General features: G+C 71.8%; 193 protein-coding genes, 2 tRNA genes, 5 pseudogenes and 1 riboswitch (2 of these 201 running past the window's edge). Of the genes and pseudogenes, 87 read left to right on the forward strand and 113 right to left on the reverse strand.

The features are described from left to right. The 5 genes from BLW57_RS07990 to BLW57_RS08010 form a co-directional block, all read right to left on the reverse strand. Nucleotides 1-365 carry the 5' portion of a hypothetical protein gene (locus tag BLW57_RS07990; protein ID WP_093473230.1) on the reverse strand. 286 nt of this gene lie to the left of the window's left edge, so only the first 365 of its 651 coding nucleotides appear in the window; the start codon lies at nt 363-365; its stop codon lies off the left edge, out of view. Nucleotides 366-438: 73 nt separating this feature from the next. Next, nucleotides 439-1,524 (reverse strand): DEAD/DEAH box helicase, encoded by a 1,086-nt coding sequence (locus tag BLW57_RS07995; RefSeq protein WP_093473231.1) that lies wholly within the window; start codon nt 1,522-1,524, stop codon nt 439-441. Continuing rightward, nucleotides 1,521-3,374 (reverse strand): DUF1998 domain-containing protein, encoded by a 1,854-nt coding sequence (drmB, locus tag BLW57_RS08000; protein ID WP_093473233.1) that lies wholly within the window; start codon nt 3,372-3,374, stop codon nt 1,521-1,523. The genes BLW57_RS07995 and drmB overlap by 4 nt, the downstream gene beginning before the upstream one ends. Then, nucleotides 3,371-6,505, reverse strand: coding sequence for a helicase-related protein (locus BLW57_RS08005; RefSeq protein WP_093473234.1), 3,135 nt, complete (start codon nt 6,503-6,505; stop codon nt 3,371-3,373). The genes drmB and BLW57_RS08005 overlap by 4 nt, the downstream gene beginning before the upstream one ends. Before the next feature lie 54 nt (nt 6,506-6,559). Further along, complete coding sequence (locus BLW57_RS08010; RefSeq protein ID WP_143051587.1) at nt 6,560-10,294, reverse strand: sigma-70 family RNA polymerase sigma factor; 3,735 nt, start codon at nt 10,292-10,294, stop codon at nt 6,560-6,562. A gap of 194 nt (nt 10,295-10,488) precedes the next feature. Between BLW57_RS08010 and BLW57_RS08015 the strand changes: the two genes are divergently transcribed. From BLW57_RS08015 to BLW57_RS42870, 6 genes are all read left to right on the forward strand, one after another. Further along, the gene (locus BLW57_RS08015; RefSeq protein WP_093473237.1) at nt 10,489-16,785 is read left to right on the forward strand and encodes a protein kinase domain-containing protein; all 6,297 of its coding nucleotides are present in this window, start codon (nt 10,489-10,491) and stop codon (nt 16,783-16,785) included. A gap of 33 nt (nt 16,786-16,818) precedes the next feature. Beyond that, on the forward strand, nt 16,819-19,791 hold the full coding sequence (locus BLW57_RS08020; RefSeq protein ID WP_093473239.1) for a helicase-related protein: 2,973 nt from the start codon (nt 16,819-16,821) through the stop codon (nt 19,789-19,791). Next, nucleotides 19,791-23,930, forward strand: coding sequence for an Eco57I restriction-modification methylase domain-containing protein (locus BLW57_RS08025; protein WP_093473240.1), 4,140 nt, complete (start codon nt 19,791-19,793; stop codon nt 23,928-23,930). The genes BLW57_RS08020 and BLW57_RS08025 overlap by 1 nt, the downstream gene beginning before the upstream one ends. Beyond that, nucleotides 23,927-24,439, forward strand: a complete 513-nt coding sequence (locus tag BLW57_RS08030; protein ID WP_093473242.1) for a hypothetical protein — start codon at nt 23,927-23,929, stop codon at nt 24,437-24,439. The genes BLW57_RS08025 and BLW57_RS08030 overlap by 4 nt, the downstream gene beginning before the upstream one ends. 208 nt (nt 24,440-24,647) lie before the next feature. Beyond that, entirely contained in the window at nt 24,648-26,864 is a 2,217-nt protein-coding gene (locus BLW57_RS08035) for a competence protein CoiA family protein (protein ID WP_176985508.1), read from the forward strand. Further along, complete coding sequence (locus BLW57_RS42870; RefSeq protein WP_093473245.1) at nt 26,861-27,289, forward strand: collagen-like protein; 429 nt, start codon at nt 26,861-26,863, stop codon at nt 27,287-27,289. The genes BLW57_RS08035 and BLW57_RS42870 overlap by 4 nt, the downstream gene beginning before the upstream one ends. A gap of 24 nt (nt 27,290-27,313) precedes the next feature. Here the strand turns inward: BLW57_RS42870 and BLW57_RS08045 are convergent, their stop codons facing one another. From BLW57_RS08045 to BLW57_RS08060, 4 genes are all read right to left on the reverse strand, one after another. Further along, complete coding sequence (locus BLW57_RS08045; protein WP_093473246.1) at nt 27,314-27,499, reverse strand: DUF397 domain-containing protein; 186 nt, start codon at nt 27,497-27,499, stop codon at nt 27,314-27,316. After that, complete coding sequence (locus BLW57_RS08050) at nt 27,496-28,359, reverse strand: helix-turn-helix domain-containing protein (RefSeq protein WP_093473248.1); 864 nt, start codon at nt 28,357-28,359, stop codon at nt 27,496-27,498. Before BLW57_RS08050 ends, BLW57_RS08045 begins: the two co-directional genes overlap by 4 nt. A 127-nt stretch (nt 28,360-28,486) precedes the next feature. Further along, nucleotides 28,487-28,696, reverse strand: a complete 210-nt coding sequence (locus BLW57_RS08055) for a hypothetical protein (protein ID WP_093473249.1) — start codon at nt 28,694-28,696, stop codon at nt 28,487-28,489. A gap of 21 nt (nt 28,697-28,717) precedes the next feature. Beyond that, nucleotides 28,718-29,272, reverse strand: coding sequence for a DUF3293 domain-containing protein (locus tag BLW57_RS08060; RefSeq protein WP_176985509.1), 555 nt, complete (start codon nt 29,270-29,272; stop codon nt 28,718-28,720). 254 nt (nt 29,273-29,526) lie between these two features. Continuing rightward, nucleotides 29,527-29,633: riboswitch (SAM riboswitch) on the forward strand. A 54-nt stretch (nt 29,634-29,687) separates the two neighbouring features. On the opposite strand from BLW57_RS08060, the gene BLW57_RS40850 reads away from it, so the two are divergent. From BLW57_RS40850 to BLW57_RS08080, 5 genes are all read left to right on the forward strand, one after another. Continuing rightward, nucleotides 29,688-30,380 carry a hypothetical protein gene (locus BLW57_RS40850; RefSeq protein WP_143051588.1) on the forward strand — a complete coding sequence of 231 codons (693 nt, stop codon included), beginning with the start codon at nt 29,688-29,690 and terminating at the stop codon, nt 30,378-30,380. 172 nt (nt 30,381-30,552) lie between these two features. Then, nucleotides 30,553-30,720 carry a hypothetical protein gene (locus BLW57_RS41310; RefSeq protein WP_176985510.1) on the forward strand — a complete coding sequence of 56 codons (168 nt, stop codon included), beginning with the start codon at nt 30,553-30,555 and terminating at the stop codon, nt 30,718-30,720. A 135-nt stretch (nt 30,721-30,855) separates the two neighbouring features. After that, nucleotides 30,856-31,308, forward strand: a complete 453-nt coding sequence (locus BLW57_RS08070; protein WP_093480587.1) for an ATP-binding protein — start codon at nt 30,856-30,858, stop codon at nt 31,306-31,308. A 97-nt stretch (nt 31,309-31,405) separates the two neighbouring features. Further along, nucleotides 31,406-33,052, forward strand: a complete 1,647-nt coding sequence (locus BLW57_RS08075) for a restriction endonuclease fold toxin-2 domain-containing protein (protein WP_093473253.1) — start codon at nt 31,406-31,408, stop codon at nt 33,050-33,052. A gap of 15 nt (nt 33,053-33,067) precedes the next feature. Continuing rightward, entirely contained in the window at nt 33,068-33,523 is a 456-nt protein-coding gene (locus BLW57_RS08080; protein ID WP_093473254.1) for a hypothetical protein, read from the forward strand. 289 nt (nt 33,524-33,812) lie between these two features. On the opposite strand, the gene BLW57_RS42195 is transcribed toward BLW57_RS08080, so the two are convergent. Continuing rightward, on the reverse strand, nt 33,813-34,127 hold the full coding sequence (locus BLW57_RS42195; protein ID WP_256339422.1) for an EVE domain-containing protein: 315 nt from the start codon (nt 34,125-34,127) through the stop codon (nt 33,813-33,815). Nucleotides 34,128-34,275: 148 nt separating this feature from the next. Here BLW57_RS42195 and BLW57_RS08090 point away from each other — a divergent pair, with 148 nt between their 5' ends. Both BLW57_RS08090 and BLW57_RS08095 read left to right on the forward strand, forming a co-directional pair. After that, complete coding sequence (locus tag BLW57_RS08090) at nt 34,276-36,381, forward strand: AAA family ATPase (protein WP_093473255.1); 2,106 nt, start codon at nt 34,276-34,278, stop codon at nt 36,379-36,381. Continuing rightward, a complete protein-coding gene (locus BLW57_RS08095; protein WP_093473257.1) occupies nt 36,374-37,615 on the forward strand; it encodes an McrC family protein in 1,242 nt (413 codons plus the stop codon). The genes BLW57_RS08090 and BLW57_RS08095 overlap by 8 nt, the downstream gene beginning before the upstream one ends. A gap of 51 nt (nt 37,616-37,666) precedes the next feature. Here the strand turns inward: BLW57_RS08095 and BLW57_RS08100 are convergent, their stop codons facing one another. Next, complete coding sequence (locus BLW57_RS08100; RefSeq protein WP_256339423.1) at nt 37,667-38,242, reverse strand: tellurium resistance protein; 576 nt, start codon at nt 38,240-38,242, stop codon at nt 37,667-37,669. A 347-nt stretch (nt 38,243-38,589) separates the two neighbouring features. Between BLW57_RS08100 and BLW57_RS08105 the strand changes: the two genes are divergently transcribed. From BLW57_RS08105 to BLW57_RS08140, 8 genes are all read left to right on the forward strand, one after another. Further along, nucleotides 38,590-40,050, forward strand: coding sequence for a coiled-coil domain-containing protein (locus BLW57_RS08105; RefSeq protein WP_256339424.1), 1,461 nt, complete (start codon nt 38,590-38,592; stop codon nt 40,048-40,050). Further along, nucleotides 40,047-40,544 (forward strand): hypothetical protein, encoded by a 498-nt coding sequence (locus BLW57_RS08110; protein ID WP_093473260.1) that lies wholly within the window; start codon nt 40,047-40,049, stop codon nt 40,542-40,544. Before BLW57_RS08105 ends, BLW57_RS08110 begins: the two co-directional genes overlap by 4 nt. A 45-nt stretch (nt 40,545-40,589) precedes the next feature. Then, on the forward strand, nt 40,590-41,255 hold the full coding sequence (locus BLW57_RS08115) for a vWA domain-containing protein (RefSeq protein ID WP_093473262.1): 666 nt from the start codon (nt 40,590-40,592) through the stop codon (nt 41,253-41,255). Nucleotides 41,256-41,263: 8 nt separating this feature from the next. Next, entirely contained in the window at nt 41,264-42,391 is a 1,128-nt protein-coding gene (locus tag BLW57_RS08120) for a protein phosphatase 2C domain-containing protein (protein WP_256339425.1), read from the forward strand. Nucleotides 42,392-42,468: 77 nt separating this feature from the next. Then, complete coding sequence (locus BLW57_RS08125) at nt 42,469-43,341, forward strand: hypothetical protein (RefSeq protein ID WP_256339426.1); 873 nt, start codon at nt 42,469-42,471, stop codon at nt 43,339-43,341. 97 nt (nt 43,342-43,438) lie between these two features. Continuing rightward, nucleotides 43,439-45,244 carry a DUF4357 domain-containing protein gene (locus BLW57_RS08130; protein WP_093473266.1) on the forward strand — a complete coding sequence of 602 codons (1,806 nt, stop codon included), beginning with the start codon at nt 43,439-43,441 and terminating at the stop codon, nt 45,242-45,244. Further along, nucleotides 45,241-46,452 (forward strand): McrC family protein, encoded by a 1,212-nt coding sequence (locus tag BLW57_RS08135; RefSeq protein WP_093473268.1) that lies wholly within the window; start codon nt 45,241-45,243, stop codon nt 46,450-46,452. The genes BLW57_RS08130 and BLW57_RS08135 overlap by 4 nt, the downstream gene beginning before the upstream one ends. Before the next feature lie 40 nt (nt 46,453-46,492). Then, a complete protein-coding gene (locus tag BLW57_RS08140) occupies nt 46,493-48,628 on the forward strand; it encodes a UvrD-helicase domain-containing protein (protein WP_093473270.1) in 2,136 nt (711 codons plus the stop codon). A gap of 28 nt (nt 48,629-48,656) precedes the next feature. On the opposite strand, the gene BLW57_RS08145 is transcribed toward BLW57_RS08140, so the two are convergent. The 6 genes from BLW57_RS08145 to BLW57_RS08170 form a co-directional block, all read right to left on the reverse strand. Further along, nucleotides 48,657-50,315: an N-6 DNA methylase gene (locus BLW57_RS08145; protein WP_093473272.1), complete on the reverse strand. Its 1,659-nt coding sequence runs from the start codon at nt 50,313-50,315 to the stop codon at nt 48,657-48,659. A 142-nt stretch (nt 50,316-50,457) separates the two neighbouring features. Continuing rightward, complete coding sequence (locus tag BLW57_RS08150) at nt 50,458-52,332, reverse strand: discoidin domain-containing protein (RefSeq protein ID WP_093473274.1); 1,875 nt, start codon at nt 52,330-52,332, stop codon at nt 50,458-50,460. Nucleotides 52,333-52,475: 143 nt separating this feature from the next. Then, nucleotides 52,476-53,840 (reverse strand): GH1 family beta-glucosidase, encoded by a 1,365-nt coding sequence (locus BLW57_RS08155; RefSeq protein ID WP_093473276.1) that lies wholly within the window; start codon nt 53,838-53,840, stop codon nt 52,476-52,478. A gap of 29 nt (nt 53,841-53,869) precedes the next feature. After that, nucleotides 53,870-54,709, reverse strand: a complete 840-nt coding sequence (locus BLW57_RS08160) for a carbohydrate ABC transporter permease (RefSeq protein ID WP_093473278.1) — start codon at nt 54,707-54,709, stop codon at nt 53,870-53,872. 13 nt (nt 54,710-54,722) lie between these two features. Further along, on the reverse strand, nt 54,723-55,709 hold the full coding sequence (locus BLW57_RS08165; RefSeq protein WP_093480590.1) for a carbohydrate ABC transporter permease: 987 nt from the start codon (nt 55,707-55,709) through the stop codon (nt 54,723-54,725). A gap of 8 nt (nt 55,710-55,717) precedes the next feature. Then, nucleotides 55,718-57,034 carry an ABC transporter substrate-binding protein gene (locus BLW57_RS08170; protein WP_093473280.1) on the reverse strand — a complete coding sequence of 439 codons (1,317 nt, stop codon included), beginning with the start codon at nt 57,032-57,034 and terminating at the stop codon, nt 55,718-55,720. Nucleotides 57,035-57,231: 197 nt separating this feature from the next. Here BLW57_RS08170 and BLW57_RS08175 point away from each other — a divergent pair, with 197 nt between their 5' ends. Continuing rightward, nucleotides 57,232-58,521, forward strand: a complete 1,290-nt coding sequence (locus BLW57_RS08175; protein ID WP_093473282.1) for an ROK family transcriptional regulator — start codon at nt 57,232-57,234, stop codon at nt 58,519-58,521. Nucleotides 58,522-58,695: 174 nt separating this feature from the next. Then, nucleotides 58,696-58,974: a ribosomal protein L7/L12 gene (locus BLW57_RS08180; protein ID WP_093473284.1), complete on the forward strand. Its 279-nt coding sequence runs from the start codon at nt 58,696-58,698 to the stop codon at nt 58,972-58,974. 56 nt (nt 58,975-59,030) lie between these two features. Here the strand turns inward: BLW57_RS08180 and fusA are convergent, their stop codons facing one another. Further along, entirely contained in the window at nt 59,031-61,088 is a 2,058-nt protein-coding gene (gene fusA / locus BLW57_RS08185) for an elongation factor G (protein ID WP_093473286.1), read from the reverse strand. A 431-nt stretch (nt 61,089-61,519) separates the two neighbouring features. After that, nucleotides 61,520-62,560 carry a nucleotidyl transferase AbiEii/AbiGii toxin family protein gene (locus BLW57_RS08190; protein ID WP_256339427.1) on the reverse strand — a complete coding sequence of 347 codons (1,041 nt, stop codon included), beginning with the start codon at nt 62,558-62,560 and terminating at the stop codon, nt 61,520-61,522. Nucleotides 62,561-63,034: 474 nt separating this feature from the next. Here BLW57_RS08190 and BLW57_RS08195 point away from each other — a divergent pair, with 474 nt between their 5' ends. Next, nucleotides 63,035-65,047 (forward strand): serine/threonine-protein kinase, encoded by a 2,013-nt coding sequence (locus tag BLW57_RS08195; RefSeq protein WP_093473289.1) that lies wholly within the window; start codon nt 63,035-63,037, stop codon nt 65,045-65,047. A 59-nt stretch (nt 65,048-65,106) separates the two neighbouring features. On the opposite strand, the gene BLW57_RS08200 is transcribed toward BLW57_RS08195, so the two are convergent. The 3 genes from BLW57_RS08200 to BLW57_RS08210 form a co-directional block, all read right to left on the reverse strand. Beyond that, nucleotides 65,107-65,194 (reverse strand) — tRNA-Leu (locus tag BLW57_RS08200). A gap of 187 nt (nt 65,195-65,381) precedes the next feature. Further along, entirely contained in the window at nt 65,382-66,059 is a 678-nt protein-coding gene (locus tag BLW57_RS08205; RefSeq protein ID WP_093473291.1) for a GntR family transcriptional regulator, read from the reverse strand. Nucleotides 66,060-66,220: 161 nt separating this feature from the next. Beyond that, nucleotides 66,221-67,168, reverse strand: coding sequence for a beta-ketoacyl-ACP synthase III (locus tag BLW57_RS08210; protein WP_093473292.1), 948 nt, complete (start codon nt 67,166-67,168; stop codon nt 66,221-66,223). 357 nt (nt 67,169-67,525) lie between these two features. On the opposite strand from BLW57_RS08210, the gene fdhD reads away from it, so the two are divergent. Continuing rightward, nucleotides 67,526-68,374: a formate dehydrogenase accessory sulfurtransferase FdhD gene (gene fdhD / locus BLW57_RS08215; RefSeq protein ID WP_093473294.1), complete on the forward strand. Its 849-nt coding sequence runs from the start codon at nt 67,526-67,528 to the stop codon at nt 68,372-68,374. Between the two features lie 438 nt (nt 68,375-68,812). Here the strand turns inward: fdhD and BLW57_RS08220 are convergent, their stop codons facing one another. Beyond that, complete coding sequence (locus BLW57_RS08220) at nt 68,813-69,250, reverse strand: MarR family winged helix-turn-helix transcriptional regulator (protein WP_093473295.1); 438 nt, start codon at nt 69,248-69,250, stop codon at nt 68,813-68,815. 123 nt (nt 69,251-69,373) lie between these two features. Between BLW57_RS08220 and BLW57_RS08225 the strand changes: the two genes are divergently transcribed. Both BLW57_RS08225 and BLW57_RS08230 read left to right on the forward strand, forming a co-directional pair. Continuing rightward, a complete protein-coding gene (locus BLW57_RS08225; RefSeq protein ID WP_093473297.1) occupies nt 69,374-70,291 on the forward strand; it encodes a quinone oxidoreductase family protein in 918 nt (305 codons plus the stop codon). Nucleotides 70,292-70,406: 115 nt separating this feature from the next. Continuing rightward, on the forward strand, nt 70,407-72,278 hold the full coding sequence (locus tag BLW57_RS08230) for a sialidase family protein (RefSeq protein ID WP_093473298.1): 1,872 nt from the start codon (nt 70,407-70,409) through the stop codon (nt 72,276-72,278). On the opposite strand, the gene BLW57_RS08235 is transcribed toward BLW57_RS08230, so the two are convergent. Beyond that, nucleotides 72,228-73,244: a bile acid:sodium symporter family protein gene (locus BLW57_RS08235; RefSeq protein ID WP_176985913.1), complete on the reverse strand. Its 1,017-nt coding sequence runs from the start codon at nt 73,242-73,244 to the stop codon at nt 72,228-72,230. The two genes, BLW57_RS08230 and BLW57_RS08235, sit on opposite strands and share 51 nt — an antisense overlap. 190 nt (nt 73,245-73,434) lie before the next feature. Between BLW57_RS08235 and BLW57_RS08240 the strand changes: the two genes are divergently transcribed. The 3 genes from BLW57_RS08240 (at nt 73,435) to BLW57_RS08250 (ending at nt 77,360) form a co-directional block, all read left to right on the forward strand. After that, nucleotides 73,435-74,304, forward strand: coding sequence for a LysR substrate-binding domain-containing protein (locus tag BLW57_RS08240; RefSeq protein ID WP_093473301.1), 870 nt, complete (start codon nt 73,435-73,437; stop codon nt 74,302-74,304). 285 nt (nt 74,305-74,589) lie between these two features. Beyond that, complete coding sequence (locus BLW57_RS08245) at nt 74,590-76,416, forward strand: AMP-dependent synthetase/ligase (protein ID WP_093473303.1); 1,827 nt, start codon at nt 74,590-74,592, stop codon at nt 76,414-76,416. A gap of 107 nt (nt 76,417-76,523) precedes the next feature. After that, a complete protein-coding gene (locus tag BLW57_RS08250; protein ID WP_093473304.1) occupies nt 76,524-77,360 on the forward strand; it encodes an aldo/keto reductase in 837 nt (278 codons plus the stop codon). Nucleotides 77,361-77,429: 69 nt separating this feature from the next. Here BLW57_RS08250 and BLW57_RS08255 read toward each other — a convergent pair whose 3' ends face one another. After that, on the reverse strand, nt 77,430-78,041 hold the full coding sequence (locus BLW57_RS08255) for an antibiotic biosynthesis monooxygenase (RefSeq protein WP_093473306.1): 612 nt from the start codon (nt 78,039-78,041) through the stop codon (nt 77,430-77,432). 208 nt (nt 78,042-78,249) lie between these two features. Here BLW57_RS08255 and BLW57_RS08260 point away from each other — a divergent pair, with 208 nt between their 5' ends. After that, the gene (locus tag BLW57_RS08260) at nt 78,250-78,957 is read left to right on the forward strand and encodes a glycoside hydrolase family 75 protein (RefSeq protein ID WP_093473307.1); all 708 of its coding nucleotides are present in this window, start codon (nt 78,250-78,252) and stop codon (nt 78,955-78,957) included. Between the two features lie 12 nt (nt 78,958-78,969). Here BLW57_RS08260 and BLW57_RS08265 read toward each other — a convergent pair whose 3' ends face one another. The 4 genes from BLW57_RS08265 to BLW57_RS08280 all read right to left on the reverse strand — a co-directional run bounded on the left by BLW57_RS08265 (nt 78,970) and on the right by BLW57_RS08280 (nt 82,302). Then, nucleotides 78,970-79,671 (reverse strand): SDR family oxidoreductase, encoded by a 702-nt coding sequence (locus tag BLW57_RS08265; protein ID WP_093480591.1) that lies wholly within the window; start codon nt 79,669-79,671, stop codon nt 78,970-78,972. Nucleotides 79,672-80,236: 565 nt separating this feature from the next. After that, the gene (locus BLW57_RS08270; RefSeq protein ID WP_093473309.1) at nt 80,237-81,154 is read right to left on the reverse strand and encodes a class I SAM-dependent methyltransferase; all 918 of its coding nucleotides are present in this window, start codon (nt 81,152-81,154) and stop codon (nt 80,237-80,239) included. Nucleotides 81,155-81,241: 87 nt separating this feature from the next. Then, nucleotides 81,242-81,991, reverse strand: a complete 750-nt coding sequence (locus tag BLW57_RS08275) for a class I SAM-dependent methyltransferase (RefSeq protein ID WP_093473310.1) — start codon at nt 81,989-81,991, stop codon at nt 81,242-81,244. Between the two features lie 5 nt (nt 81,992-81,996). After that, nucleotides 81,997-82,302 carry a 4a-hydroxytetrahydrobiopterin dehydratase gene (locus tag BLW57_RS08280; RefSeq protein WP_093473312.1) on the reverse strand — a complete coding sequence of 102 codons (306 nt, stop codon included), beginning with the start codon at nt 82,300-82,302 and terminating at the stop codon, nt 81,997-81,999. A 155-nt stretch (nt 82,303-82,457) separates the two neighbouring features. On the opposite strand from BLW57_RS08280, the gene BLW57_RS08285 reads away from it, so the two are divergent. The 12 genes and pseudogenes from BLW57_RS08285 to BLW57_RS08340 all read left to right on the forward strand — a co-directional run bounded on the left by BLW57_RS08285 (nt 82,458) and on the right by BLW57_RS08340 (nt 94,620). Further along, a complete protein-coding gene (locus BLW57_RS08285; RefSeq protein ID WP_093473313.1) occupies nt 82,458-83,291 on the forward strand; it encodes a helix-turn-helix domain-containing protein in 834 nt (277 codons plus the stop codon). A gap of 98 nt (nt 83,292-83,389) precedes the next feature. Continuing rightward, the gene (locus BLW57_RS08290) at nt 83,390-84,253 is read left to right on the forward strand and encodes a helix-turn-helix domain-containing protein (protein WP_093473314.1); all 864 of its coding nucleotides are present in this window, start codon (nt 83,390-83,392) and stop codon (nt 84,251-84,253) included. A gap of 121 nt (nt 84,254-84,374) precedes the next feature. Further along, nucleotides 84,375-84,573: pseudogene (locus BLW57_RS43050) on the forward strand (hypothetical protein); the annotation flags it as partial. Beyond that, nucleotides 84,563-84,901 (forward strand): annotated as a pseudogene (narY, locus tag BLW57_RS08300) (nitrate reductase subunit beta); the annotation flags it as partial. The pseudogenes BLW57_RS43050 and narY, both read left to right, overlap by 11 nt. Next, complete coding sequence (narJ, locus tag BLW57_RS08305) at nt 84,901-85,395, forward strand: nitrate reductase molybdenum cofactor assembly chaperone (RefSeq protein ID WP_093480592.1); 495 nt, start codon at nt 84,901-84,903, stop codon at nt 85,393-85,395. The pseudogene narY and the gene narJ, both read left to right, overlap by 1 nt. Next, nucleotides 85,392-86,114 (forward strand): respiratory nitrate reductase subunit gamma, encoded by a 723-nt coding sequence (gene narI / locus BLW57_RS08310; protein ID WP_093473315.1) that lies wholly within the window; start codon nt 85,392-85,394, stop codon nt 86,112-86,114. The genes narJ and narI overlap by 4 nt, the downstream gene beginning before the upstream one ends. A gap of 48 nt (nt 86,115-86,162) precedes the next feature. Then, the gene (locus BLW57_RS08315; RefSeq protein ID WP_093473317.1) at nt 86,163-87,047 is read left to right on the forward strand and encodes an LLM class F420-dependent oxidoreductase; all 885 of its coding nucleotides are present in this window, start codon (nt 86,163-86,165) and stop codon (nt 87,045-87,047) included. A gap of 239 nt (nt 87,048-87,286) precedes the next feature. Then, entirely contained in the window at nt 87,287-88,549 is a 1,263-nt protein-coding gene (locus BLW57_RS08320) for a phenylacetate--CoA ligase family protein (RefSeq protein ID WP_093473318.1), read from the forward strand. Beyond that, nucleotides 88,546-89,826, forward strand: a complete 1,281-nt coding sequence (locus tag BLW57_RS08325; RefSeq protein ID WP_093473320.1) for an MFS transporter — start codon at nt 88,546-88,548, stop codon at nt 89,824-89,826. Before BLW57_RS08320 ends, BLW57_RS08325 begins: the two co-directional genes overlap by 4 nt. Beyond that, nucleotides 89,823-90,959 carry a GNAT family N-acetyltransferase gene (locus tag BLW57_RS08330; protein WP_093473321.1) on the forward strand — a complete coding sequence of 379 codons (1,137 nt, stop codon included), beginning with the start codon at nt 89,823-89,825 and terminating at the stop codon, nt 90,957-90,959. The genes BLW57_RS08325 and BLW57_RS08330 overlap by 4 nt, the downstream gene beginning before the upstream one ends. Beyond that, nucleotides 90,956-92,122, forward strand: coding sequence for a LuxE/PaaK family acyltransferase (locus BLW57_RS08335; protein ID WP_093473323.1), 1,167 nt, complete (start codon nt 90,956-90,958; stop codon nt 92,120-92,122). Before BLW57_RS08330 ends, BLW57_RS08335 begins: the two co-directional genes overlap by 4 nt. Next, nucleotides 92,119-94,620 carry an acyl-CoA reductase gene (locus tag BLW57_RS08340; RefSeq protein WP_093473325.1) on the forward strand — a complete coding sequence of 834 codons (2,502 nt, stop codon included), beginning with the start codon at nt 92,119-92,121 and terminating at the stop codon, nt 94,618-94,620. Before BLW57_RS08335 ends, BLW57_RS08340 begins: the two co-directional genes overlap by 4 nt. 27 nt (nt 94,621-94,647) lie before the next feature. On the opposite strand, the gene dnaK is transcribed toward BLW57_RS08340, so the two are convergent. The 4 genes from dnaK to BLW57_RS08360 all read right to left on the reverse strand — a co-directional run bounded on the left by dnaK (nt 94,648) and on the right by BLW57_RS08360 (nt 99,889). Beyond that, nucleotides 94,648-96,540, reverse strand: coding sequence for a molecular chaperone DnaK (gene dnaK / locus BLW57_RS08345; protein ID WP_093473326.1), 1,893 nt, complete (start codon nt 96,538-96,540; stop codon nt 94,648-94,650). 138 nt (nt 96,541-96,678) lie between these two features. Further along, nucleotides 96,679-97,104, reverse strand: a complete 426-nt coding sequence (locus BLW57_RS08350; protein WP_073891740.1) for an OsmC family protein — start codon at nt 97,102-97,104, stop codon at nt 96,679-96,681. 167 nt (nt 97,105-97,271) lie between these two features. Then, entirely contained in the window at nt 97,272-99,347 is a 2,076-nt protein-coding gene (locus BLW57_RS08355; RefSeq protein ID WP_093480593.1) for a phage holin family protein, read from the reverse strand. A 110-nt stretch (nt 99,348-99,457) separates the two neighbouring features. Next, nucleotides 99,458-99,889 carry a hypothetical protein gene (locus tag BLW57_RS08360; protein WP_256339428.1) on the reverse strand — a complete coding sequence of 144 codons (432 nt, stop codon included), beginning with the start codon at nt 99,887-99,889 and terminating at the stop codon, nt 99,458-99,460. An 84-nt stretch (nt 99,890-99,973) separates the two neighbouring features. On the opposite strand from BLW57_RS08360, the gene BLW57_RS08365 reads away from it, so the two are divergent. Beyond that, nucleotides 99,974-100,747 carry an MBL fold metallo-hydrolase gene (locus BLW57_RS08365; RefSeq protein WP_093480595.1) on the forward strand — a complete coding sequence of 258 codons (774 nt, stop codon included), beginning with the start codon at nt 99,974-99,976 and terminating at the stop codon, nt 100,745-100,747. Beyond that, nucleotides 100,744-101,397 carry a DedA family protein gene (locus tag BLW57_RS08370; RefSeq protein ID WP_256339429.1) on the forward strand — a complete coding sequence of 218 codons (654 nt, stop codon included), beginning with the start codon at nt 100,744-100,746 and terminating at the stop codon, nt 101,395-101,397. Before BLW57_RS08365 ends, BLW57_RS08370 begins: the two co-directional genes overlap by 4 nt. Nucleotides 101,398-101,472: 75 nt before the next feature. On the opposite strand, the gene BLW57_RS08375 is transcribed toward BLW57_RS08370, so the two are convergent. The 3 genes from BLW57_RS08375 to BLW57_RS08385 all read right to left on the reverse strand — a co-directional run bounded on the left by BLW57_RS08375 (nt 101,473) and on the right by BLW57_RS08385 (nt 104,964). Continuing rightward, entirely contained in the window at nt 101,473-102,591 is a 1,119-nt protein-coding gene (locus BLW57_RS08375; protein ID WP_093473328.1) for an MBL fold metallo-hydrolase, read from the reverse strand. Then, nucleotides 102,588-103,844: an aminotransferase class I/II-fold pyridoxal phosphate-dependent enzyme gene (locus BLW57_RS08380; protein ID WP_093473330.1), complete on the reverse strand. Its 1,257-nt coding sequence runs from the start codon at nt 103,842-103,844 to the stop codon at nt 102,588-102,590. Before BLW57_RS08380 ends, BLW57_RS08375 begins: the two co-directional genes overlap by 4 nt. 220 nt (nt 103,845-104,064) lie before the next feature. Further along, nucleotides 104,065-104,964 (reverse strand): hypothetical protein, encoded by a 900-nt coding sequence (locus BLW57_RS08385; RefSeq protein WP_093473331.1) that lies wholly within the window; start codon nt 104,962-104,964, stop codon nt 104,065-104,067. Between the two features lie 340 nt (nt 104,965-105,304). Here BLW57_RS08385 and BLW57_RS08390 point away from each other — a divergent pair, with 340 nt between their 5' ends. The 3 genes from BLW57_RS08390 to BLW57_RS08405 all read left to right on the forward strand — a co-directional run bounded on the left by BLW57_RS08390 (nt 105,305) and on the right by BLW57_RS08405 (nt 108,348). Further along, nucleotides 105,305-107,101: a thiamine pyrophosphate-requiring protein gene (locus BLW57_RS08390; protein WP_093473333.1), complete on the forward strand. Its 1,797-nt coding sequence runs from the start codon at nt 105,305-105,307 to the stop codon at nt 107,099-107,101. A gap of 100 nt (nt 107,102-107,201) precedes the next feature. Beyond that, the gene (locus BLW57_RS08395; RefSeq protein ID WP_093473334.1) at nt 107,202-107,579 is read left to right on the forward strand and encodes a DUF2795 domain-containing protein; all 378 of its coding nucleotides are present in this window, start codon (nt 107,202-107,204) and stop codon (nt 107,577-107,579) included. 226 nt (nt 107,580-107,805) lie between these two features. Next, nucleotides 107,806-108,348: a type 1 glutamine amidotransferase domain-containing protein gene (locus BLW57_RS08405; protein WP_093473337.1), complete on the forward strand. Its 543-nt coding sequence runs from the start codon at nt 107,806-107,808 to the stop codon at nt 108,346-108,348. A gap of 73 nt (nt 108,349-108,421) precedes the next feature. Here BLW57_RS08405 and BLW57_RS08410 read toward each other — a convergent pair whose 3' ends face one another. Beyond that, complete coding sequence (locus BLW57_RS08410; protein WP_093473339.1) at nt 108,422-108,679, reverse strand: DUF6158 family protein; 258 nt, start codon at nt 108,677-108,679, stop codon at nt 108,422-108,424. Nucleotides 108,680-108,766: 87 nt separating this feature from the next. Here BLW57_RS08410 and BLW57_RS08415 point away from each other — a divergent pair, with 87 nt between their 5' ends. After that, nucleotides 108,767-109,879, forward strand: coding sequence for a baeRF2 domain-containing protein (locus BLW57_RS08415; protein ID WP_093473340.1), 1,113 nt, complete (start codon nt 108,767-108,769; stop codon nt 109,877-109,879). Nucleotides 109,880-109,905: 26 nt separating this feature from the next. Here the strand turns inward: BLW57_RS08415 and BLW57_RS08420 are convergent, their stop codons facing one another. Both BLW57_RS08420 and BLW57_RS08425 read right to left on the reverse strand, forming a co-directional pair. Next, nucleotides 109,906-111,525 (reverse strand): ABC-F family ATP-binding cassette domain-containing protein, encoded by a 1,620-nt coding sequence (locus BLW57_RS08420; protein ID WP_093473342.1) that lies wholly within the window; start codon nt 111,523-111,525, stop codon nt 109,906-109,908. A gap of 42 nt (nt 111,526-111,567) precedes the next feature. Next, nucleotides 111,568-112,287 carry a histidine phosphatase family protein gene (locus BLW57_RS08425; protein WP_093473343.1) on the reverse strand — a complete coding sequence of 240 codons (720 nt, stop codon included), beginning with the start codon at nt 112,285-112,287 and terminating at the stop codon, nt 111,568-111,570. Nucleotides 112,288-112,369: 82 nt separating this feature from the next. On the opposite strand from BLW57_RS08425, the gene BLW57_RS08430 reads away from it, so the two are divergent. Continuing rightward, complete coding sequence (locus BLW57_RS08430; protein ID WP_093473345.1) at nt 112,370-113,866, forward strand: bifunctional phosphatase PAP2/diacylglycerol kinase family protein; 1,497 nt, start codon at nt 112,370-112,372, stop codon at nt 113,864-113,866. Between the two features lie 123 nt (nt 113,867-113,989). Continuing rightward, nucleotides 113,990-114,811, forward strand: coding sequence for a class I SAM-dependent methyltransferase (locus BLW57_RS08435; RefSeq protein WP_093473346.1), 822 nt, complete (start codon nt 113,990-113,992; stop codon nt 114,809-114,811). Nucleotides 114,812-114,863: 52 nt separating this feature from the next. Here the strand turns inward: BLW57_RS08435 and BLW57_RS08440 are convergent, their stop codons facing one another. The 12 genes and pseudogenes from BLW57_RS08440 to BLW57_RS08495 form a co-directional block, all read right to left on the reverse strand. Further along, nucleotides 114,864-115,154, reverse strand: a complete 291-nt coding sequence (locus tag BLW57_RS08440; protein ID WP_093473348.1) for a gas vesicle protein K — start codon at nt 115,152-115,154, stop codon at nt 114,864-114,866. After that, nucleotides 115,151-115,339 (reverse strand): gas vesicle protein, encoded by a 189-nt coding sequence (locus tag BLW57_RS08445; RefSeq protein ID WP_093473349.1) that lies wholly within the window; start codon nt 115,337-115,339, stop codon nt 115,151-115,153. Before BLW57_RS08445 ends, BLW57_RS08440 begins: the two co-directional genes overlap by 4 nt. Beyond that, nucleotides 115,336-116,163 (reverse strand): GvpL/GvpF family gas vesicle protein, encoded by an 828-nt coding sequence (locus BLW57_RS08450; protein ID WP_093473351.1) that lies wholly within the window; start codon nt 116,161-116,163, stop codon nt 115,336-115,338. The genes BLW57_RS08445 and BLW57_RS08450 overlap by 4 nt, the downstream gene beginning before the upstream one ends. Next, nucleotides 116,160-116,525: a gas vesicle protein gene (locus BLW57_RS08455; protein ID WP_093473352.1), complete on the reverse strand. Its 366-nt coding sequence runs from the start codon at nt 116,523-116,525 to the stop codon at nt 116,160-116,162. Before BLW57_RS08455 ends, BLW57_RS08450 begins: the two co-directional genes overlap by 4 nt. Next, a complete protein-coding gene (locus tag BLW57_RS08460; RefSeq protein WP_093473353.1) occupies nt 116,522-117,730 on the reverse strand; it encodes an SRPBCC family protein in 1,209 nt (402 codons plus the stop codon). The genes BLW57_RS08455 and BLW57_RS08460 overlap by 4 nt, the downstream gene beginning before the upstream one ends. Further along, nucleotides 117,727-118,416, reverse strand: a complete 690-nt coding sequence (locus BLW57_RS40855; protein WP_093473355.1) for a DNA primase — start codon at nt 118,414-118,416, stop codon at nt 117,727-117,729. The genes BLW57_RS08460 and BLW57_RS40855 overlap by 4 nt, the downstream gene beginning before the upstream one ends. Before the next feature lies 1 nt (nt 118,417). Further along, a complete protein-coding gene (locus BLW57_RS08470; protein ID WP_093473356.1) occupies nt 118,418-118,675 on the reverse strand; it encodes a gas vesicle protein GvpG in 258 nt (85 codons plus the stop codon). Between the two features lie 29 nt (nt 118,676-118,704). Next, on the reverse strand, nt 118,705-119,475 hold the full coding sequence (locus tag BLW57_RS08475; protein ID WP_093473358.1) for a GvpL/GvpF family gas vesicle protein: 771 nt from the start codon (nt 119,473-119,475) through the stop codon (nt 118,705-118,707). Then, on the reverse strand, nt 119,472-119,897 hold the full coding sequence (locus BLW57_RS08480) for a gas vesicle structural protein GvpA (RefSeq protein WP_093480597.1): 426 nt from the start codon (nt 119,895-119,897) through the stop codon (nt 119,472-119,474). Before BLW57_RS08480 ends, BLW57_RS08475 begins: the two co-directional genes overlap by 4 nt. 59 nt (nt 119,898-119,956) lie before the next feature. Next, nucleotides 119,957-120,367, reverse strand: coding sequence for a gas vesicle protein GvpO (locus tag BLW57_RS08485; RefSeq protein ID WP_093473359.1), 411 nt, complete (start codon nt 120,365-120,367; stop codon nt 119,957-119,959). 76 nt (nt 120,368-120,443) lie between these two features. Then, nucleotides 120,444-121,037, reverse strand: a pseudogene (locus tag BLW57_RS08490) (DNA primase small subunit domain-containing protein); the annotation flags it as partial. Between the two features lie 219 nt (nt 121,038-121,256). Then, the gene (locus BLW57_RS08495) at nt 121,257-121,577 is read right to left on the reverse strand and encodes an SH3 domain-containing protein (RefSeq protein WP_093473361.1); all 321 of its coding nucleotides are present in this window, start codon (nt 121,575-121,577) and stop codon (nt 121,257-121,259) included. A gap of 247 nt (nt 121,578-121,824) precedes the next feature. On the opposite strand from BLW57_RS08495, the gene BLW57_RS08500 reads away from it, so the two are divergent. The 3 genes from BLW57_RS08500 to BLW57_RS40490 all read left to right on the forward strand — a co-directional run bounded on the left by BLW57_RS08500 (nt 121,825) and on the right by BLW57_RS40490 (nt 124,241). Continuing rightward, on the forward strand, nt 121,825-123,060 hold the full coding sequence (locus tag BLW57_RS08500; RefSeq protein WP_176985512.1) for a zinc-dependent alcohol dehydrogenase family protein: 1,236 nt from the start codon (nt 121,825-121,827) through the stop codon (nt 123,058-123,060). 12 nt (nt 123,061-123,072) lie between these two features. Then, entirely contained in the window at nt 123,073-123,891 is an 819-nt protein-coding gene (locus tag BLW57_RS42205) for an NAD(P)-binding domain-containing protein (protein WP_371127849.1), read from the forward strand. Nucleotides 123,892-124,091: 200 nt separating this feature from the next. Then, nucleotides 124,092-124,241, forward strand: a complete 150-nt coding sequence (locus BLW57_RS40490; RefSeq protein WP_107450014.1) for an MmcQ/YjbR family DNA-binding protein — start codon at nt 124,092-124,094, stop codon at nt 124,239-124,241. Nucleotides 124,242-124,561: 320 nt separating this feature from the next. On the opposite strand, the gene BLW57_RS08515 is transcribed toward BLW57_RS40490, so the two are convergent. Both BLW57_RS08515 and BLW57_RS08520 read right to left on the reverse strand, forming a co-directional pair. Continuing rightward, on the reverse strand, nt 124,562-125,197 hold the full coding sequence (locus BLW57_RS08515; RefSeq protein WP_093473365.1) for a TetR/AcrR family transcriptional regulator: 636 nt from the start codon (nt 125,195-125,197) through the stop codon (nt 124,562-124,564). Nucleotides 125,198-125,631: 434 nt separating this feature from the next. Continuing rightward, complete coding sequence (locus BLW57_RS08520; RefSeq protein ID WP_093473367.1) at nt 125,632-126,096, reverse strand: SRPBCC family protein; 465 nt, start codon at nt 126,094-126,096, stop codon at nt 125,632-125,634. A 55-nt stretch (nt 126,097-126,151) separates the two neighbouring features. On the opposite strand from BLW57_RS08520, the gene BLW57_RS08525 reads away from it, so the two are divergent. Next, a complete protein-coding gene (locus BLW57_RS08525) occupies nt 126,152-126,751 on the forward strand; it encodes a TetR/AcrR family transcriptional regulator (RefSeq protein WP_093480598.1) in 600 nt (199 codons plus the stop codon). Nucleotides 126,752-126,763: 12 nt separating this feature from the next. Here BLW57_RS08525 and BLW57_RS08530 read toward each other — a convergent pair whose 3' ends face one another. The 11 genes and pseudogenes from BLW57_RS08530 to BLW57_RS08575 form a co-directional block, all read right to left on the reverse strand. Continuing rightward, complete coding sequence (locus tag BLW57_RS08530) at nt 126,764-126,955, reverse strand: hypothetical protein (RefSeq protein ID WP_143051589.1); 192 nt, start codon at nt 126,953-126,955, stop codon at nt 126,764-126,766. Between the two features lie 303 nt (nt 126,956-127,258). Next, entirely contained in the window at nt 127,259-128,179 is a 921-nt protein-coding gene (locus BLW57_RS42875; protein WP_305656585.1) for a VWA domain-containing protein, read from the reverse strand. Between the two features lie 567 nt (nt 128,180-128,746). Continuing rightward, nucleotides 128,747-128,820, reverse strand: a tRNA-Met gene (locus BLW57_RS08540). A 214-nt stretch (nt 128,821-129,034) separates the two neighbouring features. Next, the gene (locus BLW57_RS43055; RefSeq protein WP_371127779.1) at nt 129,035-129,256 is read right to left on the reverse strand and encodes a hypothetical protein; all 222 of its coding nucleotides are present in this window, start codon (nt 129,254-129,256) and stop codon (nt 129,035-129,037) included. A gap of 217 nt (nt 129,257-129,473) precedes the next feature. Next, on the reverse strand, nt 129,474-129,860 hold the full coding sequence (locus BLW57_RS08550; protein ID WP_093473371.1) for a hypothetical protein: 387 nt from the start codon (nt 129,858-129,860) through the stop codon (nt 129,474-129,476). A 307-nt stretch (nt 129,861-130,167) separates the two neighbouring features. Beyond that, nucleotides 130,168-130,878 (reverse strand): tetratricopeptide repeat protein, encoded by a 711-nt coding sequence (locus tag BLW57_RS08555; RefSeq protein ID WP_176985513.1) that lies wholly within the window; start codon nt 130,876-130,878, stop codon nt 130,168-130,170. A 207-nt stretch (nt 130,879-131,085) separates the two neighbouring features. Then, nucleotides 131,086-131,886 (reverse strand): CHAT domain-containing protein, encoded by an 801-nt coding sequence (locus BLW57_RS08560; protein WP_256339431.1) that lies wholly within the window; start codon nt 131,884-131,886, stop codon nt 131,086-131,088. A 46-nt stretch (nt 131,887-131,932) separates the two neighbouring features. Next, nucleotides 131,933-132,334: pseudogene (locus BLW57_RS08565) on the reverse strand (ATP-dependent DNA ligase); the annotation flags it as partial. Further along, on the reverse strand, nt 132,331-134,178 hold the full coding sequence (locus BLW57_RS08570; protein WP_093473376.1) for a transketolase: 1,848 nt from the start codon (nt 134,176-134,178) through the stop codon (nt 132,331-132,333). The pseudogene BLW57_RS08565 and the gene BLW57_RS08570, both read right to left, overlap by 4 nt. After that, nucleotides 134,175-134,423 (reverse strand): hypothetical protein, encoded by a 249-nt coding sequence (locus tag BLW57_RS41315; protein ID WP_176985514.1) that lies wholly within the window; start codon nt 134,421-134,423, stop codon nt 134,175-134,177. Before BLW57_RS41315 ends, BLW57_RS08570 begins: the two co-directional genes overlap by 4 nt. Next, on the reverse strand, nt 134,420-135,823 hold the full coding sequence (locus BLW57_RS08575; protein WP_176985515.1) for an NAD(P)/FAD-dependent oxidoreductase: 1,404 nt from the start codon (nt 135,821-135,823) through the stop codon (nt 134,420-134,422). Before BLW57_RS08575 ends, BLW57_RS41315 begins: the two co-directional genes overlap by 4 nt. Before the next feature lie 224 nt (nt 135,824-136,047). On the opposite strand from BLW57_RS08575, the gene BLW57_RS08580 reads away from it, so the two are divergent. After that, nucleotides 136,048-137,004 carry an LLM class F420-dependent oxidoreductase gene (locus BLW57_RS08580; RefSeq protein ID WP_093473377.1) on the forward strand — a complete coding sequence of 319 codons (957 nt, stop codon included), beginning with the start codon at nt 136,048-136,050 and terminating at the stop codon, nt 137,002-137,004. 174 nt (nt 137,005-137,178) lie between these two features. Here BLW57_RS08580 and BLW57_RS08585 read toward each other — a convergent pair whose 3' ends face one another. Next, entirely contained in the window at nt 137,179-137,628 is a 450-nt protein-coding gene (locus tag BLW57_RS08585; protein WP_093473379.1) for a phage holin family protein, read from the reverse strand. Between the two features lie 81 nt (nt 137,629-137,709). Between BLW57_RS08585 and BLW57_RS08590 the strand changes: the two genes are divergently transcribed. Next, complete coding sequence (locus tag BLW57_RS08590) at nt 137,710-138,057, forward strand: VOC family protein (RefSeq protein WP_093473380.1); 348 nt, start codon at nt 137,710-137,712, stop codon at nt 138,055-138,057. A gap of 5 nt (nt 138,058-138,062) precedes the next feature. Here the strand turns inward: BLW57_RS08590 and BLW57_RS08595 are convergent, their stop codons facing one another. From BLW57_RS08595 to BLW57_RS08645, 11 genes are all read right to left on the reverse strand, one after another. Further along, entirely contained in the window at nt 138,063-140,024 is a 1,962-nt protein-coding gene (locus BLW57_RS08595; protein ID WP_093473382.1) for a DUF5107 domain-containing protein, read from the reverse strand. Nucleotides 140,025-140,064: 40 nt separating this feature from the next. Beyond that, nucleotides 140,065-140,964 carry an arginase family protein gene (locus BLW57_RS08600; RefSeq protein ID WP_093473383.1) on the reverse strand — a complete coding sequence of 300 codons (900 nt, stop codon included), beginning with the start codon at nt 140,962-140,964 and terminating at the stop codon, nt 140,065-140,067. Nucleotides 140,965-141,048: 84 nt separating this feature from the next. Further along, nucleotides 141,049-141,600: a GNAT family N-acetyltransferase gene (locus BLW57_RS08605; RefSeq protein WP_073891800.1), complete on the reverse strand. Its 552-nt coding sequence runs from the start codon at nt 141,598-141,600 to the stop codon at nt 141,049-141,051. A gap of 83 nt (nt 141,601-141,683) precedes the next feature. Next, entirely contained in the window at nt 141,684-142,607 is a 924-nt protein-coding gene (locus BLW57_RS08610) for a S66 peptidase family protein (protein WP_093473384.1), read from the reverse strand. Continuing rightward, on the reverse strand, nt 142,604-144,571 hold the full coding sequence (locus BLW57_RS08615; RefSeq protein ID WP_093473386.1) for a S9 family peptidase: 1,968 nt from the start codon (nt 144,569-144,571) through the stop codon (nt 142,604-142,606). Before BLW57_RS08615 ends, BLW57_RS08610 begins: the two co-directional genes overlap by 4 nt. A gap of 3 nt (nt 144,572-144,574) precedes the next feature. Continuing rightward, nucleotides 144,575-145,879, reverse strand: coding sequence for a M20/M25/M40 family metallo-hydrolase (locus BLW57_RS08620; RefSeq protein ID WP_093473387.1), 1,305 nt, complete (start codon nt 145,877-145,879; stop codon nt 144,575-144,577). Then, entirely contained in the window at nt 145,872-146,705 is an 834-nt protein-coding gene (locus BLW57_RS08625; RefSeq protein ID WP_093473389.1) for a M55 family metallopeptidase, read from the reverse strand. Before BLW57_RS08625 ends, BLW57_RS08620 begins: the two co-directional genes overlap by 8 nt. A gap of 268 nt (nt 146,706-146,973) precedes the next feature. Continuing rightward, nucleotides 146,974-147,693: a class I SAM-dependent methyltransferase gene (locus tag BLW57_RS08630; protein ID WP_093473390.1), complete on the reverse strand. Its 720-nt coding sequence runs from the start codon at nt 147,691-147,693 to the stop codon at nt 146,974-146,976. A 138-nt stretch (nt 147,694-147,831) separates the two neighbouring features. Continuing rightward, entirely contained in the window at nt 147,832-150,285 is a 2,454-nt protein-coding gene (locus BLW57_RS08635) for an ATP-binding SpoIIE family protein phosphatase (RefSeq protein WP_093473392.1), read from the reverse strand. Nucleotides 150,286-150,427: 142 nt separating this feature from the next. Next, complete coding sequence (locus BLW57_RS08640; protein WP_093473394.1) at nt 150,428-152,887, reverse strand: MFS transporter; 2,460 nt, start codon at nt 152,885-152,887, stop codon at nt 150,428-150,430. A gap of 152 nt (nt 152,888-153,039) precedes the next feature. Further along, nucleotides 153,040-153,483, reverse strand: coding sequence for an SRPBCC family protein (locus tag BLW57_RS08645; RefSeq protein ID WP_093473395.1), 444 nt, complete (start codon nt 153,481-153,483; stop codon nt 153,040-153,042). Nucleotides 153,484-153,618: 135 nt separating this feature from the next. On the opposite strand from BLW57_RS08645, the gene BLW57_RS08650 reads away from it, so the two are divergent. From BLW57_RS08650 to BLW57_RS08665, 4 genes are all read left to right on the forward strand, one after another. Further along, the gene (locus BLW57_RS08650; protein ID WP_093473397.1) at nt 153,619-154,671 is read left to right on the forward strand and encodes an Rv2578c family radical SAM protein; all 1,053 of its coding nucleotides are present in this window, start codon (nt 153,619-153,621) and stop codon (nt 154,669-154,671) included. Between the two features lie 136 nt (nt 154,672-154,807). Next, nucleotides 154,808-156,397, forward strand: coding sequence for an alpha/beta hydrolase (locus BLW57_RS08655; RefSeq protein WP_093473398.1), 1,590 nt, complete (start codon nt 154,808-154,810; stop codon nt 156,395-156,397). 51 nt (nt 156,398-156,448) lie between these two features. Further along, nucleotides 156,449-156,847 carry a RidA family protein gene (locus tag BLW57_RS08660; protein WP_093473400.1) on the forward strand — a complete coding sequence of 133 codons (399 nt, stop codon included), beginning with the start codon at nt 156,449-156,451 and terminating at the stop codon, nt 156,845-156,847. Nucleotides 156,848-156,898: 51 nt separating this feature from the next. Further along, on the forward strand, nt 156,899-157,423 hold the full coding sequence (locus tag BLW57_RS08665; protein ID WP_256339432.1) for a GNAT family N-acetyltransferase: 525 nt from the start codon (nt 156,899-156,901) through the stop codon (nt 157,421-157,423). Between the two features lie 7 nt (nt 157,424-157,430). Here the strand turns inward: BLW57_RS08665 and BLW57_RS08670 are convergent, their stop codons facing one another. After that, the gene (locus tag BLW57_RS08670) at nt 157,431-158,015 is read right to left on the reverse strand and encodes an adenylosuccinate lyase (RefSeq protein ID WP_093480600.1); all 585 of its coding nucleotides are present in this window, start codon (nt 158,013-158,015) and stop codon (nt 157,431-157,433) included. A 369-nt stretch (nt 158,016-158,384) separates the two neighbouring features. Here BLW57_RS08670 and BLW57_RS08675 point away from each other — a divergent pair, with 369 nt between their 5' ends. The 9 genes from BLW57_RS08675 (at nt 158,385) to pssA (ending at nt 169,328) form a co-directional block, all read left to right on the forward strand. After that, nucleotides 158,385-160,199, forward strand: coding sequence for a 3-hydroxyacyl-CoA dehydrogenase family protein (locus BLW57_RS08675; RefSeq protein WP_093473401.1), 1,815 nt, complete (start codon nt 158,385-158,387; stop codon nt 160,197-160,199). Between the two features lie 145 nt (nt 160,200-160,344). Further along, the gene (locus tag BLW57_RS08680; RefSeq protein WP_180361922.1) at nt 160,345-161,166 is read left to right on the forward strand and encodes a TetR family transcriptional regulator; all 822 of its coding nucleotides are present in this window, start codon (nt 160,345-160,347) and stop codon (nt 161,164-161,166) included. Nucleotides 161,167-161,591: 425 nt separating this feature from the next. Beyond that, nucleotides 161,592-162,935 carry a crotonyl-CoA carboxylase/reductase gene (gene ccrA / locus BLW57_RS08685; RefSeq protein WP_093473404.1) on the forward strand — a complete coding sequence of 448 codons (1,344 nt, stop codon included), beginning with the start codon at nt 161,592-161,594 and terminating at the stop codon, nt 162,933-162,935. A 9-nt stretch (nt 162,936-162,944) separates the two neighbouring features. Beyond that, complete coding sequence (locus BLW57_RS08690; protein ID WP_093473406.1) at nt 162,945-164,972, forward strand: protein meaA; 2,028 nt, start codon at nt 162,945-162,947, stop codon at nt 164,970-164,972. After that, nucleotides 164,969-165,931, forward strand: a complete 963-nt coding sequence (locus BLW57_RS08695; protein WP_073891846.1) for an HpcH/HpaI aldolase/citrate lyase family protein — start codon at nt 164,969-164,971, stop codon at nt 165,929-165,931. Before BLW57_RS08690 ends, BLW57_RS08695 begins: the two co-directional genes overlap by 4 nt. A 5-nt stretch (nt 165,932-165,936) precedes the next feature. Further along, a complete protein-coding gene (locus tag BLW57_RS08700; protein ID WP_093473407.1) occupies nt 165,937-166,449 on the forward strand; it encodes a MaoC family dehydratase in 513 nt (170 codons plus the stop codon). A gap of 2 nt (nt 166,450-166,451) precedes the next feature. Continuing rightward, entirely contained in the window at nt 166,452-167,657 is a 1,206-nt protein-coding gene (locus BLW57_RS08705) for an acyl-CoA dehydrogenase family protein (protein WP_093473409.1), read from the forward strand. Between the two features lie 170 nt (nt 167,658-167,827). Beyond that, nucleotides 167,828-168,484, forward strand: a complete 657-nt coding sequence (locus BLW57_RS08710; RefSeq protein ID WP_093473410.1) for a phosphatidylserine decarboxylase — start codon at nt 167,828-167,830, stop codon at nt 168,482-168,484. Nucleotides 168,485-168,506: 22 nt separating this feature from the next. Continuing rightward, nucleotides 168,507-169,328: a CDP-diacylglycerol--serine O-phosphatidyltransferase gene (gene pssA, locus BLW57_RS08715; protein WP_093473412.1), complete on the forward strand. Its 822-nt coding sequence runs from the start codon at nt 168,507-168,509 to the stop codon at nt 169,326-169,328. Nucleotides 169,329-169,399: 71 nt separating this feature from the next. Here the strand turns inward: pssA and BLW57_RS08720 are convergent, their stop codons facing one another. After that, complete coding sequence (locus tag BLW57_RS08720; protein ID WP_093473413.1) at nt 169,400-170,536, reverse strand: glycerate kinase; 1,137 nt, start codon at nt 170,534-170,536, stop codon at nt 169,400-169,402. A 187-nt stretch (nt 170,537-170,723) separates the two neighbouring features. On the opposite strand from BLW57_RS08720, the gene BLW57_RS08725 reads away from it, so the two are divergent. After that, nucleotides 170,724-171,812 carry an ADP-ribosylglycohydrolase family protein gene (locus tag BLW57_RS08725; protein WP_176985516.1) on the forward strand — a complete coding sequence of 363 codons (1,089 nt, stop codon included), beginning with the start codon at nt 170,724-170,726 and terminating at the stop codon, nt 171,810-171,812. 28 nt (nt 171,813-171,840) lie between these two features. Next, nucleotides 171,841-172,335: an NUDIX domain-containing protein gene (locus tag BLW57_RS08730; protein WP_093473415.1), complete on the forward strand. Its 495-nt coding sequence runs from the start codon at nt 171,841-171,843 to the stop codon at nt 172,333-172,335. 26 nt (nt 172,336-172,361) lie between these two features. Here BLW57_RS08730 and BLW57_RS08735 read toward each other — a convergent pair whose 3' ends face one another. Further along, nucleotides 172,362-172,562, reverse strand: a complete 201-nt coding sequence (locus tag BLW57_RS08735) for a type II toxin-antitoxin system VapB family antitoxin (protein ID WP_093473416.1) — start codon at nt 172,560-172,562, stop codon at nt 172,362-172,364. 97 nt (nt 172,563-172,659) lie between these two features. Here BLW57_RS08735 and BLW57_RS08740 point away from each other — a divergent pair, with 97 nt between their 5' ends. Together BLW57_RS08740 and BLW57_RS08745 are read left to right on the forward strand one after the other, a co-directional pair. Continuing rightward, on the forward strand, nt 172,660-172,983 hold the full coding sequence (locus BLW57_RS08740; RefSeq protein WP_093473417.1) for a hypothetical protein: 324 nt from the start codon (nt 172,660-172,662) through the stop codon (nt 172,981-172,983). Nucleotides 172,984-173,032: 49 nt separating this feature from the next. After that, nucleotides 173,033-173,770 carry a Sir2 family NAD-dependent protein deacetylase gene (locus BLW57_RS08745; protein WP_093473418.1) on the forward strand — a complete coding sequence of 246 codons (738 nt, stop codon included), beginning with the start codon at nt 173,033-173,035 and terminating at the stop codon, nt 173,768-173,770. 34 nt (nt 173,771-173,804) lie between these two features. On the opposite strand, the gene BLW57_RS08750 is transcribed toward BLW57_RS08745, so the two are convergent. From BLW57_RS08750 to BLW57_RS08760, 3 genes are all read right to left on the reverse strand, one after another. Further along, the gene (locus BLW57_RS08750; protein WP_093480602.1) at nt 173,805-174,296 is read right to left on the reverse strand and encodes a methylated-DNA--[protein]-cysteine S-methyltransferase; all 492 of its coding nucleotides are present in this window, start codon (nt 174,294-174,296) and stop codon (nt 173,805-173,807) included. Nucleotides 174,297-174,318: 22 nt separating this feature from the next. Continuing rightward, the gene (locus BLW57_RS08755) at nt 174,319-175,824 is read right to left on the reverse strand and encodes an AlkA N-terminal domain-containing protein (RefSeq protein ID WP_093473420.1); all 1,506 of its coding nucleotides are present in this window, start codon (nt 175,822-175,824) and stop codon (nt 174,319-174,321) included. A gap of 103 nt (nt 175,825-175,927) precedes the next feature. Beyond that, complete coding sequence (locus tag BLW57_RS08760; protein ID WP_093480603.1) at nt 175,928-176,749, reverse strand: methylenetetrahydrofolate reductase; 822 nt, start codon at nt 176,747-176,749, stop codon at nt 175,928-175,930. A 462-nt stretch (nt 176,750-177,211) separates the two neighbouring features. On the opposite strand from BLW57_RS08760, the gene BLW57_RS08765 reads away from it, so the two are divergent. After that, a complete protein-coding gene (locus tag BLW57_RS08765; protein WP_093473422.1) occupies nt 177,212-177,667 on the forward strand; it encodes an SRPBCC domain-containing protein in 456 nt (151 codons plus the stop codon). A gap of 102 nt (nt 177,668-177,769) precedes the next feature. Further along, nucleotides 177,770-179,038: an FAD-dependent oxidoreductase gene (locus tag BLW57_RS08770; protein WP_256339433.1), complete on the forward strand. Its 1,269-nt coding sequence runs from the start codon at nt 177,770-177,772 to the stop codon at nt 179,036-179,038. 119 nt (nt 179,039-179,157) lie between these two features. Here the strand turns inward: BLW57_RS08770 and BLW57_RS08775 are convergent, their stop codons facing one another. The 7 genes from BLW57_RS08775 to BLW57_RS08805 form a co-directional block, all read right to left on the reverse strand. Next, complete coding sequence (locus BLW57_RS08775) at nt 179,158-180,408, reverse strand: cytochrome P450 (RefSeq protein WP_093473425.1); 1,251 nt, start codon at nt 180,406-180,408, stop codon at nt 179,158-179,160. Between the two features lie 181 nt (nt 180,409-180,589). Next, entirely contained in the window at nt 180,590-181,006 is a 417-nt protein-coding gene (locus tag BLW57_RS08780) for a hypothetical protein (RefSeq protein WP_093473427.1), read from the reverse strand. Between the two features lie 125 nt (nt 181,007-181,131). Then, complete coding sequence (locus BLW57_RS08785) at nt 181,132-182,190, reverse strand: ketoacyl-ACP synthase III family protein (RefSeq protein ID WP_093473429.1); 1,059 nt, start codon at nt 182,188-182,190, stop codon at nt 181,132-181,134. Between the two features lie 54 nt (nt 182,191-182,244). After that, nucleotides 182,245-183,897 (reverse strand): phosphopantetheine-binding protein, encoded by a 1,653-nt coding sequence (locus BLW57_RS08790; RefSeq protein WP_093473431.1) that lies wholly within the window; start codon nt 183,895-183,897, stop codon nt 182,245-182,247. Further along, complete coding sequence (locus BLW57_RS08795; RefSeq protein ID WP_093473433.1) at nt 183,887-185,473, reverse strand: class I adenylate-forming enzyme family protein; 1,587 nt, start codon at nt 185,471-185,473, stop codon at nt 183,887-183,889. The genes BLW57_RS08790 and BLW57_RS08795 overlap by 11 nt, the downstream gene beginning before the upstream one ends. A gap of 406 nt (nt 185,474-185,879) precedes the next feature. Then, on the reverse strand, nt 185,880-187,103 hold the full coding sequence (locus tag BLW57_RS08800) for an MFS transporter (protein ID WP_093473435.1): 1,224 nt from the start codon (nt 187,101-187,103) through the stop codon (nt 185,880-185,882). 157 nt (nt 187,104-187,260) lie between these two features. Continuing rightward, complete coding sequence (locus tag BLW57_RS08805) at nt 187,261-187,473, reverse strand: DUF6059 family protein (protein ID WP_093473437.1); 213 nt, start codon at nt 187,471-187,473, stop codon at nt 187,261-187,263. Nucleotides 187,474-187,692: 219 nt separating this feature from the next. On the opposite strand from BLW57_RS08805, the gene BLW57_RS41320 reads away from it, so the two are divergent. The 4 genes from BLW57_RS41320 to BLW57_RS08820 all read left to right on the forward strand — a co-directional run bounded on the left by BLW57_RS41320 (nt 187,693) and on the right by BLW57_RS08820 (nt 192,294). After that, on the forward strand, nt 187,693-187,866 hold the full coding sequence (locus BLW57_RS41320) for a hypothetical protein (RefSeq protein WP_176985518.1): 174 nt from the start codon (nt 187,693-187,695) through the stop codon (nt 187,864-187,866). After that, nucleotides 187,863-190,184, forward strand: coding sequence for a TOMM precursor leader peptide-binding protein (locus BLW57_RS08810; protein WP_093473438.1), 2,322 nt, complete (start codon nt 187,863-187,865; stop codon nt 190,182-190,184). The genes BLW57_RS41320 and BLW57_RS08810 overlap by 4 nt, the downstream gene beginning before the upstream one ends. A gap of 93 nt (nt 190,185-190,277) precedes the next feature. Next, a complete protein-coding gene (locus BLW57_RS08815; protein WP_256339434.1) occupies nt 190,278-191,519 on the forward strand; it encodes a sensor histidine kinase in 1,242 nt (413 codons plus the stop codon). A 166-nt stretch (nt 191,520-191,685) separates the two neighbouring features. Beyond that, on the forward strand, nt 191,686-192,294 hold the full coding sequence (locus BLW57_RS08820; protein ID WP_093698002.1) for a response regulator transcription factor: 609 nt from the start codon (nt 191,686-191,688) through the stop codon (nt 192,292-192,294). A 30-nt stretch (nt 192,295-192,324) separates the two neighbouring features. Here BLW57_RS08820 and BLW57_RS08825 read toward each other — a convergent pair whose 3' ends face one another. Beyond that, nucleotides 192,325-192,969, reverse strand: a complete 645-nt coding sequence (locus BLW57_RS08825) for a hypothetical protein (protein ID WP_093473442.1) — start codon at nt 192,967-192,969, stop codon at nt 192,325-192,327. Between the two features lie 166 nt (nt 192,970-193,135). Between BLW57_RS08825 and BLW57_RS08830 the strand changes: the two genes are divergently transcribed. From BLW57_RS08830 to BLW57_RS08850, 5 genes are all read left to right on the forward strand, one after another. Then, nucleotides 193,136-195,022 (forward strand): 2-oxoacid:acceptor oxidoreductase subunit alpha, encoded by a 1,887-nt coding sequence (locus BLW57_RS08830; protein ID WP_371127850.1) that lies wholly within the window; start codon nt 193,136-193,138, stop codon nt 195,020-195,022. After that, complete coding sequence (locus BLW57_RS08835; RefSeq protein WP_093473444.1) at nt 195,012-196,070, forward strand: 2-oxoacid:ferredoxin oxidoreductase subunit beta; 1,059 nt, start codon at nt 195,012-195,014, stop codon at nt 196,068-196,070. The genes BLW57_RS08830 and BLW57_RS08835 overlap by 11 nt, the downstream gene beginning before the upstream one ends. Next, complete coding sequence (fdxA, locus tag BLW57_RS08840) at nt 196,067-196,390, forward strand: ferredoxin (RefSeq protein WP_093473446.1); 324 nt, start codon at nt 196,067-196,069, stop codon at nt 196,388-196,390. The genes BLW57_RS08835 and fdxA overlap by 4 nt, the downstream gene beginning before the upstream one ends. Before the next feature lie 209 nt (nt 196,391-196,599). Then, entirely contained in the window at nt 196,600-197,604 is a 1,005-nt protein-coding gene (locus BLW57_RS08845) for an AfsA-related hotdog domain-containing protein (RefSeq protein ID WP_180361920.1), read from the forward strand. Between the two features lie 46 nt (nt 197,605-197,650). Next, entirely contained in the window at nt 197,651-200,482 is a 2,832-nt protein-coding gene (locus BLW57_RS08850; protein ID WP_093473450.1) for a BTAD domain-containing putative transcriptional regulator, read from the forward strand. Between the two features lie 117 nt (nt 200,483-200,599). Here BLW57_RS08850 and BLW57_RS08855 read toward each other — a convergent pair whose 3' ends face one another. From BLW57_RS08855 to BLW57_RS08935, 17 genes are all read right to left on the reverse strand, one after another. Continuing rightward, nucleotides 200,600-201,607, reverse strand: a complete 1,008-nt coding sequence (locus tag BLW57_RS08855; RefSeq protein WP_256339435.1) for an alpha/beta fold hydrolase — start codon at nt 201,605-201,607, stop codon at nt 200,600-200,602. A gap of 5 nt (nt 201,608-201,612) precedes the next feature. Further along, complete coding sequence (locus BLW57_RS08860) at nt 201,613-201,795, reverse strand: hypothetical protein (RefSeq protein ID WP_093473452.1); 183 nt, start codon at nt 201,793-201,795, stop codon at nt 201,613-201,615. After that, on the reverse strand, nt 201,792-202,904 hold the full coding sequence (locus BLW57_RS08865; RefSeq protein WP_093473454.1) for an alpha/beta hydrolase: 1,113 nt from the start codon (nt 202,902-202,904) through the stop codon (nt 201,792-201,794). The genes BLW57_RS08860 and BLW57_RS08865 overlap by 4 nt, the downstream gene beginning before the upstream one ends. Nucleotides 202,905-203,015: 111 nt before the next feature. Then, the gene (locus BLW57_RS08870) at nt 203,016-203,843 is read right to left on the reverse strand and encodes a 4'-phosphopantetheinyl transferase family protein (protein ID WP_256339436.1); all 828 of its coding nucleotides are present in this window, start codon (nt 203,841-203,843) and stop codon (nt 203,016-203,018) included. After that, on the reverse strand, nt 203,800-204,666 hold the full coding sequence (locus BLW57_RS08875) for a 2-oxo acid dehydrogenase subunit E2 (protein ID WP_256339437.1): 867 nt from the start codon (nt 204,664-204,666) through the stop codon (nt 203,800-203,802). The genes BLW57_RS08870 and BLW57_RS08875 overlap by 44 nt, the downstream gene beginning before the upstream one ends. Then, entirely contained in the window at nt 204,663-204,905 is a 243-nt protein-coding gene (locus BLW57_RS08880; RefSeq protein WP_093473457.1) for an acyl carrier protein, read from the reverse strand. The genes BLW57_RS08875 and BLW57_RS08880 overlap by 4 nt, the downstream gene beginning before the upstream one ends. After that, complete coding sequence (locus tag BLW57_RS08885) at nt 204,902-205,924, reverse strand: 3-oxoacyl-ACP synthase III family protein (protein WP_093473459.1); 1,023 nt, start codon at nt 205,922-205,924, stop codon at nt 204,902-204,904. Before BLW57_RS08885 ends, BLW57_RS08880 begins: the two co-directional genes overlap by 4 nt. Beyond that, complete coding sequence (locus BLW57_RS08890; RefSeq protein WP_093473461.1) at nt 205,921-208,956, reverse strand: type I polyketide synthase; 3,036 nt, start codon at nt 208,954-208,956, stop codon at nt 205,921-205,923. Before BLW57_RS08890 ends, BLW57_RS08885 begins: the two co-directional genes overlap by 4 nt. Further along, complete coding sequence (locus tag BLW57_RS08895) at nt 208,956-209,234, reverse strand: acyl carrier protein (protein ID WP_073897824.1); 279 nt, start codon at nt 209,232-209,234, stop codon at nt 208,956-208,958. The genes BLW57_RS08890 and BLW57_RS08895 overlap by 1 nt, the downstream gene beginning before the upstream one ends. A gap of 50 nt (nt 209,235-209,284) precedes the next feature. Beyond that, entirely contained in the window at nt 209,285-211,069 is a 1,785-nt protein-coding gene (locus BLW57_RS08900; RefSeq protein ID WP_093473464.1) for an acyl-CoA dehydrogenase family protein, read from the reverse strand. Nucleotides 211,070-211,078: 9 nt separating this feature from the next. After that, complete coding sequence (locus BLW57_RS08905) at nt 211,079-212,854, reverse strand: acyl-CoA dehydrogenase family protein (protein WP_093473466.1); 1,776 nt, start codon at nt 212,852-212,854, stop codon at nt 211,079-211,081. Nucleotide 212,855: 1 nt separating this feature from the next. Further along, nucleotides 212,856-214,640 (reverse strand): fatty acyl-AMP ligase, encoded by a 1,785-nt coding sequence (locus BLW57_RS08910; protein ID WP_093473468.1) that lies wholly within the window; start codon nt 214,638-214,640, stop codon nt 212,856-212,858. A 292-nt stretch (nt 214,641-214,932) separates the two neighbouring features. Next, the gene (locus BLW57_RS08915) at nt 214,933-216,864 is read right to left on the reverse strand and encodes an HAD-IIIC family phosphatase (protein WP_256339438.1); all 1,932 of its coding nucleotides are present in this window, start codon (nt 216,862-216,864) and stop codon (nt 214,933-214,935) included. Between the two features lie 172 nt (nt 216,865-217,036). Then, nucleotides 217,037-217,732 carry a hemerythrin domain-containing protein gene (locus tag BLW57_RS08920; protein WP_093473470.1) on the reverse strand — a complete coding sequence of 232 codons (696 nt, stop codon included), beginning with the start codon at nt 217,730-217,732 and terminating at the stop codon, nt 217,037-217,039. A 109-nt stretch (nt 217,733-217,841) separates the two neighbouring features. Further along, nucleotides 217,842-218,456, reverse strand: a complete 615-nt coding sequence (locus BLW57_RS08925; protein ID WP_093473472.1) for an SRPBCC domain-containing protein — start codon at nt 218,454-218,456, stop codon at nt 217,842-217,844. Nucleotides 218,457-218,458: 2 nt separating this feature from the next. Then, nucleotides 218,459-219,091 carry a TetR/AcrR family transcriptional regulator gene (locus BLW57_RS08930; protein WP_093473474.1) on the reverse strand — a complete coding sequence of 211 codons (633 nt, stop codon included), beginning with the start codon at nt 219,089-219,091 and terminating at the stop codon, nt 218,459-218,461. Between the two features lie 455 nt (nt 219,092-219,546). Next, entirely contained in the window at nt 219,547-221,733 is a 2,187-nt protein-coding gene (locus BLW57_RS08935; protein WP_093473476.1) for an MMPL family transporter, read from the reverse strand. 160 nt (nt 221,734-221,893) lie between these two features. On the opposite strand from BLW57_RS08935, the gene BLW57_RS08940 reads away from it, so the two are divergent. Both BLW57_RS08940 and BLW57_RS08945 read left to right on the forward strand, forming a co-directional pair. Further along, complete coding sequence (locus BLW57_RS08940; protein ID WP_143051591.1) at nt 221,894-223,003, forward strand: amidohydrolase family protein; 1,110 nt, start codon at nt 221,894-221,896, stop codon at nt 223,001-223,003. Then, nucleotides 223,000-223,407, forward strand: a complete 408-nt coding sequence (locus tag BLW57_RS08945; RefSeq protein WP_176985519.1) for a metal-sulfur cluster assembly factor — start codon at nt 223,000-223,002, stop codon at nt 223,405-223,407. Before BLW57_RS08940 ends, BLW57_RS08945 begins: the two co-directional genes overlap by 4 nt. 212 nt (nt 223,408-223,619) lie before the next feature. Here the strand turns inward: BLW57_RS08945 and BLW57_RS08950 are convergent, their stop codons facing one another. The 6 genes and pseudogenes from BLW57_RS08950 to BLW57_RS08970 all read right to left on the reverse strand — a co-directional run. Beyond that, nucleotides 223,620-224,228, reverse strand: coding sequence for an NADPH-dependent FMN reductase (locus BLW57_RS08950; RefSeq protein WP_093473482.1), 609 nt, complete (start codon nt 224,226-224,228; stop codon nt 223,620-223,622). Between the two features lie 41 nt (nt 224,229-224,269). Beyond that, nucleotides 224,270-225,289 carry a phytoene desaturase family protein gene (locus BLW57_RS08955; RefSeq protein WP_107450016.1) on the reverse strand — a complete coding sequence of 340 codons (1,020 nt, stop codon included), beginning with the start codon at nt 225,287-225,289 and terminating at the stop codon, nt 224,270-224,272. Between the two features lie 34 nt (nt 225,290-225,323). Beyond that, nucleotides 225,324-225,545: pseudogene (locus tag BLW57_RS43060) on the reverse strand (FAD-dependent oxidoreductase); the annotation flags it as partial. After that, a complete protein-coding gene (locus BLW57_RS08960; RefSeq protein WP_093473484.1) occupies nt 225,542-227,038 on the reverse strand; it encodes an aminotransferase class III-fold pyridoxal phosphate-dependent enzyme in 1,497 nt (498 codons plus the stop codon). The gene BLW57_RS08960 and the pseudogene BLW57_RS43060, both read right to left, overlap by 4 nt. Before the next feature lie 46 nt (nt 227,039-227,084). Next, nucleotides 227,085-227,966, reverse strand: a complete 882-nt coding sequence (locus BLW57_RS08965) for a methyltransferase domain-containing protein (RefSeq protein ID WP_093473486.1) — start codon at nt 227,964-227,966, stop codon at nt 227,085-227,087. A 45-nt stretch (nt 227,967-228,011) separates the two neighbouring features. Beyond that, nucleotides 228,012-228,669: the 3' portion of a type III polyketide synthase gene (locus tag BLW57_RS08970; RefSeq protein WP_093473488.1), read on the reverse strand. 446 nt of this gene lie beyond the right edge of the window; 658 of the gene's 1,104 nt are visible here — the last part of the coding sequence; its start codon lies off the right edge, out of view — the gene reads right to left on this strand; it ends in the stop codon at nt 228,012-228,014.

The raw sequence follows: 228,669 nt of genomic DNA on the forward strand, positions 1-228,669 counted from the left end.
GTGTGGAGGTGGACGGGGTGCGCGTGCGCCAGGTGCGCCATGTGCGCCTGCATCGCCGTCATGGTGTGTCCCGGCGTGGACGCCGTACGCGAGGAGCTGTCGGGCGTGCTCCCTCGGTGGGCCGCGCGGAACGCCAGGTGCAGCCCTGCCTGTGTGCCGAGCATGGCGGCACCGATGCCGGCCAGCGACCGCTCGCGCCCGCCGAGCGCGCAGCCGAGCGCGAAGACGGCGAGGAACCCGCCCGCGTCGGCCCACAACGGCGGCATGTCCCCCATGGCCAGCCCGTGCCCGGCGGCGGCGAGCAGCACGCACACCGCGGCGAACACCGCGGCCCGCAGGCCTCGCACCACCGGGGACGCGCTCATGGTGAGGGATCTTCCCACGGTGGGGGGATACGGCGTGCGGTGTCGGGGTGTTCAGTCGGCGACCGGATGCTTGTCAGCCACGCAGCAATTCCCCTGGACCGATCTGCGTCAGCAGCGGCGGCTCGCTATCGCCTTCATACGCGAGGTGGAGTTCCTTGCGCGCCCGCGTGGCCATCACGTAATAGGTCATCCGCAGAGCCGCCGAGGTGGGATCGGCAGCCGCGTCTGTGTGCGTGTCGGGGACGACGACCGTGTCGAAGCCCAGGCCCTTTGCGCTGGCTCGATGGACCAGGACGACCCCGGGGCGAGCGAGGTCCAGAGTCCGGTAGCGGCCCCCGGTCGCCTGGGATGTGTACAGCTGCGGCTTGAGCCGCGGCGCTCTCCGCTCCAGACTGCCGAGGATCGAGAACTGGGTGTGCTTGGAGTTCACGATCACACCGATGGTGTGATCGGGGTGCCGCTGGGTCAGCGTGACCAGGAGGTCGGCTGCGCCCCGCTCGGGCAGGCGGTGCACGCGCGGCGGCGGGCCTTCGCGTTCGGGTAGCACGGGCAGGCCGGCCCCTGTGTGGAAGCGGGCGGCGAGGGCGGCGATCTGTCGAGTGTTGCGATGGTTGCCGTCGAGTTCCAGGAGTGTGCAGTTGCCGAGCCGCTGGGCGATCTCCGCCAGGGTGGAGTTCGTGTCGGTCAGGCGCTGGCACTCATCGGCGAACACCGTGATCCGGGCCCCGAGGAGCCTGCACAGTCGGTAGAACTCCGGGGGGAGGTCCTGTCCCTCGTCGATGACCAGGGTCAGACCGGGGTCGGGTTCGGTTTCGGCGGCCCGATCGTAGAAGGCAGACCAGTCGTACCAGCCGTCCTCGGCGCGTGGAGCCTTCGGGCCGTACCAGTCGGCGAGCCATGCGTGCGCCGTGGCGACACGAACTCCGCGGTCCCTCGGCCCCAGAGCGTGGACGGTGGAGGCCAAGGACTGGTGGAGCAGATGGGACCGTGTGAGCAGGACAGCCGGGGTGCCGGTGAGTGCGAGCATGACGGCGCGCTGGGCTGCCAGCAGGCTCTTGCCGCTGCCGGGCGGCCCGCTGATCAGGTGGTTGCCGTCGAACGGCAGGCTGTCGAGCGCGTCCCGCTGGTCAGAACTGAGGTCGAGGTAGGTGAGCGTCATGGGGCGGCCTGCTCCAGGGTTGCGGCCGCCGCTGCCCGGGCGGCGGTGACGATGGGCTCGAAGTAGCCGGGCACCTGCTCCCCGCCGACGACGAGGGCACGGTCGAGCAGTGTGTTGCCTGACTCGCAACTCGTCTCCGGCAGCAGAGCGCAGGCGTGGCAGGCGGCCCGGTTGAGGTTGCCGAAGCCCTGCCCGGCATGCTCGGCACACAGGGGGTCGGCGGAACACCATGCGGCTGCTTCGGTCATGCGCAGCAGCGTCTCCGCCAGATGCGCCGGTTCTCCCTGGCGCACGAGTCCGCCGAGCGTGCCTTCGGCGTCGCCGGCAGCGGTGTAGACGAGGATGCCGTACTGGTCCTGTTCGGGGCGGGCGTAGATCCGTTCACGCAGACTCGCCGTCGTGTAGCCCGACTCGAAGGAGAGCTGGCGGATGAGGAGATGCGCGAGGGTGTGCAGCAGGACGAACCTCGGGGCGAGCTCTGCTCCGGTGAGGGCTTGGAGCCGGTCCTTCTGAAAGGCGCGGTCGAGGTCGGCACGCATTCCGGCGACGCGCCGAATCACCCGGTCGTCGGCTTCCCAGTTCCTCAGTGTGTCCCTGTCGAGGGTGAGGAAGATGCCTTCACCGAAGACCTCCACGGCAGGGAGCCACTTCAGGCGCCTTGCGGTGTCGGCGGGTACGACAGTGGCGTCCGGTGACACGCGAGTGAAGCCGGACAGGGCACGCACCTCGCGCAGCCGGTCGACGAGCAGGATCCGTCCGATGCCGCGCCGCAGCCCCACCCAGGGCTCCTCGGTCTCCTGGGCCAGGCCCAGTGTGGTCTCGCGCAGTGCGAAGTCCCGCGTGGCGGGCGGGACGGGCGCCATGAAGGCCGCCCACTCCTCGCGGCTGAGGTCGGGGCGCGCAGGTGCGACCGCCGCTTCGGGAGCCTGCGTCGCAGGCTCTCCGGTCTCCTCGGCCAGGAGCAGATCCAACAGGACGTCGTCCGCCCCGGTATCATCCTTGATCATTTCGCGGAAGACCTCGGCGCGTGGGGTGGCGGCGACCTTGCACAGGGAGACCCACAGGTCGTGCTCGCGCACCCGGCTCGCGGTCCTCTCGTCGTGGTGCGCCGGGGTTTCCGTCTCAGGTATGTCGAGGGCGGAGTGCACGACGGGGTAGTACAGATTGCCTGCGGTGCGCTGCACGATCTGCACGGGCTTCACGCACTCCACGGTTTCGTTCGCCCGCTGCCACGGGTTGCGTCCGGAGCAGCGCATGCCGTGCGTGCCGAGGATGTCGAGCAGGTCGCGGGAGGCTCCGCAGCCCTTCGCCGCACATGCGACGGAGAGGGCTTCGAGGCCGGAGGCCCGCTCGGAGACCAGGAACCGCAGCTTTTCGCGTTCTCCGCACTCCCTGCGCTCAGTGGTGTCACGTCGTGAGTGGGCCCAGAACCACCAGTCGATGTCTCCGAGGTGGCCGGCGGAGCAGATCTGCACGAACCTCATCGGCGCGAGGGTGGGGCCGGTCGAGCAGGACGGGCAGCGCGGCGGCTGTCCCGGCTTCTCGTCCGCTATGCGCCAGCGCTTCATCCGTCGGCATGCTCCGCAGAACAGCCAGGCGGGGAAACGGATGTAGGGAGCACCGGGGGTGTCCGGGACGTCGTAGCGGTCATTGGCGGTGGGCGGGGCGGCGTAGAAGCCGGTGACCCCGAGACGAGTGGCGAGGCGAGGCGACTCCACCCGCTGCTTGGCCCGCTGCGGCCAGTCACCGATGCCGGTGGCCACGAACGACTCGCCCTGGATGTCGAAGACGGCTCCGACCCCGAACGGCAGGACGGTCTGTGACTGACGTACCCGTAGTGTGCGGCTCACAGGTCCGCTCCCTTCACCATGACCTGGCATTCGCGGTCGACATTGCGCATGGAGTTGGGCGTCTCCCACAGGCCGTAGCGCTGCTCGAAGCTCTTGATGAGGTTGGACTGGCCCTTGCCCTGGTTGCGGTAGTACAACGCCCGGCCGTCCTTACGCGCCTCACGGGCGGCTTCCTCCCAGTCGGCGAGGAGTTCGCCGAGTTCCTTGCGCACGGCGTCGGCCGAGACGGACTCTCCGGCGGTCACCACCCGTGCCGACAACTCGTCCGCGAGTGCCTCCGCTTCGGTCATCCGGTCGAGGATGCGGCCTGCCTGGTTCTCCGCGGCCAGGCCGAGGCGATGGCGTACGAGGATGACGAGCGCGGCGTGCAGTGCGCGGCGGCGCGAGGGTACGGACCACGGTGTGACGCTCGTCGGCTCGACATGCCGGTACAACGACCGGTGATACACGTCGAACGTCTCGTAGTGCGAACGGTCGCGGGGACGCGTGGCGTTGAAGAACGTGACGACGAGGCCGGGCACGGTGTGCCGGCCCACCCGGCTGGTGGCCTGGATGTACTCGGCCGTCGTCTTGGGCTGGCCCTGCATGAGCATGAGCGCAAGCCGCTTGACGTCCACACCCACGGACAGCATGTTCGTGCAGGGCAGGAAGGACACCGACTCCTCGTCCTTCCAGCCCTTCTCGAGCCGGTCGAGCAGGACGGGTTGCTCCGCTCGGGGCAGGTTGCTGGTCAGCTCCTGGACCTGCAGATCGCCCAACTCACGTATGCCACAGCCGGAGCCTGCATCCAGGCCCTTGAGCTGGGCCGGGATGTCGTCGGCCGCGGCTGTGACCGTACGTCCGAGTTCGCGCAGGCTGTGGTGGTAGGCGACCAGGGTCCAGTAGTCGTCGCGGTGTTCCAGGGGCAGTTCCCAGGCACCCTGCAACATGGCCGCCGCGGTGGCCACCGAGGCGCGGCCCGCGGTGTGCCCCTGGGCCATGACGCCGAGGTAGAGCCGGCCGGGCCGCGACCTGTCGGGTTCGGCGAAGTACGAGTGCCGGGCGTCGAGTCCGGCCGGCGGGAAGAGCTGAACTTCGCTGCCGTACAGCGCACGGATCTGTTCACCGGAGCGGCGGATGGTCGCCGTGGAGGCCACCACCTTCGGTCCGACGCCCTCGGGCGTCGTGCACAGACCGAGCACGGCCGACTCGTACAGGCCGACGGTGGTGCCGAGGGGGCCGGTGAGCAGGTGCAGCTCGTCCTGGATGACGAGCGACGGCGGCAGGTTCCCGGTCTCGGCGCCGAAGAGCCGCCCGGCCCGCGGCTCCCAGGCCAGCCGGGCGAACTTGTCCACGGTGCCGAGCACGAACGTGGGCGGCCGGTCGTAGAGCTGCTCGTCCACGACGCTGACGGGGAGCTCGTCGTGGAAGGCGCAGTCGTCGCGCGGGCAGTGGAAGGCGAAGGAGTCGGCGGTCGCACGCACGCCGTAGTCGCCGATGTCCGGCGACTTGTGGGAGGGAACTATCCGTGTGCCGCACCAGGGGCACCGGTCCAGGATGAACACGTCGTCCGGCTTGGCGGCCCCGCGTACCTCCTCGAACTTGGTGCGGGCCGTGTCATAGGAGTTCGGGGACGTGGCCTCGCCCACCCAGAGGCCGATGGAGAACGGCTCCTCTCCGTACGTCTCCGGGTCGGCGCGGCGCAGGGTCTCCAGAGCACAGACAGTGGTGGCCGCCCGTTGGAACTGCTGTGTCGTCAGCAGACTGAGGGTGTAGCGGCTGAGGACGGCGGTCCCGCCTCCGTCGGGTGCGGCACGGCGCAGGACCATGACGAAGGCGGCCAGCAGCAGGTAGGCCTCGGTCTTTCCACCGCCGGTGGGGAACCAGATGAGGTCGGTGACGTCTCGGTCCGGGTGTCCCGGGTCGGCGACCCCGTCCACGGCGAGCAGGAAGAACGCCAGCTGGAACGGCCGCCACGTCGCGTCCGGTTTCGGCGTCGGGTCGAGCAGCACGGGGTCACGGCGTGCGCGCCGCTCGCCGGCCTGGTCGCGAGCGGAGTGCCGCATCTGCAATGCCATGGCACGGTTCGCGGCCCGGAAGGCGTGCAGGAGTTCGGGGCGGCGTGGGTCGCAGAGCGAGCGCACACCGGACTCGATGCGGATGACCGCCGCGTCGATGCGGTCGAGAATGCGATCGGCGGCGTCGCGGCCCCACTCGGGGATCTCGGTGTTGAGCTGTCCCACGTACCAGGCCCGGTAGTGGGCCGCGAACTCGTGCAGCTCCTCGCGGAGTTGCTCCACCGAGACGGTGTCGTCGGCGAGGTGCAGGACGTTGAGTACGGGCGAGTCGGTGAGTCCGGCAGCCCGGGTGCCGCTGACCTCGGCCTGCGGCATGACGGCGGCCTTCACCGCGGTCACCCGTCCCGAGTCCTCGTCGCGCTGCTCCTCGACGGCGCACCCGTGCCCCACGGCGTGTGTCTGGACGTGCCGGTACTGCAGTCGCAGTTCCTGTTCCTCGGGGTCGCGGCTGGCCAGGCGCACGCTCGGGTACGGCAGGACGGTACCGTCCATGGGCCGCGCTTCCAGGCCCACCTGGAACAGCATGCGGTCCCACTGTGCCACCTTGCCGAGCGCCTGCTCGTGGTGCGCGGCGTTGACCAGGGCCACGGTGACCAGATGCCCACTCCCGAACATGCGCCGGCGCACCCGGATCTCAGCCCTGCCGTCGAGCACGGGCACGCGGTCACGGTCGGGGCCGAGCGTGTGCATTTCGGGGGTGAGCGGAACTCGCAGCCAGCGCCGGCCCCCTTCGCCGGTTGCGGCCTTGGTCTCGTAGCGGGCACCGGAGCAGCTGACAGTGACTGTGGTCGTGTCGGTGTAGAAGCTCAGGCCGAGGGAGGACGGCAACCAGGAGTTCGCCTCGGGAACGGGATCCGTGGACGGAGAGGTGTCGTCGGCCCGCGCTTCCGTGCCCGGACCGTCCGGCTCCTCCGCCGCCAGGTACAGCTGCCTCTGCAGATCGGCTTCCTGCGGATAGAGGGTGCCCATGAGGTACTGCCGGTCGGGCGGGGCGTCGAGAATCTCCTGCTCGCCGCCTACAGGACCGACGAGTTGGCGGTGCAGGTAGTCGACGAGCTCTTGCCGGGCGTCCATGATGCTCCTGGGACTGGTGGAGAAGTGCGAAAAGCAGAGGGGGAATGTTCGCCCTCAGGACCGGCGCCAGCGGTCCCGCAGGGATGCCCGGCCCTCTGCCGGTGCCTGGAGGGCGGCCAGTTGCGCCTGCAACTCGGAGATGCGGGCCCAGGCGTCGTGTTCGGCCTGAGCGAGGCGTGCGGCGGCAAGCTGCTGCTCCTGCACAGCCCGTGCTTCCCGCTGGTTGGCGGCCGTCACCAGCGCTTCGGCCCGCTGCTCCGCCGCCTCGGCCCGTTGCTGGGCCTGCTCCACGTCGGCGGCGGCACGGAGCCCGGCTTCGTACATGGCCCGGTCCCGGGCGATGAGCCGGGTCTCGCTCTGCCTCAGCCGCGCCTCGAGCTGTGCGATGCGCGCTTCGGTGTCGTCGTGGTAAGCACGCAGCCGCTGCTCGGCCTCCTCAGCCCGGGCCTGGGCCCGGGACGATTGCTCGGCCGAGACGGTGGAGGCCGCCGTTTCCGCGTGTCGCAACCGGATCTCGAGGTCCACGATGCGTTCCTGTGCACGGCGCGTGGCAGCGAGGTTCGCTTCGCGTTGCTCCTCCTTGAGCCGCGCGACGCGCTCGTCGGCCTGGCGTCGCAGGTGCTGCGCCTGCCGGGCCAGCGCCTTGTCCGCACGCTTCAGCAGAATCTCTTCCCACCTGTCGAGCTGCTGTTCCGTCTGTGCCAAGGCGGCCCCGACCCGCGCGTCGGCCGCCTGCTGCACCTCGGCCATGCGACGTTCGTGGTGCTCGGCCAGGCTCGCGATCACCGCATCGTGCAGGGCCCGGGCCTCGGCGAGCAGTCGCTCGACGTCTACAGGGGATTCAACGGGGAGTGCCTGATCAGGCTGAGCGGCGGCAGCGTGCACGGGTTGCGGGGTGGTCTCCGGCGCGGGTGCCATCGCCCCCTCCACGGATGCAGCCCGAGCATCCTCCGAAGTACCCACATTCCCTGTATCCGCATCGGCGTCACCTCGTGCCGTCTGCGTCACCGCGAACTCGTCCAGTGCGTGACGGATGGCCACACGCGACTCGTTCTCCACCAGGGGCTTGGCCGCCAGGTACGCGCGGGGCGTCGTCCGGCCCAGTGCCTCGGACGTCCACTCGAAGAAGTGCTCAGGCCGCAGCCCGAGCTCTTTGAGCGCATCCAACACGCTCTTCAGTACTTCCAGGGCCTTGACCACGCGACGGTCGAGCGTGCCCCGCTCCCGCCCGGCCCTGACCACCGCATCCGCGGCGGGCGAGCCGAGCAGCACGGCCAGTTGTAGATGCCCGACGGCGAGCGACGCGTACTCGGCGAGCCAGGCCACGCCGCCGCCGAAGGGCGGCGGTGCCAGCTCCCGTGCCTTGTCCCAGTCGGCGGTGTACTGCGGTCGTGTCGGCATGTCGTCGTCTTCCAGGGCACTTGCCGTTGTACGGCTCCGCTCCGATTCGGTCACATCCGTGACGGGCTCGTCGGCAGCCGTCGCCGACCCATCGCCCGGCTGCGGGGCAGATGCATGGTCCTTCGCGGCTGACTCCTCCTCGGCCGGCTCCGGCTCGACCAGCACCTCTTCGACCGAGCCCGACTCGACACACGTTTCTTCGGCCGGTTCTGGCTGGACCGGTGCCTCCTCCTCGCTTGCCACCGGCGCCGCCTCCGGGAGCGCCTGCGGTGCGGCCAGGAACTCCTTGAGGGCGTCACGCATCGCCAGCCGGGGCTCGCCGTGCACCAACTGCTTGCGGGCCAGGTAGGCTCGCGGCGTCACGCCGCACAGCGCGTCGGAAGCACGGTCGAGGAAGTCCTCGGGTCGCAAGCCGAACTTCGCGGCGCCGTCGCAGACACGGCGCAACACCTCGAGCGCCGCCAGCACGTTGTGGTCGGCCGGCTCGCCCTCGCGCGCGATTCTGAGCACCGCGTCGGCTGCCGATTGCCCAAGGATTTCGGCGAGCCCCGGGCCTCCAACGGCGGCGAGGGCGTAGTTCGCGAGCCACGCTTGTCCGGACGGCTCCTCGGCCAACCGGCGGGCCCTGTCCCAGTCCGGCGCGTCCACGGATGCCGCCACGTCCGCCGTCATCCCGTTCTCCCGATTCACCGGGGCCTCCGTTGGGGCTCGACCGCTGGGCTGTGTGGCCACATCCAGATCTGGTGCGATATCGGCACGGACATGACGGGCCGGACGGACAGTGCGGGAGACTCGCTTGGCGGAACTGACCTTCTCCTTGGCGGAGTTCTCGTGTGCAGATGAGGCACTGGTCCCGAGGAGGCGAGCGCTCCGCAGCCGCGCCCGCAGCGCAGGCAGCAGCTTGACCTCCAGCTGCCTGATGCGCTCCCTCGTCACACCGAACTCGCTTCCCAGTTGATCCAGCGTCGACGGCGCCTCGTCGTCGAGTCCCAGGCGCCGTACGAGAATCCGGTGGTCGCGGCCGGAGAAGGTGTCCACCACGGCCATGGCATCCGCCAGGAGCAACGCGTCGTGCACCCGCGCCTCGAAGGACGGCACGGCCCGGGTACGCGCCACGAAGTCCCCCAGGGTCGCTCCATCCCCGATCACCCGGTCCAGCGAGTCGGTACGCATGCTCAGCCGTCGAGCCTCTTCGACCTTGCTCAGACTCACGTCGCACAGGACGGCGACCTCGGCAGCTGTTGCCGGTCGCCCTTGCGCTGCAAGGGACCGCTCGGCGTTGGCCACCTTGCGGATCTGCTCGTGCATGTGGACGGGGATACGGATGACGGCCCCTTCGTCCGCGATGCCCCGGGTGATCGATTGGCGCACCCACCAGGTCGCGTACGTCGAGAACTTGAACCCCTTGGCCGGATCGAACTTGCGCGCCGCCCGCATCAGCCCCAGCACTCCGTGCTGGAACAGGTCGTCGTAGTCCAGCCCCTGCTCCAGATAGCGGGGAACCATGCTGTGTACGAGTCTCTGGTTGTGCACGACCAGGCAGTCCCGCGCGCGAATCCTGATGTCGTCCGACGGCAGCGCGCTGAGCGTCTCCTGTTCAGGTTCCTCGTCCGCACCTCCCCACACGAGCACGGCGAGCCCTATCTCTTCCTGCGCGGTGAGCAGGCGGTTCTCCGGCCGACGACGGATGCGGTCCTCGCGCATGACGGTCCGGGCCGCGTCCACTGCGGCGGCCCGGTCCGCGTCCGTCCGCACGACCGCTTCGGACGGTTCGGGCAGGAAGTCCTCCGCCGGTTCGCCGACCTCCTCCTGTGAGGCTCCCTCCCCTGCGGACGAAGGCTCGCCGGGTGACTTCTCTGCAACGCCCCGAGCGTCAGTGGCCGGCCCCGGCTCCCCACCCACCTCTTCGAGCGTGACTCCAGCCGTCGTCTCCAGCGACGGCCTGTCGGGCCGCACCCGAGCAGCCTCTCTCAGGGCCGCCGCCTCACGAGAGTTCAGCCCCGCGAGGCGTACGACTCCTTCCAGGGCCCGTGGCGTCACGTAGCCCTCGGCATCGACGTACCGCTCGAGCAGGCGCATCACTCGATCCAGCCGAGGGAACACAATTTCTACACGCTTCCGTGCAACCTTTTCCACATCTGGAATGTCGACGCCTGTATGCACCACGTTCCTCTGGACAGGCACCTTCAACCTGAGCAGTTCGCCCCGCAGGCGCTCGCGCTCCACCTCGCCGAGCCCCAGCCTGCGCGCCTGCGCGAGGAATACCGCCTCCGGCACGACTCCGCCGACAGCGGCCCGGCGCAGATGAACCATCAGCTCCGCCAGGGCGGCTCGGGTGACGGAAACCTCCGGCTCTCCGACGTCCTGATGCCCCGCCAAACCATCCACCCCCAACACGGTTACATGCCGGACAGTAAAGGCATTGCGTTAACACTGTCAACACATCTTCCCTCTAGGAAAGTTAATACCTCTCGTGTACGGTGACCGCGTCCGCACTCTCCGCTTCGGAACCAGGCGGCAGGACAGCGGTCACAGGGGCAAGTCCCGTGACGGGACGGGGAGTAGAGGACAGGGGAGAAACCGTGGGCCACGAGCTGATCGATGGCAGGTTCCGCGTCGGGCAGGTCATCGGCAAGGGCAACATGGGGGAGGTTCACCGGGGCGAGGATCTCCAAGCCCCGGCGGGCAGCGCCGAGCGCCCGGTCGCTGTGAAGACGATCCTCCGCCGCCGTACGGGTGGCCTGATCGACACCGGCGCGGACAACAAGGCCGTGGAGCGCTTCGCACGCGAGGTGCGCATCATGCGCCGCCTCGAGCACCCGAACCTGACCCGTCTCATCGCCGGCGGAATAAGTGCGGATGGCGGACTGCCCTACCTGGCCATGGAGTTTCTGGACGGCGAGACACTGCGCGACCTCATCGAGGAGGAACGCCAACTGCCCGTCTCCTGGGTGGCAGCCATCGGCGCCCAGATAGCCGAGGGCCTGAGCGCGGCCCACGCGGCCGACGTGGTGCACCGCGACCTGAAACCGGCGAACGTCATGCTGACGCGGGGCGGCACCGTCAAGGTCCTCGACTTCGGCATGGGCCGCATCGTCGACGACCCGGACGAGGCACGGCTCACCAGCACCGGCGTCAGCGTCGGCACCGCCCGGTACATGGCACCCGAGCAGTTCGAGGCCCGCCAGGTTTCCCAGGCCGCCGACCTGTACGCCCTCGGCTGTGTGCTGTACGAAATGCTGCTCGGTGTACCACCGTTCGTCAGCGAGTCGCCGTTCGAACTCGCCCGCAAGCACCTCGAGACCGAGCCGACGCCGCTAGGCGTCATCCGCGGAGGGATACCCTCCGAACTGGTCCGTCTCGTCGGTCGGCTGCTCGCCAAGGACCCTGCCGATCGCCCTGCGAGTGCGGCCGACGTCCACGACTCCCTGTATCCGCTGGCCGTGGGCGACGACGACACGCCGCCGCGACTCCCCCACTGGAGCGCTCTCGACCCGACACGGCCCCTGGCCGCCATGGCCGCCCGAGCCCTCGCCGCCCCGGCGGCGCCGGCGCCGCGACCGGCGCCCGTCACCGCCTCCGGCATGGCGATGGACGTGTTCGGAGTGCACCGCGCCCTGATCAAGGACTACCGCGACTTCACCGAGGGCGGCACGGTCATCCGCGATGACCGTGTCGCGACCTTCGTGGAAAAGGACCTTGACGGCAAGTCGCAGTGGCCTGATCCGTGGCTGTCGCTCAACCCTTTCTTCCAGAGTGGTGGCACGGTCGCGGAACTCGTCGGGGAGAAGGTCCTCCACCCGGAGTGCGCCCGCATCTTCCAGGCGGGCAAGACGGAGGGTGGCACCGTCCCGGACGGGCGGCCGCTCACCCTCCACCGCCACCAGCGCGAGGCCATCGACGCTGCGGCGCGCAGCGCCTCGTACGTCCTGACGACAGGCACCGGCTCCGGCAAGTCGCTGTCGTACATCGTTCCGATCGTGAACCGCGTCCTTCATGAGCGGGACTCCGAGGGGCCGAATTCAGTCAAGCGAGTGCGCGCCGTCATCGTGTACCCGATGAACGCGCTGGCGAACAGTCAGCTGAAGGAACTCGAAAAGTACCTGCGCGACGGGTACGGCGAGGGCCACGAGCCGGTCACCTTCGCCCGATACACGGGGCAGGAGGACGACGCCAAGCGGAAAGAGATCCGCGACAACCCCCCGGACATCCTGCTCACCAACTACGTGATGCTGGAGCTGATGCTGACCCGGCCCGCCGACCGGGCCAGTCTCATCAAGATGGCCAAGGGCCTGGAGTTCCTCGTCTTCGACGAACTCCACACCTACCGCGGCCGGCAGGGCGCCGACGTCGCCCTACTCATACGCCGGGTCCGCGAGGCCTGCCAGGCACCCGACGTACAGTGCATCGGCACCTCGGCCACCATGTCGACCGAGGGCACCGTCGAGGACCAGAAGAAGGTGGTCGCCGACGTGGCGAGCCGGCTGTTCGGCACGACGGTCAGCCCGCGGCACGTGATCGGCGAGACACTCGTACGTGCCACCGACGAGGCTCCTAACATCGTCCCCGCCGAGCGTCTGACGTCGCCCGCTGCGCCGCGCGCGTACGACGATCTGGTGCGCGACCCGTTGGCCCGCTGGATCGAGACGCGGTTCGGCCTCGCAACCGACGAGGCGACGGGCAGGCTGGTGCGCCGCCGCCCCACGAAGATCGAGGTCGCGGCAGGGGAACTGGCAGAGCAGTCGGGAGTCCCCAAGGACGACTGCGCGAAGGCCATCGAGGCGACGCTGGACGCCGGCTCACAGGCCCGGCACCCGGTCACCGACCGCCCGCTGTTCGCGTTCCGTCTGCACCAGTTCCTCTCCAAGGGCGACACCGTGTACGTCACCCTGGAGGACAAGCTCTCCCGCCACCTGACCCGCTCCTACCAGCTGGAACAGCCGGGCAGCGGCGGCAAGCTGCTGATGCCGCTAGCGTTCTGCCGCGAGTGCGGCCAGGAGTACCTGACCGTCTGGCGCACCGAGAAGGACGGCGAGGTTCGTTACGAGGCACGCCGGGACACCTCCGCCACGGGCGGGCGGCAGGGCGACGGCTACCTCTTCATCGACCAGGAGCGGCCCTGGCCGACCAGCGTCCAGTACGCCGTCGACGACCGCCGGCTGCCCGAGTCCTGGCTGGAGCTGGACGACAGGGACCAGGAGGTGGTCAAGAAGACGTACCGCGACCGGGTGCCGCGCGCGATCACCGTGGACCCGCTCGGCTACGAGGGCCGCGGCGAGCTGCAGGCCGCGTTCATCCCGTCGCCGTTCCTGTTCTGCCTGCACTGCGGTGTGGCCTACGAGCAGACGCGCGGCCGGGACTTCGCCAAGCTGGCGACGCTGGACCAGGAAGGCCGTTCCTCGGCGACCTCCCTCATCTCGGCCTCGGTGGTGCGGTCCCTGAAGTCGGTGCCGGAGGAAGCCCTGGACAAGGAGGCCCGCAAGCTCCTGACCTTCGTCGACAACCGCCAGGACGCCTCGCTCCAGGCCGGCCACTTCAACGACTTCGTGCAGATCACCCAGTTGCGCGGGGCGCTGTACCGGGCCGCCCTGGAAGCCAGCGAGGACGGGCTCACCCATGAGGAGCTGGCGTCGGCGGTGACGAACGCGCTCGGCATCGCTCCCGTCGACTACACGGGCGAGCGGGAACTGCCCCCGACCCTGGCCAAGGCGGCGGCCAAGACCCTGCGCGACGTGGTCGCCTTCCGGCTCTACCTCGACCTGGAGCGCGGTTGGCGCATCACCATGCCCAACCTCGAACAGACCGGTCTGCTGGAGATCGACTACGCGGACCTGCGCTGGGTCGCGGACAAGCAGGACCGCTGGGCGCACACCCATGCGGCGCTGCGGGACGCCGATCCGGCGCTGCGGGCCGAGATCATGAAGGTCCTGCTCAACGAGATGCGCCGTTCGCTCGCCATCGACGTGTCGTACTTCCGTGACGACTTCGACGCGTTGCAGCGGGCGAGCGAGGAGCGGCTGGTGGACCCGTGGGTGCTGTCGGCCTCCGACCGGCCCGGCGTGGGCATCGCCTACCCGAGTCCTTCGGGCCGGGGACTGGACCGCTCGGGCCTGTTCGTCTCGGCGCGCGGCAAGTTCGGCAAGTACCTCAAGCGCGCCGACGCCTCGTTCAAGAAGCTCTCCCCCGACGATCTGCAGCTCGTCATCGCGGAACTGCTGAAGGTGCTGGCCGCCAACGGCCTGGTGAAGGAGGTGACGGAGGCGCCGCAGCGCGCCGGCCGCTACCGCAGGCCGACGACGCCGGCCACGACCGGCTACCGGGTGGCGGCCCAGTCGCTGATCTGGCGTGCCGGCAAGGGCGAGACGGGCACGCACGACCCGCTGACCCGCACCTACCCCAGTGGCGACGGCCCGCGCGTGAACACCTTCTTCCGGGACCTGTACCAGGAGGCGGCGAGCGCGCTGTCCGGGCTGTTCGCCCGCGAGCACACCGCCCAGGTCGCCCCGGAGGAACGGGAGCGGCGCGAGGAGGCGTTCCGCAAAGCGGAGCTGAAGCTGCTCTACTGCTCCCCCACGATGGAGCTGGGCGTCGACATCTCCTCCCTCAACGCGGTGATGATGCGCAACGTGCCGCCCACGCCCGCCAACTACGCCCAGCGTTCGGGACGCGCGGGCCGCAGCGGCCAGCCCGCGCTGGTGACGACGTACTGCGCGACGGGCAACAGCCACGACCAGTACTACTTCCGCCGCTCGGAGCGGATGGTGGCGGGGGCGGTGGCCCCGCCGCGCCTGGACCTCGCCAACGAGGACCTGGTCCTCTCCCACCTGCAGGGCATATGGATCGCCGAGGCCAGCCTGAAGCTGGGCCGCGCGATACCCGAGGTCCTCGACGTGTCGCACCCCGACACGGGCGACCGCCCGAACCCGGCTCTGGAGCTGCTCCCCGACATCCTCGCCGCCTCCCTGGACGAGACCGCGCAACACCGCACGGTGGACGCGGCGCTGCGAGTGCTCGGCCCGCTTCTGCCAGACTTCGCGGACACCACCTGGTGGCACGACGACTGGATCCAGGACCGGGTCCGCACGGTGCCGGAGCGCTTCGACCGGGCCTTTGACCGGTGGCGTCAGCTGTTCCGCGCGGCACTCGACGACCAGTACATCCAAAACAAGCGGCGCCTGGACTACAGCCTGACCGAGAGCGACCGCAACCGGGCCAACGCCCGCCGCCGCGAGGCGGAGACGCAGCTCAACCTGCTGATGAACGAGAGCGTGGACAGCAAGTCGGTGCTCTCCGACTTCAACCCCTACCGCTACCTCGCCTCTGAGGGCTTCCTGCCCGGGTACAGTTTCCCGCGTCTGCCGCTGGCCGCCTACATCCCGACGATCGGCCGGCGCCGGGGCGACGGCGACTACCTCCAGCGTCCCCGCTTCCTCGCTATCCGCGAGTTCGGCCCCGGCTCGCTCATCTACCACGAGGGCGCCCGCTACCAGGTGACCCGCATCCAGCTGCCGCCGGACGCCTCCGGCGACCTGGCGACCAGCGAGGCCCGCCGCTGCGCGCACTGCGGCTACCACCACGACCCGGCCGAGCGCCAGGACCGTTGCCACATGTGCGACGAACCGCTGGGCGCGGCCACCCACGGACTGCTCCAGCTGCACACCGTGTACACCACGCGCCGGGAGCGGATCTCCTCCGACGAGGAGGAGCGCCGCCGTGCCGGCTTTCGGCTGGAGATGTCGTACCGGTTCCAGGACCACGGCGCCCGCAAGGGCCGCCTCAACGCGTCCGTCGCGGACACCTCGGGCGCGCCGCTGGCCGACCTGGCGTACGGCGACTCGGCAACCGTCCGCATCACCAACCTGGGCCGGGTGCGGGCCAAGAAGGACGAGCCGGCGGGCTACTGGCTCGACCTCGCCGACGGCCGCTGGATGAACGACAAGGACGCCGCGGAGGCCTCCGGCGACTCCAGCGAGCTGCCCGTGGTCGACGAGGACGGCAAGGAGCGGCGCCGCAAGAAGCGGGTCATCCCGTACGTCGAGGACCGCCGCAACATCCTCGTCGTCACCCTCGACGAGGCCCTGCCCGAGCCCGAGGCGCTGTCCCTGATGTACGCGCTGGAGCGTGGCATCGAGGCCGCGTTCGAGCTGGAGGACGCCGAGCTGTCCAGCGAGCTGCTGCCACCGGACGGCGGACCGCGTAACCGGTTCCTGTTCATGGAGGCCGCCGAAGGCGGCGCGGGCGTGCTGCGCCGCCTCCAGGCCGAGCCGGATGCCCTGGCGAAGGCGGCCCGGTACGCCCTGTCGATCTGCCACTTCGAGGAGGACGGCACCGACCTGGGCGGCCCGCACCCGGACCGCCCCTGCGCCCTGGGCTGCTACGAGTGCCTGTTGACGTACGGCAACCAGCTCGACCACGCGCTGATCAACCGCCACGCGGCCCGGCACCTGCTGGTGCGGTTCGCCTCGGCGACGGCGGAGCGCGAGTCGCGCGGCGAGTCGCGGTCGGAGCAGTACCGGCGACTGCTCGACCAGACCCCGGCGGCACCGACGGCGGTCGAGGCCTCGGCCGCCGCCGAACTGGCCGCGCGCGGTGACTTCCTGGGCTGGGCGAAGGCGCGGGGACTGCACCTGCCGGACGAGGCGGCCCCGTTCCTCACCGAGGCGAACGCGATGCCCGACTTCGTGTACCGGCTCCCCGGCGGAAACGTGGCCGTCTTCGTCGACACGCCTGAAAAGGAGCAGGACACCTTCCGGGACGAGGACGCCGAGGACCGCCTCTTCAACGCCAGTTGGGACGTCATCCGATTCCCCCACGGCGACGACTGGGACGCCATCGCCGCCGCCAACGCCCGCTACTTCGGCACGCCGACCGCCAACTGACGACCGCCTTCTCCTGAGGACTCGAAGACACACATGGCACTCACGTACTCCGCAGGTTCCCTGGTGAAGGCCCGCGGCCGCGAATGGGTGGTGCTCCCCGAGAGCAAGCCCGATCTGCTCGTCCTGCGCCCGCTCGGCGGCTCGGACGACGACGTCGCCGCCGTGTTCCCGGCGTTCGAGACGGTCGAGGAGGCCCTGTTCGCCGCCCCCGAGCCGAGCGACCTCGGCGACCAGCGGGCGGCCGGTCTGCTCCGCACGGCCCTGCGGGTCGGCTTCCGCTCGGGCGCGGGCCCGTTCCGCTCGCTGGCCGGCATCGCCGTGGAACCCCGCGCCTACCAGCTCGTCCCGCTGCTGATGGCGCTGCGTCAGAAGACCGTCCGCCTGCTGATCTCCGACGACGTCGGCATCGGCAAGACCGTCGAGGCGGGCCTGATCGCGAGCGAACTCCTGGCTCAGGGCGAGGCGTCGGGCCTGGCCGTGCTGTGCTCGCCCGCGCTGGCGGAGCAGTGGCAGCAGGAGCTGCGCAGCAAGTTCGGCATCGACGCGGAGCTGGTGCTGTCCTCGACGGTGACGCGTCTGGAGCGCGGCCTGGACCTCGGCCAGTCCCTCTTCGACCGCTACCCGAACGTCATCGTCTCCACGGACTTCATCAAGTCCACCCGTCACCGCGACGACTTCGTACGGCACTGCCCCGACCTGGTGATCGTCGACGAGGCGCACACGTGCGTGGCGGCCGAGGACACCAAGACCAAGACCGGCACGCAGAACCAGCTGCGCTACGAGCTGCTGCGGCGGGTGGCCGAGGACGCGAAGCGGCACCTGCTGCTGGTGACGGCGACGCCGCACAGCGGCAAGGAGTCCGCGTTCCGGAACCTGCTGGGCTTGGTGAAGCCCGAGCTGGCGCACGTGAACCTGGAGTCGGACGCGGGCCGAAGGCTACTGGCGCAGCACTTCGTGGCCCGCAAGCGCGCGGACGTCCGCCAGTACCTCACCAAGGAGGACGGCCTGGCCGACGACTCGCTCGCCGAGCGCACCGCGTTCCCCTCGGACCGCTACTTCAAGGACGAGACGTACAAGCTGTCCCCGGAGTACCGGGCCCTGCTGGACGACGCGATCGCCTACGCGAGTGAGCGGGTGGAGGAGGCGGACGGCCGGGGTCGGAGGGAGGCCCGAATAGCGTGGTGGTCGGCGATCGCGCTCCTGCGCTCGCTGGTGTCGTCCCCGCGCGCGGCGGCGCAGACGCTGCGCACGAGGTCCGCGGCGGCGGTCGCGTCCTCGGCTGAGGAGGCCGACAAGCTGGGCGCCCCGCTCAACAGCGACGCGGCCGACAGCGACTCGATGGAGGGCATGGACGTAGCCCCGGGCGCGGAGATCGAGACCCATGACCCGCGCTCACGCCTGGCCGAACTCGCCGACCGCGCGGAGGAACTGGAGGGCGCGGCGCAGGACCTCAAGCTGAAGGCGTTGATCAAGCACCTCAAGGGTCTGCTGGCCGACGGCTACAACCCGATCGTCTTCTGCCGCTACATCCCCACGGCCAAGTACCTGGCCGAGCAGCTGGCCAACGACCCGGAGACGAAGAAGCGCGGCCCGTTGGGCGCGAAGACGGTCGTCAAGGCGGTCACGGGTGAACTGTCCCCGCAGCAGCGCATCGACAACATCGAGGCGCTGGCGACGGAGGCCGGCGAGGACGCCGCCGCGCGCCGGGTACTGATCGCCACGGACTGCCTGTCGGAGGGCGTGAACCTCCAGCACTACTTCGACGCGGTGGTCCACTACGACCTGGCGTGGAACCCCACCCGCCACGACCAGCGCGAGGGCCGCGTCGACCGCTACGGCCAGCGCCGCGACGAGGTCCGCGTCATCACCCTGTACGGCGACGACAACGGCATCGACGGCAAGGTCCTCGAAGTCCTCATCAAGAAGCACCGCCAGATCAAGAAGGACCTGGGCATCTCCGTCTCGATCCCGGACGAGCTGTCGACGGGCGTGACGGACGCGATCGTGGAGTGGCTGCTGATGCGCGGCCGAGAGAGCGAGGACGCTCTGTTCAGCGCGGATGCGTTCAAGGTGAGCACGGCACAGCTGGACAGCGACTGGAACTCGGCGGCGGAGCGGGAGAAGGCGTCGCGTTCGCGGTTCGCCCAGCGTTCGATCCACCCGGAGGAGGTGGCCCGGGAGGTCGCCGCGGTCCGGGATGCGCTGGGCGGTACGGGCGAGGTGCGGACGTTCGTGCGAGAGGCACTGGGCTCGCTGGGCGCGGTGCTGCGCGGAGCCGATCCGTCGGAGGACTTCACGGCCCAGGTGGGTGGTACGCCGGCCGGCCTGCGGGACGCGCTGGCGACGGCCGTGGGCGCTGAGGTGATCGAGCAGGACCGCCCGATCCCGTTCCGTACGGACCCGGCGGTGGCGCGGGGCGAGGCGGCCCTGGTGCGTACGGACCCGGTAGTGGGCGCGCTGGCGTCACACGTCCTGAACGCCGCGCTGGACACCCAGGCGGACGGTGCCCGCCCGGCACGCCGCTGCGGTGTGGTGACGACCGACGCGGTGACCACGCGCACGACCCTGCTGCTGGTCCGCTACCGCTTCCACCTGACCCTGCCGTCGCGCAGCGGCGAGAAGCAGCTGGTCGCGGAGGATGCGAGGCTGCTGGCCTTCGAGGGCTCCCCGAAGAACGCGGTGTGGCTGTCACAGGAGCGCGCGGCGGCCCTGCTCGACGCAACCGCGTCCGAGAACACGGACCCGCACTTCGGCGAGCGCATGATGAAGCGCATCCTCGACCAACTCCCCGATGCGAACGCCTATCTGGAGTCGCACGGCGAGGACCTGGCGGCCGAGCTCGACGCCTCGCACCGCCGTGTGCGACAGGCCTCCGGCGAGATCGTCCGGGGCCTGTCGGTGACGGCCCAGAAGCCGGCCGACGTCCTGGGCGCGTACCTGTACCTGCCCGCGAACCCTTCCGCTTCCTCCCCCGCCCCTGCTGCTGTTTCTGGAGCGTCCGCCTGATGTCCGCCACGACTCGCAACCAGGTGTTCACCGCCGTCCACACGGTCGGAGGTCTGCTGCCGGCCGACATGCTGCTGCGCATCTCCGAGGGCAAGGACGTCCCGGGTTCGAAGCCCGCCGACTACGGCCTGCCGTCGTCGCGTTCGGTACGGGACGAGGCGGAGCGCAGCTGGGAGTACCTGAAGCCGCTCTGGCGCGAGCTGCGCAAGCACCTCCCCGAGGACTTGGAGACGGGCCTGCCCGCGACCGACCCGACCGGCCGTGCGGGTGCCGACTGGCTGTCGCCGCTGTGGCGGGAGCTGGGCTTCGGCCGCCTGACACCGATCGGCACGGAGGGCGTGACGGCCGACTCGGACGCGGCGAAGCGATTCGAGGTCTCGCACCGCTGGCAGCACGCACTCATCCACCAGGTGCCTTGGAACGCCAACCTGGACAAGCGTCCGGGCGGCGCGGGCACGATCCCGCCGCAGTCGATGCTCCAGGAGTGCCTGAACCGGACCGAGGCCCACCTGTGGGGCATCCTGACGAACGGCCGCCAGGTCCGCCTGCTCCGGGACTCCAGCGCCCTGGCTACGGCGTCGTACGTCGAGTTCGACCTGGAGGCGATCTTCGACGGCGAACTCTTCAGTGAGTTCGTACTTCTGTACCGCCTGCTGCACGTGTCCCGCTTCGAGGTCGCGGAGGACGCGGCACCCTCGACGTGCTGGCTGGAGAAGTGGCGAACGGAGGCGATCGCCCAGGGCACGCGTGCCCTTGACCAGCTCAGGAAGGGCGTCCAGCGGGCGATCACGACCCTCGGCACGGGCTTCCTGAAGCACCCGGACAACCGGGAGTTGCGGGAGACACTGGAGGTCAAGACCTTCCACTACGCGCTGCTTCGCATGGTCTACCGGCTCCTGTTCCTGTTCGTGGCCGAGGACCGCGAGGTCCTGCTGTCCCCGTCGGCGGACGAGACGGCGAGGGACCGCTACGCCGCGTACTTCTCCTCGGCCCGCCTGCGCCGGCACGCCCAGCGCCGCCGGGGCACGGCCCACGGTGACCTGTACCAGGCGCTGCGCTTCGTGCTGTCGGGACTGGGCAACGACGACGGACTGCCGGAGCTGGGCCTGCCCGGCCTGGGCGGCATCTTCGACGACACGGAGGCGGACAAGCTCCTGCACCGCCTGTCGCTGTCGAACGAGCCGCTGCTGGAGGCGGTGCGCGGGCTGTCGATCGTCCGGGACACCAGCAGCAAGCGGAACCGCGTGGTCGACTACCGCCACCTGGACGCGGAGGAACTGGGCTCCATCTACGAGTCCCTGCTGGAGCTGGTCCCCAAGCACAACGCGACCGACCGCACCTTCGAACTGATCGAGCTGGCGGGCAACGCAAGGAAGACGACGGGCTCCTACTACACCCCGTCCTCGCTGATCGAGTGCCTGCTGGACTCGGCGCTGGACCCGGTGATCGACGACGCGGTGAAGCGCGGCGAGATCCGGGCAACGCGCTCGGGCCAGCCGGACCCGGGCCCGGCTATCGTCGAGGAGCTGCTTTCGCTGACGGTCTGCGACCCGGCCTGCGGCTCGGGCCACTTCCTGGTGGCGGCGGCCCGGCGCATCGCCAAGCGGGTGGCGGCGGTACGGGAGCAGAACCCGGAGCCGACGATCGACGCGGTACGCCACGCCCTGCACGAGGTGGTCGCGCGCTGTATCTACGGCGTGGACCTCAACCCGATGGCCGTTGAGCTGGCCAAGGTGTCCCTGTGGCTGGAGGCCCTGGAGCCCGGCAAGCCGCTGGGCTTCCTGGACGCCCACATCAAGCACGGCAACGCGCTGATCGGCGCTACGCCGGCGCTGCTGGCGAAGGGCATCCCTGACGGCGCGTTCAAGCCGATCGAGGGCGACGACAGGAAGATCGCGGAGGGCTTGAGGAAGCGGAACGCCCAGGAACGTGCCGGCCAGCTCAGCTTCACCACCGAAGAGAGTATCTGGGTCTCCAACGCCTCCTTCGCGGCCAGCCTCCGCGACATCACCGCCGCCCGGTCCGACACCCTGCGCGACGTTCGTCTTCAGTCCAGCCGCTTCCGCGAACTGGAGCAGTCAGCGGACTACCTCCACGCCCTCAACATCGCCGACGCCTGGTGCGCCGCCTTCGTCTGGCCCAAGGTCCAGGGCACCGTGGCCCCCGTCACCGAGGGCGTTTTCCGCGACCTCCAGAACCCCGGCGGCGGGATACCTGAATCCACCCGTGACGAGATCGTCCACCTCGCCCACCAGTACAAGTTCTTCCACTGGCAGCTGGAGTTCCCCGAGGTCTTCACGGTCCCGAAGGACGGCGGAGCGGCCTTGGACATCGACCCGGCAACGGGCTGGGCCGGAGGATTCTCCTGCGTGGCGGGCAACCCCCCTTGGGACAAGGTCGACTTCGAGGACAAGAAGTACTTCAGCGTGGTCGAACCATCGATCGCTGCGATCTCCGGCACCGCCCGGCGCACCCGGATCGTCGAGTGGGAAAAGGAGAACCCGGAAGCAGGCGAGCGGTACCGTGCGGCACGGCGAATGGTGAAGTCGACGTTCCTGTTCGCGTCGAGTTCCGATTCTTTTCCCCTGTGTGCACAGGGGTTGACCGTCAAAGGGGTCAACTCCCTCCAGACGGACCAGCTGTTCACAGAACGGTTCGCATCGATCGTGGCGTCACAGGGCCGCTTCGGAGCCATCATCCCGACTGCGATAGCCACCGGCGCCGGAGCGCAGCACCTCTTCAACGGCTTCGCACAGCGCGGTGCAGTCGCCTCCCTTTACGATTTCGAGAACAAGAAGCCACTGTTTGAGGGTGTGGACTCGCGCTACAAATTCTGCCTGCTCTCCCTCACCGGCGGCGGCCTAACCGAACCTGCCGCCAAGTTCGCGTTCTTCCTCCACGACACCACCGATCTCGAGGACGCCGAGCGCGTCTTCGCGCTCAGCCCGGAGGAGATCACCCTCATCAACCCCAACACCGGCACACTGCCGATCTTCCGCTCGCGTCGGGACGCGGATCTCACAGCGGCGATCTATCGGCGGATCCCGGTGCTGTGGGACGAGACAAGGCCCGATGGAAACCCTTGGGGCATCGCCTTCAAGAACCTCTTCAACATGACCGACGACTCCGACCTCTTCAGAACACGGGAAGCCCTGGAATCCGAAGGATGGCAGCTCCGCGGGAACGTATTCGCAAGAGGTGGGGAGCGAATGCTGCCGCTCTATGAAGCGAAGATGGTGAACTTTTTCAACCACCGAGCAGCCGACGTGATCAAGAGTGCCACTGCAGTCAACCGCCAGAATCAGCCGAGCTACCTCATCTCAGAGCAGCTTCAGGACCCGGGGCGGTTCGCGATCCCCCTCAACTGGATCCGCGAAGAAGGAATGATCAAGACCCACCGCAATAACAAGGTGGTCGAAATTCCAGGCGTGGCAATGCGTCTGAAGGAAGTGGCATGGGACCGCGACTGGCTCTGCGGCTGGTGCGATGTCACGGCCTCAACGAATGAACGGACCGCCATACCCGCTTTCCTGCCACGCGTGGCGGTAGGGCACACGTACCCCCTTATGCTGCCGCGAGTCGCCCCCGTGCTCACGGCAGCTATGGTCGCCGCCCAGTCTGCCCTGGTCTTCGACTTCGTGAGCCGTCAGAAGATCAGCGACGCCCACATGAAGCTCTTCATTTGGAAGCAGCTGCCCGTACCCGCTCCCGACGTTCTCGAAGCTCACACTCCATTCCTCACCCCTCGAATTCTCGAGCTGGTCTACGACGCCTACGACATGCAGGGCCTGGCCCACGACCTGGGTGACGAAGACCCTCCGTTCCGCTGGGACGAGAGCCGCCGCACGATCATCCGGGCCGAGCTGGACGCGCTCTTCTTCCACCTCTACGGCATCTCTCGCGACGACGTCGACTACATCCTCGACACGTTCCCCATCGTCAAGCGCAAGGACGAGGCCAAGTACGGCACCTACCGCACAAAGGATTTGATCCTCGCCGAGTACGACCGCATGGCCACGGCCGGCGTCAGCCTGGAGAACCCTCTGGCGGACGGCGAGAACTACACCTCCACCCTCACCCCGCCCCCGGGCCACGGCCCTCGCCACCCGGCAAAGACTTCGGACGGAACCGCGACATGAAATACAAAGACGAAGATGAAATCAAGCGCGCGCTTGGAATCGACTCCTGGAGAAACCTATCCAAAGACAAGATGATCAGGTTCGTGGCCATGATGCCCGACATGAGCACCGAGGTGGCCCTGAAAATCGTTGAACAGTTTCCCACGTTCAAGGATTTCGCTCTGAATGTTGTGGATGCGATAAAGAAATCGCATGAGTCCACACTCTCGGCCAACCAGCAAAGTCAGGAACACGTCCATCGAGCTTTTCAGGATCTCAGAGACACCATCAAGAATGAACTCGACAAGGGAGACTTGGCTTGGGAACAAAGGAAAGAGCTCATCGAGAAAATGCAGGAAGCGGTAAGGGAGGAGTCCCAGAAGGACAGCGAGAATAAACGCTTCTTGGACGGGGCACTCAAAAAAGTTGTGATGGTCGGTGGTGCTGCGCTCGCCTTGGGTGTGGCTTTTGTCGGCGGCAGGATAATGGCTGAAAGCAAGGACAGCCCCGAAGAGGGCCTGGAGGCTTGAACTTCGTCCCCACTCGAACCTCGCCCAAAGCCCACGACCCCCGCCGCCCCGCCTGCCCCGACCGCCACCACTGCCCGAGCCAGGAGCCAGGATGGTCTCGCCCACCTCCGAAGAAGACACTCGCAAGGTTCAGACGGCGGTCATTGGTCAAGCCGAGTCGGACTGGCCGGTGTTCCTGCCGTACGACCACGATGACTTCGACCGATTCATGCGGAGCCGGACGCGCGACGACTTCTACTGCGGCGTCCTGCTCGGCGGCTGCGGCAAGAAGCTGACTCCGAAGCGGTACACGGAGAAGAAGTGCCACTTCGCGCACCGACCGCCCGTGCACTGCCGCCGCACGGAGACTGGTGAAGCCAGCGCCGACCACCTCTACATCGGGCAGGCGCTGGGGCGCTGGCTGCTGCGGCAGGGATACCAGGACGCCGAGGTCACGTACCTGGACCCCGGCTCGGTCCACGGTGGAGCCGTCGAGGTCCGGTTCGGTCAGGACCGCTCCCGGCTCATCCGGGTCCAGTTAGCCCGCCTCTCGCTCCAAGAGTGGCGGGAGATTCGCGAACGCCTCGCCGACCGGCACACCCACATCCACTGGGCGTACGGACCCTACTGCGGGCTCTCGCACAACGAGGTACACGCCGCCGGGCATGCCATCCGCATCTCCTGCCGCACAAAGGGCGAGACCCGCGAGGTGTACATCGGCACGCAGTACTCGGACAACAGCCTCGCGTGGTCGGCCCTCACCGACTGCCGCCTGTCGAACGAGGGGATCATCACGCCTCGCCTCGACGCCGAACCGCCCGTGGGCAGCACGTCCCCTCCCGCCCCTACGCCGGTGGCCTTCCCCCTGGCTCCGGGCACCATCGCCTTCACCGCAGCGACCGAACTGCCGGCACCGCCCCCTGACTCGGACGGCACCCCCGTACGCCTCTACGAGGCCGACCTCCAGCCGCTCGGCTCGGCCGTCGTCCGGGCCCGGATCGCCCTGCCGCACGCCCACCCCGTCCCTCCTCCTCACCAACTGCACGTCATCTACTCCTCAGCCCACCTGCTGCCGCTCACCGATGCGGCCCCCTCCGAGCCCGCCTGGCTCATACGTGCCGACGGCGCCTCGCCCCTACCTCAGCAGACCGACTCCCGCTGGCCGAACCTGCGCCCCGCATCTCAGCCATCCGAGCCGCCCCCACCAGCCCCCACGACGAGCGAACCCTCCACCTCAACACTCCGTAGGCTCCTCCTCGGTGAGGCCGAGACGCTCCGCGTCTTCCGTTCAAAGCTGGAACTCGTCGCCCGCGCCCGGGGCATCGTCAACTGGGAGACACTGGTTGGCCACGCGGGAGCGACACCTGCCGACATCACACCGGAGGAACGCGTCCGCCTGCTCATCGCGGTGGACCACCCCAGAGCCGACGGCAAGCCCGTGCTCTCGGCACTGGTCAAACCAGCTCTTGCCCCGGACGCGCCCGCCCCGTACTTCGCCGACGTCCTCGCCGGCCTCGGCTGGAGATCCGACCTGTCCGAGGCGAAGGTGGTGGAAATCTGGGAGCGCGAGCGAAGGACCGCCTACGCCCTCGCCGAATCGACACCCGCATGGCAACAGCCCTCGGCCACACTGTCAGAGGCGAAGGCCAGTAGCGCCCCTGGGCTGAACGAGGCGCGGCTCGTGGCCCGGTTCCGCGAGCACCTGGAACTCGTCGCCAAAGGACACGGCGTCATCAAGTGGTCGACCCTGCTCAAGAAGCAGCACATCTCGCCGTCCACGTTGTCCGATGAGGACCGTGTTCGGCTGCTGGCCGCAGTCGACAGGTCGTACGTTCCCGGACGTCGGATGTTGTCGGCCCTGGTGAAGGCGGACGGGCAGACCCCAGGTCCGGCCCCGTTCTTCGGCGACGTGCTGGCAGAGTTGGGCTGGACGCCCGACTTTGCCACCCCGACCGTGGAGGCAGCATGGCGGGCCGCCGTGGACCGTGCCTACGCACGGAGCGCGCAAGCCGTGACCGGGACCCCAACCGCTCCAGCCGAGGAGGACCGCGTGCGCTGGGGCAAGCTCGGAACCACCAAGGCAGCGGTAGTCATAGCCGTTCGGCGGGCACTGATCGACGCCGCCCGGCGTCAGGTCTGCGTGGGTTGGCACACGCTCGCCGCTGCCGCCGGACTCAAGCCGACCGACCTCACCGACCGGGCCAGGGAAGCGATCCTCGTATCGGTGGACAGCCCGCCCACCTACGGGGTGTTGCTCTCCTCCCTCGTGGTCGCCTCGGAACACACGCCTGTGCCGTACTTCGACGCCATCCTCAGACGCCTCGGACGTCCCCACGGCCTGCGCCCCATCGAACTGGGCCAGCTCCGAAAGACGGAGCAGGCCCGAGCGTTCGCGGCCTACAGCGCTGCCGCCGACACCGCCGATGACCCGAAGGAAAGAACATGAGACCGAACCGTCGTCGCCTCGCCATCGGCATAGCCGCCACCGCAGCCGTCGTCACCCTGTCCGGCACGGCAGGAGCAGTCGCCGGCGCATACTTCGTCGCGACCGGCCCGACCGGCGCGCGAGGCCCGGCTGGACCGGAAGGAGCACGGGGACCGCAAGGGCCTCAGGGTGAGCAGGGGCTGCAAGGTGAGCGCGGCCCCAAGGGTGACCGGGGAGAGCCCGGCGCAGCCGCTGAACCAGCCACCCTCGGCATACCGGACGCCAGCACAACGGGTCCCGATCTCTCCGGTGGCCTGCTCATCAGCTCCGGCACGTGCCCGGTAGGAACCTCTCAGTGGGACACCATCTACGTGGGCCGCAACTCCGTCCTCGGGTCACCGGGCGACGTCGATATGCGCGCGACGACGCTCTGCAAGATCCTCTGAGCGCCACCGCGCATGCCGCTCTACTCAGGAGCCCGCGGCGAACCCCACGAACCGCGACCACTCCTCATGCCCGACGGAGAAATGAGGAAGCGTCACGTCCTTGGAGTCGCGCAGGTGCACGGCCTGCTCAGTGACGGCGACCTCGATGCAGTTGTCGCCCTGGGTGCCGCTGTAACTGGACTTGAACCAAACCAGTTCCGTCGTGCTCATAGCTCTCCTCGCAGTCGCTCCAGCAGGCCTCGTGAGTCTTGGGGGTTCAGGGCCTGCGAGCGCAGTGTGTCATAGCGTTGACAGAGGAGGCTCACCTCTTTCACGTCGGAGATCAGGCGGCCGTTCTGCTGGCCCTCGGAGTAAGCGAACCTCTGCCCCTTCGGCGTTTCCAGAAGCCATACCGGCCCATCCAGGCAACCGTGAAACTCGGTGTCCATCGGCATGATTTGAAGTGTCACGTTCCGCAGGGTGCCAAGCTTTAGAACGTGGTCGAGCACGCCCCGCAGCACCTCGGAACCCCCGAGCCGACGCCGGAACACATGCTCCTCCACGATGAAGCTGAACGGAACGTGAGTCCGCTCGTACAGCACCCTCTGACGCTCCAGCCGGGCAGCCACCTGCGCTTCCAGCTGGTCGTCAGACAGCAAGGGGATGCCGTTGTCGAACACCGCCCGCGCATACCCTTCCGACTGCAACATGCCCGGCACCAACCGGCACTCATACGAAGCGAGACTCACCGCCACCCGCTCCAGCCGAGCCCACTGCCGAAACCAAGCCGCCAGCCCAGCCTCCCCCCGAGTCAGAAACCGCGCCGACCTCCGCAACGCCCCCGTGTTCCCCAACACCTCCTCCGCCCGCTCCACGAACGACTCGTCCGGCATCCGCCGCCCCAGCTCGACCGACTCAACCGTGTGCTTGGAGAAGCGCACCAACTCCGCGAACTCCACCCGGCTCAGCCCCGCATGCTCACGCAGCGCCTGTACGACCGCCCCGAAGGTCCGCAGGCTGTCCGACGGGTCCGGCTCCCGCTCGTACTCGGCACCGGCGACCACCAGGTCGACGTTGTCGGTCGTCGTCATTCGAGGCCCACCTCCAGGTGCACGCAAGCCAGTCAGCCCTGACCTGCAACCCAGCCTGGCCGCCTCGAATTCGTACTGTCCACCGAACGTGTCCGTACGCTGACTCACCGTACGGATCCAGCCGGTGTCAGCCGTTGCCCTCCACGTGCGGGCCCGCCAAGCGGCGCAGCGGGGACGTCTTGTCCCACACGTGCCAGCGCGCGCCGCACACCGGGTCGGTCTCGTAGGTCACTTCCGCCGGGAAGCCGTCGGCCTTGATCCGCTGGGCAGGCGGACCTGCCAGCGCCCTGCCGCAGCGGGGGCAGTGGTCCGGCGTGCGCATGGGGTACATGCCCATTGGTTCAACTCCTGCGTATGTTCAGTTCTCGCCGAGGTGCCGCTCCGACGATCCGTCCGAGCGGTCGCGCCCGGCGTCGCCGCTCGGGCGAAGCGATGAAAGCCGGCCGCTCTCGCAAGCGACCCAGCCACCCACAGCCGCAGCCTCGCTGTCGCATGCCAGGACGCGCCAGGCGTCGGGAGTCCAGGCGAAGATCGCGTCTTGGCCGAAGCGGCGCCCCAGTTCACGTGCCCCGGAATCACTGAGGCCGACGACGGCGACACTCTCCTCGCGGTGCGCGCCGCACGCGTCTCCTCCTTCGGCGGACCACCAGGTGAAAGCACGGCTGCGGATCTCGTTGACCAACCGGGCCTGGGCGCGGGCGTTGTCGTCAGCGGAAACGGTACGCCCACGGGGATTCCAGGCCGTGATCACATGGACGGTGCCGCTGCCGGCTGATTCCGGAAAAAGGCCTTCAGCTGTGCCCCAGGGACGCGGTTCGACTCGTACCGTCCGGCCCTGGAACTGGATGTGGGCGATCGCGGTCCGGTAGAGATCCCAGTTACGGGGCGTACCGGCTGCGTCGGTGGCGTGCACAAGGGCCTCCTGTGAAACGAAGGACCCCCTTACACGTCGTGCAGGGAGATCGGTACTCGTCCCCACGGGTTCATGGGGGCGTGATCCTGACCGGGAGACCACTCACGCAGTGGGCGAGGTGGTCGGCCGGCGACCGTCCCGGCCGTGCGCGACGGCCCGGTCGGCCGTGCCGCAAGATGTCATGACTCCGGCCCCGGAGTAAAGGGGTGTGGGAGATATTGCGGAAGATCGACACGGGTGCTAGCTTCCCGCTCGGTCGTGTGTTCCAGCGTCAAGTCCCGGCTGCTGGACGGCATCCCGCCCGAGGCGAGGTGCTCCGGGTGACGGCCGAACCGCGCGACATGCGTGGGAACCGCAGATCACCGGGGTGCGGCACAGCGCTACCGGGGTCCTTCGACTCCGGGAGGCTACTGACATGCCCGTTCCCTCCGAGACAGCGCCAGACCGCGAAGGCCTTCCGCTCATCGACGTCGTTGCCGCGCGGGCAATGTTCCGCACGGCCGAGTCGAGCGGCCTCGGCCGGCCGGGGACCGACGAGCTCTTCGACCAGTGGCTCGACGGCTTCTGCGATATCGCCTTCTACCGCAACGGCGACCAACCATTGCAGGCACGGGCCGTCGACATTCGCGACGAGGTGCCTGAGTGGCTGAACAACAGCCGTATCGGAAAAGCGCGACTGGAGGCGGTCTACCTCAACCCCGGCCGGTCCGCACTTTCTCCGAGTCAGGAGCCTGCCCCCGTTTCCACGGAGGTTGAGGCTGCCGAGGACGCCAACCAGGCCGACGAGACGGACACCGTCACGTGTTGCTGCATGCCTGGTCTCTGCTGGTGCTGCGAAGCGGACAAAGAGCGCTATGCCAAGGTGGACAACCTTGAGGAGTGGAAGCAGGCTGACGACGAGTTCCTCCTGGTACTTGTGGACGCCTTCCCCAGAGGGATGGCACAGGACCCGTCCTACGACCTGAGCGGCGAGCTACCACCGGACTTCGACAGACGCTGGCCCCGAGGTCTCGCCGTTCTCACCGAAGTCGCCCAGAGGAAGCTGGATACGGAAAGATGGGACACGGTCGGGCCCTGGCGTCTCTGGTGGTCCTCCTGCGTTTTGTGATGTCAGAGCTCCTCTGAACGGAACCCCGGATGCGGAATCCTCCGGCGATGACGCGGACGGAGAATCAGGCGAGGTCAGCTACTCCGTGTCAGTCGAGAACGACGGTGACGCCCACACCGTCGAGGTTGTCGGGACACGTTGGGGAGATCAGCATGTGATGTACCGCGGACCCGTGTCGGAGCCCAGCGGCATATTCGAGGACACCGGAAGTCTGGAAGGGCTGCGGGGCGTACTGGAGCGGGCGACCGAGCAGGTGCGGGTGGCCGGTTACGAGGTCGATGGCGAGTGGACCGTCAACTGGTCCCGCTGCTACGTCCTTCTGTACCTGGAGCATTACTGACATCCCTTGGCGTTTCCGCACCGGGCTCAGTGAAGGCTGACCGTCGTACTGTCCAGGGAGAGCGCCCGTACCCTCACGCAGCGTACGGGCCTCTCCTCTGGTGTGCGCCCCCGCGTGCCCCTCACGGTGGCCCTCATGAACGTGACCATGCCCCACGCATCCACCGCTGTCAGGACGTTCACGCAGCAGCTGTCCTCCACCCGTCGCGGCGCAAGGCTCGCCCGGTTGCTCACGGCTGCGGAGTTGCGGGCCTGGCAGATGTCACCGTCCGTGGTCGAGCGCTCGGAGCAGATCGTGGCGGAACTGGCAGCCAACGCGGTGCTGCACGGCCGCGTCCAGGGCCGCGACTTCCGCCTGGCACTCCATCTCGACCTGGTGGCCCGCCTGCTGCGGATCACCGTGACCGATGCGCGGGGTGATCGTCTCCCCTCCCCCGCCTCAGAACTCACCGCGCCCCCGGACGCGGAGTCGGGCCGTGGCCTGCTCATGGTGACCGCCCTGGCCGACCGCTGGGGCACAGAGCCGTGTCCGCCCGGCGGCAAGACCGTCTGGGCGGAACTGGTCACGCCGGCCCCGCCCTTGGAGTGAATCGCCTTGTCGCGATGCCGCTGTGCCGCAACGAATCCTTGTGCGATAGAAAAGACGTCCAACTGGCCCGCCCCGTCGGGCCGTACGTCAGGGGGAGATGCGTGTGGGGCTGCCACCGGACCTGAAGGTCATCGCCGAAGGCATGATCAAGGCGTCCATGGGCATGGTGGGCACGGTGATGGTCGGCACCCGCGACACCGCCATCGCGCTCTTCCATGAGCTGGACCGACAGCATGGAATGGCGGGGGACGACGACGCCGGGCGGGCGTTCGCGAAGGTGTACAAGCCGGCGGCGGCCACCACGCTCGACAAGATGGGCTTCAGCGCCTATGTGATGGGCGAGACCGGCAAGGGGCTGATGCGCAACGCCCGCGAGTTCATGGCTCATGAGAGCCACATCGCCTCGGCGATCCTAGGAAAGCAGGTCGACCTGACGGCCGGCATGGGCGACCCCGGTGAGGACTGCACGGAGAGCTTCCTGGGCCTCGGGCAGGAACTGCCGGAGGTCGTCGGCGACACTGCCTGGTACGACCAGTACGCTCCCGCCGGCATGAGCGACCGCTTCCGCGGGTCACCGGAGAAGCTCCGTGACGTCGCCGGCTCCTGGCGGGCGGGCGGCAAGATGATGCTGCGCTTCCTGCACGACGCGCAGGCTTACGCGCACACCGCGGACAAGGCCCACTCGGGAGAGGCCGCGGATGCCTTCCGGCGCTACTTCGCGGACTTCGTCGGCTTCGCCGAACCACCGGACCAGGCACAGCAGGACGAGACCCTGGTGGGCAACCTCGTGGCCGCCTGCAACCAGCTCGCCAAGGCGTGCGACCAGTACGCCGACCACGTCGAGGCGGCCAAGCGGAAGATCATCCAGGACCGGACGGACCTCTTCCACGTCGACATGCCCTGGGACCAGCCGATGTTCGGCGGCAACGGCGACGACGGCGGACTGCTGGACGCCGTACTCGACGACGTGTGGATCCACCGCCTCGGCAACGTCGCCCACGCCCTCGACGAGTCCCAGGGCCGCGTCAAGCTCCCGCATGGCTCGGACGACCCGCCCGGGCTGCCCTTCCCGCCCCTGCTGCCGGTGCCGGTGCCCGGCGGTGTGCCGGTACCGGTCACCCTCGCCTCGTTCCGAGGACAGCCACCAGGGCTCGTGCCGATGGCGAGCAGGGTCGACCCGTCCATACCCGCGCAGGACCCCATCCCCCCGGAGCCCGGCACCACCCGTCTGCTCACGCCTGCCGAGCAGCAGCACTTCCGGACCTGGCTCAACTCGCTGAACACGGGCGGCTTCGCCGGAGGCGGTGGCGCCACGAATCCGAACAACGCCTACCAGCTGCGCGTGGCGGGATACCCGGAGCGCGAGGTTCCCCTCGTCGGGCATCAGCGTGGTCTCATGGTCGACGGCATACGTCCGGCGGACGGTTACCTGGTGGAGGCCAAGCACGTGCAGGACCCGAACTGCAAGAAGCGCAGCTTCCGCAGCATCGAACGTGTCAACGAAACGCTGGCCAAGCCGGTGAAGGTGGACGACAAGGGCAAGCTGAAGTTCGACCCGATGATCGACGGCATGTACGGCGGTGACGAGCGGGAGCTGCGCCGATACAAGAACGCGATGGCCAACCCGGCCAACTCGGAGATCCGCGGACTTGAGATCGTGACGAACGGCAAGGACAACGCCGCCTACTGGGAGTCGATGATCGCCATGAACGGTGTCAGCGGTTCCGCACGGTACGTACCCTGAGAGTGAAGGACTTCTGTGACAACCGAGTACCACCAGCGGTCGAACTTCGTCTTCGCTCCGCCCACGGACAACCCAGCAGCGTGGCAGGCGAGCCTGGAAACCTTCCGTGACGCGTTGGAACGGGACTTCCCCGGCGCCTTCCTGGAGGCGAACACCTCCGCCCTGCGCGACTTGCCGGTCCTGGACTTCGAGATCCAGGTGGCTCCGGACGTCTACGTCACCGGTACGTCGGCGATGCCTACCGTGGACTACGCCTACATCAGCGTCATCGAGGCGACGCCGGACGAAGCGGCCGCCTTCGCCGTGTGGCTCCGAGACTCGTACGTCCCCTCGCCCGCCAGTGTGTGTTTCATGAGCAGCTTCGTGATGGAGAACGGCGACGAGATGTCGTGGCGCCTGCCGGCGACAGGAGACGCCACGGGCATCGCCGCCGTGATGCGCGAGCACCTGGCGGCGGCCGGAGGCGAGTGACCAGCCCCCTGCGGCGGGTGTGGCGCCTCAGCCGGTCACCGGCTCCAGCGGTAGCTCTCGACGCTCAGGGCGGCCCGGTCTCCGATGGTCGGCAGACGCGAGGACGGCATGCCGACCACGAGAGCCGGACGTGACCTGACTGCTCGACGGGCGCGGAGATCTCACGCCGGTTGCCCTGTCCGGCTCCGCCCACGTCCCGTCGTCCTCCAGCCCCGCTCTCGCCAGCAGCACCGACAGCGCTGCGGGCTTCACCTTCTGCACCGACCTCACCTGGCCGAGCCCCAGTTCTTCACGGGCTGACCGGCCGGTCGTGCAAGGCATCCGTCGCCTCCGGCAGCAGGGTCACCTCGACCCGGTACGAGAACTCCGGATCCTCGGGATCCTCGTACGGTTCCTTGTCGATCTCGGCCAGCGCCGCCACGGCTGACTCCGGCTGACTGAAGTAGAACCACAGACGGTCTCCTGGGCTCATACGGTTGCGCCGGCTGAGCCAGAGGTCGAGTTCGGGTTCTTCATGGGCAAGTCGGCGGATGGTCCCCTTGGTCGATGGTTCGCCGTCCAGGGTGTCCTTGTTCGGGTTGAGGATGTAGATCCAGTCCTCCACGGCTTCCCCCATCACCTGTGTCGCTGCGCTCCGCGCGTAGCGAGCTGGAGCTGCCCCTGCCGGTCCATGGTGTCAGCCCACAGAGCCGTTCGCAGACGAACCATCGACCTCCGGCTGCGGGATCAACGTCTTCCGGCATCATGGCGGCATGACAGGTGGGGTGGACGTGAGCACGGCGGCATTTCGGTTCGACCGGACGGCCGTAGCGGAGAGGGAGTCTGCTGCCGAGGTGGAGCGCAAGCGGGTTCTGTCCCAGTTCCCGCTGGAGGGATGGAAGACGCTACCGCTCGAGCGCTATGCCCTCGGGCAGTCGGCTCCCGCCGGATCGGAACCGACGTACTGCCGCCTGCTCGAGTTCCTCACTCCGGACCTGGGCAGCATCAAGGGCGGCAGCGCCGCGAAGCACATCATGTTCCTCCACAACTCGGGCGAGTGGCGCCTGGCGGCTCCGCTACGGAAGGCTGAGCCGCGAGATGCGTGGGAGGAGCTTCGGGGGCAGTTCGTCGCAGCCTTCGACGCGGTCGCCGCTGGGGACTTCGAAGCCGTGGACGAACTCTCCGCGCTGCGGTTCGGTCCGGCGCTGGTGACCAAGTCGCTGGCCGTCTACTTCCCCGAACACTTCCTGCCCGTCTACTCCACCGAACACCTGCGGCGGTTCCTGATCCTGCTCGGCGGCACGGCGGAAGCCGATGCGCCTGCCTGGCGCAGCAATCGCAGGCTCCTCGAACTCATCCGGTCGCGCACCGAGTTCGAGGGCTGGAGCAGGCACGAAGTGATGACGTTCCTCTACCAGGACTTCGACCCACGTCCCCGGCAACGCACGATCTGGAAAATCGCTCCTGGCGAGCGCGGGCGGCTCTGGGGCGAGTGCCGCGACGGCGACTTCATCTGCGTGGGCTGGGACGAACTGGGTGACCTGGGCCAGTACCGGAGCGACACAGAACTCAAGGACGCCCTTGACAGGGGATATCCCGGCGGCAGCGGCGGCAGTCTGAACACGGCACGCCGCCTCCTCGCCTTCCGGGATCTGGAGCCGGGCGACCGGATCGTCGCCAACCGCGGGCTCGACGAGATCCTGGCCACCGGCACTGTCACCGCGAGCTACCAGTTCCTTCCGGATCGACCGGAGTACCAGCACATCGTCCCGGTGAAGTGGGACCTATCCCACGCACAGAGACTGCCCAAGCCCCAGCGCGGTTGGCGGTCCACCTTCGCCAGGGTCGACCCGGCCACCTTCGCCAGGTTCACCATGCGGCCATCCGGCATCGCTCGGGACGCCCGTCCGGTGGTGTCGAGCACGCCCGTCGACCTGCCCGACGACGTGCAGGCGGTCATGAACGCCCTCGATCGCAAGGGCCAGGTCATCCTGCACGGACCGCCCGGCACCGGCAAGACGCGGCTCGCCCTCGGTGCCGCGCTCGCCCTGGCCGGCCGCGCGGACGTACTCGACGGTTCGGAGCCGGAGCGACGTACTCGGGCGCAGGCCGAGGTGCTGAGCGGTGACCGGGTCCGGCTGGTCACCTTCCATCCCTCGTACGGATACGAGGACTTCGTCGAAGGCTTCAAGCCCGACCTCGACGCAAAGAGTTCCGGGCTCACCCTCGCCCTCGCGGACGGCTTGTTCCACTCGCTCTGCAAACGCGCCGCCGGCCATCCCGACCAGACCTTCCTCCTGATCATCGACGAGATCAACCGGGGCGACCTGCCGAGGATCTTCGGTGAGCTGATCACGCTCCTCGAACTCGACAAACGGAACCTGTCTGTCGACCTGCCGGTCAGCAAGCGCAGCTTCTCCGTGCCGCCGAACGTCCGGATCATCGGCACGATGAACACGGCCGACCGGAGCATCAGCCATCTGGACGCCGCGGTACGCCGCCGCTTCGCCTTCCTGTCCGTGGGTCCCGACCCGGACGCCGTGTCGGGAACGGTCGGCCCGCTCGACCTGGCGGCCTTCTTCGAGTCTCTCAACAGCCGCATCGCCCACCACCTGGACGCCGACCACCAGATCGGGCACGCCTACCTGATGCGCGACGGAGAGCCGATCGCCACCGAGGAGGACCTGGCGGCCGCCTTCCACCACGAGGTGGTGCCCCTCCTGGAGGACTACTGTCTCGGCCGCGCGGACCTGCTCCACCGCGTCCTCGGTGTCCTGGTCGACCAGGACACCGGGCGGCCCGTGCTCATGTCTCCTCAGGACCTCGCCGATGCGCTGGCCACCGAATTCACCAGCGACACGACGGGCCCTGATGCCTGACCGCCGCCCAGAGGTCCGGCTCGGCGAGTACGAGTCCGCCGAGCTGGCCTCCGACCAGCTCACCGCCCGTGATCTCGACCGGCTCTACGCCCTGCAGGCACGAGGCTGTCTGACCCTGACCACAGCCCGAGCGGGTTGGCGGCTCAAGGCCGACGCCACCGTCGGCGTAGTGACCCTGGACCGGGTACGGCTGGTCATCAAACCGAAGTTCGCGATCCCGGGCGAGCAGCTCATGGCGTGGCTCGCCTACGCGCTCCACACCACCGTCCCGACGGCGGCCAGGCGCTGGTCCAGCTCCCCTGACGGCTACGCCGACCTCGTGGCCTCGGCCCTGCTGGAGGAGTGCGAGAAGCTCCTGCGGGAGGGATTGCGTCGGGACTACGTGCGCCGTCAGAGCCTCCAGCCGGTACTGCGCGGGCGCCTGGACGTCGCCGCGCAGGTCACCCGCCGCTTCGGGCAACTGGACCAACTGCATGTCCGCGCCTTCGACAGAGAGGCCGACATCGGGGACAACCGCATACTCGGGACGGCGTTGAAGGCAGCGCTCAGCCTGTCGACCGACGCCGGACTGGCCCGCCGCCTGCACGACGTCGCCGACGCGTTCCCGCACTCCGGCACGCCAGCCGCCGCGTTGCGCGTCCTCGAGCGCACCCAGTACACGCGCCTCAACGCCCGCTATCGGGCTGCCCACACGTGGGCCCGCTTGCTGTTGCACGGCGGAGGCCCGAACGACCTGCTGACCGACCACGACTCTACGGCAGGCGGCCTCCTACTGACCATGCCCGCCCTCTGGGAAGCCGTCGTCCGGCGGCTCGCCACCGAGGCAGTCGCCCCGCAGGGCGGACGCCCCGTCCCCAGCAACGGAAAGACCGGCATCACCGTCCGCGGCGACCTCGGCAGCGCCTCGACGTTCCGCCCCGACATGCTGCTCAGCCTGCCCGGCCCCGGCACGCACCAGCACGCCCTGCTGCCCGTCGACGCCAAGTACAAGCGCTACGACCGCCACGGCGTGAGCGCGGGCGACATCCACCAGCTCCTCACCTACAGCGCCGGCTACACCCCGGTCAACGCGCCGCGTGCAGTCATCGTCCATCCCCAGCCGGGAGGATACGCCCAACGCACCCTTCAGGTCGGGAGTCCTCAACGCGGTCTGGGCGTCATCCACGTGCTCGGCATCGACACACACGCCCCACCGGAGCAGGCGGGCGCGTGGATGCGCACCGCGCTGCCATGAGGTGGCCGCAGCGGACGGCTCGGCCAGAACCCATGCCGGACCGGGACCGGCTCACAGCGGCGGCTTGCTGCCCGGCACCCAGTCGAAGCCGAAGCCGTATGCCTTGTCGATGAGCAGCTGGTTCGGCAGCCACGGCTGGGCCGTGAACCAGCGGACCTCGCGTCGGAGTTCGAGTGTGTCCTGCCCCGGGGTCAGCAGCGCTATGGCGCATGCGGTGACGCCGGCCGGGGAGTCGTCGAGGTGGATGCGCCAGGTGCCGCTAGGTGCGCTGACGGTGACGACGCCTCCGAGTGTCCGGAAGTCCGCCGCGCCCTCGTAGATGTACACATAGACGAGGAGTTTGGTGAACTCGCGGCGGTGCTCGAGGCTGATACGAAGAGTTTCCCCGTCGGAGGTCTCGCCGGTCCGGTCGTCCTGGTCGATGCTGACGTAGGGCCAGGCGTCGAGACTCCCCCACTCCTCACCGAGGGGCTGTACAGCGGCGCCCATTCCGTCGCGGGTGAGGACCATGCAGCCCAGATCGAGGTCGGCCTCCGAGGCGACCGACCAATTGAGGTTCACCTGAAGGATGCCCCGGCCCGCGATCTGAGCGCGCGGCGTCTGCTTGGTGAGGTCCACGGTGCGCATCCGCGATTCCCGCGGGCGTCGCTCCGCGGGCTCAGGTTGGACGGGCGCCGCTCCTCGGCCCAGCTGGATGACCCCTCGCTGCCTTGTGTCACCGCTCATCGCAGCCCTCCCCTTACATCACCGATCGATATCGATCGTTCTCAACACGCCGGATCGACCGTGTGATTCTCACCTATTGTTGCGTCAGCAGTGAAGAAGGTGTGAACATTGTAGGCACCATGTTTGTTGACACGCAGGCGTGAGCGTCAAGGCACTGCCGCGCCGACGGTCACATGGATCTGCACAGATGGCCCGGTATCACCGGGCAGGGGTAGGGAATGTTCGCGGGGACTCAAATCGACAGCGGGGTGGCGGCACGTCACCTCGACGACATGGCGCAGGAACCGTTGCTCGCGCCGCGCGCCGACGAACTGCGCGCGCTGGCCAAGGCACTGGACTCCAACGACGCGGAGGCCCTCGACCCGTGGGCCGACCTCGATCTGATGGGGCATTTCGCACGGCCCGAGAGCATCGCCGAGACCTCGGAGGAGAGCCGCCGCACTCGGTTCAACTCCCTGCTCGACGTGGTTCTCGGCGCCCTGGTCTTCCTGCCCCTGCTCTTCACGTGGTTCGGACTCTGGCAGGCCTCGAGCGCGTACGGAGCACTCACCGGTGACGACCCCAAGGCGGCCGGCCGGCCCTTTCTGCAGCTGTGGCAGTCCGGGTTCGACGGACACCTGGGCGACGTGTTCCGGTTCGGGCACGTCGCTGTGACGGGCTGCGTTGCGCTGGGGATGCTGTTCGTCCTCACGGCGGTCCACGGCTACCGTCGCACCGCCGCCGAACGAGGCGAGGAGCAGGCGCGCCACCGCACCCAGGCAGTCCTCGCACGCCTCACCCCGGTCCTGACAGGCGCTCAGCTCTGCCTCAATCGGCATCGTGTCGCTTCCCCTCAGCGCTTCGCGGCGGAGCTCAACTCGGCGGCCGGACGACTCCAGCGCATGCACTCCAAGGCCATCGCCACGCAGGAGGAACTCACTCGCGCCGCGGAACTCGTCGGCGAGGCCATGGACAAGGCAGAGCAGCGCCTCTCCCAGGCCGAGGCGTACGTGCGGCCGATCGAGCAAGTGGTCAAGCAGATCGAGGAAACCGTCCGGAACAGTGGAACGGCCCTTCAGACCGCCGTCCAGGATCTCGCCGACCCGGTGACACAGGCGGGACGGCAGCTGGCCGACGCGGTCAGCGGTCAGACCGGCGTGCTCGACAAGGCGCTGGAAGACCTGCGAGCGGCCGGCGACGCAATGCGCGACGTGCTATCTCGTGCCGCAGACCGACTGGAGTCGGCAGTGGGCGACAACGGCGACCGTGTCCGCGGCGCGCTGTCCGACGCGGCCCAGCAGGTCGAGGACTCCCTGACCGTACTGGCGGCCTCGCAGCGCGGGTTCACCACGGGCATCGAGGTCGTCTCCGACGTCAACGGCCGACTGCTCGACGACCTCGGCGCAGTAGCCGAGCGCTCCAGCGAGGCCGCAGAGTCGTCACGCGAGGCCCTGCTCGGCATCGAGGCCCGCAGCCGTGCCCTGCACGATGCCGCCGACCGCTTCGCGAGCGTCACCGACGCCTTGGCGCGGGCGCTCAGCGAGACGGAAACCGCGCGAGCCGACGTGGCTTCGGCACGAGCGGACGCGGAGGCGGCACGAGCCGACGCCGAGGCAGCGCGACTCGGAGCCGAGGCGGCCCAGCGGCGCGCCGCGGATGAACTGCGGCGCGCGGAGGAGGAGCTGCGGCAGGCGAAGGAGCTGCAGGCCGGGATCGGATCGGCACGGTGAGCCCTCGCAAGCCGAGCTTCAGGTTCAACCCTCTGCACCTTGCCGGGTGGCTCTTCGCCGACATGCTGCTCGTCCTTGCTCTGGTGTCCATGGGCGACCGAGGGGATCCGCTGGCGGCGGCCCAAGCCGCCGCGCATCCCTCCCCGTCGGCCGACGGCAAGCCGTCGCCCAAGCCGAGCCCGAGACCGACGGGGCCGCGTTCCGTGGAGCGCAAGCCGGTCAAGCTCCATGTGGCGGCGCTGCCGGGTGACACCTCGCGGATGGTGAAGGAGCTGCGCGCTGCCACCGCCCGGTACAAGGCACGCGACGCGGCCTTCGTGCTGACCTTCGGACAGGCCCACGAACCCACTGATGGTCAGGCATACGCCCGCGACATCAACAAGTCCCTGCACAAGGCGCGCCCGCACATGTTCAGCGACGCCACGACACGGGACTTCTGGAACGGCGGCGCTTCCGGCGCGGCCGACCTGGAGATCTACTTCTACACCCGGTGACGGCCAAGCCGTCTTCAGGCCGTTTTCTTGAGCTCAGGAGAGTCCATGCAGATCCTTCCCTTCTACATGGTGTGTGACGAGTCCGGTTCCATGGCCGGAGGTGGCGTGGACGCCATCAACTCGGCGCTGCCCGACCTGCACCAGGAGATCAGCACCAACCCGAGCGTCGCGGACAAGACCCGCTTCGCGCTGATCGGATTCTCCACGCAGGCCTCCGTGCTTCAGCCGCTCGCCGACCTGAGCGAGCTGACGCAACTGCCGTCCCTGACGGCCGGCGGAGTCACCTCTTTCGGAGCCGCCTTCCGCCTGCTGAAGAACACCATCGAGAGGGACGTCGCGGAGCTGAAGGCCGAAGGCCACGACGTCTACAGGCCGGTGGTCTTCTTCCTCTCCGACGGCATCCCCACGGACGAGGGCTGGCGTACCGACCTCAAGGAACTCAATTCGTTCCGCTATGCGCCGAAGATCATCGCGTTCGGGATCAGTGACGCCGAACCAGCCACCATCACGGAGGTGGCCAACTTCAAGGCGTTCATCCAGCAGGATGAATCGATCTCCCCTGCCATGGCAATCAGGGAGTTCGCTTCGAGCCTTACCCGCTCCATTGTGAGTTCTGCGACCAGCATGGCCGCCCAGGGCGGTGAGGGCTTCGAGCTCCAGGTCGAGGAGCAGATCACCGGTTTCTCGAAGCTCTCCCTGGACAAGCTGTGAGCGGCCCGGTGAGTTTCGAGAAGTCGGGCGACGCAGGGCAGGTCGCTTGGAACGTGGACCAACCCGCCGCCGGCAACGTCGTTGACGCCCACTATGCGACGCTGCCGCCCGAGATGGTCGCGGACGAGGCGATCTCCCGGTCGCAGGCGAACGAGTCGCCGGCACCGCAGGCCCATGCCCCGGAACGCCCTGTGGCGACCCAGGAGGCCGGGGCCGGCATACTGCGCGGAGTACCCGATCACATCGGTCACCGTCCTCCCAGCTATCCGCCGCATCCCTTGTCACGCCCCTCCGTCCGGGACGGGGACGCGTTCGCAGCAGTCACCCCCGCTGTCCTTCTGGATGGCGCCCGCGTGGGAGCTATCACCGTGCGGGCCACATCGGTGCGTGGGGACTCCCACAACTGGGAGGGAACCTGTCGCCAGGACGCCATTACTATCACGCGGATCGGTCCCCCGGACGCCGAGATGCTTCTCCTGGCGGTGGCTGATGGGGTCGGCTCAGCCCGCTATTCACATATCGGGTCGCATCGCGTCACACGTCTCACGGCTGAGTACCTGGACCACGAGGCCGAAGGCATCTATGCGGCGCTGTGCGCGCAGAACGAGACCGAACTCTGCGGACTGGCCAACAAGGCCATCACGGGGGTGGCTCACGAACTGCGAGCCGGTTGGCAGCAAGAGGCCTACCGGAAAAAGCGCGTGCATGTTGACGCCGACTACGCGACAACCCTGCACGTTCTGCTCGTCCCCACGGACCCTCGCGTCCGTGAACGCGCCCTGTTCAGCGTGGGCGACGGTGGGCTCTTCGTCCTGGCAGAGGGCCGCTGGCACCACGTGAATCCCATGGATGACGGCGCCATTCTCGACACCCGAACCGAGGCGCTTCCCCATGCCTACAGCAGCGTGAAGGCTGCCCTGGTGCCCACCCTGCCGGGCGAGGTTCTCCTCCTCGGCACCGACGGCATCACCAACCCCCTGACACAGAAGGACCCGGGGTTCGCCGACCATCTCGCTGACGCCTGGGGCGGCCCTGAAATTCCCTCGCTGTCCGACTTCCTTTGGCAGGCGCAGACACGGGCCAAGTCCTACGACGACGACCGCACCGTCATCTGCGTGTGGGAGGACGGAGCATGAGCGCGGAAGACGGTGCGGACATCGCCCGCGCGTCACTCGCTCTACGGGACCGGGTCGGCAGCGGCGGCCAGGGTGATGTGCACGCTCTGGCCGACGGGCCGCTGCTCTTCAAGGAGTACAAGAACCCGTCCAAGGTCAACGGTGGCGCCCTCGCAGACTTGGTCGCGTTCCGGCAGAGCCTGGGCCGGTCCGACCGCAGCCGCCTCGACTCCCTTGCCGCCTGGCCGCTGTGCCGGGTGGTCGAGGGAAATCGAGTGCTCGGCTTCCTGATGCGACGTGCCCCGTCCGACATGACGTGGTGCACCGCTGCGGGATCCACGAAGCTGCTCGAACTGCAGTATCTGATCAGGCAACCCAAGGTGGCGTGGCAGGAGGTGGTCCAGCCCACACCGGAGCAGCGCAAAGCGCTGGCCCTGGACTGTGCTGAGGCCATCGGTTGGTTCCACGGCGCCGGGCTCGTGATCGGGGACATCTCTCAGGCCAACGTCCTGTGGTCACTCACGCCGGAAACCGCCGTCCACTTCCTGGACTGCGACGGCTTTCGACGGGTGGGACGTGCACCCGTGCAGGCCCAGGCCGGGACTCCCGACTGGAACGACCCGCTGGTGCCGTCAACTGAAGCATCGGTGGACACGGACGCGTACAAGACCGCTCTCGTGGTCGGGCGCATCCTCGCCCAGGAGCCGTATGTCACGCCCGGACAGGAGTTGAAGCTCGTCACCGGCTGCCTGAATGACCGCCAGGATGACGCGGTGCGCCGGCTCTTCTCGCAGGCGGCCGGTGAGCGCGGTACCCGCCCCAGGCCGAGCGAATGGCAGACCGCGTTGAGTGACCGCGGCATGATCAAGCTGACCGCGGCCACCCCCAGGCCCCGGCCCGTCATCGACCACACTGTCCTGGACGGGGCGCGGGTCCGCACCTCGATCAGTCTGCGCGCACCAAGGCAGTAGTGAGACGTCCGGCGCTTCTCCAGCGCCGGACGACGAAAGGTGTCGGGTGGGCGGCCTAACCTTTCACCCGAGCCGGCTGTTGAGGGGAGCGATCAGCATGGACGATGACGAGAAGCGATACCCGGAGTTCCGGCTTCGGCTGCCGAACGGTGGGTACGCCCGCGGGCGTGTGCTGTCCGAGAAAGGCATGAACGGCAGCGCGAAGTTCCTCATCCTGTCCGGATCGCCGGTGCGCAAGGAGACACTGCCCGGTACAGGGCAGTATGCGACGGCGCAGCGAGAGGCGCTGGTCGCCGACGGCGCGATTCACGAGTCGCAGCGGTGGCCCGGGTATTTGGAGACCACGCGGGACATCGAATGCAATTCCCCGTCAGCAGCGGCGTCCGTCGTCGCCGGGCGAGGCTCGGACGCCCTGTCCGAATGGCGTACGGTGGAGGGCTTCCCCCTCGTCGACTATCTCGGCCGCTCCTGGCGCCTCCCGCGCAAGGCCTGGTTGGTGCGTGGTTCCAACGTGTCGGGTCGCGATCTCGTGAAGCGGTTGTGGGTGCCCGAGGGGTGGGTGACGCTCGCCGCGACGCACCTGCCTCCCGTCGCCGAGGACGAACCGACGAAGAGTGTCCTGCGCCGGTATGTCCAGGAGGGTTATGACGCCACCGCCTCGTACAGCCAGAAGCAGGCCATGGCCGATGAACTGCACTACTTCCTCACCCAGATGCGTACGGGTGACACGCTGTGCACCATCTCCGACGGACGACTCTATGTCGGGGAGATCCTGGGCAGGGCAGAGCAGACGGAGTCCGAGGGCGCACTGTCCAACCTGCGGCGGAAGGCCGAGTGGCGGCCTGTCGGCATCCCTTATGACGAACTGCCCGAGGCACTTCAGCAGAAGCTGTCCGCGCAACATGACGTCGTGGATCTCACGTCAGTACTCTCCCTCATCGAGGGGCTCGGACGCACCGACGAGGAATTGGTGAAGGAAGCCGAAGCCGTGAAGCGGGATCCGACCGAGGAGATCCCCGCGATCATCGCTCGCCGTGAGCCCGAGCTACCCTCTCCCACCGACAAACTGGCCGAAGAGCTGCTCGTGCACCAAACGGACTGGCTGCACGAGGTACGGGACTTGCTCGCGGACGAACGGCAGTTGGTGTTCTACGGCCCGCCCGGCACCGGAAAGACCTACCTCGCATTGAAGCTCGCCGAGTTCCTCGGCGGCGGACCCGAGCAGGTCAAGCTTGTGCAGTTCCATCCGTCGTACGCCTACGAGGACTTCTTCGAGGGATTCCGGCCCCAGGAAGACTCGCAGACGAGGGAGGTCGCCTTCCGGCTCACCGCCGGACCGTTGCGCGAACTGGCCGACCTCGCCTCCCGCGAGGGCAACCGGCACATCCCGCACTTCCTGATCATCGACGAGATCAACCGGGCCAACCTGGCGAAGGTCTTCGGCGAGCTGTACTTCCTGCTGGAGTACAGGAACAAGTCGGTCCGGCTGACGTACTCCGGTGACGACTTCGCGCTGCCGCCGAACCTGTTCGTGATCGGCACCATGAACACGGCGGACAGGTCCATCGCGCTCGTCGACGCGGCCATGCGGCGCCGGTTCGCTTTCGTGGAGCTGTCGCCCCGCACCGAGCCGACGAGGGGGTTGCTGCGCCGGTGGCTGGCCAGGGAAGGCAAGGAAGCCGAGCCCGCCGATCTCCTCGACGCGCTCAACTCACGTGTCGACGAACCGGACTTCCGGATCGGGCCCTCGTACCTGATGAAGAAGGGCGTCTACCGGGACGGTGGTCTGGAGCGGACCTGGCGGACCAAGATCCTGCCGCTCCTGGAGGAGCACCACTACGGCGAGGGCGTTGACGTCGAGAAGCGTTACGGACTGGCCGCGCTGCGGGAGTCGCTCGGGTGACAGCGGTCGTCGAGCTCGTCGAGCACGCCCCCGCGGTCAGTCTCGCTCTGCCGGACGCGGTCGGCCGCGCGCTGGCCGCCAGTGCCATCCTCGACGCGGCCCCCGACCCGTACACAACGGGGCGCTGGTCGTTGCGGGCCGGAAGCAAGGTGGGCGCGGTTGCCGTCGAAGTGCCGGGCGTCGACCAGCCGGTCACTGTGCGGATCACGCCCAAGACCCCCATCACTCGGCTATTCTTCCTCCTCGGCTACAGCCTCGACCCGAAGGGCGCTTGGCGCGACACGGAGGTCGAGGTCACCGAGTACCGTGATCTGCTGCCCGCGCTGGCCGACACCGTTGAGCGGCAGGTGGACCGGGCGGTGCGCCAGGGGCTGTTGCAGGGGTACCGGGTCACGGAGGATTCCGCCCTCGTCGTCCGTGGCCGGATCCGCGAAGCCGAGCAGATCCGGCGTCGCTTCGGAGCCACCCTGCCGGTGGAGGTGACGTACGACGAGTACACCGCGGACATCGCGGAGAACCGTCTTCTGCGGGCCGCTGTCGACCGCCTGCTGCGGCTGCCCGGCGTACCGCGCGACGTACGCCGCAGGCTGCTGCACCAACGCGGGCGGCTGGCCGAGGTGACAGTCGTCGTGCGTGGACAGCCTCTCCCCGAATGGCGGCCCACGCGCCTCAACTCCCGCTACCACACCGCTCTACGCCTTGCACGTGTCGTCCTGGAGAACGCCTCGGCGGAACACACTCACGGCGGCCTCCGTATCAACGGGTTCATGTTCGACATGAACAAACTCTTCGAGGACTTCGTGACGATCGCGCTGCGTGAAGCCTTGCGCGGCTCGGGGCGGACGTCGCGTCTTCAGGATGCGCACCACCTCGACGAGGCCGCAGCGGTCCGGATGCGTCCCGACTTCGTGCTCTACGGAACGGACGGGGCGCCGGCCGCCGTCGTGGATGCCAAGTACAAGACGGAGAAGCGGGGCGGCTTCCCCGAAACCGACCTGTACCAGATGCTCGCCTACTGCACAGCACTCGGGCTGCGGGAGGGCCACCTCGTGTACGCGAAGGGCAACGAGTCCCACGCCGTGCACCGGGTGCGACACGCCGGCATCCACATCCACCAGCACGCACTCGACCTGGACCAGCAACCCGCCGGGCTGCTGGCTGACATCGCCGCCGTGGCCCGGCAAATGGCTCCCGACCTGCGCGTATGATCGACGTGGAGGGGTCCGTTCAGGGGTGGGAGGGCGTCACGTGCCACAGCTAGCGTTCGCCAGCAGTTTCTGGGAGAGCTACGACGTGCTGGAGAAGCCCGTCAAAGCAGGCGTGCGCAAGGCCATGGAGAAGTTCCAGCGGCTGACCGTGGCCGAGTTGCACGCGGACAAGGGGCTGCACCTGGAGTCCGTCGACAAGGCGCGTGATCCGCGGATGCGCACCATACGCATCAACGACTTCTGGCGGGGCGTCGTGCTGGCTCCGGACGACGGCAGCGATGTCTTCCTCCTGGTGAACGTCGTGCCGCACGACGACGCCTACACCTGGGCTGCCAAGCGGCTTTACACCACGAACTCCGCCACCCGGGCCCTTGAAGTGCGCAACGTCGTCGCCATCGAGCAGCTCACACCGGCCCTGGAGAAGGCGGCCGCCGCAGCCGACTCCCTGCTGTTCGCCAAGTACTCGGACAGGGTGCTGCGCGAACTGGGCATCGACGACCAGGTGTTGCGTGCGGTGCGGACCATCGTCGACAAACCTCAGCTCCAGGCCTTCGATACGCTCCTGCCGGAGGACCAGTGCGAGGTGCTTCAGTACCTCGCGGAAGGGTTCAGCCCCGACGAAGTGTACCGAGACGTGGTGGCCGTGCGCCGGCCCGTCGACGCGGGGCCCGACCCGGACGAGAGCCTGGCCGTGGTCATCGCCAACACCGCCAGCCGTATCACCCTGGTGACCGGGCCGGAGGAACTCGCGGACATCCTGGAGAAGCCGTTCGCGGCCTGGCGCGTCTTCCTGCACCCGTCCCAACTGCGGGTCGCCTACCGCGTCTCGTACGGCGGGCCGGTACAGGTGACCGGTGGCCCGGGCACCGGCAAGACGGTTGCGGCCCTCCACCGCGTCAAGCATCTGCTCACCCGCTCGGCCGACGCGCGGGTACTGCTGACCACCTACACCAATGCCCTCGCCGCCTCGCTGCGCGAGAACCTGTCCATGCTGCTGGACGGGGACCCCTCGCTCCTCGACCGGGTCGACGTGACGACGGTCAACGCGTACGCGCACAGCGTGGTGACCCGTAGCGACGGCAAGGCCGTCTCCCCTGTCAACGACCGTGACGAACGGCTGCTGTGGCAACGGGTGGTGAAGCAGCTCGGGCTGCCTTGGACGGAGCAGTTCCTGGCGCAGGAGTACCGGCACGTGATCCTCGCCCAGGACCTGCGCAGCCTCGACGCATACCGCGCCGCCTCCCGGCGTGGTCGTGGCAGCGCGCTGTCGCCCACTCGGCGCGAGCAACTGTGGGTGGGCGTCCAGCTGTTCGAGTCCCTGCTCCAGGAGCGAAAGGCCACCACACACCTCAAGGTGTGCGCGCGTGCAGCCGATCTCCTGGCGGCCACGGCACCGACGCACGACCACGTCGTGATCGACGAGGCACAGGACCTGCATCCCACGCAGTGGCGGGTGCTCCGCCGCGCGGTGGCATCCGGCAGCGACGACCTGTTCATCACGGGCGACCCGCACCAGCGAATCTACGACTCCAGGGTCTCGCTCGGCTCGCTGGGTATAGCGGTCACCGGCCGTTCGCATCGGCTGCGCATCAATTACCGGAGCACAGAGGAGATCTTGGCCTGGGCGACGCACATACTCACCCCCGTCACCGTGGAAGATCTCGGTGGGGAGGGCAACGACACTCTGTCCGGATACCGCTCGCTTCTGCACGGCCGCAGGCCGCATGTGAACGGATACGGCTCGGAGCAAGCCGAGGTGGCGTCGCTCGTCGAACGCGTTCAGGACTGGATCGCCAAGGGCATCCGGCCCTCCGAAATCGGCGTCTGCGCACGCTTCAACGTGCTCCTGGACAAGGCCTACGACAAACTGGGCGCGGCCGGTGTCCCAGTGGTCAAGGTCAAGGACAACCCCGGGCCGGACGTCGACGGCGTGCGGCTCGCCACCATGCACGCCATGAAGGGGCTGGAGTTCCGGTGCGTGGCCGTCCTCGGGGCGACGGCGAGTGCGGTGCCCTTCACACGTGAGGTCACACCTGCCTCCGTGGACGCGCTGCAGCACGACTCGGACCTGTTGCGCGAACGGTGCCTGCTCTTCGTGGCGTGCACGCGGGCGCGGGAGGCGCTGGCGGTGTCGTGGAGCGGAGCGGCCAGTCCGTTCGTGCCTCTGGAGGGCTGACTCGGATTTCGGAGTAAACGTTTAGCCGCTACTCCATCGGTGCCAGTGCTCCGTTTCCCAGACCGTCCCGCGCCAGTGCGGAGGTCTGCTTGCTCAACTCGGACACGCGCCGAGTCAGTTCTTCGAATTCCTGCAGTGCGCGGAATGCGGCCCCGTACCGGCGCTGTTCGGCGATGTCCATCTGCGGAATCCGGGCGCCCTTGCCGTCGAGCCGGAACGTGCCGCTGGCACTCGTGGACCTGCGGGTGTTCGCCGAACTCCGCAGGAATCCCCGGAGGAAGTCGGTGTCGAGCTGGTCGCTGACCGAGACCGGTTCCGGATCGCCGTACTGGACCAGTCCGGCGCGAGCAAGGTCGGCGACGCTGACGGACGGCCCGTCCAGTGCACTGGCGCCGGCGCCCTGGGTCAGCGCGGGCAAAAGCTCCGCCAGCAACCGCACTTGATGGGCCAGCTCCTGTTTCAGGGCCTGGTACTCCACCGCGTAGTCGCGGTGCGACTCGGCGACGCGCCGCCCTGGGGTGAGGTCCACGGCGTCGTCGAGCAACTCGATCAGAGACACCTCCGCCACTTGGTCGGGTTGCGCCTCCAGTGAGCCGTCCGGATCGTTCGCCGTCAGATCGACCATACGGACACTGGTGACGGCATCGCCGAGGGAACGAGGTCTGCGCAGCTGCCAGAGGTGCACGGGGAGCGCATGTGATGCCGCGACGCCTGGTGGCAGAGCAGTGATCTGCGTGAGGATCCCGCGCCGTACGAGTTCGGCGCGGATGCGGCGGCCTGCTTTTCGGTAGGCGACCGAGGCAGGCATGACCATGATGACGCGACCGCCGGGTGCCGTGTGTGCATAGGCATGCTGCAGCCAAGCAAGCTCGCTCTCGGCCCGTGAGGGTGTTCCGAACTCCCAACGTGAGTCCAGAAGCAGGTCTTCACGACCCCAATCGGTGTCGCTCACCGGTGGATCGCTGACGACGAGAGCGGCCTTCAGCTCCGGCCACCGGTCATGGCGCAGCGAGTCTCCGGTGACGATGTCCGCGTCCGCACGGTCCGTGAGGGCAGCTCGTAGTTGAGCGAAGCGCGCACTACGGGGGTCCGATTCCTGGCCGCATCTTCTGGGTCCGTGCGCGGGTCCGACCGCGAGCAGCAGCGTGCCGATACCGCAGGCCGGGTCGAAGACGGTGTCCTCGGGCGCCAACCCTCCGGCGAAGTGCCGCACGGCGCGGACGATGCGTGGGGAGGTGACCTGATCCGATCCGGCTCGACGGACGGAGTCGGTGAAACGTTCCGCGAGAGCGTTCACGACCTCGCTCGCCGAACCGCTGTCGGCCAGGGCCCGTGCCAGGCGTCCGGCGTCCTTCGGCAGCGCCGCGGACATCTCGCCCGGGGCGTCGGCGAGCAGTTGCGCCACATCCGCGAGACCGCCGATCATGTCGTCACCGTAAGCTGCTCGCAGGGTCTGCCAGAGTTGGACTTCTTGCGTGACGTCCTGCCCCTTGCGCTGCCGGTCCAGCCAGGCCTGCACCTCGACGAGGTCGAAGAGCGGGCTGTTCACCCCTCCGCCGGCGGGGGCGGGGAAGTCGTCGTACCGCCTTCTCCAGTTGGAGACCGCGGCACGGGTCACGCCGGCGGTCCGGGCGATCTCGGAACTGGTGACCAGGGACCCGGCCGGTGCCGCGGGTTTGTCTGCCATGGCCGCAACCGTACACAGCGATTTGCCTGACAGACAACGATGTGTGTCGTTGACAAGGTCAACACACACTCATTGCTTGACTGGATTTACATAGTGTGACGGACATGGACCGGGCGGCTGCCCCCGCTCGCCCGGCGACCCCTCACCCCTTCTGCTCCACCCGCACCCAGTCCACCTCCGCCTGCACTCCCCCGCCCGCGATGCGGTCCACGCTCGACTGGGGCAGCCCCCAATAAGGACTGGTCACCTTGTTCCAGCCCGCCGGGTACGCCCCGCCCAGGGCCAGGTTCAGGATCACGTACTGGTCGTGGTCGTAGACCCACTGGCCGCGGGTCGATTCGAGGACGTTGCGGGTGGTCTCCTGGACCAGGCGGTCGTCGACGGCGAAGCGCATCGCCGTCGGGGTCCATTCGACGGCGTAGGTGTGCCACTGGTCCGCGGTGCCGCCGGCCGGGTAGGTCTGGCGGGCGCCGATGTTGCCGTCCGCCGAGTAGCCGGGGCCGTGCAGGGCCGAGCTGGTCCAGTCGCCGTAGCCGATGTTCTCCATGATGTCGGTCTCGCCGGACGCCGGCCAGGAGACGGAGGGGTCGTCGACGTCGCTGCCCAGCAGCCAGAAGGCGGGCCAGAAACCGTCGCCCACCGGGAGTTTCATACGGGCGCTCACCTTGCCGTAGGTGAAGTCGAAGTGGGTGTTCGTGTCGATGCGGCCCGAGGTGAGGTCGTAGGTGCCGCCACCCGCCTTCGTGCAGCCCTTGCAGTACTTCGCGTGCAGGAGCAACGCGCCGTTCGCCACACGGACGTTGTCCGTCGAGTCGACGTACGCCTGCGATTCGCCGTTCACCGGGCCCATCTCCGTGCCGGTGCGGACGACCCGCCACTTCGCGCGGTCGAGGCCCGCTCCCGTGAAGTCGTCGAAGAACGTGGTGCGGTACGTGCCCGGCCGGTCCCCCGGCAGCGACGGGTAGGCCGCCGTCGCGCTGCCTCCTGTGCCCCAGACCTCGAACTCGTAGAGGGAGTAGCCGAACTGGGCGGTGGCGGGCGCCGGGTTGTAGAAGGAGCGGCGCTCCTTGCCGAGCATGCGGACGTACCGGCCGGTCACCGGTGAGGGGAGGCGGACGGTGTCGTGCAGGCCGGCCGCCTCGGACGGGGACGTCACGTTCGCCCGGCGGGCGGCGACGTCCGCCGCCGACGGCTCGTGGACCGTGCGCCAGGTGCGGTTGTCGTCGGAGACCTGGAGGAGGTAGTCGACGGCGTAGGCCGCCTCCCAGTACAGGTCCACCGTGTCGATCGTCGACGGTGCCCCGAGGTCGACGGAGACCCAGCGGTCCGCGTTCCAGTCGCTCGACCAGCGGCTCGCGTCGCCCTTCAGGTCGGCGGGCCGGCCGCCGTCCGTCACGAACGCCGGTGAGTTGCCCGCGTGCTGGTAGTGGTCGGAGTACGCGGGGTGGTTCAGGGCCAGGTTGGTGCGGGTCGCCGAGGCCGGGGCCGGTTCACCGCCGTAGACCTTGAAGTTCCAGAGGGAGTAGCCGTACGGCGTGGCCCGTTCCAGGCCGCGCAGGCGGACGTAGCGGCCGGTGACCTCCTGCGGGTAGGTGTGCGCGGTGACCGAGCCGCCGGTGCCCGCGGTCTCGGTGTAGAAGGGCGTCCAGTCGGTGCCGTTCTTCGAGGCCTCCAGGACGTAGCGCTTGCCGTAGGCGGCCTCCCAGTCCAGGACGACCCGGTCGACACGGATCACCGAGCCGAGGTCGACGCGGATCCAGGCGTTGTCGGCGAAGTCGCTGGAGAAGCGGGTGGAGCCGTTTCCGTCGAAGGCGAGGCCGGGGGCGGTGCCGGCGTTCTCGCTGCCGGACGCGGTGACGGCGGCCGGGTTCACGGCGTAGGCGGCGGCCGCGCGGTCGGTGTCCCAGACGGCTGCCGGGGCGGCGTGGGCCGGTGCGGCCAGCAGGGGGCCGGAGGTCAGCAGGGCCGCGGTGGACAGGGCGGCGGCGACCAGGGTGCGCGGGATACGGGATGGCATGCGGCTCTCCTCAGTGGGGTGGGGATGCGTTCGTCGCACATTGGCGCGTGCATGACAGTCCATGGGTCGTTCGGGCGCGATCGGGTCCGGAACCGGTGGGCGCGGGCTCACGCACCCGCGCCCACCGGTCGTCCGGGCCGGACTCAGGCGGCCCGGCGTGCCTGCCCCCGGTGCACACGGACGATGTCCGCGTACCGGTGGCCGCTCCCCTTGATCGTGCGGACCTGGGTGCGGTAGTCGACGTGGACCAGGCCGAAGCGCTTGTCGTAGCCGTAGGCCCACTCGAAGTTGTCCAGCAGCGACCAGGCGAAGTAGCCGGCGAGCGGGGCACCCCGGCGGACGGCCGAGGCGCAGGCGGCGAGGTGGCGCTCCAGGTAGTCCTGGCGTTCCGGGTCGTCGACGCTGCCGTCGGGACGGACCACGTCCGGGTAGGCGGAGCCGTTCTCGGTGACGTAGATCTTCCGGGCGCCGTACTCCTCGGTGAGCCGGACCAGCAGTGTCTCGATGCCGGACGCGTCGATCTCCCAGTCCATGCCGGTGCGTGCGACGCCCTCACGACGGACGGAACGGACGTACGGCGCCGGGCCGTCGGGGTCGTCGGCGACGTACGCCGGGAAGTAGTAGTTCAGGCCCAGCCAGTCCAGTGGTGCCGCGATGGTCTCCAGGTCGCCCGCCCGTTCGGGGAGTTCGACGCCGTACACCTCGCGCATGTCGGCGGGGAAGCCGCGGCCGTGCACCGGGTCGAGCCACCAGCGGTTGACGTGGCCGTCGTGCCGGCGGGCGGCCGCCAGGTCCTCCGGGCGGTCGGTGGCCGCGTGGACGGTGGAGAGGTTGTTGACGATGCCGACCTGTGCGCCGGGGACGGCGGCGCGGATCGCCTGGGTGGCGAGGCCGTGGCCGAGGAGCAGGTGGTAGGAGGTGTGTACGGCGGCGGTCAGATCGGTCCAGCCGGGGGCCATCTTGCCCTCCAGGTGGCCGATCCAGGAAGAGCAGGAGGGCTCGTTGAGGGTCGCCCAGAGTTTGACGCGGTCGCCGAGGCGGGCGGCGACGGCCGAGGCGTACTCGGCGAAGGCGAGGGCCGTGTCCCGTTCGGGCCAGCCGCCGCGGTCCTGGAGCACCTGCGGCAGGTCCCAGTGGTAGAGGGTGACGGACGGGGTGATGTCCGCCTCCAGCAGGGCGTCCACCAGTTCGTCGTAGAAGGCGAGCCCCGCGCGGTTCACCGGACCCGTCCCGCCGGGGACCACACGCGGCCAGGCCACCGACAACCGGTAGGCGTTGACGCCGAGTCGCCGCATCAGGCCGATGTCCTCGCGCCAGCGGTGGTAGTGGTCGCAGGCGACGTCGCCGTTGTCGTCGTTCGCGATCTTCCCGGGCGTGTGGGAGAAGGTGTCCCAGATCGAGGGCGTGCGGCCGTCCTCGGCGACGGCTCCCTCGATCTGGTACGCCGCTGTCGCCGTGCCCCACAGGAAGTCGTGCGGGAAGGCGGCGAGGTCGATGGGTTCGGACACGGAAGTCCCTTCGGGATCAGGGGTGGTGTTCACTTGACGGCGCCCGCCGTCAGACCGGCGACGAGATAGCGCTGCAGGAGCAGGAACCCCGCGACCACGGGCACGCTCACGACGAGCGAGGCGGCCATGATCTGGTTCCAGTAGACGTCGTTGAGGGTGGAGTAGCCCTGGAGGCCGACGGCGAGTGTGCGGGTGGTGTCGTTGGTCATGACGGACGCGAAGAGCACCTCTCCCCACGCGGTCATGAAGGCGTAGACGGCGACCGCGACGATGCCGGGGATCGCGGCCGGCACGACGATCCTGAAGAGCGCCTTGAGCGGGCCGCAGCCGTCCACCAGGGCCGCCTCGTCCAGGTCGCGCGGCACCGAGTCGAAGTACCCGATGAGCATCCAGATCGAGAACGGCAGGGAGAAGGTGAGGTACGTCAGGATCAGCCCGCCGCGCGAGCCGAACAGGGCGATGCCGGTGGCGTTGCCGATGTTGACGTAGATGAGGAACAGAGGGAGCAGGAAGAGGATGCCGGGGAACATCTGCGTCGACAGCACGGTGACCGTGAAGACGCGCTTGCCGCGGAAGTCGTAGCGGCTGACGGCGTAGGCCGCGAACACGGCGATGACGACGGAGCAGACGGTCGCCGCGCCGGCCACGATCAGCGAGTTCGCGAAGTACTTGGCGAGCGGGACCGTCGACCAGATGTCGATGTACGGCCGGATCGTCACCTCGCTGGGCAGCCAGCGGAACTTCCCCGTGACGTCCGCGAGCGGCTTCAGCGAGCTGGAGACCATCACGTACACCGGGATCAGCACGAACCCGGAGAGCAGGACGAGGAAGATCCGCCGGGACCACACGAACGAACGTGGTGGTGCCATCGGGGAGTTGGCGCTAGACATCGGCGGCCCTCCGTCCGCGCGAGGTGAACAGCAGGTACACGCCGGTCACGACCAGCAGGAAGAGCAGCAGCAGGACCGACATGGCGGAACCGGTGCCGAAGTTCCAGGTGACGAAGGAGGCCTGGTAGATGTGGACCGAGATGAGGTCGGCGGCCTCCGGGGCGGCCTTGCCGAACAGGACGTACGGGGTGTTGAAGTCGTTGAAGGTCCACAGGAACAGCACGAGGACCAGCACCTGGTTGACCGGGCGCAGCGACGGCAGGGTGATACGGCGGATCTGCTGCCACATCCCGGCGCCGTCCAGGGCCGCGGCCTCGTACAGCTCCCGGGGGATGTTCTGCAGTCCCGCCATCACGATGAGGAAGGCGAACGGCCAGCCCTTCCACACCGACACGGTCAGCAGGGCGTAGAAGCTGTTGTCGCCGATCAGCCAGAAGGACGGCTGGTCGGTGAGGTGCAGCTGGTCGTGCAGGACGTGGTTCACCAGACCGTTGTCGTGCTGGAACATGAACACCCAGGTGATGACGGCCGCGTAGACCGGCAGGGCGTACGGCACCAGGAACAGGGCCCGCAGCAGACCGCGGCCGCGGAAGGTGTCCTGCATGTAGACGGCCGCCGCCGTACCGATCAGCCAGCACAGGCCGACCGACAGCAGGGTGAAGCCGACGGTGACGAAGAAGGAGTGCAGCAGGGCCTCGCCGACCGGGGCGTCGAAGTCCACGGACACCTTGTAGTTGCCGAGGCCCGACCAGGGCGCGGTGCCCCAGTCGCGGATGTAGAACTGGGTGAGCTCCTTGAAGCTCATCACGATGCCGATGACCATCGGCACCAGGTGGACCAGGAGTTCGAGCAGCAGGGCGGGCAGGAGCAGCAGATACGGCAGGGAGATCCGGCGGATCCGCCCGGTGCGGCGGCGGGGTTCGCGCGCCGCACCGGGGGACGTCTTCCGCACCGGCTCCTGCAGAGCGGTGGTGGTCATGGTCGTGCTCACGCCTTCGGCATCTGCTGCTGGGCCTTCTCCAGCTTCGCCTTGACGGAGTCGGTGGTGACCGCCCGTCCGGCGGCGACGTCGGCGAACAGCTCCTTGACGGCCGTACCGACCGCCGTCTCGAACTGCGACTCGGACGCGACCTGCGGGAGGGCCGCGGCGCTGGTGGCGAGGGTCTGCTTGAGCACCGCGGTGGCCGGGGTGTTGAACGCCGCGTCGCTCTGGGCGGCCTTGACCGGCGGGATGGACGTGTAGGCCGTGTTGAGGGTCTTCTGTTCCTCGTCGCTGGTCATGAACTTCACGAATTTCGTGGCGCCGTCGAGGTTGTGGCTGTTCTTGAAGACGGCGATGTTGATGCCCGCGACCATGGAGTTGGTCTGGGCGCCGGTGCCGGGGGTGCCGGACCGCACGGGCACGGGGGCGATGCCGTAGTCGTCCTCGCTCATGCCCTGGGACTTGAGGTTGGCGGCCGCGGACTGCCAGAGCAGCATGGCCTGCTTGCCCTTGGCGAAGTCGCTGACGGACTGGTTCTGGGCGTACTCGGCGTCGCCGGTCGGGATGGCCTTGTCCTTGGCCATCAGGTCGACGTACTGCTTGACCGCGTCGACCACCTTGGGGTCGGTGAAGTCCGGTTTGCCGTCGGCGGTGAAGAAGTCGGCGCCGTGCTGCTTGGCGAAGACGAAGACGTGGTGGATGTTCTCCGACAGGTTGGAGCCCTCGGCGCCGAGCACCGACTTGCCCTCGGCCTTGATCTTCTTGCCGTCGGCGATCAGCTCGTCCCAGGTGGCGGGCGGCTTGGCGATGCCGGCGTCGGCGAAGATCTTCTTGTTGTAGTAGAGCGCGTACGCCATCGAGTAGAGCGGGACCGCGGCCGGGTCCTTGCCCTCGGCGCCGGTGGAGCCCAGCGCGGAGTCGACGAAGCGGTCCCTGCCGCCGATCTTGCCGAAGTTCTTCGCGTCCCAGGGCAGCAGCGCGCCGGTCGCCTGGAGCGAGGCGCTCCAGGTGTTGCCGATGTTCAGCACGTCCGGGCCCTGGCCGGAGGTGGTCGCCGTGAGGATGCGGTTCAGCAGGTCGGACCAGGGCACGACCTCCAGCTTCACCTTGATGCCGGTCTGCTTCTCGAACTTGTCGAGTTCGGGCTGGAGGACCTTCTTGTCCACGGCGATGCTGGCGCCCTGGTTGGAGGCCCAGTACGTCAGCGTCTTAGGCGAGTCGTCGGACCCGCCACCGCTGGACGAACCGCCTCCGCAGGCCGTGGCCGCGAGGGCGAGAGACATGGTCACGGCGCCTACGGCCGCGGCTCGGATGCTGCGCATGGCTCCTGGTGTCCCTTTCCGGGAGTCGAGAACCCCGAGGGGCGCTTTCGGGGAGCCGACACCCCGTTCGGCCCACGAAGCCCCCTCATGGCTTAATTTAGGACGTGAGTTAAACCTCAAGAGAAACGCACGTCAAGGGATCCGGCAGCGCCAGACGGTCCAACGGGCCGGAAAATCACGGACATTTGGGAGGCCAGGTGGCAGGGCTGAGCGGTCGCACGGTGCGTGACCTGCGGCGGGAGAGCCGGAGCACCGTTCTGCAACGGTTGTATGTCGACGGGCCGATGAGCCGGCACGCGCTGGGCCCGGCGACCGGTCTGAGTTCGGGCTCTGTCAGCAACGTGGTCGCCGAACTGCTCGCCGACGGCCTGGTGGAGGAGGCCGGACTGATCGGCGCGGACGTCGGCAGGCCGCGCCGGCTGCTGCGGGTACGGCGGGACAGCGGGCACCTGATCGGGGTGGACGTCGGCGAGACCCGGGTGCGGGTCGAGCTGTTCGACCTCGGCATGAGAGAACTCGCGCGGGCCGAAAGGCCGTTGGGGCCCCGCGGGTACGAGGTCGACGCCGTCGTCGGCCATGTCGCGGACGGCATCGGCGAGGTCCTGCGCGTCTCCGGCCTCGCCCCCGGCGAGCTGCTGGGTGTCGGCATCGGCGTGCCCGGCATCATCGAGGACGACGGTGCGGACGGAGCGGTCGTCCACGGGCAGACGATCGGCTGGGACGCGGTGCCGCTGGAACTCCTGCTCCGTCGGACGGGCCGGCTCCCCGTGCAGGTCCCGTACTTCGTCGACAACGGCGCCAAGGCGCTGGGGCAGGCGGAGATGTGGTTCGGCGCGGGGCGCGGGGCGCGCAACGCGGTGGTGGTGCTGTTCGGTTCGGGGGTCGGCGCGTGTGTCGTCGCCGAGGAGGCCGAGCAGGGGCGGGCGGTGGAGTGGGGGCATCTGACCGTGCGGGTCGGCGGGCGCCGGTGCCGGTGCGGGGCGCGCGGCTGTCTGGAGGCGTACGCGGGCGCGGAGGCGCTGGTGGCGCGCTGGCGGGAGGCGGGCGGACGGCCGTCCGCCGGTGCCGGTGAGGAGCGGGCGCTGACCGAAATGCTGGCCGCCGCCCGCCCCGCCGACGGCCGGGAGCCGGATCCGGTGGCCGCGGCCGTACTCGCCGAGACCGCCGCGTACCTCGGCGCCGGCCTGTCCGACCTGATCAACCTCTTCCAGCCGGAACGGGTCCTGATCGGCGGCTGGGCGGGCCTCCAGCTGGGCGGCGGCTTCCTGGACGAGGTCCGGGGGCACGCCCTCGCGCACGCCCTGCGCTTTCCCGCGAGCCGGGTGGGCATCGACCTGGGCCGCCTCGGCCCGGACGCGGTCACCGTCGGCGCGGCGGTCCTCCCCCTCGCCGCGTTCTTCACCCGTGGCGGCAGACACCCGCGACCGTCCGGCGGCACGGTGCCGTCGCCGGCCTGGCGGGCGGCCCTGGACGGGAGGCTGGCCTGACCCGGGGCTCTCGGGTCTCACGGGTGAGGCCCGGGAGCGGTCACCGGAACTCCCGGCGCGGACGGCCGCGGTACCGCCGCACGCGTCGATGTGCTCAGCGCCACGTCCGCGGTGTCGGCATGGCAGGCGTGTCCACGTCAGGGAGGCGGAGCCGCGCGTCTAGCATGCTCGGCCATGAACACAGTGGTGTACCTCGCACTCGTCCTCGCCGTGGTCGGCTGCGCCCTCGGCGTGGCAAGCCGGTTGGCACGGGCCGAAGGGCGTCTCGCGCGAGTCGAGCGCAAGCTCGACCTGATCATGGAGCATCTGGACCTGCGGGAGGACGTCGCGCGGATGGACGAGGTGACCGCACTGGTACGCGAGGGCAAGAAGATCCACGCCATCAAGGTGTACCGGGAGACCACCGGCGCCGGTCTCAAGGAGGCCAAGGAAGCGGTCGACAGGCTCGGTTAGGGCCGGTGCGGGCGCCGGTGCGGACTTCACCGCACCGGCGCCCCACCCCGCCCTCGCTACCGCACCGGCGCCTGCCGCGGTGCCGGGGCATGACCGGCCGGACGCGTCGTGAAGGTGCCCCGCCCCTGGGTGCGGCCGCGCAACCGGGTCGCGTAGCCGAACAGTTCGACCAGCGGCACGGTGGCGGTCACCGCCGTCGTGCCGCCCCGGGTCTCGGATCCGCTCACCCGGCCGCGCCGTGCGGCCAGATCGCCGAGGACAGCGCCGACCGCGTCGGCCGGCACCGTGACCGTCACCTCGGCGACCGGCTCCAGCAGGACCATCTCGCAGGCGCGCAGCGCCTCCCGCAGCCCCAGCCGGCCGGCGGTGCGGAACGCCGTGTCGGAGGAGTCCTTCACATGCGTGGCACCGTCGGTCAGCGTGACCCGCAGCCCCGTCACCGGATGCCCGTCGAGCGGGCCCTCGGCCAGGGCGTCCCGGCACCCGGCCTCCACCGCGCGGACGTACTCCTGCGGCACCCGCCCGCCGACCACGGCGGACCGGAACACGAAACCGGTGACGCCCGCTTCGGGGTCCAGCGGCTCCACGTCGAGCACGACATGGGCGAACTGCCCCGCCCCACCGTCCTGTTTGACGTGCCGGAACACGAACCCGCCGACTCCGCCCACGACGGTCTCGCGGTACGCCACCCGGGGGCGGCCCACGCCGACCTCCGGCCCTCCGGCACGGCGGATCTTCTCCACCGCGACCTCCAGGTGGAGTTCGCCCATCCCCGACAGCACGGTCTGCCCGGTCTCGGTGTCCGTCCGCACCACCAGGGAGGGGTCCTCCTCCGCGAGCCTCGCCAGCGCCGACGCCAGCCGTCCGGTGTCCGTGGCGCGCCGCGCCTCGACCGCCACGGACACCACGGGCTCGGCGGCCACGGGCGGTTCCAGGAGCAGCGGGGCGCCCGGGTCGCACAGCGTGGAGCCGGCCCTGGCCGACTTCACGCCCGCGAGTGCGACGATGTCACCGGCCACCGCCCGGTCGAGCCGGACGTGCCGATCGGCCATGACCCGCAGGATCCGTGCCACGCGCTCGGTGCGTCCGGTGCCCGGGTCCCGCACGGTGTCCCCCTTCTCGATCGTGCCCGAGTAGACGCGGACGTGGGCCAGCCGTCCCGTGGTGTGCGCGCTCACCTTGAACACCAGCCCCGCGAACGGTGCTTCGGCATCGGTGGCCCGCCGCTCCTCGGCGCCTTCGTGGACACCGCGCACGTCGGGCACGTCCAGTGGCGACGGCAGGTAGGCCACCACCGCGTCCAGCAGCGGTTCGATGCCGCGGTCGCGGTAGGCGGAGCCGCACAGCACGACCAGGCCGTCCCCGCTGTGGGTGAGGTCGCGCAGGGCCGCGTCGAGAGTGCCGGTGGAGAGCGTCTCGCGGTCGCAGAACTCCTCCAGCGCGGCCGGATGCAGTGCGGCGACCGCCTCCTCCAGCACGCGGCGGCGCCGTGCGGCCTCCTCCCGCAACGCTTCGGGCACCGGCCCCTCCGCGGCCGTATCCGCACCGTCGGGCCAGGTCAGGGATCGCATCCGCACCAGGTCGACCACGCCCGCGAAGGCGTCCTCGGCGCCGATCGGCAACTGGACGACGAGCGGGGACGGGTGCAGCCGTTCCCGGATGGAGTCGACGGCCCGGTCGAGGTCGGCGCCCGCGCGGTCCAGCTTGTTGACGAAAGCGATCCTGGGTACGCCGTGCCGGTCGGCCTGCCGCCACACCGACTCGCTCTGCGGCTCGACGCCGGCCACGGCGTCGAACACGGCGATCGCCCCGTCGAGGACGCGCAGCGAGCGCTCGACCTCGTCGGCGAAGTCGACGTGGCCGGGGGTGTCGATGAGGTTGATCCGGTGCCCGTCCCAGGCGCAGCTGACCGCGGCGGCGAAGATCGTGATGCCGCGGTCGCGTTCCTGCGGGTCGAAGTCGGTGACGGTGGTGCCGTCGTGCACCTCTCCCCGCTTGTGGGTGGTGCCCGTCGCGTACAGGATCCGCTCGGTGACGGTGGTCTTGCCGGCGTCGACGTGGGCGAGGATGCCGAGATTGCGGACGGCGGCGAGGGTGGTGGGGTCGGTGCGCACGGCCCAGGGCCTTTCGGGAGGTTCTGTTGAACAGGGCGGCGCGATCTCCCGTGCGCCGGGCGGACAGGACCGTACGGCGAGAACGGCCGTACGAAGGTGGCGGGTCGGCCGCTTGTCGGAGCGGTCTGCCGGGTGTCAGCGAGGCGTCACGGGCGTCCGGTACCGGCCGCGCAGCGGGCACCGGGCGGACGAGGACACCAGAATCACCTCGGTCCGCGCAGGGGGGACGACGACGGCGGTACGGTCACGCACGGCCCGGCTCCCCTCTTCCTCACACTTCGCGGACAGCGCCGCCGGCGGTGTCCGGTGCGGCGCGCGATGCTTCGGCGAGTGTAGGAAGAGGATCAGCCCGGCGCGTAGTGATTTTCTCCCGGCAGTACAGATGTGATCTGCGAAGTCAGCTCAAAAGAAGCCCAGTTGAGCGTTCGCCGCTACCTGACGGCCTGCCATCCGGCGACCGGTTCCAGGGCCCGGCCGAGTCGGTGGAGCCACTCCCCCGCGGTCCCCTCCACCCCGGGGTGCCCTTCCTGGAACGCGGCCCACTCCACGTCCCATCCGGCCACCGCGTCCGGACGAAGGGCGTCCGTGACAGGGTCCGCCGTCAAGCGGAAGACCTTCCGCAGCAGACGTGGTGACGGCAAGGCGCCCGTCGCCTCGGCGAGGAGCACCGCGTCGTACAGGTCCTTGCCCCGGGCCCGGCCGCCGTCCCTGGTGTCGGTGTGCAGCCACAGCAGCTTCCAGGCCAGGGACAGCTCCCGGCTCGCGGTCCGCACCGGCACCGGACGCCCGCCGCGGCCCGTCGGTACGAGGGTCCACACCGGGGGCTCGGGGAGCGTTTCGTCGCGGGCGAAGTCCAGGCGCACCTCGCCGGACGGCAGGCCCTCCGCGTGCCAGGGGACGAGCAGCCGTATCCCGGGGGTGTCGTAGTGCCGGTACGTCCACGTGCCGTCCACACGGGCCCCGGCCGCGTCGAGCCGGACCCCGGGGGCCGCGCCCGGGCGCCGGGCGAGGCGCTCGAGCAGGTCCAGGTACGGCGGGCCGGTCTCCACCGCGGCCTCGTCGGGCACCCAGGACAGTCCTTCGGGAGGCAGGACCGGGCGGCGGCCGTCGGTGCCGAACTCTTCGTACGTCCACATCTCGTACCGCGCGGCCCCGTCGGCCGCCTCGGGCCACTGCTGCACGGTCTCCAGCAGGTCGAGGTACGGATACGGGTCCAGCGGGTCGGCTCCGGCGGCGTCCTCCAGCACCACCCAGTCGAGGTCGGCGGGTTCACGGGCCGCGTCTCCCACCCAGGCGGGCATGACCATGCTTCCGCGCAGGACCAGGCTGCCGCTCCAGGGGGCGTCGGCGACGAGGGCCAGCACATGGTCGAGCGCGGCCCGGCGCACCGCGGCCGCCGACAGCGGCGGACAGCCCCCGGCCACCGTCGGGAACGGGTCGTCGGGCCCGCTGTCACCTGGTTCTGGGATCACGCGGCCGACCGTAGCGCGGGCCACTGACAAGCTCGGGATCACCGGTTCGCGGGCCGGCATCCGAGGCGCGCTCGTATGCTGTTGATGTACGGAGTTCACAACAATTCCGTCCACATGAGGGGACTTGCCCTGCCCGCGGCCGCCAACGGGACATAGGCTCGACGGGACAGGGGCGACGGTCGGGAGGGGGACCGCTCATGCGGAAGGTGAAGGTCGCGTACGGACAGGCCGGGGATCGTTCGCCAGGACGTCCGCGGCTGCTCTGACGATCCGTGCGCCGGCCGGTGAGCGCCCTTCGCGGCGGCACACCGGGAGTCGCACTCCCGCACGCCTTGCCCGGCCGGTACGCCGGCCCGGGGGAAGGCGCTCCGCCGCGCGGCCCGAGACGGCCCCGGACCCCGTACGTCTGTCCGCCGGCCGCGCGCGGCGCCGCCGCCCCACCTCAGGCCATCACCCAGTTCAAGGAAGTACTTCGTGAGCGAAATCGGCCCGGCCGGAAGAGTTCTGCCGGCGCGCCCCGGTGACCCGTCCCGCATAGGCCCGTACCGCATCGTCGGCCGTCTCGGCGCGGGCGGTATGGGCACCGTCCACGCCGGAGTGACCCCGGACGGTCTGCGCGTGGCGGTGAAGGTGGTCCACGCCGAGCAGGCCCAGGACCCGGAGTTCCGGGCCCGTTTCCGGCGCGAGGTGGAGCTGTCCTCGCGCGTCACCGGGCCGCACCTCGTCCCCCTGCTCGCCGCCGATCCCGACGCGCCGACCCCGTGGCTGTCGACCGCCTACGTTCCCGGGCCGACGCTGAACCAGCACGTGAGCGCCCAGGGACCGCTCACGGAAGGCAGCCTGTACGCCTTCGCGGCCGCCACCGCCCAGGCCCTGGCCGCCATCCACGCCGCCGGTGTGGTGCACCGCGACGTCAAGCCGCAGAACGTCCTCCTCACGTCCACCGGTCCCCGGGTGCTGGACTTCGGCATCGCGCACGCCGTCGACGGCACCAGCGTCACCCGCACCGGCATGATGACCGGCACGCCCGGGTGGATCAGCCCGGAGCAGTACCGGCAGGGCACCGCGGGTCCGGCGAGCGACGTGTTCACCTGGGGGGCTCTCGTCGCGTACGCGGCCACCGGACGGCTGCCGTTCGGGACCGGCGCGCCCGATGTGGTGGCCTTCCGCGTGATGTCCGGTGAGGCCGACCTGGACGGCATGCCCGCACCGCTGCGCGCGATCGTCGAGAGGGCACTGGCCCAGGCGCCCGGGGACCGCCCGACGGCCGCCCAGGCGGCCCAGGAGTGCGGGGTCCTGCTGGCCGCGCAGGTCACCCAGGTGGTGAGCACCGGCGCGATGCCGGCGACGGGTGCGGACATGGTCGCGGCCGTCTGGGACATGCCGACGGCGGACGGCCCCGTCTGGCACGTGCCGCCGGAGCGCGGCCGGTCGAGGAAGAAGCAGATCATCGGCGCGGTGGTCCTCACGGCGGGACTCGTGGGAGGCGTGGCCGGCGGAGTGGCGGCCCTGTTGCCCAAGGACACCGGGAAGAGGACGCACGCCTCGTCGACGGACTCGGCCTCCTCCTCCACGGCCGGTTCCGGACGGCCCTCCGCGAGTACCGCGAAGAGCGACGCGTCGGCGAAGCAGCAGACGGGGAGCGGCGGTTCGGCGACCGCGGCGAGCTGGAGCCAGGCGCGGGCGGCACAGGGCGCCGGCGAACACGACATGGCGCGCTCGATCCTGCACGACGAGGGGGTCGTCGCGCAGGAGATGAGCGACGGCGTCGACTTCTCTCCGGAGAGCGTGCGGTTCCACGAGACGCGGCGGGAGGTGTACCTCTCCTACCGGCTGACCTCGGACGAGGCGGCGAAGATGTACGCCGAGACCCAGATCGCCAAGAGCATGTGCCTCTCGGCACGGGATGCCGTCCTGCGTCTGCACCCGGATCTGCCGTACAGCAAGTTCGTCATGGTGAACGACGACAGCGGCCGGGATCCGGAAGTGACCTGGCAGGACGACTTCATCAGCAACGCGCAGTGCCGGTCGGCCGCCGACGACGGCAGCGGTCAGGGCTCGGACGGCGCCTCGCAGGGCTGGAAGCCGGACAAGGACGGCCTGGCGCAGGCGATGGTCCCCAGCACCGACAGGACCGAGTTCCGGGTCGCGGACGGCGCCGCCACGAAGATCATCGCGGGCACCAACGGCATGCGGGACACCCTGGGCACCGATCGCGTGGTCGGGAACGACGAGATCAAAGTCGGCTACGATCCGGGCAACTCGGCCATGTACGTGTGGTCGGACTACGGGCAGTGGAACCAGTCGCAGACCCAGTCCTGGGCGGACATGGCCGCGGGCAAGGCGTGCCGGGCCCTCGTGAACGAACGCGAGAGTGCGGGCAGCGCCTGGCCGTACACCCGCTACGCGGTCGCGGAGATCATCGGGAACGGCTACCGGATGGTCCGCTGGGGCACGGCGAAGACGTCGGCGGACTGCCCGGCGTAGGGCAGGCACGGAGGCACACGAAGAGGGCCCCGACCGTCGGATCGGGGCCCTCTTCGTTCTGGTGTCCGAGGGGGGACTTGAACCCCCACGCCCGATAAAGGGCACTAGCACCTCAAGCTAGCGCGTCTGCCATTCCGCCACCCGGACCAGGTGTCTGCCGCCCGGCCGGGGGTGTTCCCCGCGGCGACGAGACAACAATACCAAGGTTTCGGAGTGCGTTTCACCTGCGTATATCGGGGGCGGACGGTGGCGACACCGTGCCGTACGGATGGTGACCGGACAGTCGCGTTGGGCGCCCGCACGTGGTGGGGCCGCGCGCCGGACGGGGCGTCGCTCACGTCGCGCCGCGCTCCTGCGCCGGCGGCCGGGCGTGCCCGGTGTGCGTGCGCATCACACGCTGGGCGCGCTGCTCGTCCCGCTCGGCGATCGCGGTGACCAGCTCGCGGTGCTCGGTCCACGACTGCCGGCCGCGCCACCGGGCCACCGGGGGGTGGTACCAGCGGACCCGGCGGTCGACCTGCGCGGCCAGTTCCGCGAGGACCGCGTTCCCGGCCAGCTCCATCACCTTCGTGTGGAAGGCCGCGTCGAGGGCCACCGCACGGTCGACGTCCTCGGCCGCCACCGCCTTCTCACCTTCGTCGCAGAGCTCTTCGAGCACATCGACGCCGGAGCCGTCGGCGTGCGCCGCGGCAAGCCGGGCGGCCTCCGCCTCCAGGAGCGTGCGCACCGTGAGGAGCTGGTCGGCCTCCTCCTGCGTGGGTTCGTGGACGAACGCGCCCTGCGCGGGGCGCAGATCGACCCAGCCCTCGGTGGCCAGACGCTGGAGCGCCTCGCGCACCGGCTGCCGGGAGACACCGAGGCGCGCGGCGAGTTCGCTCTCCACGAGGTGCCGGCCGGGCCGGAGGGCGCGGGTGGTGATCAGCTCCAGCAGCGCCTCGTGGACACGGTCGCGCAGCGGGCCGGGCCGTTCCAGCCTGGGCGCGGCTCCCTGCGGCAGCCCGGTCGGCAACATCGGTCCCCCTCCTGGGCCGGCGGCCGTACACCGCCGGCCGCCCGCGTGCACGGTGGACTGCCCACTATGGGGTGTCCTCCGCCCGCCGTCGACGGCGGGCCTGAGCCGGAGGGGTGGGAGGCGGCCGCGTCACGCCGCCCCGCGCACCCGCGCGGAGGGCGTCACGGGCACCGTACGACCTGCCCCGCGTACGACAGGTTGCCGCCGAAGCCGAACAGCAGGGCCGCGTCGCCGCTGCGGACCGCGCCCTGCTCGATCAGCTTGGACAGCGCGAGGGGGATGCTGGCCGCGGAGGTGTTGCCGGAGTCGGTGACGTCGCGCGCGACGACCGCGTTGACCGCGCCGATCTTCCCGGCGAGCGGCTCGATGATGCGCAGGTTGGCCTGGTGCAGGACGACCGCGGCGAGTTCGGCGGGGTCGATGCCGGCCTTCTCGCAGGCGCGCCGGGCGATGGGCGGCAGCTGGGTGGTGGCCCAGCGGTAGACGCTCTGCCCCTCCTGGGCGAACCGGGGCGGTGTGCCCTCGATGCGCACCGCGTTGCCCATCTCCGGCACCGAGCCCCACAGCACCGGCCCGATCCCGGGCTCCTGTCCCGGTGCGCACGCCTCGACCACGGCGGCCCCCGCCCCGTCGCCGACCAGGACGCAGGTGGTGCGGTCGCTCCAGTCGGCGACCTCGGACATCTTGTCCGCGCCGATGACCAGTGCCCGGGTCGCCGCACCCGCCCGGACCGTGTGGTCGGCGGTGGCGAGAGCGTGCGTGAAGCCGGCGCAGACGACGTTGACGTCCATCGCGGCGGGCCGGGGGATGCCGAGGCGGGCGGCCACCCGGGCGGCGGTGTTCGGGGAGCGGTCGATCGCGGTGGAGGTGGCGACCAGGACCAGGTCGATGTCGTCCGGCGTGAGACCGGCTGCGGCCAGGGCCTTGGCGGCGGCGTGCGCGGCCAGCTCGTCCACCGGTTCGTCCGGGCCCGCGATGTGCCGGGTGAGGATGCCCACCCGGCTGCGGATCCATTCGTCACTGGTGTCGACCATCCCGGCCAGGTCGTCGTTGGTGAGCACCCTGGCGGGCTGGTAGTGGCCGACGGCGGCGATGCGCGAGCCGTTCATGACGTGGGTCCCCCTCGTTGCCGTGGGTAGCGGGATCCACCAGTCTGATCAGTGACTCGCGGGTACGGGGGCAGGCACAGCAACAGGAAACCGGCGCCGGAGTTGTCGCTTTCGGCAGACCCTCGGACGACCGAGGAGTTCGACGTGCGGGCGGCGGGTACCTGGGACGCGTCACGGCAGAGGGGGACGAGCACGGTGTGCGCCCACGGCGGACCGGGCGCACCGTCGCGCTCCGTGTGCAGGACAATGAGACCGTCGGGGTCACCTCGCCGCACGACGACGCGGTGCCCCGCGGCGACCTCGCCACAAGGGCCGATTCGGCTGCCAGAACGTACAGAACCGGGGCTGATCAGAGACATGGGACGAGTCACGGAACGCCGCAAGGTCCTCCGCATCCGCGACGGGGCCGTCTCCACCCGGCCGGACACGCTCGTCGCCGAGGAACCCCTGGAGATCCGGCTCGACGGCAGGCCGCTCGCCATCACCATGCGCACCCCGGGCGACGACTTCGCGCTGGCCGCGGGTTTCCTGGTGAGCGAGGGTGTGCTCGCGAGCGCGTCGGACCTGCAGAACATCGTCTACTGCGCCGGGGCGACCGCGGACGGCTCCAACACCTACAACGTGGTCGACGTGAAGACCGCGCCCGGTGTCGCCCTGCCCGAGTTCACCCTGGAGCGGAACGTCTACACGTCGTCCTCCTGCGGACTGTGCGGCAAGGCCAGCCTGGACGCCGTACGCACGACCACGCGCTGGCCCATCGCCGACACCCCTCCGCTCCGGGTCACCCCCGAGCTGCTGACCAGCCTGCCCGAGCGGCTGCGGGCCGCCCAGCGGGTGTTCGACCGCACCGGCGGTCTGCACGCGGCGGCCCTCTTCACCGAGGACGGGGAACTGCTCGACATAAAGGAGGACGTCGGCCGGCACAACGCGGTCGACAAACTGGTCGGCCGGGCCCTGCAGAACGGCGATCTCCCGCTGTCCCGGACGCTCCTGCTGGTCTCCGGCCGGGCCTCGTTCGAGCTGGCGCAGAAAGCGGTGATGGCGGGTATCCCGGTACTGGCCGCGGTGTCGGCGCCGTCCTCACTGGCGGTGGACCTGGCAGCGGAGACCGGCCTCACCCTGGTGGGCTTCCTGCGCGGCAGCTCGATGAACGTCTACGCGGGTGAGGACCGGATCGCCCTGCGGGAGGCAGCCGCCCGAGGCTGACGGGCGGGGTGGGCGGCCCCCGGCCGGCGCGGGTACCCGGTTCGGGTCCGCTCCGGCGAGGGTCAGGTCGGGCAGCGGGCTGGTGGCGGGGTCCACGGCAGGAGGGCGGCCTGGAGCTGACCGAGCGCACCATCGGGGGCCTTCCGGGCAACGGGCCTCGGGCGTTCCACCCCGATCGGCACGACCGGCGCACCCACGGCACGGAAAGCCGCGCCCGCGCCACGAACGGCGCGCCCACGGCACGGAAGGCGGCGTCGGCCCCTCGGCGGCGGCGAGGGCCTCGGCGCCTTCGTGGGGCTCCAGGGCAACGCGACGACACGGTCCATCGGGTCGACGAGGACGAGGGCGGTGCGCCGCGGATCGAGCGCGCCGGCAGCGGCCTTGACGGAACGTCAGCCACGATCATGACGGCACGTCAGCCTCCGTGATGTCGGAACGTCAGCCGCCCGTGCCGGATATCCGGGTCAACAGGGCCGTGAACTGCTCGCGTTCGACGGCCGACAGGGGGGCGAGCAGCTCGTCGTTGGCCGAACGGGCCGCCGCTTCGCAGCGGTCCAGGGTGCGGGCGCCGTCGTCGGTGAGGGACACGGCGTTCTTGCGCCGGTCCGCGGGGTCGGGGGCGCGTACGACGAGACCGGCGGACTGCAGGTCGTTCAGGATGCCGACGACGTCCTTGGGGTCCAGGCCCACACCGCGGCCGAGGTCGGCCTGGGCCACCGGGGCGAGGTCGCGGACCGCGGAGAGGACGACGTGGTGCCACATCTTCATGCCCTCGGCGGCGAGGGCGTCGGCGACCAGGGCGCGGCCCCGCGCGGCGGCCCGGCCGAGGAGCCAGCTGGGGAGGGAGCGGATCGCGGGCAGGGGTGCTTCGGCCATGACGGCAGCCTAACCGATAACCATTGGACTTCCCAACGAACTTCTCCTACCGTTGGGGCTCCCAACGAATTCATGGGTGTTTCCCATGAACCGATCGCCGGGTGCCCGGCAAGGAGGTCCGCGATGCGTCGCGTCCGGTACGAGTCCACCGGCGGCCCGCTGTTCCTGGAGGAGGCGCCCGTTCCCGAGCCCGGCCCCGGCGAGGTGCTGGTGCGCGTCGAGGCGGCCGGCGTCACCCTGCCGGTCGTCCGCAAGGTCACCGAGGCCGCGGAGCCGGTCCCGCTGGGCGGCGAGATCGCCGGCGAGGTGGTGGGCGCGGGGGAAGGGGTGACCCGCTTCCGCGCGGGCGACCGGGTGACCGGACTCTGCTTCGGCCACGGATACGCCGACTTCGCCCTGCTGCGGGAGTCCATGGCCTCCCCGGTGCCGGACGACGCGTCCGCCGTGGACGCGGTCGCACTGGTCCGCGGCGGACTGGTCGCCCTCGGGGCCCTGGACGCGGCCCGGCCCGCACCCGGCGAGTCGGTGCTGGTCACGGCCGCGGCGAGCGGTGTCGGGCACCTCGCGGTGCAGCTCGCGCGGATACGGGGTGCGGGCCGGGTGGTGGGTGCCGTGTCCGGCCCGGGCAAAGCGGACTTCGTCCGCTCCCTCGGTGCGGACGGCTGCGCGCTGTACGGCGACGCGCGCTGGGGCGAGCCGGTCGACTGCGTGCTGGACGCCGTGGGCGGCGACCTGCTCACCCCCGCCCTCGCCGCGCTCGCCCCGCACGGCCGGCTGGTCGCCTACAGCTCGGGAGGCGGCACGATCAAGGCGTACGACCTGCTGGTGGGCGCCAAGTCGGTGATCGGTTTCCAGATGGCCCTGATCGCCCGCGGCCGGCCGCAGCTGTACGAGCGGTGGCGGCAGGAGCTGTGGCGGCTGTTCGCCGACGGCGCGCTGCGGCCCTCGGTGCACGGGGAGTTCGCGCTGGAGGACGCGGCGAAGGCGCACGCGGTGGTCGAGGCCCGGGCCAACCTCGGCAAGGTCGTCCTGCGCCCGTGACCGCCCGCACGCTTCTTGTGGGGCGCGCGGGCCGCAACTACCTTCGATGGAGCGCACGTTGGACGTGGGATGTCCGGATGTCCAGTCGTCCGGCCGACGAAGGGCAGGTCGCACCGTGCCGTCAGGTCTTCGCGCCCGTACCGCCGCCGTACTCGCCACCGCCGCCCTCGCGGTGACCGCCCTGTTCGCGTCCCTCGCCCCGGCTCCCCCGGCGGCGGCCCAACCCTCGCGGGAGGCGCCCGAGTTCGAGCAACAGGTTCTCTTCAGGGCCTCCCAGGACCCCGGTTACGCCTGCTTCCGCATCCCGGCGGTCGTCCGGACCACCGACGGTACGCTGCTGGCCTTCGCCGAGGGGCGCGTCCTCAACTGCGGGGACGCGGCCGACATAGACACCGTGGTCAAACGCTCCACCGACGGCGGCCGCAGCTGGGGCCCGCTGCGGGTGGTCAACGAGGGCGTCGGGGACACCCACGGCAACCCGGCACCGGTCGTGGACCGCGACACCGGCCGGATCTGGCTGGCGGAGACCTACAACACGGGCCGTACGGACGGCGCGAGCTGCTCGGTCCCCTGCGACCGCACCCCGCATCTCCAGTACAGCGACGACGACGGACTGAGCTGGTCCGCGCCGCGCGACCTGAGCCCCGAGATCCTGCCCGCCGACTGGAACTCCTGGTACGCCACCGGGCCCGTGCACGGCGTCCAGCTCACCCGCGGCCGGTACGCGGGACGCCTGGTCTTCGGGGTCAACACCGAGACCTGGGACGGCAGCCGGGTCAGCGCCAACCACGCCGCGCTCGTCGTCAGCGACGACCACGGCGGCCACTGGCGGATCGGCGCGAGCGACACCTGGCCCATCGCCGCCGACGGCATTTTCCGGCAGAAGCCGTCCGAACTCACCCTCGCCGAACGCGCCGACGGCTCGGTCCTGGTCAGCGGCCGGGAGCAGGACGGCACCGACCTGGGCCACCGCACCCAGGCCGTCAGCCGGGACGGCGGCACCAGCTTCACCGCGCCCTTCCGCGACCTGCCCGACCTGTACGCCCCGCAGGTCCAGGGCTCGCTGCTGCGCCTCGGCGACCGCCTGCTGCTGGCCTGCCCCGGCGACCCGGACCGGCGCCGCACGATGATGATCCGGTCCTCGTACGACGGCGGCCGCACCTGGGAGGGGGCGGACCGCGGCACGGTCGTCGCCAGGGACTGGTCCGGCTACTCCGACCTGGTCCGCGCCGGCCGGGACACGGTCGGCCTGCTGTACGAGGGCGGTGCGGTGGACGCCCGCGACGAGATCCGCTTCGCCCGCTTCACCGAGGACTGGCTCGCGCCGCGCAGGGGCCCCGACCCGGTCACCGCCGACCTCGCCCGGCACGCACGGCCGGCCCTGGTGCTGGGCGGCGCCGCGGAGACGGACGGCGTGTCCGGGGCCGCGCTGGAGTTCGACGGCACCGACGACGCCGTACGCCTGCCGTACCGTGACGGGCTGCCGCTCGGGTCGGGGGACTTCACGGCGTCCCTCTGGTTCCGGTACACGGCCACGAGCGGGGAGCAGCCGCTGCTGTGGATGGGCGGCATCGGCACCAGCCAGCCGCAGGTGTGGGTGCGCGGCGAACCGGCGTCCGACCGGGTCCAGGGCCTGATCACGGTACGGGACAAAGCGGCGGCGCCGCGGACCGTGTCCGTGCGCACGGACACCGCGTACAACGACGGCGCCTGGCACCACCTGGTGCTGCGCCGGGGCGACGGCCGGCTGTCGCTGTCCGTCGACGGCACGCGGTCGTCCGTCGCCGACGTCCCGGGCTCCGTCAGCCGCAACTCGCCGTTCGGCGTGCACGTCGCTCAGCGCATGGACGGCCGCGCCTTCTTCACCGGGGCGATCGACGAGGTGCACGTGTGGGACCGGGCGCTCACGGACGAGGAGCTGGCGGCCCCGCGGCGGTCAGCGAAGGGCACGGTGCTGTGGCTGCCCCTGGACCGCGTGCGCGGCTGACTCCCCCGCCGGGTCCGGGGTCTCCTGCGGATCGCGGGCCCGGCGTTTGGCGATGACCGCGCACACCATCAGCTGCATCTGGTGGAAGAGCATCAGCGGCAGCACGGCCAGGGAGGCGTGGGCGCCGAACAGGACGCCGGCCATCGGCAGGCCGGAGGCGAGGGACTTCTTCGACCCCGCGAACTGGATGGCGATGCGGTCCTCCCGGCCGAACCCGAGCGCCCTGGCGCCGTACCAGGTCAACAGGAGCATGACGGCCAGCAGCACCGCCTCGACGGCGAGCAGCGCGGCCAGCCGTACGGCGCTGACCTGGTGCCAGATGCCGCGGGTCATGCCCTCGCTGAAGGCGGTGTACACGACCAGCAGGATCGAGCCGCGGTCGACGAGCCCGAGGATCTTCTTGTGCCGGGTGACGAAGCCGCTGATCCAGGGGCGCAGCAGCTGCCCCGCGAGGAACGGCGCCAGCAGCTGGAGCACGATCTTCACCAGCGAGTCGGCGGAGAACCCGCCGCCGCCGTTGCCGAGCAGCACCGCCGCGAGCAGCGGGGTCAGGAGGATGCCGACGAGGGACGAGAAGGAGCCCGCGCAGATCGCCGCGGGCACGTTTCCGCGGGCGATCGAGGTGAACGCGATGGACGACTGGATCGTGGACGGCACCAGGGTGAGGAACAGCAGGCCCTGGTAGAGGGGCTGGGTCAGCAGGGCCGGCACCAGTCCGCGCGCGGCCAGGCCGAGCAGCGGGAAGACGACGAAGGTGCAGATCAGCACGGTGCCGTGAAGACGCCAGTGCTTGAGCCCGTCCAGCGCCTCACGGGTGGAGAGACGGGCGCCGTAGAGGAAGAAGAGGAAGGCGATCGCGGCCGTGGAGGCGCCCGAGGCCACGTCGGCGCCGACACCGCTGGCCGGGAGGAGCGCCGCGAGGCCCACCGTCCCGAGCAACAGGACGATGTACGGGTCGATCGGCATCCAACTCGGCCGGCGAAGACGTGTCACGGTGCTCCGATTGCTGTGCGGGTCTGTGCGTGTCCGCGTGTGTCGTGCGGTCCCGGGGCCCCAGGGTCCCTCTCCATGGTCCTCCGCCGGTCGCCGATCGGGAAACCCGCACACCACTCTGACTGTCATCGTGTTTCGTGATGGGCGGGTAGGCTCGGGAGGCGTGTACGAGCCGACGCATCTGCGTACGTTCCTCGCGGTGTCCCAGACGCTGAGCTTCACCCAGGCCGCCGCGCGGCTGGGGCTGCGCCAGTCCACGGTCAGCCAGCATGTGCGCCGGCTGGAGGACGCGGCCGGCCGGCAGCTGTTCTTCCGGGACACCCACTCGGTGGAGCTGACCGAGGACGGCGAGGCGATGCTGGGCTTCGCCCGCCGGCTGCTGGAGGTGCAGGAGCAGGCGGCGGCCTTCTTCACCGGCACGCGCGTGCGGGGCCGGCTGCGGTTCGGCGCCTCGGAGGACTTCGTGCTCACCCGGCTGCCGGAGATCCTCGAGGGCTTCCGTCACGATCATCCCGAGGTCGACCTTGAGCTGACGGTGGAGCTCTCGGGCATCCTGCACGAGCGGCTGGCCGCCGGGAAGCTGGACCTCGTGCTGGCCAAGCGGCGCCCCGAGGACGCCCGCGGCGAGCTGGTCTGGCGCGACGACCTCGTGTGGATCGGCGCGGAGCGACTGCGCCTGGACCCGGACCGGCCCGTGCCGCTGATCGTGTATCCGCCGCCCGGCCTCACCCGGGCCCGTGCGCTGGAGGTTCTGGAGCGGCAGGGCCGGGACTGGCGCATCGCGTGCACGAGCGGCAGCCTCAACGGGCTGATCGCGGCGGCCCGCGCCGGCCTCGGGGTGATGGCCCACTCCCGGCGGCTGATCCCGCCCGGTCTGGTCCGGCTGCCCGACCGGGCCGGCCTGCCGGATCTGGGCAAGGTCGACTTCGTCCTGGTGCACGGCAGACGCCGCGACACGACGGAGGGCGCCGCCCACGCCCTGGCGGCCGCGATCCTCTCCGGCGGCGCACGCCTGCGTCGGCACAGCGACTGACCGGCGCCGACGGCCGAGGAGACCACCACGCCTTTCCTGGGCCGCTACGCCGTAATCGGCGCGTACAGATTCGGTGGAGATTACGGTGCCGAAACTTACTGACCCGTCAGTATTGTGTCCGTCCCTTCCCCATGTGGGGGCATTTTCCGGCCACCGTGCTGGGAAAACGTGAGGTTTGCTAGGTTTCCGACCCCCTCCCGCCCGGCGGAACCGTGGGGTAGCTTTCACGGCGCTGTGCCGAGCGTCACGGGCGTGCCCATGCAGCGAGGATCGGGGAGCGAGGTTTTGCGCGAGTTCACCAACCCGCCGTTGGCGTCGGGGCCGCCGGTGGGCGGTCTGGCCGACGTCGTCTTCGACCATGCCCTGACGGACCCGCTGCGTATCGCGCTCGGCCGTAAGGACACCGCCGGACAGTGGCGCGATGTGACCGCCGCGGAGTTCCGCGACGAGGTCATGGCCCTCGCCAAGGGCCTCCTCGCCGGCGGCATCCGATTCGGCGACAGGGTCGCCATCATGTCCCGCACCCGCTACGAGTGGACCCTGTTCGACTTCGCCCTGTGGTCGATCGGCGCCCAGGTGGTGCCGATCTATCCGACCTCGTCGGCCGAGCAGTGCTTCTGGATGCTCTACGACGCCGAGGTGTCGGCGGCGGTCGTGGAGCACGAGGACCACGCGATGACCATCGCCACGGTCATCGACCGGCTGCCCCAGCTGCGCCGGCTCTGGCAGCTCGACGCGGACTGTGTGCAGGAGCTGTACGACGCCGGGGCGCACGTCGACGACGAGGTGGTGCACCGGCACCGGCAGGCGGTCACCCCCGACTCCGTCGCGACGATCATCTACACCTCGGGCACCACAGGCCGCCCCAAGGGCTGCGTCCTGTCCCACGCGAACTTCATGTTCGAGGCGGACACGATGATCCACCGGTGGGAGCCGGTGTTCCACACGAAGAAGGACAGCGAGGCGTCCACGCTGCTGTTCCTGCCGCTCGCGCACGTCTTCGGGCGGATGGTGGAGGTCGCCGCCATCCGGGGCGGGGTCCGCTTCGGCCACCAGCCGCAGCTGCACGCCGCCGCCCTGCTGCCGGACCTGGCCGCGTTCAAGCCGACCTTCATCCTCGCCGTGCCGTACATCTTCGAGAAGGTGTTCAACGCGGCCCGCCGGAAGGCGGAGAAGGAGGGCAGATCGGGCCCGTTCGAGAAGGCGGTCGACATCGCCGTCAAGTACGCCGAGGCCGTCGAGGCCAAGGCGTGGGGCACCGGGCCCGGCCCGTCGGCGGGACTGCGCATGCAGCACCAGCTCTTCGACAAGCTCGTCTACTCCAAGGTGCGGGCGGCGATGGGCGGCCGGATCCGCAACGCGATGTCGGGCGGCTCCGCGATGGACCGCCGGATGGGACTGTTCTTCGCGGGCGCCGGCGTGCAGATCTACGAGGGCTACGGCCTGACGGAGTCGACGGCCGCCGCCACCGCGAATCCGCCCGAACGCACCCGCTACGGCAGCGTCGGCCAGGCGATCCCCGGCGTGAGCGTGCACATCGCCGACGACGGGGAGGTCTGGCTGCGCGGCGGCAACGTCTTCCAGGGCTACCTCAACAACCCGAAGGCCACCGACGGGACGCTGCACGACGGCTGGCTGGCCACCGGCGACCTCGGCGTGCTGGACGAGGACGGCTATCTGACGATCACCGGCCGCAAGAAGGAGATCCTGGTCACCTCCGGCGGCAAGAGCGTCTCACCGGGCGTGCTGGAGGAGCGGGTCCGCGAGCATCCGCTGGTCAACCAGTGCATCGTCGTCGGAAACGACCGCCCTTACATCGCCGCCCTGGTCACCCTCGACCAGGAGGCCGTGGAGCACTGGCTCCAGATGCGCGGCAAGCCGGGGATGCCGCCGGCCCAGCTGGTGCACGACGCGGACCTGGAGACGGAGGTGCGGCGTGCGGTGGTCGCCGCGAACACCCTCGTCTCGCAGGCCGAGTCGATCCGCACCTTCCGCATACTGGCCCAGCCGTTCACCGAGGAGCACGGTCTGCTGACCCCCTCGCTGAAGCTGAAGCGCAAGGCGATCGAGAAGGCGTACGAGAACGAGGTCGACGCGCTGTACCGGTCCTGACGCATCCGGGTTCGCACCGGCCGATCGCGGCGTCAGGAATGCATCGCGGGCCGTGATCGTTGACGATAGGTGTACCACCTGTAGACAACCGAAGGATCAAGAAGCTCGTGAGCAGCAAGGTCCCCCCGATCATCCTCAACAACGGCGTCGAGATGCCCCAGCTGGGCTTCGGCGTATGGCAGGTGCCGGACGACGAGGCCGAGCGGGCCGTCGCCACGGCACTGGAGGCCGGGTACCGCAGCATCGACACAGCGGCGATCTACGGCAACGAAGAGGGCACCGGCAAGGCGATCGCCGCCTCCGGCCTGCCCCGCGAGGACATCTTCGTCACCACCAAGCTCTGGAACAGCGACCAGGGGTACGACGCCACGCTGCGCGCCTTCGACGCGTCGCTGGAGCGGCTGGGTCTCGACTACCTGGACCTGTACCTGATCCACTGGCCGCTGCCGTCCCGGGACACCTACGTCGACACCTACAAGGCGTTCGAGAAGCTGCACGCCGACGGCCGGATCCGGGCCGTCGGTGTGTCCAACTTCCTCCCCGAGCACCTGCGGCGCCTGATCTCCGAGACCTCCGTGGTCCCGGCGGTCAACCAGATCGAACTGCACCCGCACCTGCAGCAGCACGCCTCGCGCGAGCTGCACGCGGAGCAGGGAATCGCCACCGAGGCCTGGTCCCCGCTCGGCCAGGGCAGGGGCCTGCTGGAGGTGCCGGCGATCGTCGCGATCGCGCAGAAGCACGGCCGGACGCCGGCCCAGGTCGTGCTGCGCTGGCACGTCCAGCTCGGCAACGTCGTCATCCCGAAGTCCGTGACGCCGTCCCGGATCGAGGAGAACATCCAGGTCTTCGACTTCAGCCTGGACGACGAGGACCTCGCGGCGATCAGCGCCCTGAACGAGGACCGGCGCCTGGGTCCCGACCCGGCCGCGTTCGACATGGCCTGAGGCCGCGGGAATCAGAGAGATCACACCGTGCGCCCCGCCGGCCCGGCGGGGCGCACGGCCGTGTCCGGTTCACTCCACCCGCGCGTCCGTGTGCACGACCTCGAACTCCTCCAGGCAGACCACCGTCACGTGCGCCTTGGCCGCGCCCTCGTGCCGGGCCGCCGCCTGGCCCGCGCGGGACGCCGCGAGGTGGCGGCGGTCGGAGAAGACCGTGCCGACCAGCCCGCGTCCGTGCTCCCGGTCCAGGAACAGGACCGCTCGCGCCAGGCCGGGCAGCGTCTCGTAGCGGGGCACCACACTGGAGTGGAACGTGTCGGCGAACAGGTCGGCGTCCACCGGTTCGAACTCCACCCGGCTCAGGCGCAGTCCGCCGCCCGCGGTGGGGTGCTCGATGGAGTGGAAGACGGCGACCTCGTAGTTCTCGACCGCGACGGTGCCCGCGAAGGGTTCCAGCAGAGCGGGCCGGCGCTCGCGCATCACCTCGTCGCTGTTGTGCCGGGCCTCTTCGGAGTCCCACCAGCTCACCGTGAGCAGCTTCCCGAGTTCGCGGTCGACGTAGACGTCCGCGCCCCGGTAGCCGGGCCGCTCCTCGAGCAGGTCGCGTCCCTCGGAGTTGATGGCCCGGATCGCCGTGTCCAGCTCGGCCGGATCGCCGGTCGCGTACACCGTGCGTACGAACATGGAACCCCTCGCCTCCCGGTGCGGTGACCACTGACAGGGTCGGACACTTCCGGAACATCCGGTGCATCCACTCTTGCCCAAGTCACAATTCGCCGCAATCCGCGCCGGTTTCGCGACTTCACCCCCAAGGGTTGACGCGAACATGCAAGCAGGGCCATTTTGTACGACACTCGGTAAGGAAACTTTCCTAACAGAAGGGTCCCCCACAGTGCGTCTTCGATCACTGACCCTCACCGCGGCTTCCGGGGCCGCCCTGCTCGCCGCCGGGGTCCTCCCCGCGAACGCGGCGGCGACCTCGGCGCCCGGAACCACCCCCGCGTCCGCTCAGGAAGGCACCGTCAGCGCGTCCGACCTGCTCGCGAAGGTGACGTCCTGCTCCCAGATCTCCAACGGCAAGTACAAGACGGACGACGAGACCTCGGCCACGGTGCCCGTGTGCGGCAAGAACGGCGCGGTGTTCTGGAAGGCCGACATGGACATCGACTGCGACGGCCAGCGCACCGCCAACTGCAACGAGGACCGCGACCCCTGGTACCAGGACGACACCGCCTTCCACCAGTCCGACGGCAAGCCGCTGAAGGCCGAGTCGCTGCCGTACGTGGTGGTGCCCAGCTCCAGCAGCATCTGGAACTACTCCGGCGCGGGCATCAAGGGCGGCGGTGTCGTCGCCGTGATCTACAACAACAAGGTCGAGTACGCCGTCGTCGGCGACACCGGGCCCACGAAGATCATCGGGGAGGCGTCGTACGCCACGGCCAAGGCGCTCGGCATCGACTCCGACCCGGCCACCGGCGGTGTCGACTCGGGCGTGACGTACATCCTCTTCAAGAACTCCAAGGTGTCCCCCATCGAGAACCACGGCGCGGCGGTGACCCTCGGGGACCAGCTGGCCAGGCAGTTCCTGCGGAACAACTGAGGTCCGCGTACGTCAGTTGGGCTGTCCCAGCGGGCGTACGACCACGGTGTTGACGTCGACCCCGGCCGGCTGCCGGATCGCCCAGAGGACCGAGTCGGCGATCTGGTCGGCGGTGAGGAGATGCCCCGGCGGCAGGCTGCCCAGGCCGTCCCAGAACGGGGTCTCCACCCGGCCGGGGGCGACCAGGGTCACCCCGATCCCGAACTCGGTGACCTGCCGCCGGGTGTTCTCGGCGAGTCCGGTGACGGCCCACTTGGTGGCGCCGTAGATGTTGCCGGGTGTGTTCACGAACCCGGCGACGCTGCCCACCAGCACGATCCGGCCGCGGGTCTCCTTCAGCGCGTCCACGGAGGCGCGGATGAGGAGGGCCGGACCGAGGACGTTGGTGAGCACCATCTCGGTCCAGCCGGCCGGGTCGCCGTCGGCGACGGAGTCGTGGGTGGCGACGCCGGCGTTCGCGACGACGGTGTCGAGCCGGCCGTACGCCTCCAGCGTGCGGCCGACCGCGCCCCGCACGTCGTCGTACGCCGACGCGCTGCCGACGGCCGTCAGCAACCCGTCGGGGTTCCCCAGCTCCTCGGCGAAGGCCCGCAGCCGTTGCTCCCCGCGCCCGGTGACGGTGACCCGGTACCCGGCGTCCAGCAACTGCCGCGCGACGGCGGCCCCGATACCGCTGCCTCCACCGGTGACGAGCGCGACCGGAGAGTCGTTCATGTCTTCCCCCTGTGTGTCGGTGAACTCCGCCCAGCCCACCACTTGAAGAGCACTCGAAGTCAAGTGCGGGTCGCGCGCGGCGCTACGGGACGTCGGCGCCGGCGGGCCCGGCCGCCTCCCGGCACGACATTGCCGGGGGCGGCACGGTGATGACGGCCACCGCCCCGCCCGGCTGGGCCCCGCACGAGCGCCTGGGGCGCCGGGCGGCCGGGGCACAGACGCCGGATGGGTCGGCCGTGCGCAGCACCGGCCCGCACACCGCGGAGGCCGGGTCGGGCCGGCACCTTCCGCCAAGCCCCTGGCCGGGCCGGGCCCGTCAGTGTGGGCAATGAGTGCCGTCGTGAGCCGGGCGGCCCGCGGCGTGCGACGGCATCGGCCGGGTGGCCAGGGCGGAGCTTCGTGCCGGGCCCGGCGGGCCGGAACCGCCGGGCGCAGCGGGAGCAGCACCGTGACCCGAGTGGCGGCCCCAGGCGGACAGGAGAGGACGCGCACCCCCTGCGTACCGAACCAGCAGCACCGCCGGGCATGGCGCGAGAAGCGCCCCCGCCCGGCAGGGCAGGGGCGGTCAGAGGGGGCGTACTGCCGTGTGGACCGTGTAGGCGCTCAGGATGAAGGCGTCCGGCCTGTGGTGGACGCTCGCCGGGTCGGTCGGGTCGAGCAGGCGGTCCAGGGTGGCGAGGTCGTCGGCGTCGAGTCCGTCGCCGATGCCGTCGCGCAGCCGGGCCAGGTGCGAGGCGATGTAGGCGCGCGCCCGGTCGCCGAGCGGGGCCGGGAGGTCGAGCAGGAAGCTGCGGGTGCGGGCGTGCCGGAGCCCGGCGGCGGTCAGCAGGGCCGGCCAGTCCTCGACCTCCGCGACGGAGCCGGGCAGGTCGGCCCGCATCCGGGCGAACCACTCCTCCTCCAGCACGTCGATCCGCGCGGACAGCCCGGGGCGGCCGATGCCGATGTCCCGGGGCAGGAAGCGGCTGGGCAGGCCGCCTTCGAGGAGGGCCAGCGTGCCGCCGGGCGCCAGCCGCTCGGCGAACGCGGTGAGCCCGGCGCGCTGGTCGCCGAGGTGGTGCAGACTGCGGCTGGCCCACAGCAGGTCGGCCGGGTAGTTCAACTCGCCCAGCACGCCCGGAAGTTCACCGGTCAGGGTGTCGAAACGGTCGGCGACGCCCTGCCGGGCGGCCCGGGCACGGGCTCGCTCCAGCAGCGGACCCGCACTGTCGACGGCGACGACGCGGGCGCCGGGGAACGCCTCGGCGAACAGGCACGAGACGACTCCGGGGCCACTGCCCGCGTCCACGACGAGCCCCGGCTCCGTCACCTCCTTGGCGAGCCAGGCCATGGCCCGCTCGTAGACGGGCGAGAACAGTTCCGCCTGCGTCTCCAGCAGGGAGCCCATCTCACCCCAGTCGATGTCCGTGCCCGAGCCGTGCCCGTGGCCGTGCCGGTGGCCGTGGGCGGATCGGTGCTCGGTGTCGTGGTGGTCGTGCGCCATGTGGGCCAGCCTCTCGTCCGGGTGCCGCCAGCGTGCGACGGCACACCGGCCGGGGGCCAGTCCCCTTGCCGATACGGCAAATCCCGCTCACCCCTCTACCGGTTTCCGGAAGGCGCGCAGGTGGAACACCGGGTCGGGGCGGGGAAGGTCCTGGTCCGGCAGCCGGGCCAGGCGGGCGGCGAACTCCTCGGTGCGCGGCTCGCCCGGCGGGAGCATGGTGAACCAGCCGCGGCGCAGGTCGGCGATGGTGGCGCGGGGGCTGCGGCCCTGGCCGGCCCCGGGGAACGAGCCGCGGCCCGCGGGCCGGAGTCCGTGCCGGCCCGCGTGCGCGGTGACCGGGCCGGCCGCGTCCGCGGCGGGGCGGCGCGGACGCCCGACGAGGACGGCGTCGATGTCGCTGCCGACGTCGTGCGCCGCGGCCTTGTCGACGGTGGTGACGTAGGTCCCGCCGGGCCGCAGCACCCGGGCGCACTCGGCGACGACGGCTCGCACGCCGTCGGGGTCGTCCAGCAGGTGCAGCAGCCACACGGTGGTGACCGCGTCGACGCTGCCGGTGCGGAAGGGCAGTCGGCGGCTGTCGGCCCGGACGACCGCGCCGGGCAGCCGGGCCGAGGACGTACGGACCATGGCGGGGGTGAGGTCGGCTCCCGTCACCCGCAGCCCGGGGCGGGCGGCGGCGAGCCGCCGGGTGACGATCCCGGTGCCGCAGGCGACGTCCAGGAGCCGGCCCGGGGCGTCGGGTATCAGGCCGAGCAGGGCATGGGCGGCCGCGGCGGCTCTGGCCTCGCCGCCGCGGGAGCTGTCGTAGTGCCGGGCTTCCTCGTCGTAGTCGAGCACGCCCCTCAGTGTGCGCCGTGGGCCGGGGCGATGTCCTCCACCCTGCGGGCGAGGACGAAGTCCTTCTCGGTGACGGCGCCGCCCGCACTGTGGGTGTTCACGCTGAGGGAGACGGTGTTGTAGCCGAGGGTGAGGTCGGAGTGGTGGTCCAGCTCGTCCTGGATGCCGGCGACGTGCATCACCAGTGCGGCAGCCGCGAAGTGGGAACCGAGGCGGTAGGAGCGGGTGAGCCGGTCACCGTCGGCCGACCAGCCGGGCAACTCGGCCAGCCGGTCCTCGATCTCCTTCTGCGACAGCGGTTCGACGGCCACGGCGGGGGCTCCCTTCGGGGTGGGGGGTGTCCCTTTCGGGGGAAGGCGGGTACGTCTTCAGCCTGCCACGTCAGGGGCGTCCCCACTCGGCCGACGCGGCGGCCCCGGCCGCCGCTGCTCCGCCGGCCGGGTGCGCCTCGACTAGGGTCGTCGGTATGACCACTGTCGCGTCCGCTCCTCCCGCATCCGGGTCCGCCGCCGTCACCGACAAGGGTGTCGGCCCGCTGCTGCGCGCCTGGCGGGAGCGGCGCCGGATCTCCCAGCTGGAACTGGCGCTGCGGGCCGACTCCTCCGCCCGGCACATCAGCTTCGTCGAGACCGGCCGGTCCCGGCCGAGCGAGGAGATGGTGCTGCGGCTCGCCGAGCACCTGGAGGTGCCGGTGCGTGAGCGCAACTCTCTTCTCCTGGCGGCCGGTTACGCCCCGCGTTTCCCCGAGACCCCGCTGGACGACCCGGCGCTGGACGCGCTGCGCGACGGTATGGAACGCCTCATCGTGGGCTACGAGCCCTACCCCGCCCTGGTGGTGGACGCCGGGTACACCGTCGTCGCCGCGAACCGGGGCATCGCGATGCTGCTGGAGGGCGTACCGGAGGAGCTGATGGCACCGGCGCCGAACGCGATGCGCCTGACCCTGCATCCCGACGGGCTGGCGCCTCGCATCCGGAACCTGCGGGAGTGGCGCGGGCACCTGCTGGCGCAGATGGAGCGGGAGATCGCCCTCCAGCGCTCCGAGCGGCTGCGCGCCCTGTACGAGGAGGTGTCGGCCTACCCGGTGCCCGAGGACGCGCACGACGGCGAACCGACCGAACCCGTCCCCTACTTCGCGCTGCCGCTGCGGATCGAGCACGACGGCCGGATCCTGTCCTTCGTGTCGTCGATCTCCACCTTCAACACCCCGATGGACGTCACGGTCGCCGAGCTCGCCATCGAGACGTTCCTGCCGGCGGACCCGGCGACCACCAAGTACCTGCACTCGCTGGCGGGTTGAGGAAGGAGACCGGAACCGGGTCCTCTCGACCGCGTGTGCGAGACGGCGTCCCGTGGCAGACTGCCCGCGTACTTCCGGCGCGTAGGGGAGGGCGTGGCGTGAGTGAGCGGCGTGCCGCGCCCACCGTGGGTCAGGTGGTGCTCGGGAAGCGGTTGCAGGAGCTGCGTGAGGCGTCCGGGCTGAGCCGCGAGGAGGCCGCCCGGGTGCTGCGGGTGGCGTCGGCCACGGTGCGGCGCATGGAGATGGCCGAGGTCGCTCTCAAGATCCCCTACGTACAGGTGCTGCTGGACACGTACGGGGTGGCCGAGGACGAGGCCGCCGCGTTCGTGGGGCTGGCCGAGGACGCGAACCAGCCGGGCTGGTGGCAGCGGTTCCACGACGTGCTGCCGGACTGGTTCAGTCTGTACGTCAGTCTGGAGGGCGCGGCCCGGGTCATCCGCTCCTACGAGCCCCACTTCGTGCCGGGGCTGCTCCAGACGGAGGCGTACGCGCGTGAGGTGATGGAGGCCGGGACGATCGGGCAGACCGTGCCGGAGACGATAGAGCGGCACGTGTCGCTGCGCATGGAACGTCAGACGCTGCTGGAGCGGGACGATCCGCCCCACCTGTGGGTGATCATGGACGAGACGGTGCTGCGGCGCCCGGTCAGCGTGCGGCCCGAGGTGATGCGCGGCCAGCTGGACCGGCTGCTGGAGTACGCGGAGCGCGACCGGGTCACGCTGCAGCTCGCCGAGTTCGCTTCGGGCCCGCATCCGGGAACGTACGCCCCGTTCACGCTGTTCCGGTTCGCCGAGCCGGAGCTGCCGGACATGGTCTTCACCGAGTACCTGACGGGCGCGCTCTACCTGGACTCGCGCCGGGAGGTCGCCGCGCATCTGGAGGTGCTGGACCACATGACGGCCCGGGCGGCCTCGGCGCAGCGCACCAGGAAGCTGCTGCAGGAGTGCCGCGAGAAACTGTGAGACCACTCCCCCGCCCGAACGTCCGTCCCCGGTGACCCGATGACCCGTACGGGTCTGTGAACAGGTGCGCCCCGGTGCCCGCCCCTAGGTTCGAACCACAGGGCGAGGCCGAGGAGCGCACGTGACCGACACGCACATACCGCCCAGGGAGCCCGGCGCGGCCCTGCTGGCGGCCGGGCGGTTCCTCCGGCCCGGCACACCCGCGGCCGACCTGCACAGTGTCACGCTGACCCGGTGGCCGGGAGGGGGACGCGTTCTACCGGGACCGGTGGAGCCACGACAAGGTCATGCACTCCACGCACGGGGTGAACTCCGGTGGTGGACGCGCTGTCCGGGTCCGGGCACGACGCGAAGGACGCCGGCAATCTGGTCGGCGCCATCGGCACCCTGCGCATTCCGCTGGAGTACCTGGCGGAGATGTTCACCGCGGGCGACACCGGGCCGGTACGGGCGCTCGGCGACGCCCGCCGGCTGGAGGAGTCGGCCCTGCCCGAGGGGTGCAGCCTCGAGTACGAGGGCGGTCCCGCCATGGGCGGCGACGGCCCGTTCGGGCAGGACTCCGGGCGCAGGAACCTGCCGCTGGTGTCCGTGGAGAACTTCCATCTGCTGCGCAGACGGCAGACGTCCGACGACGCGAAGGAGGCGTGATGCCCGCGGACACGGTGCTGTACCAGGCGGCGGCCCTCTGCCTGACCTACCCGGACGACGACTTCGTGGCCCGGCTGCCGCTGCTGCGTGAAGCCGCCCCACAGCTGCGGGAGTTCACCGACCACGCGGCCGTCACCCCGCTGCCCGAGCTGGAGGCGCACTACGAGCAGGTCTTCGACCTGCACAACCGGCACAGTCTGTACCTCAGCTGGTGGCACGACGGCGACACCCGGCGGCGCGGGATGTCCCTGGTGCGCTTCAAGGACGTCTACCGCCGGCACGGGCTGGAGTTCACCGGCGAGGAGCTGCCGGACTTCCTGCCGGCGGTGCTGGAGTTCACGGCGCGCACCGGCGAGACCGGGCTGCTGACCGGACACCGGGACGGTCTGGAGCGCTTGCGCGCCCGGCTCAGCGATCACGGCACGCCGTACGCCAGTGTGCTGGACGCGGTGTGCGCCGCCTTGCCGGCCGCACGGACCGGCGTGCGCCCATGACCACCCCGCTGTGGGGCGCCCTGCCGTACAGCGCCTTCGCGCTGCTGGTCGCCGGTCTCGTCTGGCGTTACCGCTACGACAAGTACGGCTGGACGGCCCGCTCGTCGCGGGTGTACGAGTCGCGGCTGCTGAACATCGCCTCGCCGGTCTTCCACTACGGCGTCCTGTTCGTGCCCGCCGGGCATCTGGTGGGCCTGTTCGTGCCCTCGTCGTGGACCGCGGCGGTCGGTGCGGACGAGCACGTCCACCACCTGTTCTCGCTGTACGGCGGTACGGCGGCCGGGGCGCTGACGGTCGTCGGGATCCTGCTGCTCGTCTACCGCCGGCGCACCAAGGCCCCGGTGTTCCGGGCGACCACGGCCGACGACAAGGCCATGGACGTCCCGCTGGTCGGGGCCGTGGTGCTCGGCATGGTGGCCAAGCTGTCGCACTCGGCCGGTGACGGCTACGACTACCGGCGGACGATCGGCCCCTGGGCGCGGAGTCTCTTCACGCTCCAGCCGCAGACGGGGCTGATGGCCGGTGTGCCGGTCCTCCACCAGGTGCACGCGGTGGTCGGCATGGTGCTGATCGCGTTCGTGCCGTACAGCCGTCCGGTGCACAGGTCCAGCGCGCCGGTGCAGTACCTGTTCCGGCCGTACGTGGTCTACCGGGCTTGGGACCCGCGGCAGTTGGGGCCGCGTCCGGAACGGCGGGGCTGCAAGCGGCTCGGCGGTTAGGGCCCCTCTCCGGGCGGCCGGTACGGCAGACGAGTCAGGAGGCGGCGTATGCGAGTGGCTCTGCACGCCCTCGGCATCGGGCACGGCGCCCGTCCGGAGGTCGTCCGGGCGGTCGCGCGGGCGGCGGAGGCGCACGGGTTCGCCCGGCTCTGGGCGGGTGAGCACGTGGTGCTGGTCGACGCGCCGGCCTCGCGGTACCCCTACTCCGACGACGGACGTATCGCCGTCCCGTCCGACGCCGACTGGCTCGACCCGCTGCTCACGCTGAGCTTCGCGGCGGCGGTGACCGAACGGATCGGGCTCGCCACGGGGGTGCTGCTGCTCCCGGAGCACCAGCCCGTCGTGGTGGCGAAGCAGGCGGCGACGCTGGACGTGCTGTCCGCCGGGCGGCTCACCCTGGGGATCGGCATCGGCTGGTCGGCCGACGAGTTCGCCGCGCTCGGCGTCCCGTTCGCGGGGCGGGGCCGGCGGACGGAGGAGTACCTCGCCGCGATGCGCACCGTGTGGCGGGATGACGTGGCCACCTTCGAGGGGGAGTTCACCCGCTTCCGGGACATCAGGGTCAACCCGAAACCGGTGCGGGAGCGGCGGGTTCCCGTGGTGATGGGCGGCAACGGCGACGCGGCGCTGCGCCGGGCCGTGACGCTCGCGGACGGCTGGTACGGCTTCAACCTCTCCACGGCGCAGGCCCTGGAGCGGGTGTCCGTGCTGGCCGGGCACTGCGTGGAGCAGCGGCGTCCGATGGCCGCACTGACCGTGGCGGTCGCCCTGACCGATGCCACTCCCGCCGTACTGCCCGAGCTGGCCCGGGCCGGTGTCACCGAGGTGGTGGTCGTCGGCGCGCCGCCCGAGGCACCTGACGAGGCGGCACGCTGGGTAGGCGGAATCGCCGGACCATGGTTGAACGGTGGGCATTCCATAAAAGCCACTTGAGGGGTATTCAACGATTGCTTATGACCGTCGCCGCCTGACGGGATTCCGAAGTGCCACTGCTCACATGCACAGTTGGAGTGCAAGTGCGTTCCGGATTCTGAGATATCCTTCTGGTCCGGCACCCCATTTCCGCGGGTGAACCGTTGATTCGCATTTTCAACGACTTTTCCTTCGACGTCTCTTCGCACCGCCGTCCGCCTTTCTCGCGCCGACGGTTCCACGCCTTCGAGCAGGAATTGATGCCCGTTCAACCACTGGCGGAGCTCATACGCTTCGCACGCCTCAACTCGCCCTTCTACCGGGATCTCTACGCCCATCTGCCCGGACACGTGGCGGACCTCACCGAACTCCCGCTGGTTCCCCAGGCCGATTTCTGGCGGGCCAACTCCCCCCGCGACAACACGCTGCTGACCGCCCCCCTGGAAGAGGCCGTCGTCTTCCGCAGCGGCGGCACCACCGGGTCGCCGAAGTTCTCCTGCTACACCCGCGACGAATGGCGCGAGTTCACGGCCGCGTTCGGCGCCGGAATCGTGAACGCCGGTCTGCGGCCCGGACACCGGGTGGCCGACCTGTTCTACGCGGGCGACCTGTACGCCAGTTTCAGCTTCGTCCTCGACTCGCTGCACCGCTCCCCGGTCGCGAACGTGCGCCTGCCCATCGGCGGGGCGGCTCCCTGGGAGTCCACGACGGCCACGCTGGAGGAGTTCCGGGTCCAGGTCGTGGCCGGAACGCCGACCACCCTGTGCGCGCTCGCCGAACGCCTCGTCGCCGCCGGCCGGACACTGCCGGACGTGGAGCTGCTGTTCTTCGGCGGGGAGTGCCTCTTCGGCGACCAACTGCCGCTGCTCGGCTCCGCGTTCCCGAACGCCGAGGCCCGTTCGCTCGGCTACGCGAGCGTGGACGCGGGCCTGCTCGGCGAGGCCGTACCGGGCGGCGATCCACGCGTCCACCGGGCCTTCACACCGCACACGGTGGTCGAGATCGTCGACGAGGAGAGCGGACGGCCGATCCCGCGAGCCGGTGTGCCGGGGCGGCTCGTCGTCACCGACCTGCGCAGACGGCTGATGCCCGTCCTGCGCTACCCGGTCGGCGACCGGGCCGAGTGGGTGGACCGGGACGCCGCCGTCTTCCGCATCCTGGGCCGCGCCGAGGAGGGCGTGCGGGTCGGCCCGGTGACCCTGCACACCCAGGACGTCCACGACATCGTCACCGCCGCCGACACGGCCGGTGAGGTCACCGGACTCCAACTCGTGGTGCGACGCGAGGACGGCCGGGACGGCCTGGTCCTGCGCTTGGCCACGGCCGAACCCGCCCGCGCGGCAACGGCGTTGGCCGACGCGGTCGCCGCCGCGGTCCTCGCCCAGCGCCCGCTGTACGGCAGCGCCGCCGCCGCGGGCCACGTGAACCCGCTCGTCGTCGAATGGGCCCACCACCGCGAGCTGGCCGTCAACTCCCGTTCCGGCAAGCTCGTGCGCGTCGTGGACGAACGGCCCCTGTCATGAGCGTGCCGCCGCGTCGGCCCCTCGTGCTGCGCAATCCCTCCTTCGGCCGGGTATGGTCCGGCCAGCTCCTCACCCAGGCGGCAGGCCGGATGTTCCAGGTCGGCGCGGTCTGGTGGCTCGTCGCCGTCGCGGGCGGGGCTCACCGCGGGCTCGGCTCCGGGCTGTTCCTCATGGTCAGCACGCTGCCCGCGGTCGCACTGGCCCCTGTGGTCGCCCGGGTCGTCGCGGGCCGCGCGCACCGGACGGTGCTGGCCGGCACCGCGGCCACGGCGGGAGTGGCGGCCGCTGCCGCCGCCGCGGCCGCGCAGGCCGGGGCGCTGCCCCTGGCCGCCGTCTACGCCGTGGGGCTGGTGCTCGCCGCCTGCCAGGCGCTGTTCGACCCGTGTCTGACGACCTCCGTGCCCGAACTGGTGGAGGACGCCGACATCGAGTCGGCCACCGGCTTCGAGCTGGCCACCCAGTCGGTCGCCGGGCTCGGCGGCGGGCTGCTCGGCCCCCTCGTGGTCGACTCCGGCGGCCTCGTCGGCGTGGTCGCCGGATGCGCGGCCGCCTATCTGCTCGCCGCCCTGCTGGTCGTCTCGGTCCGCTTCCCGCACGCCGGCACGGCGGCCCAGGATCCGGCCGGCGCTCCCGCGCCACCGCGACGGACGCTGCGCCGGATCCTGGCCGGACTGCCGTTCATCCGCCGGGTACTGGTCTGCTTCGCCGCCGCCAACGTCTGCACCACGGCCGTCTACGTCGTGATGCCGCTCTACACGCGCGGTGTCCTGCACTCCACCGGGTCCACCGTCGCCCTGCTGGAGGCCGCGCTCGGCGCGGGCACGTTCGTCGGGTCCTTCACCGGCGCCCGTGTGCCGGGGCGTCCGGTCGCCCTCGGCAGCGTGTGCCTGGCCGGGACGGCGGCGGCCCTCGCCCTGCCGGGCCTCGTCGCCGCCCGCCCGGTCGCGCTCGGTGCGCTCGCGGTCGTCGGCTGGTGCGTCGGCGTGATCGGCGTCCGGTTCGTGGCGCTGTTCCAGCGCCTGGTGCCCGCCGAGGACAAACCGGGGTTCTTCGCGGTGATGCAGGCGCTGCTCGGCGTCGCGTTCCCGCTGTCCTCCCTCGCCTTCGGAGTGCTCGGCGACCACCTGACGGCCCGTGTGCTCTGCCTGGTGCAGGGCGCCGGTCTGGCGCCGGTGGCCCTGGCGCTGTGGTGGCTCGGCGGCCGGACGGGCACCGACGGGACGACGGCACCCGCCGAAGCCGTACCGGCCCTCGCGACGGCGGAAGAGCGGTCATGAGCGTCGTCCTCGCCCCCGCCACCCTCCAGGACGTCGCGGAACTGCGGCAGTTGTACTTCGACGTGTACGGGCACGGCTACCCCGTGCCGCTGGGCAGCGACCCGGCCGTCATGCGCCGACTGATCACCGGCGGCACCGACCACTGGCTGACCGCCCGCACGCCCGGCGGTGCCCTGGTCGGCTCCGCGGTCGTGCAGACCGATCCGGGCAGCCGTATCGGCAAGCTCCTGGGCCTCGCCGTGCATCCCGGCCACCGTGGTGGCGGTCTCGCGTCGCGGCTGACCGGAGCGGTCTGCGACGAGGCCTTCGCGACCGGCCGGCTGGACTCGGTGTACGCCACCGTCCGGGTCGTCACCGAGGGCCCGCAGCACGTCGTCGTGCGCAACGGCTTCCGGCCGCTCGGTCTGCTGCCCAACGCCGTCGAGGTCGAGGGGTGCGAGACCCTCGCGCTGTTCGCCCGCTACGCCGACGGCGTACTGGCCCGCCGCGCCCCCGTGCCGCACGTTCCCGAACGCCTCTGCGCGCTGCTGGCCGCCGCCCGTGCGGGCGTCGGCATCGACTACGCGGACACCGGCCGCGTGCCGTCCCGCGCCCCGCTGCCCACCGCGCCCGGTGCCGAGCCGATCGAGCTGATCGCCGCCCCGGCGTTCGTGCGCCGCCGCTTCCTGGAGCACTTCCCCGACGCGGGCGACCGCTTCTTCCCGCTGCACACGCCCAACGCGGTCCTGGTGGCCGCCGACGGCGGTTTCGAGGCGTACGCCGACCTCGATCCGGTCGCCGGGAGCTGTGCCATCGTCGCCGTCCATCCCCGTCCGGCCGCGGTCAGCGGCGCGCTGGAGTCGCTGATGACCACGGTCACCCGGGCCGGCGCGGACTACGCCGAGACGCTGCTGCCGCTCGCCGACACCGCGGCCCTGGACGTCTTCCTCGCCTCCGGCTTCGTACCGAGCGCGGTCTATCCGGCCATGCGCCGGATCGGCGACCGGCTCCACGACTACGTCGTGCTGTCCCGTACCAGCCGCCAGATCGACTTCCGCGCGACGGCCGCCGGCCCGCTGCTCCAGCCCTACCTCGGCGCCTACCTGAGCGCCTGGACCACCACCTACCTGCCCCTTCACGAGGTGTCCCGTTGAATCCCCATCTCGCTCCCGTCGAGGTCCCCGACCCGGCGGCGCTCGGCCATGTGCAGGCGCTGTGCGACCTGGCCGAGCCGTACGCGTCCGGAGCCGGACCCGACGGACTGTTCGCCGCCGCCATGGCCGAGACCCACGCCTGGCACGCCGAACGCTCCGCCTTCTTCGCCGGTCTGCTCTCGGATCCGCCCGAGGACCCGGCGCCCACCATCGGCGCGGGGGTGCGCGCTCCGCTGGTGCCCGCCGCCTTCTTCAAGCGCCACGAGGTCCTCTCGATCCCCCGCGACGAGGTGTTCCTGCACCTCACCTCCTCGGGCACCACCGGCCAGAAGTCGCAGATGTTCTTCGACGAGTGGACCATCCGCTCGGCACAGCGCATGGTGGCCCGGATCTTCGACCACTACGGCTGGATCACCCCCGAACAGCCGGTCAACTACCTGCTCTACAGCTACGAGCCCGCGCCGTCGCTGAAGCTCGGCACGTCGTTCACCGACAACTACCTGTGCGACTTCGCCCCGGCCCGGCACATCATGCACGCCCTGCGGCACACCGGCGGCGGCCACGAGTTCGACGTGCACGGCTGCATCGCCGCACTGCGCCGGTACGCCGAGGACGACGTACCGGTCCGCATCCTGGGCTTCCCCGCCTTCCTCTACTTCACCCTGGAGCGGATGCGGGCCCTGGGGACGGAGCGGCTGCTGCTGCCTGCGGGGTCGCTGGTGATCCTCGGCGGCGGCTGGAAGGGCCACGCCGACCGGCAGATCGGCAAGGAGGCGTTCCGCGCCGAGGTCACCGAGCTCCTCGGCGTCCCGGGCGACCGCGTCCGCGACACCTTCGGGTCCGTCGAGCACTGCGTGCCGTACGTCGAGTGCGCCCACCACCGGCTGCACGTGCCGGTCTGGTCCCGGGCCGCGGTCCGCGACACCGCGACCCTGCGGCCGCTGCCGTACGGGGAGCCCGGCTTCCTGCACCTGGTCAGCCCGTACATCACCGCCGTGCCGGCGCACAGCGTCGTGATGGGCGACCTCGCCTCGCTGCATCCGGGCGAGGAGTGCCCCTGCCCGTCGTCCACCGACTGGTTCACCGTGCACGGCCGTGCCGGAGTGAGCCGCAACCGCAGTTGCGCGGTCGCCGCCGCCGAACTGCTGAAGGGAATGTCGTGACTGCCGTACTCCACCTCTGGCAGGGCGAGTTCGTCGACGACGCCGAGGCGGGCCGGCGGCTCGCGGGGCTGTCCGAACGGGCCGGGCGCGTCCTGGCCCGCCCGCTGCCCACCGACGTGGTCCTCGACGCCTGTGCCGCCGTCGGCGGCCGGCTCGCCGATCCCGCCTCGGACCTGTACGGCCGCCTGGCCGGACACCTGCCCGCCGGCGAGGCCGCGGGCGTCCTCGCGGAGCTGGCGACCGCCCTCACCCGGCAGGCGCTGGAACGCAAGCTGCGCCGGGAGCTGGGCGGGCTGCGTCCGGAGCGCCTGACCCGGCCGGACGCCCGCGAGACGGTCTACGAGTCATGGGCGCCCGTGGGCCTGCTCGTGCACATCGCCCCGTCGAACGCCGCCGCCGTGGCGCCGCTCAGCGTCGTCGAGGGACTGCTCGCCGGGAACCTCAACGTCCTCAAGACGAGCAGCGCCGACAGCGGACTGGCCGCCGAACTGCTCACCGCGCTGGGGGCGGCCGACCCGGGCGGTCTGATCGCCGAACGCGTCGTCGTGCTGCGTTTCGCGTCGTCGCGCCGGGACTGGCTCCGGACGCTGTGCGGGCAGGCCGACGCGATCGCCGTGTGGGGCGGCGAGGACGCGGTGCGCGCGGTCGGCGAACTCGCGCCGCCCGGCTGCCGCGTGGTCGAGTGGGGCCACCGGATCTCCTTCGCCTACCTCACCCCCGGCGCGGCGGCCGACGACGCCCTGCTCGACGCCCTCGCCGCCGACGTCTGCCGTTTCGAGCAGCAGGCGTGCTCCAGCCCGCAGGTCGTCTACCTGGACACCGGGGACACAGAGGAACTCTTCGCGTTCGCCGCCCGGTTCGCCGAGCGGCTGGCGAAGGTGTCCGACGCCCGCCCCGCACCGCTGCCCGGCACCGCCGAGCAGGCGGAGATCAGCACCGTGCAGCAGCTCGCACGGCTCGAGCAACACCTGGGCCTCACCCGCGTGTTCGCCGCCGAGGACGGTTCCTGGCGGGTCCTCGCGGACACCCGCCCGGCGCTCGACGCCTCCCCGCTGCACCGCAGCGTGTGGGTGAAGCCGCTGCCGCGGGCCGCACTCGTCGCGACCCTGCGGCCGATGCGCCGCTACCTCCAGACGGCCGCCGTCGGCGGCGACCGGTCGGACCTCGCCGCGCTGTCCCGCGCCCTGCTCGCCGCGGGCGTCACCCGCGTCACCCCGGTCGGCTCCATGCTGGACGGCTACGAGGGCGAACCGCACGACGGCGTCTATGCGTTGCAGCGCTACAGCCGCCGGGTCGGCGTCCGCGCACCGGGCGCGGACTTCGGCGACGTCGCCTGCCTGGACGACCTGGTGGCGCCCCCGGTGCTGCCCCCGGCCCCGGACGCGCCCCTGCTCGGCAAGGAGGGCGTGCAGCGCGCGCTCGCCACGCTGGACCCGCGCCACGCGCACCTGTACTTCCGCAGCGGAGGTTCCACCGGTGCGCCCGCCCTGTCGGTGTTCACCTGCGACGACTACGACAACCAGATGCGGGCGGCGGCGCACGGGCTGCTCACCGCCGGGTTCGACCCGGCCCGCGACCGGGCGGCCAACCTGTTCTACTGCGGTGGGATGTACGGGAGTTTCATCAGCTTCTTCTCCATCCTGGAGCGGCTCGACGCCACCCAGATCCCGATGGCCGCGGGTCCCGACCACGCCTTGGTGGCCGAGGCGCTGGTCGCCCACCGTGTGGACACCGTGTTCGGCATGCCGTCCTACCTGTGGCAGCTCTTCCACGCGGAGGCGGACCGGCTGCGGGCCTACGGCGGCGTGAAGAAGGTGTTCTACGGCGGCGAGCACTTCACCGCCGAGCAACGCCAGGTGCTGCACGAGGAGTTCGGGGTCGAGACGATCCGGTCGGCCGCGTACGGAAGCACCGACCTGGGTCCGCTCGGCTACCAGTGCACCGCGTGCGAGGGTTCCGTGCACCACGTGCTGACCGACCTGCACACGCTGGAGATCCTCGACCCGCTCCAGGACCGGCCGGTGGCGCCGGGCGAGCCGGGCCGGCTGGTCTTCACCTCCCGGGCCCGCTCCGGTCAGCGGCTGGAGCGCTACGAGATCGGTGACCTGGGGCGGGCCGTGGAGGGACCGTGCGCGTGCGGCAGCCACGTACCGCGCCTGGAACTCCTCGGACGCCACGGCGACGTGGTGCGCGTCGGCACCTACTTCGTCAACTACCGGCGGGTCCTGCGGGCGGCGCAGGAGCGGCTGGCGTACCACGGCGAGGTGCAGCTGCTGGTCGCCCCGGGCACCGGCCGGGAACTGCTGACGGTCCGGCTCGACGAGCAGTACGCCGGGGACGCGGCCGCCGCGCGCGAGGCGCTGGCCGCCGAGGTCCCGGAGCTGGCCGCGGCCGAGGCCGAGGGCCTGCTGGCCGTGGCCGTGGAGACCGTGCCCAGGGCGGCCTTCGCCCGCACGGCGACCAGCGGAAAGCTGCGCACGGTCGTCGACCTGCGGTAGCCGGCCCGCCCGCCGAAGGGGCGCGGCCTAGGCCGCGCCTCCCTTCGCGTCCCCGTCCTCGTCGACGATCTCCGCGTCGACCACGCTCTCCTCGTCGGGGGCGGTGCGGTGCTCCCCGCCGCCCCGCTCCCCGGACGCCTCGCCGCCGGACGCCTCGCCGCCGGACGCGGAGGCGGACGCGTACATCGCCTGACCCATCTTCTGGCTGACGGTGGCGAGCTTCTCCACGCCGGTGCGCAGGGCGGCGGTGTCGGCCTCCTGCTCCAGCAGGGCCTTGAGCCCGGCGGTCGCCTCCTCGACCTCGCCACGGGTGTCGGCCGGTACGCGGTCGCGGTTGTCGGCGAGGAACCTCTCGGTCTGGTAGACGAGCTGTTCGGCCTGGTTGCGGGTCTCCGCGGCCTCGCGGCGCCGGCGGTCGTCCTCCGCGTACTGCTCGGCCTCGCGCATCAGGCGGTCGATGTCGTCCTTGGGCAGGGCGGAGCCGCCGGTGACGGTCATCTTCTGCTCGCGGCCGGTGGCGAGGTCCTTGGCGAAGACGTGCATGATCCCGTCGGCGTCGATGTCGAAGGCCACCTCGATCTGCGGGACACCGCGCGGCGCGGGCGGCAGCCCGGTGAGGTCGAAGACGCCGAGCTTCTTGTTGTACGCGGCGATCTCGCGTTCGCCCTGGTAGACCTGGATGGCGACCGAGGGCTGGTTGTCGGCGGCGGTGGTGAAGATCTCCGCACGGCGGGTCGGGATCGTGGTGTTGCGCTCGATCAGCCTGGTCATGATGCCGCCCTTGGTCTCGATGCCCAGGGACAGCGGGGTGACGTCGAGCAGCAGGACGTCCTTGACGTCACCGCGCAGGACGCCCGCCTGGAGGGCCGCGCCGACCGCGACCACCTCGTCGGGGTTGACGCCCTTGTGCGGGTCCTTGCCGGTGAGTTCCTTCACCAGCTCGGTGACGGCGGGCATCCGGGTGGAGCCGCCGACCAGGATGACGTGGTCGACCGCGGACAGCTCCACCCCGGCGTCCCGCACCGCCTGGTGGAAGGGGGTCTTGCAGCGGTCCAGCAGGTCGGCGGTGAGTTCCTGGAACTGGGCCCGGGTGAGTTTCTCCTCCAGGTGCAGCGGGCCCTCGGCGGAGGCGGTGATGTAGGGCAGGTTGATCGACGTCTCCGAGGAGGAGGACAGCTCGATCTTGGCTCTCTCCGCGGCCTCCCGGAGCCGCTGCACCGCCATCTTGTCGGCCGCGAGGTCGATGCCGTACTGCCCCTTGAACCGCTTGGCCAGGTACTCGACGATCCGCTGGTCCCAGTCGTCGCCGCCGAGGTGCGTGTCGCCGTTGGTGGCCTTCACCTCGATGACGCCGTCGCCGATCTCCAGCAGCGACACGTCGAAGGTGCCGCCGCCCAGGTCGAACACGAGGACCGTCTGCTCCTCGCCGCGATCCAGGCCGTAGGCGAGGGCGGCGGCGGTCGGCTCGTTGATGATCCGCAGCACCTTCAGGCCGGCGATCTCCCCGGCCTCCTTGGTGGCCTGCCGCTGGTGGTCGTCGAAGTAGGCGGGCACGGTGATCACCGCGTCCGTGACGTCCTCGCCCAGGTAGGCCTCCGCGTCCCGCTTCAGCTTCTGCAGCACCCGGGCCGACAGCTCCTGCGCGCGCAGCCGTGCGCCGTCCAGGGAGCCCTGCTCGGGGAAGCGCCACTGCGGATCGCCCATGTGCCGTTTCACCGAGCGGGCCGTGCGCTCCACGTTGGTCACGGCCTGCCGTTTGGCGACCTCGCCGACCAGCACCTCCCCGTTCTTCGCGAAGGCCACCACCGACGGGGTGGTCCGCGCGCCCTCCGCGTTGGCGACGACCGTCGGCTCGCCGCCCTCCAGGACGGCGACCACGGAGTTCGTCGTCCCGAGATCGATCCCGACCGCACGTGCCATGGTCCGTCCCCTTCCGCCCGGGCGCCTTCGGCACTTCCAGCACAGGACGTGCGTACGGCGCTGTCAATCCACGGGTTCCCAGGAAACGGGTGTGCCGCGCCCCCGGCGAGGGACGCGGCACACGGGGACGTACGAGCGTCAGGCCAGCTCGGCCGTCAGGGTGATGGTCGTGCCGGTCAGCGCCTGGCTGACGGGGCAGTTCTTCTTGGCGTCCTCGGCGGCCGAGGCGAAGCCCTCCGCGTCCAGGCCGGGCACCTCGCCGCGCACGGTGAGGTGGATGCCGGTGATGCCCTCACCGGGCTGGAAGGAGACGTCGGCGTTGGTCTCCAGCCGGGTGGGCGGGGTGCCGGCGCCGGCCAGGGCGTGCGAGAGGGCCATGGAGAAGCAGCTGGAGTGGGCGGCGGCGATCAGCTCCTCGGGGCTGGTCTTGCCGTTCGCGTCCTGGGCGCGCGAGGCCCACGTGACCGGCTGCTGGCCGATGCCGGAGGAGTCGAAGGTGACGACGCCGTTGCCCTCGAGCAGGTTGCCTTCCCAGACCGTGTGCGCGGTGCGCGTGGTAGCCACGATGGTTCCTTTCGCGAGTGGTCCCGTGTGCGGACTTCCTGTCCCTATCCGATCACATCCCGGCGCGTCGCACTCCGAAGACCGGCCCGCGCGGAGTGAACGGGAGGTGACTTCCCCGCGGGACCCTCCCGTGGCGGAAGCGCGGGAGCACGGGCGGGGCCCGGTGTTCAGGCGGCCCGCTCCGGGGCCGCGGCCCTCGACAGCGGCACCTGGGGCCCGTCCAGTTCGCCGAGCCAGCGGCGCAGCAGGCGGTGCACGTCCTCGGCCCCGGTCAGCGGCTCCCCGTCCGCGGCGGGTGCGGACAGTTCCAGCGGGGCGAGCAGGAACGGATGGGACTGGGCGCCGCCGAGGCCGCCGTGGGAGCCTATCTGCTCCTCGAAGGCGAGGACCTCGCCGTCGGCGGGGTCGTGCGCGGAGTTGACCATGATGTCCGCGGTGTGCGGGAACGAGTGGGTGCGCCGGACGGCGTCGGCGGCGCCGGGCCCGAAGCGGGCCAGCGGGCCGGGGTCGTCGTCGAGCCCGGCCAGCGGGATCTCGGCGCCGTACGCCCCGAGGACCACGCCGTCGTGCCGCTCGCTGCGCACCAGCAGGAAGCCGATGCCGGGATGGTTGGCGAGGGTGGTGAGCAGGCCGGGGTGGCGGGCGTCGATCTCCTCCTTGGTCATGCGGTGCGGCACGTCCGGGAAGGAGACCAGGCCCAGGTTGCCCGAGGCCAGCACGATCGGGTCGGGGCCGCCGGCGGCGGGGTGGCGCGCGCCGTTCTCCTCGGGGCGGCGCAGGGCCGCGCGGACGGCGGCGCGGGCCTCGGCCCCGCTGCGGGTACGTTCGGCGCGGCGCGGCACGGGCAGTCCGCAGCCGGCCCGGACGAGGTCGCCGAGGGTGAGGCCGTAGCGGGCGCGGAAGGTCTCGCCGGGGCTCTGGCCGTGGTCGGAGAGGACGACGATGCGGTAGGGGCGGGGGGCGTGTTCGGCGACCCGCTGGAGCAGGGCGAGGGACCGGTCGAGGCGTCCGAGCACCTTCTCGGCGTCCCGGCTGTGCGGTCCGGAGTGGTGGGCCACCTCGTCGTAGGCGACGAGGTCGGCGTAGACGGCGGTGCGGCCGGCGAGCATGTCGCCCATCACGGCGGCGACGACGACGTCCCGTTCGACGACGGTGGCGAAGGCGCGGACCAGGGGGTAGAGGCCGCCGCGGCCGACGCGCGGGCGCTGTCTGCGCAGGCGGGCACGGGTGGACTGGCCGATCTCGCGGCCTACCTCGGCGGCGAAGGACAGGGCGGTCCGGACGGCGTTGGCCGGGTCGGAGAAGTAGGCGAAGTAGCCGGCGCGGGAACGGTTCTCCCGGCTGCGGCGGCGGGCGGCGATGGACAGGACGAGGGCCTGCTCGCCGGCGCCGCCGCTGAACAGGTTGCCGCGGCTGGCGCCGTCGACGGCGAGCAGCCCGCCGTCGCCGGTGCGCCCGACGGCGCGTTCCTGGAGCTCGGCGGCGCTGGTCGGCCGGTTGGACACCATCACCTCGCCCCGGTCCTTCTCGTACCAGCGGAACGCCGGCACGTCGAAGGTGCTGCCGTGCAGGATGCCGAGCTGGCTGGCGCCGGTCTGGCTGGACCAGTCGGTGCGCCAGGGCACGAGGCGGTGGGTGGGCCGTGCGCCGTCGGCCGTGGCCAGCCAGCCGGCGAGCGTGGGCATGAGGCCCCTGCGGACCGCGGCGGTGAGCACGTCGTGGCCGACGCCGTCGAGTTGGACGCAGACCAGGCCGGGGGCGGACGGGCAGGGCGGGTGGGCGCGGCGGCTGCGGGTGGCGAGCCGGTGCAGCCGGCGCCGGTAGGCCTCGTCGTCGCGTACGGCGAGGCCGGCGCCGGTCGCCGAGGCCACGGCGGACATCACGGCGGCCACCATGACGGCGGTCTCCGGTGCCGCCTCACCCTGCCCGGTGGGGTTGATGCGCAGGGCGAGCAGCAGCAGGGAGCCGTTGAGGAAGAAGACCAGCAGGCCGAGCACCAGCGCCGGCACGAGCAGCAGCAGCCGGACCAGCAGCGGCCAGACCACGGCCGACAGGACACCGAAGGCACCGGCGCCGCACGCCGCGGTGACCGCGATGCGGGTGGTGCTGTCGCCGTCGTCGGACTGGAGCTGGAAGTCGGGCAGGATCCCGGCGAGCAGCAGCATGGTGACCGTGGAGACCGCCCATACGGCGATGCTCCGCCCGATCTGACTGGCGATCCGCCGCCACCACACCCCACGCACGCCCCGCACCCCTCACGTCCCGGCCCCTGAACCGACCGGGCCGGCCTCCACCTTGTCATACCTGTCGGGAGAGGGCGCGGGCCGTCGGGGCACCGGCGGAGCCCGGGGGGTCAGCGGCCGTCGTAGCCCGCCGTCGGCATGGACAGGCGGCGGTGGACGTGTGCCTTCATCTGGGCGTCGTACGACGGCTCGGCGCGGCCCACCGTCTCCACCCGCACGCCCCGGCGCGCGCACTCGGCGGTGAACTCCTCCACCGAGGACAGGGCCCGTTCGAGCACCCGGCGGCTGGGGGCGACGAACACGTCGACGCCGGGCCGCACCCCGTCCCACAGAGCGCAGTGGTCGAAGCGCAGCCCGCCGACGAGGAGTTCCCGGGCGATCACGTAGCCGCGCTCGGCCGCCCAGTGGGCGCACATCGCGTGCTGGCTGCGGGAGTCCACCAGGAAGGGTTCGGCCTCCAGCTCCTCCAGAGGTGTCAGGCTGGCGATCGCGGTCACCCGCACCGGCATGATCGCGCCGAAGGCACCCCGCAGCTGTCCCATGGCGTCCCCCTCACCTCCGGGTTTCGCCGCCGACCCTACTCCTGCCCGTAGGCTTCGGGGAGTCGCGTGAAGGAGGCGAAGAAGGTGCCGGTGGAGATCACCTGGTGGGGTCACGCCACCTGCACGGTGGAGGACGCGAACACACGGGTGCTCACCGATCCCCTGTTCGCCCGCAGGCTGGCGCATCTGCGGCGCCGCCGCGGCGACTGTCCGCCCGCCGAGGCGCGCCGCGCCGACGTCGTCCTCGTCAGCCATCTGCACGCCGACCATCTGCATCTGCCCTCGCTGGCCGGTCTGGCCCCGGGCACGCGCCTGCTCGTGCCCCGGGGCGCACCACGGGCGGTACCGGGTGTGCGCCGGCTGCGGCAACTGCGGGTGACCGAGGTGGTGCCCGGGGACGAGGTGCGGATCGGCGACCTGCTGGTGCGGGTGGTGCCCGCGCTGCACGACGGCCGGCGTCTGCCGGTGGGTCCGCACAGCTGCCCCGCGCTCGGTTACGTCGTGGAGGGCGAGGCGCGCACGTACTTCGCCGGGGACACCGGGCTGTTCGACACGATGGCGGAGCAGGTGGGCCCGGTGGACGTGGCGCTGCTGCCGGTGGGCGGCTGGGGGCCGTACCTCGGCGAGGGGCATCTGGACGCGGGTCGGGCGGCACGCGCGCTGGCCCTGCTGGCGCCGCGGGCGGCGGTGCCGGTGCACTACGGGACGTACTGGCCGATCGGGATGGACGCGATCCGGCCGCACGAGTTCCACGCGCCGGGCGACGAGTTCGTGCGGCTGGCGGCCGTGGCCGCGCCGGAGGTCGCGGTGCACCGGCTCGGGCACGGGGAGAGCGTCCGGCCGCAGGTCGCCCGGTGAACGGGTCCGCGCCCGCCGCGATACTCGCGGCCGCCTCGGTCTCGGCCGTGCCGACGGAGTCGACCCAGCAGGCGCTCGGCTACCCGTCGTTGTTCCTGCTGGTGCTGATCGGCGCGCTGGTGCCGGTGGTGCCGACGGGGGCGCTGGTGAGCTCGGCCGCGGTGGTGGCGTTCCATCAGACGGCGCCGTTCTCCCTGCTCCTGGTGTTCGTGACGGCGTCGCTGGCCGCGTTCCTCGGGGATGCGGCGCTGTACTGGCTGGGGCGGCGCGGGCTGCGGTCGAAGAACGGCTCCCGGTGGCTGGAGGCGATCCGGTCGCGGGCTCCGGAGGAGCGGCTGGAGCAGGCGCAGGGCAAGCTGGCCGGGCACGGGGTCGCGGTGCTGGTGCTGTCCCGGCTGGTCCCGGCGGGGCGCATACCGGTGATGCTGGCGTGCCTGCTGGCCGAGTGGCCGCTGCGGAGGTTCGCGCGGGGGAACCTTCCGGCGTGTCTGGCATGGGCGGTGACGTACCAGGTGATCGGCATTCTGGGCGGGTCGCTGTTCCCGGAGCCGTGGGAGGGCGTGCTCGCGGCGGTCGCGCTGACCGTGGTGGTCAGCGCGGTGCCGGGTCTCGTACGGCGGTTCCGTCAGCAGCCGAAGAGGGCTCGGTAGCGACCGAAGGGGGTTCGGCGGCGGCCGAAGAGGCTTCGATGGCGGCCGGCGAGGTCCTGTGCCGCCCCGGCGGCCCTACGGGATTCCGTCCGCCAGCACCCGCGATCCGCCGACCGGGAGGTCCCACAGGTCGCCGGCGTCGAGTCCGGCCTTCTCCCAGGCCGTCCGCACCCGGGTGAGCGGCTCCAGGACCGGCTCGGCGGAGAGGACGAACGTGCCCCAGTGCATGGGGGCCATCCGGCGGGCACCCAGGTCCAGCGTGGCCCGTACCGCCTCCTCCGGATCGCAGTGCACGTCGCTCAGCCACCAGCGGGGGTCGTAGGCGCCGATGGGCATCAGCGCGAGGTCGATGCCCGGGTAGCGGCGGCCGATGCGGGAGAACCAGTGACCGTAGCCGGTGTCGCCGGCGAAGTACAGGCGCTGCCGGCCGGGTGCCGTGAGGATCCAGCCGCCCCAGAGGCTGTGGCAGGTGTCGGTGAGGGTGCGCTTGGACCAGTGGTGGGCGGGCACGAAGTCGAACCGCACACCGGCGAGTTCGGCCCCCTCCCACCAGTCCAGCTCGGTGACCCGGGTGAACCTGCGGCGCTGGAACCAGCGGCCGAGCCCGGCGGGTGCGAACACCGGGGTGTCGCGCGGGAGTCGGCGCAGGGTGGGGGCGTCGAGGTGGTCGTAGTGGTTGTGGCTGATGACGACGGCGTCCACGCGGGGCAGGCTGTCCCAGGGCACGCCGACGGGGGTGATGCGGGCCGGGGTGCCGAGGATGCGGCGGGACCAGACGGGGTCGGTGAGGACCGTGAGGCCGCCGATCCGGACGATCCAACTGGCGTGTCCCGCCCAGGTGACGGCGAGGGCGCGGGTGTCGACGCGGGGCAGCGGCGCGGGCTCGTAGGGCACCCGCGACGCGTCGGCGAGGCCTTCCGGACCGGGGCGTACGGCGCCCTCGCGGGCGAAGCGGGCGAGGGCCTTGAGGCCGGGCAGGGGGGCGGTGAGCCGGTCGTGGAAGGTCCGCGGCCAGACCCGGTGTTCGCCGAGGGGGCGGGGCTCGGCGAGCGGTGGCGAGGCGGACGCGAGCGGGGTCGGGGCGTCGGGCGCGTGGGCCGCCGCGGTCGTCGCGGCGGCGGGGGTCGTGTCGGCGGTGGCGGTCGTGTCGGCGGTGGTCGTGACCGGTCCGGGCTCGTGCGTCTGCTGCGTCATCGAGGAGGCTCCCGTCGCTGAGCGTCGTCGCGGAGATCGTCGAGGACCGACCTCAAGGAGATCAACGCGCGTTCCACGTGTGGCAGTTCCAACGGCTCGGGGGACATGAGGCATTCCGCGCGGTCCTCGTCCGTGCCGCGCAGCAGGGACCCGGTGGCGAGCCGGACGCGCAGGGCACCGAGGTCGTCGCCGAAGCGGTGGCCGCCGGGCGCGGGCATGCCGAGCCGGGCGGTGAGGAGATCCTCCAGTTCCTGGGCGTCACCGACCCCTTGCGCCGTCAGGGGCGCGCGCAGCGGGGCGAGATCGGCGTAGAGGTGGCGGCCGGCCTGCGGCGGCCGGGCGAGCGCGCCCGCGGCGACGACCGCGGCGTGCACGGCCGCGGCCAGCCGTGCGTGCAGCCGTACGGCGGCCTCGCGGCGCTCGGTGACGGGTGCGGGTTCGTCGAGGGCGTAGCCGGCTGCCGCGGCGACGGGTGCGGCGATCCGCGCGTCGAGCGCGGTGAGGATGTCGAGCACGCGCGCGTGGAGGACCCGTCCGTCACTGGTCGCGGGGAAGCGGGCCACGGCGGCGGGCCAGCCGGGGGGCAGCAGGGAGCCCCCGAGGTCGGTGACGACGGTGACCCGGTCGGGCTGCATCTCGGCGGGGCTGAGCAGCACGGTCGCGTGCGGGGCGTGCAGGGTGTCGCGCCAGGTCTCGTCGCTGACCAGATGCAGTCCCTCGGCCGTCGCGGCCTCGACGGTCTCGTGCAGCAGTTCGGGCGGGGCGACGGTGGCGGTGGGGTCGTCGGCGACGGACAGGACCAGCAGCCGGGGGTCGCCGCCCTCGGCGCGGACCCGGCGGACGGTCTCCAGCAGGGCGTACGGGTCGGGGACACCGCCGCTCTCGGCGGGGGTGGGCACGTGGTAGACGGGCCGGCCGAGCAGCCGCGCGTACGGCGCCCACCAGGCGGCGCAGGGCCGGGGCACGAGGACGTCGGCGCCGTCCCCGGCGAGCGCGGCGGTGAGGGCCAGCAGCAGTGCGGGGGCGCCGGGGCCGACGGCCACCTCGTCGGGGACGCAGGCCAGTCCCCGGCGCGTGAAGTAGCCGCAGGCCGCCTCCAGCAGCGCGGGGGCGCCGCCGACGGGCTGGGCCGCGGCGCGGTGTGCCGCGCCGGCGAGGACGGACGACAGCTCGGGCAGCACGGGCAGTCCGTCGGCGGGCAGGGACGGGCCGTACCGGACGGGTCCGTGGTTCTCGGGGTCCGTCCGCCGCATGTCCGCCTCCGCGCAGTCCGTGGTGCCGTGTGCTGTCCCGTCGGGTCGTGCTGTGGCCGGGGATTCGCGGCTGGTGCGTGGGGTGCCCGTTGCCGGTGTGTCCTCGGGAGGTGTGTACCCGCCGGACGGTCCTCCATGGCGGCGTCCCCGAGCCCGCGGGTCACCCGGTCGGCGTCCCGGGCGGCCGGGATCACGGGGCGCGGCCCTCGGCCGCGGGCGGTCACACCGCGGACCGCCCGCGGCCGTACATCCGGTACACGGCTCCCGCGCAGGCGGCGGCGATGAACAGGCCGCCGGCGACGAGGGCGGGGACCGAGTCGCTGAAGGTGCCTCCCGTGCCGGCCTGCACGGGACGCTGCACGGCGGCCGGGTCGCAGTCGCCGGCGTCTCGGGTGTCGCGGCAGCCGTGGTCGCCGGAGCAGTCCGCCCCGTGCGACTCCCCGCACGGGCGGTCCTCGTCGGAGCAGGCGGCGCCGGCGCAGTCCTGACCCCCGCCACCGCCCTGGCACTCCTTGCCCGCCCCGGTGTCCCCGGCACCCGTGCACCGGTCCCCGCCGCCCGCGCACTGCTCCCCCGTCCCGATGCAGGGCGTGTCCTCCCGGCCCGAGGTCCGGGCCGGGCACGGCTCGTCCGCCCGGCAGCCCGTCCCGGTCGGGCAGGACTGCCCCTCCCGGCACCGGCCGCCGCCGTCCCCGCACCGCGCTCCGTCCTCGCAGGGCCGGCTGTCGCCGCCCGGGACCGCGGAGGCCGGGTCCCTGGGGTCGGCCGGTCCGCTCGGGGCCGCCGGGCAGGCGCCGTCGTCGGTCGGGACGGGGCCCGGGACGTCGCCGAGCGACGGGGCGTCACCCGCGGGGTCGCCGGCGGCGCTCCCGAGGGCGTCCCCGGCCGGCGGGCCGGCCCTGCCGGTGACCCGGCCCGGCCGTGCGCTGACCCCCTCGTAGGAGGGCGAGGCGGGGTCGCCGCTCCGCGGTGGCAGCCCGGTGACCGGATCGCAGGCGGCGGACACGGCGAGCGAGCCGGCGTCGGCGGCCGGGTCGGCGGAGGCGGCCGCCGACGCCGGGAGGACGAGTGCGGCACCGGCGGCGAGGGCGACGGACAGGGCGCGGGCGGTGCGGCGCATGCGAAGGGCTCCTCGGCGGATACGGCGGGGTCCGTGGCGCCGGGACGGCGTACCGCCGGGCCGTGCCACGGGTGCGGGCACGGGGCGTGCCCTCGCTGCCATGACAGCCCGCACCCCGGCGCACCGCGCGCGGCCGGACCCCATTCGAGGGGATGCGGACGCCCGGCCGGGTGACAGACCCGCCGGGCAGGCGTAGCCGGCCCGTGGACCGTCGGCCGGCGGCCACCGCGGCCGGGCCGCCCCGGGGCGCCAGGCCGCGGAGGTTTTCCGTGCCCCCCACAGGTGACTCGGCACGTGCTGACCGGATCGTCCAAACGGCATCGCACCGGGAGGTTCCTTCATGAGCACCAAGGTCTCCGACCACATCCTCGAACGCCTGCGCGCCTGGGGCGTGGAACAGGTCTTCGGGTATCCGGGCGACGGCATCAACGGACTGCTCGCCGCCTGGGGCCGCGCCGACGACAAGCCGCGGTTCATCCAGTCCCGTCACGAGGAGATGTCCGCGTTCGAGGCCGTCGGGTACGCCAAGTTCAGCGGTCGACTCGGAGTCTGCGCGGCGACCTCGGGACCGGGCGCGATCCACCTGCTCAACGGCCTGTACGACGCCAAGCTCGACCACGTGCCGCTGCTGGCGATCGTCGGGCAGACCGACCGGACCGCGATGGGCAGCTCCTACCAGCAGGAAGTGGACCTGCACACGCTGTACAAGGACGTCGCCTCCGACTTCGTGGAGACGGTGACCGTGCCCGAGCAACTGCCGAACGTACTCGACCGGGCGATCCGCACCGCCTACTCCCGGCGCAGCCCGACGGCGCTCATCGTCCCCGGCGACGTGCAGGAGCTGGACTACTCGCCGCCGACGCACGAGTTCAAGATGGTGCCCTCCAGTCTGGGCATGAGCGACTACACGGCGACCCCGACGGACGAGGCGCTGCGCCGGGCCGCGGACGTGCTCGACGAGGGCGACAAGGTCGCGATCCTGGTGGGCCAGGGTGCGGCGGGCGCGGTCGTGGAGGTGCAGGAGATCGCCGAGCTGCTCGGCGCGGGCGTCGCGAAGGCGCTGCTCGGCAAGGACGTCCTCAGCGACGAACTGCCGTACGTCACCGGCCCGATCGGCCTGCTGGGCAGCCGGCCGTCGTACGAGATGATGCGGGACTGCGACACGCTGCTGACGATCGGTTCGTCGTTCCCGTACACGCAGTTCATGCCGGACTTCGGCAAGGCGCGCGGGGTGCAGATCGACATCGACCCGCACATGATCGGCATGCGCTACCCGTACGAGGTGAACCTCGTCGGCGACGCCAGGGCGACGCTCCAGCGGCTGATCCCGATGCTGAAGGCCGACCGGGGCGGCCGCGAGTGGTACGACACGGTGTCCGCGAACGTGCGCCGCTGGCACGAGACGATGGAACGACGGGCCGGCCTGTCCGCCGACCCGATCAACCCCGAGTACGTGGCCCGGGCGCTGGATCCGCTGCTGCCGGACGACGTCATCCTGACCTCGGACTCCGGTTCGGTCGCCAACTGGTACGCACGGCACATCACGATGCGGCCGGGCATGCGCGGATCGCTGTCGGGGACGCTGGCGACGATGGGTCCCGGCGTGCCGTACGCCATCGGCGCCAAGTTCGCGCATCCGGACCGGCCGGTGGTCGCGCTGGTCGGGGACGGCGCGATGCAGATGAACGGGCTGGCGGAGATGATCACCGCGGCCAAGTACCGGGACCGCTGGTCGGATCCGCGGATGGTGGTCGCCGTGTGGAACAACCGCGACCTGAACCAGGTCACGTGGGAGATGCGGGCCATGGAGGGCTCCCCGTCCTTCCTGCCGTCGCAGGAGATCCCGGACGTCCAGTACGCCGCGTTCGCCCGCTCCCTCGGTCTGACCGGCATCCGGGTGGAGAAGCCCGAGGACGTCGAGGCGGGCTGGCGCGCGGCCCTCGACGCCGACGGACCCGCCGTCGTCGAGTTCCTCACCGACCCCGCCGTACCGCCGATCCCGCCGCACGCCACGTGGGAGCAGATGGAGGCGACGGCGACGTCGATCCTGAAGGGCGACGCCGCCCGGGGCTCGATGATCAAGCAGGGGCTGAAGGCCAAGGTGCAGGAGTTCCTGCCGGGCCGGGACAAGAAGTAGCGGGACGACCGGATTCGGCCGGTTTCCGGTGGTCGGATCCGGTGTCGGCCCCCGGACCGCCGGGTACGCGGTGCGGACCACCGACCCTCTGGAGGGAGATATGCAGCGAGGCAGTGACCGGCTGAGCGTGCACCGGGACGACGAGATGAAGCACGAACTGAAGGGCCTGCTGAGGTCCGGCCACCCGACACGCGTCGAGGAGTGGCACGACCCGGAGCCGGCCGCGGACGACGACCCCCAGGTCTGGAGCGGCCCGGTGGGCGGCCTGGGATCGCAGGCGTCGCTGGAGCGGTGGCGGCTGGAGCTGGCCCGGCACCTGAACCGGCACACGTTCCCCGCCCGGACGGGCGAGCTGGCGCGGGCCCTGCGCCGGAGCAACGCCCCCGGCGGGCTGGTGGACGCGGTCGCCCGGCTGCCGCACGGGGACCGGTTCGAGAACGTGCAGCAACTGGCGGAGGCGCTGGTGGGCGGCGAATGAGCCGGGGCCGGGCGGCCGAGATCGCGAGGACGGGCACCACCGTCGACGTCCCTGATCCATTCACTGATGACGGCCGAGGTGGGCCTGCCGATCTCGTGTGCCCGCACCCCGACCAGGTGAGGTCGCTGCGGCGGGGCGGGCGGGGGGATCCGGCGGCGAGGGACAGGAAGCGGCGCGTCCGGGCGGCCGAGGCTGCCGTGCGCGCCGGGAGAAGGATGTGAGGATCATGCGTATAGCGTTTCTGGTGGCGCCGGAGGGCGTCGAGCAGGTCGAGCTGACGGAGCCGTGGAAGGCGGCCTCGGACGCCGGGCACGAACCGGTGCTGGTGTCGACCGATTCCGGGAAGATCCAGGCGTTCAACCATCTCGACAAGGCGGACACGTTCCCCGTGGACGAGGTGGTGGGCGAGGCGTCGGCCGGTTCGTTCGGGGGGCTGGTGCTGCCCGGCGGGGTGGCCAACCCGGACTTCCTGCGGATGGACGAGAAGGCCGTGGGGTTCGTGAAGGAGTTCTTCGAGCAGGGCAGGCCGGTGGCGGCGATCTGCCACGCGCCGTGGACGCTGGTGGAGGCGGACGTGGTGCGCGGCCGGGTGCTGACGTCCTGGCCGAGCCTGCGGACGGACATCCGCAACGCCGGCGGCACCTGGGTGGACGAGCAGGTCAAGATCTGCGACCACGGTCCGAACCAGCTGGTGACCAGCCGCAAGCCGGACGATCTGAAGGCGTTCTGCGACGCGTTCCTGCACGTGTTCGCCGGGGAGGCCGGCTGATCGTACGGTCCCGACACGGAAGGGCCGGCCCGTGCGGGCCGGCCCTTTCGTGTGCGGGTTTCGGGGCCGCCGGTCAGGTGGCGGGCGTACCCGGAGTCGCCGCCTCGCCGCAGCCCCGCTCACGGGCGCCCTCGCGGGTGCGGCCCGCACTCACCAGACGGCGCGGGTTGCGGCGCAGGTACTCGCCCTCCAGCTGTGCCATGCGCTCGTTGTGGGCCCGCAGCGCGTCGTTCGAGGCGTACAGGAGGGTGTCGTGGCGCGTGCGGTGGATCGTCTCCAGCTCCTTCATGAGCTGCTGGTCGTCCAGCCTGCTGGGGTCGACTCCGGTCATCGTGGTTCCCCGCTCGTCGTGTTCGTGTCCGCGGTCCGGGTACCCGCCCGGCCTGCACTGCCACCAAGCGGTTTCCGGGAGGAATCCATGGAGCTCGCGTTCCTGAATCCACTGTACGAACATCCGGGGTCCTGGGCCTCCGCATACGTCGACCTCTCCCAGCACGACGAGGACATGGACCACCGGAGGCGCCTCACGGCGGAGGCGGTGTCCCGGGAGCTGCGCGACCAGGGCGCCGACGAGGCCACCTGCCGGGCGGTGCACGACGCCGTCGAAGGGCTGAGCCCGTCGGAGCCCTACGGCAGGGCCGTGTTCGCCCGCAACGGCGAGGTGGCGCTCCTGGTGCCGCTGACGAAGGCGCCGCCGCAGGGCCTGGTGCACTGGGGCACGCTGCCGCACGTGACACCGCTGCTGGACCTGGCCGGTGAGGACCCCGTGTCGCTGGTGGCGTACATCGACCGCACGGGCGCCGACCTCGAACTGCGCAGCGCGCTGCTGCACGAGGAGGCCGGGCAGGTGACGGGCCGGCAGTGGCCGATGCACCGGGCGAAGTCCTCCGACTGGTCCGAGCGCCACTTCCAGCTGAAGGTGGAGAACACCTGGGAGCACAACGCCCGGGAGATCGCCGGCGCGCTCGCCGACTGCCAGGAGGAGACAGGCGCCGACCTGCTGCTGCTGTGCGGGGACGACCGGGAGTGCCGGGCGGTGCACGAGCAGCTGCCCGGACATCTTCGCGACCGGACGGTGGAGACCGAGCACGGCAGGGGCAGCCGGCTGCTGCCCCAGGAGGTCGACGACATCCGCGCCCGGCACGTGCGCGAGCGTGTCCTGGCCGAGGTCGACCAGTACCGGGCGGCACGGGTGCCGGACGAGGAGCGGCGGGCCGCGGCCTGCGAAGGGGTGCCCCAGCTGATCGAGGCGGCGCGTGAGCACCGGCTCGCCGAGCTGCTGATCCGCCCGGACGCCCCGGACACGCACCGCCAGGTGTGGATCTCCGAGGATCCCGACCAGCTGGCGGCCCGCCGTACGGAGCTGAAGGACCTCGGCGAGCGGCAGTCCTGGCCGGCCCGCGCGGACGACGCGCTCGTCCGGGCGGCCGTGGTGACGGACGCGCCGGTGTTCTCGCTGACTCCGGTCCTGGAGGAGACCGGCGACGAGGTCCCGGCCGGCGGTATGGGCGCGCTGCTGCGCTGGAAGTGACCGCCGGACGGTGACGGGCGGGCCCGCTAGCGGGCCCGCTCGACGCGCCGCTCGTCCCAGACCGGCTCCGGGGTCTCACGGACGCGGCCGTCGGAGCCGAAGACCAGGTAGCGGTCGAAGGAACGGGCGAACCAGCGGTCGTGGGTGACCGCGAGCACCGTGCCCTCGTAGGCCTCCAGGCCCTCCTGGAGCGCCTCGGCGGACTCCAGGTCGAGGTTGTCGGTGGGCTCGTCCAGCAGGAGGGCGGTGGCGCCCTCCAGTTCCAGCAGCAGGATCTGGAAACGGGCCTGCTGGCCGCCCGAGAGCCGGTCGAAGGACTGCTCGGCCTGCTGGGTCAGCTCGTAGCGGCGCAGCCGGGACATGGCCGCGCCCCGGTCCTGGGCGTGTTCCTTCCACAGGATGTCCAGCAGGGTGCGGCCCCGCAGCTCCGGATGGGCGTGGGTCTGCGCGAAGTGACCGGGTACGACCCGCGCGCCCAGCTTGAACGCGCCCGTGTGCGCCACGTCCTGCCCGGCCAGCAACCGCAGGAAGTGCGACTTGCCGGAGCCGTTGGAGCCGAGGACGGCGACCCGTTCGCCGTAGAAGACCTCCAGGTCGAAGGACTTCATCAGACCGGTCAGCTCCAGCCCCTCGCAGGTGACGGCCCGCACGCCGGTACGGCCGCCCTTGAGGCGCATGGTGATGTCCTGCTCGCGCGGCGGCTCCGGCGGCGGTCCGGCCTCCTCGAACTTGCGCAGCCTGGTCTGGGCGGCCGCGTACCGGGACGCCATCTCGTGGCTGACGGCGGCGGCCTGGCGGAGGTTGAGGACGAGCTTCTTGAGCTGGGCGTGCTTCTCGTCCCAGCGGCGGCGCAGCTCCTCGAAGCGGGCGAAGCGCTCCCGACGCGCCTCGTGGTAGGTGGCGAAGCCGCCGCCGTGCACCCAGGCGTCCGCGCCGGCCGGCCCGGGCTCCACCGAGACGATCTTCTCCGCCGCGCGGGCGAGGAGCTCCCGGTCGTGGGAGACGAAGAGCACCGTCTTGCGGGTCTCCGCGAGCTGTTCCTCCAGCCAGCGCTTGCCGGGGACGTCGAGGTAGTTGTCCGGCTCGTCCAGCAGCAGGACCTCGTCGGTGCCGCGCAGCAGCGCCTCCAGCACGAGGCGTTTCTGTTCGCCCCCGGACAGGGTGCGCACCTGCCGCCACTGGGCACGCTCGTAGGGCACGCCCAGCGCGGCGGTGGTGCACATGTCCCACAGGGTCTCGGCCTCGTAGCCGCGTACCTCGGCCCAGTCGGCGAGGGCCTGCGCGTACCTCATCTGGGCGGCCTCGTCGTCGACGGTCAGGATGGCGTGCTCGGCCTCGTCCACCGCCCGCGCCGCCTCCCGGATGCGCGGCGGGGCGACGGACACCAGCAGGTCCCGTACGGTCGTCTCGTCGCGTACGGAGCCCACGAACTGGCGCATCACGCCGAGGCCGCCGCCGACCGTGACGGTGCCTCCGTGCGGCTTCAGCTCGCCTGAGATCAGGCGCAGCAGGGTCGTCTTGCCGGCGCCGTTGGGGCCGACCAGGGCGACGACGGCGCCTTCGCCGACCCGGAAGGACACGTCCCCGAGCAGCGTCCTCCCGTCGGGGAGGTGGTACTCGAGGTGCGCGGCTTCCAGATGTCCCATGGTCAGGCATTCTGCGGGGCGGCCGGGACCGGGGGCAAACCCTTATCGGCCGGTACCGCCCGGCTGCTCCGGCGCGGGCCCGCGCCGGCCCGCCGTGTCCGGCGGCCCCGCGAGCGGGTCGAGCGGCTCCCCGGCCGGGCCGCCCTCGCCCGCCGGTTCCACGGTCGCTCCCTCCCACGTCAGGGCGTTCCAGCCGGTGGCGGGCGAGCCCTCCAGGACGACCACGCCGGTGTTCTCCAGGGGGCGGGCCGCCGCGTAGGCCACGTCGACGTTGCCGGCGCGGGCAGCGGTCCACATGCGGATCGCGGCGCCGTGGCTGACCATGGCGACCGTGCGGGCGCCGTCGGCGGCGGCCTCGGCGACCACGGCGTCGTACCGTGCGAGCACCTCCGCGCCGCTCTCCCCGCCGGGGATGCGCAGCGCGGTGTCGCCCGCCGCCCACGCGAAGACCGTGCGCAGGTACCGCTCGCCCTCGGGTGAGCGGCCGGGGCGCATCTCCAGGTCGCCGGCGGCGACCTCGCGGATGCCGTCGCGCACGAGTACGCCGAGACCGCGCGCGACGGCCAGCGGGGCGGCCGTGAGCTGGGTGCGTACCAGGGTGGAGGCGTACAGCGCCTCGATGTCCTCGCCGGCGAGCGCCTCCGGCAGGGCGGCGGCCTGGGCCTCGCCGAGCGCGGTCAGTCCCGGTCCCGGTGCGGCCGTGTCCAGCAGATGGTGCAGATTGGACGGGGTCTGGCCGTGGCGGACGAGCAGCAGGCGCATCCGGGCGATCTCCTTACGCGACACCGGTCGTGCGCGCGGCACGGGCGCACAAGATACGGGCACTTCAGGGTAACCGGAGCCCATGAGCCCAGACCTGGACCTGACCGCCCTCCCGACCGGCCGCAAGGCGCTGCGCACGTTCCTCGACGTCGACGGCCGTCTGTTCGAAGCGGCCGCCTCCTGGCACTGGCCCGGTGCCGAGCGTGTGCTGCCCCGGCTGAGCCGCAGCGCGAACCACGGGGTCCTGTGGTTCGCCACGGCCGCCGCGATGGCCGCGATCCGGACGCCGCGGGCCCGCCGGGCCGCCGTGCGGGGGCTCGCCTCGCTGAGCGTGGCGTCCCTGACGATCAACACCATCGGCAAGCGTTCGGTGCGCCGGGCGCGGCCGGTGCTGGATCCGGTGCCGCTGGTGCGGCAGCTCAAGCGGCAGCCGATCACCACCTCGTTCCCGTCCGGGCACGCGGCGTCGGCGGCGGCGTTCGCGACCGGGGTCGCGCTGGAGTCGCCGGCGTGGGGCGCGGTGGTGGCGCCGGTGGCGTTCTCGGTGGCGGCCTCCCGCGTCTACACCGGGGTGCACTTCCCGAGCGACGTGCTGGCCGGGGCGGCGCTCGGCGCGGGCGCCGCGTTCCTGGTACGGCGCCTGGTGCCGACCCGGGCGCAGATCCGGCGGCCCGCCCGGCCTCGCGCGCAGGCGCCGGCGCTGCCGGAGGGCGAAGGTCTGGTGATGGTCGCCAACCGGGCCTCGGGCACGGCGGACCGGGTGCGCGCCCTGCACGCGGCGCTACCGATGGCGGAGACCGTCGAGTGCGCGCCCGAGGAGGTCCGGGACGAGTTGGAGAAGGCGGCGGCCCGGGCGCGGGTGCTCGGGGTGTGCGGCGGCGACGGCACCGTGAACGCGGCCGCCGAGGTGGCGCTGCGGCACGGCCTGCCGCTCGCGGTGCTGCCCGGCGGCACCCTCAACCACTTCGCGTACGACCTGCACGTGGAGGACGAGCGCGATCTGGCCCGGGCGATCCGGCACGGCGAGGCGGTCCGGGTGGACGCGGGGCGGTTCGTCACGAGCGACGGCGAGGGGCTGTTCCTCAACACGCTGAGTCTCGGGGTGTACCCGGAGCTGGTGCGCGAACGTGAGCGCTGGTCGCACCGGATCGGCGGCTGGCCGGCCGGGCTGCTGGGGACGCTCAAGGTGCTGCGCGCCGACCAGCATCCGCTGGAGGTGGAGCTGGGCGGCGAACGGCGACCGCTGTGGCTGCTGTTCGTCGGCAACGGCGTCTACCACCGGATGGGGCTCGCGCCCGGCCGCCGCACCGACCTGGCGGACGGCCTGCTCGACGTACGGGTGGTGCACGGCAGCCGCCGACCCGCGCTGCGGCTGCTCGCGGCGGCCGTGGCGGGCCCGCTGACCCGCTCCCCGGCCCACGCCGCGGTGCAGGTGAACCGGCTGCGGCTGAAGGGGATCGCGCCCGGCACCCCGCTCGCCTACGACGGTGAGGTCGTGCCGGTCTCGGGCGGCGAGGTCACGCTGGAGAACCTGCCCGAGGCGCTGACCGTGTACCGTCCGCTGGAGCCCACTCTCTGACGCACCGTCAGTCCAGTATGCAAAATGCACATCTCATCATTCGGCATGCGGGCGTACCGTGACGCGTACCGCCGGCCCGGTGCCGCAGGGCACCGGGCCGGTACGACGAGAAGGGGTGCAGCCATGCCGAGAGCGCAGGAGACCGCCGTCTACACACACGGGCACCACGAGTCGGTGCTGCGGTCGCACACCTGGCGTACCGCCGCCAACTCCGCCGCCTACCTGCTCGGCTCGCTGAAGCCGCACATGCGGATCCTGGACATCGGCTGCGGCCCGGGGACCATCACCGCGGACCTGGCGGAACTGGTCCCCGAGGGGCATGTCACCGGCGTGGACCACGCGCCGGGCGTCCTGGAGCAGGCCCGGGCCACCGCCGCCGCCCGCGGACTGGACAACACCGACTTCGCGGTCGCCGACGTGCACGCCCTGGACTTCCCCGACGACACCTTCTGCGTCGTCCACGCCCACCAGGTGCTCCAGCACGTCGGTGACCCGGTGCAGGCACTGCGCGAGATGCGCCGCGTCACCAGGCCGGGCGGCTACATCGCGGTACGCGACGCGGACTACGCGGCGATGACCTGGTACCCGGCGCTGCCCGGCCTGGACGCGTGGCTGGACCTGTACGAGCGGGTGGCGCGGGCCAATGGCGGGGAGCCCGACGCCGGGCGCCGGCTGAAGGCCTGGGCGCTGGCCGCCGGGCTCCGGGACATCACCGCCACCTCCGGCACCTGGACGTTCGCCACGCCCGGGGAGCGGGCGTGGTGGAGCGGGCTGTGGGCGGACCGCACCCTCGCCTCCGCCTACGCCGACCGGGCCACCGAGGGCGGCCACGCGACCGCCGAGGAGTTGCGGGCGGTGTCGGAGGCCTGGCGGGAGTGGGGCGGCCGGGAGGACGGCTGGTTCGCGGTCCTGCACGGGGAGATCCTGTGCCGTAAGGAGGCCTGACCGGGCCGGCCCGAGCGCGGGGAAGGGGAGGACACCCGCGGGGCAGCCGGGGTCACTCGCGGGGAAGCAGCGGGCCGAGCGGTCCGAGGTCCAGATTGAGGTCCTCGGGCCGCAGGCCGTACCGGTCCCGCAGCTCGGCCATCCGGTCCTCCAGCAGCATCAGGGTGAGCCCGATGCGCTCCTCCTGCTCCTCGGTCAGCTCTCCGGTGTCGAAGCGGCGCACCGCCTGCCGTTCCATCAGCTGGCGCAGCAGCTCCACCACCGTGAGGACGAGTTTCACCAGGTCGCGCTCGACCGTGTCGGGTTCGAGGTCGAGCCGGGCCCGGGTCTTGCCGGCGGTCATGCGAGCTCCTCGAAGGGCGAGGGGACCTTCTCGTTCACCGAGCTGATCAGGGCGTTCAGGTCGATGCGCACCAGGTCGACGTCCGCGATGCGCAGGGTGAGGTCGCCGGTGATGACGACCCCGCCGGCCAGCAGCCGGTCGAGGAGGTCCACGAGTGCGATCTCGCGTCGTTCGACGACGGTCACGACGCCTCCCCCGCTGTCTCCCCCGCCGACTCCGCGGCCTTCCCCGCCGTGTCCCGGCCCGCCTCGCCGGCACCCTCCCCGGAGAACGAGTAGGCGGCCCACGGGCCGGTGAGTTCCACCCTGATCCCGGGGGCCTCGTCCTTCGTACGGTCGACCATCTCCACGAATTCCTCGGAATGCGCCCTCGGCACCAGGTAGGCGGCGTTGAGCACGTTCCGCCCGGGTGCCGTGGACAGCGCGGCGTTCTGCGGGGCGTGCAGCCGGAAGTCCTCGGCGTGGGCGCGCAGCCTCTCGTGCAGGGAGTGGGCGAAAGCCTCGGCCCGCTGCCACTTCTCCTCGTGCGCATGGCTGCTCGCGCGGCGCCGGCGCAGATAGTCCCGCCCGCTCGCGGGCTTCTCCGACGCGGCGGGCTCGGGTTCGGCCGGCTCGGGTTCCAGGTACACCTTCACGCCCCACTCGACCCGGCCGGCCAGCCGGTCGAGGATGCGCCGGAAGTCGTCCTCGCGGGCCTCGATCATCGTCCGGAGCCCGCTGTCGTCCCGGAAGACGGTCGCGAGCCGCATCGGCAGCGGCGTGGTGACCGTGGTGAGCGCGTCGATCACCCCCTGATGGGCGCGGGCGGTCGCGGCCAGCCAGTCCAGGTCCTCCAAGTGGGCCTTGAGGGCCTCCTCGGAGAAGTCGGCCTCCGAGACGGTGCTGACGACCGCCACCAGGCCATGGTGGTGCACCACCGCGGGCGGGGCGCCCCCGATGCCGGTGAGCTGGGACTGCAGGGGCAGCTCGAAGGGGCGGCAGACGGCGTACACGTACCGCAGTCCGGTCATGGTGCCTCCCTCTTCCGCGTGCGTCCGGCCTGCTGCGAGGAGGCGGGTTCGAGGCTCAGCTCCTCGAGCCGGGCCAGCCGCTCACGCAGCTCGGCGTTCTCCCGCGCCAGCTCGTCCCGGCGGGCCCGGGAGGAGAGCGCCGGATCGGTCTCCCACCAGTCGATCCCCATCTCCTTGGCCTTGTCGACCGAGGCGACGATGAGCCTCAGTTTGACGGTGAGCAGCTCGATGTCGAGGAGGTTGATCCGGATGTCACCCGCGATGACGACACCCTTGTCGAGCACGCGCTCCAGGATGTCGGCGAGGTTGGCCCCCGAGCCCTGACCACCGTAGGGCTCGGGGAACCGGCTGGCCGTCGTCATCGACGGCTCCCGCGCTCGGCGTACTCGGGTTCCTCGTCCTCGTACTCCTCGTCCTCGGCCTCGTCCGCGTACTCCTCGGGCTCCTCCTCGCCCTCTTCCTCGCCTTCTTCCTCGCCTTCTTCCTCGCGCTCGTCCTCGTAGGGCTCTTCGCCCTCCTCCACCTCGTCCTCGTACTCGTCCGCCTCGTCCTCGTAGGGCTCCTCGCCCTCTTGCTCGGACTCCTCCGGCTCGGCGGACCCGTCGGACTCCTCGGACTCCTCCGGCTCGGCGGACCCTTCGGCCTCCTCGGACTCCTCGTCCGCCTTGCCCTGCTGTTCCTGCTCCTCCTCCTCGGCCACGGCGTCCTCGTGGCTCTTGACGACCTCACCGTCGCGGATCTCGCCGCGCCAGCTGTCCTCCGCCTCGCCCTTGAGGGTGATGAAGCGGGCGAAGTGCTTCAGGTCCAGCCTGGTCCGGCGGCCCTGGGCGCGCCAGATGTTGCCGGTCTTCTCGAAGAGACCGGTCGGGTAGTACTCGATGACCAGCAGTACCCGGGTGAGGTTCTCCTCCAGCTTGTGGAAGGAGACCACGCCCTTGGTGGTGCCCTTGGCGCCCTCCGACGTCCACTGGATGCGGTAGTCGGGTATCTGCTCGGTCGTCTGCGCCTTCCAGCTGCGGCTGGACCAGAAGATCTTCGCCTGCCAGTCGGAGTGGGTGTCGTCGGCGCGGTTCGCGCTCTTGACGCCCTTGGCGAAGCTGCTGAAGCTCTGGTACTGGGTCCACTGGTCGTAGGCGGTGCGCAGCGGAACGCCGACGTCGATGAACTCCATGATGACGGTGGGCTTCTTGCCCGCGCCGCCCTTCTTGCCCTTGCTGCCCCCAAGGCTTCTGACGGCGTTCATGACATTGTCCTTGACTCGGGAGCCGCCCAGCTCCAGCGCGGAACGCAGCGGGCCCTTGCCCTCGGCGATCTTGCGTCCGCCCTCGAGCGCGAGCTTGGCGAAGCCGGGGCTCTTGCCGTCCGCTATGTCGTTGAGCTTGAGGGTGGTCTCGCCGAGCTTGCGGCCGACGCCGACGAGCATCTTCTGGGCCTGCGCCGCCAGGAAGTCCTGGGCCTCCGACTTCAGCCGGTCGGCGGCCTCGCTGTGCGCGAGGTCCGCGAGCGGACTGGCCTTGCCCGCGGCGCCGCCGGCCTTGGAGGCCGCTGATCCGAGGGTGTCGGTCATCGGTCATCGCCGCCCTTCGCCTGCTGGGACGTGGCGCGCCCGGCGGCGCCACCGGCGCCGGCCGTCTTCTTCGCCGCCGTCCTGCGCGCCCCGTCGGCCTTCTTGGCCGCCGCCTTCTTGGCGGGGGCCGCCTTCTTCGCCGGGGCCTTCTTGGCCGCGGCCTTCTTGGCGGGCCGCTTCGCCGCGGGCCGGCCCTCCGACCGCTCGCCGCGTGCCTCGCGCTCTTCGTCGCCGCGCTCTTCGTCGCCGCGCTCTTCGTCGCCGCGCTCTTCGTCGCCGCGCTCTTCGTCCTCGCGCCCGCCGGACTCCTCCGCGGAGTCGTCGTAGGCGTCCTCGTCGTCCTGGTCCTTGTCGGAGCCGGTCGGCGCCACCCCGGAGAGCTGGTCGCGCATCGACGCGGTCCGGCCGTGCAGCCGGTCGGCGAGCGAACCCATCTGCCGCTCGACCATGGCCCCGCCGGCCGCCTTGCCGACGCCTCGCAGGTCCTGGCGGAGCTGGTCGCCTATCTCCTTGAACTGCGGATTGTTCTGCAGCTGTTGGTTCACCAGTTCCGCGATCCCCCGCGGACCGAGGTTCAGCTTCTTCCCGGCCACCAGGGAACCCACCGCGAGCGCCATTTTGAGTTTCTTCGTGCGTCCCAGGAAGTATCCGGCCCCTACGGCGAGGCCCAGTGCCGTTCGATTCATGTCACGTCCCGTTGCCTGTGGTGTTGCCGGAGTGCAGCGCGGTCTCCAGCCGGTCGAGCAGTTCGTCCTCGCGCCGGTCGAACTCCTCCTCGGTGATCTCGCCCGCCTCCAACTGCTCCTCGAGGCGGGCGAGTTCGGCCCGTACGGTGGCGGGGTCGTAGTAGATCCGTTCCGCCTCGCGGAGCACCTGCCTGATGGCCCACGCACTGCCGCGCACGGGCGCGAACGGCAGCAGCAGTACTTCGCCGATCAGTCCCACGGTGTTCTCCTTCCGCTCGGGCCGGTGCGCTACTGCGCGCCGGCGTCCGCGCCGGCCGTGCTGCCCGCGGGCTCGGCGGGGCCGGGCTCGACGAAGCTGTACGGCGGCAGCGGGCCGTTGACCCGCAGGTCCAGGTGGCTGTGGCTGTCGCGGACCTGCTCGACGGCGGCCAGGAAGCGCTCGGCCGTGTCGCGAGCGACCAGGAACGACACGTTGACCAGCCAGCCCGTGGACTCGGGGCCCACGCTGACCGCGGCGGCGGTCGGCGTCAGCGCGCTCTGCACCTCGCTCGCGTCCTGGGCCTCCCGGGCCTTGACGGTGGCCGCGACCATCTCACCCAGACGGATCTTGTCGTCGTAACTGCCGCCGCCGGACTTGCGGTTGGCCTCGGCGAGGGAACGCACCTCGGCGTGCTCGGCCATCACCAGGTGCAGCACGGCCTCTTCGACGTGCGTGGCCTTGACGTTGTACTCGACCTTGCCGTCGAGCTCGCGCAGCCGCTCCTGGTAGTGCTCCGAGCGCTCGGTGAGCACCTGGGTGACGGAGTCGTCGTCGTCGGCGACGCTCCCGAAGCGCATCGGCAGGATGCAGCCGGCCGCGCCGGTCTCGGCGAGCACATTCTGGTGGGCGAGCAGGTCCCTGCGCTTGGGCCGCAGGTCCTCGGGGGCGTCACTGACCACGGCGGCGAGGGGGCCGGCCGAGAGGACCCGCACCGGGCGGGCCGGCTCGCCCACGCCGGTCATGCCCTCGGGCAGTTCCGGGTGCGAGCTCGCGGTGATCCCGTAGACGTACGTGCTCACTCCTGCTCCTCCTTACGGCGCGCCGGAGCCTTGCGGGCGCGCGGCCGGGACTGGGGCTCCGACTCGCCCTCGCGGGCCTGGCTGAAGGCGCTGGATATCGTCTCCGCGGCGCCGGAGAGGGCTCCCTTGGACTTGCCGCGGGCGCCGGACTCGGTGACCTCGCCGACGATCTCGGGCAGGCCGGGGCTCTTGTTGGGCCCGGATTCCAGGTCGAGGCGGTTGCAGGCCTCGGCGAAGCGCAGATAGGTGTCCACGCTGGCCACGACGACCCGGACGTCGATCTTCAGGATCTCGATGCCGACCAGGGAGACACGTACGAACGCATCGATGACGAGCCCCCTGTCCAGGACCAGCTCAAGTACGTCGTAGAGGCCACTGCTGCCGCCTCCGCCTCCGGTCTGCTGTGCCGGAACAACAGTCATGCCGGACATTCCTCCTCGTACGTAGTCGGTTCTTCGCGAGTGGGTTCGTGGGCGGCGGCCTAACGGCCGCGCGCGTCGGCCCTCCCGCGCTCGTAGCGGCGGACGCGCCGGTAGCCGGTCAGCTGGCCCTCCGGGTCGAGTTCGACCTCATAACTCGCCATCAGGCTCATGGTGTCGGGCACCCTCGCCAGTTCGAGGACCTCGACCTCCAGCGACCACCCCTCCTCGGTCTGTTCGAACGAGGACACCGACTCCGGTGCCAGACCGGTGAGTTCGGCGAGCTGGGCGCGCGCCTGGCGCAGCACCTCCATGGGGGTCGGACGGTGGTGGCCGTCCGCCGCGTGCCTGTCCGTACCGCTCTGCGGCTCTTCCGCTTCCGTCTCTTCGGTCTCTTCCGTCTCTTCCGTGTCCTGGGAGTCTTGGGGCTCCCGTGAACCCTGTGATCGGGATGTGTTCTTTGTGTTCGACATGGCCACCTCTCCCTGCGTGTGGCCGCCACATCCATGGCCAAACCTCAAGCGCGGAACGCATACCGCGTGCGGGCCGTCATGCCTGGTCGGAGTGGATGTCTGCGCAGCCACGCAGCGTCGCCAAACGGCTTCGCGCGGTGTTCAGGGACCGCCCGCGGACCGGAAGTGCGGCCCAGGGATCCGTACGCGCCTGGTCCACGGCGTCGGCGATCGTCCAGTGGCGGGCGTCGGTGCCCGGTTCGTCCACCTGTTCCCAGGCTAGGGGCACCGCGGCGGGCGCGCCCGGCAGGGCGCGCACCGTGTAGGGGGCGACGGCCGTCTGCGCGTAGGCGTAGCGCTGCACGTCGAGGTACAGCCGGCCGCCGCGGTCGCTCTTGCGGGCCGCGGTGGTGAGCCGGTCGGGATGCCGGGACTCGGCGACCTGGGCCACCTCGTGGGCGAACCGCCGGACCTCGTCGAAGTCCTGGCGGCCGTCCAGCGGGGTGACGAGATGCAGCCCGCGCGATCCGGTGGTCATCGGCGCGGCGGGCAGCCCCAGCTCGTCCAGCAGCTCGCGCAGCCAGCCGGCGGCCTGCCGTACCGCCGCGAAGTCGTCACCGGGCGGGTCGAGATCGAAGACCAGCCGGTCCGGGTGGTCGAGCCCGCCCGCGCGGTCGGTGCGCGAGAGCCAGCCCGGGCGCGGAAGAGGCAGGGCAGGGCGTAGGCGCCGAGGACGGGCGCGGCGATGATGACGAACGCGGCGACAGGGCCCGTCCAGCAGGAGATGAGCAGCGCGGTGCCGATGAGCAGCAGCAGTCCTACGGTGACGACTAAGGCATGCTCGCCGTCCGCGTCCTGGTCGTGCATCCCGTCCTCAGGGGGGTTGGTGAGCGTAGGGCGCACGGTGGTGTCAGGGGTGCTTGTAACCGGTGGCGAGGTGGTCGCCGGCCACCCACCCGCGGCGCCCGTTGCGGGGCCCGGACTCCACCACGCCGTATGCCCACCAGACGTCCGTGGGTGTGACGCCCCAGCACTCGGCGTAGAAATCGGTGTTCCTCGCCAGCGCGGCCAGGGAACGGTGATCGGTGCCGCGGCCGGCCCGCAGGTGTACGGCGTTGGTGGTGTGCAGCTGCGCCGGCGCGCCGTCGGTGTTGCAGGCCTTCGGCCTGGCCGTGGCTGCTGCGTGCGCCGGCGGAGTCAGGGGGGCTGCCGGAGCGGAGCCACGGGCCACTGCCTTGCTGCGAGCGGGCTCCGGCCCAAAGGATCTATTCGGCCAGCTGCGAGACCGGGCAGGGCGGAGTGCCTCTCCGGTTGCAGTGCCCCTGTTCGGGTTCTTTACTAGTAGGTACAAATCCATCTAAACCATGCGGTCCGTGAGGTGGCGTGGCGGAGTATTCCTTCGTCGGCGAGGGCGTCACACGGTGGGGCGGGCATGGGTTGGCGTGTGTCGGCGTGCTGTGCTCTCTGCAGGTCTCCGGGTGAGCTACATCGAGGAAGAAGTGGACATCCTGGGACAGTTTGATGGCAAGGTCAGTTCGGTGGTGGTGGCTGCCCGACCTGGATCGGTTTGGCTATGGCCCGTCGGTTCGCCGCCGAGGGCTCCACCTGTGCATCTCACGGGCAGGAGCAGAACCGAGCTGGATACAGCCGTGGAATTCCTCGGGGGCGGGGCCGTCGGCATCCGAAGCGATGCCTCAAATTTCGGCGAAGCGAAGCGACGAAGCAAGGAGTCGTGTCCCATGCTCGCCATTCACCTCACGCTCTTCGGGGAGCCGGAGAAGAGCCTGAAGGTGGTGGACGTGCCCGAGCCCCCGGCTCCCACTGCCGGACAGGCGCTGGTCCAGGTCGAGTACGCCCCGCTCGACCACCACGATCTTCTCCTGGCGCAAGGTATCTATCCCGTACGCCCTGAGCTGCCGACAGCCATCGGTAACGAGGGTGTCGGGACGGTCGTGTCCGTAGGGCCCGATGTCATGGAGGTCCGTCCCGGCGAGAGGGTCCTGCTTCCCTTCGGCGTCTTTTCTTGGTCCGAGCGGGTGGTGGCCGAGACAGCAGACCTGACCGTCGTGGACAAGTCCATCAGTCTTGAACAGGCAGCGATGCTCACCATCAATCCCGTCAGCGCGGGGCTCCTGGTCAGCCTGCGTGACCTCCCGGCCGGTTCCTGGGTGGTGCAGAACGCGGCCAACAGCGGGGTGGGCCGGTCTGTCATCGTATTCGCGAAGGAACGAGGGTTGCGCACGATCAACATTGTGCGCCGCGCGGAACTCGTGAGCGAACTCCATGACCTCGGTGCCGACATCGTGGTTGTCGACTCGGCGGACGCCGGCGCGCGCGTGCGGGAAGCCATCGGCTCCGATCCGGTGCTCCTCGGCCTTGACGGTGTCAGCGGTGCGGCGACTGCACTATTGCTGGACGTACTGACCGACGGCTCCCTGCTGGCGATCTACGGGTATCTGAGCAGCCAGCCGTTCACGCCCGATCCTGACGTGTTGAGGACGAAGAACATCACCACGACGGAATTCTGGATGTACCAGGACGAGTTCCTTCCCCGGCTTCCGGCTCTGAACGCGGAGTCCGCACGGCTGGTCTCCGAGGGAAGACTCGTCCTGCCCTCCGCGCCCGTCTACAAGGCGGCGGACTTTCCCGAGGCGCTCGCGTACTTCCGGGAGAACGGCAAGGTCCTCCTGGACTTCAACCCGCATCGCGCGTAGGCGCCGCCGCACCTGCCGCCGAGGCCGGGGCCACCCCGACAGGAAGCGGCCGGAGCCGATCACACAACCGCTGCCGGGGCGCCGGACACGACCCCCGACACACGATCAAGGATGGGCAGCATGGCCGCACAGAGCGCCATCGGCATTCTCGGCGCGGGAGAGATCGGCCGGGCCGTCGCCGACAAGGCCGTCCGCCACGGACACGAGGTACTCATCGGCAACAGCCGGGGCCCGGAGACACTCAAGACAGTCGTAGAGCAGTTGGGGTCGAAGGCCCACGCCGTGACAGCCGAGGAGGCGGCGCAGCCGGACCTCGTCTTCCTCGCGGTCCCGTTCTCCGCTGTACCGGACCTGACCAGCCTTACCGACTGGGCCGGGAAGATCGTCGTCGACACAACGAATCAGTTCGCCGCGGCCAACCCCTGGCGGGGCCGCTACGACGTCGGCGACCTCACGGGCAGCGAGTGGGTCGCCCAGCGCCTTCCCGGAGCGCGGATCGTGAAGGCGTTCAACAGCCTGTTCGCCGCGTTCATCGCCGCGGACCCCCAGCACGAGGAAGGCCACGGGGAACTCGCCGACGAGCCAATCTCGGTGCATGCGTCGACGCTGCTGCACCAAGCGCTGACAGTGCGGGGCGCGACCCTCGGCCGGTGGCTGTTGGAGGCATCCGCCGAGAGGCGGGCATCGGACTCGGTCGCCGCGACGCTGATCGCGCTTGCGTTCAAGGACCAGTTCGACGTGGCCGCTACATACGACCTCGGCGAGCTGGCCACCGCCGTGAAGCACGCGGTGCAGCCCGGCAAGGTCGGCACCGTCCTCATCCGCCCCTAGTAGCCGCTGCTATCAAGGGCGGAGTCCTGCGTCCGGGAGCTGGCGCTCTCTTTCGCCGGAGTCAGCGAGTCGCGTCCGTTCGCCCCGGACCGCGTGGTGTTCAAGACAGAGGCGAACAACAAGGTGTTTGCCATCCTCAGTGGCCATGAGTTCCCGGACGACCAGGTGACAGTCAAGGCCGATCCGGAGCGGTCACCGAGTTGCAGCACCGCTTCGAGGCAGTGCACCCGGCGTACAAGCTGAACAAGCTGAACAAGCGATACTGGGTCAACATTTCGTTGACTGGTGATCTCCCGGACGAACTGATTCGGGAGCTGATAGAGGACAGCCACGACCTGGTCGCACCATGAGCCCCCGGGCGTCCAGGTGCATAAATCGCCGACGCTGCGCGGCAGGAGCGTCGACCGCTGGATGTCACACACCTCCCTCGGCAGGCAGACATCCGACGTCGCCGCCGCGAAGATGCGCGATGGCGGCCAAGGACCAGGGCTCGGCGACCTGGCAGAGGCCGTGCAACACACGCAACGGCCCGGCAAGGTCGGCACCGTCCTCATCCGCCCCTGGGTAGGCGCCCCTGCGCTGCTGCTGATCGTCCTGTTCGTAGAGGGCTTGGGCGCAATGGCCAGGCGACGCCCGTGAAAACCCAAGGGCCGTCCAGAATAGGATCGGGTCACGGCGCTGAACGGTCCTCCAGCCGATCCGGCGCCGGCTCGTTCGTGGACACGCGGGGAAGAAGGGCCAAGGCCTGCTCGGCAGCCCCGATGACAACCTCCGCCGCGGCTCCCGCCCTGCCCAGGGCCTCCAGTCCCCTCAGCACGGCAAGGAGAAGGCTTGCGAGCCCGTCCGTGTCCGCTTCGGCATCCAGCGAGCCCTCCTCCTGGGCCCGGGCGAGGCAGTCCGACAGCTCGCTGTGCATTCCGCGGACAGTGGCAGCAATCCGCTCGGCGACGGTCTGGTCGACTGCGGCGAGTTCCGTGGCGCTCCTGGCCATCATGCAGCCGCGCCGCTCCACGTCCCTGCTGATCGCTTCGGAGATGTCGCATACAAGGCTCTCCAGCTGCGGGAGGGCCGGTCCCGGGCCGCGCAGAGCCGAACGCCAGGCTTCGATCGCTTCACTGTTGTAGCTGTCCAGAGCCTGCAGGAACAGGGCGTGTTTGTCTCCGAAGGCCCCGTACAAGCTTCCGCGTCCCAAGCCTGTTACGGCGCTCAGATCGTCGATGGAGGTTCGGTCGTAACCGTGGGACCAGAACTGGTCGCGAGCAGCCCGCACAACCTCCTCGTCGTCAAACTGCCGAGGCCGGGCCATGAGAAAACTGTACGCCGTGTGCGAGGCATTACGGGGAGAAGGCAGGGCAGTACGAGCCTGTTTCGAGGCTTGTGAAACCGGCTCGCCCGGCCAAGCCTGTTGCTGCCCGCCCGCTCGCCCTCAGAAGGGGACCCCAGGCAGCCAGAGCGTCACCACCCCCGCCGGAATGCGGACCCGGCCATCTGCCAGGCCCTGCCCGCCTACCTCCGCGACACCCTCACCTGACCCCGGCGACACCTATGTCAGAGACCCTGTCATTGCCGTCTCCCCCGCCCGGGGCCGGATGGTCTCGCGTGCGCTTCTCGTACGGAACGCGTCGGTAGTGGAGGGGCACAGCACCCACAGAGCGCCAGCTAGAGGAGTCCGTGCCCGAGGGCAGGGCCCCGGTGGGTGTCGGGCCTGCGCCGGGGGGGAAGGGGCGGCACCTACCGCCGTCAGGATTCGGCGGCGGACACGTGACAAGCCAACTCGATGGCCAGGCGGCGCATGACCGTGCGGTTGGCGTGCCGCATCGTGGCCCGTACCAGGGGGGCCAGCAGCCGGTCGGCGAGCGGGGCGCGTACCCACGTGTACGTGAACGATACGCGGGCCCCGTCGGCGGGCAGCGGTTCGATGGTGTAGGTGCCGCGGCCCTGCCGTCGGCCGGCCGCGCTGACGTTGCGTTCGACGATCCGCCGAGGGGCCTCGGCCTCGACGACATCGATGGTGACGTCGGTCTTCGTGCCGCCCAGCGCAGCGGTGACCGTGGCGCACGATCCGATGCCCCTGGCGGGGCCGGTGTAGCGCCAGTTGGTCAGGTAATGGTCGGTGAACCGCTCGTGGTTCGCCATGACGTCGAGGAAGCCGTAGACCTGCTCGGGAGTCTGAGGTACGTCGATCGACACGATGACAGACTTCATGTACCACACGGTACATGCGCCATGTACCGATTGGTACAGTCGTGACGTGGTGACCATGGACGACTCGCATCCCGAGGGCGAGGCCGAGCAAGGCGCGCACGGGGCTCGGCGCGCACAACTGGTGGACGCGGCTGTCGATCACGTCGCGGCACACGGCATCGCGGACCTGAGCCTGCGCAGGCTGGGCGCCGCGATCGGCGTCAGCCACCGCATGCTGATCCACTACTTCGGCTCCAAGGAACAGCTGCTCGTTGAGATCGTCCGGACGTCGGAGCGACGCCAGCGCGACGTGCTGTCCCAGCTCCGCATGGAGCCCGGTCTCTCACCCGCCGATGTCGCGCGGCTGCTGTGGCGGCAGCTCACGGCCCCTCGGCTGGCCGGTCAGGAGCGGCTCTTCTTCGAAATCTGCGGGCACGCGCTGCGCGGCCGCCCCGAGGCCGCCCCGGTCCTCGAAGGGCTGGTGACGGACTGGCTGGAGCCGCTCGTGGCCGCCGAGGTCGGGGCGGGGGCGGACCCTGCCGTGGCCCGGAACCGGGCCAGGCTGGGACTCGCCGCCGTCCGCGGCCTGCTGCTGGACCTGCTCGCCACCGGTGACCGCGCCGGCGTCGACGCCGCAATGGAGGAGTTCCTCCGGCTGTACTACGGCTCAGAGTGAGGAGATCACCGATCAGGCCTCGAGGTTTGCGGACCGGGAGGACTTCGACGACCCGACGGGCCGGGGGACGATGCGCGGGCCGTTGGAATGTCGGCCCCACAGCAACAGCCCGATGCTGACCGCCACCAACACGGCGAACACCGGCCAGATCACCCACGCCTGCGCCGCCCAGCCAGGCACCGCCGCACTGGCGTAGTTGGTCACCGGCCCCAGCACAGCCGCCACCACTGCGGCTGCTCCCGCTACCGCCGACCCGGCCCACGCACCCCGTCTACGCCCCATGGTCTGCTACCCCCCGTCCACCGACACCAGGATGCTCCCGCCTGGATCACGTCCATGGAAGGTTGCGGGTGGTCACGACGCGGGCGACGGTGTTGCTCCGGTTCAGCGGCCGGATGCGGAGCCTGCTGCTTGAACGCCATCATCCGCCGCCCGGCGCGGCCCGGGCACCAGGGCAGGCAGCAGCTTGAGCCGCTTGTCCATGTGAGGTAGGTGGTCCAGTGCGTGCTACGCCCGCATCCAGGTGGCGAAAGCGTCGACGAGACCGGTGTAGAACGCCTCGCCGGGCACTGAGCCGGGATTCTTGCTGGCGTCATAGAAGGCGACATTGGTGAAGCTGGCTGAGGTGGAGGCGTTGAGGTTCTTGTAGAAGGCGAGCTTTCCCCTGCCGAATCCGACGAACAGCCAGAACACACCGAGGGACGCGGTGTTTTGCAGCAGTGAGCGGACTTCGGCCTTGTCCCATGGTTCGTCGCCGACCTGGGTCACGATGAAGGCCGGCTCGCGGGCACCCGATTCTTGGTAGTGGCTGACGGCGCGGCGCATCGCCTCTGCTACGTTGCCCCAGCCCCAGTCGACTTGGGTGTGGAGTTGGCCAATGCGGCCTCGGTAGTTGTCCAGCCGGATTTCCTCCAGGAACGGCTCTTCTCCGCTGGAGAAGACCACGGGCACGGTGCCGTCGTCATCAAGGTTCGCTGACAGGGCCAGTACACGCTCGGCAAAGGCCTGGACTGCAAATGACTCGTACAGCTCTTCCATGTGCCAGTCGTGGTCCAGGATCAGGTACACGGCTGCCCGCCGGCCCGAGATGCCTCGGTCCACGAGAGCCTGGCCGGCCTGTCGTGCGGGTGCCAGAAGGCTAGGTGCCTGCCGTTCCACCTTCGTCAGATCCACTACGTTGCGCCCAGACGTGACACGCCTCTGGGTTGAAAGCGGCCCGGCCGGTGCGGCAGCCGGTTCCGGGTCGACGTCAACGCCGTAGTCGGTGGCCAGTCCGGCCAGGCCAGAGGCGTATCCCTGCCCCACGGCGCGGATCTTCCAGCTTTCACCTCGCCGGTACAGTTCCGCCAGGACCACGACCGTCTCCCCCGAGGCGAAGTCCGGGGCGAGAAACGACAAGGCTGGCGCGCCGTCCTGTGCGATCGTCAATTGCGGTGCGCGGGTGAAGACCGCTCCCGCGCGTGCGGGGAGCAGTTCAGGTGGACGCGGATGCGCGAGGCATACCCAGGACCATCCCCGCGCGCGGGGATGGCAGTCTTCTATGGCGAGAGGGACAACTTTCCGTTCTGACCTGGTGGCCGCCCAGACTTCGAACTAGGCCGACGAACGGCTCCGCCCGCGGCAATCGATGGGCCCCTGCAGCGACGGATCTCCTACTGTCCCCGGCGACGGCGCCAGAAGTCACGCGCGCTCGATGACTGAGCCCACATAGTGAATCTTGCTGCAGCGGCGACAGCGATGATCAGGAGCACAGGAACAACTCCGTTCACTTCGCTCTCCCCCCTCTCCATCAGGCTCCAACGTCGGGTTGGACGTAGGTCTCGGCCCCGGGCACCGCGAAGTTCAGTGTGCCCCGTCGACCGCGGTCAAAGCCTGCGCGGCTGGTGAGGGGGCAGCTCTTCTGATTCCAGCCGGAGCCAGCGCAGTCAGGGGCAGGGACTCGAACATCTGCCTGCTTCAGGAGGCCTCACTGGCCGCCGGGCCCCCTGATTTTCGTAGCGAGGACAGGATCTGAACCTGCGGCCTCTGGGTTATGAGCCCAACGAGCCACCGAGCTGCTCCACTCCGCGTCGGTGGTGCCACTCTAAACGGGGCGTTCTGGGCCAGCGGGACGTCAGTCGCGGACGATATTCTCCGCCTGAGGGGGCCCTTCAGCAGGCATCGCGCCATGAACATACCGCTCGAGGGGATGCGCGAACCCGGTGAGGGCCCGGCACGCCGACAGCACCCGGCTCCGGGCCCTCAGTTGTCGCACGCACGCGGCGAGAATTCGGCTCCGCCGCACTACGCGTGCACACGGCGCGGCACAGAGACCTCCACCGCCCTCGTACGTCCCGCGCCCTCACCGGGGAACTGCAAGACGGTGTCCGGCCGGCAGAACTCCCACGCCCGGAAAAACTTCCCCTCGCCGGTGAGCGCCTGGTACGCCCCGTCGGCGCTGACCGGGCAGGCGGCATGGTGCACGCAAGCCCCCAGCGGATGCCCGGCATGCGGCTGCTCCTCCACAAGGAACCCGCCCTCCCGCTCCGCGGCCGGGGGCCAAGGACCGGCAACGATCGCGGCTGCTGCGACGGCAGCCGCCGGCCGTCGGGCGCCCGCTTCTCCGCCGCGGCGAGCGCCTGCCCGACCGCGCTGATCTGCAGTCGAAGATAAATCGTCACGGTCTCGGTCTCCGCAAGCCGCTGATCGAGATACGCCAGGATTGCTCGCAGACGCGGAGGTATCATTCTTGATTAACCGGCGGCATCAAACTATCGGCCGAGTCCGCAAATTCAACCAGCCCTTCTCCCGAAACGACAAGAGGCATTACCCCGCCAACATCGGATACGAGCCATCCCACGACATCTTCTGTAGTCACACCGTCATCTTCGTCATCCCACCTCGCGCGCCATCCGCCACCGGGTAGGACTCCGACTACACGCCCCGCTCGCTCGAGGCGACTGAAGTCAGAGAAGGAGGTGACTGGCCTTAGAGTTCCTGCTGCGGTATCAACGACGAGAGCAGCCCCGGTTACAGGGTCCCACGCTTCCACGTCACGCATTCGGGCCATTTCTCCGCCTTCGACGCCAGAGAAGTATGCGGTCCAGCCGGTCTTGTTGAAGTATTTCATAGAACTTACCACTCCTCGAATTACATCAGGCCGCGCCTTCAGGGAAGGGCTCCGCCGCACCCTTGAGTCTGGCGGAGCCCAAATCCACGTTACCTGACCTTAATTGAACATTTGGTTGATCGGATGTGCCGTGCGAAGCGTTCCATCCTCGTTGACTATCACGCGAATGCCCGACGCGTCGTGACCGCCGTCATTCTCGCTCAAAGTCCCGATCCTCCTTCCGAAATCGTATTCGTAAACCGTTCCCGTTCTCGGATTTCCGTTTTTGTCTGGAGTGTTGGGGGTGCCGCGGCCGCGTTGTACCGTCTCAGCTAGGAGCTTCTTTGAAGCGTGCCCGCAGGGAATCCCCCAGGACGCTGAGGAACATGGCCCGGTGCCGGTCGTCGGGGGCGACTGCTTCCACCGCCGAACGCCCGACCGTCACGGCTTCCTCCAGGTCGACCGTGGCGCCGCGCCTCTCGTACCGGATCCGCAGGGTGTTCCCGAGGTTGCTGAGGTACATGGCGCGGTACGGGCTGCCGGCGGGTGTGGCCCGGACGGCCCGGCGGCCGACCGTGACGGCTTCGTCGATGTCGGCCTCGGCACCGAATGCACCGAACCGTGTTCCGAGGGCGTTCCCGAGGTTGCTGAGGTACATGGAGCGGTAGGGGGCGTCGGCGGCTGCGGCCTGAACGGCCCGGCGGCCGACCGCGACGGCTTCGTCGATGTCGGCCTCGGCAGCGAACCTGCCGAACCGCAGGCGTAGGGAATTGCCCAGGTTGCTGAGGTACGCGGCGCAGTCGGGATGGTCGGGGGGCACCGCTTCCACCGCCTGCCGGCCGACCGCGACGGCCTCGTCGATGTCGGCCACGGCGCCGCCCCTCTCGAAGCGGGTCCCCAGCGCGGCCCCGAGCCGGGCGAGACACTCCGCGCGTTCGTAGGGATCGCCGGTGAGGGCTGCTCGGAGGTCCTGGCGGCTGACCGCGACTGCCTCGTCCAGGTCCGGTACGGCGGCGGCCGCCCCGGACGGGGGCTGCACCGTTCGGCCCCGACCGTGGGGCGCCGCTCGGCCCCGACCGGCTTCGGCACGCATCCGAAGCGCTCTGAGCAGGTCCAGCACGCTCTGCCGTTCAGGCACCCGATCCCCCACCTACCTGCGTTCCGATCGCATCGAGGCTAGCGCCGACGCCGCCTCGGACACGGGGTATTCCGCCGATTGCGCCGTAACACGGTCACTGCCGTGGGGTCAGGTGCCGGCGTGCAGGTGGGCGCCCCAGACGGAGGGTGCGAGGGGGAGTTGGCGACGCAGGTCGCGGACCGTGGCGTGGAGTGCGTGCGCGGCCCGTTCGGTGTCGACCTCCTTCGTGCTGTCGGTGAGATGGGAGTAGAAAGTGTCGGCGATGTCGGCTGCGTACCCGTCGTCGATCTCCCAGAGGGTGCCGATGACGTGGGCGAACCCGGCGAGCTGGAAGGCGGCGGTCAGGTGGATGGACTCGTCGAGCAGGTCCTGGTTCCGGGCCAGGGTGGTGGAGCAGGCTGACAGGTAGGCCAAGCGGGCGTGGTCGAGGTTGACCGGGGCGAGGCTCGCGACGGTGAGCGGCGCGTCCTGCCAGTCGTGCAGGAGCAGCATGCTCCGGGAGGGGTCGGTGGGGTGGCTCGAGCCGTGACAGGCGAAGTGCGCGATGGTGACCTCGGCGAGACGGGCGAAAACCGCGGACCGGGTAGGCATGCGATCGCTCGTATGGAAGCCGCCGGTGCCAGGGTCGGGCTCGGCGAGCAGTACCGGGTGGGGCAGGCGGGCCATGAGCTGCGTGGCTTCCCGGGTCGCTTCCGGTAGCCGGTCCCGGTGGTGCAGGCCGGGCGTCGAGGGCATGGCGACGACGAGGGCTCGTGCCTGGGCGGGTGGCGGCTGGGTGCGTGGGCGACGGGCGTATTTCAGCGCGGTGATGGTCGGGGTGTAGGAGGAAACGACCCGGTCCAGGGCTGTCCGAGTCCGGTAGCCGGCGTCATCGGGTCGGGTGTGGTGGCCGGCGGCGTGCAGGGGCAAGAGGCTGAGCAGACCGCCGGGCGCCCACCACACGCGAGGCCACGCCTGGCCGTCGGCGGGAGGCCCGTCGAAACCGAGCGCGGTGCAGGGTGAGACACGCCTGGTCGGCCAGGAACAGCAGGGTGGCCGTGTCGTCGCAGACGACGTGCCTCACCGTGCCGCCCTCCTTGGCGACCTCGGCCCGCTCGATCCAGTCCGGGTAGTGGTCCGGCGTGTTCTTCTGCATGAACCGGGGCCCGTCGACGCCGTCCGGATACCTCTCCAGCATCAGCGGACGGCCCCGGACGTGCGGCAGCAGCCAGGGCGCGACGGACCGGTAGTAGTCGGCGAGGTCGCCCTTGGTGTATTCCGCGACGCCCGCACCGCCCGGGAAGAGCACCTTGCCGGGCCGCTGGATCCGCACCGTGCGGCGGCCCGCCCGGACGGTCCTGGCGTCGCCGGGGCTCATCGCACGACCGCCTCCTCCACCAGCAGCTTGGCGGCCGCCGCGATACCGGCGGCGTCGATGCCGGCCGCGTGCAACTGCTCGTCCGGGGCGGCCGATCCCGGCATCACGCGCACCGCGAGCCGGACCAGCCGGGGTACGGGCCCGCCGTCGGCGAACGCCTCCGCCACGGCGTCCCCGAGGCCGCCCTCCGGGTGGTGGTCCTCGACGGTGAGCAGGCAGCCGGTCTCCTGCGCCGCCCGGCGCAGGGTCTCCGCGTCCACGGGCTTCACGGAGTACAGGTCGACGACCCGCACCCGGATGCCGTCCTCGGCCAGCCGGTCGGCGGCGGCCAGCGCCTCGGGCACGGTGACCCCGGCCGCGACGACGGTCAGCCGGTCGTCCTCCGAGGAGCGCAGCGTCTTGCTGCCGCCGACCGGGAACTCCTCGTCGGGACCGTAGACGACCGGGCTCTTGCCCCGGGAGGTGCGCAGGTAGCGGACGCCGTCGAGGCCGGCCATCGCGCCGACCAGCCTGGCGGTCTGGTTGGCGTCGCACGGGTACAGCACGGTCGAGCCGTACACGGCGCGGAACATCGCCAGGTCCTCCAGGCCCATCTGCGAGGGCCCGTCCTGCCCGATGGAGACACCGGCGTGCGAGCCGACCAGGTTGAGACCGGAGCCGCTGATGGAGGCCATGCGCACGAAATCGTAGGCACGGCTGAGGAACGCGGCGAACGTGGAGGCGAACGGCACCCAGCCGCGCGCGGCCATGCCGACCGCCGCGGCGACGAGCTGCTGCTCGGCGATGTAGCACTCGAAGAACCGGTCGGGGTGGGCCTTGGCGAACTCCTCGGTCCGGGTGGAGTCGCCGACCTCACCGTCCAGGGCGACGACGTCGCCGCGGGCGCTGCCGAGCGCGGCGAGGGCCGCTCCGAAGGCGTCGCGGGTGGCGACCTCGTCCCCCAGGTCGTAGCGCGGGAGCTGGAGGACCTCGGTGGTGGCCGAGCGCAGCACGGCGGCGGCCGGCGGCTCGCTGACGCGGACGTGCAGGTCGCGCGGTCCGCCGAGTTCGGCGATGGCCTCCTCGGCCTCCGGCAGGGGCTTGCCGTGCAGTCCCTCACGGTCCTCGACGGCCGCCACGCCCTTGCCCTTGAGGGTGCGGGCGAGGATCACGGTGGGCTGTCCGGTGGTGGACAGCGCCTCTCCGTACGCTCGGTCGATCTTGTCGACGTCGTGCCCGTCGATCTCGACGGTGTGCCAGCCGAAGGCCTGGAAGCGGCGGGCGTAGGCGTCCAGGTCGTGGCCGTGCCGGGTGGGGCCGCGCTGGCCGAGCCGGTTGACGTCGACGATCGCGGTCAGGTTGTCCAGGTTCTCGTAGCCGGCGTGCTCGGCGGCCTCCCACACCGATCCCTCCGCCAGTTCGCTGTCGCCGCACAGCACCCACACCCGGTAGTCGACGCGGTCCAGCCGCTTCCCGGCGAGGGCGATGCCCACTCCGACCGGGAGGCCCTGGCCAAGGGAACCGGTGGCCGTCTCCACCCAGGGCAGGCGCCGGGGGGTGGGGTGGCCCTCCAGCCGGCTGCCGAGCTTGCGGAAGGTCATCATCTCGCCGTCCTCGACGGCGCCGGCGGCCTTGTAGGCGGCGTACAGCAGCGGCGAGGCGTGGCCCTTGGACAGGACGAAGCGGTCGTTGGCGGGGTGTTCGGGACGCTCGAAGTCGTAGCGCAGATGGTTCGCCAGCAGGACCGCCATCAGGTCGGCCGCGGACATCGAGGACGTGGGATGCCCGGACCCCGCGGCGGCGGCCGCCCGTACGCTGTCGACGCGCAACTGCTGTCCCAGTTCGGCGAGTTCGGCGGTGTTCATGTGTCTCCTCGGTCTCCTTGCGCAGAGTCGTCGGGATGGGGGCGGTCCACCGGGTCAGGGGGATCGGTCCGCCTGACCGGGCCGGGGGCGGGGTGGCCGGGCGCGGTGTGCTCCGGCCTGCTCCCGGCGGGCTCCGCGCCCGGCTGGTTCTTCGCCGGTTCACCGCCCGGCTGGTTCTTCGCGGGCTCGCCGCCCGGCTGGTTCTTCGCCGGCTCGGTGCTCCGGCGGTACGGCTGCTTCGTCATGGGGTCGCCTCCTTGCCGTCCGGTCCGGTACCGGACGCCGGCGGCGCCCCGGTGTCCGGGCCCTTCGCGGTCCGCTCCCCCGTGCGGTCCGGTCCGCCCGGTACCCGCGCCAGCTCGGGTGAAGCCGTGTCGAGGGGTACCGACCACGCCCGTACGAGCCCGAGCTGGACGCCCTGGCGCGGCAGTACGGCGTCCAGCAGCCAGTCGGCGGCGACCCGCACGCGGTTGCCGGGCAGCGACGCCAGGTGGTAGCCGCGGGTGACCGCGCCGGCCGCCGCGCCGGACAGCGGGACGCCGAAGGGGTTGGCTGCGGCCCGGATCCCGCCCAGGTCGACGGCGAAGCCGAGGTCGCGATGGCGGTAGGGGCGCCGTCGCCGGCCGAGGCCGAGCGAGGCGGCCACGTTCTCCCCGGCCACCCGGCCCTGCCGCCAGGCGTGCTGGGCCGTCATCGACGTGAACTGCCCGGGCCGTTGCAGATCCGGTACGGCGGCCGCGTCCCCGCAGGCGAACACCTCGGGGCGGCCCGGCACCTGCAGATACGGGTCCACGATCAGCCGGCCCCGCTCCAGCGGCTGCCCGACGGCCTCCACCAGGGGATCGGGCCGCACGCCCACGCACCACACCAGCGTCCGGGACGGGACGAACTCCCCGTCCGTGAGCAGCACCCCGTCGCGCGTGGCCTCCTTCACCGACGTCCCCATCCGTACGTCCACGCCCCGCGCCCGCAGGACGCGGTCGGCCGTGCGGGACAGCCGCTCGTCCATCTCCGGCAGTACCCGGGGCGCCACGTCCAGCAGGATCCAGCGCGGGCGCACACCGGCCGGCAGCGGGCTGCGGCGGGCCAGCTGGTCGGTGAGCATCTTCAGGTGGGCGGCCACCTCGGTGCCGGTGTACCCGGCGCCGACCACGACGAAGGTGCACCGGGCCGCGCTGGTGGCCAGGTCGTCGTCCGCCGCGGCCAGTTCCACCTGCCGGGTCACGTGGTCGCGCAGGTAGAGCGCCTCGGGCAGCCCGCGGAAGCCGTGCGCGTGCTCGGCGACCCCGGGGATGGGCAGCAGCTTGTTCACGCTGCCGACGGCCAGCACCAGGCGCTCGTAGCCGAGGGTGCCCGTGCCGCCCTCCGGATCGGTGTAGTGGACGGTCTGCGCGTCGAGGTCGACGCGGCCGGCCTCGCCGAGCACCGTCCGCACCCCGCGCAGGGTGTCGGGCAGCGACACGGTGACCCTGCGGGCCTCCAGGACGCCGGCGGCGACCTGGGGCAGCAGGGGCAGGTACAGGAAGTAGTCGGTCGGGTTCAGCAGGGTGATCTCGGCCCGGTTCCGGGTCAGGCGGGCCAGGGTGCGGGCAGCCCGGTACCCGGCGAATCCGGCGCCGACGATCACGACGCGAGGTCGACTCACGGTGCGCCTCCGGCAGTGTGGCTCGTCCCAGGTTTTCCGCGTAACCGGGGCCGGTGCACCCAAACGCAGGACGGGTCACCCGTACGCCGGTCGGAGCACCCGAACGCCGTCCCGCGGGGGCCCTCCACGCCCGGCCGCGGCGGCGTTTCGCCCGGTCGCGTCCGGTTACCCGGCCCGGGACCGTTCGAAGACCCCCTGCCGGCGCTCCCGCGGAGGTGCCCCCCATGCCCGAGTACGGCTATTTCCTGGCGACCGAGGAACACGACCCCGCCGAACTCGTCGAACAGGCCCGGATGGCCGAACAGGCCGGCTTCCAGGCGCTGTGGATCTCCGATCACTTCCACCCGTGGAACGACGCGCAGGGACAGAGCCCCTTCGTGTGGTCGGTGATCGGCGCGCTGTCCGAGGCGGTGTCCCTGCCCATCGAGACGGCGGTGACCTGCCCGACCGTGCGGATGCACCCGGCGGTGGTGGCGCAGGCCGCGGCGACGAGCGCGGTGATGACCGAGGGCCGGTTCCGGCTCGGCGTCGGCACCGGTGAGGCGCTGAACGAGCACATCCTGGGCGACCGGTGGCCGCCGCTGCACGTACGCCTGGAGATGCTGGAGGAGTCGATCCAGGTGATGCGCCGGCTGTTCACGGGCGAGGAGGTCGACCACCACGGGAAGCACTACACGGTGGAGAACGCCCGCCTCTACACCGTCCCCGACGAACCCGTGCCGATCGACATCTCCGGCTTCGGCCCGAAGGCCACCTCCCTCGCCGCCCGGGTGGGCGACGGCTACATCACGATGATGCCGGAGGAGGAGATGGTCACCAAGTACCGCAAGGGCGGCGGCGGGACCAAGCTGGTCAGCGGCGGCACCAAGGTCTGCTACGGCACGGACCGCGACGACTGCGTCCGTACGGTGCACGGGCTCTGGTACAACGAGCTGCTGCCCGGCGAGATGGGCCAGGTGCTGCCCTCGCCACGGCACTTCGAGCAGCTGCACGAGCTGGTCACCGAGGACATGGTGCGGGAGAACGTGGTGTGCGGGGACGACGCCGAGGAGCACGTGTCGGCGCTGCGGGCGTACGCGGACGCCGGGTTCGACCGGGTGTACGTAAACCAGATCGGGCCGGATCAGCGGGGATTCTTCGACTTCTACCGCACGAAGGTGCTGCCGCGGCTCGGCGAGTGAGGGGCGGTCACTCTTCGTCGCCGGGTGCGGGTCGTCGGTCGCTCGTCGCGCAGTTCCCCGCGCCCCTGAGTGAGGTTGGGCGGCCCGGCCTTGGCGAAAGGTGCCGGTGTTGCGCGAGAGGCCCCGGCCACTCCTTGTGGCCGGGGCCGTTCTTTTCCGGTGCTGTCCTGTTCGTCAGGCCCTGTGGTGGGGGCCGCCGGGGTCCGTGGGAGGCGGGGGCGGGGGTTCCGTCGGCATCGGCGGGTAGGGCATGCCGAGGCCGCTGGGCGGGCCGGGCTGCGGGGTGCCTCCGATCACGTGGTGCGGTGCGTGCGGCGTGTGGTGCTGCCCGTGGCCCGGGCGTGCGGCACCGCGCAGCAGGAAGGCCGCCACGCCCATGATCGCCGCGGTGATCAGCGCGGCCGCCCAGCCGGGGAGGCCGATCGCGAGGGCCAGGCCGACGGCCAGGGCCACCGCGGCGCCCGCGTAGAGCGCGGTGGCACCGGAGGCGGCGTAGAGCATGGCGGTGCGGCGTTGCTTGCGGCTCTGCTCGCGCAGTTCGTCGCGTACCGTCTCGCGTGCCACCTGTGCCAGCTCTTCGACAAGGTGCTTGTCCAGATGTTCCAGGTGATCCAAACGGTCCATGTCCTGCGTCTACCCGGTGGGAACGGCAGGTAACGCCCAGCACCCCGCGTCGCCGGTGCCGCCCCAACTAGGCTCGGACACATGGAGATTCTGGGCGCCTCGCTGCGCATCTGCGTCGACGACATCGATACCGCGATCCCGTTCTACGAGCGTCTGGCGGGCGGCAGAGCGCAGCGCTTCGACCGCGGCGGGGTCCAGGTCGCCGCGGTCGGCTCCTTCCTGCTGATGAGCGGCCCGGAAGCGGAGCTGGAGATCCTGCGCCGGGTGACCGCGACGATCGCCGTCAAGGACGTGGAGGAGGCCCACCGGCTGCTGACCGACCTCGGCGCCCGGGTCCTCGCCGGGCCGGTGCCGACGCCGGCGGGCCGCAACCTCCTCGCGATGCATCCCGACGGCTCGGTCTTCGAGTACGTCGACCAGCGGGGCTGACCCGGTCAGACCGGATCCGGCCGCATCCGGAAGTCGTGCCGGGCGGGCAGCGGCTCGTCGCTGAGGCGGGCCCACAGCCGGCCGATCACGTCCGCGCCCTCCCGGAGGTCGGCGACCTCGAAGCCCTCGTCGAAGACGGCCCTGGCCCGCGCGCTGCTGCCCTCGGCCAGCAGCAGTTCGGCGTGGAGCAGCCGGAACCGGCCACGCTGCCGTACGGCGGGCAGCAGCCGGTCCCACACGGCCCGTGCCTGCGCCGTGCGCCGGGCCCTGAGCAGTGCCTCGAGGGTCTCGCGGCCGAGCGCGGCGACGGCGGCCGTCCAGGTCTCGCCGTCGTCGCGGCGCTCGCGGCAGAGGTCGTCGAAGGCGTCCGCGTAGCGTTCGGCGGCCCGCTCGTGGTGCCCGGCCTCCTGGTCGGCGACGGCCAGGCAGCGCAGCAGGGGCCAGAGGGAGGGCGCCAGCGGCAGGGCGCGTTCCCAGCTGCGGACCGCCTGGGCGCGGTCGCCGGCGTGCCACTGGGCGACGCCGAGGTGGTACTCGGTGTGCGGGGTCGCCGGGGCCGTCTCCAGCATGTCCCGCCAGTGCGGCGCGACCAGGGTCTCACCGGGCGGCCGCACCCGGCGCGGCTCGGGCAGGGATCCGGTGCGCAGCAGCTCCCGCCAGGGCGCCTGCGCCTCGCCCAGGGCGGACTCGGGGAAGGGTGTGCCCGGCAGCTTCCAGTCGGCGCGCAGTACCTCGAGCGCGCCCCAGCCGGAGCCGACGGCCAGGATCTCCGCCGGTTCGGTGTCGGCGCACGGCTTCCAGACGGCGTACGCCTCCTCGACCCGGGTGCGGGGCAGTGCCGACGCGAGCCGCCGCTCCGCCCCCTGGACGGCCTCGGTCCACTCCCCGCCGGGCTGGGCGTCGAGCGGCCCGTACGCCTCCAGCCAGGACACCTCGCTCTCCGCCTCCAGCCGGACGTGCTCCAGCTGGGTGCGGGCGAGTCCGGCCTGGATCTCGCAGTAGCCGCCGGTGCCGGGCTCGGTCAGCCACTGCTGCCAGCGCCGGCCGCCGGGTCCGCCGCCCCACACGAAGAGCTTGCGGCCGCGCAGCACGTCGGTGGAGGTCTGCACCAGCCCGTGCCCGTCCGCGTCCAGCGCGGCGATCCAGCGGCGGCGGCCGTCCGGCACCTCGTAGAAGTAGTCGGCCGCGTACGGGCTGTTCGGCGGGTAGGTGCGGTCGACACCGTCGTACGTCGGGACGGGCACGCGGCGCAGCCGGCGCTCGTAGCCGAAGAACCAGGCCTCCTCGGCGGGGGCGAGGACCCTGACGTCCTCGGGGACGGCGATGTTGGACCACCAGTAGGTGGGCACCGGCCGCTCGTGGGGATTGCGGATCCGGGCGCCGACGTAGAGGAAGTCGGAGCCCTCCGGCAACCACAGGTCGACCTGGAAAGGCAGGTCGCGCAGCCGCTCCCACTCCCACAGGCGCAGCATCTCGCCGCCGTCGGGGGCGGGGACGCGGGCGGCGTGCAGCGGGGCGCAGGAAAGAGTGGTGTGGCCGGTGGCGCCGATGTTCCATTCGATGCCGCCGGAGTACCAGGCGCCGTTGAGGGCGAAGTTGGCGGGCTGGAACACCGGGTTGCGGTAGAGGAGTTCGCGTCCGGTGGGCAGGTGGAGCAGGGAGGCGATCCGGCCGCCGAGGCCCGGCAGGACGGTGGCGCGCAGCCGGTCGTTCTCGATGACCAGCGCCTCGACCGGCCGGGGTTCGCGGGTTCTGCCGTAACCGTCGCGGACACGGACCGGCAGTAGGCTGCCCAGCGGTTCGTGGCCTAGCTGGCGGGCCATGTCGCGGGGCATCTCCTCCCGATCCCGGTCGTCGATGCGGTGGACCTCGTCGAGCGGGCGCAGCGGGGGCAGCGGGTTGTCGGGCCCCAACCGCGCGGCGGGCAGGGTCAGTACCTCACGTCGGATCCTCGTCACGACGACCATGGAACCCGGCGGGGCGGGCCTCGGCCAGGGGAGCTGCCGGTCAGGATTGCGCAAAGGCGGCCACGACCAGGTCGGCCAGGAGCGCGCCCGCCGTGCCGTCGGGGTCCAGGTCGGGGTCGTAGATGGTGATGTTGAGGCCCACGCAGCGCGGTGCGGCGAGCAACGGGCGCAGCAGTAGCTCCAGTTCACCGGGCAGCAGGCCGTCCGGGTCGGGGCTGTCGACGGCCGGCATCACGGACGGGTCGAGGACGTCGGCGTCGAGGTGGACCCAGAAGCCGTCGAGTCCAGGTGCCCCGAAGGCCTCGACGGCGGCCCGGGCGACCGCGTCGGGGCTCTCGGCGCGGAGGTCGCCGACGGTGGCGACGGGCATCTTCAGCGCGGCGAGCTCGGCCGTGTCGTCGGTGTAGGCGTCACGGATGCCGAAGAACCGTACGTCCTCGTCCCTGAGGTAGGGACCGAGGCCCTCCAGGTCGCTCAGGTCGGCCTGGCCGCGGCCGGTGGCGATGGCGACCTCCTCGCCGCCCGCGGCGCCGATCCGGTCGGAGTTGCCCGGGTGCCGGAAGTCGTGCGAGGCGTCGACGGCGGCGAGCCCGTACCGGCCGATGCGGCGCAGGGCGAGGGAGGCACCGAGCTGGATCGAGCAGTCGCCGCCGAGGACGACGGGGAACTCCCCCGCGCGCACGTGGTGTTCGATGCGGTCGGCGAGCTTGACGGTGTACGCGGCGAGCGCGGTGGCGTTGAAGACGCCGTCGCCCTCCTGCCAGTCGCCGCGGTCGTAGCGCGGCGGTACGACCACCCCGCCCTCGCGGGCCCCGAGCCGTCGCGGGAGGCGCTGCTCCCTGAGGGCGCCGGCCAGCTTGTAGCAGCCCGGGACGGTGCCGGGAGCGGGTGGGCGCAGGCCCAGGTTGGAGGGGGCGTCGAGCACGACGAGTGTGCGCATGGCGGCCTTCCTGGGCGGGCGCTTCCTGGCGGGGTGTTCGGTGACCGGTCCTCCCCGGCGGCTCTTTGGTGACCGGTGACGGGATCAGCCGCCGGGGCGCATCTCGGCGGTGAGAGCCCAGCGTTCGTGGTCGCGCCAGGCACCGTCGATGTAGATCATCCGGGGCGAGAAGCCCTCCAGGCGGAAGCCGGCGCCCCGGGCCAGGGCGATGGAGGCGGTGTTCTCGGGCTGCGCGTTGATCTCGAGACGGTGCAGTCCCAGCGGCCCGAACGCGTACCCGATCACCAGGTCCAGGCCCTCCCGCATCAGCCCCCGTCCGGCGGCGTGGGCGAAGGCGCCGTAGCCGAGGGCGCCGCACTGGAAGCCGCCCCGGACGATGTTGTTGATGTTGATGAACCCGGCGAGGTCACCGCTGTCCTTCTCGCACACCAGGAACCCGGCCTTGGACGGGTCCTCGATCAGCCGGTCCGCGTAGGCCGCGTAGGCCTCGTCGGTGTCCGGCGGGAACAGCCACGGCCGGTGCAGGTCCTTGCTCTCCCGGGCCCGGGCGGTGAACTCGGGTCCGTCCTCGGCGGTGAAGTGGCGGACGGCCACGCGGGGGCCCTCGGCGAGGTGGCGGGGGGTGGAGTGGGGCATCCGGCCAGCCTACGGCGTCGCCGCCCGCGGTGCCCCGGGATTTCCCGGCCTCCGGCGCCGCGGGGCGTCGTACGGTCCCCGGCTCAGCGCAGGGCGGGCCGGTCCAGGGTCAGCGTGGCGGCGTCGGCGTCCAGTTCCGCCGTCGCCCCGAACGGGATCGTCAGGGCACCCGCGCAGTGGCCGAAGCCGAAGTCCTCCACCACCGGCACCCCGAGCACGCCGAGCCGGTCGGCCAGCAGGAAACGCACCTCCGCGTAGTCGGCGCAGTTCTCCCAGGAGCCGAGCAGGACCCCGCGGACGCCGTCCAGCCAGCCCGCGCGCAGGAGCTGGGTGAGGTAGCGGTCCAGCCGGTACGTCTCCTCGCCCACGTCCTCCAGGCACAGCAGTCCGCCGGCCGCCGAGGCGCGGGCGTTCGGGGTGCCGAGTTCCGCGGCGAGCAGGCACAGGCATCCGCCGAGGGTGACGCCCCGGGCCCGGCCGGGCACCAGGGCCGTGCCGCCGGACGCGATGGTGCGCACGGTCTCCGGGGCGAAGAGCGTGGCCCGCAGGTGCTCCTGGGCCCGGGTGTTCTTGACGAAGTCGATACCGGCCGCCATCGGCCCGTGCAGCGTGGCGAGCCCCAGGCGGGTGGCGAAGGCCTCGTGCAGGACGGTGATGTCGCTGAAGCCGACGAAGACCTTGGGCCCGGCCGTGCGCATCGCCTCCCAGTCGAGCAGGTCGACCATGCGCTGCACCCCGTACCCGCCGCGGGCGCACAGCACCGCGTCCACGGCGGGGTCGCACCACGCGTTCTGGAAGTCGGCGGCCCGGTCGGCGTCCGTGCCCGCCAGGTAGCCGAACTCGCGGTGCCGGTCCAGGACATGGGGTGCGACGACCGGGTCGAGGTCCCAGCCGCGAAGCACGTCGAGCCCGGCCTGGAGCCGCTCCTCGGGCACCGGCCCGCTGGGGGCGACGACGGCCACCCGGGCGCCGGGGGCGAGCCGGGCGGGCCGCAGCAGTTCTCTCACGTGCGCAAGCCCACCTTCGGGACCTCGGGGGTCGGCTTCAGCCCGAACACCTGGGCGTACAGGGACAGTTCCGCCTCCAGGGCGCGGATCATCGTCTCGGCCCGACGGAACCCGTGGCCCTCCCCGGCGAAGGTGAGGTAGGCGTGCGGTACGCCCCGGCCGTCGATGCGGGCGAGGAGGCGTTCGCACTGGGCGGGCGGGCAGATGACGTCGTCGAGGCCCTGGAGCAGCAGGAACGGCACGCCGATCCGGTCGGCGTGCGCGGTCGGCGAGCGTTCGGCGTAGCGGGCCGGCACCTCGGCGAGCGGGCCGATCAGCGACTCCAGGTAGCGGGACTCGAAGTCGTGGGTCTCCCCCGGCCCCCAGGTGGCCAGGTCCAGGACCGGATAGAGGATGGTGCCGCAGGCGTACAGGTCGGTGGTCGTCAGGGAGGAGGCCGTGGTCCAGCCGCCCGCGCTGCCGCCCCGGATCGCGAGGCGGGCGGGGTCGGCGGTGCCCTCGTCGGCGAGGGCACGGGCGACGGCCGCGCAGTCCTCGACGTCGACCACGCCCCACTGTTCGCGCAGCCGCTCGCGGTAGGCCCGGCCGTAGCCGGTGGAGCCGCCGTAGTTCACCTCGGCGACGCCGATGCCCCGAGAGGTGAAGTAGGCGATCTCCAGGTCCAGTACGAGCGGGACGCGGCTGGTGGGGCCGCCGTGCGCCCAGATGACGTACGGCGGCAGCTCGCCGTCGGGTGCGGTCCGTTCGGGGTGGTGCGGCGGATAGACGTGGGCATGCACCTCGCGCCCGTCCGGCCCGGTGAAGACCCGGATCTGCGGTTCGGGGTAGTACGCGGGGTCGACGGGGTCCTCGTGCGGGGCGCCGACCGGGCGGGCGCGTCCGCTCCTGGGGTCCAGCTCGATCACCTCGTAGGCGGTACGCGGGCTGGCGCCGACGGCGACGACCCGCTCCCCGTGCGCGGTGAGGCCGGCGGTGAACTCGGTCCAGGGTCCGGCGGCGTCGACGAGCTCGCCGGTCTCGGGGTCGAGTATCCCGAGTATCGTCGCGCCCTTGCCGTGCACGACCGCGATCAGCCCGCTGTCCAGCGGTGCGAACCAGCGCAGGCCGAGCTGCCAGAGCGCGCCGCCGAACTCCTCCTCGCGCGGACACAGCGCGGTGCCGTCGCGGTAGAGGTTCCACCAGCCGCTGCGGTCGCTCGCGTACAGGAGCCTGCCGTCCGCGTCCCATTCGACCTGGGCGACCGCTTCCCGGGGCCCGCCCGCGACGGTGCGCACGTCGCGCAGGGTGCCGTCGTCGGCGACCTCGGCGACGAGCAGCTCCGTGCCGTCCCAGGGCATCCGGGGGTGGTCCCAGGTGAGCCAGGCGGCCCGCCGGCCGTCGGGCGACAGCTTGGCCCCGGTGACGAACCGCTGCCGTTCGGGGGCGAGTTCGCGTACGGCGCCACGGTCGTCGGCGGCGGAGCCGTCGAGCGGTACGGCGGCGAGGACGCGCCGCACGTCGTCGGGTCCCTCGCCGGTGAACTCCTCCAGCACGCACCACACTTCGCCGCGTTCGAGGTGGATCTGCGGCTCGACCCAGCGAAGTCCGCCGCCCACCGGGGAGACCGGGGTCAGCGGGCGCGGCTCGCCGCCCGGCTCGAAGAGGTACAGCCGCTGGTCGGCGAAGTGCGTGAACACGGCGAGCGGCCGCCCGTCGCGCACCGCCCCGGACCAGGGGCGGCCACCGTACTCGATGACCCGGCTGCGCACGTTCCACGGCGCGGGCAGCACCGGCTCCTCGCCGCCGTCGGCCCGCCGCCGCACCAGTGCCCGGCGGCCGCCCTCGGCGGGCCGGGGTTCGGTCCACCAGATCTCGTCGCCGACGACCCCCACCCAGTCCGGCCGGCCGTCGTGCGCGGCGGCCAGCGCCGCGTCCACGGGCGAAGGCCACGATCCGTACGGTGACTTGAGCACCTCGTCCCCCATCGTCTACGCCGTCCGCAGGAAGCGGTCGAGCACCTGCACGCCGAAGTGCAGCGCCGTCACGGGCACCCGTTCGTCGACCCCGTGGAACAGCGCCTGGTAGTCGAGTCCCTCGGGCAGCTTCAGCGGGGCGAAACCGTACCCGGTGATGCCGAGCCGCGAGAACTGCTTGGCGTCCGTACCGCCGGACATGCAGTACGGCACCACGTGCCCCTCGGGCGCGAACTCCTCGACGGCGGCCCGCATCCTCGCGAAGGTCGGCGAGTCCACGGGGGCCTGGAGGGCCACCTCACGGTGCGCGAACTCCCAGCTCACGTCCGGGCCGACCAGCCGGTCGAGGGTGGCGCGGAACTCGTCCTCGGCGCCCGCCAGATAGCGGCCGTCGACGAAGGCGACCGCCTCGCCCGGGATGACGTTCAGCTTGTAACCGGCTTCCAGCATGGTCGGGTTGGCGCTGTTGCGGACGGTGGCCTCGACCAGCTTTCCGGCCGGGCCGAGCTTCTCCAGCAGCCGGTCCACGTCGGTGAAGTCCGGCTCGATGCCGTACAGCGTGGCCAGTTCGGCGAGCGCGGCGCGCACGGTCGGGGTCAGCCGGAGCGGCCACTCGTGCTCGCCGAGGCGGGTGACGGCGGCGGCGAGCCGGGTGACCGCGTTCTCGTTGTTGACCTTGGAGCCGTGCCCGGCCCGGCCGCGCGCGGTGAGCTTGAGCCAGCCGGTGCCCCGCTCCCCCGCCGCGATGGGGTAGATCTGCCGGCCGGCGCCGTCGTGGAAGGTGAACGCGCCGGACTCGCTGATGCCCTCGGTGCAGCCCTCGAACAGCTCCGGGTGCCGGTCGGCGAGGAACCCGGAGCCGTCCTCGGCGCTGGCCTCCTCGTCCGCGGTGAACGCGATGACGAGGTCCCGGCGGGGCCGTACGCCCTGCCGGGTCCAGGACCTCAGGACGGCCAGGATCATCGCGTCCATGTTCTTCATGTCGACGGCGCCCCGGCCCCACACCACCCCGTCGCGGACCTCGCCGGAGAAGGGCGGCACGCTCCAGTCGGCGGCCTCGGCCGGGACGACGTCCAGGTGGCCGTGGACCAGCAGCGCGTCGGCGGACGGGTCGGTGCCGGCGACCCGGGCGACGACATTGGTCCGGCCCGGGGTCCGCTCCAGCATCAGCGGTTCCAGACCGGCCCCGGCCAGCCGCTCGGCCGCGTACTCGGCGGCGGGCCGCTCCCGGCAGTCGCCGCCGCCCCGGTTGGTGGTGTCGATCCTGATCAGGCCTGAGGTGAACTGCACGACCTCGTCCAGGGCCTGCTGGTCAGCCATACTGCTCCTCCACGGCGGCAGAGACGATCGTGGTGACCGCCTTGAACGTCCTGATGCCCTCGTACATCCGGGCGCTGGTGTAGGCCACCTTCCGCTCCCCGATCCGGGCGACGCCGGGGACGACGGTCGCGGCCATCGCCAGGTGCTCCGCGTCGAACTCCAGGGCGATCGTGTGCGGCCCGGCGTGCACGGGCTCGGCGCGGACCGCCAGCCGTGCGGCCTCCTTGGCGGCGGCCCGGATGTCGGCCGCGGTGCGGGCCGGGGTGCGGCACACGGCCGCGTACCGCGACACATGGTCCTTCACGGCGACCTTCAGCGCTTCGGGCGCGTAGCCGAGCGCGTCCTCGCAGGCCACGTCGTCGCCGGTGACGAGCACGACGGGGACGCCGTACTCGGCGACGACGTGCGCGTTGAGCAGGCCCTCGCTGGCGCGGACGTCGTCCAGCCAGACCCCGGTCAGCTGGTTCGCCAGGTAGGTGTGGGCGAGGACGCCGTCCATGCCGGCGCCCGCGTGGTAGCCGATGAAGGCGATGCCGTCCACGTCACCGTGCTGGACGCCCTCCACCATGGACAGCGACTTGTGCCGCCCCGTGAGCATCTCGACCCGCTCGTCGAGTCGCTCCAGGAGCAGGTTGCGCATGGACCAGTGGGCCTCGTTGACGAGCACCTCGTCGGCACCGCCGTCGAAGAATCCCTGCGCGGCGGCGTTCACGTCGGAGGTGAACATCGACCGGCACCGCTCCCACTGCGGCGTCCCCGGCAGCACGTCGGCCGGCCAGGTGACGCCCGTGGCCCCCTCCATGTCGGCACTGATGAGGATCTTCATGCTGCGTCACGTTACGCGCCGACGGGCGCCCAGGCTACGACCCCGACCTCGCGAAACGACCGCCGCCGGCCGCTGCCGCGCCGGGCCCGGATCCCGAGGTGCCCGCCGCCGGTGGAGGGGCGGTACGACAGCGAACCGGTGGGGCGGCAGCGGCCGGAGAGGCGCTTTCCCCGGCGCACGGCTGCCGCCGCCGGCGGCGGTGCGCGGAGCGGGTGGCCGTGGCCGCCGCTCCGCGCACACCCGGCGCCGGTCCGGGCGTGGGGCCGGGTCAGGCGCCGGCGAGGACGAACCAGTGGGCCGGCAGGTCGATACGGGTGCCGTCCGCCAGGTTCTCGGTCTGCGGCAGGGCGGTCTCGCCCTCGGCGAGGATCTTCAGGCCGGCCTCGGTCAGCAGCCGGGGGATCTCCGCGTCGTCGGCGTCGGCGGGCTTGAGCCCGTGGTGGAAGACGCGCTGGAGCTTGGGACCCGGGCCGCCCGGATCGGACGCGGCGCGCTTGAGCACGTCCCGGGAGCCGGAGGTGAGCTCGACGACGAACGCACGGCCTTCGGCGCCGATGATCTCGGCGACGGCGGCGGCGACCGCGGGGCGGGCGGCCGGTTCGCTCTGGTGGATGACGGCCCGCATGTAGACGTTGCTGTCGCCGAGCCGCTCGTGCAGGGCGCGGACGGCGCCGGTGTCGGTGAGATCGAGCTGCTGGAACTCGACGGTACCGGCGTTCTCGGCTCGGCGGGCGTGCTCGACGGCGGCGTGCGAGAGGTCGACGCCCACGGCGCGCGCGAACCGGGTGGCCAGGTAGCGGGTCTGGGTGCCGTTGCCGCAGCCGAGGTCGACAATGGTGCGGGCGGGATCGGCGTGCGGCAGGAGGAGGGCGCTGTGGGGTCCGGCGCTGAGGGAGGGATCGGCGTCCCAGATCGCCTCGCCCCGGCCCTCGGAGGTCTCGCTCCAGTAACTCTCCCACGCGTTGCGATAGTTGTCCGAGACGTTCATGCGCTCTCCCCACAGTCGGTTCCGTGATCGGGATATCGCGTCGCTGTCTCATCGGGCAAGGGGTGGGGGACCACGTTCACCGGATGTACGGGATCCAGCGGAGTGGGGGCGTGCAACGGGTTGCCACACGCCCCCTGTTCAGCTATTGCCGGTGAGGTTCTGCTCGAACCAGACGGTCTTGCGGTGTCCGCTGGTGCTGGCGCCCCATTCCCTGGCGAGCCGGCTGACCACCCGCAGTCCGCGGCCGGACTCGTCGAGGGGGCCGGCGCCCAGCATGGCGGGCAGGGCGGGCTCGTCGTCGGTGACCTCGAACAGCAGCGCGTCGGTGCGGACCACGCGCAGCCCGATCCGGTCGCCCGGCGCGTGCCGCACGGCATTGGTGACGACCTCGCTGACCAGCAGCTCGGCCGTCTCCACCGCATGGGGCAGGCACCACTGGAGGAGCCGTTCGCGCACCAGGCGGCGGGCCCGGGGCACCGCGAGCGGCTCGGCGTCGAGCCGCCATTCGGCGACGTGGTCGTCGGGAATGCCGTTGAGGCGGGCCATGAGCAGGGCGACGTCGTCCTTGCGGCCGCCGCGCGTGTTGAGGGCGCGGATGATGGTGTCGCAGGCGTCGTCCATCGAGGCGGCCGGGTGCGCGGCTGACTCGCAGAGCGCGGCGAGGCCCTCGCCGATGTCGGAGCCGCGCACCTCGACCAGACCGTCGGTGCACAGCACCAGGCGGTCGCCGGGGGCGACCCGGATGCGGGTGGCCTCGAAGGGGACGCCACCGACGCCTATGGGGGCGCCGGTGGGCAGGTCGAGCAGATCGCTGCTGCCGTCCTCGGCGCGGACCAGGACCGGCGGGATGTGGCCCGCGTTGGCGAGGGTCAGCTCACCGCGGATCGGGTCGTAGACCGCGTACAGGCAGGTGGCGAGGTAGTTCTCGCCGAGCCGGCGGGCCAGGTCGTCGAGGTTGCGCAGCAGCTGGGCCGGCGGGGTCTCCATGGTGGCCATGGTCTGCACGGCGGTACGCAGCTGGCCCATCATCGCGGCCGAGTTCAGGCCGTGGCCCATGACGTCGCCGACCACGAGGGCGGTGCGCGAGCCGTGCAGCTTGATGGTGTCGAACCAGTCGCCGCCGATCCGGCCGAGCCGGGTTCCGGGCAGATAGCGGGTGGCGACGTCGCACCCGGCCATCCGCGGGGTCACCTGCGGCAGCATGCTGTCCTGGAGGGTGTCGGCGACGTTCTCCTGGTACGTGTACATGCGGGCGTTGTCGAGCACGAGGCCCGCGCGGGCGGCGAGTTCGGCGCCGGTGGTGCGGTCCATGTCGTCGAAGGCGGGGCGGTCGGGGCGGCGCATCAGCACCATGAAGCCGAGGACGACGTTGCGTGCCTTGAGCGGGACGATCAGCAGGGAGCGGCCGCCGATGAGCGGCCTGAGGTCGCGCTTCTCGAACTCCCCGGAGATGCGCTCGGACAGCTCCTCGGTGACCCTCGGGACGACGACGGGCTCGCCGGTGACCATGCACTTGTAGAACGGGGTGTGCTCGGGGAAGGCGAAGGCCTCGCCGACCGGCACGGTGTCGTCCCAGCGGCCCGGTTCGTCGTTGTGCTCGACCCAGACGCGGAACATCACGGTGCTCGCGTCGGGCGGTCCGTCCGGGAAACCCTCGCCCGCCAGGACCGCGGCGCGCAGGTGGGTGCCCGCGAAGTCCGCGAAACGGGGGACGGCGGCGCTGGTCACCTCGCGGATGGTCTCGCCGAGGTCGAGGGAGGTGCCGATGCCGGAGCTTACCTCGTTGAGGAACTCCAGCCGCTCGCGGACGGCGGCGTACTCCAGGTCCTGCTCGGCTCCGGCCGGGACCGGGGCGGCCGCCGCCCGCTCCCACGGCGCGACGGCCTCGACGCGGGCGCGTCCCGCACGGCGGGGCACACCCCAGTACGGCGTCACGGGCACCCGGTCGTACTGGCTGAACTCCAGGACGGGGTAGCCCAGTTCGAGGACCTGGGAGACGATGCGGCCGCTGAGCCCCGGCCCCATGTTGGGCAGGATCTCGGGCAGCCGCCGTTCGAGCTCGTCGAAGGCGGGCAGTTCGGTGTGGCGGGCGAAGCCGGGCGAGATGCGTTCGGCGGTCTCGTCGTCGTAGCCCCGCTCCTCACGGAGCCGGGTGGCGTCCGCGGCGAGCACGAGCAGCCGGAAGGAGCCGGGCCCGACCAGCGGGTAGGCCCACCAGAGCACGTCGAGCCGCTCACCGTCCGCCGGCTGCCCGTACGGGACGAGGCGGGCGCGGCCCGCCGTGGCGTACGAGGTCCGGCAGCCGAGCGAGGACTCCAGGTCGGGACCGAGGGCGTCGTACTCGTCGTAGGCGTCCGGCATCGGCTCGCCGTGCAGGTCGTCGGCGAGGGCGCCGGAGACCGGCAGCAGGTCGGCCGCGGAGCGCCCGACCGCGTCCTCCCGGCCCACACCGAACAGGCGCCCCGCACCGCTGCTCCAGTGGGAGACGAGGCCGTCGCGGTCGACGACGACCACGGCCAGCGGAATCCGGCCGGCCGCCGTGTCGCCGGTGTCGCGCCCGGGAGCTGTGTCCCGCTCGCTGCCACGGTCCATGGCCCAGGCCCTCTCTCCCCACGGCTGTTCGCAAACGATCTGTGCCGCCCGCCACTACGGTAAGGCGACGGCAGGTGGCGATGTGTGGCAATCCGGGAATTGGTGCCGCCCGATCGCACCGGCGCGCGGCCCCGTGCGCCGCTCAGTCCTCGTGCCCCAGTTGCAGGTCCCGTTCCGTGCGGCCACCGCCCGCGACCTGCAGCACCGTGGCGACCGGCGGGTAACCTGCGGCGATGACGGTGTACTCGCCGGAGGAGAGATCCACGAACCGGAACGTTCCGTCGGCTCCGGTGGTGAGGGTGTCGACGACGTTGCCCGCGGCGTCGAGGAGCGTCACGCGCGCGTCCTCCACCGCGCGGCCGCCGTGGGCCCGCACGGTGCCCTTCAGCACGGCGCCGCCCGCGAGTTCGACGTCCTGCCGGGTCTCCCGGGAGGCCTGCACGGTGACGGGCAGCGCGGCGGGCCGGAAGGCGGGGGCGCTGGCGGCCAGGGTGTACTCGCCGGCGACCAGTTCGGTGATGACGTAGCCGCCCTCCCGGCCGCTGCGGGTGGCGGCGACGACCTCGCCGTGGACGTTGGTCAGTGTGACGGTGGCGTCCCGCACGGGGCTGCCGTCGGCGGTGAGCACGCTGCCGGCCAGCCGCCCGGCGCCACCGAGGACGACGTCCAGTTCGACGGGCCGTTCGCCGACGGTGACGGAGACGGCCTGCGGCTGGTGGCCGCCGGCGGCGGCGATCAGCACGTACGCCCCGGAACCGGGGGTGCTGAGCGCGTACCGGCCGTCCTCGCCGCTCGCGCCCCGGCCGATCTGCTGTCCGGCGACGTCGATGAGGGTGAGGGCGGCGCGGGGCACCACGGTGCCGTCGGGGTGCTGCACGGTGCCGCAGACGGGGACGCCCGCGGTGTGGGGTGTGCGGGCCGTCGGGATCGGGGCGCCGGCGCTCAGGGTCTCGGGCTCGGTTTCGGCGGTGTGGTGGGACACCAGGGGTTTCTCCTTGAGGAAGAAGGCGATGAGCAGGCCGAGGGCGAGCACCGGGACCAGATAGAGGAAGATCCGGGGCATCGCGTCGGCGTAGGCGCGGATGTAGGCGTGGCGCAGGGCCGGGGGCAGCGCGTGGACGAGCTGCGGGGTGAGGGAGTCCGGGTCGGGCAGCCCGGCGCCCGCCCGCGGGGGCAGTTCCCTGCGCAGGGAGTCGGTGAGCCGGTCGGCGAAGAGGGTGCCGAAGACGGCCGCGCCGACGCTGCCGCCGATCTGCCGGAAGTAGTTGTTGGCGCTGGTGGCGGTGCCGAGGTCGGCGGGGCGCACGGAGTTCTGCACGGCGAGCACCAGGACGGGCATCACCAGGCCGATGCCGGCGCCGAGGACGGCCATCCAGATGCTGTAGTGCAGCCGGGGCGTGTCGGTCTCCAGCCGGGACAGCAGCCACATGCCGGTGGCGGAGACGGCGCCGCCGAGCACGGGGAAGATCTTGTAGCGCCCGGTGCGGCTGATGAGCTGCCCGCCGATGACCGAGGCGCCGACGATCCCGGCCATCATGGGCAGCATGAGCAGCCCGGAGCCGGTGGCGCTGGCCCCGTCCACCATCTGCAGGAAGGTCGGCAGATAGCTGGCCGCGCCGAACAGGGCCACGCCGATGACGAGGCCCACCAGGCCGCTGACGTTGAATACGGAGTCGCGGAACAGCCGCAGCGGGATGAGGGGTTCGGCCGCGAAGCGCTCGGCGACGAGGAAGAGGGCGACGGCGGCGACCGCGCCGGCCGCCAGGCCGAGGATCTGCCGGGAGTCCCAGGCGTACTCGGTGCCGCCCCAACTGGTGAGCAGGACCAGGCAGGTGGAGGCGGCTGCGAGCAGCAGCGCGCCGGGCACGTCGAGCCGTCCGCGCACCGCGGGCCTGGGGAGCTTGAGGACGACGGTGACGACGGCGAGGGTGACCAGGCCGAAGGGGACGTTGACGTAGAAGCACCAGCGCCAGGAGAGGTGGTCGGTGAAGTAGCCGCCGAGGAGCGGTCCGGCGACGGAGGCAAGGCCGAAGGCGGCGCCGATCAGGCCCATGTACCGGCCGCGTTCGCGGGGCGGCACGATGTCGGCGATGATCGCCTGCACGCCGATCATGAGCCCGCCCGCACCCACGCCCTGGACGGCGCGGAAGGCGATCAGCTGGTCCATGCTCTGCGCCCGGCCGGCGAGCGCGGAGCCGACGACGAAGACGGCGATGGCGAACTGGAAGACGCCCTTGCGGCCGACCAGGTCGCCGAGCTTGCCGTACAGCGGCAGGCCGATGGTGGAGGTGAGCAGATAGGCGGTGATCGCCCAGGACATCCTGTCCAGGCCGTGCAGTTCGCCGACGATCTTCGGCAGCGCGGTGGCGACGATCATCTGGTCCAGTGCCGCGAGGAGCAACGCGAGCATCAGCCCGACGAACACCAGCCGCACGCGGCGCGGCCCGAGTTCGGCCATGGTCGCGGCGGGTGGGGGCGCGGCGGTGACGGTGGCGGTCCCTCCGGCACCCGCGGCCCCCGCGGGACCCTCGGCCGCCCGGATCGCCTCCCCGGCGTCCGGTGCCGCGACCGGCTCGTGCTTCACCAGAGTCGACCCGCCCACGTACCGCTCCCCTCGTCGCACCTGTCACAATTCCCGCGTAAGGCGACAACTGCGAACAACTGCGGCGAGTTACGGCGCCACTGTGGAGGTGGCGGAGATCCACTCGAACCGGTGAAGGGACGCAACGCCCCTCCACCGGTGGGGGCTTGGCGCTACTTCTCGACCTCGGCGGCGAGGTTGGCGAGCACGGCGTCGTAGATGCGGCCGAGACCCTTGGGCGCGAAGGTCTTCTCGAAGAAGCCGCCGATGCCGCCGGCGCCCTTCCAGGTGGTGGTGACGACGACGCGGGAGCTGCCCTCGCCGGCGGGGGTGACCCGCCAGGTGGTGACCATGGAGGAGTTGCGGTCCTTCTCGACCAGCTCGCCGTCGGTGGGCTCGCTGACCTCCAGGAGGCAGTCGCGCACCCTCTTGCTGGTGGCCTGGAGCTTCCAGTGGACGAGGGTGCCCTCGCCGTCGCCGCCCTCGCGCACCTCGTACTCGCTGAAGTGCTCGGGCAGCAGCCGCTGCCGCGTGCCGCGGTAGTCGGCCAGGGCGTCGAACACCTTCTCCGCGTCCGCCGCGACGACCCGCTCCGTAGTGGCCTCGACCTGCGCCATTGCGTTCCTCCAGGACCTGTGTGCTCGCCGGTTGGGGCAAGCCAACCACCCCGGCGCCCGGCCGCCCAAATCGGGGGTCGCACGATCATGGGAACAGATGTTCTATTGTGGGCGCAGTCCTACCGAGGAGGCGTCATGCGCTGGGAGAACCTCACCGTGGAGTCCGGGGAGCCAGCCGAGCACGGCCGGGCGGCCGATCCCGCGCTGTTCGGCGCGGAGGCCGTGACCACCCGGACCTTCGACACCCCCGAGTTCCGCGGGATCACCTTCCACGAGGTCCGGGCCCGCTCCGTGCTGAACCGGGTGCCGGGCGCCTCGCGCATGCCGTTCGAGTGGACGGTCAATCCCTACCGGGGCTGCTCGCACGCGTGCGTCTACTGCTTCGCGCGGAAGACGCACAGCTACCTGGACCTGGACACCGGCATCGGCTTCGACACGCAGATCGTGGTCAAGGTGAACGCGCCCGACGTGCTGCGCCGTCAGCTCGGCTCCCGCCGCTGGACGGGCGATCACGTGGCGATGGGCACGAACGTGGACTGCTACCAGCGCGCCGAGGGCCGCTACCGGCTGATGCCGGGCATCATCTCCGCCCTCACCGAGCACGCGAACCCGTTCTCGATCCTCACCAAGGGCACCCTCATCCTGCGCGACCTGGAGCTGCTGACCCGGGCGGCCGAGGTGACCGACATCGGCGTCTCGGTCTCCGTCGGCTTCCTCGACACCGGGCTGTGGCGCACGGTGGAACCCGGCACCCCGGCGCCGGAGCGCCGGCTGGACGTCGTGCGCACCCTCGGGGAGCACGGCATCGGCTGCGGGGTCCTGATGGCACCGGTGATCCCGTTCCTGAGCGACGACCCCGCCCAATTGCGGTCGACGGTACGGGCGATAGCGGCGGCCGGGGCCACCTCCGTCACACCTCTGGCGCTGCACCTGCGGCCGGGCGCCCGGGAGTGGTTCATGGCCTGGCTCGGCCGGCATCACCCGCACCTGGTGCGCCGCTACGAGCGGCTGTACGCGGACGGCGCCTACGCGCCCAAGTGGTACCAGCGCCGGATCACCCGTCAGGTGCACGAGCTGGCGCGGGAGTACGGCATCGGGCCCACGCGCGCGGGCCTGGCCCGACGGATCCGCCCGGTGGAGCCGGAGCCGCGGGACGTGGCCGAGCCGACCCAACTCACCCTCATCTGAGAGCGTTCGAGGGCATCCCTCGGCCCATCCGGGTCAACTATGGCCGCGACGCGTTCTCCGGGTGGCCGATTCCGGGACGATCCGGCGAGAACCGTGATCCTCACGGCTCGCCGACACCTCCGTCCCGGGAGGACCCATGAGAGAACGCGCAGCCGTGCTGTGCGCAGCCGCGGCCGTGCTGGCGGGCTCGGTCGCGGCCGTCCCCGCCCACGCGGCCCGGACCGCGCCGGCGGCACCGGCCGCTCCGGCCGCGGAACCCGTCTGGAAGAAGTGCGCGACGAACGACTACCCGACGCTCCAGTGCGGGTCCCTGACGGTGCCGCTGGACCACGCGCAGCCGGCCGGCCGGCGGATCACCCTCGCCCTGTCCCGTGTCCCGCACACCGCGAAGACCTCCCAGGGCCCCCTGCTGGTCAACCCGGGCGGCCCCGGCGGCAGCGGGCTGACCCTCGCCGGGTTCGTCGCCTCGACGCTGCCCAAGGCCGTGGCGGCCCAGTACGACGTGATCGGTTTCGACCCGCGCGGGGTCGGCCGCAGCACCCCCGCTCTGGACTGCGTGCCGGGCCACTTCAAGCCGGTGCGCCCGGACACCGTGCCGGCCACGCCCGCGCTGGAACAGGCGAACGTGGAGCGCGCGAAGTCCTTCGCGGCCGCCTGCGGCCGCAAGTACGCCGACGTGCTGCCGTACGTCAACACGGTCAGCGCCGTCCAGGACATGGAGGCCATCCGCCGGGCCCTCGGCGCGGAGCGGATCAACTACTTCGGCTACTCGTACGGCACCTATCTCGGCGCGGTCTACGCCAAGCTGTACCCCGAGCGGGTCCGGCGTCTGGTGCTGGACTCGATCGTCGACCCGTCCGGCGTCTGGTACGACGACAACCTGGGCCAGGACTACGCCTTCGACGACCGCCACCGGGCGCTGATGGCGTGGATCGCCAAGTACGACGCCAGGTACAGGCTGGGCACGGACCCGGCGAAGGTCGAGGCGCAGTGGTACGCGATGCGGGCGGCCCTGGCGCGGACCCCGGCCGAGGGCCGGGTCGGGGCCTCCGAGCTGGAGGACACCTTCATCCCGGGCGGCTACTACGACGGCTACTGGCCCTACCTCGCCGAGGCGTTCGCGGCCTACGTCCACGACGGCAGGACCGGGCCACTGGTGGAGGCGTACGACAACTTCGCCACCGTGGACGGCTCGGGCGACAACGGCTACAGCGTCTACACGGCCGTGCAGTGCCGTGACACCTCCTGGCGGCGCACGTGGAGCCGGTGGAGCGCGGACACCTGGGCGGTGTACGGCAAGGCTCCCTTCATGGCCTGGAACAACGCCTGGTACAACGCGCCCTGCGCGTTCTGGCCGACGGCGGCGCTGAAGCCGGTGGACATCGCCAACACCGAGCTGCCGCCCGCGCTGCTGTTCCAGGCGACGCGGGACGCGGCCACCCCTTATCCGGGCGGTACGCGGGTCCACCGGCTGCTGACCGGCTCCCGCCTGGTGGTCGAGGACGGCGGCGGCAACCACGGCATCACACTCAGCGGCAACGCCTGCCTCGACGGGTATCTCGCCGCGTACCTGGCCGACGGCACGCTGCCGCACGGCACCGGCACGACCGACGCGGCCGACGCGGTCTGCCCGAAGTCGCCCGACCCCGAGCCGCTCACCGCGAAGGCGGCGTCGGTGTCGTCCCGCGGTTCGGCCCTGCACAGGCTGCTGGGCTTCCGCCGCTAACGCCCCCCGCCGGCCGGGGGCGTTGTCAGTGGGGTGGTCCACCATGGAGAGATGAGTGAACCGACCCGGATCTCCGCCCCCGCCGGGGTCGCCCCCGCGGCCCAGTACAGCCACGTGGTCTCGGCGACCGGCCGCTTCGTCGCCGTCTCCGGACAGCTCGCCCTGAACGAGGACGGCCACCTGGTCGGCAAGGACGATCCGGCGGCGCAGGCCCGCCAGGTGTTCGAGAACCTGCGGCGTTGTCTGGCCGCCGCGGGGGCCGGCTTCGAGGACGTCGTGAAGCTGACGTACTTCGTCACGGACCGGGCGCATCTGCCGGCGATCCGGGCGGCGCGCGCCGCGCACATACCCGACGACCGCCTGCCGGCGTCCTCCGCCGTGCAGGTGGCGGGTCTGGTGGCGCCGGAGTTCCTGATGGAGATCGAGGCGTTCGCGGTGGTGGACTACTGAGGGGGCTCGATCCGGGGGCACTCCCGGGAGTCCGTTGCCTAAGGTGCCGTCATGGACGGCACCCCGACCCGCATCCGCCCGATGACCCTCGCCGACTGCGAGCGCGTCTCCGAGATCCGCATACGCGGCTGGCAACACGCCTACCGCGGCCTCATACCCGAGACGTACCTCGCCGGCCTCGACGTCGCGGCGGACGCCGAGCGGCGGCGGGCCCGGTTCGCCGAGGGGACCGGCCCCGTGGGGAACCTGGTCGCCGAGCGGGCCGGCGAGATCCTCGGCTGGGCGGCGTACGGGCCGTACCGCGACGGTGGCTCGCCGAACGGGGACGCCGAGCTGTACGCGATCTACCTGGACCCGAGATACGTCGGCGGCGGGATCGGGCGGGCCCTGCTGACGGAGGCGGTCGCGCGGTGCTCCGCGTACCCGCGCATGTGCCTGTGGGTCCTGAAGGACAACACCCGGGCCCGCCGCTTCTACGAGCGCGCCGGATTCCGGCCGGACGGCGCCGAGGAGCCCTTCGAGGCGGGCGGCGTGCCGGTGCCCGAGCTGCGGTACGTGAAGGAGCTGCGCGGCTGACCGCGCGTCACCTCACGCCTTTCTGCTGCGGGATGCGGGCGAGCGCGTGCACCGCCGCCTCCGCGAGGGCGGGGTGGGCCAGTGCCTCGTTCAGCACCCGCCGGGCGCGGCCGTCGCCGAGCGCGCCCAGGCCCTCCACGCAGGCGAGGGCGACCCGCCGGTAGGGGTCGTGCGGGCGCAGCCGCCGCTCCAGGGTCGTGATCAGCGCGGGCACCGACTCCGGGGCGCGCAGGGCCGCCAGCAGCCGTACCGGGTGCAGGGCGTAGGCGACGCGGAGCTCGTTGGTGGCGAGGGCGGCGGCCGCCCGGGCCGTGCGCGGGTCGCCGAGCCGGGCGAGGGCGTGGGCGGCGGAGGCGCAGCGCGGAGGGTCGCGGTGGTTAAGGAGCAGCACCAGGGACTCGAAGGCGCGCCGGTCGCCGGCGAGGCCGAGACGGAACGCGGCCAGTTCCCTGGCCCACAGGGGCTGTCCGGGTGCGGTGAGCACGTCCGCTAGCTCGTCGCGGTCGTCGGTCGCCAGCAGCCGGTCGTACCCGGCCGTGCCGTGCGACTCCCGCCGTAAGCGTTCCGTGAGCGATCGCAACTCTTCGTCCACGCGCACCAGGGTAGAGGGGCGACGCCGGCGGAGGGAGGTACATCACAAAGTCCGGGGACTGGCGCGCTCGTTACTCGCCGGTTAAGCTCAGACGAGCGAGTACCCCTCGCACTCTCGCTGGCGCCGGTTTGGTGACGCAGCCGTCGCGAGCTTGTCGGTTCGGTGCACCGTGTGTACCCAGTACGACCCGGCTTCGGGACAGAGCCGGTCGGAATCAGCCGCTCCCGGGCGTGTGCACGCCCGTGGGACCGGCACACCGGGCGTGTGCGCTCGCGGCCCGGAAACACCCGCATCCCTTCACGCACCGCGGTGCGCCCTCCGGGCGCACCCGGGCGTTCCTCGTCGTCACCCTCATCCTGGAGTCCCGCGATGGCCACTCCCCTGTCCCCTCGGACCGGCAGCTCTCTGTCCCCGTTCAAGACGATCGCCGTGGTCGGCCTCGGCACCATGGGCACCGGCATCGCCGAGGTCCTCGTGAAGGCCGGCCGCGAGGTGATCGGCATCGACATCAGCGAGGTTCAGGCCGCCAGGTCCCGCACCGCCCTGGAGGCCTCCACCGCCCGTGCCGTGGCGCGCGGCCGGCTCACCGAGGAGGAGCGCGCCGAGGCCCTGGCCCGGGTCCGCACCTCCACCGACCTGCGGGCGGCGGCCGACGCCGACCTGGTCATCGAGGTGGCCCCGGAGTCGTACGAGATCAAGCAGCAGATCTTCCGCGAACTGGACGGCATCGTCCGCCCGGAGACGATCCTCGCGACCGGCACCAACGCCCTGTCCGTGACCCGGCTGGCCGCGGACTCGGCCCACCCCGAGCGCATGCTCGGCCTGCACTTCTTCAACCCGGCCCCGGCGATGAAGCTGGTCGAGGTCGTCTCCTCGGTGCTGACCGCGCCGCAGGCCGTCGCCGCGGTCACGGACCTCGCGATCGAGCTGGGCAAGGAGCCGGTCGCGGTCGGCGACCGCCCCGGCTTCGTCGCGGACGGCCTGCTCTTCGGCTACCTCAACCAGGCGGCCGCGATGTACGAGGCCCGGTACGCCTCCCGCGAGGACATCGACGCGGCGATGCGGCTCGGGTGCGGTCTGCCCATGGGCCCGCTCGCCCTGCTGGACCTGATCGGCATCGACACCGCGCGCACGGTCCTGGAGGCCATGTACGCCGAGTCCCACGACCGGCTGCACGCCCCCGCCCCGATCCTCAAGCAGCTCAGCGAGGCCGGTCTGACCGGCCGCAAGTCCGGGCGCGGCTTCTACACCTACGAGGCGCCGGGCAGCGCGACGGTCGTGCCGGACGCGCTGACCCCGGCGGCGGGCGGCACGCTCACCGCGGGGCGCGAGATCCGCTCGGTCGGTGTCGCGGGCTCCGGCACGATGGCCTCCGGCATCGCCGAGGTGTTCGCGAAGGCGGGCTACGAGGTGGTCCTGGCCGCCCGCAGCGAGGAGAAGGCGCAGGCCGCCAAGGCCCGCATCGGCAAGTCCCTCGCGCGCTCCGTCGACAAGGGCCGGCTGACCGCCGAGGCCGCCGCGCAGATCCTGGACCGGATCGCCCCGGCCGGCTCCTACGAAGCCTTCGCCGGCGTCGACCTGGCCGTCGAGGCGGTCGCCGAGGACCTGGAGGTCAAGCGGCAGCTGTTCCAGACGCTGGACAAGGTGTGCAAGCCCGGCGCGATCCTGGCCACCACCACCTCCTCGCTGCCCGTCGTCGCCTGCGCCCGCGCCACTTCGCGCCCGCAGGACGTGATCGGCATGCACTTCTTCAACCCCGCCCCGGCGATGAAGCTGGTCGAGGTCGTCCGCACGGTCCTGACCGCCGACGACGTGCACGCGACCGTCCGCGAGGTCTGCGGGAAGATCAAGAAGCACGCGGTGGACTGCGGCGACCGCGCCGGTTTCATCGTGAACGCGCTGCTGTTCCCGTACCTCAACAACGCGATCAAGATGGTCCAGGAGCACTACGCCTCGCTGGACGACATCGACGCGGCGATGAAGCTCGGCGGGGGCTACCCGATGGGCCCGTTCGAGCTGCTGGACGTGGTGGGCCTGGACGTCTCGCTGGCCATCGAGAAGGTGCTGCACCGCGAGTTCCGCGACCCCGGTCTCGCCCCGGCGCCGCTGCTGGAGCACCTGGTGGCCGCGGGCTGCCTCGGCCGCAAGACCGGCCGCGGCTTCCGCGAGTATGCCCGCCGCTGACGGCGCCGGGGACTGGTTCGACGGCGCCGCGGACGGCGCGGACTGGGGCGGACTGCTCGACCCGGTGGACGCTCCCCCGCCCCCCACGGGCGGGGGAGCCCCCTCACCCGCGCACCGAGCTGCGCACATGCAGTACTTTCGGGTCATGCCCCAGCCCGCCAAGTCCTCACGTACACCAGCCACGCCCGACGCGCCGGAAAGTGCCGCAGGCAGTCGCGCCGCCGCCCAGCGGCTGAAAATGCGCCGGGAACTGGCGGCCGCAGCGATGGAACTGTTCGCGACCAAGGGGTACGAGGCGACCACCGTCGACGAGATCGCGGCCGCCGCCGGGGTCGCGCGCCGCACCTTCTTCCGCCACTTCCGCTCCAAGGAAGAGGCGATCTTCCCGGACCACGACGACACGCTGATCCGCGCCGAGGCGGTCCTGAACGCCGCGCCCGCGCACGAGCACCCGCTCGACACCGTGTGCCGCGGGATCAAGGAAGTCATGAAGATGTACGCGGCCCGGCCGGAGATCTCGGTCGCCCGCTACAAGCTCACGCGCGAGGTGCCCACCCTGCGCGAGGCCGAGATCGCCTCGGTGGCCCGTTACGAGCGCCTGTTCACCCGCTATCTGCTCGGGCACTTCGACGAGCACGCGCACGCCGACGACGCCAACGACGACCCGCTGCTCGCCGAGGTGGCCGCCTCCGCCGTGGTCACCGCGCACAACCACGTCCTCCGGCGCTGGCTGCGGGCGGGCGGCCAGGGGGACGTGGAGACACAGCTGGACCACGCCTTCGCGATCGTGCGCCGGACGTTCGGCACCGGGATCGGCGCCGGGCGCGGCTCGGCGACCCGGACGGCGACGACCACCGCGCCGGCCTCGGTGTCGGCCCACGGCGAGGTGCTGGTGACCGTCGCCCGGACCGACGCACCGCTGGACGAGGTCATGCGGACCATCGAGGAGGCTCTGAAGGAGCGCTGACGGACCGCTCGCCCTGTGATGACGGCCACCCTTCGGGGTGGCCGTTTTGCCATGTCAGAGGCCGTTTTCGCGGAGATTTCCGAGGCCGTTCGATCGATCATCGCTCATTTGTTACGTAAAGATTTCATCTGAGGCCAAGTCATGGCACTCAGTGCCTTGCCACCTGACACGCGGTGTCATACGTTGAAGATGTCCGGGCGGCCGGCGAGCAGAGACCAAGCGTTCGCCGGCTGTCCCCGCAAGCCGACGGCCTGCGCGCCCGGACGCCTGCGTCACAGGCAACCTCCCGCGCCACAAAGCGCTGCCGAAGCACCACCGAGCCGAACCGACGGCACATCTCCACCCACCCTCAGCAGCACTCATCGCAGCACCGACGAATCCCAAGGCGCCCCTCCCTCAGGGCGCTCACCGCCGGAGGCAACACCGTGACCGTGAAGGACATCCTGGACGCGATCCAGTCGAAGGACGCCACGTCCGCCGATTTCGCCGCCCTGCCGCTCCCCGAGTCGTACCGCGCGATCACCGTCCACAAGGACGAGACCGAGATGTTCGCGGGCCTCGAGACCCGCGACAAGGACCCGCGCAAGTCGATCCACCTCGACGAGGTCCCCCTGCCCGAGCTCGGCCCGGGCGAGGCCCTGGTGGCCGTCATGGCCTCCTCGGTCAACTACAACTCGGTGTGGACCTCGATCTTCGAGCCGCTGTCGACCTTCGGGTTCCTGGAGCGCTACGGCCGCACCAACGAGCTGGCCAAGCGCCACGACCTGCCGTACCACATCATCGGCTCCGACCTCGCGGGCGTCGTCCTGCGCACCGGCCCGGGCGTCAACGCCTGGAAGCCCGGCGACGAGGTCGTCGCCCACTGCCTCTCCGTCGAGCTGGAGTCCTCGGACGGCCACAACGACACCATGCTCGACCCCGAGCAGCGCATCTGGGGCTTCGAGACCAACTTCGGCGGCCTCGCCGAGGTCGCGCTCGTCAAGTCCAACCAGCTGATGCCGAAGCCGGGCCACCTGAGCTGGGAGGAGGCCGCCGCACCGGGTCTGGTCAACTCCACCGCGTACCGGCAGCTGGTGTCCCGCAACGGCGCCGGCATGAAGCAGGGCGACAACGTGCTCATCTGGGGCGCGAGCGGTGGGCTCGGCTCCTACGCCACGCAGTTCGCCCTGGCCGGAGGCGCCAACCCGATCTGCGTCGTCTCCAGCGAGCAGAAGGCGGACATCTGCCGCTCGATGGGCGCCGAGGCGATCATCGACCGCAGCGCCGAGGGCTACAAGTTCTGGAAGGACGAGCAGACCCAGGACCCGAAGGAGTGGAAGCGCTTCGGCAAGCGCATCCGCGAGCTCACCGGCGGCGAGGACATCGACATCGTCTTCGAACACCCCGGCCGCGAGACCTTCGGCGCCTCGGTCTACGTCACGCGCAAGGGCGGCACCATCACCACCTGCGCCTCCACCTCGGGCTACATGCACGAGTACGACAACCGCTACCTGTGGATGTCGCTGAAGCGGATCATCGGCTCCCACTTCGCCAACTACCGCGAGGCCTGGGAGGCCAACCGCCTCATCGCCAAGGGCAAGATCCACCCGACGCTGTCGAAGGTGTACTCCCTCGAGGACACCGGCCAGGCCGCCCACGACGTCCACCGCAACGCCCACCAGGGCAAGGTCGGCGTGCTGTGCCTCGCCCCCGAGGAGGGCCTGGGCGTGCGCGACGAGGAGATGCGCGCCAAGCACATCGACGCCATCAACCGCTTCCGGAACATCTGAGGGCCTTAGATGACAGAGCGTCAGAAGGACCGTCCGTGGCTCATGCGGACGTACGCGGGTCACTCGACCGCGGAGGCGTCCAACGAGCTGTACCGGCGCAACCTCGCCAAGGGCCAGACCGGTCTGTCGGTGGCGTTCGACCTGCCGACGCAGACCGGCTACGACTCCGACCACATCCTCGCCCGCGGCGAGGTCGGCCGGGTCGGTGTGCCCGTCGCGCACCTCGGTGACATGCGCCGGCTGTTCCAGGACATCCCCCTGGAGCAGATGAACACCTCGATGACGATCAACGCCACCGCCATGTGGCTGCTGGCGCTCTACCAGGTCGTCGCCGAGGAGCAGGGCGCGGACATCACCAAGCTCCAGGGCACGACCCAGAACGACATCGTCAAGGAGTACCTGTCCCGGGGGACACACGTCTTCCCGCCGGGACCGAGCCTCCGCCTGACGACGGACATGATCGCGTACACGGTCTCCCACATCCCGAAGTGGAACCCGATCAACATCTGCAGCTACCACCTGCAGGAGGCCGGGGCCACGCCGGTGCAGGAGATCGCGTACGCGATGTCCACCGCGATCGCCGTGCTCGACGCGGTGCGCGACTCCGGCCAGGTGCCGCAGGAGCGCATGGGCGACGTCGTCGCGCGCATCTCCTTCTTCGTGAACGCGGGCGTCCGCTTCGTCGAGGAGATGTGCAAGATGCGGGCGTTCGGCCGCATCTGGGACAAGGTCACCCACGAGCGGTACGGCATCGAGAACCCCAAGCAGCGCCGCTTCCGCTACGGCGTCCAGGTCAACTCCCTGGGCCTGACCGAGGCGCAGCCGGAGAACAACGTCCAGCGGATCGTGCTCGAGATGCTGGCCGTGACCCTCTCCAAGGACGCACGCGCGCGTGCCGTGCAGCTGCCGGCCTGGAACGAGGCGCTGGGCCTGCCCCGGCCCTGGGACCAGCAGTGGAGCCTGCGCATCCAGCAGGTGCTCGCCTACGAGAGCGATCTGCTGGAGTACGAGGACATCTTCGCGGGCTCGCACGTCATCGAGGCGAAGGTGGACGCCCTCGTGACGGAGTCCCTCGCGGAGATCGAGCGGATCCAGGAGATGGGCGGCGCGATGGCCGCCGTGGAGTCCGGCTACCTGAAGTCCCAGCTGGTCGCCTCGCACGCCGAGCGGCGGGCGCGGATCGAGTCCGGCGAAGAGAAGATCATCGGTGTCAACGCCTTCGAGGGCACCGAGCCGAACCCGCTGACGGCCGACCTGGACACGGCGATCATGACGGTCGACCCGGCGGTCGAGGCCCGCGTCATCGAGTCCCTCCAGCACTGGCGCGACACCCGCTACCAGCCGCCCTTCAACCACCCGCGCCCGTGCAAGGCGCTGGACCGGCTGAAGGAGGCCGCGAAGGGCACCGACAACCTGATGGAGGCCACGCTGGAGTGCGCCCGCGCCGGTGTCACGACCGGTGAGTGGGCCGGGGCCCTGCGGGAGGTGTTCGGCGAGTTCCGGGCGCCCACCGGGGTGTCGTCGGCGCCGGTGGCGGTCACCGCCGAGCCGGGCTCCGCGCTGGCCGAGGTCCGCGCGAAGGTGGACGGCACCGCCCGCGAGCTGGGCGTCGGCAAGTTGCGCTTCCTGGTCGGCAAGCCCGGCCTGGACGGGCACTCCAACGGCGCCGAGCAGATAGCCGTCCGGGCCCGCGACGCCGGCTTCGAGGTGGTCTACCAGGGCATCCGGCTGACGCCCGAGCAGATCGTGGACGCGGCACTCGCCGAGGACGTGCACGCCGTGGGCCTGTCGATCCTCTCGGGCTCGCACGCCCAGCTGGTGCCGGACGTGCTCCAGCGGCTGCGTGTGGCCGGTGCCACAGATATACCGGTGATCGCAGGTGGCATCATCCCGAACGGGGACGCCGACCAGCTCAGGGCCGCCGGAGTGGCCGCCGTCTTCACCCCGAAGGACTTCGACATCACCGGAATCATCGGCCGCATCGTCGACGAGATCCGGAAAGCGAACAAGCTCGACCCTCTGGAGGTCCCCGCATGACCACCGTCAACCGCCTTCGCCCGCGGCGCTCCTGCCTGGCCGTACCGGGCTCGAACCCGCGCTTCCTCGAGAAGGCGCAGGGCCTGCCGGCGGACCAGGTCTTCCTGGACCTGGAGGACGCGTGCGCGCCGCTCGCCAAGCCGGAGGCGCGGCACACCATCGTCAAGTTCCTCAACGAGGGCGACTGGACGGGCAAGACGCGGGTCGTGCGCGTCAACGACTGGACGACCGAGTGGACGTACCGCGACGTCGTGACCGTCGTCGAGGGCGCCGGCCAGAACCTCGACTGCATCATGCTGCCGAAGGTGCAGACGGCCCAGCAGGTCGTCGCCCTGGACCTGCTGCTCACCCAGATCGAGAAGACCATGGGCTTCGAGGTCGGCAAGATCGGCATCGAGGCGCAGATCGAGAACGCGCAGGGCCTGAACAACGTCAACGAGATCGCGCAGGCCTCCCCGCGCGTCGAGACGATCATCTTCGGCCCGGCCGACTTCATGGCGTCCATCAACATGAAGTCGCTGGTCGTGGGCGAGCAGCCGCCCGGCTACCCGGCGGACGCCTACCACTACATCCTGATGAAGATCCTGATGGCCGCCCGCGCCAACAACCTCCAGGCGATCGACGGCCCCTACCTCCAGATCCGCAACGTCGAGGGCTACCGCGAGGTCGCGCAGCGCGCCGCCGCGCTCGGCTTCGACGGCAAGTGGGTGCTGCACCCGGGCCAGGTCGAGGCGTCCAACGAGATCTTCTCGCCGTCGCAGGAGGACTACGACCACGCCGAGCTGATCCTGGACGCGTACGACTACTACACGTCCGAGGCGGGCGGCAAGAAGGGCTCCGCGATGCTCGGCGACGAGATGATCGACGAGGCCAGCCGCAAGATGGCCCTGGTCATCTCCGGCAAGGGCCGGGCCGCCGGCATGCAGCGCACGTCGAAGTTCGAGATCCCGGAGGCCTGAGCGCGATGCAGTTCGGACGCACCTACGAGGAGTTCGAGGTCGGGGCGACGTACAAGCACTGGCCGGGCAAGACGGTCACGGAGTACGACGACCACCTGTTCTGTCTCCTCACCATGAACCACCACCCGCTCCACATGGACACCAACTATGCGGAGAAGACGACGGACTTCGGCAAGAACGTCGTCGTAGGCAACTACATCTACTCGCTGCTGCTCGGCATGTCCGTGCCGGACGTCTCCGGCAAGGCGATCGCCAACCTGGAGATCGAGTCGCTCAAGCACGTGGCGCCGACCTTCCACGGCGACACGATCTACGGCCAGACGACCGTGCTGGACAAGTGGCCGTCGAAGTCGAAGGACGACCGCGGCATCGTCCACGTCGAGACCAAGGGCTACAAGCAGGACGGCACCCTGGTGTGCGTCTTCCGCCGCAAGGTCATGGTGCCCACCGAGACCTACATCAAGGAGCGCGGCGGCGAGCAGCCGGGCCGTCCCGAACTGAAGCAGCAGGAGAAGTAGAGATGGCCCGTCTCGCCCAGACCGCCGGTCTGACCGACGTCCAGCAGGAGATCCTCTCCACCGTCCGCGACTTCGTGGACAAGGAGATCATCCCGGTCGCCACCGGGCTGGAGCACCGCGACGAGTACCCGCAAGCGATCGTGGACGGCCTGAAGGAACTCGGCCTCTTCGGTCTGATGATCCCCGAGGAGTACGGGGGCCTGGGCGAGTCGCTCCTCACCTACGCGCTGTGCGTGGAGGAGATCGCCCGTGGCTGGATGTCGGTGTCCGGCATCATCAACACGCACTTCATCGTGGCGTACATGCTCAAGCAGCACGGCACGCAGGAGCAGAAGGAGCACTTCCTGCCGCGGATGGCGGCCGGCGACATCCGGGGCGCCTTCTCGATGTCGGAGCCGGGCCTCGGCTCCGATGTGTCGGCGATCACGTCCAAGGCGGTCAAGGACGGCGACGAGTACGTCCTGAACGGCCAGAAGATGTGGCTGACGAACGGCGGTACGTCGTCCCTGGTGGCCGTCCTGGTCCGAAGTGACGAAGGACACCCCGACGGCACCGCGCCCCACAAGTCGATGACCACCTTCCTGGTCGAGAAGGAGCCGGGCTTCGGCGAGGTCCGCCCGGGCCTCACCATCCCCGGCAAGATCGACAAGATGGGCTACAAGGGCGTCGACACCACCGAGTTGATCATGGACGGCCTGCGCATTCCGGCCGATCGGGTGCTCGGCGGCGTCACCGGCCGAGGTTTTTACCAAATGATGGACGGCGTGGAGGTCGGCCGCGTCAATGTGGCGGCCCGTGGCTGCGGTGTCGCTCAGCGTGCCTTCGAGCTGGGCGTCCAGTACGCCCAGCAGCGTCACACTTTCGGGAAGCCGATCGCCCAGCACCAGGCCATCCAGTTCAAACTGGCGGAGATGGCCACCAAGGTGGAGGCGGCGCATGCCATGATGGTGAACGCTGCACGCAAAAAGGACTCCGGCGAACGAAACGACCTTGAAGCAGGGATGGCGAAGTACCTCGCCTCCGAGTACTGCAAGGAGGTCGTGGAGGATGCCTTCCGGATCCACGGCGGCTACGGCTTCTCCAAGGAGTACGAGATCGAGCGCCTCTACCGCGAGGCCCCGATGCTGCTCATCGGTGAAGGCACCGCCGAGATCCAGAAAATGATCATCGGGCGCAGACTGCTCGAAGAGTATCGATTCCAGGGCTGATTGTCCGGGTACGGGGTGTTTTCTTCGAGAAGAAGATCACACCCCGTAGGCGGCCTTCGGCCGCCGACTCGGCTGACTGGCTTGCCCAGTTGTAGGCCCCGACCGGTACGATCCCGGGAAAGCCGCCGTCCCCCGTCGAAGCGCGGCATCATCCGCTACGAAGGTCATCCATGCCCCACAGCCAAACCTCTGCACCTCGCGACAGCCGAGCAGGCGTACGCCTCGCGCGCGGAGCATCGCCGTGGCTTCTTCCGACCGTCGCCACCGCCGCCCTCAGCCTGGCCCGCGCCCGCCGCTCGGGCGCGGCCAAGGCCGTCGCCGTGCCCGCCACCGCGCTCGCGGCGGGCATGCTGTGGTTCTTCCGCGACCCCGAGCGCGAGATCGCCACGGGCCGGGTCATCTCCCCCGCCGACGGTGTGGTGCAGAGCATCATGCCGTGGAAGGACGGGCGCACCCGCGTCGCGATCTTCATGAGCCCGCTGAACGTCCACGTCAACCGCGCGCCCCTCGCGGGCACGGTGACGTCGGTCGAGCACATCCCCGGCGGCTTCGTTCCCGCTTTCAACAAGGAGAGCGAGAACAACGAGCGCGTAGTCTGGCATTTCGACACCGAACTCGGCGACATCGAGATGATCCAGATCGCCGGCGCGGTGGCCCGCCGCATCGTGCCCTACCTTCCCGAGGGCACGAAGGTCGAGCAGGGCGACCGTATCGGTCTGATCCGCTTCGGCTCGCGTGTCGACCTCTACCTGCCCGAGGGCGTGGAGGTCGCGGTCGAGGTCGGTCAGAAGACCGTGGCTGGGGTGACTCGCATTGACCGTGATTGATCCGGAGACCCAGGCGGGCTGGGTGCCCGAGGCAGACGAGGTGGACGAAGAGGAGGAGATGCCCCTCTCTCTCCGCCTGTCGATAGCGGACACCCTCACCCTGGGCAACGCGACGTGCGGCTTCATGGCGGTGTACTTCACCACCACCGGGATCCTCATCCCGCACCTCACGGGCAACGACGAGTCCGCCGGCATGGCCCGGCACAGCGCCGCCACCGCCGTGATCCTGATGCTCTGCGCGGCCGTGTTCGACCTGTTCGACGGCCTGGTGGCGAGGAAGCTGCGCTCCTCCCCCATGGGCGCCGAGCTGGACAACCTGTCCGACCTGATCAGCTTCGGCCTGGCGCCCGCGTACTTCGTCCTCGTCTACGGCATGGTCGCGGACGACGCCCACCAGAGAGTGGCCGCGCTCGGGGCGATCGTGGTGCTCCTGGCCGTCGTGCTCCGTCTGGCGCGCTTCTCCTGCGTGACCTTGAAGGACGGCATGTTCCAGGGCATGCCCTCGCCGTTCGGCGCCCTGACGGTCGTCTCGATCGTGCTGCTGGAGCTGCCCTTCGTGGCGACGCTGCTGGCGATCCTGGGCACCGCCTGGCTGATGGTGAGCCGGGTCGAGTACCCGAAGCCGCGGGGCCGCCTCGCCGGCGCGATGCTCGGCTGGATCGTCCTGTCCATGGGCCTCCTGGCCGCCTGGGCCTTCGACGCCCCGAGCGGTCAGCTGCTCCTGCAGACGGGCTGCGCGCTGCAGCTGGTCATGGGCGCGGTGATCCCGCTGTTCGCCACGGCCCGCCGGGTGAACAACTTCCGCGGCAACCGACGCGAGGCACGCGCGGCACAGCTGCCGTAGCGGCGCTCGTACGAAGGGCCCCGGACCGTTCTGGTCCGGGGCCCTTCGTCCTGCCCGGCCGGGGCGGGGCCTCAGCTCAGGTGGTCCTCGGCGATCCGGGCGGCGACCTGCTCCAGGATCGGTCCCGCTTCCGCGATGCACCGGGCGACGTCCGGCTCCACGGACGTCAGCGGGTACGCCTGGCCGATACCGGCCCGCAGCAGGGCCTCCGGGGGCAGAGCGAGCCGTCCGCACACCGCGACGACCTCCTTGCCGGCCGCCCGCGCCGCCGCGGCCACGCCCGCCGGTGCCTTGCCGTGCAGGGTCTGCTCGTCCAGCGAGCCCTCGCCGGTGACCACCAGGGAGGCCCTCTCCAGAGCGGGCGCGAAGCCCAGCACGTCCAGCATGACCTCGATACCGGCTCGGAACCGTGCGCCCATGAGCAGCGCGCCGTAACCGATGCCGCCGGCCGCGCCGGCCCCCGGCGACGCGGCGTACTCCGCCGCCCGCGGCCCGGCCTCGCCCTCCAGCACCTTCGCGAAGTGGGCCAGGGCCGCGTCGAGGGTCTCGACGTCGTCCGGCGTGGCCCCCTTCTGCGGTCCGTACACCGCCGCAGCGCCCTTCGGCCCGGTCAGCGGGTTGTCGACGTCACTGGCCAGCACCAGCTCGACCGACGCCAGCCTGGGGTCGAGACCCGACAGGTCCGCGCGGGCCAGCCCGGCGAGGCCGCCGCCGCCCGGGGACACCGGCTCGCCGTTCTCGTCCAGGAAGCGCGCGCCGAGCGCCGCCAGCATTCCCGCGCCGCCGTCCGTGGTCGCGCTGCCGCCGACGCCGAACACGATCGTCCGCGCGCCCGCGTCCAGCGCGGCCCGCAGCAGCTCGCCGGAGCCGTACGTGGACGCGGTCAGCGGGGCGAGGACACCGGCGGGCAGCCGCTGGAGTCCGCTCGCCTCGGCCATCTCCACGACCGCCGTGCCACCGCGCAGCGCGAACGCGGCCGTGACCTCCCGGCCGAGCGGTCCGGCCACCCGGACCTCCCGGCGTTCGAAGCCGGCCGCCACCGCCGCGTCCACGGTGCCGTCGCCGCCGTCGGCCACGGGCAGCGCCTCCACCTGGAGGTCCGGCACGATCCGGCGCAGCCCGGCCGTCACCCGCTCGGCGACCTGTACGGCCGTCAGCGAGCCCTTGAACTTGTCCGCGGCGATGAGCACCCGACGGGTCTCGTTCACTGCAGCGTCCGCCACCTTGCTTTCCCCTTGCTCTCCGGGCCCCGCGCACGTCAGGGCCAGTCGCGCCGCTGCGACCTTAACCTCAGGACGCCCCCGCCGTCATGCCCCGACCGAACCGTGGAAAGCCGCCGGCGGACGGCCGGCGGGCGGCCGGGAGGCGGCCCGGGAAAACGGGTAGACCCCAGCCATGACCACGCGGCCCCTGACCACCCGGCGGACCGAACCCGACCTGGCCGACCGCATCCACGGCGGCTGGCTCGGCCGGATCGCGGGGAACATGCTCGGCAAACCGGTCGAACAGGGCGAGGTGTGGACCCGCGAACGCATCGACCGCTATCTGCGCCGGGCGGCGGCCCTGCCGCTCACCGACTACCTGCCCGAACCCGCCGACGCCGAGGAGAGCGCCGTACTGCGCCCGGAGTGGCGGGCGTGCGTGCGCGGCCGGATCCACGGCAGCTGCCGGGACGACGACGTGGACTACGCGATCCTCGGGCTGCACCTGCTGGAGACCCACGGCTTCGGGTTCTCCACCGAGCAGGTCGGCGATCTGTGGCTGTTGCGGATGCCGTACCTGCAGACCTTCACCGCGGAACGGGCGGCGTACCGGAACCTCGCGAACGGGCTGAAGCCGCCGCTGACGGCGACGTACGAGAACCCGTACCAGGAGTGGATCGGCGCGCTGATCCGCGCCGACGTCTACGGCTGGACCTGTCCCGGCGAACCGTCGCGCGCCGCGGGGCTGGCCCGCCGGGACGCGGTCCTCTCGCACACCGGCAACGGCGTGTACGGGGCGATGTTCGCGGCCGCGCTGGTCTCGGCGGCCTTCACCGCCGCGACCGTGCGGGACGCGCTGGAGACGGCGCTCGGGGTGATCCCGGCGAGCAGCCGCCTCGCCCGGACGGTCCGGCGGGTCGCGACCCTGCACGAGGCCCGTCTGCCCTGGGAGGAGACCCTGGCGACGCTGTCGGAGGAGACGGCCGGCCTCGGCTGGATCCACACGGTGCCCAACGCGGCCGTGCTCACCGCCGGGCTGCTGTACGGCGACGGCGACTTCACCCGGACCATCGCGCTGACCGTGCGCGGCGGCCTGGACACCGACTCCAACGGCGCGACCGCCGGTTCGGTGGCCGGGGTCGTCACCGGTGCGGCGGCGATCCCGGACCAATGGACGGAGCCACTGGAGGACACCGTCCGCAGCGCGGTGTTCGGCTTCGACGGGGTGCGGATCAGTGCGCTGGCCGAACGCACCCTGCGCCTGGCCCGGAGCGGGTCGTAGCCGGGTGACGGCTGGTTACCCTTCCTGGATGACCACGACTCCAGACTTCGCCGCGTACATCGCAAGCCTGCCCCGGGTCCTCGCCGGTGCCGCCGCGCTCTTCCGGGACGACAAGGGACGGGTGCTGCTCGTCGAGCCGAACTACCGCGAGGGCTGGGCGCTGCCGGGCGGCACCATCGAGTCCGACGACGGGGAGACCCCGCGCCAGGGCGCCCGCCGGGAGACGCTGGAGGAGATCGGGCTCGACCGTGAGCTCGGCCGGCTGCTGGCCGTGGACTGGGTGCACGGCACGGGCCGGCCGCCGCTGGTGGCGTACCTGTACGACGGCGGTGTCCTCGCGGAGGCCGACTTCAAGGCGATCCGCCTCCAGGAGGAGGAGCTGCTGTCCTGGCGTGTGGTGCCGCGCGAGGAGATCCCCGAGCATCTGCCGGGTGCCCTCGGCCGCCGGGTGCTGGCCGCCCTCGACGCCGTGACGGACGGCTCCCCCACGGTCGAGCTGGAGAACGGCCACCGGGTCGCCTGAGACACGCGGCGCCGCGGAGGCGCCCCTCAGCCCTCGGGGTCGCGGGGCTTGGCGTCGACCTCGCGCAGGGCGTCGTCGCGGGCGGCGACCCTCGCCTCCGTGCGGTGTCCGCGCTCGATGTAGTCGCGGACGACCAGTTCGACGGCGTCCTGCGGATTCCCGACACCGGCGAGCACCATGACCTCCACGACGAGCTGGGCGTCGAGCGAGACAGTCACCTTGGCCATGCCCGGACGCTAGCATCGGGGGTTCCCCGCCGTGACCCGTTCCGCCCGACCCGGCGACCGTGACCGGTTCCGCCCGACCCGAGGACGACGACCGCCGATGCCCCGCACCACGGACCCGCTCGACGGCCCGCTCGACGACCGCGGCGACGTCCGCCGCGTCCTCGCGGTACCCGTCACGCTGCTCACCCTCGTCGCCGCGTTCTTCTGCTGGGCCGCGCTCGTCACACGTCCCAACGGCCCCTGGGACGACGGCGCGTACGCGGGCGTCGCCGCGGCGTGCCTCCTCACCCTGGCCGCCGCGGGTGCGGTGACGGCCCTGTGGCTGTTCCCGTCGGTACGCCGGGCCATGGGGTGGGCCTGGGCGGCGCCCGCACTGACGCTGGCAGCGGTGGCGGCGCTCCGCCTGGCCTGGCTCGACTGACGTTTAATCCGTTCGCCGGAGCCACGGCACCCGGCCTACCCTCGGCGGCATGACCAAGCCTCTCGTCGCCGTCCTCAGCGGGGCCGGCATCTCCACCGACTCCGGGATCCCCGACTACCGCGGTCCGAACGGGCTGTGGCGGCGCGATCCCGAGGCGGAGAAGCTGGTGACCTACGAGTACTACATGGGCGATCCGGAGATCCGGCGGCGGTCCTGGCTGATGCGGCGCGAGAGCGGCGCGCTGCGGGCCCGGCCGAACGCGGCCCACCGCGCCGTCGCCGAACTGGACCGGTCCGGCATCCCGGTGCGCGTGCTCACGCAGAACGTGGACGGGCTGCACCAGCTGGCCGGGATGCCCGCCCGCAAGGTGCTCGAACTGCACGGCAGCGCCCACGGTGTCGTCTGCACGCAGTGCCGTGCGCGCGGCTCCATGGCGGACGCGCTCGCCCGGGTCGAGGCCGGCGAGGACGATCCGGCCTGTCTGGACTGCGGCGGCATCCTCAAGTCGGCCACCGTGATGTTCGGCGAACGGCTCGACCCGGTGGTGCTGGGCGAGGCGGCCGCCATCGCCAAGGCCTGCACGGTGTTCGTCGCGGTCGGCAGCACCCTCCAGGTACAGCCCGCCGCCGGCCTCGCGGGCGTCGCCGCCGACCACGACGCCCGCCTGATCATCGTCAACGCCGAACCGACCCCGTACGACGACCTGGCCGCCGAAGTGATCCGCGAGCCCATCGGCACCGCCCTGCCCGAACTGCTGCGCCGGATCGGCGCCGAGGACGCCGCCTGACGCCTGTCGCGGCCGGCCGTGCCGCCCCCGTGGGCTAGAACAGCGCCGCGCCCCGTTCGAAGTCCAGGAGGCGGCGTTTGCGGGGGAGGCCGCCGCCGTAGCCGGTGAGGCTGCCGTCGGAGCCGACCACGCGGTGGCAGGGGACGATGATGCCGACGGGGTTGCGGCCGTTGGCGAGGCCGACGGCGCGGGAGGCACCGGGGTTGCCGAGGGCGCCGGCGAGTTCGCCGTAGGTGCGGGTCTCGCCGTAGGGGATGCGGGTGAGGCCGTCCCAGACCAGGCGCTGGAACGGCGTCCCGTGCAGGGCGAGTTCGAGGGTGAACTCGGTCAACTCGCCCGCGAAGTAGGCCGACAGCTGCTCCTCCGCCTCGGCGAAACAGCGCAGGCCGTCCTCCGGCGGGCCGAAGCTCTCCTCGGGCGGCCGGTGCCGCTGCTCGGCCATGTACAGGCCGCACAGGGCGCCGTCCGCGTCGGCGACCAGGGTGAGCGGGCCGTACGGGCTGTCGATCACAGTGTGGCGTTTCACGGCTTCCATCACTCCAAGGGGCTCACACGGGAAGGAAGTTGATCGGGTGGCTGTCGGTCGCCCACAGGTACTGCACGGCGTACGCCCGCCAGGGCCGCCAGACCTCGGCGCGCGCGGTGAGCGCGGCCGGGGTGGAGGGCAGGCCGAGCTCGCCCGCCGCCCGGCGGATGCCCAGGTCGGTGGGGAGGAAGGCGTCGGGATCGCCGAGGGCCCGCATCGCGATGGCGTCGACCGTCCAGGGGCCGAAGCCGGGCAGCGCGAGCAGCCGGGCGCGGGCTTCCGCCCAGTCCGAGTCGACGCCCAGGTGCAGGGTGCCGTCGGCGAGTCGCCGGACGAGGGTGGTGAAGGTGGTGCGCCGGGTGCGGGGCATCGCCAGGGTCTCGGGGTCGACGGCGGCCAGCGCCTCGGCGGACGGGAAGAGGTGGGTGAGGCCGCCCTCGGGGTCGTCGAGGGGCTTGCCGTGCGCGGTGACCAGGCGGCCCGCGTGGGTGCGGGCGGCGGCCGTGGACACCTGCTGCCCGAGGACGGCGCGTACGGCGAACTCGGCCTCGTCGACCGTGCGCGGTACCCGGCGGCCCGGGGCCCGGTCGACCAGGGGTGCGAGCAACGGGTCGGTGCGCAGCCTGCCGTCGACGGCGACGGGGTCGGCGTCCAGGTCGAGCAGCCGGCGGCAGCGGCTGATCGCCACGGTCAGGTCGCGCAGGTCGCTGAGGGTGAGGCGGCAGGCGATGTGGTCGGGGCGCGGGGTGAGCGCGACGATGCCGTGGCCGAAGGGCAGCCGGAGCGTGCGCCGGTAGGCGCCGTCGCGCCACTCCTCGACGCCGGGTACGGCGGTGGCGGCGAGGTGGCCGAAGAGGCTGTCGGGATTGAGCGGGGCGCGGAACGGCAGGCGCAGGGCGAGGGTGCCCGGGGTGCCCGCCGCGCGGCTGCCGGGGACTCGTGCGCGCAGCTCGCTCGGGGACAGGGCGAAGACCTCGCGCACGGTGTCGTTGAAGGTGCGGATGGAGGAGAAGCCGGCCGCGAAGGCGATCTCCGCCATGGGCAGCGGGGTGGTCTCGATGAGCAGGCGGGCGGTCTGGGCGCGCTGGGCGCGGGCCAGTGCGAGGGGTCCGGCGCCCAGCTCGGCGAGCAGCTGCCGTTCCACCTGCCGGGTGCTGTAGCCGAGCCGGGTGGCGAGGCCGGGCACGCCCTCGCGGTCCACGACGCCGTCGGCGATGAGCCGCATCGCGCGGGCGACCAGGTCGGCGCGCAGGTTCCACTCCGGGGAGCCAGGGCTGGTGTCGGGGCGGCAGCGCTTGCAGGCCCGGAAGCCGGCCTGCTGGCAGGCGGCGGCGCTCGGGTAGAACGTCATGTTCTCGGGCTTGGGCGGGACCGCCGGGCAGCTGGGCCGGCAGTAGATGCGCGTGGTCAGAACGGCCGTGAAGAACCAGCCGTCGAACCGCGCGTCCTTGGACTGGACGGCACGTACGCAGTGCTCCCGGTCGAAGTGGGTCCCTGTCCGCGTCCTCGTCTGCGTCCCTGTCTGCATGACTCCAGGATCGGCCAGGGCCGGAGCGGGCCGCTGGCGAGAATGCGACATGTACGTGAGGTGGCCAGGGAGGGGGGTGGTCGGGGCGGGTGTGTCCCCGGCGTCACGGCCGTCCGGTGGGGGCGTGGTCCTCGTGCCGGAAGCGGGCGGCCCACTCCGCGGTGGTCCGCAGGCCACCGAACGTGTAGAAGTGCACCTTCACCCGGCCGTGCCGTGCGGGGTCGTACCGCTCGGCCAGCGCGTGCAGGAAGCGGTCCGGGCCGGTCGTGCCCATCAGGTTGGTCAGCGAGAAACCGTACTTGCGGGCGACCGAGGCGCTGGTGGCGACGCCGAACCGGGTGGCATAGCCGAGCAGCCGGCGCACACCGGCCGGGCCGGGGACGCCGATGCGGACGGGCAGGTGGACGCCCCGGGCGCGGACGGCCTCCAGCCAGCCGAGGACCGGGACGGGGTCGAAGCCGAACTGGGTGATGACGTCGCCGCCGAACCGGTGGGCGCCGATGGCGGCCGCCTTGTCGGTGAGGGCCGACCACAGGGTGGGGTCCGGTATCGCCGGGTGGCCCTCGGGATACCCGCTGATGCCGACGTGACGGACGCCGTGCTCCTGGAGCAGGCCGGTGCGCAGGAGAGCGAGGGCGTCCGCGTAGGGACCCTCGGGGCGGGCCGGGTCGCCGCCGACGAGGAACACGTTCTCGGCGGTGCCGTCGGCCGCCAGCCCGGACAGGAACTCCTCCAGGGCGGCGCGGGAGGGCAGGCGGCGCGCGGAGATGTGCGGCACGGGGACGAAGCCGAGCCGGCGGACCGCGCGGGCGGCCGTCAGCCGCGTCGCGAGGTCCTCGCCGGCGAGGAAGGTGATGTTGATCCGGGTGCCGGGCGGGATGCTGTCGGACGCCTCCTCCAGGCGGGTCACGTCCTTGCCGGTCATCTCCAGGGAGAAGTCGTCGAGCAGTCCGGTGGCCCGCTCCTGGCTCTCGGCTCCGTGCGGGCCGGGGGTACCCCCGTCGGGCGGGGCGGTGAGAGCGGGGTTCATCGTGCTCCTCTTACGGCGTGGTCCTGACCCGGCCCGATGATGCCACGCGCCCGGCCGCAGCCCGGTCCCAGGGGGAGGTCGGCCCCGGCCCGGCCCTCGGCCGAGCGGTCCCCCGGGCCGTCGCCGGCGCGCGGCCGTACCGGGCCGGAGGTCACGCGAGCCCGTCCGGTTCACCGGCCCTGCGCAGTACCCCGCGCTCGCGCGGGCGCTAAGGCGGCGCTTGTGTGGGGGCGGTCGGGGCGTGCGGTCGTGCGGTGGCGTTCAGTAGCGTGGTGCGTCGGACAACGCTTGCCGGAGCACGGCACATTCCGCCCCGCCCCGCGTGGACGTCCCGCCGGGCTTCTGGAAGGACCCCGTATGCGTCGCATCTCGTCCGCAGTGCACATCTCCGCACCCGCCGAGCAGGTGTGGGCGGTCCTGACCGACTTCGAGCGGTTCCACGAGTGGAACCCCTTCCTCGTCGAGGCCGCCGGACAGGCCGTTCCGGGCACGCGGCTGAGCCTGCGGTTCCGGCTGCCCGGCGGCGGGCGGGAGATGGTCTTCACGCCCACCGTGCTGGAGAGCGAGCCCGGCCGGCTTCTGCGCTGGCGGGGCCGGTTCGGCGTGCCGGGCGTCTTCGACGGGGTGCACAGCTTCGAGCTCACGGCCCGGGACGGCGGCACGCACGTGCTGCAGAGCGAGCGGTTCAGCGGTCTGCTGGTGCCGTTCTCCGGGGCGGTCATCACCCCCTCGGAGAAGGGGTTCCAGGCGCTGACCGACGCGCTGAAGGAGCGGGTCGAGTCCGCCTCCGTCCCGGCTCGGCCGCAGGACTGAACGCCGGGCCGGGCCTGCGGCGTCCGGGGCGCGTCGGCTGCAAGAGGAGCTTTAGGGCGCGGTCACACGATCGACCGACCATGACTCCGCTGGAGAGGCAGCATGACGATGACAGCAGAGCTGACCGCACAGGTGTGCGTGGTAGGAGGGGGGCCCGCCGGGCTCACGCTCGCCGTGGAGCTCGCCAAGCGTTCCGTTTCGGTGGTGGTCCTGGAGCAGAGCGGGCATTTCAACCGTTCGTTCCGGGGCGAGTCGGTGTCTCCGGACTCGGTGTGGATGCTGGACCGGCTCGGGCTGCTCGACCGGCTCGAGGGGACGTACGTCCAGATGCACCACATGGAGATCGTCGACGGTGGCAGCGTCGTGCTGCGGGCCGACCTCTCCGAGTTCCCCTATCCGCATCCCTACCCCGTCGAACTCCCCCAGCCGGCCCTGCTCTCCGCGCTCGCCGACGCCGGGCGGGAACACCCCGGCTTCACGCTCGTCCAGTCCGCCACCGCCGTGGGATTGCTGCGCGAGCAGGGCGACGACGGACCGGTGACCGGGGTGCGGGCCCGCACACCCGACGGTGAGATCACCGTACGGGCCGCGGTGACGGTGGCGGCCGACGGCCGGTTCAGCAAGGTGCGGGAGCTGTCCGGACTGTCCTACGAGAAGCTGCCGCTGGACCGGGACGTCATCTGGCTGCGGCTGCCGTTCCCCGAGCAGTGGGACGGCCACACCTACCGCATCCGCATCCGGGGCGGCGAACACGGGCTGTTCATCCCCACCCATCCGGACAGTGTCCGGGTGGGGCTCAACATCCCCAAGGGCGGCCTGAAGGCGCTGCGCGCGCAGGGTCTCGGCGCGCTCCACGAGCGCCTGGACCGGCTCGCGCCCGAGCTGTCGGACGCGGTGCGCGACACCGTGCGCGCCTGGTCGGACACGTCGATGCTGGACATCTTCACCACGCTGGTGCCGCGCTGGTCGACGCCCGGTCTGATCCTCATGGGGGACGCCGCGCACACCCTGACGCCGATCCTCGGACAGGGCGTCAACCACGCGATCATCGACGCGGTCACGCTGGCGCCCCTGGTGGAGAAGGCGATGGCCGCCGGCGGCGGCCCGGAGCGGCTGCAGCGGGCCGGGGAGGCGTTCCAGGAGGCGCGCGAGGAGTCCGTACGCCGTTCCCGTGCCCTCCAGCTGCGCCAGGAACGCCTGTTCGCGCTGGAGGGGCGGCTCGGCGGCGTGTTCCGCCGGTCGCTGTACCGGGTGATGAACCGCAACCGCTCGGTGCAGCAGCGCGTGCTGTCGCGGGCGTACTTCCAGGTGCAGCAGCCGGGTCCCACCGTGGCCCGGCGGATGGTGCAGGAGCCCGCCCGGCGGGCCTGAGCCCGGTCACCGGCGCGGGGGCCGCCCTCGCGCCGGACGCCGGCACCCGTCGACACGCCGCCGCCCGGATCCCTCGGCAGGGATCCGGGCGGCGGCGTTCCGGGGTCACCGGCGGCGGGTCACCAGGTGACCGGCAGACTGCTCAGGGCGTGCACCATCATGCCGCTGGTCATGGTGAGGTTGCCGACCTCGTCGGCCAGGCGCAGCGTCGGGAAGCGGCGGATCAGCGAGGAGATGGCGATCTGGAGCTCGGCGCGGGCGAGGGCGGCGCCCAGGCAGAAGTGCGCGCCGTGCCCGAACGCCAGGTGGGCGGAGGCGGACGGCCGGGACGGGTCGAAGGAGTCGGCGGACTCCCCGAAGCGGTCGGCGTCCTGGTTGGCGGAGCACACCGAGGCGATCACCCCGCTGCCCTCGGGGATGGTCGTGCCGCCGAGCTCGACGTCCTCCAGCGTGATGCGGAACGGGCCGCCGTCCCCGATGGGGTTGATCCGCAGCAGTTCCTCCACCACGTGGTCGATCGTCCCCGGGTTCTCGCGCAGCGCGGCCAGGTGCTCGGGGTGCCGGAGGAGGGTCAGCACACAGGTGCCGATCATGCTGACGGTGGTCTCGTGGCCGGCCACGAGCAGGGTGATGCCCATGGTGATCAGCTCGTGCTCACTGAGCCGGCCGCCGTCCTCGTCGTGGACGGAGACCAGGGCGCCCATCAGGTCGTCGGTGGGTTCCTCGCGCTTGCGCTGCACCAGCTCGCCGAGGTACTGCACCATCGCCATCCGCTGCTCCAGCACCTCCTCCGGGGTGTGCGAGGTGAGCGAGACGAAGGCGTCGGACCAGGCGCGGAACCTGCCCCGGTCCTCGAAGGGGACGCCGAGCAGCTCGCAGATGACCATCACCGGCAGCGGGAACGCGAAGACGGGGTTGAGGTCGACGGGCCCGGAGAGCTTCTCCATCTCGTCCAGCAGCCCGTCGGTGAGCTCCTGGATGCGGGGGCGCAGGTTCTGTACCCGGCGGGCGGTGAACTCGCGGGAGACGAGCTTGCGCAGCCGGGTGTGCTCGGGCGGGTCCATGGTGAACAGGCTGCCGGCCATGGGCGGGGCCGCGGTGAGCCGCGGGGCCCCCTCGGCGAGCATCGCCGCCCGGCTGAACCGGCCGTCCGCGAGGACGGTGCGGACGTCGTCGTAACGGCTGACCACGTACCCCTCGTCACCGCTGGGCAGCCGGACGTGGGCCACGGGGCACTTGCCGCGCAACTCCTCGTAGACGGGCGGTGTCTGCACGGCCGAGGGGCGGTGGAAGGGGTACTGGAGTCCGGGCTCCGTCCCGGTCTCGGGCGCCGTCCCGGTGTCGGTGCCGGGCGCTGAGGCGGTGTCCATCGTGTGGCCTCCGGTGCTTCGGAAGGTGCATGCGTTCGGGACTGTCCGGCGAGGTTCGCAGCACCGGCTTGCGCGCCGATAAAGGCCGCCGGAGCCGGTTCGTCCGCTCCCGGCGTCCGGATACGGCGACGGGCCCGCAGCTCTGGGGGGAGAGGCTGCGGGCCCGGGTTCGCGGGCCGGTTCAGCGCAGGCGGCCGTCCGGCGTGCGCAGGCCCTGGCCCAGCGCGCGGGTGAGGGCGATGGTGGTCAGCCAGGACATGCCGAAGGTGAAGGGGGCGGCGATGTCGTCCGGGCTGTCCCCCAGGAACGAGAAGACCACCATGATCGCGAAGGGGATCAGCGGCCGGTTCAGCAGGTTGTACAGGGGCACGGCCCGGGGCGCGAGCCGGCCCGGCGCGTGGCGCTGCCCGAGGCCGGCCAGCCGGGGCAGCTCGGGCAGGACCAGGCCGAGGACGGCGGCCGGGTACACCCAGCCGGCGTGCTTGACCGCCTCGAAGACGTCCCAGGCCAGCAGCAGGATCCCCACGACTCCCCAGACCACGCGCACCACGGTGGAGGTGGAGCTCCTCGTGGCGCCGTCGGGTTCGGTCGTCACCATGCTTCTCTCCTCGTGTGGAGACGGACGGACGGCGGGGGCACGGACAGCGGACCGGTCCGGCGGTGCAGTGTCCCGCGGCGCGCTGAAGTCCCACTGAAGTCGCAGGTCAGCGACGCGAGTTGCGGTCAGGTCGCGCTGGTCGTGCCCCCGCTGCCGGAGCGTTCCCATTCCGGTACGTCGACAATCTCCAGCACGGCACAGGTGCAGCTGAATCCCGAGCCGCCGCCGACGAACAGCACATGGTCGCCCAGGCTCAACTCGCCCTGTTCGACGAGGTGGTTGAAGCCGGCGATCTGGTCCCCGGCACCGAGGTGGCCGACCCGGCGGGCGAAGTCCCAGGTGGACCGCTCCACGGGCAGGCCGAGCAGCACCGGCACCTGCCACTCCAGCCGGCTGCGTCCGCTGGCCAGGGTCACCACCCGGGACACGTCCGCGAGTTCGATGCCGGCGTCGTCCAGCGCGGTGCCGACGACGTTCCTCATCACCGCGCCGACCCGTTCGGTGGCCTCCCGGACGCTGCCGTGGGCGCGCATGAAGTGTCCCACCCGGCCCAGCAGGTCCAGGGGTTCCCCGGACGGCAGGGGCCGCAGCCCGGCCCCGCGGACGACCGCCTCCAGGGAGTTGTCCGATCCGCTCGCGGTGGACAGCAGCCGGGCGAAGCCGCCGGCGGCGGACAGCAGCAGGGCGGTGCCGCCGTCGCCGTAGACGAAGCCGGGCTCGCTGCTCCACCTCTTCACCAGCGGGGCGCCGAACCGGTCGGCGGTGGTGACCATCGCGGCTCCGGTGCCCGGCTGGGCGGCGACCTGGCGGGCCGCGACCTCCAGGGCGCCGAGTCCGCCGTTGCACTCCTGCTCGAAGCCGAACGCGGTCGCGTCCCGGCCGAGGGCGTGACCGGCGACGTAGGAGGCCGCCGGCCACATCTCGACGCCCTGGAACCAGATGCCGCTGTGGATCAGCAGGTTCACCCGGGACGCGTCGAGACCGGACCGCTTGAGCGCGGTCGTCGCCGCGTGGACCGCCATGTCCGGAGGGGCCATGGACTCCTCGGCGACGGAGACCGACACGATCTCGTCGGCCGCGTGCTGCTCCGCGTCGTACGCGCCGGACTCCACGGCCGACCGGGCGGACTCGGGCTCGCCGAGCCACGCCCCCGTCCCGGCCACGTACACGCCTTCCCACCGCATGGTGGCTCCTCTCGTCCTGTGTCGTCGGGATGTCCTGGCCGGCGGCCGGCCCGCTCAGGCCGGTCCGACGGAGCTGTCGCGCAGGGCGGACACCACACGCCACAGCGCGGCCGGGGTGGCGAAGGTGTCGGCGACCAGCTCCGAGTCGGGTACGGCGATTCCGTAGGTCTGCTCGACCCGGACCAGGGTCTCCACCATGGCGAGCGAGTCCAGGCCCGCCGCCTTCAGGCTGCTGTCGGGCCGCAGCGGCCCCTGGGAGGCGAGCCTGGGCAGCAGTTCGAGCAGGAGTTCCTCGTACGCCTTGTCCCAGGGCGGCGCTGCCGCGTCGGTCGCGGGGACGGCGGCAATGGTGTCGGTCATGGCGGCGGATTCCTCCGTACGGGATGCGGTGAGGGGCTCGGCGTCGTGGCGGCCGAGGGCCAGACGCGTGGCGGAGACGACCTCGTGGCCGTCGACGACGATCTCGGCGGGTGCCGGATGGCCGAGGAAGCCGAGGAGGCTCGCGGACAGTCCGTAGGCGCCGACGTTGGGGAAGGCCAGCAGGTCCCCCGGGCGCAGTCCGGGCAGTTCGGCGGCCCGGGCCAGGATGTCGGCGGGGGTGCACAGCGGGCCGGCGAGGGTGACGGCGGCCGGCCGGGGGCCGTCCGCGGGGGCTTCGTCCCGCAGGCCCCGGGTCTCCGGGTGGTCGTCGCCGGGGTCCGCCGGGTCGAGCGGCCGGGCGGACAGCGGGAGCAGCCGGCCCAGGCCGGACAGCCCGCCCAGGTGGTTGATGCCGGAGTCGAGCACCGCGTACGCGCTGCCCCGGCTGTGCTTCACGTCGGTGACAGTGGCCACCAACTGCCCGCTGTCGCCGACCAGGTAGCGGCCGGACTCGAAGGCGACCACCGGCTCGCCGTCCCGCCAGCCGGGCAGGTGCTCGTCCAGCACGGCCGTCAGTGCCGCCCGCAGACCGCGGTAGACGGGGCGCTCGCCGGGTGTGGCGTAGGGCGCGGCGAATCCTCCGCCCAGGTCCAGGAGGTGCAGCGGGATGCCGAGTTCGGTGCGCAGGCGGGCCGCGGTGCGCACGCTCTGCGCGAGTTCGGCGCACAGGCCGTCCTCGTCCCGGGCGTTGGTCAGCGGGAAGAAGTGCATCCCGACGATCCGGGTGCCCTCGGCGAGCAGCCGGGCCCGGTGCTCGGTCAGGTCGTCGAGGTCGAAGCCGAACTGCGAGGGGGCGCCGGTCATCCGCAGCCCCGCCTGGCCGGGCGCGCCGGCGGCGTTGATCCGCAGGACGCAGTCGGCCGTGACGCCCTGCGCGTGCGCGGCGGCGCCGATCCGCTCCAGGTCGCCGAAGGACTCGGCGGAGAAGGTGCGCATCCCCGCGGTGATCGCCTCGTCCAGTTCGGCACGCACCTTGCCGGGGCCGGAGTACATCAGCTCGCCGGCGGGGTGGCCGGCCTGGAGCGCCGCGGCGAGTTCGCCGCGCGAGGTGACCTCGGCGCGGGCGCCGCCCCGGCGGAGTTCGGCCACGAGGGCCGGGTGCGGGTTGGCCTTGAGGGAGTAGTAGACGCGGCTCGGCTGCGGCAGGGCGGCGCGCAGGTCCGCCAGCGCGGTCCGTACCCGGTCCAGGTCGTAGACGTAGAGCGGGCTGCCGTACCGCTCGGCGAGGCGGCGGACGGCCGGGGCGGCGGGGCCGGTCTGCCCGGCCACGTCCCTGTCAGTGCTCATCGGTGCCCTCCACGAGGCGGCGGCGCAGTTCCTTGCGGTCGGTCTTGCCGTTGGGGGTGAGCGGAAGCGCGGGCAGCACGTGGCAGACGTCCGGGACCTTGGCGGCCTCCAGGCGGTCGCCGAGCCGGGCCAGCACCTGCTCGCCGGTGAGTGCGGGCGTCTCGCCGACGACGAACAGGACCATGTCGCGGTCCTCCTCCGGGACCAGCAGCGCCGCCTCGCGCACGTCGTCGATGTCCAGTACGGCGGACTCGATCTCGACGGAGCTCATGCGCGAGCCCCGGCGCTTGAACAGGTCGTCGCGGCGGCCCTGGAAGTAGACGTGGCCGTCGTCGTCGAGCCGTCCGTAGTCGCCGGTGTGCAGGGTGACCGGGCCGCCGTCCGCGGGGCGCCGGAAGCGCAGCGCGGTCGGTTCCGGGGCCCGCCAGTAGCCGGCCATCACGTGCGGGCCGCGGACCACGATCTCGCCGGTCTCCCCCGGTGCCAGGGGCCGTCCCTCGTCGTCGACGACGAGCACCTCGGTGCCGGGCAGCGCGGGCCCGACCGAGCCGGGGCGGGCCAGGTCGCCGTCGGGCTCCAGGATGGTGATCCGCTTGCACTCGGTGGTGCCGTACATGGGCACCACGGCGGCGCCGCGGAAGGTCTCCCGGAGCGAGGCGATGAGCGGGGCGTTGAGCGTGGCGCCGGTGTTGGTGAACATGCGGATGCGGGTGGGCCGGGTGTCGCGGGAGGCGAGGCGGACCAGGAGTTCGCCGAGGGAGGGGACCAGCGGTACGACCGTGGCGCCGTGGTCACGGGCGAAGCCCAGGACGCGGGCGTGGTCGGCGGGGCCGGACAGCAGCAGCTCGGCGCCGGCGAGGGCGCAGAGCAGGATCTGGTAGAGGCCGTAGTCGAAGGAGAGCGGGACGGCGGTGAGCACGACGTCGTCCGGGCGGTAGCCGAGCCGGGCCTCGATGGCGCGGGCGGCGAACGCGACGGGGCCGTGCGGACAGGCCACCGCCTTGGGCGCCGAGGTGCTGCCCGAGGTGTAGATGAGCAGGGCGAGCCGGTCGGCGGGGACCTCCCGTTCGGTGCGGGCGGCCGGGTCGGCGGGTCCGGACAGGTCGAGCTCCGCGGCGACGGCGACGGGTGTGCCGGCGGGCCAGGTCAGGCCCTCGGCGCCGGTGCGCTCCGCGGCGTCCACGACGATCAGGGAGGGTTCGGAGTCGGCGAGCACGGCCTTGAGGTGGAACGCCTTCATGCCGGGGTTGATCGGCACCAGGACGGCGCCGCGGCGCCAGGTTCCGTACAGCAGGGCGGTGAACTCGCGGGCGCTGTCGACGCGGGCCAGCACCCGGTCGCCGGGCCGGATCCCGTGGCCGTCCAGGACGCGGGCGAAGGAGTCGGCGGCGGCGTCGAGCTGTGCGTAGGTCCAGGCGCCCTCGCGGTCGCGCACGGCCGGTGCGCCGGGGCTCCGGTCGACGGCGGCCGTGAGGAAGACCTCGGCCGCGTTGGCCACCCGGGGGGCGGCCGAAGTGCCGACGGCGTCGTCTATCAGGGCGGTGGCGGGGGCGGATCCGAGTGCGGTCGCGGTCATGGCTGCATCTCCGGTTTCTGCGCATCCTGCGGTTCGGCGGCCGGAATCGTCCGGCCCGGTGGGCGGAGGTCCCCCGGCACGGCACGACCGGTGTCTCCGGCCGGTGCCGGAGGCCGGCCGCCGGTCCGGGGCACGGACGCCGTGCCGCGGTCGCCGTGGCCTTCGTGCGGCGCCGCCGGGGGGCGCCGGCTCCGAGCCGGGGCGGAGGCCTGCCCGGGGGTCGGGGATGCCGTCCGCACCGCGTGGACGCTCTCCCGGCGCATGGTCCTCCCCTCGTCGGCGGGCTCACCCGTGAACGGGCTCGTGTCCTGCGGAAAGCGTCGGGGGTGCTGCTTTGGCACGGCTAAAAAGGCAGTTGGCGCGTGCCGTTCCCGAAGCGGGCGCGAAAGGTGCGGTCCCGGCGCCGTCACGCCGTGCCCGCTGTCGCCGTTTCCGGCCGGGGGGCGGTCCCGGCCGGTACGGCGGGGGGTGCCGGGGTCAGCGAGCGGGCGGCGAGGAGGACGCCCAGGGTCAGCAGCAGCGGTACGCACATGGCGGCACGGTAGGAGACGGCCGCGCCGACCGCGCCGACCAGGGGCGGACCGACCAGGAACCCGACGTAGTTGAAGAGGTTGATGCGGGCCACGGCGGTGTCCGCCGCGCCCGGCAGGCGCTGCGCGGCGGCCGTGAACACCTGGGGGACGATCACCGAGAGCCCCGCGCCGAGCACGGCGAAGCCCGCGACGGCGGCCCAGGGCCCCGGTGCGGCGGCGACCGCGGCGAAGCCGACGGTGCTGAGCAGGGCGCCGGCGCGCACCACGGCGGTCGCGCCCCAGCGCCGCACCCAGCGGTCGCCGAGTCCGCGGCCCAGCAGGGTGGTGGCCATGTAGAGGGCGTACGGGACCGTGGCCATCGCCTCGGAGCTGTGCAGCGTGTCCTCGAGGAACTTGGCGCTCCAGTTGCTGGAGGTGGAGTCGGCGACGAAGGCCGCGCCCATGATCAGGCAGAGCGGCAGCAGCGGCCGCCACGGGACGGCGGCGGGGCGGGCCGCCCCGCCGCCGTCACCGGCCCTGTCCGCCGGTCCGTCGGCGACAGCCGTGAGCCGGGGGCCTGCCGTCGCCGCGATCGCCAGCAGCGGTACGGCGGCGCCCGCGAAGAGGGCGAACAGGGACAGGTGCCAGCGGGCGCCGGCGCCGGCCAGCAGGGCGCCGAGGATGCCGCCCAGGCTCATCGCGCCGTGGAAGCCCAGCATGACGCTGCGGCCGTAGTGGCGCTGCACCGCCACCCCGGTCATGTTGACGCTCGCCTCCAGCGCGCCCACCAGCAGGCCGAAGACGGCCAGGCAGAGCGCGAGTTGCCACCAGGTGTCGCCCGCGCCGATGCCCGCGGGCAGCAGGCAGACCGCCGGCTGGAGCACGCGGACGACGGTGGGGGCGGGCACCCGGCGTACCAGCCGTGCGGCGGTGACGCTGCCCGCGCCGGCCAGGACCGGCACGGCGGCGAGGAAGAGCGGGAGGGTGGTGTCACTGAGGCCGTAGCGGTCCTGGACGGCCGGGATGCGGGTGACCAGCAGGGCGAAGACCGCGCCGTGGACGAGGAACACCGCCAGCAGTGCGAGGCGGGCCTGCCGCAGCCGTACCGATGTCTCCATGGCACCCCTTCCGGTGACCGCCGTCGCCCGGGCCGGGCGCGGCTCCGGCGCGACCGTAGGAGCGGGCCCTGAAGTGCCGCTTGCGCGGGGACCCGCGGGGCCGCCGGTGTGAACGGGGCGGCACGGTTGGCCGGAACTGGGCCGTCCGGTCAGCTCATCAGCTCCGGAAGTCCAGGTCCCGCAGCTGCTCGTCCAGGGCCCGTTCGGCCGGGGTGAGGGGTAGGTCGGGGCGGAGGCGCTCCAGCAGGTGGGGCGGTGTCGGGCGGGGCGGCTCGCCCGGGAGGTACAGCCACATCTGGCCGTACGCGACCAGACACCGGTACGCCTGGCCCACGGCGCGGGCGGCGTAGTGCGCCAGGAGGCGGATCATCTGGGGCTTCCTCTCGACCCGGGCGGGCAGGGCCCTCGATGTTCCCGGACGGAGCTAAAACGGCCCTTGGGCCGGGGCCCGTTGGCGTGAAAAGTTCACCCTCGACAGATGACGGCAGCACTGTCTGTGAGGTCACCGCCCTCGCCAGAATCTTCGCCACAAGGACAGTCGTTCGAAACACCCTAAGTCAGCGGAATCCCAACGGGGAAAGGTTGTCCCATGGTCAACGCAGTTCCGTCCGGCGTCCACCGTCGCACCGACGACACGGCTCAGTCCGCCCGTTCCCTGGTGATCGAGGATCTCGACTCCCTCGGCCAGAACGATGCCGTGCTGTTCAGCATCTGCATCATCGCGTTCCCGGCCGCCGAGGCGAGCGGGCAGTTCGGGGCATGACCGACCCGGGGGGGCACGAGGCCGGGACGACACTCCCGGACGAAAGCGTTCTGGTGGGCTTCAAGCGCCATCTGAGCCCGGTCGTGGTTCCCGGTGAAGCCACCTACCTGGTGTCCCGCCGCGGGGTCACCGCGCTGCGCGGCCCGCACGCCGAGGTGCTCGCGCCGCTGCTCGACGGGACGCGGAGCGTGCGCTCGGTGCTGCGGGAGGCGTCCTCGGCGCTGACCGCGGAGGAGGCCGGCTCCTCCCTCGGCGAATTGGCCCGCTCGGGTCTGCTCGGCTTCCGCCCGGCGGAGGCCGACGACCGCGGTCCCGTCCGGCAGGCCGACCCGATGGCCGAGGCCTACTGGGACCTGATGGGCCTGGACGGCTGCCGGGCCACGGCCGAACTGGCGGGCGCGGCGGTCTCCCTGGAGGTGCTGCCGACGGTCGACGCGGCGCCGGTCCTGGCGGCGTGCAGGGAGTCGGGGGTCGCCGTGGCGGCCCCCGGCTCGTCCGGCGCCCTCTCCCTCGTCCTGTGCGACGACTACCTGTCGCCGGAACTGGCGGAGGTGGACACCCGGCACCGGGCGAGCGGAACGCCGTGGCTGCTCGCCAAGGTCTGCGGTGTCGACCCGTGGATCGGGCCCTTCTTCCGGCCGGGCCACGGCCCGTGCTGGACCTGCCTCGCCCACCGGCTGCGCGGGCACCGCCGCTCCGAGTGGCCGGTGCAGCGCGCTCTCGGGCTGACCGGGCCGCCGGAGCGGCCGGCCGCGTCGGTCGCGGCGGGCCGGGCCCTCGGTGTGCACATGGCGGTGCTGGAGGCGGCCAAGTGGCTGGCCGGGATGCGGTATCCGTCGCAGGACCTCGTGCACACCCTGGACACCATGCTGCTGCGGGCGGCCTGCCATCCGGTGCGCCGGCGCCCCCAGTGCCCGGTGTGCGGTGATCCGCAGGCGGTGGCGAAGCGGGTCCGCGCGCCGTTCGTACCGGTGTCCCGGCCGAAGGCCGCGCACCACGGCAACAGCCACCGGTCCGCGTCGCCCGGGGAGATGCTGGACCGGTACGGCCATCTCGTCGGCCCGGTGACCGGGATCGTCAAGGAGATCCGCCGTGCCCCGCGCACGCCCGACTTCGTCGACACCTATCTGTCCGGGCACAACCTCGCCTTCAACCCGCACAGCGCGGCCGGACTGCGCGCCGGGCTGCGGGCGTTGAGCGGCGGCAAGGGCCTGGACGCCACGGAGGCCCGGGTCAGCGCGCTGGGCGAGGCGGTGGAACGGTACAGCGGCACCCGGCAGGGCGACGAGCCCGTCGTACGGGACACCTACCGGGCGCTCGGCGCGGACGCCGTGCACCCGAACGCCTGCCAGCTGTACCACGAGCGGCAGTTGCGGGACCGCGACCTCTGGAACGCCCGCGGCTCGCACTTCCAGCACGTGCCGCGGCCGTTCGACGAGGGCCGGCCCACCGACTGGACGCCGGTGTGGTCGCTGACCGCCGGGCGGCACCGGCTGCTGCCGACCTCGATGCTCTACTTCTCCGACGGCGGCGGTTCCGCGGACGGGCTGCACGCCGATTCCAACGGCAACGCGGCGGGCAGCAGCCCGGAGGACGCCCTGGTGCAGGGTTTCCTGGAGCTGGTGGAGCGGGACGCGGTGGCCCTGTGGTGGTACAACCGCACCCGTCAGCCCGGCGTGGACCTGGACGCGTTCGCCGCCCCCGAGACCGACCGGATCCGCGAGGGGTGCCTGCGGCTGGGCCGGGAGCTGTGGGTGCTCGACCTGACCTCGGACTTCGGCGTCCCGGTACTGGCGGCGGTGTCCCGGCGGACCGGCCGGCCGGCCGAGGACGTGATCTTCGGCTTCGGTGCCCACTTCGATCCGCGGGTGGCCCTGCGCCGGGCGCTGACCGAGATGGGGCAGATGCTGCCCGCGGTGACGCCACGGCGGCCGGACGCCCCGGGCTACGGCATCGACGATCCCGACGCGGTCCACTGGTGGCGCACCGCGACGACCGCCAATCAGCCCTACCTGCTGCCGGATCCGTCCGTCGCCGCACGCGGTCCGCGGTCGTGGCCGGCCGCTCTGCGCCCGGATCTGCTGGACGACGTGACCGCCATCGGTGAACTGGTCCGGGACCGCGGCATGGAACTGCTCGTCCTCGACCAGACGCGCCCCGATCTGGAACTGCCGGTGGTCAAGGTGATCGTGCCCGGGATGCGGCACTTCTGGGCCAGACTGGCCCCGGGCCGGCTGTACGACGTACCCGTGGCGCTGGGGCGGCTGCGGGAGCGAAGACGGTACGAACAGCTCAACCCGGTACCCATGTTCGTCTAAATCTCCAGCTATCAATACAAGTCACACACGGTCTTCACGTAGGTCCCATACGATCCGAAACGAACTCCGCCCCTTGCTGCGAAAGAGGAGTCCGTGAAGGCCAGTGCACCTCGCGAGCCGCGTGCAGGTCTCGTCCGCCCTCCGGCCGGCGCCGGAGACACGGACACGCGCATCAACCAGGCTCTCCCCGGGCCCCGTCTGGCCCGGGTCATCCTGCGGGTGGCACTGCTCAGTTACCTCTTCATCACCGCGCTGAACGTCATCAGCACCGGTCTGTCGCCGGCCGCGGACGTCGGCGCGATCCTGGCGCTCGTCGCCGTCTTCCTCATCCAGCTGCGGCACTCGGCGCCGGGGGCCGGACGGCGCCCCGGACGCGAGCGGTTCCTGACGCTGGGCGCGCAGATGCTGCTCACCTACCTGCCGATCCTCGTCTACCACGCCCAGTGGGGCGCGCTGGGCGGCTTCCTCTCCGGGTCCCTGCTGCTCCTGCTGCCGCCGCGGCCCGCATGGTGTCTGTACGCGGCCGTCGGGCTCAGCATGTTCCTGCCCCCGCTGCTGGACGGCCGGGGCATCGTCGACGCGGTCTACTTGTGCCAGTCGACGCTGCTGACGGGCCTCATCGTGTACGGCCTGACGCACCTGGCCGAGGTCATCCAGGAAGTGCACGACGCGCACGGGGAGTTGGCGCGCCTCGCGGTGGTCAGGGAACGGCTGCGGTTCGCCCGGGACCTGCACGACCTGCTCGGCTTCAGCCTGTCGGCGATCACCCTCAAGAGCGAGCTGGTGCACCGGCTCATACCCCTGCACCCCGAGCGGGCGGTGCAGGAGGTCGGCGACATCCTGACCATCTCCCGCCAGTCGCTCGCGGATGTGCGCCGGGTCGCCAGCGGCTTCCGCAACATGTCGCTCGCCCAGGAGGTCACCTCCGCCGAGTCGGTCCTGAACGCCGCGGACGTGACCGTCGAGGTGGAGGTGTCGGTGCGGGATCTCGACCGGCGGGTGGAGAACGTGCTGGCGGCCGTGGTGCGGGAGGCGGTCACCAACGTGCTGCGGCACAGCAAGGCCGCCCACTGCACGATCCGGCTGGTGGCGGAGCCGGGGGCGGTCGTGCTGTCGGTGGTCAACGACGGCTCCTCTCCGGGCGGTCGCGTGCCCTCGGAGCACGGCGGCAACGGTCTGGAGAACCTGGCGCTGCGACTGCGGGAGATCGGCGGCAACCTCTCCTCCGGCGCCCTGCCGGGCGGCACGTTCCGGGTCCGGGCGGTCGCGCCGGCCTCACTCCCGGCACCGGCCGGTGCCGAGAGACCGACCGGTGCCGTGCCGGACACCACCTAGTCCCGGACGCCCCGGTCAAGGGCCACCGGCGGCCGCCAACCGGAGGAGCCTCTGCCAGATGCGGGATCCCCCCGACGGGACTCTCCCCCCGGGAACCGAAGTTGGTACAGTCGCCGCGTCCGGGACGTGGGAAGGCGACAACTCGGTGCGGGGGAACGGGGGTTCGGTGATTCGCGTACTGCTGGCCGAGGACATGAACATGGTGCGCGGTGCCCTGACAGCACTGCTCGACCTGGAGCATGACATCGAGGTCGTCTGCGGGGTCGAGAACGGCAACGACATCGTGCCGGCGACGCTGCGGCACAAACCCGACGTGGCGGTCATCGACATCGACCTGCCGGGCATCGACGGGCTGACCGCGGCCGCCCGGCTGCGGGACCGGGTGCCCGAGTGCCGGGTGCTGATCCTCACCAGCATCGGACGTCCGGGGACCCTGCTGCGGGCCATCTCCGCACAGGTGGGCGGCTACATCCTCAAGGACGCGCCGCCGAACGAACTTGCCTTCGCGGTACGGCAGGTGGCCGCCGGCCGGCGGGTGGTGGACCCGCAACTCGCCCTCGCCGCCTGGGGCGGGCAGGAGAGCCCGCTCACGGAACGCGAGACCGAGGTGCTGCGGCTGGCGTCCAAGGGAGCGGAGCCCGCGGAGATCGCCGCCGAACTGCACCTGTCCACCGGGACGGTACGCAACTACCTGACCACCATCACCACGAAGCTCAACGCGCGTAACCGCGTGGACGCCGTGCTGATCGCCCAGGAGTCCGGCTGGCTGCTGTGAGCGCCGGCCGGGGCCCGCGGGGGTGAACCCTCAGGCGCGCGGCACCGGTTCGCCGCAGTCCTCGGTCATGCCGGCGGCCGCCAGATAGCTCAGCACGGCCTGGGTCACCTCGGGCGGCAGCGGCAGCACGGAGGAGGCGTCGGACGGGGTGGCCGGCCAGGCCAGCAGCCCGACCACCCAGACGGCCTCCGGCCGGTGCAGCTGGACCCGGTGCGGGGACGTGGCGCAGGCCAGCGCAAACCCGGCCTTCTCCAGGGTCAGCGACACATCGCCGATCAGCCGGATCAGCCGCCGCGCGGACAGGGCCACGGGGGCGAACGGCGCGTCCTTGCTGGTGGAGACGACGGACAACAGGGGCCCCCGCAGGTCCTCCCAGCTCAGGGTGCGCACGATCAGATGCGAGAGCCGGTCCAGCACCGGCAGCAGCACCAGGCAGGCGCCCTGCCTGGCGTCCTCCGCGGCGGCGGACGCGCGGGGCAGGACGTTGGCGAGCAGGACGGGGCCGAGTTCCATGCGCCGCAGGGCCTCCCGCACCAGCGGATCGGGACGGCTGATGCGCTCCGTCCCGAACCGGCTGCGCAGCACCAGGCCCTGGTCCGTGGCGTCCTCCTCGACGACCACGTCCTCGTGCAGCGACCAGAGATGGACTGCGCGGCTGCCGACCACCCGCGACATGGGGACCCCTTTCTTCCGTGCCGATTGTGACGGCCCGCACCGCTCGCCGGACAGCCACGCCGTCACCCCGATCACGTGAAGTTCTCACGTACGCGGCGGGGCTTTGGCGGGTCGCAAGGACGGCTTCCTACGGTGCGAGCCGGACATCCGACGAGGAGAGGGACAGCTGGTGACCGTTGACACAGCAGCCACCCGGTCCAGTACGGTCCGCCGGCTGGACCGGGTGGTCATCCGGTTCGCCGGGGACTCGGGTGACGGTATGCAGCTCACGGGCGACCGTTTCACCTCGGAGACGGCGTCCTTCGGGAACGACCTCTCCACCCTGCCGAACTTCCCGGCCGAGATCCGTGCCCCCGCGGGGACGCTGCCGGGCGTCTCCTCGTTCCAGCTCCACTTCGCCGACCACGACATCCTGACCCCGGGTGACGCGCCGAACGTGCTGGTCGCGATGAACCCGGCCGCCCTGAAGGCGAACATCGGCGATCTGCCGCGCGGCGCCGAGATCATCGTCGACAGCGACGAGTTCACCAAGCGGGCCCTGCAGAAAGTGGGGTACGCCGGCTCACCGCTGGAGGACGGCTCGCTCGACGCGTACCAGCTCCACCCGGTCCCCCTGACGACTCTGACGGTGGAGGCGCTGAAGGACTTCGGTCTGTCCCGCAAGGAGGCCGAGCGCAGCAAGAACATGTTCGCGCTGGGCCTGCTGTCGTGGATGTACCACCGGCCCACCGAGGGCACCGAGAAGTTCCTGAAGTCGAAGTTCGCGAAGAAGCCGGACATCGCCGAGGCGAACATCGCCGCGTTCCGGGCGGGCTGGAACTTCGGCGAGACCACCGAGGACTTCGCGGTCTCCTACGAGGTCGCCCCGGCCACCCGGGCGTTCCCGACGGGCACGTACCGGAACATCTCCGGGAACCTGGCCCTGGCCTACGGTCTGGTCGCCGCCTCCCGGCAGGCGGACCTGCCGCTGTTCCTGGGTTCGTACCCGATCACGCCGGCCTCGGACATCCTGCACGAGCTGTCCAAGCACAAGAACTTCGGCGTGCGGACCTTCCAGGCGGAGGACGAGATCGCGGCGATCGGCGCGGCGCTCGGCGCGGCGTTCGGCGGTTCCCTCGCGGTGACGACGACGTCCGGTCCCGGTGTGGCGCTGAAGTCGGAGACGATCGGCTTGGCCGTCTCCCTGGAGCTGCCGCTGCTGGTCGTGGACATCCAGCGCGGCGGTCCCTCGACGGGTCTGCCGACCAAGACCGAGCAGGCGGACCTGCTGCAGGCGATGTTCGGCCGCAACGGCGAGGCCCCGGTGCCGATCGTGGCGCCGAAGACCCCCGCGGACTGCTTCGACGCGGCGCTGGAGGCGGCCCGGATCGCGCTGACGTACCGAACGCCGGTGATGCTGCTGTCCGACGGGTACCTGGCCAACGGCTCCGAGCCGTGGCGGATCCCGGACCTGGAGGAGCTGCCGGACTTGCGGGTGCAGTTCGCGTCCGGTCCGAACCACACGCTGGAGGACGGCACGGAGGTCTTCTGGCCGTACAAGCGGGATCCGCAGACCCTCGCCAGACCGTGGGCGGTCCCGGGCACGCCGGGGCTGGAGCACCGCATCGGCGGCATCGAGAAGCAGGACGGCACGGGCAACATCTCCTACGACCCCGCCAACCACGACTTCATGGTCCGCACCCGCCAGGCCAAGATCGACGGCATCGAGGTCCCGGACCTGGAGGTCGACGACCCGCACCAGGCCACCACCCTGGTACTGGGCTGGGGGTCCACCTACGGGCCGATCACGGCTGCGGTACGGCGGCTGCGGGCGGCCGGCGAGCCCATCGCCCAGGCGCACCTGCGCCACCTCAACCCCTTCCCCGGGAACCTCGGCACGATCCTGCGCTCCTACGACCGGGTGGTCGTACCGGAGCTGAACCTCGGGCAGCTCGCGCGGCTGCTCCGGGCCGGGTTCCTGGTCGACGCGGAATCCCTCACCCAGGTCAACGGCATGCCGTTCAAGGCGGAACAGCTCGCGCAGGCTCTCAAGGAGGCCGTCCATGCCCACTGAGGCGCTGTCCCTGGTGCCGAAGAGCGAAGTCGCCCTCGGCCCTCGGGACTTCAAGTCGGATCAGGAGGTGCGCTGGTGCCCGGGCTGCGGTGACTACGCGATCCTCGCCGCCGTGCAGGGCTTCATGCCCGAGCTGGGCCTGGCCAGGGAGAACATCGTCTTCGTCTCCGGCATCGGCTGCTCGTCCCGCTTCCCGTACTACATGAACACCTACGGGATGCACTCCATCCACGGCCGCGCCCCCGCCATCGCGACCGGCCTCGCGTCGTCCCGGCAGGACCTGAGCGTATGGGTGGTCACCGGCGACGGCGACGCACTGTCGATCGGCGGCAACCACCTGATCCACGCGCTGCGGCGCAACGTCAACCTGAAGATCCTGCTGTTCAACAACCGGATCTACGGGCTCACCAAGGGCCAGTACTCCCCCACCTCCGAGGTCGGCAAGATCACCAAGTCGACGCCGATGGGGTCGCTGGACGCCCCGTTCAACCCGGTGTCCCTCGCGATCGGCGCGGAGGCGTCGTTCGTGGCGCGCACCATCGACTCCGACCGCAAGCACCTCACCGAGGTGTTGCGTGCCGCCGCCGGCCACCCGGGCACCGCGCTGATCGAGATCTACCAGAACTGCAACATCTTCAACGACGGCGCCTTCGACGCCCTGAAGGACAAGCAGCAGGCCGAGGAGGCGCTGATCCGGCTCGAGCACGGGCAGCCGATCCGTTTCGGCGCCGACGGCTCCCGCGGGGTCGTACGGGACCAGCGGACCGGTGACCTGAAGGTCGTCACGGTGACCGCGCAGAACGAGGCGGACGTCCTCGTGCACGACGCCCACTCCGCGTCCCCCACCACCGCCTTCGCGCTGTCCCGGCTCGCCGACCCGGACACCCTGCACCACACCCCGATCGGCGTCTTCCGCTCGGTGGAGCGTCCGGTCTACGACACGGCGATGGCCGACCAGCTCGACACCGCCATCGAACAGAAGGGCAAGGGCGACCTGGCCGCCCTGCTGCACGGCAACGACACCTGGACCGTGGAGAGTTCCTCATGACGTACGTGATCGCCCAGCCCTGTGTCGACCTCAAGGACAAGGCCTGCATCGACGAGTGCCCGGTGGACTGCATCTACGAGGGCCCGCGCAAGATGTACATCCAGCCGGACGAATGCGTCGACTGCGGCGCGTGCGAGCCGGTGTGCCCGGTCGAGGCCATCTTCTACGAGGACGCGCTGCCCACCGAGTGGGCCGGCTACCGCCGGGCCGACCAGGAGGTCTTCGCCCCGGTCGGTTCGCCCGCCGGGGCGAGCGCCGCGGGACCGCTGCCCGCCGACCACCCCCTCGTGGCCGCGGAGCCGGTCCGGGAACCGGGCTGACCGGCCCGGGGAAAGCGGACTCCAGGGGTCCTTCCCTGGGGCTTCCCCGATTCTTCAGCGGCGTCGGAGACCGTTCAGAGGAAGGCTCACCGCTTCCCCTCCCGTCCCACCGCACGAACGTCCGGACTCCGTCGCAGCAGAGGACCTTCATGAATCTCCCCTCTCCTCCCTCCATCGGCCCGCGGTCCGCCCGCCAGGGCGGGCCGCTCATGGACAGCGGATCGCTGCTCGTTCCCTCGCCCGCGGCCGACTTCCTCGGACCGCACCACCTCGTGCACCGGCCCGACACGCCCGAGGGCCTGCTGCTCTCCGCCATGCCGCCCGGCCGCCACCGGTTCGGCTTCTCCGCCGAACTGCCCGAGCACCACGCCCTGTTCTCCGACTCGACCGCGCCGTTCCACGACCTGCTGTACCCGATGGAGTCGCTGCGGCAGATGGCGGTGTTCGCCGCGGGCCGCTATTTCCGGGTCCCGGAGAACCGGCGGATCCTCCTCGCGGACTGCACGATGGCCGTCACCGCGCTGGCGCCCTGGGAGCGCACCTCCACCACCGCCCAGCTGACCCTGGACCTCGACCTCACCCCCACCGAGCTGGTCGGCGGGGTCCCGCGGGCGATGGACTGCCGTGCCTCGATCAACATCGAGGGCGAGCGGTGCGGCACGGTCACGGCCCGGCTGGTGTTCCTCATGCCCGGCGTCTACCGCAGCCACCGCGCGCACAGCCGCCGGGAGAGCGAACGCACCGCCCACGGCCACAGCGGACTGCCCGCGGGGCACGGGGTGCCCGGTCCGGAACTCGTCGGCCGGCGCACGACCCGCAATGTGCTGATCGGGCTGCCGCTGCACGAGGACGAGGCGGCACTGGTCTTCCCGGTCAACATCCCGGCGGCCCGCGAGGTGCTGCCGGACTCCGGATCCGAGGTGCCGGCCGCCCTGTTCCTCGAAGTGTCCCGCCAGGCGGCCCTGTTCGGGGCCGGCGAGCTGTACGGGCTGGCGCCCGCGCACGCCGTGCTGACCGACTGGCATGCCGCGTTCCGCGGGTTCGCCGAGCCGGGGCTCCCACTGCGCTGCGGCGTACGGCCGCGCACGGCCGACGCCCCCGGCGAGGTGCGCCGCGACGGCGCCGGCCGGCCCGTCGCCGAACTGGACCTCGTCTTCACCCAGGGCACCCGGGTCGTCGCGACCGTGTCCACCTCCGTCCTCCAGATCTGCTGAACCACGCCGACGGTCCCGTACCGGCCGGCGTCGCGAAGGAGCACCGATGCGCTTTCGGGTACTGGGACCCGTGCGGATGGACCCGCGCACCCCGACGGCAGCCAAACCGCGCGTGGTACTGGCCACGCTGCTCGTGCAGAGCAACAGCGTCATCTCCACGCACAGCCTCATCGACGAGCTCTGGGGCGTGGCCCCGCCGCGCACCGCGGCCACCACCCTCCAGGTGTACGTCTCACAGCTGCGCAAGGCGCTGCTGGCGGAGGGCGGCGCCGACCCGGGGCCGGGCCGGCAGCCGCTGCTGACCCAGCCGCCCGGCTATGTCATGCGGGCCGGCCCCGACGACCTCGACCTCACGGTCTTCGAGTCGCTGCGCTCACGCGGGCGCGCCGCCTTCGAGGAGCGGGACTACGCGACCGCCTCCCGGCTGCTGGCCGAGTCGCTCGCGCTGTGGAGCGGTCCCGCCCTCTCCGGCATCCCCCACGGACCGTCGCTGCAGACGACCGCGATACGGCTCGAGGAGTTGCGCTCCGAGGTGCTGGAGCAGCGGATCGCGGCCGATCTGAAGCTGGGGCGCCATCAGGAGCTGATCGGTGAACTGATGGCTCTGGCACACGAGTTCCCGATGCGGGAAACGCTGCACGAGCTGCTGATGGTGGCGCTGTACCGGTCCGGGCGACAGTCGGACGCGGTGCGTGCCTTCCACCGGGTGCGGCGCACGCTCGTCGACGAGCTGGGCGTCGAGCCCGACGCCTCGCTCAAGCGCGTACTGAGCCGGGTCCTCGCCTCCGACCCGGGGCTCGCCTGGCACCCGGGCCGCCGGCCGCCGCAGCCGCGGGCGGCTCCGTCGCGGGCCGCGCCCGACGGCGCCTCGGACGGGACGGTGCGCGGGGACGGCGCGGGGGCCGCCTCCGACACCGTCGCCCGGATCCCGTCCTCGGCGGAGGCCGGGGCGGCGGCAGCTGCGGCGGCCGGTGCCGGAAACCCGCCCGGTCCCGCCGCTGCCCCCGTCGGCCCCCTGCTGTGGCTGCCGCCCGCGCTCACCGACTTCACCGGCCGGGACGCCGAACTGGCCCGGTACACGACGCTGTTCGCCGAGTCACGCGACGGGACGCGGCCGTGCGTCGTGGCCGTCTCGGGCCGGCCGGGCGTCGGCAAGACCGCGCTGGCGGTCCAGCTCGCCCACCACGCCGAGGAGTTCACCGGGCGGGTCCTGGTGTCCCTGCGGGACTCGGCGGGCCGGGCGCTGACGGAGCGGGCCGCGCTGACCGCCCTGCTGCGCCGGCTGCTGCGGCCCGGCGACGGCCCGGACCCGCTGCCCGGCGCGCCGGACGAGCTGGCGGACCTGCTGCACCAGGCGGCCCGGAGCCGTGACCTGCTGATCGTGCTCGACGACGTCGTGTCGGAGGCACAGGTGCGGCTGCTGCTCTCCGCCGTTCCGGACGCCTGTGTCGTCCTCACCTCCCGCCGGCCGCTGGGCGCCCTGGAGCAGGCCCGGCACCTGGTGCTCGACGTGCTCGACCGGCCCGCGGCGGAGTCCCTGCTGCTCGCCACGGGTGGCCCGCGCATGGCGCAGGACCCGGCCGCGGTCGCGGAGATCGCCCGGCTGTGCGGCCGGCTGCCGCTCGCCCTCCGAGTGGCGGCCGGCGCGCTCGCGGTCCGGCCGCACTGGACGCCGGCCGACCTCGCCCGCCGGCTCGGCGACGAGCGGACCCGTCTCGCCGCGCTCTCGCTCGGCGACCTGGACGTACGGGGCGGGCTGCTCGCGGCGTACCAGGAGGTGCCGGAGGCGGAGCGGCAGGCGTTCCGCACCCTGGGCCTCGCTCCGCTGCCGGACTTCCCGCTGTGGGTGGCCGGGTCCCTGCTGGACCTGGCACCGGAGGCCACCGAGGAGCGGCTGGAGGAGCTGGTCCGGGCCCAGTTGCTGGAGGCCCGCCGTCCCGCGGACGGCGGGGGCGAGGTGCGGTACGGCTATCACCCGCTGCTGCGTTCGCTGGCGCTGGAGACGGTGAGCGAGGTGGACGGCCCGGCGGCGGTCGCGGAGGCCGTGGCCCGGCTGGGCCGGGCCTGCCTGCTGCGGGCGCGGGCCGCCGACGCACGGCTCGCTCCGGGGCGGGACCGGCTGGCGTCCGTCCTCGTGCCGGACCTCGGCGACCTCCCCGTGCACGATCCGGCCGTGGCCGCCCCGCTGCGCTGGCTCCAGGCGGAGTCCGCCGGGCTGCTGGGTGTGCTGCGCGGGCTGCACGCCGGCGGGCACTGGGACCTGGTCTGCGCGCTGGCCTCGGCGCTCGGCGGCTACTACGAGGCGTGCGCGCTGTGGGACGACTGGGAGGCCAGTCACGAGCAGGCGCTGGACGCGGCCCGGCGCTCCGGGAACGCCGTGGCCGAGGCGGCGTTGCTGCGCTCGGTCGGGGACCTGTCCTGGCAGCGCAGGCACACCGGCCGGGCCGTCGACTGCCATCGGCACGCGGCCCGGTTGTTCGCGCTGGCCGGGGACGGGATCGGGGCGGCCCGGTGCCTCACCGGGGAGGCGGACGTGCTGCTCGGACAGGGTGAGCCGGAGCGCGCGGGGGCGCTGTACCGGCAGGCGCTCGCCCGGGCCCGGTCCGCCGGGGACGCCCGGGGCTGTGCGGACGCCCGGCGGGGCCTGGCGCTGCTGGCCCTCGTCGAGGGCCGCCCGGCCGACTGCCTCGCGGAACTCGACGCCTGCGCCGCCGCGGCGGCGGCCCTGGGCGACGTCCGCTGGCACGGCTACGCGCGGCGCACCGCGGACCACGTCCGCGCCCACCGCCGCACCGGCCCCGCCGCCTGGTCCCGTCTGGAGATACGCCCCGGTGTATGGCTGATGAACCCGCCCGCGGCGCCCGCCGGCCGGGCGTGAGGCCCGCACGAGAAGAAGAACGGCAACCGCCGAAAGGACCGACCCCCGGAGAGCCGTGGCTCTCCGGGGGTCGGTCCTTTCGCTGCCGGCCGCTCTCCCGTGGCGTCCGGCGCGGGGTCAGGCCGGGCGCAGGGTGCGGGGTGACGGGCCGTCGGCCGCCGTCTCCGGTGCGACGCGGGGCCGGGGGGTGGGACGGCGGTTGCGGAGCAGGTCGCGCCATTCCTCGGGGCTGAAGCTCGCCGGGCGGGTGGTGTCGATGAAGTCCCGCAGGACCGCGCGGAACCGGTCGGGATCGGTGCGGAACGGGAAGTGGCCGGCCTCCTCGAAGATCTCCAGCCGGCTGCCCGGCATCGAGACGTGGCCGAGTCCCCCGTGCAGCGCCGGCACCACCTGGTCGCGGCCGCCCCACACCAGCATGGTGGGCATCCCCTGGGCCAGGTAGCAGCGGTCGAGCATGGTGCCCACCTGGCCGCGCCAGTCGACGACCGCCCGCAGCGTGCGCACGAACGCGTTGATGGAGGTGGCGTCGGGCAGGGCGTCCACCACTCGCAGGATGTCGGGCGCGTCCACGGCAAGGTCGGTGCGCAGCCACTGGAGCACCTTCACCGCGGCCCCGATCTGCCAGCGTGAGGTGGGGAGTTGCAGCAGGTGGAGCAGGGCCTGCGCGCCGGGCAGGGTGGCCGCGCGCAGCAGCGGGGTGACCTGCCGGCTGATCCCGCCGGTGCCGACCAGCACCAGCCGCTCGCAGCGGTCCGGGAACTGGTAGGCGAACTGCATGGCGACCGCGCCGCCGAGGGAGTGCCCGACGATGGTGGCGCGTTCGACGCCGAGCACGCTGAGCAGGTCCCGCATGCCGTTGGCGTACGCGGCGAGCGAGTAGTCGGCGCGGGGCTTGTCGGACTGTCCGTGGCCGAGCAGGTCGGGTGCGATCACCCGGTAGTGCTTGGCGAGTCCGGGCATGACGTCGCGCCAGGTGTCGGACGAGTCGCCGATGCCGTGGATGAGCAGGACGGCGTCGCCCTTGCCGGCCATCCGGAAGGCTCTGCGGTAGCCGTGCACCGTGCGGTGGCGCAGCCGGATGGCGCCACCGCCCGGGGACTGGCCCGGAGTGTTCTGCGCGGCCACTGGTCTCAGGCCTCCTCGTGGCGGCTCGGGCGGCGGGTGGGGCCCGGCCGGTCCTCGGTGTCGTGCGGGGCCTGCGCGGTCCGGAAGCGGGTGTGCGTCAGATCGCTCTCGATCACTCCGAGCGAGGCGAGACTGTGCCAGGGGCGCACGGTGGCGACCTTGGTCCTGGTGAAGGGTTTGCCGGTCATGACTGCCTCTCTCCGGGTGCGAAGGCGGTGGGTCGGGGGTGGGTGCGGGCGGTGTCCTCTTCGGTCGTGGGGGCGGCGGCCGCGGTACGGCGGCCGGTGATCCGGGTCAGCAGCAGCTGCGAGACCAGCCAGCGCCGCATCGCGCCCAGGTGGGCGGGTGAGCCGTGGACGTCGTCGAAGGTCTTGACGCGCAGGTCGGGCAGGGCGCGCAGCAGGTGCTGCTCGCCGGCCGGGATGATCTCGTCGCGGCTGCTGGCGACGTACCGGACGGGGATGCGTACGCGGCGCAACTGCTGGGCGGTCATGGCGTGTTCGGGCAGTTCGGACCAGAGGGTGGCGCGGTCCGGGGCCCCGGTCAGGGCGCACAGGGTGTCGGCGGTGATGCCGGGGACGTGCGGCCACCAGGCGGGGTCGGTGAAGAAGGCGCCGACGGGGGCGCCGACGGTGAGCACCCGGCGGATGCGGGGGTCCTCGGTGGCGGCGCGCAGGGCCAGTTGGCCGCTGAAGCTGAGGGTGAGCATGGAGGTGTCGGAGACCTTCGCCCGGCCTTCCAGCCGGTCCATCAGGTGGGGCAGCAGCCGCCAGGAGCCGGGGGTGTGGCGCACGGTGTTCTCGCCGACGCCGGGGAACTCCGTCACGACGGCGGCGTAGCCGAGCCGTGCGAACAGCGGCAGCAGCGGTGCCCACTGCTCCTTGACGCTGACGATCCCGCCCATCACGACGAGCAGGGGGCGCGGGCGCGCGGCGTCGAGGCCGGTCGCCCAGGCGGCCACGGTGCCGCCCTCGTAGGGCAGTTCGAGCCGGACGATGTCCCGGCGGCGTTCGCGCCAGATGTCGAAGGTGGACACCACGAGCCGTCCGGCGGCCTCGCGGGCGGGGTCGCCGTGGTGGGGGAAGCGGGCGAGCGCGAAGTGCGCGCAGGCGTCGAGGAGCCGGCCGTAGGAGGCTGCGGTGCGGCCCTCGCGGGTCCAGGTGGCGGCCCAGGAACGCGGGTCGCCGCAGGTGTCGTTGGTGATCCCGGTCAGGATCCGTTCGACGCGGCGCGGCGCCATGCCCTGTCCCCTGGCGTGCAGGAGGGCGAATTCCTTGAGTTCGGCGAGATGGTCCATGTGCGTCTCCGGTCTCTTCCGTCCCGCGGGGCGTTCACCGTCCCGGACCCCGCTTGCGGGCCGGTTGCACGGCGGGCCCCGGCGGGGTGGTTCCGGCGGGGCGGGGCCCGCTCACCACCAGTCGTCGTCGCGGCGGTGGTCGGGCTCGTCGGCGCCGAGGGCCTCGGCGAGGGCGTCGACGATGCCGTCGTCGAGCATCGTGTGCGCCTGGGTGTCGGTGGTGACGCCGAAGCCGGAGTCACCGACGGCCACGCTGACCGTGTACCGCCCGAGCAGCGAGTAGGTGCGGAAGGCCCACTCGTTGCCGGTGCCCGGTGTCCCGTCCGGGCGCCGCACCTCGGTGGGGGTGCCGTCGGTCTCGAAGCCGAAGTCGGTGAAGCGGAACTGCATGCCGAGCCCGATGGCCTTGCTGTACGCCTCCTTCAGGGTCCACAGGCGGACCAGCGCGGGGTCGCGGTCCGCCGGTGCCATGGCCTCGATCAGCTGCACCTCGCGCGGGGTGCACAGGTGCCGGCCGAGGCCGGCCCCGTACAGGGCGCGGTCGGCGCGCTCGGCGTCCACGCCGATGACCGCTCCGGTGGCGAGGCCCACCAGCAGCAGGTCCTCGGTGTGGCTGAGGCTGATCTGCACGCCGTCGTACCCGTGCAGGTACGGCCGCCCCGAGGGGGTGTAGCCGAGTTCGACCGTCTGCGGCTGCACGCGCAGGGCGGCGCCGGCCGCGAACTTCAGGAGCACCCGGGAGGCGGCGAAGCGGGTGCGCACCTCCGGGTGGGTCAGGTCCAGGTAGCGGGCCCAGTCGCGGCCGAGGAGGGTACGCAGGCGGGGGCCGCCGGCCCGTTCCGGACGCCAGTGGTCCAGTTGGGCGTACAGGACGGCGGTGGCGTGCGTCGCGAGGTCACCGCGGACTCTGTTCCAGTCCCCGCGCGGCCCACTGATCATGATCGGTTCCCCGAAGGTCCGGCCCGGGGACGCCTTCCCTGGAGCCGTCATCGAATTCCTCCATGCTGTGTCGGAGATCGCTGAGCACGTCGGCGGCGGTGGCCCCGTCGATCACCCGGTGGTCGAAGGTGAGTCCGAGCCGCATGACCGGCGCGGGCACGACCTGCCCGGCGCGTACGACGGCCCGGTCGATGATCCGCCCGGCGCACAGGGTGACCGCCGTGCCGCCCGCCGAGTGGAAGCCGTCGACGTCGCGGTGTCCCAGGGAGCTGACCGAGACGGTGCCGAAGACCTCGGGGCGCCTGCGGGGGCTGCGCAGCGCGGCGGCGAAGGCCGCGCGGCCGAGCGGCACCGGGAGCCGGCCGAGCATCCGGACGCCCTTGAACTCGGGGAGGGTGCCCGCGTCCGCGCCGCGGAAGCGGTCGACACGGTCCTGGATCTCCTGCAGCGAGGCACTCTCCAGTCCCGGCACCAGGGCGGAGAGCACGGTGCGTTCGCCGTCCAGGGTGCGGTCGAGGGCGAGCTTCGCGGTGACCTCGCCGAACCGCAGGGTCCTGGGGCGGCGCAGCGCCGACGGCCAGCCGGGGGCCAGGACCGCGTTGGCCCGGGGGTGGCGGGCGAGGACGCGGCCGGTGGCGTGCAGCAGGTAGCTGACCACGGAGATACGGGTGCCCTCCGCGCGGGCCGCGGCCCGGTGCTCCTGGATCCGGGTCATGTCGACCTCGGTGTCCAGGTGCACCGGCCGCTGGTCCGCCGCCCACTCCAGGAAGTACAGGGTGTGGCGGCGGCGCCGTTCGCTGTGCGGGACGGGTGTGCCGCTCACGCGGGGACCGCCAGTTCGTAGATCTCCTTGAGGCTGCGGGCCTCCAGCACCCGGCCGACGGGTACGGGGCGGCCGGTGGCCTGTTCCACGGCGGTGACGAGCTTCAGCAGGTGCAGGGAGTCCCACTCGGGGACCTCGTCGAAGTCGGCGCCGATCTGCTCGTCGGTCAGGGGCAGGCCGAGTTCGTCGCGGACGGTGTCGGCGAAGTCGTCCAGACTGTACGCGTGTCGGGTGCTCATACCTTCTCCAGGGCGAAGCCGGCCTTGATCCATTTGCTGGACTCGATGGCGACCGCCAGGGCCTTCTGGCCGGCGGACATGGTCTCCAGGAGCCGTTCGATCTGCAGGAACGGCAGGGCGTTGCCGTTGTTGCCGGTCTCGGCGACGCAGGAGACCTCCGTGGCCGTCGGCACGTCGAGCTGTTCGGTGATCTTCCGGGTCATGCGGCCGGACAGCTGCGGGGGCAGCAGATAGTCCAGTTCGGCGGCGTCCCAGCCGAGTTCACCGAGGAGTTCCCAGAGGATCTCCACGGCCATGACGGGCACCTGCTCCTCGATGGCCTTGTAGTCCTCGGTGAGAGCCTGGCGGTCGTCGAAGCGGTCGGCGAGGCCGAACCACTCGATGACCTGGCCGGCTTTGCGCCCCAGCCCGGTGAAACGGTTCAGCACCTGCTTGACCGCCACCTGTTCGCCGCGCGGCTCGTCGGTGAGCACGGCGGCCCCCGCCCCGTCCCCGAACAGGACGAAGTTGACGAGGTCGCTGGGCGCGGCCTTGGACAGGTCGCGGTTCAGGTCGAGGTGCTTGCTGCACACGTCACCGCCGATGACCAGGCCGGTGCGGTACTCCCCGGAGGCGATGAGGGTACGGCCGAGGCTCAGCGCCTGCACCGCGCCCGCGCAGCCCGACTGCAGCTGGAACGTGGGTACCTGGTCGATGCCGAGCTGGTCGGTCACGTTGTTCACGGTGGCCGGCATCAGCGTGTCCGGGGTGGCGGTGCCCAGCACCACGAACTCGATGTCGGCGAGGTCGGCCCCGGACGCCTTCACCGCCCGTTCGGCCGCGCGGGCGCACAGGTCGGCCAGCGACCAGCGGACCTCACCGGTCGTCAGGTCGCGGGCGAAGTGCCGGGTCCGGGTGCCGATGAACACCTCGATCCATTCCTCGTTGGCTCCGAGCACCTTGGCCAGTTCGGCGTTGCCGACCGGGTCGCCGGGCAGCGCGGTCCCGACGGAGGCGAGATACACCTGGTTGTCGGTCATGCCGTCCTCTCCTCGACAGGGGCGGATGCGGTTCCGCAGTGGTCCCGCAGGAAGTCCACGAGGTCCCCGACCGAGGCCAGCTTGGGCAGCAGGTCCTGCACGGTCAGCGTGGCGACGGCGGGCAGTCGCTCCTCGATGCGGCCCTTCAGTTCCATGACCATCACGGAGTCGAAGCCGAGGTCCTCGTAGAGCCGCAGGTACGGGCTGAGTTCGTGGGTCTCGTAGCCGCCGACCTGGCCGATGGCCTCCAGGGCGGCCTCGGTCACCGGATCGCCGGGAGCCGGGCGCTCCAGGGTGAGCACGCCCGTGCCGGCCGGTTCGCGTTCCGCGGCCGGCGCGCTCTCGCGGGCCGCGGTGGACGGCAGTTCGGCGAGCGGCGCGTCGTGGCGGGCGCGGACGGGTCCGCCGCGGGTCCAGTAGCGGTGGGCGTCGCTGAAGACGTAGGGCGGCAGCCGGTACGCGGTCCGGTCCCGCTCCTCGTACACGGCGTCCCAGTCGGGGGTGACTCCGCCCCGGTACAGCTCGGCGAGCGCGTCCGCGAGGTCCCGGCCGGCGGAGTCCTCGCCGCGCACCGGCAGGACGAACGCGGGCCGGGCTCCGGGGGCGGCCCGCGGCAGCTTGCGGGCCATCGAGGACAGCACGGGTGACGGCCCGATCTCCACGGCGTGGGTCGGTCCCGCCGCCAGCAGTCCGGCGGCCGCGTCCGCGAAGAGCACCGGACGGCGGACGTGCGCCACCCAGTAGTCGGCGTCCATCGGCTCGTCGTCCAGCACCCTGCCGTACAGGGTCGAGTACAGCGGCAGCCGGGGCGTACCCCCGCCGACCTCGCGGGCGATCTCCGCGAACTCCTCCAGCATCGGGTCCATGAGGTACGAGTGGAACGCGTGCGACACCCGCAGCGTCCGGGTGCGTATCCCGTCCCGGTCGAGTTCCTTGTCGATGCGCCGCAGTGCCGCCAGCTCGCCGGACAGCACCGTGGCGCGCGGGCCGTTGACGACGGCGACACCGACGTGCGGCTCGGCCGCGAGGCGCTCCTCCAGTTCCTCGCGGCCCGCCAGGACGGCCAGCATGCCGCCGCCGTCGGGCAGCCGCTGCATGAGCGCGCCGCGGGCGGCGATCAGCCGGGCGGCGTCCTCCAGCGGGAACACCCCGGCCAGGCAGGCCGCCGCGTACTCGCCGACGCTGTGGCCGAGCAGCAGGTCCGGGCGCACACCGAGCTCCCCGAGGGTACGGCCGAGCGCGTAGCCGACGGCGAACAGCGCGGGCTGCGCCCACCGGGTGCGGTGCACGGACTCGTCGCCGCCGAGCAGCAGGTCGCGTACCGACTCCCCGGTGTGCGGGAGCAGGGCCGCGTCGGCCTCGTCGAGGAAGCGGCGGTAGAGGGGCGAGTCCCGGTGGAGGCCCGCCGTCATGCGCGGGTACTGGGAGCCCTGGCCGGTGAAGAGGAACGCGGTGCGCGGCCGGGCGCCGGGCGCCCCGGTCAGCCGGGCCAGCAGATCCGGGTCGGCGGCGGCCGCGCGGAGCCGCTCGACGAGGGCGTCGGTGTCCCCCGCGGACACCGCGAAACGGTAGCGGTGTCCGGCCTTGACCCGGTTGGAGGTCCAGGCGACGGGCCCGAGCGGCGCCCGGCGCGCGGCCAGCGCCTCGGACTGCGCGAGCAGGTTGCGGCGCAGCGCGTCGGGTGCCGGGGCGGACAGGGTGAAGACGCCGGTGCCGATCCCGGTGGTGTCGCCGGCCGGTTCCGGGCGCGGGCGGGCGGACTGCGGCGGCGCGGACTCCAGCACGGCGTGGGCGTTGGTGCCGCCCATGCCGAAGCTGCTGAGGCCGGCCACAGAGGTGCCGCGCGGCAGCCGCAGCGGGGCCTTGAGCAGCCGCAGCCCCTTCTGGCGCAGACCCAGCTGCTCGTTCTCCTTGGCCGAGAACCGGCTGGCCGGCACGGTGCGGTGGTGCAGGGACAGGGCCACCTTGATGAGCCCGGCGATACCGGCCGCGCCCTCGGTGTGGCCCAGGTTTCCCTTGACCGAGCCCAGCGCCATCGGCTTGGCGGAGCGGCCGGCGTGGTGGTGGCCCAGGGCGGCGGCCTCCATCATGTCGCCGAGCGCGGTGCCGGTGCCGTGTCCCTCGGTGAAGGCGACGTCGGCCGGCTCGACGCCGGCGCGCCGGTAGGCGGCCGCGATGACGTCCTGCTGGGCCCAGCGGTTGGGTGCGGTCAGCCCGTTGCTGCGGCCGTCCTGGTTGACCGCGGTGCCGCGGACGACGGCGTAGATCTGCTGGCCGTCCGCGAGCGCGTCCTCCAGGCGGCGCAGCACCACCGCGCCGACGCCCTCGCCGCGGCCGATGCCGTCGGCCTGGGCGCTGAACGGCTTGCACCGTCCGTCGGGCGCGGAGAGCCCGGCCTGGGTGTAGAAGATCGACAGGGCGGGGGTGAGCGCCACGTTCACGCCGGCGGCGATCGCGTAGTCGCACTCCCCCGACAGCAGGGCGTTGCCCGCCAGGTGCACGGCGACCAGGGACGACGAGCAGGCGGTGTCGACGGCGAGGCTCGGGCCCTTGAGGTCGAGGTGGTAGGAGATCCGGTTGGCCGTCATGCAGTAGCCGTTGCCGGAGCCGGCCTGGGCGGTGACGTGGTCGTAGTCGGTGAGGTGCAGCTGGGCCCACTCGTTGCCCATGATGCCGACGAAGACGCCGGTCGCGGTGCCGGCGAGCCGCTGGGGCGGCAGGCCGGCGTCCTCGACGGCCCGCCAGGCGCACTGCAGCAGCAGGCGCTGCTGCGGGTCCATGGCGGCCGCCTCGCGGGGCGAGATGGTGAAGAACTCGTTGTCGAACGCGTCGGGGTCGTCGATGAAGCCGCCCTGGGTGGTGTTGCTGCGCCCCTCGGCCTGGGTGGCCGAGTGGAACTCCTTGGCGGCCCACCGCTGTTCGGGGACGGTGCCGACGCCGTCCCCCGAGCGCATGAGCAGGTCCCAGTAGGCGCCCGGATCGGGCGCCCCCGGGAACCGGCAGTCGATGCCGACGATGGCGATCCGGTCCATCAGCTCGCCGCCGCCTCGGTGGCCAGGCTCTCCGCGAGGTGGGCGGCGAGCGCCTGGACGGTCGGGTAGTCCCAGGCGACGGTGGGTTCGAGGACCAGGTCGAAGTCCTCCTCGATGTCGCCGCACAGGCTGAGCGCGGCCACCGAGTCCAGGCCGTACTCGGCGAGCGGCACGACCGGGTCGATCTCCTCGGGCCGGCGCTTGAGGTAGAGGGCGATGCGGTCGGACAGCCACGCGGTCAGCTCGTCGGCGGTGCGTCCGGTGGTGGGAACGGCCATGATGTGCTCCTCGGAGAGGGTCTGACGGTGCGTGCGCACCGGCGGCGGGGTCAGCCGGCCAGCGGGGCGTTGTAGAGGTCGTAGCTGCGTGTCTCGTCGAAGCGGCGGAGCACCTCGTCGTGCAGCCGCTGCTCGCAGGAGTCGGGCAGGTCGGGCAGCTGGAGGCCGAGCCGTCGGCCCAGCCGGTGCAGTGCGGCGGCGAGCCAGGCCGGATCGGCCAGGAAGGGGTCGGTGTCGCCCTGGGCCTGCTGCCACACACCGATCACGGAGGCGGCGGCGAGCACCACCGCGTACCGGTCGGCGAGGGCGAAGGCGGCGGGGCTGGCGAGGGCGGTCCGGTCCTGGGGGGCGAGGTTCAGGCCCTGCTCCTGGAGCCGGCGCAGCTCGTCCATGAAACGCAGGGCGATGCCGTGCGCCGCGCGTTCCTCGGGGCTGCCGCTGGGCAGTCGGTCGACCGCGGCGACCAGGGTGGCGCTCAGTCCGTCCCGGCCGCTCGCCAGGGTGAGCCGGTCGAACGGGATGCCGGGCAGGTCCTCGCGCGGCCGGAACACGGTGGCGGGCGCCGGTTCGTCGCGGAACCAGGAGCGCCGGGCGAGCCGGGACAGCTGCGGGATGATCGTGGCCTGGCAGGCCGCGGAACCGGCGTGGCCGAGACTGAGCACCGGCAGGTCGCGCACGTGCTTCTGGAAGATCCCGAACTCGCCCTCGCGGACGTAGAAGCGGGCACCGAGCACGATGGACAGGTCGTACATCGCGTCGGTGAGCATCTTGGGCACCAGGTACTTCACCGCGGCCGCGTAGACGCTGGTCTCCTCCGGCAGCACGTGCACCGCGCGGGTCGCGGCCAGCGACAGGCTGTCGCTGATCAGCAGGTCGAGGAAGGTGTTCGCGAGGGTCGACCGGGCGTGCGGGATGTCCATCACGGACTTGCGGTACAGCTGCCTGCCGAGTGCGAAGCCGACGACGGTGCGCAGGGCGGTGTCGGTGGCGCCGATCGCCATGCCGGGGACGGCGCTGCGGGTGATCTGGAAGGCCCGCAGGGCCAGTTCGACGCCCTTGCCCTCCTCGCCGACCAGCGCGGAGGCCGGTACCGGGCAGTCGGTGAAGTCCAGGCCCGACAGGTGGCAGCCGCGCACGCCGACCGCGTCGTAGCGCGGCAGGACCTGGAAGCGGTCCTGGTCGAGGCCGGCCCGTTCGGCGAACACCACGGAGTGGCTGCGGCTGCCGGGGGCCGGGCTGGTACGGCTGAACAGCACCCAGGCGGCGGCGCGGTCGGCGTTGTTGATGACCTGCTTGGCGCCGTTGAGGAGATAGCCGCCGTCGGCCGGGCGGGCCTGGAACTCGTTGCGCACGAAGTCGTTGCCGTGCGCCAGTTCGTGGTAGGCGACGGAGACCTTCTGCCCGTCGAGCAGCAGCTCCGCGAGGCGCCCGCGCTGCTCGGCGGTGCCCGAGCTCCACACGTTGACGGCGGCCATGAACGAGGTCACGCCGTAGCCGAGGCCGAGCGCGATGTCACGCCGGAAGACCTGCCGCAGCACGCGGACCAGGGTGTCGATCCGCTCCAGCCGTCCGCCGTGCTCCGGCGGCACGAAGTCGGCGTTGAGGACCAGTTCGTCCAGGGCCCGCTCGCCGGCCTCGGACAGCTCGGCGCGCTCGTCGGCCTCCAGCAGTCTGGCGTACGACAGTTCGCCGCGCTCGTCCGTGGGGTCGCCGAGCCGGCGCTCCAGCTCGGCGATGCGGGCGACGACCCGCTCCTCCTGGCCGCCGGGCGGGTGCGGTCCGGGTCCGGGGGCGGGCGCTCCGTGCGGCCCGGGGGCCGCGGTACCGATCAGCATGGCGTCCTCTCAGTTCCTCGCGGTCGCCGCGTCGGCCACCGGCTCGGTCGGCTTGCCCGGCAGCCGGTAGGGGTGCAGCGAGAAGAGTTCGCCGGAGCGCCGGGTCGTGTGCAGGTGGTCGAGCAGCGCGTCGTACGCCTCGGTGTCCCCGGTGTCCGGCTCGCCGAGGCGGGTCAGCAGCCGGTCCAGGCCGGCGCGCAGCCACAGGCCGTCGCGCCACAGCGGTTCGGCGCTGGTGCCGGCGAACAGCGGGGCGCTGTGGGTCCACAGGCCGAGGCAGACCGCCGCCGCGTGGCACAGGGTGTAGCGGCGGGCGGTGTCGAACGCGGCGGGCGGGACGTCGCCGATGACGCCCTGCCAACGCTCCATGTCGGTGTGCACGCGGTCGGTGACCTCGGCGATCCGCCGGGCCGCCGCGGCCGCCGGGAGCAGGGCGGGCCGTTCCCCGGCCAGCTCGGTGAGCCGGGCCGCGGAGGCGTCGAGGCCGGCCAGGACGGCGCTGCCGTGCCGGGCCACCAGGGACAGCCGTCCCGGGGCGAGCGCCGGCAGGGGCGCCGACAGGTCGTACGCGGTCTGCGCGCCGGCCAGGTTCCCGGTGCCCCGCCTTCTGCCCCGTACCAGTGAACGGAACTGGTTGACCAGGGAGTTGAGGTTGACCAGGGTGTTGCCGTCGAAGAGGCCGACGATCCGGTGGTCGCGCTCCACCTTCTGGAACATGCCGTTCGCGTGGACGCCCTTGAGGAAGGCACGGGCGCCGAGGAGCCGGGTCAGCTGGGCGAGGACGTCCTCGGTGCCGCTGGGCAGCAGGTACTTGGTGACCGCCGCGGTGACGCTCATCTCGTCGGTCAGGGTGTGCACGAAGCGGGCGGCGACGGTGGCCAGGGCCTCGTGCACGAGGACGTCGGCGGCGGCCGTGCCGAGGGTCCGGCGCGCCTGGGGCAGATCGACCAGGCGGCGCCCGTACAGCTCGCGCCGCTCGGCGAAGTCCTGGGCGAGACGCAGCCCGTGGTCGGCGGCGCCGAGCGAGAGCGCGGCGCACATCGTGCGGGTCAGCTGGAGCGCCTTCAGCACGGTCTCCAGGCCGGTGCCCTCGGTGCCGACCAGCGCGGACCGGGAGACCGGCGCGTCCTGGAAGGCGATGCCGGAGATGTCGGCGCCGCGGATGCCGTGGGTGTGCACCTTGGGCAGGTGGCGGTAGTGGTCCTTGTCCAGCTCGCGCTTGTCGACGAGCAGGACGCTGAATCCGCGCGGGCCGCCGGCCGGGTCGGTGCGGGTGAGCAGGGACAGCAGGCTGCCCCGGGTGGCGTTGTTGATCAGCCACTTCTCGCCGTTGACCAGCCAGCCGTCCGCGCCGTCGGTGCCCCGCACCTCGCCGGCGAGCAGGTCGCTGCCGTGGGCGCGTTCGGTCAGGCCGAGCGAGACGGGCACACCGGCCCGGATGTCGGCACCGAGCCGGGCGGCCTGCTCGGGGGTGCCGGCCACCCATACGCAGACTCCGCCGAGGTAGGTCTTGCCGTGTCCGATGGCGACGGTGAGGTCGCGGCGGGCCACGGCCCGCATCAGCTGGAGCAGCTGCTCGTAGTCGGTCAGCCGGCCGCCGTGCTCGACGGGGACGTAGTGGTCGGGCAGTCCCCAGTCGTCCAGGCGCCGGCAGACGGCGGCCGGGAACTCCTCCTTCTCGTCCAGCTCGACGGAGCGGGCGTGCGAGAACCAGCCGCTGGGATCGCCGGGGTCGCCGAGGAACCGGTCCAGTTCCTCGGCGAGCCGGTAGGGCGTGTCGCGCATGTCAGACCGCCGGGGCGAGCGAGGAGCCGGTGGCGTCGGCGACGATCTGGCGGACCGCCGGTTCGAGCACCTCGTACAGCGGGGTGAGCGCGCCCTCGAGGAACAGCTTGCGCATCAGGGTGCGCTGGATCTTCCCGCTGGTGGTCTTGCGGACGGTGCCGGGCCGCACCAGGACCACGTTGCCCGCCGGGATCTGGAGGTCCTGGCCGAGCAGCCGCTGGATGCCGGTGGCGAGGCTGCGCAGGTCGCTGCTGACCGCGCTCACCCGGACCTCCTGCACGACGACCAGGTGCTCCCGGTCCGTCTCGACGGTGAACACGGCGCCGGAGCCGATGCCGAGAGCCCTGTCGGTGGACTGGACGGCCCGCTCGACGTCCTGCGGGTAGAGGTTGCGGCCGGCGAAGATGATCAGCTCCTTCAGACGGCCCGTCACGTACAGTTCACCGTCCTCCAGCGCGCCCAGGTCGCCGGTGCGCAGCCAGCCGCCGGCGTCCTCGCCGCCGTTGCCGTCGGTGATGTGCGCGTCGAAGATCTCGACGTTGGTCAGCGGGCGCTTCCAGTAGCCGTCCGCGACGCTGTCGCCCTTGACCCAGATCTCGCCGACCGTGCCCTCGGGCCGCTCGCGGCGGCTGTCGGGGTCGACGACGCGGACGGTGAAGTCCTGGATGACGCCGCTGCTCACCAGGTTGCGCACGGAGCCGCCGTCCCGCGGGCCGGCCAGGGTGCCCTGCTCCAGGGCGGCGGAGTCGACGGTGCGGACCGCGGGCTGCCGGTCCTTGGGGGTGCCGGAGACCAGCAGGGTGGTCTCGGCCATGCCGTAGCAGGGGAAGAACGCCTCGGCCCGGAAGCCGGCCGGTGCGAAGCGCTCGCTGAACGCCTTGAGGGTCTCGGCGCGGACCGGCTCTGCGCCGTTGCCCGCGCACTCCCAGCCGGACAGGTCGAGTTCGGCGAGCTGCTCGTCGGTGATGCGGCGCGTGCACAGGTCGTACGCGAAGTTGGGGCCGCCGCCGATGTTGGCGCCGTGCTCGCCGAACACCTTCAGCCAGCGCTGCGGGCGGCGCAGGAAGGACACCGGGGACATCAGCACCGCGGAGCCGCCGACGTACAGCGGGTGCAGCACGTGCCCGATGAGTCCCATGTCGTGGTAGAAGGGCAGCCAGCCGCCGAACCGGGAGTGGGCGCCGGTGCCGGCCGCCCGCTGGATGGCGGCCTCGTTGGCCAGCAGGTTCCGGTGGGAGACCATCACGCCCTTGGGGTCGCTGGTCGAGCCGGAGGTGTACTGCAGGAAGGCGAGGTGCTCCGGGCTGAGGTCCGGCACGGTGTAGGCGCCCGGGTCGCCGTACTCCCCGGTGTCGGTGGCGAGGCAGAGCACGTCCGTCATGCCCTCCGAAGCCAGCCAGGCGGAGATCTCCGGGGCGCTGGCGGAGTCGGTGAGGACGGCACGGACCTCGGCGTCGCGCAGGATGCCGGAGACCCGGGTGAAGTGCTGGCCCTGCTCGGTGGGCAGCGGGGCGGGCACGGCGACGGAACCCGCGTAGAGGCAGCCGGTGAACGCCTTGATGAAGTCGTTGCCCGACGGGTACAGCAGCAGCACCTGCCGGCCGGCGGCGCCGTTCGCCTGGAGCCAGGAGGCGATGCGCCGGGCCTCCTGGTCGAGTCCGCTGTACGAAAGGTGCTCCGGAGCCGATCCGTTGGCATCGTCCGGCAGGAAGATGAAGGCGTCCTCGGTACCGAGCTCGGCCGCACGATCCAGGACCAGTTCCGTGAAGGTTCGGAAGCTTGTCAACGTCTTTGCCTGACCTCTCCGGGATCCGCAGGCATGGCGCCGGCGATGGGGTTGGGACGTACTCGATGCTGGTTCGCCCCGCTAAGGCGCCGCTTGCGCTGGACACTCCGGGCGAAACGGGACCCCCGCCGCACGAAAGGGCCTGCCGTCCGCCACGGGGGGATGGCGGACGGCAGGCCGGAGGGGGGTTGCGGTCGGTTCCCGGCCCCGCCCGGTGGGGTGCGGCACATCGCGACGGGGGACGTGGGCGACGTGGCGGACCCCGGGGCGGGACCGGGAAGTGCGGTGGGCCCTAGGCCGGCGGGACGGTGAACGTGGCGTCGAGGGTGACGTGGCCGGGGACCGGCGGGAGGTCGGTGAGGGGGTGGACGAAGTCCATCCCGCCGTCCGGCCTCTCGCCGGCCGTCCGGAAGCCGAGGGACGGGTAGAGGTCCCGTACCTTGTGGTTCTTCGCGGTGGGCCGGTACGTCGCCGTCACCGACCGTGCCCCGGTCTCCCGGGCGTGGGCGAGGAGCGCGCCGAGCGCGGCCTGCTCGATGCCGCGGGCGAAGACACGGCAGCTCAGCAGCATGTTGTCGATCCGCAGGCCGTCCCCGGTGCGCTCCGCGAACACCGCGCCGACCAGCCCGTTGTCGCCGAAGCGGTCCCGGGAGCGGACGGCGAGGACCAGGTGCCCGGGCGCGTCCAGCAGCCGCCGTACGTCGGCGGGCTGGAGCCGTCGGGTGGTCAGGTTGAACTGGTTGGTGCGCAGGGTGATCTGGGAGATCCGGGCGACGTCCGGCTCGGTCACCGGGGACACGGTGACCGTCACGTCCAGGGCGCGGAGGTAGTCCTCCGGGGTGGCCGCCGAGTCGAGCAGTTCGCGGCGGCCCGCGTCGGCCCGGTACTGTCCGGCGCGCTGCCGGTCCGCCTCGGTGAGTTCGGGGGTGTCGAACCAGCCGTCGGCCAGCAGCCGGTCGATGTGCAGCGCGGGCTCCTCGTCGAGGCGCACGACGGCGGCCTCGGGCAGGCCGGTGGCGACGAGGCCGCACTCGAAGGGCGAGTCGTCGGCGAAGACCAGGCTGTCGGTGCCCAGGTTGAGCCGGGAGGCGATGTCGCGCAGATTGGCGTCCTTGGGCCGCCAGTTGGCGGTCACCTGCACGAAGGCGTCGGGCCGGAGCACCATGTCGGGGTGGTCGGCCAGCACACGTTCCACGGGTTCCTGGTCGTTCTTGCTGCACACGGCGAGGAGCACGCCCTGCGAGCCGAGCTGGGCGACGACCTTCTGGAAGGCGGCGAAGGCCTCGCCGCGGTAGCTGCCGGCCATCGCGATGCCGTCGGGTCCGTCGTCGCCGAGCACGCCGTCCCAGAGGGTGTTGTCGAGGTCGACGACGAGCACCTTCTTGGTCCGGCCGCGTACGACGCGGGCCAGGTGGCCGACCTGGCGGGCGTACCGGGCGAGCAGTTCGGCGCCGAGGTGCTCCTTGGTGTAGACGGCGAGCCTGCTGTCGCGGACCGGTCCGGACTCGGCGACCAGCGGTTCCAGGTCGACCACGTGCACCCGGGCGTGGCGCAGCGCCAGCTTCAGCAGTCCGGCGTTGAACTCCCGCCACAGAACGGAGAGTTCCGTGCGCGAGCGATGGTCGACGAGCTGGTTCAGCTGGCCGGTCAGCAGCGGGAGGGTGTTGAGGACCAGGGTGCCCGAGCCCTCGCGGACGTAGCTCTCCGCCAGCCGCTCGATGAGTCTCAGGTTCGCCGCGAGCGCCTCCTCGGCGTCCGGCAGCCGCCAGGGCGAGGGGAGCTGGTCGAAGACGAGCTGGGCGTCCAGCAGGACCAGGGAGAGGTCGGTGTCCCGCGCGTAGAGCGGGCCGGTGGTGTCCTGGAGGTCGCGGCGCCAGGAGTCGTGGTCGCCGACGACGGCACGCAACGGGATTCCGTGGCGGGCGAGTTCGGCGGTGAGCGGGCCGGTGAGGGCGTCGAGGGTGCCGTGGCCGGACACGGTCACGGTGAGCGGTACGGCGTCGGGGTGCAGGGCGTGCACGGCGTCGGGGTCGACGCGGGCGAGCAGTCGGCCGGCGCGGGACAGGTCGCCGGCCGCGGTGGGGCCGACGGCGAGCACGGCGAGCAGTCCGGGCAGGGCCGGGAACTCCGCGGCGAGCCGGTCGGTGCGGTGCAGGGTGCGGACGCGGTCCAGGGCCTCGTCCCGGTCGGCCGGCAGGGGCCTGGTGGTCACGGGTGCGGTCACGGGCTCTTCCTCACTTCGCTGCCTTCACTTCGTGGACGACTTCGACGGTTTCGGGGACGTGGCCGCGGGCCCGCCGTGGCAGGGACCGGGCCGCCCGGGAGCCACCGGGCCGCCGCTCGCCGGCGACGGCCCGTGCACCGCCTCGTGCACCGCGCCGTGCTCCGCCGCCGCGTCAGGCCACCGGCACGCCGAGGCCGCCGGACGCGCGGGGGCCGTGCAGCCGCGCCCTGGTGCGCCGGCGCAGGCCGCGGCCCGCGATCCGGTAGATCAGCCGCACGGGGCCGGGGAGCCTGCCCAGGAACTCGTCCCGGCGGTCGTCACCGGCGGCCTCTCCCAGCGCGCCGAGCATGTAGAGGCGCTGTGCCTTGGGTACGACGGCCCGGCCGCGTTCGCTGAGCACCGCCCACTCGGCGGCGGTGAACCGCCCGGGCACCAGCGGCAGGATGTGCTCCTCCTCGTCGCCGAGGTGGGCCTCCAGCGCGGGCAGCAGTTCGGCGCAGGCGTCCGCGACGGTGTCCCGGAGCGCCGGGTCGGCGCTCGCGCGCCACTGCGGCAGTGCCGAGCGCAGCCGGCCGAGGGCGTCGGCGATCCGCTCGTGCTGTTCCTCCATGCGGGCCGTCAGCGCCGGTTCGACGGCGGGGTCGGCCGCGAGCCGCGGCCAGACCAGTTCGTCCTCCGCGAGGTGATGTTCCGTCAGCATGGCGTCGAGCGCGTCCAGATGGTCCGCGACGACGGCGCTGCGCGTGCGGTCACCGGGGCGGACCTCCCGCACCAGCGGCACCGCCGCCCTGTACTCCTGCATGAAGAGCCGGTGCACCACGATCATCTCGTCGGTGTCCGGCACACCCCGCCCGTTCCTGGCCGCCATCGGCCTCACCTGGCCCTCGTGATCGGTACGTCGCGACCGGATCGTCTCCGGCCGCCCTTAAGCGGTTCTTGCGCCGGCCTCCCCGCGTGGGCGGGGACGCCGTTCGCGCTCAGTGCCGCGTGTTCTCCACGCGCTTCTTCAGCGCCTCGTTCATCGCCCGGAACTGGGGCAGGGTCTCCGCGCGCAGTTTGCTCTCGGCGATCGGGACCAGGACCCCGCTGAAGCTCTCGCTCTGGGTGAGCCGTACGGTGCCGGGCCCCGCGCGTTCGATGACGAAGCGGTGTTCGCCGTCCACGAGCCAGCCGGGGCCGAGCTTGCCGAGCCAGCGCAGTTCCCGGCCCGGCCGTGCGACGAGGACCTCGGGGTCGAAGGTGGAGGTGCCGCTCGGCTGCCGCAGCTGGTTGCGCATGGTCGCGCCGGGGCGCAGTCGGCCGTCGTCGGAGGTGATCTCGGCGCTGGTCATGAAGGGGTTCCACTGCGGGTACGCCGAGAAGTCGGTGAGCACGCCCCAGACCTGCTCGGGGTCGGCCTTGATCTCGACGGACGCGGTGAGCCGTACCGGATGCTCGTGGGTCCACAGGGTGTAGCTGCCCAAGGCCGCCAGCAGCGCGGACGCGGTGATCAGCGGCCACTTGCGGCGCCTGCGCGGCCTGGTGTGCGGTGTCGCGGCGGACGCGCTCGGCAGGGTCGCGGGTGCGGCGGCGGTGGGGGGTGTGGGCGGCATGGTCAGTTCCTCTCCGGGTGGGGGGTGGCGGCGGCTCCGGTCAGCGCGTGGTCGACCAGTTCCCGGACGTACGCGGCGTCGATCGGTTCGCCGGTGACGAGGAGCCGGTAGTAGAGGGCTCCGGCCAGCTGGTCGAAGAGCACCGTGGACGAGGTGCCCGCGCGCAGGTCGCCGCGTTCCCGGGCGTGGTCGAGCAGCGCCAGGACGAGGGTGTTGCGCCGGGCGAACAGGCCCCGGACGGCGTCGCCGACGTCGGGGTGGCGGGCGGCCGCGGCGACGAGTTCGGCGACCATTCCGGCCGACCGGTCGTCCCGGTCGCCGGTCCGGCCGACTCCGCGCATCCGGTTGAGCCCGGTGGCGATGGCGGTGAGGTAGACGGTCAGGTCGGCGCGGACCTCTCCGGTGTCGGCGACGGGCACCTCGTCCTGGATCTTGGCGACGAGGGCGACGAGCAGGTGGTCCTTGGTGGGCCAGCGGCGGTAGAGCGTGGTCTTGGCGACCCCGGCCCGCACGGCCGCCTCGTCCATGACGAACCGGTCGTATCCCCGCGCGAACAGCAGTTCCTGCGCGGCCCCGAGGATCCGCACGTCGGCGTCCTCGCTCCGTGGACGCCCTCTGCGTGCGGTCCCTGTCATACGCCCGCTCCTCCTCGCCGTCGTGTCGCCGAGCCGTCGCCGAGCCGGCTTTCCGCTACGGCCGTTTCGATATTCAGAGTAGAAAGCGGCCGAGGATATCCGCAACGGCCGTAGCGTAATTGGCCGAATCGGAGCGGGCGCGCGGGGGCGCGCAGGGGTGCCTGGCGGGGGCGCGCTCGGGGGGGCCAGTGCCGGGGGGTGCGGGGGGGGTGTGCCGACGGCCGGCGTCACGGGGCGCACCCGAAACACCCTCGCTCACCAACGCCCGGCGTCGGACTGCGCGCCTTGTCGGGGGGGGAGGGGTGCGCGTGCGGATGACCGTCGCCGTGGCGAGGCGCACGCCGGGCGTGTGGTCGAGTCGGCGGCACCTGGGCGGACGCGTGAGGGTCCCGCGTGGCAGGGGACGCGGACGGCCCGGGAGCCGTCGACGGGGTCCCGGGCCGTGCGGCGTGTGGTCAGGTGGCGGACACCGCCGGTCCTCGGGTCTGCGCCTCGGCGGGGGACGTCGCCGGCTCGGTCTCCGGGGGTTCCATGCGGTCCAGGCGGAGTCTGGTGTGCAGGCGGCGCAGCGGGCCCGGTGCCCACCAGTTGACGCTGCCGAGCAGCGCCATCAACGAAGGCACCAGCAGGGCCCGTACCACCGTCGCGTCGACCAGCACGGCGAACGCCGTGCCGAGGCCCAGCTCCTGCACGAAGACCAGCCGGGACAGCGCGAGCGCGCCCACCGCCAGGCAGAACAGCGCCGCCGCCGAGGTGACGATCGGGCCGGTCCTGGCCAGGCCCTCGGCCACGGCCTCCCGGTCGTCGAGGCCCGCTCCCCTGCCCTCCTTGATCCGGCCCAGCAGGAAGACGTTGTAGTCCGTGGAGAGCCCGAAGGCCAGGGCGAAGACGAGGACCGGGGTGGTCGCCTCGATGCCGTTCTGGGCGGTGAGACCGAGGTTGCCGTCCTGGAACACCCACACCAGGAAGCCGAGGGCGGCACCGGTGGACAGCGTGTTCATCAGCAGCGCCTTGAACGGCAGGATCACCGAACCGGAGAAGGCGAACAGCAGCACCAGGGTGATCAGCGCGAGGATCCCGGCGGCCGACGGCACCTTGTCGGCGATGCTGGCCTTCTGTGCGAGGAAGTCGGCGCTCACCCCGGTGTAGCGGGCCGGCACCGGCGCCGGGACGTCCTGCACCTTCGCCGCCGCGTCCTTGGCCGTGGTGCCGAGCGGGGCGCCGCGCAGCACCGCGTCGACCTCCCAGTGCCGGGCGTCGAGACGGAACGGGGTGCCCACCGACTCCACGCCCGGGACGCGGCCGATCCGCTGGGCATAGGCGGCGAGTTCCGTGCCGCCGGGGGTGTCGAGGACGATCTGCAGCGGCGCGGCGGGCGGCTTGTCGAAGTCGCGGGTCAGGGCCCGGGACACCTTGCCGGCGCTCGTGGAGGCGGGCAGCGTCGAGGGGTCGGCGCCGGTGAACTTCAGACCGGCGACCGGTGCCGCCACGAGCAGCAGCACCGCCGTCGCCGCGACCGCGACCACCACGGGCCGGCGCATCACGCCGGAGGCGATCCGGTGCCAGCGGTCACCGGCCTCCTCCCGTGCGGTGCTGTCGCGCTGCCAGCGGCGCGGGGCGAGGGAGTTGACCCGCCGCCCGAGCAGGGCGAGCAGGGCGGGCAGTCCGAGCAGGGCGAACAGGGCCGCCGAGACGACGGTGATGACGCCGGCGAGGCCCATGGAGCGCAGGTACGGGTGCGGGAAGACGGTGATGGCGGCCAGTGCCGCGGCCACCGTCAGGGAGCTGAAGAACACCGTCCGCCCGGCGGTCGCGACGGTGCGCGCGACGGCCTGGCGGCCCGGACCGTGGACCGCCAGTTCCTCACGGTAGCGGGAGACGATGAGCAGTCCGAAGTCGACCGCGAGGCCGAGGCCCAGCGCGAACGCGAGGTTGAGGGCGCCGGTGGAGACGTCCATGAACTCGGTGGCGGCGCGCAGTCCGGCGAGGGTGAGCAACAGGGTGACGATCGCGCCGGCCAGCGGCACCAGGGCGGCGACGACGCCCCGGAACACCAGCACCAGCAGGATCAGGATGAACGGCAGCGCGAGACTCTCGGCCTTGGCGAGGTCCTCGTTGGACACCGAGGCGACCTGGACGTGACCCGGGGTCGAACCGCCCAGCCAGGCCCTGCCCTTGAGCTCGGGGTTGTCGGCGATGGCCTTCTGGAGCGCCTTCTCCGCGTCGACGGTGTCCTTCTCCCGCATGGGGGCCACCGTGCCGAGAACGACCGTGCTGTGCCCGTCCCTGCTGATCAGCGCCGGGTCGGTGGCGTAGTCGACGACCTGCTTGATCTCCGGGCGCCCGCGCAGCAGGGCCACCGCGGCGGACACCGGCGCGGGCGGCGGGGCCTTCGGGTCGAGGGCCGCGTCGGTGCGCACGAGTACGGCGTAGCCCTGCTGGGCGTCGACGCCGGTGGCCTGCTGGATGATCCGGCGGGCCGTGACGTTGGCGCCGCCCGGGTCGTCGTAGTCGGAGAGTCCGTTGGTGAGCTTGCTGTCGACGGTGCCGCCGAAGAAGGCGGCGAGGACGGCCGCCAGGACCGCCAGTAACAGGGCGGCGCGCCGCCTGACGTGCAGTGCGGAGCCCAGGGCAGAGAACATGGATCGTCACCTTCCGTTGGTGTACGCAGTGTTCTAGCGAGCGCTTTAGCCCCGCTGAAGGCGAGGGGGCGAGACTCGGCCACACGCGCTCGCCCATGACCGCGCCGTGCGGTCCGCGCGTTCGCCCTTGCCGCGACGGGAGACCCAGTTGATCGACAACATGTTCGTCATTGACGCCACCGTGCACCCGTACAACGTGGCGGACAGCAATCTGCGCAAGGACGGCGAGTTCCCCGACCTGCACGCGTTCGCGCTGCGGGAGATGCTCTGGGGCATGCACGAGCGCTTCGCGACCGCCGGCTCCGGCATCCCGCGTGAGGTGTTCTGCACCGACTGGCCGCCGGAGCTGCTCGCCTGGACCATGTTCACCGAGTCCGACGTGGACATGGCCGTCAACCACCGGCTGCGCATCGACGCCGTCTTCGAGGACGGCCTGTGCAACGGGGAGAAGAACCAGGTGCTGGCCGAGAAGTGGCCGCGGCGGATCGTGCCGTACGCCGGGATCAACCCCGCCCTCGGCATCGAGGCCTGTCTGCGGGACCTGCGCGAACAGGTGGCGCGGGTGCCGGGCACGATCGGCATCAAGATGTACCCCAACGCCGGTTCCCCGGACGTCAGCTGGCGGCTCGACGACCCCGAGTTCACCCCGTTGTTCGAGCTCGCCAAGGAACTCGGCATAAAGATCATCGCGTTGCACAAGATCGTGCCCAACGGACTGGTGCCGCTCGGCCCGTTCGGGATCGACGACCTCGAGACCGTCGCCATCCGGCACATCGACCTCTCCTTCGAGATCGTGCACGCCGGCCTCCCGCCCTTCGTGGAGGAGGTCGCCATGGCGCTGATGCGGCTGCCCAACGTCTACGCCAACCTGGAGATCACCTCGGCGATCCTGGCGCACGGCATGGGGTACGTCGAGGAGGCGCTGGCCCAGCTGATCTCGCTCGGCGGAGCGGAGAAGATCATCTACGCCTCCGGCGCCCTGCACTTCCACCCGCAGCCGGTGCTGGAGAAGATGGCGCGGCTCACGTTCTCCGACCGGATCCTGGAGCGGTACGGGCTGGAGCAGATCACCCACGAACAGCGGGCGGCGTTCCTCGCCGGCAACTACGCGCGCATCGCCGGGATCGACCTGGCCGCGGCGGCGGAGGCAGTGCGGGACGACGAGTTCGCCCGGCACCGGGCCGAGCACGGCGGGAACCGGCCGATGTGGACGTACTGGCGCGAGTCGCAGCCCGAGCTGTGGGCGGCGGCGGCCGGGGCCTCGGCGTGAGCGCCGCGGACCGGGCGGTCGCCACGGTCGCGACCGTCACGCCGGACCAGGTGCACACCGCGCTGGGCGAGGTGTACGACCCCTGCAGCCAGTCCTGGCAGCGGCCGATGAGCCTGGTCGACCTCGGCCTCGTACGCGATGTCGCGGTGGACGGCGAGGGCCGGGCCACGGTGCGCATCAGCCTGACCGCGCCGTTCTGCATGGCGGTGCCGGTGATCATGCAGTCGGTCGAGCAGAAGGTGGGCGCGGTCGACGGGGTCACCGGGGTGACGGTCGAACTCGACGGCGGCACGCTGTGGCGTCCCGAGCTGATGACGGACAAGGGCCGCGCCCTGCTGGCGGCGGCCCGCACAGAGGACCGCCGCATGCTGCCCCTGACCCCGGTCCGGGCGGCCGCGGGCTAGCCGGCGCGGCACCCACCGACAGGCCGGGCACTCCCTGAGGGACCCAAGGGGAGGGAGTGCCCGGCCATCACCGTGTCCCGGACGCGGCAGGCGGGAGCGCGCGCCATGTGCCCTCTCCCGTCGGTGTGCCCCGCCGTCCGCCGCGGCGCACGCCATCGGCCCCCGAGCCGTTGCCGTGGGCTCGGGGGTCGGTCACGGGTGCGGACGGTGGGCTACAGCGTGGCCCCGACCCCCGAGCCGACGGGTACGGCGTCCGCCTCGGTGGTGCGGCGCATGCGGGCGAAGTCGAGGACCTGGTCGGTGAGGATGTCGAGGCGGCGGGCGGCGCGCGGGTCGGCGCAGGTGTCGGCGGCCGTGAACTCCGTGGCCGCGGACACCACCACGCCCATCGGCACCGCCCAGCCGCGCAGCGCCTGGGCCGAGGCGCGCAGGGAGGCCAGCGCGGAGGCGCCCGCCACCTCGTTCCACGCCACGGTGAGGCAGCCCACCGCGCGTCCGTCCAGGTAGCCGGGTGTGTCCTGGGCCAGGGCCTCGGTGTGGTCGAGCGCGTTCTTGAGCAGCCCGGACATGCCGCCGTGGTAGGTCGGGCTGGCCAGCAGGACACCGTCGGCGGCGCGCAGGGCGGCCAGCAGCCGCAGCTCCGCCGCCGACCTGACGCCCGTTTCCGGGTCGTAGGGCGGCAGCACCAGGTCGGGCCCGCACAGCAGGGTGACCTCGGCGCCCGCCCGGCGGGCCCGGGCGGCGCAGGTCCGCAGGGCGGCCGCGGAGACCGAGCCGGCACGCAACGAGCCGCCGAGGGCGGCGATACGGATCGGACGCATGACAACTCCGTTGGTCGGTAGGGGCCTTGTCTTCCCCGTGCTCACAGGCGCGCCGCCGCCTCCTCGGCCGCCCACGCCCCGCTGAGCACGCACGCGTCGGCGAGCAGACCGCGCGGGCCGACCCAGTCGCCGGCGACGAAGACGCCCGGCCGCCCGGGGACCCGTGGTCCGGGCCGGCCGGGGAGGCCGCCCGTCCGGGCTTCGGGCACCGCGGTCATGGTGGTGATCCGGGGCAGGAACCGTTCATGGACCAGCACCTCGCGCCAGCCGGGCTGGCACAGGTCGAGCAGTTCGTCCAGCCGCTTGCGCACCTCGGTGGCGCCGAGCCCGGACCCGTCGTCGTACCGGGCGAGGTGGAGCACGGCGCCGCCCTCCGGCGCGAGGCGTGCGGTCTGCGACGCGACGGACAGGTAGAGGGGTTCGTCGACGCCCAGGACCAGGGTCCGGCGCGGGTCCGGCAGCCGGCTCAGGGCCACGTCCAGACAGGCGGTGTGCAGGGGCCGGCCGGGCGGGCCGGCCGGTTCGGGCTCGTCCAGCAGGCGGTGCGCCGCCCGCTGCGGCAGTCCCGCCAGTACCACCGAGCGGGCCCGGATGCCGTACCCGTCCGCGAGGGTCAGCCGCGGGCGTGCCCCGCCCTCGACCGCCGTGACCCGGTAGCCGGTGCGGATGTCCACCCCCAGGGCGCGGGCGCGGCCGAGCAGCGCGTCCACGAGGGTGCGCCAGCCGCCGTCGACGTACGTCACCCCGCGCCGTACCCCGGCGAAGTGCGCGGCCAGCGCCCCGGCGTCGATCATCTCGGGGCGGCCGACGTAGGCGCTGACGCGCAGCACGGCGAAGGCCGCCTCCCGCGCACGCTCGGTGGGCAGGCGGTCGGCGAGCCACCGCGCGGCGTCGGTGCCGGCCAGGCCCGGGCGGCCCCGGGACAGGGCCAGCAGCCCGGGCCACGGCGAGGCGTTCGCGGGGCGCGAGCAGTCCGGTGCGCAGCAGCGGGCCCGGGGCGGCGTAGCCGGGGTGCAGTGCGCCGTCGCGCAGGGCCAGGGACCCGGTGAGGTCCGGTTCACCGCCCGGGACCCGGACGCCCAGGGCCCGCAGCTCGTCCCGCGTGGTCCGGTACAGCGCCCGGGGCCCGAGGCCCAGCCGGTGGCCCCGGTGGTCCGTGGTACGGGCCCGCCCGCCGGGTTCGCCGCCCGCTTCGAGCAGCAGCACCCGCCGGCCCGGTCCGGCGGCGCGGGCCAGACGGACGGCGGTGACCAGACCGGTGAGCCCGGCCCCGACCACCACGGCGTCCGCCCGCTCGTCCGGGCCGGCGCCGGTCATGCCCCGTCGGCCCCGGGCAGGACGAACGGGAATCCGTGGCGCCCGAGTTCGCGGGCCGAGTCGGTGACCGCGTCGACCAGGGTGTCCAGGTCCTCGGTGCTGTGCGCGCCGCCGGTGAACAGCATCGGCAGGCTGAGGGTGTAGAAGCCGCGCCGCCGCAGCATCAGGGTGAGCAGGAAGAAGGCGATCGGGTTCACCGCGCCCGCGAACGCGCGGTAGTCGTCGTAGCTGTCCTTCTCCAGGAAGCCGAACGAGCCGATGAAGTCGCCGAATCCGACCAGGCGCAGTGGGATACCGGTCTCCCCGCGGAACCCGGCCAGGCGCCGCTGGATGCCGTCGACCTTGGCCCGGGTCTCGGTGTAGTACGTGTCGCGCTGCTCGTGCAGCAGCCGCAGGCTCGCGTAGGAGGCGGCCAGGGCCAGGTGGTTGCCGGCGTGGGTGGTCTGCACGCAGGTCTTGCGGCCGATGTCGGTGAGGGGCAGGCCGGAGGTCTGGGTGTGGTCGAGCAGGGCCGCCCGGCCGCCGACGGCGGACAGCGGGATGCCGAGGCCGCTGAGGACCTTGCCGTAGGTGTACAGGTCGGCCTCGATGCCGAAGTGCGCGGCGGCGCCGCCGGGGCCGAACCGGAAGCCGGTGAGCACCTCGTCGAGGACGAACGGGACGCGCAGCGCCCGGCACCGCTCGGACACGGAGCGCAGCAGCGGGACGGTGTGCTCGACGAACGGGAACGAGGAGGACGCGGCCTCGGTGATCACGCAGGCCAGCTCGCCGCGGTGGCGCTCGATCAGTTCGACCGCGCGCACCGGGTCGTTGGGCAGGACGAGCAGGTCGCGCGGGTCGGCGAGGGGCACCCCGGTGAGCGCGGACTGCCGCTCGACGCCGCCGTCGGGGGCGTTGCCCGGGAAGGGGTGGGTCGGGTGGCCGTGGTACCAGAAGGCGGTGTTGTGCATGCCCAGGTCGTGCACGCCGTGCAGGGAGCCCTCGAACTTGGCCACCATGCGCCGGCCGGTGTGCGCGCGGGCGAGCCGGATGGCGGCCGCGGTGGCGTCGGTGCCGGAGTTGAGGAACGCGAACTTCTCGCAGTGCGGCACGAACTCACCGAGCAGGTCGACGAGTTGCTGCTCGACCGGGTGGCAGTAGCCGTTGCCGGTGGTGGCGGCGAGCTGCTCGGTGACGTACCGGACGACGGGCTCGGGGCTGTGCCCGTGCAGTGCCTGGGCGCCGAAGCCGAGGTGGCAGTCGACGTAGGTGTTGCCGTCGGCGTCGAGGATGCGGCTGCCGTGCGCCTCACGCACCACGAGCGGGAACTGCGGGGAGTGGAAGGGCCAGAAGACATGGGTGGCGGCGTCGCGGGCGCGCAGCTTCTCGGTCGCGGCGGTCGAGGCCTGCTGGCGCTCGGCGAGCTCGGAGAACAGGTCGATCAGCCACTGCTGGGTGAGCAGTTCGGCGACCAGTGACTCGACGGACGCCGTGGGAGCGGCAGTTGTCGTCATCGTCGGCTCCAGGAGGGAACGGGAAGTCGGGTGGGTGGGCGCCGGTTCACAGCGGCTTGGTCGCGCGCAGCACGCCGTAGCGCATCACGCCGCGCTCGTACGCCTGCTTCATCAGCGGTACGGAGTTGAGGAAGCGGAAGATGTCCATGCCCTTGGCGCGGACCAGCTTCCAGATCATGGAGGGGTCGCGGACCACCGGCTTGACGATGTCGGTGGAGAGCTTCCAGGTGTCCCACACCCGCTCGGACCAGTCGGCGGTGCGGACGCCGGTGAAGCCCAGCTCGTCGGCGAGGGCGCCGTACCGGTCCAGGGGCAGCACGTGGGAGACCACGAAGTCGCGGTAGATGCGGTGCAGCAGCCGGGTCTCGTCGGGCGCGAGGCCGTCGTCGCGGGCGCACCAGGTGGCGACCAGGAGCGTGCCGCCCGGCTTGAGGACGCGGTGGCACTCGGCGAGGAACGCCTTCTTGTCGGGCATCAGCTCGCAGCTCTCCAGTGCCCACACCACGTCGAAGGTGCCGTCCGGGTAGTCGGTGTGCATGGCGTCGACCAGCCGGAACCTGGTGCGGTCGGCGACCTTCGCCTCGGCGGCCTTGTTCTCGGCCCGGCCGATCTGCTCGGCGCTGATGGTGATGCCGTCGACCGTGCAGCCGAGCCGTCCGGCGAGGTGGACGGCGGAGGCGCCGATGCCGCAGCCGGCGTCCAGGATCCGGGCCCCCTCGGGTACGGGTCCGAAGGCGATCAGCTCCTCCACGAGCCGCACCTGGGCGGCGTGCCGGCCGGGGTCGGGTTCCCCTTCGGCCCAGTACCCGTGGTGGATGTGCTCTCCCCACAGGTCCTCGTACAGCTCGATCAGCCCGTCGTAGTGGTCCTTGATCGCGGCGTGCAGGTCGGGGGTGGTCCAGCGCGGTTCGAGTGCGCTCGTCGTCATGAGGGGTGTCCCATCGGTGTCGGAGGTTCGGGGTACGCGGCGGGATCAGAAACGGACGAGCGCCGACTCCATGGTCAGCCCGGGGCCGAACGCCATCAGCACGGCGAGCTCCCCCGGCGCGGGCCGTGAGGTGCGCAGGATGCGGTCCAGGATCAGCAGGATGGTGGCGGAGGAGCAGTTGCCGTGCTCGGCGAGCACGGCCCGGGACGGGGCGAGCTGTTCGGGCGTGAGGTCGAGCTTCTCGCCGACGAAGTCGATGATCTTCGGGCCGCCGGGGTGCACGCCCCAGTGCCGCACGTCGCCGACGTCGAGGCCGTGCGGGGCGAGCAGCCGCTTGACGAACGGCTCGATGCTCTCGGCCAGGTAGAACGGCACGTACGGGGAGAGCGTCATGCGGAACGCGAGGTCCTCGATGTGCCAGCTCATGGCGTGGGTGGTCTCGGGGTGGGTCTCGGTGTGGGTGCCGAGGAACACCGGGCCGGGGCCGCCGTCGTCGGCCCCGAGCAGGGTCATGGCGCCCGCGTCCCCGAACAGGGCGTTGACGACGGCCTGTTCGGCCGACACCTCGGGCCGGTGGTGGACGGAGCAGACCTCGGCGGAGCCGGCCAGGACCAGTTCGCCGGGGCGGGCGGCCAGCGCGTCGAAGGCGGTCTTGAGCACGTTGAAGGCCGCGTTGCAGCCCATGTGCCCGATGAAGGTGCGG

The organism is Streptomyces sp. 1222.5, from assembly GCF_900105245.1.
Taxonomy (GTDB): domain Bacteria; phylum Actinomycetota; class Actinomycetes; order Streptomycetales; family Streptomycetaceae; genus Streptomyces; species Streptomyces albidocamelliae.

Bases quoted from the DNA above. Each gene is read 5' to 3' on its own strand.
- BLW57_RS08865 (WP_093473454.1), bottom strand. From the start codon at position 202,904: ATGGACCATCTCGCCGAACTCAAGGAATTCGCCCTCCTGCACGCCAGG.
- BLW57_RS08695 (WP_073891846.1), top strand. From the start codon at position 164,969: ATGACCACCGTCAACCGCCTTCGCCCGCGGCGCTCCTGCCTGGCCGTA.
- BLW57_RS08220 (WP_093473295.1), bottom strand. From the start codon at position 69,250: ATGGCCGAAGCACCCCTGCCCGCGATCCGCTCCCTCCCCAGCTGGCTC.
- BLW57_RS08925 (WP_093473472.1), bottom strand. From the start codon at position 218,456: ATGCCGCCCACACCCCCCACCGCCGCCGCACCCGCGACCCTGCCGAGC.
- BLW57_RS08870 (WP_256339436.1), bottom strand. From the start codon at position 203,843: ATGATCAGTGGGCCGCGCGGGGACTGGAACAGAGTCCGCGGTGACCTC.
- BLW57_RS08225 (WP_093473297.1), top strand. From the start codon at position 69,374: ATGCGTCGCGTCCGGTACGAGTCCACCGGCGGCCCGCTGTTCCTGGAG.
- BLW57_RS08550 (WP_093473371.1), bottom strand. From the start codon at position 129,860: ATGAAATACTTCAACAAGACCGGCTGGACCGCATACTTCTCTGGCGTC.
- BLW57_RS08845 (WP_180361920.1), top strand. From the start codon at position 196,600: ATGGACAGCGGATCGCTGCTCGTTCCCTCGCCCGCGGCCGACTTCCTC.
- BLW57_RS08795 (WP_093473433.1), bottom strand. From the start codon at position 185,473: ATGACCGCGACCGCACTCGGATCCGCCCCCGCCACCGCCCTGATAGAC.
- BLW57_RS08070 (WP_093480587.1), top strand. From the start codon at position 30,856: ATGAACGTGACCATGCCCCACGCATCCACCGCTGTCAGGACGTTCACG.
- BLW57_RS08960 (WP_093473484.1), bottom strand. From the start codon at position 227,038: ATGACGACAACTGCCGCTCCCACGGCGTCCGTCGAGTCACTGGTCGCC.
- BLW57_RS08690 (WP_093473406.1), top strand. From the start codon at position 162,945: ATGACAGAGCGTCAGAAGGACCGTCCGTGGCTCATGCGGACGTACGCG.
- BLW57_RS08570 (WP_093473376.1), bottom strand. From the start codon at position 134,178: ATGAACACCGCCGAACTCGCCGAACTGGGACAGCAGTTGCGCGTCGAC.
- BLW57_RS08655 (WP_093473398.1), top strand. From the start codon at position 154,808: ATGAGAGAACGCGCAGCCGTGCTGTGCGCAGCCGCGGCCGTGCTGGCG.
- narI (WP_093473315.1), top strand. From the start codon at position 85,392: ATGACCACCCCGCTGTGGGGCGCCCTGCCGTACAGCGCCTTCGCGCTG.
- BLW57_RS08935 (WP_093473476.1), bottom strand. From the start codon at position 221,733: ATGTTCTCTGCCCTGGGCTCCGCACTGCACGTCAGGCGGCGCGCCGCC.
- BLW57_RS08615 (WP_093473386.1), bottom strand. From the start codon at position 144,571: ATGGGGGACGAGGTGCTCAAGTCACCGTACGGATCGTGGCCTTCGCCC.
- BLW57_RS08730 (WP_093473415.1), top strand. From the start codon at position 171,841: ATGACCACGACTCCAGACTTCGCCGCGTACATCGCAAGCCTGCCCCGG.
- BLW57_RS08765 (WP_093473422.1), top strand. From the start codon at position 177,212: ATGCGTCGCATCTCGTCCGCAGTGCACATCTCCGCACCCGCCGAGCAG.
- BLW57_RS08895 (WP_073897824.1), bottom strand. From the start codon at position 209,234: ATGGCCGTTCCCACCACCGGACGCACCGCCGACGAGCTGACCGCGTGG.
- BLW57_RS08320 (WP_093473318.1), top strand. From the start codon at position 87,287: ATGCCCGTTCAACCACTGGCGGAGCTCATACGCTTCGCACGCCTCAAC.
- BLW57_RS08880 (WP_093473457.1), bottom strand. From the start codon at position 204,905: ATGAGCACCCGACACGCGTACAGTCTGGACGACTTCGCCGACACCGTC.
- dnaK (WP_093473326.1), bottom strand. From the start codon at position 96,540: ATGGCACGTGCGGTCGGGATCGATCTCGGGACGACGAACTCCGTGGTC.
- BLW57_RS08165 (WP_093480590.1), bottom strand. From the start codon at position 55,709: ATGACCACCACCGCTCTGCAGGAGCCGGTGCGGAAGACGTCCCCCGGT.
- BLW57_RS08710 (WP_093473410.1), top strand. From the start codon at position 167,828: ATGCCCCACAGCCAAACCTCTGCACCTCGCGACAGCCGAGCAGGCGTA.
- BLW57_RS08810 (WP_093473438.1), top strand. From the start codon at position 187,863: ATGACCGACCCGGGGGGGCACGAGGCCGGGACGACACTCCCGGACGAA.
- BLW57_RS08595 (WP_093473382.1), bottom strand. From the start codon at position 140,024: ATGGTCGTCGTGACGAGGATCCGACGTGAGGTACTGACCCTGCCCGCC.
- BLW57_RS42870 (WP_093473245.1), top strand. From the start codon at position 26,861: ATGAGACCGAACCGTCGTCGCCTCGCCATCGGCATAGCCGCCACCGCA.
- BLW57_RS08205 (WP_093473291.1), bottom strand. From the start codon at position 66,059: ATGTTGCCGACCGGGCTGCCGCAGGGAGCCGCGCCCAGGCTGGAACGG.
- BLW57_RS08390 (WP_093473333.1), top strand. From the start codon at position 105,305: ATGAGCACCAAGGTCTCCGACCACATCCTCGAACGCCTGCGCGCCTGG.
- BLW57_RS08885 (WP_093473459.1), bottom strand. From the start codon at position 205,924: ATGACCGACAACCAGGTGTATCTCGCCTCCGTCGGGACCGCGCTGCCC.
- BLW57_RS08115 (WP_093473262.1), top strand. From the start codon at position 40,590: ATGCAGATCCTTCCCTTCTACATGGTGTGTGACGAGTCCGGTTCCATG.
- BLW57_RS08705 (WP_093473409.1), top strand. From the start codon at position 166,452: ATGGCCCGTCTCGCCCAGACCGCCGGTCTGACCGACGTCCAGCAGGAG.
- BLW57_RS08665 (WP_256339432.1), top strand. From the start codon at position 156,899: ATGGACGGCACCCCGACCCGCATCCGCCCGATGACCCTCGCCGACTGC.
- BLW57_RS08485 (WP_093473359.1), bottom strand. From the start codon at position 120,367: ATGTCGAACACAAAGAACACATCCCGATCACAGGGTTCACGGGAGCCC.
- BLW57_RS08425 (WP_093473343.1), bottom strand. From the start codon at position 112,287: ATGCGCCTGCTGCTCGTCCGCCACGGCCAGACCCCGTCCAATCTGCAC.
- BLW57_RS08835 (WP_093473444.1), top strand. From the start codon at position 195,012: ATGCCCACTGAGGCGCTGTCCCTGGTGCCGAAGAGCGAAGTCGCCCTC.
- BLW57_RS08360 (WP_256339428.1), bottom strand. From the start codon at position 99,889: ATGGGACAGCTGCGGGGTGCCTTCGGCGCGATCATGCCGGTGCGGGTG.
- BLW57_RS08030 (WP_093473242.1), top strand. From the start codon at position 23,927: ATGAAATACAAAGACGAAGATGAAATCAAGCGCGCGCTTGGAATCGAC.
- BLW57_RS08210 (WP_093473292.1), bottom strand. From the start codon at position 67,168: ATGAACGGCTCGCGCATCGCCGCCGTCGGCCACTACCAGCCCGCCAGG.
- BLW57_RS08420 (WP_093473342.1), bottom strand. From the start codon at position 111,525: ATGGGACATCTGGAAGCCGCGCACCTCGAGTACCACCTCCCCGACGGG.
- BLW57_RS08520 (WP_093473367.1), bottom strand. From the start codon at position 126,096: ATGAAGTCTGTCATCGTGTCGATCGACGTACCTCAGACTCCCGAGCAG.
- BLW57_RS08585 (WP_093473379.1), bottom strand. From the start codon at position 137,628: ATGGACCGTTTGGATCACCTGGAACATCTGGACAAGCACCTTGTCGAA.
- BLW57_RS08890 (WP_093473461.1), bottom strand. From the start codon at position 208,956: ATGGACCGGATCGCCATCGTCGGCATCGACTGCCGGTTCCCGGGGGCG.
- BLW57_RS08435 (WP_093473346.1), top strand. From the start codon at position 113,990: ATGCCGAGAGCGCAGGAGACCGCCGTCTACACACACGGGCACCACGAG.
- BLW57_RS08090 (WP_093473255.1), top strand. From the start codon at position 34,276: ATGACAGGTGGGGTGGACGTGAGCACGGCGGCATTTCGGTTCGACCGG.
- BLW57_RS41320 (WP_176985518.1), top strand. From the start codon at position 187,693: ATGGTCAACGCAGTTCCGTCCGGCGTCCACCGTCGCACCGACGACACG.
- BLW57_RS08480 (WP_093480597.1), bottom strand. From the start codon at position 119,897: ATGACTGTTGTTCCGGCACAGCAGACCGGAGGCGGAGGCGGCAGCAGT.
- BLW57_RS08900 (WP_093473464.1), bottom strand. From the start codon at position 211,069: ATGCTGATCGGTACCGCGGCCCCCGGGCCGCACGGAGCGCCCGCCCCC.
- BLW57_RS08775 (WP_093473425.1), bottom strand. From the start codon at position 180,408: ATGGACACCGCCTCAGCGCCCGGCACCGACACCGGGACGGCGCCCGAG.
- BLW57_RS08650 (WP_093473397.1), top strand. From the start codon at position 153,619: ATGCGCTGGGAGAACCTCACCGTGGAGTCCGGGGAGCCAGCCGAGCAC.
- BLW57_RS08440 (WP_093473348.1), bottom strand. From the start codon at position 115,154: ATGACCGCCGGCAAGACCCGGGCCCGGCTCGACCTCGAACCCGACACG.
- BLW57_RS08430 (WP_093473345.1), top strand. From the start codon at position 112,370: ATGAGCCCAGACCTGGACCTGACCGCCCTCCCGACCGGCCGCAAGGCG.
- BLW57_RS08780 (WP_093473427.1), bottom strand. From the start codon at position 181,006: ATGGTGACGACCGAACCCGACGGCGCCACGAGGAGCTCCACCTCCACC.
- BLW57_RS08385 (WP_093473331.1), bottom strand. From the start codon at position 104,964: ATGCGCCGCACCGCCCGCGCCCTGTCCGTCGCCCTCGCCGCCGGTGCC.
- BLW57_RS08755 (WP_093473420.1), bottom strand. From the start codon at position 175,824: ATGCAGACAGGGACGCAGACGAGGACGCGGACAGGGACCCACTTCGAC.
- BLW57_RS08045 (WP_093473246.1), bottom strand. From the start codon at position 27,499: ATGAGCACGACGGAACTGGTTTGGTTCAAGTCCAGTTACAGCGGCACC.
- BLW57_RS08035 (WP_176985508.1), top strand. From the start codon at position 24,648: ATGCGGAGCCGGACGCGCGACGACTTCTACTGCGGCGTCCTGCTCGGC.
- BLW57_RS08625 (WP_093473389.1), bottom strand. From the start codon at position 146,705: ATGAAGATCCTCATCAGTGCCGACATGGAGGGGGCCACGGGCGTCACC.
- BLW57_RS08760 (WP_093480603.1), bottom strand. From the start codon at position 176,749: ATGACCGGCAAGGACGTGACCCGCCTGGAGGAGGCGTCCGACAGCATC.
- BLW57_RS08740 (WP_093473417.1), top strand. From the start codon at position 172,660: ATGCCCCGCACCACGGACCCGCTCGACGGCCCGCTCGACGACCGCGGC.
- BLW57_RS08055 (WP_093473249.1), bottom strand. From the start codon at position 28,696: ATGGGCATGTACCCCATGCGCACGCCGGACCACTGCCCCCGCTGCGGC.
- BLW57_RS08255 (WP_093473306.1), bottom strand. From the start codon at position 78,041: ATGTTCGTACGCACGGTGTACGCGACCGGCGATCCGGCCGAGCTGGAC.
- BLW57_RS08100 (WP_256339423.1), bottom strand. From the start codon at position 38,242: ATGCGCACCGTGGACCTCACCAAGCAGACGCCGCGCGCTCAGATCGCG.
- BLW57_RS08950 (WP_093473482.1), bottom strand. From the start codon at position 224,228: ATGCGTCCGATCCGTATCGCCGCCCTCGGCGGCTCGTTGCGTGCCGGC.
- BLW57_RS08095 (WP_093473257.1), top strand. From the start codon at position 36,374: ATGCCTGACCGCCGCCCAGAGGTCCGGCTCGGCGAGTACGAGTCCGCC.
- BLW57_RS08735 (WP_093473416.1), bottom strand. From the start codon at position 172,562: ATGGCCAAGGTGACTGTCTCGCTCGACGCCCAGCTCGTCGTGGAGGTC.
- BLW57_RS08415 (WP_093473340.1), top strand. From the start codon at position 108,767: ATGGAGCTCGCGTTCCTGAATCCACTGTACGAACATCCGGGGTCCTGG.
- BLW57_RS08630 (WP_093473390.1), bottom strand. From the start codon at position 147,693: ATGAACGTCTCGGACAACTATCGCAACGCGTGGGAGAGTTACTGGAGC.
- BLW57_RS08590 (WP_093473380.1), top strand. From the start codon at position 137,710: ATGGAGATTCTGGGCGCCTCGCTGCGCATCTGCGTCGACGACATCGAT.
- BLW57_RS08785 (WP_093473429.1), bottom strand. From the start codon at position 182,190: ATGCGGTGGGAAGGCGTGTACGTGGCCGGGACGGGGGCGTGGCTCGGC.
- BLW57_RS08020 (WP_093473239.1), top strand. From the start codon at position 16,819: ATGGCACTCACGTACTCCGCAGGTTCCCTGGTGAAGGCCCGCGGCCGC.
- BLW57_RS08660 (WP_093473400.1), top strand. From the start codon at position 156,449: ATGAGTGAACCGACCCGGATCTCCGCCCCCGCCGGGGTCGCCCCCGCG.
- BLW57_RS08410 (WP_093473339.1), bottom strand. From the start codon at position 108,679: ATGACCGGAGTCGACCCCAGCAGGCTGGACGACCAGCAGCTCATGAAG.
- BLW57_RS08700 (WP_093473407.1), top strand. From the start codon at position 165,937: ATGCAGTTCGGACGCACCTACGAGGAGTTCGAGGTCGGGGCGACGTAC.
- BLW57_RS08450 (WP_093473351.1), bottom strand. From the start codon at position 116,163: ATGACCGGACTGCGGTACGTGTACGCCGTCTGCCGCCCCTTCGAGCTG.
- BLW57_RS08800 (WP_093473435.1), bottom strand. From the start codon at position 187,103: ATGGAGACATCGGTACGGCTGCGGCAGGCCCGCCTCGCACTGCTGGCG.
- BLW57_RS40855 (WP_093473355.1), bottom strand. From the start codon at position 118,416: ATGAATCGAACGGCACTGGGCCTCGCCGTAGGGGCCGGATACTTCCTG.
- BLW57_RS08180 (WP_093473284.1), top strand. From the start codon at position 58,696: ATGAACACAGTGGTGTACCTCGCACTCGTCCTCGCCGTGGTCGGCTGC.
- BLW57_RS08235 (WP_176985913.1), bottom strand. From the start codon at position 73,244: ATGCCGATCGACCCGTACATCGTCCTGTTGCTCGGGACGGTGGGCCTC.
- BLW57_RS08600 (WP_093473383.1), bottom strand. From the start codon at position 140,964: ATGCGCACACTCGTCGTGCTCGACGCCCCCTCCAACCTGGGCCTGCGC.
- BLW57_RS08930 (WP_093473474.1), bottom strand. From the start codon at position 219,091: ATGACAGGGACCGCACGCAGAGGGCGTCCACGGAGCGAGGACGCCGAC.
- BLW57_RS08460 (WP_093473353.1), bottom strand. From the start codon at position 117,730: ATGACCGACACCCTCGGATCAGCGGCCTCCAAGGCCGGCGGCGCCGCG.
- BLW57_RS08325 (WP_093473320.1), top strand. From the start codon at position 88,546: ATGAGCGTGCCGCCGCGTCGGCCCCTCGTGCTGCGCAATCCCTCCTTC.
- BLW57_RS08405 (WP_093473337.1), top strand. From the start codon at position 107,806: ATGCGTATAGCGTTTCTGGTGGCGCCGGAGGGCGTCGAGCAGGTCGAG.
- BLW57_RS08005 (WP_093473234.1), bottom strand. From the start codon at position 6,505: ATGGACGCCCGGCAAGAGCTCGTCGACTACCTGCACCGCCAACTCGTC.
- BLW57_RS08905 (WP_093473466.1), bottom strand. From the start codon at position 212,854: ATGCGCGACACGCCCTACCGGCTCGCCGAGGAACTGGACCGGTTCCTC.
- BLW57_RS08395 (WP_093473334.1), top strand. From the start codon at position 107,202: ATGCAGCGAGGCAGTGACCGGCTGAGCGTGCACCGGGACGACGAGATG.
- BLW57_RS08645 (WP_093473395.1), bottom strand. From the start codon at position 153,483: ATGGCGCAGGTCGAGGCCACTACGGAGCGGGTCGTCGCGGCGGACGCG.
- BLW57_RS08725 (WP_176985516.1), top strand. From the start codon at position 170,724: ATGACCACGCGGCCCCTGACCACCCGGCGGACCGAACCCGACCTGGCC.
- BLW57_RS08285 (WP_093473313.1), top strand. From the start codon at position 82,458: ATGACCACTGTCGCGTCCGCTCCTCCCGCATCCGGGTCCGCCGCCGTC.
- BLW57_RS08920 (WP_093473470.1), bottom strand. From the start codon at position 217,732: ATGGCGGCCAGGAACGGGCGGGGTGTGCCGGACACCGACGAGATGATC.
- BLW57_RS08790 (WP_093473431.1), bottom strand. From the start codon at position 183,897: ATGAGCACTGACAGGGACGTGGCCGGGCAGACCGGCCCCGCCGCCCCG.
- BLW57_RS40850 (WP_143051588.1), top strand. From the start codon at position 29,688: ATGCCCGTTCCCTCCGAGACAGCGCCAGACCGCGAAGGCCTTCCGCTC.
- BLW57_RS08605 (WP_073891800.1), bottom strand. From the start codon at position 141,600: ATGCCCCACTCCACCCCCCGCCACCTCGCCGAGGGCCCCCGCGTGGCC.
- BLW57_RS08025 (WP_093473240.1), top strand. From the start codon at position 19,791: ATGTCCGCCACGACTCGCAACCAGGTGTTCACCGCCGTCCACACGGTC.
- BLW57_RS08850 (WP_093473450.1), top strand. From the start codon at position 197,651: ATGCGCTTTCGGGTACTGGGACCCGTGCGGATGGACCCGCGCACCCCG.
- BLW57_RS08145 (WP_093473272.1), bottom strand. From the start codon at position 50,315: ATGGCAGACAAACCCGCGGCACCGGCCGGGTCCCTGGTCACCAGTTCC.
- BLW57_RS08940 (WP_143051591.1), top strand. From the start codon at position 221,894: ATGTTCGTCATTGACGCCACCGTGCACCCGTACAACGTGGCGGACAGC.
- narJ (WP_093480592.1), top strand. From the start codon at position 84,901: ATGCCCGCGGACACGGTGCTGTACCAGGCGGCGGCCCTCTGCCTGACC.
- BLW57_RS08825 (WP_093473442.1), bottom strand. From the start codon at position 192,969: ATGTCGCGGGTGGTCGGCAGCCGCGCAGTCCATCTCTGGTCGCTGCAC.
- BLW57_RS08455 (WP_093473352.1), bottom strand. From the start codon at position 116,525: ATGACGACGGCCAGCCGGTTCCCCGAGCCCTACGGTGGTCAGGGCTCG.
- BLW57_RS08860 (WP_093473452.1), bottom strand. From the start codon at position 201,795: ATGACCGGCAAACCCTTCACCAGGACCAAGGTCGCCACCGTGCGCCCC.
- BLW57_RS08965 (WP_093473486.1), bottom strand. From the start codon at position 227,966: ATGACGACGAGCGCACTCGAACCGCGCTGGACCACCCCCGACCTGCAC.
- BLW57_RS08330 (WP_093473321.1), top strand. From the start codon at position 89,823: ATGAGCGTCGTCCTCGCCCCCGCCACCCTCCAGGACGTCGCGGAACTG.
- BLW57_RS08805 (WP_093473437.1), bottom strand. From the start codon at position 187,473: ATGATCCGCCTCCTGGCGCACTACGCCGCCCGCGCCGTGGGCCAGGCG.
- BLW57_RS08315 (WP_093473317.1), top strand. From the start codon at position 86,163: ATGCGAGTGGCTCTGCACGCCCTCGGCATCGGGCACGGCGCCCGTCCG.
- BLW57_RS08160 (WP_093473278.1), bottom strand. From the start codon at position 54,709: ATGGCACCACCACGTTCGTTCGTGTGGTCCCGGCGGATCTTCCTCGTC.
- BLW57_RS08680 (WP_180361922.1), top strand. From the start codon at position 160,345: ATGCCCCAGCCCGCCAAGTCCTCACGTACACCAGCCACGCCCGACGCG.
- BLW57_RS08580 (WP_093473377.1), top strand. From the start codon at position 136,048: ATGCCCGAGTACGGCTATTTCCTGGCGACCGAGGAACACGACCCCGCC.
- BLW57_RS08170 (WP_093473280.1), bottom strand. From the start codon at position 57,034: ATGCGCAGCATCCGAGCCGCGGCCGTAGGCGCCGTGACCATGTCTCTC.
- BLW57_RS07995 (WP_093473231.1), bottom strand. From the start codon at position 1,524: ATGACGCTCACCTACCTCGACCTCAGTTCTGACCAGCGGGACGCGCTC.
- BLW57_RS08525 (WP_093480598.1), top strand. From the start codon at position 126,152: ATGGACGACTCGCATCCCGAGGGCGAGGCCGAGCAAGGCGCGCACGGG.
- BLW57_RS08675 (WP_093473401.1), top strand. From the start codon at position 158,385: ATGGCCACTCCCCTGTCCCCTCGGACCGGCAGCTCTCTGTCCCCGTTC.
- fdhD (WP_093473294.1), top strand. From the start codon at position 67,526: ATGGGACGAGTCACGGAACGCCGCAAGGTCCTCCGCATCCGCGACGGG.
- BLW57_RS08380 (WP_093473330.1), bottom strand. From the start codon at position 103,844: ATGCGGCGGACGGACCCCGAGAACCACGGACCCGTCCGGTACGGCCCG.
- BLW57_RS08130 (WP_093473266.1), top strand. From the start codon at position 43,439: ATGGACGATGACGAGAAGCGATACCCGGAGTTCCGGCTTCGGCTGCCG.
- BLW57_RS08515 (WP_093473365.1), bottom strand. From the start codon at position 125,197: ATGGCCCGGCCTCGGCAGTTTGACGACGAGGAGGTTGTGCGGGCTGCT.
- BLW57_RS08150 (WP_093473274.1), bottom strand. From the start codon at position 52,332: ATGCCATCCCGTATCCCGCGCACCCTGGTCGCCGCCGCCCTGTCCACC.
- BLW57_RS41315 (WP_176985514.1), bottom strand. From the start codon at position 134,423: ATGACGAAGCAGCCGTACCGCCGGAGCACCGAGCCGGCGAAGAACCAG.
- BLW57_RS08270 (WP_093473309.1), bottom strand. From the start codon at position 81,154: ATGGCGCACGACCACCACGACACCGAGCACCGATCCGCCCACGGCCAC.
- BLW57_RS08635 (WP_093473392.1), bottom strand. From the start codon at position 150,285: ATGGACCGTGGCAGCGAGCGGGACACAGCTCCCGGGCGCGACACCGGC.
- BLW57_RS08265 (WP_093480591.1), bottom strand. From the start codon at position 79,671: ATGAACGACTCTCCGGTCGCGCTCGTCACCGGTGGAGGCAGCGGTATC.
- BLW57_RS08375 (WP_093473328.1), bottom strand. From the start codon at position 102,591: ATGACGCAGCAGACGCACGAGCCCGGACCGGTCACGACCACCGCCGAC.
- BLW57_RS08620 (WP_093473387.1), bottom strand. From the start codon at position 145,879: ATGGCTGACCAGCAGGCCCTGGACGAGGTCGTGCAGTTCACCTCAGGC.
- BLW57_RS08745 (WP_093473418.1), top strand. From the start codon at position 173,033: ATGACCAAGCCTCTCGTCGCCGTCCTCAGCGGGGCCGGCATCTCCACC.
- BLW57_RS08770 (WP_256339433.1), top strand. From the start codon at position 177,770: ATGACGATGACAGCAGAGCTGACCGCACAGGTGTGCGTGGTAGGAGGG.
- fdxA (WP_093473446.1), top strand. From the start codon at position 196,067: ATGACGTACGTGATCGCCCAGCCCTGTGTCGACCTCAAGGACAAGGCC.
- BLW57_RS08075 (WP_093473253.1), top strand. From the start codon at position 31,406: ATGCGTGTGGGGCTGCCACCGGACCTGAAGGTCATCGCCGAAGGCATG.
- BLW57_RS08050 (WP_093473248.1), bottom strand. From the start codon at position 28,359: ATGACGACGACCGACAACGTCGACCTGGTGGTCGCCGGTGCCGAGTAC.